Annotated in this window: 199 protein-coding genes, 3 tRNA genes, 3 rRNA genes and 2 pseudogenes (2 of these 207 cut by a window edge); 98 read left to right on the forward strand and 109 right to left on the reverse strand. The window is 70.2% G+C overall.

Going from position 1 to position 223,243, the window contains the following annotated elements:
* On the forward strand, window positions 1–24 hold the end of the coding sequence (locus ACLNGM_RS03050; protein ID WP_416357133.1) for an aldo/keto reductase. Its footprint begins 1,068 nt before the window's first position; the window shows 24 of its 1,092 coding nt (coding positions 1,069–1,092); its start codon lies beyond the left edge, outside the window; it ends in the stop codon at window positions 22–24.
* Between the two features lie 9 nt (window positions 25–33).
* On the opposite strand, the gene ACLNGM_RS03055 is transcribed toward ACLNGM_RS03050, so the two are convergent.
* Window positions 34–1,248, reverse strand: a complete 1,215-nt coding sequence (locus tag ACLNGM_RS03055) for an MFS transporter (RefSeq protein WP_416357134.1) — start codon at window positions 1,246–1,248, stop codon at window positions 34–36.
* An 88-nt stretch (window positions 1,249–1,336) separates the two neighbouring features.
* Between ACLNGM_RS03055 and ACLNGM_RS03060 the strand changes: the two genes are divergently transcribed.
* Window positions 1,337–2,311: an AraC family transcriptional regulator gene (locus tag ACLNGM_RS03060; protein WP_416357135.1), complete on the forward strand. Its 975-nt coding sequence runs from the start codon at window positions 1,337–1,339 to the stop codon at window positions 2,309–2,311.
* Window positions 2,312–2,344: 33 nt separating this feature from the next.
* On the opposite strand, the gene ACLNGM_RS03065 is transcribed toward ACLNGM_RS03060, so the two are convergent.
* A complete protein-coding gene (locus ACLNGM_RS03065) occupies window positions 2,345–2,935 on the reverse strand; it encodes a TetR/AcrR family transcriptional regulator (protein ID WP_416357136.1) in 591 nt (196 codons plus the stop codon).
* A 330-nt stretch (window positions 2,936–3,265) separates the two neighbouring features.
* On the opposite strand from ACLNGM_RS03065, the gene ACLNGM_RS03070 reads away from it, so the two are divergent.
* The gene (locus ACLNGM_RS03070) at window positions 3,266–3,568 is read left to right on the forward strand and encodes a hypothetical protein (protein ID WP_416357137.1); all 303 of its coding nucleotides are present in this window, start codon (window positions 3,266–3,268) and stop codon (window positions 3,566–3,568) included.
* Window positions 3,569–3,675: 107 nt separating this feature from the next.
* Window positions 3,676–3,894 (forward strand): hypothetical protein, encoded by a 219-nt coding sequence (locus tag ACLNGM_RS03075; protein WP_090965235.1) that lies wholly within the window; start codon window positions 3,676–3,678, stop codon window positions 3,892–3,894.
* Here the strand turns inward: ACLNGM_RS03075 and ACLNGM_RS03080 are convergent.
* From ACLNGM_RS03080 to ACLNGM_RS03100, 5 genes are all read right to left on the reverse strand, one after another.
* Window positions 3,875–4,768, reverse strand: a complete 894-nt coding sequence (locus ACLNGM_RS03080; RefSeq protein ID WP_416357138.1) for a GGDEF domain-containing protein — start codon at window positions 4,766–4,768, stop codon at window positions 3,875–3,877. The two genes, ACLNGM_RS03075 and ACLNGM_RS03080, sit on opposite strands and share 20 nt — an antisense overlap.
* Window positions 4,769–5,159: 391 nt before the next feature.
* Entirely contained in the window at window positions 5,160–5,522 is a 363-nt protein-coding gene (locus ACLNGM_RS03085) for a DUF6481 family protein (protein WP_294645232.1), read from the reverse strand.
* A 130-nt stretch (window positions 5,523–5,652) separates the two neighbouring features.
* Window positions 5,653–5,832, reverse strand: a complete 180-nt coding sequence (locus ACLNGM_RS03090; RefSeq protein ID WP_090965241.1) for a DUF3606 domain-containing protein — start codon at window positions 5,830–5,832, stop codon at window positions 5,653–5,655.
* Window positions 5,833–5,854: 22 nt separating this feature from the next.
* Window positions 5,855–6,025, reverse strand: a complete 171-nt coding sequence (locus ACLNGM_RS03095) for a hypothetical protein (protein ID WP_416357139.1) — start codon at window positions 6,023–6,025, stop codon at window positions 5,855–5,857.
* Between the two features lie 421 nt (window positions 6,026–6,446).
* Window positions 6,447–7,526 carry a hypothetical protein gene (locus tag ACLNGM_RS03100; protein ID WP_416357140.1) on the reverse strand — a complete coding sequence of 360 codons (1,080 nt, stop codon included), beginning with the start codon at window positions 7,524–7,526 and terminating at the stop codon, window positions 6,447–6,449.
* 143 nt (window positions 7,527–7,669) lie between these two features.
* Between ACLNGM_RS03100 and ACLNGM_RS03105 the strand changes: the two genes are divergently transcribed.
* On the forward strand, window positions 7,670–7,981 hold the full coding sequence (locus ACLNGM_RS03105) for a hypothetical protein (protein ID WP_416357141.1): 312 nt from the start codon (window positions 7,670–7,672) through the stop codon (window positions 7,979–7,981).
* Window positions 7,982–8,017: 36 nt separating this feature from the next.
* The gene (locus ACLNGM_RS03110) at window positions 8,018–8,839 is read left to right on the forward strand and encodes a VOC family protein (RefSeq protein ID WP_416357142.1); all 822 of its coding nucleotides are present in this window, start codon (window positions 8,018–8,020) and stop codon (window positions 8,837–8,839) included.
* A 6-nt stretch (window positions 8,840–8,845) separates the two neighbouring features.
* Here the strand turns inward: ACLNGM_RS03110 and nagA are convergent, their stop codons facing one another.
* From nagA to ACLNGM_RS03130, 4 genes are read right to left on the reverse strand one after another with little or no spacing between them, the layout of a single operon-like run.
* Window positions 8,846–9,994, reverse strand: a complete 1,149-nt coding sequence (gene nagA, locus ACLNGM_RS03115; protein ID WP_416357143.1) for an N-acetylglucosamine-6-phosphate deacetylase — start codon at window positions 9,992–9,994, stop codon at window positions 8,846–8,848.
* The gene (locus ACLNGM_RS03120; protein ID WP_416357144.1) at window positions 9,994–11,019 is read right to left on the reverse strand and encodes an SIS domain-containing protein; all 1,026 of its coding nucleotides are present in this window, start codon (window positions 11,017–11,019) and stop codon (window positions 9,994–9,996) included. Before ACLNGM_RS03120 ends, nagA begins: the two co-directional genes overlap by 1 nt.
* Window positions 11,016–11,774 (reverse strand): GntR family transcriptional regulator, encoded by a 759-nt coding sequence (locus ACLNGM_RS03125; RefSeq protein WP_416357145.1) that lies wholly within the window; start codon window positions 11,772–11,774, stop codon window positions 11,016–11,018. The genes ACLNGM_RS03120 and ACLNGM_RS03125 overlap by 4 nt, the downstream gene beginning before the upstream one ends.
* Entirely contained in the window at window positions 11,771–12,658 is an 888-nt protein-coding gene (locus tag ACLNGM_RS03130; RefSeq protein WP_416357146.1) for a BadF/BadG/BcrA/BcrD ATPase family protein, read from the reverse strand. The genes ACLNGM_RS03125 and ACLNGM_RS03130 overlap by 4 nt, the downstream gene beginning before the upstream one ends.
* 418 nt (window positions 12,659–13,076) lie before the next feature.
* Here ACLNGM_RS03130 and ACLNGM_RS03135 point away from each other — a divergent pair, with 418 nt between their 5' ends.
* The 8 genes from ACLNGM_RS03135 to ACLNGM_RS03170 all read left to right on the forward strand — a co-directional run bounded on the left by ACLNGM_RS03135 (window position 13,077) and on the right by ACLNGM_RS03170 (window position 20,856).
* Entirely contained in the window at window positions 13,077–13,979 is a 903-nt protein-coding gene (locus tag ACLNGM_RS03135) for an N-acetylmuramic acid 6-phosphate etherase (protein ID WP_416357147.1), read from the forward strand.
* 41 nt (window positions 13,980–14,020) lie between these two features.
* Entirely contained in the window at window positions 14,021–15,283 is a 1,263-nt protein-coding gene (locus ACLNGM_RS03140) for an ABC transporter substrate-binding protein (protein ID WP_416357148.1), read from the forward strand.
* Window positions 15,284–15,360: 77 nt separating this feature from the next.
* Window positions 15,361–16,299: a carbohydrate ABC transporter permease gene (locus tag ACLNGM_RS03145; protein ID WP_416357149.1), complete on the forward strand. Its 939-nt coding sequence runs from the start codon at window positions 15,361–15,363 to the stop codon at window positions 16,297–16,299.
* Window positions 16,300–16,310: 11 nt separating this feature from the next.
* A complete protein-coding gene (locus ACLNGM_RS03150) occupies window positions 16,311–17,153 on the forward strand; it encodes a carbohydrate ABC transporter permease (RefSeq protein ID WP_416357150.1) in 843 nt (280 codons plus the stop codon).
* Complete coding sequence (locus ACLNGM_RS03155) at window positions 17,150–18,202, forward strand: Gfo/Idh/MocA family protein (protein WP_416357151.1); 1,053 nt, start codon at window positions 17,150–17,152, stop codon at window positions 18,200–18,202. Before ACLNGM_RS03150 ends, ACLNGM_RS03155 begins: the two co-directional genes overlap by 4 nt.
* Window positions 18,203–18,225: 23 nt before the next feature.
* Complete coding sequence (locus tag ACLNGM_RS03160) at window positions 18,226–19,230, forward strand: ABC transporter ATP-binding protein (RefSeq protein WP_416357152.1); 1,005 nt, start codon at window positions 18,226–18,228, stop codon at window positions 19,228–19,230.
* Entirely contained in the window at window positions 19,227–20,150 is a 924-nt protein-coding gene (locus ACLNGM_RS03165) for an ROK family protein (protein WP_416357153.1), read from the forward strand. The genes ACLNGM_RS03160 and ACLNGM_RS03165 overlap by 4 nt, the downstream gene beginning before the upstream one ends.
* Entirely contained in the window at window positions 20,131–20,856 is a 726-nt protein-coding gene (locus ACLNGM_RS03170; RefSeq protein WP_416357154.1) for a copper homeostasis protein CutC, read from the forward strand. Before ACLNGM_RS03165 ends, ACLNGM_RS03170 begins: the two co-directional genes overlap by 20 nt.
* 9 nt (window positions 20,857–20,865) lie before the next feature.
* Here ACLNGM_RS03170 and ACLNGM_RS03175 read toward each other — a convergent pair whose 3' ends face one another.
* Window positions 20,866–21,972: a saccharopine dehydrogenase NADP-binding domain-containing protein gene (locus ACLNGM_RS03175; RefSeq protein WP_416357155.1), complete on the reverse strand. Its 1,107-nt coding sequence runs from the start codon at window positions 21,970–21,972 to the stop codon at window positions 20,866–20,868.
* Between the two features lie 129 nt (window positions 21,973–22,101).
* Between ACLNGM_RS03175 and ACLNGM_RS03180 the strand changes: the two genes are divergently transcribed.
* Window positions 22,102–22,539: an Lrp/AsnC family transcriptional regulator gene (locus ACLNGM_RS03180; RefSeq protein ID WP_416357156.1), complete on the forward strand. Its 438-nt coding sequence runs from the start codon at window positions 22,102–22,104 to the stop codon at window positions 22,537–22,539.
* 51 nt (window positions 22,540–22,590) lie between these two features.
* Here ACLNGM_RS03180 and ACLNGM_RS03185 read toward each other — a convergent pair whose 3' ends face one another.
* The 4 genes from ACLNGM_RS03185 to ACLNGM_RS03200 form a co-directional block, all read right to left on the reverse strand.
* Entirely contained in the window at window positions 22,591–23,793 is a 1,203-nt protein-coding gene (locus ACLNGM_RS03185) for an L-dopachrome tautomerase-related protein (RefSeq protein ID WP_416357157.1), read from the reverse strand.
* A 26-nt stretch (window positions 23,794–23,819) separates the two neighbouring features.
* Entirely contained in the window at window positions 23,820–24,797 is a 978-nt protein-coding gene (locus ACLNGM_RS03190) for an SMP-30/gluconolactonase/LRE family protein (RefSeq protein ID WP_416357158.1), read from the reverse strand.
* 85 nt (window positions 24,798–24,882) lie between these two features.
* A complete protein-coding gene (locus tag ACLNGM_RS03195) occupies window positions 24,883–25,284 on the reverse strand; it encodes a diacylglycerol kinase (RefSeq protein ID WP_416357159.1) in 402 nt (133 codons plus the stop codon).
* Window positions 25,281–26,933, reverse strand: a complete 1,653-nt coding sequence (locus tag ACLNGM_RS03200) for a phosphoethanolamine transferase (RefSeq protein ID WP_416357160.1) — start codon at window positions 26,931–26,933, stop codon at window positions 25,281–25,283. Before ACLNGM_RS03200 ends, ACLNGM_RS03195 begins: the two co-directional genes overlap by 4 nt.
* A 161-nt stretch (window positions 26,934–27,094) precedes the next feature.
* Between ACLNGM_RS03200 and ACLNGM_RS03205 the strand changes: the two genes are divergently transcribed.
* On the forward strand, window positions 27,095–27,775 hold the full coding sequence (locus ACLNGM_RS03205) for a response regulator transcription factor (RefSeq protein WP_416357161.1): 681 nt from the start codon (window positions 27,095–27,097) through the stop codon (window positions 27,773–27,775).
* The gene (locus ACLNGM_RS03210; protein WP_416357162.1) at window positions 27,762–29,171 is read left to right on the forward strand and encodes a sensor histidine kinase; all 1,410 of its coding nucleotides are present in this window, start codon (window positions 27,762–27,764) and stop codon (window positions 29,169–29,171) included. The genes ACLNGM_RS03205 and ACLNGM_RS03210 overlap by 14 nt, the downstream gene beginning before the upstream one ends.
* Before the next feature lie 91 nt (window positions 29,172–29,262).
* On the opposite strand, the gene ACLNGM_RS03215 is transcribed toward ACLNGM_RS03210, so the two are convergent.
* Both ACLNGM_RS03215 and ACLNGM_RS03220 read right to left on the reverse strand, forming a co-directional pair.
* Window positions 29,263–29,339 (reverse strand) — tRNA-Met (locus ACLNGM_RS03215).
* 210 nt (window positions 29,340–29,549) lie between these two features.
* Window positions 29,550–31,292, reverse strand: coding sequence for an AMP-binding protein (locus ACLNGM_RS03220; protein ID WP_416358378.1), 1,743 nt, complete (start codon window positions 31,290–31,292; stop codon window positions 29,550–29,552).
* 129 nt (window positions 31,293–31,421) lie between these two features.
* Between ACLNGM_RS03220 and ACLNGM_RS03225 the strand changes: the two genes are divergently transcribed.
* The 3 genes from ACLNGM_RS03225 (at window position 31,422) to ACLNGM_RS03235 (ending at window position 34,927) form a co-directional block, all read left to right on the forward strand.
* Window positions 31,422–31,943: a gamma carbonic anhydrase family protein gene (locus ACLNGM_RS03225; RefSeq protein WP_416357163.1), complete on the forward strand. Its 522-nt coding sequence runs from the start codon at window positions 31,422–31,424 to the stop codon at window positions 31,941–31,943.
* Between the two features lie 16 nt (window positions 31,944–31,959).
* Complete coding sequence (gene recQ / locus ACLNGM_RS03230; RefSeq protein WP_416357164.1) at window positions 31,960–33,819, forward strand: DNA helicase RecQ; 1,860 nt, start codon at window positions 31,960–31,962, stop codon at window positions 33,817–33,819.
* A gap of 190 nt (window positions 33,820–34,009) precedes the next feature.
* On the forward strand, window positions 34,010–34,927 hold the full coding sequence (locus ACLNGM_RS03235; protein ID WP_416357165.1) for a DMT family transporter: 918 nt from the start codon (window positions 34,010–34,012) through the stop codon (window positions 34,925–34,927).
* 76 nt (window positions 34,928–35,003) lie between these two features.
* On the opposite strand, the gene ACLNGM_RS03240 is transcribed toward ACLNGM_RS03235, so the two are convergent.
* Complete coding sequence (locus ACLNGM_RS03240; RefSeq protein ID WP_416357166.1) at window positions 35,004–37,199, reverse strand: TonB-dependent siderophore receptor; 2,196 nt, start codon at window positions 37,197–37,199, stop codon at window positions 35,004–35,006.
* Between the two features lie 193 nt (window positions 37,200–37,392).
* Here ACLNGM_RS03240 and uvsE point away from each other — a divergent pair, with 193 nt between their 5' ends.
* Window positions 37,393–38,469, forward strand: a complete 1,077-nt coding sequence (gene uvsE, locus ACLNGM_RS03245) for a UV DNA damage repair endonuclease UvsE (protein WP_416357167.1) — start codon at window positions 37,393–37,395, stop codon at window positions 38,467–38,469.
* A 75-nt stretch (window positions 38,470–38,544) separates the two neighbouring features.
* Here uvsE and rrf read toward each other — a convergent pair.
* From rrf to ACLNGM_RS03270, 5 genes are all read right to left on the reverse strand, one after another.
* Window positions 38,545–38,659: ribosomal RNA gene (gene rrf / locus ACLNGM_RS03250) — 5S ribosomal RNA — on the reverse strand.
* 156 nt (window positions 38,660–38,815) lie between these two features.
* Window positions 38,816–41,648, reverse strand: a 23S ribosomal RNA gene (locus tag ACLNGM_RS03255).
* A gap of 522 nt (window positions 41,649–42,170) precedes the next feature.
* Window positions 42,171–42,246, reverse strand: a tRNA-Ala gene (locus ACLNGM_RS03260).
* 71 nt (window positions 42,247–42,317) lie between these two features.
* Window positions 42,318–42,394: transfer RNA gene (locus ACLNGM_RS03265), tRNA-Ile, on the reverse strand.
* Between the two features lie 258 nt (window positions 42,395–42,652).
* Window positions 42,653–44,133, reverse strand: a 16S ribosomal RNA gene (locus tag ACLNGM_RS03270).
* The 16S, 23S and 5S rRNA genes sit together here with 2 tRNA genes alongside, the layout of an rRNA operon.
* 820 nt (window positions 44,134–44,953) lie before the next feature.
* Between ACLNGM_RS03270 and ACLNGM_RS03275 the strand changes: the two genes are divergently transcribed.
* Window positions 44,954–45,400, forward strand: coding sequence for a Fur family transcriptional regulator (locus ACLNGM_RS03275; protein ID WP_416357168.1), 447 nt, complete (start codon window positions 44,954–44,956; stop codon window positions 45,398–45,400).
* A 38-nt stretch (window positions 45,401–45,438) separates the two neighbouring features.
* Here the strand turns inward: ACLNGM_RS03275 and ACLNGM_RS03280 are convergent, their stop codons facing one another.
* Window positions 45,439–45,873 carry an OsmC family protein gene (locus ACLNGM_RS03280; RefSeq protein WP_416357169.1) on the reverse strand — a complete coding sequence of 145 codons (435 nt, stop codon included), beginning with the start codon at window positions 45,871–45,873 and terminating at the stop codon, window positions 45,439–45,441.
* 193 nt (window positions 45,874–46,066) lie between these two features.
* On the opposite strand from ACLNGM_RS03280, the gene ACLNGM_RS03285 reads away from it, so the two are divergent.
* From ACLNGM_RS03285 to ACLNGM_RS03300, 4 genes are all read left to right on the forward strand, one after another.
* The gene (locus ACLNGM_RS03285; RefSeq protein ID WP_416357170.1) at window positions 46,067–47,026 is read left to right on the forward strand and encodes a tyrosine recombinase XerC; all 960 of its coding nucleotides are present in this window, start codon (window positions 46,067–46,069) and stop codon (window positions 47,024–47,026) included.
* A 138-nt stretch (window positions 47,027–47,164) separates the two neighbouring features.
* The gene (locus ACLNGM_RS03290) at window positions 47,165–48,244 is read left to right on the forward strand and encodes a TraB/GumN family protein (protein ID WP_416357171.1); all 1,080 of its coding nucleotides are present in this window, start codon (window positions 47,165–47,167) and stop codon (window positions 48,242–48,244) included.
* Window positions 48,245–48,365: 121 nt separating this feature from the next.
* Window positions 48,366–48,662: a hypothetical protein gene (locus tag ACLNGM_RS03295; RefSeq protein WP_416357172.1), complete on the forward strand. Its 297-nt coding sequence runs from the start codon at window positions 48,366–48,368 to the stop codon at window positions 48,660–48,662.
* 73 nt (window positions 48,663–48,735) lie between these two features.
* Window positions 48,736–48,975 carry a hypothetical protein gene (locus ACLNGM_RS03300; RefSeq protein WP_294642187.1) on the forward strand — a complete coding sequence of 80 codons (240 nt, stop codon included), beginning with the start codon at window positions 48,736–48,738 and terminating at the stop codon, window positions 48,973–48,975.
* Window positions 48,976–49,043: 68 nt separating this feature from the next.
* Here the strand turns inward: ACLNGM_RS03300 and lpdA are convergent, their stop codons facing one another.
* From lpdA to ACLNGM_RS03355, 11 genes are all read right to left on the reverse strand, one after another.
* The gene (gene lpdA, locus ACLNGM_RS03305) at window positions 49,044–50,459 is read right to left on the reverse strand and encodes a dihydrolipoyl dehydrogenase (RefSeq protein WP_416357173.1); all 1,416 of its coding nucleotides are present in this window, start codon (window positions 50,457–50,459) and stop codon (window positions 49,044–49,046) included.
* A gap of 24 nt (window positions 50,460–50,483) precedes the next feature.
* The gene (locus ACLNGM_RS03310) at window positions 50,484–50,882 is read right to left on the reverse strand and encodes an MAPEG family protein (protein ID WP_090965178.1); all 399 of its coding nucleotides are present in this window, start codon (window positions 50,880–50,882) and stop codon (window positions 50,484–50,486) included.
* 85 nt (window positions 50,883–50,967) lie between these two features.
* A complete protein-coding gene (locus ACLNGM_RS03315) occupies window positions 50,968–51,450 on the reverse strand; it encodes a hypothetical protein (RefSeq protein ID WP_416357174.1) in 483 nt (160 codons plus the stop codon).
* Window positions 51,447–52,205, reverse strand: coding sequence for an SDR family oxidoreductase (locus ACLNGM_RS03320; RefSeq protein ID WP_416357175.1), 759 nt, complete (start codon window positions 52,203–52,205; stop codon window positions 51,447–51,449). The genes ACLNGM_RS03315 and ACLNGM_RS03320 overlap by 4 nt, the downstream gene beginning before the upstream one ends.
* A 182-nt stretch (window positions 52,206–52,387) precedes the next feature.
* On the reverse strand, window positions 52,388–53,659 hold the full coding sequence (odhB, locus tag ACLNGM_RS03325) for a 2-oxoglutarate dehydrogenase complex dihydrolipoyllysine-residue succinyltransferase (protein ID WP_416357176.1): 1,272 nt from the start codon (window positions 53,657–53,659) through the stop codon (window positions 52,388–52,390).
* 55 nt (window positions 53,660–53,714) lie between these two features.
* Window positions 53,715–56,723: a 2-oxoglutarate dehydrogenase E1 component gene (locus ACLNGM_RS03330; RefSeq protein ID WP_416357177.1), complete on the reverse strand. Its 3,009-nt coding sequence runs from the start codon at window positions 56,721–56,723 to the stop codon at window positions 53,715–53,717.
* A 249-nt stretch (window positions 56,724–56,972) separates the two neighbouring features.
* Entirely contained in the window at window positions 56,973–57,875 is a 903-nt protein-coding gene (gene sucD, locus ACLNGM_RS03335; protein ID WP_416357178.1) for a succinate--CoA ligase subunit alpha, read from the reverse strand.
* Between the two features lie 101 nt (window positions 57,876–57,976).
* Window positions 57,977–58,315 carry a hypothetical protein gene (locus ACLNGM_RS03340; protein WP_416357179.1) on the reverse strand — a complete coding sequence of 113 codons (339 nt, stop codon included), beginning with the start codon at window positions 58,313–58,315 and terminating at the stop codon, window positions 57,977–57,979.
* A gap of 17 nt (window positions 58,316–58,332) precedes the next feature.
* Window positions 58,333–59,523 carry an ADP-forming succinate--CoA ligase subunit beta gene (gene sucC / locus ACLNGM_RS03345; protein WP_416357180.1) on the reverse strand — a complete coding sequence of 397 codons (1,191 nt, stop codon included), beginning with the start codon at window positions 59,521–59,523 and terminating at the stop codon, window positions 58,333–58,335.
* A gap of 393 nt (window positions 59,524–59,916) precedes the next feature.
* Window positions 59,917–61,119 (reverse strand): cell division protein ZapE, encoded by a 1,203-nt coding sequence (gene zapE / locus ACLNGM_RS03350; protein ID WP_416357181.1) that lies wholly within the window; start codon window positions 61,117–61,119, stop codon window positions 59,917–59,919.
* Window positions 61,120–61,254: 135 nt separating this feature from the next.
* Window positions 61,255–61,803 (reverse strand): protease inhibitor Inh/omp19 family protein, encoded by a 549-nt coding sequence (locus ACLNGM_RS03355; protein WP_244546054.1) that lies wholly within the window; start codon window positions 61,801–61,803, stop codon window positions 61,255–61,257.
* A gap of 299 nt (window positions 61,804–62,102) precedes the next feature.
* On the opposite strand from ACLNGM_RS03355, the gene ACLNGM_RS03360 reads away from it, so the two are divergent.
* Complete coding sequence (locus ACLNGM_RS03360) at window positions 62,103–63,464, forward strand: dicarboxylate/amino acid:cation symporter (RefSeq protein ID WP_416357182.1); 1,362 nt, start codon at window positions 62,103–62,105, stop codon at window positions 63,462–63,464.
* A 58-nt stretch (window positions 63,465–63,522) separates the two neighbouring features.
* Here ACLNGM_RS03360 and ACLNGM_RS03365 read toward each other — a convergent pair whose 3' ends face one another.
* The 4 genes and pseudogenes from ACLNGM_RS03365 to ACLNGM_RS03380 form a co-directional block, all read right to left on the reverse strand.
* A complete protein-coding gene (locus tag ACLNGM_RS03365) occupies window positions 63,523–64,185 on the reverse strand; it encodes a carbonic anhydrase (protein ID WP_090965208.1) in 663 nt (220 codons plus the stop codon).
* A 162-nt stretch (window positions 64,186–64,347) separates the two neighbouring features.
* A pseudogene (locus ACLNGM_RS03370) lies at window positions 64,348–65,010 on the reverse strand (DUF429 domain-containing protein); the annotation flags it as partial.
* A complete protein-coding gene (pdxY, locus tag ACLNGM_RS03375; RefSeq protein WP_416357183.1) occupies window positions 65,007–65,912 on the reverse strand; it encodes a pyridoxal kinase PdxY in 906 nt (301 codons plus the stop codon). The pseudogene ACLNGM_RS03370 and the gene pdxY, both read right to left, overlap by 4 nt.
* A gap of 9 nt (window positions 65,913–65,921) precedes the next feature.
* Window positions 65,922–66,179, reverse strand: a complete 258-nt coding sequence (locus tag ACLNGM_RS03380; RefSeq protein ID WP_416357184.1) for a hypothetical protein — start codon at window positions 66,177–66,179, stop codon at window positions 65,922–65,924.
* A 236-nt stretch (window positions 66,180–66,415) separates the two neighbouring features.
* Here ACLNGM_RS03380 and ACLNGM_RS03385 point away from each other — a divergent pair, with 236 nt between their 5' ends.
* Window positions 66,416–71,299, forward strand: a complete 4,884-nt coding sequence (locus ACLNGM_RS03385) for an NAD-glutamate dehydrogenase (protein WP_416357185.1) — start codon at window positions 66,416–66,418, stop codon at window positions 71,297–71,299.
* Window positions 71,300–71,413: 114 nt separating this feature from the next.
* On the opposite strand, the gene ACLNGM_RS03390 is transcribed toward ACLNGM_RS03385, so the two are convergent.
* Entirely contained in the window at window positions 71,414–71,761 is a 348-nt protein-coding gene (locus tag ACLNGM_RS03390; RefSeq protein WP_416357186.1) for a hypothetical protein, read from the reverse strand.
* 114 nt (window positions 71,762–71,875) lie between these two features.
* Between ACLNGM_RS03390 and ACLNGM_RS03395 the strand changes: the two genes are divergently transcribed.
* Complete coding sequence (locus ACLNGM_RS03395) at window positions 71,876–72,331, forward strand: PaaI family thioesterase (RefSeq protein ID WP_416357187.1); 456 nt, start codon at window positions 71,876–71,878, stop codon at window positions 72,329–72,331.
* An 80-nt stretch (window positions 72,332–72,411) separates the two neighbouring features.
* Here ACLNGM_RS03395 and ACLNGM_RS03400 read toward each other — a convergent pair whose 3' ends face one another.
* The 6 genes from ACLNGM_RS03400 to ACLNGM_RS03425 all read right to left on the reverse strand — a co-directional run bounded on the left by ACLNGM_RS03400 (window position 72,412) and on the right by ACLNGM_RS03425 (window position 79,269).
* Window positions 72,412–72,984 (reverse strand): hypothetical protein, encoded by a 573-nt coding sequence (locus ACLNGM_RS03400; protein WP_416357188.1) that lies wholly within the window; start codon window positions 72,982–72,984, stop codon window positions 72,412–72,414.
* 44 nt (window positions 72,985–73,028) lie between these two features.
* Window positions 73,029–74,642: a bifunctional phosphoribosylaminoimidazolecarboxamide formyltransferase/IMP cyclohydrolase gene (gene purH / locus ACLNGM_RS03405; protein WP_416357189.1), complete on the reverse strand. Its 1,614-nt coding sequence runs from the start codon at window positions 74,640–74,642 to the stop codon at window positions 73,029–73,031.
* A gap of 116 nt (window positions 74,643–74,758) precedes the next feature.
* Window positions 74,759–75,550 (reverse strand): DUF2189 domain-containing protein, encoded by a 792-nt coding sequence (locus ACLNGM_RS03410; protein WP_416357190.1) that lies wholly within the window; start codon window positions 75,548–75,550, stop codon window positions 74,759–74,761.
* A 186-nt stretch (window positions 75,551–75,736) separates the two neighbouring features.
* Window positions 75,737–75,940: a hypothetical protein gene (locus ACLNGM_RS03415; protein ID WP_416357191.1), complete on the reverse strand. Its 204-nt coding sequence runs from the start codon at window positions 75,938–75,940 to the stop codon at window positions 75,737–75,739.
* 56 nt (window positions 75,941–75,996) lie between these two features.
* The gene (locus ACLNGM_RS03420) at window positions 75,997–77,688 is read right to left on the reverse strand and encodes a heparinase II/III domain-containing protein (RefSeq protein WP_416357192.1); all 1,692 of its coding nucleotides are present in this window, start codon (window positions 77,686–77,688) and stop codon (window positions 75,997–75,999) included.
* Window positions 77,689–77,856: 168 nt separating this feature from the next.
* Complete coding sequence (locus ACLNGM_RS03425; RefSeq protein WP_416357193.1) at window positions 77,857–79,269, reverse strand: RsmB/NOP family class I SAM-dependent RNA methyltransferase; 1,413 nt, start codon at window positions 79,267–79,269, stop codon at window positions 77,857–77,859.
* A gap of 111 nt (window positions 79,270–79,380) precedes the next feature.
* Here ACLNGM_RS03425 and ACLNGM_RS03430 point away from each other — a divergent pair, with 111 nt between their 5' ends.
* Window positions 79,381–79,893 (forward strand): ankyrin repeat domain-containing protein, encoded by a 513-nt coding sequence (locus ACLNGM_RS03430; protein ID WP_416357194.1) that lies wholly within the window; start codon window positions 79,381–79,383, stop codon window positions 79,891–79,893.
* 193 nt (window positions 79,894–80,086) lie between these two features.
* On the opposite strand, the gene htpX is transcribed toward ACLNGM_RS03430, so the two are convergent.
* On the reverse strand, window positions 80,087–81,046 hold the full coding sequence (htpX, locus tag ACLNGM_RS03435) for a zinc metalloprotease HtpX (protein ID WP_416357195.1): 960 nt from the start codon (window positions 81,044–81,046) through the stop codon (window positions 80,087–80,089).
* A 161-nt stretch (window positions 81,047–81,207) separates the two neighbouring features.
* On the opposite strand from htpX, the gene ACLNGM_RS03440 reads away from it, so the two are divergent.
* From ACLNGM_RS03440 to ACLNGM_RS03455, 4 genes are all read left to right on the forward strand, one after another.
* Window positions 81,208–81,423: a DUF1674 domain-containing protein gene (locus ACLNGM_RS03440; RefSeq protein WP_416357196.1), complete on the forward strand. Its 216-nt coding sequence runs from the start codon at window positions 81,208–81,210 to the stop codon at window positions 81,421–81,423.
* A 104-nt stretch (window positions 81,424–81,527) separates the two neighbouring features.
* Window positions 81,528–82,007, forward strand: a complete 480-nt coding sequence (locus tag ACLNGM_RS03445) for a thermonuclease family protein (RefSeq protein WP_416357197.1) — start codon at window positions 81,528–81,530, stop codon at window positions 82,005–82,007.
* A gap of 131 nt (window positions 82,008–82,138) precedes the next feature.
* Entirely contained in the window at window positions 82,139–82,459 is a 321-nt protein-coding gene (locus ACLNGM_RS03450; protein WP_416358379.1) for a DMT family transporter, read from the forward strand.
* Window positions 82,460–82,535: 76 nt separating this feature from the next.
* Window positions 82,536–83,828, forward strand: coding sequence for a class I SAM-dependent methyltransferase (locus ACLNGM_RS03455; RefSeq protein ID WP_416357198.1), 1,293 nt, complete (start codon window positions 82,536–82,538; stop codon window positions 83,826–83,828).
* Here ACLNGM_RS03455 and ACLNGM_RS03460 read toward each other — a convergent pair.
* Entirely contained in the window at window positions 83,819–84,301 is a 483-nt protein-coding gene (locus ACLNGM_RS03460) for a DUF1003 domain-containing protein (protein ID WP_416357199.1), read from the reverse strand. The two genes, ACLNGM_RS03455 and ACLNGM_RS03460, sit on opposite strands and share 10 nt — an antisense overlap.
* Window positions 84,302–84,925: 624 nt before the next feature.
* On the opposite strand from ACLNGM_RS03460, the gene ACLNGM_RS03465 reads away from it, so the two are divergent.
* Window positions 84,926–85,894 carry an HD-GYP domain-containing protein gene (locus ACLNGM_RS03465; protein ID WP_416357200.1) on the forward strand — a complete coding sequence of 323 codons (969 nt, stop codon included), beginning with the start codon at window positions 84,926–84,928 and terminating at the stop codon, window positions 85,892–85,894.
* 48 nt (window positions 85,895–85,942) lie between these two features.
* Here ACLNGM_RS03465 and acs read toward each other — a convergent pair whose 3' ends face one another.
* The 3 genes from acs to ACLNGM_RS03480 all read right to left on the reverse strand — a co-directional run bounded on the left by acs (window position 85,943) and on the right by ACLNGM_RS03480 (window position 89,968).
* The gene (acs, locus tag ACLNGM_RS03470; protein ID WP_416357201.1) at window positions 85,943–87,892 is read right to left on the reverse strand and encodes an acetate--CoA ligase; all 1,950 of its coding nucleotides are present in this window, start codon (window positions 87,890–87,892) and stop codon (window positions 85,943–85,945) included.
* Window positions 87,893–88,010: 118 nt separating this feature from the next.
* On the reverse strand, window positions 88,011–89,081 hold the full coding sequence (locus ACLNGM_RS03475) for an AI-2E family transporter (protein ID WP_416357202.1): 1,071 nt from the start codon (window positions 89,079–89,081) through the stop codon (window positions 88,011–88,013).
* Between the two features lie 218 nt (window positions 89,082–89,299).
* The gene (locus ACLNGM_RS03480) at window positions 89,300–89,968 is read right to left on the reverse strand and encodes a YggS family pyridoxal phosphate-dependent enzyme (protein WP_416357203.1); all 669 of its coding nucleotides are present in this window, start codon (window positions 89,966–89,968) and stop codon (window positions 89,300–89,302) included.
* Window positions 89,969–90,360: 392 nt separating this feature from the next.
* Between ACLNGM_RS03480 and leuS the strand changes: the two genes are divergently transcribed.
* The 5 genes from leuS to ACLNGM_RS03505 all read left to right on the forward strand — a co-directional run bounded on the left by leuS (window position 90,361) and on the right by ACLNGM_RS03505 (window position 96,352).
* Complete coding sequence (gene leuS, locus ACLNGM_RS03485) at window positions 90,361–92,973, forward strand: leucine--tRNA ligase (RefSeq protein ID WP_416357204.1); 2,613 nt, start codon at window positions 90,361–90,363, stop codon at window positions 92,971–92,973.
* The gene (locus ACLNGM_RS03490) at window positions 92,960–93,520 is read left to right on the forward strand and encodes a hypothetical protein (RefSeq protein ID WP_416357205.1); all 561 of its coding nucleotides are present in this window, start codon (window positions 92,960–92,962) and stop codon (window positions 93,518–93,520) included. The genes leuS and ACLNGM_RS03490 overlap by 14 nt, the downstream gene beginning before the upstream one ends.
* 13 nt (window positions 93,521–93,533) lie before the next feature.
* Window positions 93,534–94,580: a DNA polymerase III subunit delta gene (gene holA, locus ACLNGM_RS03495; protein ID WP_416357206.1), complete on the forward strand. Its 1,047-nt coding sequence runs from the start codon at window positions 93,534–93,536 to the stop codon at window positions 94,578–94,580.
* Between the two features lie 156 nt (window positions 94,581–94,736).
* Window positions 94,737–95,780 (forward strand): aldo/keto reductase, encoded by a 1,044-nt coding sequence (locus tag ACLNGM_RS03500; protein WP_416357207.1) that lies wholly within the window; start codon window positions 94,737–94,739, stop codon window positions 95,778–95,780.
* A gap of 167 nt (window positions 95,781–95,947) precedes the next feature.
* Window positions 95,948–96,352, forward strand: coding sequence for a lysozyme inhibitor LprI family protein (locus tag ACLNGM_RS03505; RefSeq protein ID WP_416357208.1), 405 nt, complete (start codon window positions 95,948–95,950; stop codon window positions 96,350–96,352).
* Window positions 96,353–96,358: 6 nt separating this feature from the next.
* Here the strand turns inward: ACLNGM_RS03505 and ACLNGM_RS03510 are convergent, their stop codons facing one another.
* The 10 genes from ACLNGM_RS03510 to hemE form a co-directional block, all read right to left on the reverse strand.
* A complete protein-coding gene (locus tag ACLNGM_RS03510) occupies window positions 96,359–97,333 on the reverse strand; it encodes a ParB/RepB/Spo0J family partition protein (protein ID WP_416357209.1) in 975 nt (324 codons plus the stop codon).
* Between the two features lie 67 nt (window positions 97,334–97,400).
* Complete coding sequence (locus tag ACLNGM_RS03515; RefSeq protein ID WP_416358380.1) at window positions 97,401–98,186, reverse strand: ParA family protein; 786 nt, start codon at window positions 98,184–98,186, stop codon at window positions 97,401–97,403.
* Window positions 98,187–98,273: 87 nt separating this feature from the next.
* Window positions 98,274–98,936 (reverse strand): 16S rRNA (guanine(527)-N(7))-methyltransferase RsmG, encoded by a 663-nt coding sequence (gene rsmG / locus ACLNGM_RS03520; RefSeq protein ID WP_416357210.1) that lies wholly within the window; start codon window positions 98,934–98,936, stop codon window positions 98,274–98,276.
* A gap of 61 nt (window positions 98,937–98,997) precedes the next feature.
* Entirely contained in the window at window positions 98,998–100,881 is a 1,884-nt protein-coding gene (gene mnmG / locus ACLNGM_RS03525) for a tRNA uridine-5-carboxymethylaminomethyl(34) synthesis enzyme MnmG (RefSeq protein WP_416357211.1), read from the reverse strand.
* Between the two features lie 114 nt (window positions 100,882–100,995).
* A complete protein-coding gene (gene mnmE, locus ACLNGM_RS03530) occupies window positions 100,996–102,306 on the reverse strand; it encodes a tRNA uridine-5-carboxymethylaminomethyl(34) synthesis GTPase MnmE (RefSeq protein ID WP_416357212.1) in 1,311 nt (436 codons plus the stop codon).
* A complete protein-coding gene (locus ACLNGM_RS03535) occupies window positions 102,303–102,788 on the reverse strand; it encodes a YbaK/EbsC family protein (protein ID WP_416357213.1) in 486 nt (161 codons plus the stop codon). The genes mnmE and ACLNGM_RS03535 overlap by 4 nt, the downstream gene beginning before the upstream one ends.
* Before the next feature lie 120 nt (window positions 102,789–102,908).
* Window positions 102,909–104,174 carry a transcription termination factor Rho gene (rho, locus tag ACLNGM_RS03540; RefSeq protein WP_055885966.1) on the reverse strand — a complete coding sequence of 422 codons (1,266 nt, stop codon included), beginning with the start codon at window positions 104,172–104,174 and terminating at the stop codon, window positions 102,909–102,911.
* 204 nt (window positions 104,175–104,378) lie between these two features.
* A complete protein-coding gene (locus ACLNGM_RS03545) occupies window positions 104,379–104,927 on the reverse strand; it encodes a gluconokinase (RefSeq protein ID WP_416357214.1) in 549 nt (182 codons plus the stop codon).
* Between the two features lie 67 nt (window positions 104,928–104,994).
* Window positions 104,995–105,522, reverse strand: coding sequence for a protoporphyrinogen oxidase HemJ (hemJ, locus tag ACLNGM_RS03550; protein ID WP_416357215.1), 528 nt, complete (start codon window positions 105,520–105,522; stop codon window positions 104,995–104,997).
* A 256-nt stretch (window positions 105,523–105,778) separates the two neighbouring features.
* Window positions 105,779–106,801, reverse strand: coding sequence for a uroporphyrinogen decarboxylase (gene hemE / locus ACLNGM_RS03555; protein WP_416357216.1), 1,023 nt, complete (start codon window positions 106,799–106,801; stop codon window positions 105,779–105,781).
* Window positions 106,802–107,416: 615 nt separating this feature from the next.
* On the opposite strand from hemE, the gene ACLNGM_RS03560 reads away from it, so the two are divergent.
* Genes ACLNGM_RS03560 through ACLNGM_RS03580 form a run of 5 tightly spaced genes read left to right on the forward strand, consistent with a single transcriptional unit; the run spans window position 107,417 to window position 111,142 of the window.
* On the forward strand, window positions 107,417–108,016 hold the full coding sequence (locus tag ACLNGM_RS03560; protein WP_416357217.1) for a Maf-like protein: 600 nt from the start codon (window positions 107,417–107,419) through the stop codon (window positions 108,014–108,016).
* Window positions 108,009–108,845, forward strand: a complete 837-nt coding sequence (locus ACLNGM_RS03565; protein WP_416357218.1) for a shikimate dehydrogenase — start codon at window positions 108,009–108,011, stop codon at window positions 108,843–108,845. The genes ACLNGM_RS03560 and ACLNGM_RS03565 overlap by 8 nt, the downstream gene beginning before the upstream one ends.
* On the forward strand, window positions 108,842–109,435 hold the full coding sequence (gene coaE / locus ACLNGM_RS03570; RefSeq protein ID WP_416357219.1) for a dephospho-CoA kinase: 594 nt from the start codon (window positions 108,842–108,844) through the stop codon (window positions 109,433–109,435). The genes ACLNGM_RS03565 and coaE overlap by 4 nt, the downstream gene beginning before the upstream one ends.
* A gap of 60 nt (window positions 109,436–109,495) precedes the next feature.
* Complete coding sequence (dnaQ, locus tag ACLNGM_RS03575) at window positions 109,496–110,203, forward strand: DNA polymerase III subunit epsilon (protein WP_416357220.1); 708 nt, start codon at window positions 109,496–109,498, stop codon at window positions 110,201–110,203.
* A gap of 48 nt (window positions 110,204–110,251) precedes the next feature.
* Window positions 110,252–111,142 (forward strand): EamA family transporter, encoded by an 891-nt coding sequence (locus ACLNGM_RS03580; RefSeq protein ID WP_416357221.1) that lies wholly within the window; start codon window positions 110,252–110,254, stop codon window positions 111,140–111,142.
* A gap of 61 nt (window positions 111,143–111,203) precedes the next feature.
* On the opposite strand, the gene secB is transcribed toward ACLNGM_RS03580, so the two are convergent.
* Both secB and ACLNGM_RS03590 read right to left on the reverse strand, forming a co-directional pair.
* Window positions 111,204–111,725 (reverse strand): protein-export chaperone SecB, encoded by a 522-nt coding sequence (gene secB / locus ACLNGM_RS03585; RefSeq protein WP_416357222.1) that lies wholly within the window; start codon window positions 111,723–111,725, stop codon window positions 111,204–111,206.
* Between the two features lie 132 nt (window positions 111,726–111,857).
* A complete protein-coding gene (locus tag ACLNGM_RS03590) occupies window positions 111,858–112,385 on the reverse strand; it encodes an FxsA family protein (RefSeq protein WP_416357223.1) in 528 nt (175 codons plus the stop codon).
* Window positions 112,386–112,534: 149 nt separating this feature from the next.
* Here ACLNGM_RS03590 and ACLNGM_RS03595 point away from each other — a divergent pair, with 149 nt between their 5' ends.
* The 4 genes from ACLNGM_RS03595 to ACLNGM_RS03610 are packed head-to-tail and all read left to right on the forward strand — an operon-like array spanning window position 112,535 to window position 115,302.
* Complete coding sequence (locus ACLNGM_RS03595) at window positions 112,535–113,227, forward strand: Tim44/TimA family putative adaptor protein (protein ID WP_416357224.1); 693 nt, start codon at window positions 112,535–112,537, stop codon at window positions 113,225–113,227.
* 25 nt (window positions 113,228–113,252) lie between these two features.
* Complete coding sequence (locus ACLNGM_RS03600; RefSeq protein ID WP_416357225.1) at window positions 113,253–114,371, forward strand: murein transglycosylase A; 1,119 nt, start codon at window positions 113,253–113,255, stop codon at window positions 114,369–114,371.
* Window positions 114,368–114,910, forward strand: a complete 543-nt coding sequence (locus tag ACLNGM_RS03605; RefSeq protein ID WP_090965081.1) for a Smr/MutS family protein — start codon at window positions 114,368–114,370, stop codon at window positions 114,908–114,910. Before ACLNGM_RS03600 ends, ACLNGM_RS03605 begins: the two co-directional genes overlap by 4 nt.
* Entirely contained in the window at window positions 114,907–115,302 is a 396-nt protein-coding gene (locus tag ACLNGM_RS03610) for a helix-turn-helix domain-containing protein (RefSeq protein WP_090965079.1), read from the forward strand. Before ACLNGM_RS03605 ends, ACLNGM_RS03610 begins: the two co-directional genes overlap by 4 nt.
* Before the next feature lie 4 nt (window positions 115,303–115,306).
* Here the strand turns inward: ACLNGM_RS03610 and ACLNGM_RS03615 are convergent, their stop codons facing one another.
* Complete coding sequence (locus ACLNGM_RS03615) at window positions 115,307–116,272, reverse strand: DUF1402 family protein (RefSeq protein ID WP_416357226.1); 966 nt, start codon at window positions 116,270–116,272, stop codon at window positions 115,307–115,309.
* 139 nt (window positions 116,273–116,411) lie between these two features.
* Window positions 116,412–116,873, reverse strand: a complete 462-nt coding sequence (locus tag ACLNGM_RS03620) for an Lrp/AsnC family transcriptional regulator (RefSeq protein WP_055886111.1) — start codon at window positions 116,871–116,873, stop codon at window positions 116,412–116,414.
* Between the two features lie 172 nt (window positions 116,874–117,045).
* Between ACLNGM_RS03620 and ACLNGM_RS03625 the strand changes: the two genes are divergently transcribed.
* The 3 genes from ACLNGM_RS03625 to ilvD all read left to right on the forward strand — a co-directional run bounded on the left by ACLNGM_RS03625 (window position 117,046) and on the right by ilvD (window position 120,612).
* On the forward strand, window positions 117,046–117,771 hold the full coding sequence (locus ACLNGM_RS03625) for an aspartate/glutamate racemase family protein (RefSeq protein ID WP_416357227.1): 726 nt from the start codon (window positions 117,046–117,048) through the stop codon (window positions 117,769–117,771).
* Between the two features lie 50 nt (window positions 117,772–117,821).
* Window positions 117,822–118,616: a class II glutamine amidotransferase gene (locus ACLNGM_RS03630; protein ID WP_416357228.1), complete on the forward strand. Its 795-nt coding sequence runs from the start codon at window positions 117,822–117,824 to the stop codon at window positions 118,614–118,616.
* 151 nt (window positions 118,617–118,767) lie between these two features.
* Entirely contained in the window at window positions 118,768–120,612 is a 1,845-nt protein-coding gene (gene ilvD / locus ACLNGM_RS03635) for a dihydroxy-acid dehydratase (RefSeq protein ID WP_416357229.1), read from the forward strand.
* Between the two features lie 6 nt (window positions 120,613–120,618).
* On the opposite strand, the gene ACLNGM_RS03640 is transcribed toward ilvD, so the two are convergent.
* Together ACLNGM_RS03640 and hslU are read right to left on the reverse strand one after the other, a co-directional pair.
* Window positions 120,619–121,809: a diguanylate cyclase gene (locus ACLNGM_RS03640; RefSeq protein ID WP_416357230.1), complete on the reverse strand. Its 1,191-nt coding sequence runs from the start codon at window positions 121,807–121,809 to the stop codon at window positions 120,619–120,621.
* A 162-nt stretch (window positions 121,810–121,971) separates the two neighbouring features.
* Entirely contained in the window at window positions 121,972–123,282 is a 1,311-nt protein-coding gene (hslU, locus tag ACLNGM_RS03645) for an ATP-dependent protease ATPase subunit HslU (RefSeq protein ID WP_055886025.1), read from the reverse strand.
* Window positions 123,283–123,594: 312 nt separating this feature from the next.
* Between hslU and ACLNGM_RS03650 the strand changes: the two genes are divergently transcribed.
* Window positions 123,595–124,317 (forward strand): LuxR family transcriptional regulator, encoded by a 723-nt coding sequence (locus ACLNGM_RS03650; RefSeq protein ID WP_416357231.1) that lies wholly within the window; start codon window positions 123,595–123,597, stop codon window positions 124,315–124,317.
* Window positions 124,314–124,934: an alpha-ketoglutarate-dependent dioxygenase AlkB gene (locus ACLNGM_RS03655; protein WP_416357232.1), complete on the forward strand. Its 621-nt coding sequence runs from the start codon at window positions 124,314–124,316 to the stop codon at window positions 124,932–124,934. The genes ACLNGM_RS03650 and ACLNGM_RS03655 overlap by 4 nt, the downstream gene beginning before the upstream one ends.
* Window positions 124,935–124,952: 18 nt before the next feature.
* Here the strand turns inward: ACLNGM_RS03655 and ACLNGM_RS03660 are convergent, their stop codons facing one another.
* The 9 genes from ACLNGM_RS03660 to hisB form a co-directional block, all read right to left on the reverse strand.
* On the reverse strand, window positions 124,953–126,515 hold the full coding sequence (locus ACLNGM_RS03660) for a glucan biosynthesis protein (RefSeq protein ID WP_416357233.1): 1,563 nt from the start codon (window positions 126,513–126,515) through the stop codon (window positions 124,953–124,955).
* A 145-nt stretch (window positions 126,516–126,660) separates the two neighbouring features.
* Entirely contained in the window at window positions 126,661–127,638 is a 978-nt protein-coding gene (gene coaA / locus ACLNGM_RS03665; RefSeq protein WP_416357234.1) for a type I pantothenate kinase, read from the reverse strand.
* Window positions 127,628–127,948 (reverse strand): phosphoribosyl-ATP diphosphatase, encoded by a 321-nt coding sequence (locus tag ACLNGM_RS03670; protein WP_416357235.1) that lies wholly within the window; start codon window positions 127,946–127,948, stop codon window positions 127,628–127,630. The genes coaA and ACLNGM_RS03670 overlap by 11 nt, the downstream gene beginning before the upstream one ends.
* An 11-nt stretch (window positions 127,949–127,959) precedes the next feature.
* The gene (gene hisF, locus ACLNGM_RS03675; RefSeq protein WP_416357236.1) at window positions 127,960–128,772 is read right to left on the reverse strand and encodes an imidazole glycerol phosphate synthase subunit HisF; all 813 of its coding nucleotides are present in this window, start codon (window positions 128,770–128,772) and stop codon (window positions 127,960–127,962) included.
* A 52-nt stretch (window positions 128,773–128,824) separates the two neighbouring features.
* Window positions 128,825–129,382, reverse strand: a complete 558-nt coding sequence (locus ACLNGM_RS03680; protein WP_416357237.1) for a Uma2 family endonuclease — start codon at window positions 129,380–129,382, stop codon at window positions 128,825–128,827.
* 62 nt (window positions 129,383–129,444) lie between these two features.
* On the reverse strand, window positions 129,445–130,179 hold the full coding sequence (hisA, locus tag ACLNGM_RS03685) for a 1-(5-phosphoribosyl)-5-[(5-phosphoribosylamino)methylideneamino]imidazole-4-carboxamide isomerase (RefSeq protein ID WP_416357238.1): 735 nt from the start codon (window positions 130,177–130,179) through the stop codon (window positions 129,445–129,447).
* On the reverse strand, window positions 130,179–130,838 hold the full coding sequence (hisH, locus tag ACLNGM_RS03690; RefSeq protein ID WP_416357239.1) for an imidazole glycerol phosphate synthase subunit HisH: 660 nt from the start codon (window positions 130,836–130,838) through the stop codon (window positions 130,179–130,181). Before hisH ends, hisA begins: the two co-directional genes overlap by 1 nt.
* Window positions 130,835–131,293, reverse strand: a complete 459-nt coding sequence (locus ACLNGM_RS03695) for a DUF2628 domain-containing protein (RefSeq protein WP_416357240.1) — start codon at window positions 131,291–131,293, stop codon at window positions 130,835–130,837. Before ACLNGM_RS03695 ends, hisH begins: the two co-directional genes overlap by 4 nt.
* The gene (hisB, locus tag ACLNGM_RS03700; protein ID WP_294643098.1) at window positions 131,290–131,898 is read right to left on the reverse strand and encodes an imidazoleglycerol-phosphate dehydratase HisB; all 609 of its coding nucleotides are present in this window, start codon (window positions 131,896–131,898) and stop codon (window positions 131,290–131,292) included. Before hisB ends, ACLNGM_RS03695 begins: the two co-directional genes overlap by 4 nt.
* A 339-nt stretch (window positions 131,899–132,237) precedes the next feature.
* Here hisB and hslV point away from each other — a divergent pair, with 339 nt between their 5' ends.
* The 5 genes from hslV to ACLNGM_RS03725 all read left to right on the forward strand — a co-directional run bounded on the left by hslV (window position 132,238) and on the right by ACLNGM_RS03725 (window position 137,271).
* Window positions 132,238–132,795, forward strand: coding sequence for an ATP-dependent protease subunit HslV (hslV, locus tag ACLNGM_RS03705; RefSeq protein WP_416358381.1), 558 nt, complete (start codon window positions 132,238–132,240; stop codon window positions 132,793–132,795).
* Between the two features lie 66 nt (window positions 132,796–132,861).
* Window positions 132,862–133,677 carry a potassium channel family protein gene (locus ACLNGM_RS03710; protein ID WP_090965050.1) on the forward strand — a complete coding sequence of 272 codons (816 nt, stop codon included), beginning with the start codon at window positions 132,862–132,864 and terminating at the stop codon, window positions 133,675–133,677.
* A gap of 103 nt (window positions 133,678–133,780) precedes the next feature.
* Entirely contained in the window at window positions 133,781–134,104 is a 324-nt protein-coding gene (locus ACLNGM_RS03715) for a DUF1236 domain-containing protein (protein ID WP_416357241.1), read from the forward strand.
* Between the two features lie 310 nt (window positions 134,105–134,414).
* Complete coding sequence (locus ACLNGM_RS03720; protein WP_416357242.1) at window positions 134,415–135,656, forward strand: EAL domain-containing protein; 1,242 nt, start codon at window positions 134,415–134,417, stop codon at window positions 135,654–135,656.
* 139 nt (window positions 135,657–135,795) lie between these two features.
* Entirely contained in the window at window positions 135,796–137,271 is a 1,476-nt protein-coding gene (locus ACLNGM_RS03725; protein ID WP_416357243.1) for a mannitol dehydrogenase family protein, read from the forward strand.
* A gap of 5 nt (window positions 137,272–137,276) precedes the next feature.
* Here ACLNGM_RS03725 and ACLNGM_RS03730 read toward each other — a convergent pair whose 3' ends face one another.
* Window positions 137,277–137,978, reverse strand: a complete 702-nt coding sequence (locus tag ACLNGM_RS03730; RefSeq protein ID WP_416357244.1) for an SDR family oxidoreductase — start codon at window positions 137,976–137,978, stop codon at window positions 137,277–137,279.
* 222 nt (window positions 137,979–138,200) lie between these two features.
* Between ACLNGM_RS03730 and ACLNGM_RS03735 the strand changes: the two genes are divergently transcribed.
* Window positions 138,201–139,703, forward strand: coding sequence for an ATPase domain-containing protein (locus ACLNGM_RS03735; RefSeq protein ID WP_416357245.1), 1,503 nt, complete (start codon window positions 138,201–138,203; stop codon window positions 139,701–139,703).
* Window positions 139,696–141,780, forward strand: a complete 2,085-nt coding sequence (locus ACLNGM_RS03740) for a PAS domain-containing protein (protein ID WP_416357246.1) — start codon at window positions 139,696–139,698, stop codon at window positions 141,778–141,780. Before ACLNGM_RS03735 ends, ACLNGM_RS03740 begins: the two co-directional genes overlap by 8 nt.
* Before the next feature lie 18 nt (window positions 141,781–141,798).
* Here the strand turns inward: ACLNGM_RS03740 and ACLNGM_RS03745 are convergent, their stop codons facing one another.
* Window positions 141,799–142,182, reverse strand: coding sequence for a hypothetical protein (locus ACLNGM_RS03745; protein ID WP_090965041.1), 384 nt, complete (start codon window positions 142,180–142,182; stop codon window positions 141,799–141,801).
* Between the two features lie 263 nt (window positions 142,183–142,445).
* On the opposite strand from ACLNGM_RS03745, the gene ACLNGM_RS03750 reads away from it, so the two are divergent.
* Window positions 142,446–143,198 carry an SH3 domain-containing protein gene (locus ACLNGM_RS03750; protein WP_416357247.1) on the forward strand — a complete coding sequence of 251 codons (753 nt, stop codon included), beginning with the start codon at window positions 142,446–142,448 and terminating at the stop codon, window positions 143,196–143,198.
* A 247-nt stretch (window positions 143,199–143,445) separates the two neighbouring features.
* Window positions 143,446–145,659: a nitrate- and nitrite sensing domain-containing protein gene (locus ACLNGM_RS03755; RefSeq protein ID WP_416357248.1), complete on the forward strand. Its 2,214-nt coding sequence runs from the start codon at window positions 143,446–143,448 to the stop codon at window positions 145,657–145,659.
* 4 nt (window positions 145,660–145,663) lie between these two features.
* Here ACLNGM_RS03755 and ACLNGM_RS03760 read toward each other — a convergent pair whose 3' ends face one another.
* Together ACLNGM_RS03760 and ACLNGM_RS03765 are read right to left on the reverse strand one after the other, a co-directional pair.
* Window positions 145,664–146,584: a response regulator gene (locus tag ACLNGM_RS03760; protein WP_416357249.1), complete on the reverse strand. Its 921-nt coding sequence runs from the start codon at window positions 146,582–146,584 to the stop codon at window positions 145,664–145,666.
* Complete coding sequence (locus tag ACLNGM_RS03765) at window positions 146,577–149,960, reverse strand: ATP-binding protein (RefSeq protein ID WP_416357250.1); 3,384 nt, start codon at window positions 149,958–149,960, stop codon at window positions 146,577–146,579. The genes ACLNGM_RS03760 and ACLNGM_RS03765 overlap by 8 nt, the downstream gene beginning before the upstream one ends.
* Before the next feature lie 153 nt (window positions 149,961–150,113).
* Here ACLNGM_RS03765 and urtA point away from each other — a divergent pair, with 153 nt between their 5' ends.
* The 5 genes from urtA (at window position 150,114) to urtE (ending at window position 156,048) form a co-directional block, all read left to right on the forward strand.
* Entirely contained in the window at window positions 150,114–151,418 is a 1,305-nt protein-coding gene (urtA, locus tag ACLNGM_RS03770; protein ID WP_416357251.1) for an urea ABC transporter substrate-binding protein, read from the forward strand.
* Window positions 151,419–151,553: 135 nt separating this feature from the next.
* The gene (gene urtB, locus ACLNGM_RS03775; protein ID WP_416357252.1) at window positions 151,554–153,203 is read left to right on the forward strand and encodes an urea ABC transporter permease subunit UrtB; all 1,650 of its coding nucleotides are present in this window, start codon (window positions 151,554–151,556) and stop codon (window positions 153,201–153,203) included.
* Window positions 153,200–154,360: an urea ABC transporter permease subunit UrtC gene (urtC, locus tag ACLNGM_RS03780; protein WP_416357253.1), complete on the forward strand. Its 1,161-nt coding sequence runs from the start codon at window positions 153,200–153,202 to the stop codon at window positions 154,358–154,360. The genes urtB and urtC overlap by 4 nt, the downstream gene beginning before the upstream one ends.
* Window positions 154,361–154,419: 59 nt before the next feature.
* The gene (gene urtD, locus ACLNGM_RS03785; RefSeq protein ID WP_416358382.1) at window positions 154,420–155,202 is read left to right on the forward strand and encodes an urea ABC transporter ATP-binding protein UrtD; all 783 of its coding nucleotides are present in this window, start codon (window positions 154,420–154,422) and stop codon (window positions 155,200–155,202) included.
* Between the two features lie 150 nt (window positions 155,203–155,352).
* Window positions 155,353–156,048, forward strand: coding sequence for an urea ABC transporter ATP-binding subunit UrtE (gene urtE, locus ACLNGM_RS03790; protein ID WP_416357254.1), 696 nt, complete (start codon window positions 155,353–155,355; stop codon window positions 156,046–156,048).
* Between the two features lie 182 nt (window positions 156,049–156,230).
* Here urtE and ACLNGM_RS03795 read toward each other — a convergent pair whose 3' ends face one another.
* From ACLNGM_RS03795 to ACLNGM_RS03820, 6 genes are all read right to left on the reverse strand, one after another.
* Complete coding sequence (locus ACLNGM_RS03795) at window positions 156,231–157,613, reverse strand: aspartate aminotransferase family protein (protein WP_416357255.1); 1,383 nt, start codon at window positions 157,611–157,613, stop codon at window positions 156,231–156,233.
* A 90-nt stretch (window positions 157,614–157,703) separates the two neighbouring features.
* Window positions 157,704–158,486: an ABC transporter permease gene (locus ACLNGM_RS03800; RefSeq protein ID WP_416357256.1), complete on the reverse strand. Its 783-nt coding sequence runs from the start codon at window positions 158,484–158,486 to the stop codon at window positions 157,704–157,706.
* 2 nt (window positions 158,487–158,488) lie between these two features.
* Complete coding sequence (locus ACLNGM_RS03805; RefSeq protein WP_416357257.1) at window positions 158,489–159,664, reverse strand: ABC transporter permease; 1,176 nt, start codon at window positions 159,662–159,664, stop codon at window positions 158,489–158,491.
* Entirely contained in the window at window positions 159,661–160,719 is a 1,059-nt protein-coding gene (locus tag ACLNGM_RS03810; protein ID WP_416357258.1) for an ABC transporter ATP-binding protein, read from the reverse strand. The genes ACLNGM_RS03805 and ACLNGM_RS03810 overlap by 4 nt, the downstream gene beginning before the upstream one ends.
* 79 nt (window positions 160,720–160,798) lie before the next feature.
* Window positions 160,799–161,848, reverse strand: a complete 1,050-nt coding sequence (locus ACLNGM_RS03815) for an ABC transporter substrate-binding protein (RefSeq protein WP_416357259.1) — start codon at window positions 161,846–161,848, stop codon at window positions 160,799–160,801.
* A 101-nt stretch (window positions 161,849–161,949) separates the two neighbouring features.
* Window positions 161,950–162,498 (reverse strand): cupin domain-containing protein, encoded by a 549-nt coding sequence (locus tag ACLNGM_RS03820; RefSeq protein ID WP_416357260.1) that lies wholly within the window; start codon window positions 162,496–162,498, stop codon window positions 161,950–161,952.
* Between the two features lie 129 nt (window positions 162,499–162,627).
* Here ACLNGM_RS03820 and hisD point away from each other — a divergent pair, with 129 nt between their 5' ends.
* Together hisD and ACLNGM_RS03830 are read left to right on the forward strand one after the other, a co-directional pair.
* Window positions 162,628–163,920: a histidinol dehydrogenase gene (gene hisD, locus ACLNGM_RS03825; protein ID WP_416357261.1), complete on the forward strand. Its 1,293-nt coding sequence runs from the start codon at window positions 162,628–162,630 to the stop codon at window positions 163,918–163,920.
* 98 nt (window positions 163,921–164,018) lie between these two features.
* The gene (locus ACLNGM_RS03830) at window positions 164,019–164,705 is read left to right on the forward strand and encodes a GntR family transcriptional regulator (RefSeq protein WP_416357262.1); all 687 of its coding nucleotides are present in this window, start codon (window positions 164,019–164,021) and stop codon (window positions 164,703–164,705) included.
* Window positions 164,706–164,827: 122 nt separating this feature from the next.
* On the opposite strand, the gene ACLNGM_RS03835 is transcribed toward ACLNGM_RS03830, so the two are convergent.
* Window positions 164,828–166,162 (reverse strand): aspartate aminotransferase family protein, encoded by a 1,335-nt coding sequence (locus tag ACLNGM_RS03835; protein WP_416357263.1) that lies wholly within the window; start codon window positions 166,160–166,162, stop codon window positions 164,828–164,830.
* 258 nt (window positions 166,163–166,420) lie between these two features.
* Here ACLNGM_RS03835 and ACLNGM_RS03840 point away from each other — a divergent pair, with 258 nt between their 5' ends.
* On the forward strand, window positions 166,421–167,473 hold the full coding sequence (locus ACLNGM_RS03840) for a phosphotransferase (RefSeq protein WP_416357264.1): 1,053 nt from the start codon (window positions 166,421–166,423) through the stop codon (window positions 167,471–167,473).
* Here the strand turns inward: ACLNGM_RS03840 and ACLNGM_RS03845 are convergent.
* Both ACLNGM_RS03845 and ACLNGM_RS03850 read right to left on the reverse strand, forming a co-directional pair.
* Window positions 167,470–168,606: a CaiB/BaiF CoA transferase family protein gene (locus ACLNGM_RS03845; RefSeq protein WP_416357265.1), complete on the reverse strand. Its 1,137-nt coding sequence runs from the start codon at window positions 168,604–168,606 to the stop codon at window positions 167,470–167,472. The genes ACLNGM_RS03840 and ACLNGM_RS03845 overlap by 4 nt on opposite strands.
* Window positions 168,606–169,838, reverse strand: coding sequence for an acyl-CoA dehydrogenase (locus ACLNGM_RS03850; RefSeq protein WP_416357266.1), 1,233 nt, complete (start codon window positions 169,836–169,838; stop codon window positions 168,606–168,608). Before ACLNGM_RS03850 ends, ACLNGM_RS03845 begins: the two co-directional genes overlap by 1 nt.
* A 103-nt stretch (window positions 169,839–169,941) precedes the next feature.
* On the opposite strand from ACLNGM_RS03850, the gene ACLNGM_RS03855 reads away from it, so the two are divergent.
* From ACLNGM_RS03855 to ACLNGM_RS03900, 10 genes and pseudogenes are all read left to right on the forward strand, one after another.
* Window positions 169,942–170,850 (forward strand): LysR substrate-binding domain-containing protein, encoded by a 909-nt coding sequence (locus tag ACLNGM_RS03855; RefSeq protein ID WP_416357267.1) that lies wholly within the window; start codon window positions 169,942–169,944, stop codon window positions 170,848–170,850.
* Window positions 170,851–171,114: 264 nt separating this feature from the next.
* Window positions 171,115–171,393, forward strand: coding sequence for an STAS domain-containing protein (locus tag ACLNGM_RS03860; protein ID WP_416357268.1), 279 nt, complete (start codon window positions 171,115–171,117; stop codon window positions 171,391–171,393).
* 25 nt (window positions 171,394–171,418) lie between these two features.
* The gene (locus tag ACLNGM_RS03865; protein ID WP_416357269.1) at window positions 171,419–171,787 is read left to right on the forward strand and encodes a response regulator; all 369 of its coding nucleotides are present in this window, start codon (window positions 171,419–171,421) and stop codon (window positions 171,785–171,787) included.
* 4 nt (window positions 171,788–171,791) lie between these two features.
* A pseudogene (locus ACLNGM_RS03870) lies at window positions 171,792–173,776 on the forward strand (chemotaxis protein CheA).
* A 16-nt stretch (window positions 173,777–173,792) separates the two neighbouring features.
* A complete protein-coding gene (locus ACLNGM_RS03875) occupies window positions 173,793–174,290 on the forward strand; it encodes a chemotaxis protein CheW (protein ID WP_416357270.1) in 498 nt (165 codons plus the stop codon).
* A 68-nt stretch (window positions 174,291–174,358) separates the two neighbouring features.
* Window positions 174,359–176,461 carry a HAMP domain-containing methyl-accepting chemotaxis protein gene (locus ACLNGM_RS03880; RefSeq protein WP_416357271.1) on the forward strand — a complete coding sequence of 701 codons (2,103 nt, stop codon included), beginning with the start codon at window positions 174,359–174,361 and terminating at the stop codon, window positions 176,459–176,461.
* The gene (locus tag ACLNGM_RS03885) at window positions 176,458–176,976 is read left to right on the forward strand and encodes a chemotaxis protein CheW (RefSeq protein WP_416357272.1); all 519 of its coding nucleotides are present in this window, start codon (window positions 176,458–176,460) and stop codon (window positions 176,974–176,976) included. The genes ACLNGM_RS03880 and ACLNGM_RS03885 overlap by 4 nt, the downstream gene beginning before the upstream one ends.
* 74 nt (window positions 176,977–177,050) lie before the next feature.
* On the forward strand, window positions 177,051–177,932 hold the full coding sequence (locus ACLNGM_RS03890) for a CheR family methyltransferase (protein WP_416357273.1): 882 nt from the start codon (window positions 177,051–177,053) through the stop codon (window positions 177,930–177,932).
* A 5-nt stretch (window positions 177,933–177,937) separates the two neighbouring features.
* On the forward strand, window positions 177,938–179,032 hold the full coding sequence (locus tag ACLNGM_RS03895) for a protein-glutamate methylesterase/protein-glutamine glutaminase (RefSeq protein ID WP_416357274.1): 1,095 nt from the start codon (window positions 177,938–177,940) through the stop codon (window positions 179,030–179,032).
* The gene (locus ACLNGM_RS03900; protein ID WP_416357275.1) at window positions 179,029–180,816 is read left to right on the forward strand and encodes a hypothetical protein; all 1,788 of its coding nucleotides are present in this window, start codon (window positions 179,029–179,031) and stop codon (window positions 180,814–180,816) included. Before ACLNGM_RS03895 ends, ACLNGM_RS03900 begins: the two co-directional genes overlap by 4 nt.
* 15 nt (window positions 180,817–180,831) lie before the next feature.
* Here the strand turns inward: ACLNGM_RS03900 and ACLNGM_RS03905 are convergent, their stop codons facing one another.
* Window positions 180,832–183,246: a hypothetical protein gene (locus tag ACLNGM_RS03905; RefSeq protein WP_416357276.1), complete on the reverse strand. Its 2,415-nt coding sequence runs from the start codon at window positions 183,244–183,246 to the stop codon at window positions 180,832–180,834.
* Window positions 183,188–185,665, reverse strand: coding sequence for a glycosyltransferase (locus ACLNGM_RS03910; protein ID WP_416357277.1), 2,478 nt, complete (start codon window positions 185,663–185,665; stop codon window positions 183,188–183,190). The genes ACLNGM_RS03905 and ACLNGM_RS03910 overlap by 59 nt, the downstream gene beginning before the upstream one ends.
* A 185-nt stretch (window positions 185,666–185,850) precedes the next feature.
* Between ACLNGM_RS03910 and ACLNGM_RS03915 the strand changes: the two genes are divergently transcribed.
* Window positions 185,851–187,314 carry a Hint domain-containing protein gene (locus ACLNGM_RS03915; RefSeq protein WP_416357278.1) on the forward strand — a complete coding sequence of 488 codons (1,464 nt, stop codon included), beginning with the start codon at window positions 185,851–185,853 and terminating at the stop codon, window positions 187,312–187,314.
* A 37-nt stretch (window positions 187,315–187,351) separates the two neighbouring features.
* Here ACLNGM_RS03915 and ACLNGM_RS03920 read toward each other — a convergent pair whose 3' ends face one another.
* From ACLNGM_RS03920 to ACLNGM_RS03930, 3 genes are all read right to left on the reverse strand, one after another.
* Window positions 187,352–190,699, reverse strand: coding sequence for a tetratricopeptide repeat protein (locus tag ACLNGM_RS03920; RefSeq protein ID WP_416357279.1), 3,348 nt, complete (start codon window positions 190,697–190,699; stop codon window positions 187,352–187,354).
* A 110-nt stretch (window positions 190,700–190,809) separates the two neighbouring features.
* Complete coding sequence (locus ACLNGM_RS03925) at window positions 190,810–191,937, reverse strand: hypothetical protein (protein ID WP_416357280.1); 1,128 nt, start codon at window positions 191,935–191,937, stop codon at window positions 190,810–190,812.
* Window positions 191,938–191,989: 52 nt separating this feature from the next.
* Entirely contained in the window at window positions 191,990–192,772 is a 783-nt protein-coding gene (locus ACLNGM_RS03930) for a hypothetical protein (RefSeq protein ID WP_416357281.1), read from the reverse strand.
* A gap of 366 nt (window positions 192,773–193,138) precedes the next feature.
* Between ACLNGM_RS03930 and ACLNGM_RS03935 the strand changes: the two genes are divergently transcribed.
* The 8 genes from ACLNGM_RS03935 to ACLNGM_RS03970 all read left to right on the forward strand — a co-directional run bounded on the left by ACLNGM_RS03935 (window position 193,139) and on the right by ACLNGM_RS03970 (window position 202,325).
* Window positions 193,139–193,966, forward strand: coding sequence for a hypothetical protein (locus ACLNGM_RS03935; RefSeq protein ID WP_416357282.1), 828 nt, complete (start codon window positions 193,139–193,141; stop codon window positions 193,964–193,966).
* 50 nt (window positions 193,967–194,016) lie between these two features.
* Window positions 194,017–196,104, forward strand: coding sequence for a hypothetical protein (locus ACLNGM_RS03940; RefSeq protein WP_416357283.1), 2,088 nt, complete (start codon window positions 194,017–194,019; stop codon window positions 196,102–196,104).
* Complete coding sequence (locus ACLNGM_RS03945) at window positions 196,101–197,396, forward strand: glycosyltransferase family 4 protein (protein ID WP_416357284.1); 1,296 nt, start codon at window positions 196,101–196,103, stop codon at window positions 197,394–197,396. Before ACLNGM_RS03940 ends, ACLNGM_RS03945 begins: the two co-directional genes overlap by 4 nt.
* Window positions 197,393–198,232, forward strand: coding sequence for a hypothetical protein (locus ACLNGM_RS03950; protein WP_416357285.1), 840 nt, complete (start codon window positions 197,393–197,395; stop codon window positions 198,230–198,232). The genes ACLNGM_RS03945 and ACLNGM_RS03950 overlap by 4 nt, the downstream gene beginning before the upstream one ends.
* A complete protein-coding gene (locus tag ACLNGM_RS03955; RefSeq protein ID WP_416357286.1) occupies window positions 198,229–198,951 on the forward strand; it encodes a SapC family protein in 723 nt (240 codons plus the stop codon). The genes ACLNGM_RS03950 and ACLNGM_RS03955 overlap by 4 nt, the downstream gene beginning before the upstream one ends.
* Entirely contained in the window at window positions 198,948–199,844 is an 897-nt protein-coding gene (locus ACLNGM_RS03960) for a SapC family protein (RefSeq protein ID WP_416357287.1), read from the forward strand. The genes ACLNGM_RS03955 and ACLNGM_RS03960 overlap by 4 nt, the downstream gene beginning before the upstream one ends.
* Window positions 199,841–201,109, forward strand: a complete 1,269-nt coding sequence (locus ACLNGM_RS03965) for a glycosyltransferase (RefSeq protein WP_416357288.1) — start codon at window positions 199,841–199,843, stop codon at window positions 201,107–201,109. Before ACLNGM_RS03960 ends, ACLNGM_RS03965 begins: the two co-directional genes overlap by 4 nt.
* A gap of 85 nt (window positions 201,110–201,194) precedes the next feature.
* Window positions 201,195–202,325 (forward strand): polysaccharide pyruvyl transferase family protein, encoded by a 1,131-nt coding sequence (locus ACLNGM_RS03970; RefSeq protein WP_416357289.1) that lies wholly within the window; start codon window positions 201,195–201,197, stop codon window positions 202,323–202,325.
* A gap of 4 nt (window positions 202,326–202,329) precedes the next feature.
* On the opposite strand, the gene ACLNGM_RS03975 is transcribed toward ACLNGM_RS03970, so the two are convergent.
* The 3 genes from ACLNGM_RS03975 to ACLNGM_RS03985 all read right to left on the reverse strand — a co-directional run bounded on the left by ACLNGM_RS03975 (window position 202,330) and on the right by ACLNGM_RS03985 (window position 204,053).
* Entirely contained in the window at window positions 202,330–202,608 is a 279-nt protein-coding gene (locus tag ACLNGM_RS03975) for a helix-turn-helix domain-containing protein (RefSeq protein ID WP_416357290.1), read from the reverse strand.
* Complete coding sequence (locus tag ACLNGM_RS03980; RefSeq protein ID WP_416357291.1) at window positions 202,577–202,816, reverse strand: BrnT family toxin; 240 nt, start codon at window positions 202,814–202,816, stop codon at window positions 202,577–202,579. Before ACLNGM_RS03980 ends, ACLNGM_RS03975 begins: the two co-directional genes overlap by 32 nt.
* 73 nt (window positions 202,817–202,889) lie before the next feature.
* Window positions 202,890–204,053, reverse strand: a complete 1,164-nt coding sequence (locus tag ACLNGM_RS03985) for a hypothetical protein (protein ID WP_416357292.1) — start codon at window positions 204,051–204,053, stop codon at window positions 202,890–202,892.
* 291 nt (window positions 204,054–204,344) lie between these two features.
* On the opposite strand from ACLNGM_RS03985, the gene ACLNGM_RS03990 reads away from it, so the two are divergent.
* Together ACLNGM_RS03990 and ACLNGM_RS03995 are read left to right on the forward strand one after the other, a co-directional pair.
* Window positions 204,345–206,078, forward strand: coding sequence for a type I secretion system permease/ATPase (locus ACLNGM_RS03990; protein ID WP_416357293.1), 1,734 nt, complete (start codon window positions 204,345–204,347; stop codon window positions 206,076–206,078).
* Window positions 206,075–207,436 carry an HlyD family type I secretion periplasmic adaptor subunit gene (locus ACLNGM_RS03995; RefSeq protein ID WP_416357294.1) on the forward strand — a complete coding sequence of 454 codons (1,362 nt, stop codon included), beginning with the start codon at window positions 206,075–206,077 and terminating at the stop codon, window positions 207,434–207,436. Before ACLNGM_RS03990 ends, ACLNGM_RS03995 begins: the two co-directional genes overlap by 4 nt.
* A gap of 5 nt (window positions 207,437–207,441) precedes the next feature.
* Here the strand turns inward: ACLNGM_RS03995 and ACLNGM_RS04000 are convergent, their stop codons facing one another.
* On the reverse strand, window positions 207,442–209,169 hold the full coding sequence (locus ACLNGM_RS04000) for a sensor histidine kinase (RefSeq protein ID WP_416357295.1): 1,728 nt from the start codon (window positions 209,167–209,169) through the stop codon (window positions 207,442–207,444).
* Between the two features lie 340 nt (window positions 209,170–209,509).
* On the opposite strand from ACLNGM_RS04000, the gene ACLNGM_RS04005 reads away from it, so the two are divergent.
* On the forward strand, window positions 209,510–209,740 hold the full coding sequence (locus ACLNGM_RS04005; RefSeq protein ID WP_090963159.1) for a hypothetical protein: 231 nt from the start codon (window positions 209,510–209,512) through the stop codon (window positions 209,738–209,740).
* Window positions 209,741–209,749: 9 nt separating this feature from the next.
* Here ACLNGM_RS04005 and ACLNGM_RS04010 read toward each other — a convergent pair whose 3' ends face one another.
* The 4 genes from ACLNGM_RS04010 to ACLNGM_RS04025 form a co-directional block, all read right to left on the reverse strand.
* Window positions 209,750–210,784 (reverse strand): LLM class flavin-dependent oxidoreductase, encoded by a 1,035-nt coding sequence (locus ACLNGM_RS04010; protein ID WP_416357296.1) that lies wholly within the window; start codon window positions 210,782–210,784, stop codon window positions 209,750–209,752.
* 107 nt (window positions 210,785–210,891) lie between these two features.
* Window positions 210,892–211,371, reverse strand: a complete 480-nt coding sequence (locus ACLNGM_RS04015; protein ID WP_416357297.1) for a GreA/GreB family elongation factor — start codon at window positions 211,369–211,371, stop codon at window positions 210,892–210,894.
* An 88-nt stretch (window positions 211,372–211,459) separates the two neighbouring features.
* Window positions 211,460–213,187, reverse strand: a complete 1,728-nt coding sequence (locus tag ACLNGM_RS04020) for a diguanylate cyclase (RefSeq protein ID WP_416357298.1) — start codon at window positions 213,185–213,187, stop codon at window positions 211,460–211,462.
* 93 nt (window positions 213,188–213,280) lie between these two features.
* Entirely contained in the window at window positions 213,281–214,318 is a 1,038-nt protein-coding gene (locus tag ACLNGM_RS04025; protein ID WP_416357299.1) for an Ldh family oxidoreductase, read from the reverse strand.
* Between the two features lie 145 nt (window positions 214,319–214,463).
* On the opposite strand from ACLNGM_RS04025, the gene ACLNGM_RS04030 reads away from it, so the two are divergent.
* Window positions 214,464–214,898, forward strand: coding sequence for an RNA polymerase subunit sigma-70 (locus tag ACLNGM_RS04030; RefSeq protein WP_090963169.1), 435 nt, complete (start codon window positions 214,464–214,466; stop codon window positions 214,896–214,898).
* Window positions 214,899–214,905: 7 nt separating this feature from the next.
* Here ACLNGM_RS04030 and ACLNGM_RS04035 read toward each other — a convergent pair whose 3' ends face one another.
* Both ACLNGM_RS04035 and ACLNGM_RS04040 read right to left on the reverse strand, forming a co-directional pair.
* A complete protein-coding gene (locus ACLNGM_RS04035; protein WP_416357300.1) occupies window positions 214,906–215,409 on the reverse strand; it encodes a hypothetical protein in 504 nt (167 codons plus the stop codon).
* 89 nt (window positions 215,410–215,498) lie between these two features.
* On the reverse strand, window positions 215,499–215,927 hold the full coding sequence (locus ACLNGM_RS04040) for a MerR family transcriptional regulator (RefSeq protein ID WP_416357301.1): 429 nt from the start codon (window positions 215,925–215,927) through the stop codon (window positions 215,499–215,501).
* Between the two features lie 61 nt (window positions 215,928–215,988).
* Between ACLNGM_RS04040 and ACLNGM_RS04045 the strand changes: the two genes are divergently transcribed.
* The gene (locus ACLNGM_RS04045) at window positions 215,989–216,756 is read left to right on the forward strand and encodes a MauE/DoxX family redox-associated membrane protein (RefSeq protein WP_416357302.1); all 768 of its coding nucleotides are present in this window, start codon (window positions 215,989–215,991) and stop codon (window positions 216,754–216,756) included.
* On the opposite strand, the gene ACLNGM_RS04050 is transcribed toward ACLNGM_RS04045, so the two are convergent.
* Together ACLNGM_RS04050 and ACLNGM_RS04055 are read right to left on the reverse strand one after the other, a co-directional pair.
* A complete protein-coding gene (locus tag ACLNGM_RS04050; protein ID WP_090963176.1) occupies window positions 216,757–217,407 on the reverse strand; it encodes a hypothetical protein in 651 nt (216 codons plus the stop codon).
* 7 nt (window positions 217,408–217,414) lie between these two features.
* Window positions 217,415–218,557, reverse strand: coding sequence for a glycosyltransferase (locus tag ACLNGM_RS04055; RefSeq protein WP_416357303.1), 1,143 nt, complete (start codon window positions 218,555–218,557; stop codon window positions 217,415–217,417).
* A 184-nt stretch (window positions 218,558–218,741) separates the two neighbouring features.
* Between ACLNGM_RS04055 and ACLNGM_RS04060 the strand changes: the two genes are divergently transcribed.
* Entirely contained in the window at window positions 218,742–219,386 is a 645-nt protein-coding gene (locus ACLNGM_RS04060) for a hypothetical protein (protein ID WP_416357304.1), read from the forward strand.
* On the forward strand, window positions 219,383–220,348 hold the full coding sequence (locus tag ACLNGM_RS04065; RefSeq protein WP_416357305.1) for a hypothetical protein: 966 nt from the start codon (window positions 219,383–219,385) through the stop codon (window positions 220,346–220,348). The genes ACLNGM_RS04060 and ACLNGM_RS04065 overlap by 4 nt, the downstream gene beginning before the upstream one ends.
* On the opposite strand, the gene ACLNGM_RS04070 is transcribed toward ACLNGM_RS04065, so the two are convergent.
* Window positions 220,330–221,526, reverse strand: coding sequence for a glycosyltransferase family 4 protein (locus ACLNGM_RS04070; protein ID WP_416357306.1), 1,197 nt, complete (start codon window positions 221,524–221,526; stop codon window positions 220,330–220,332). The genes ACLNGM_RS04065 and ACLNGM_RS04070 overlap by 19 nt on opposite strands.
* On the reverse strand, window positions 221,526–222,737 hold the full coding sequence (locus ACLNGM_RS04075) for a glycosyltransferase family 4 protein (protein ID WP_416357307.1): 1,212 nt from the start codon (window positions 222,735–222,737) through the stop codon (window positions 221,526–221,528). Before ACLNGM_RS04075 ends, ACLNGM_RS04070 begins: the two co-directional genes overlap by 1 nt.
* On the opposite strand from ACLNGM_RS04075, the gene ACLNGM_RS04080 reads away from it, so the two are divergent.
* Window positions 222,654–223,243, forward strand: the start of a protein-coding gene (locus tag ACLNGM_RS04080) for an HAD-IIB family hydrolase (RefSeq protein ID WP_416357308.1). It continues 1,486 nt past the right edge of the window; the window shows 590 of its 2,076 coding nt (coding positions 1–590); its start codon is at window positions 222,654–222,656; its stop codon lies off the right edge, out of view. The two genes, ACLNGM_RS04075 and ACLNGM_RS04080, sit on opposite strands and share 84 nt — an antisense overlap.

Below are 223,243 nucleotides of genomic sequence, written 5' to 3' on the forward strand. Positions count from 1 at the left end.
GTGTCGGTCACGCCCTGGCGCTAGGCCTGCGTCTCACGCCCCGGCCCGCGTGCGCTCGGCCGCCCGGCCGAGCGTCAGCATCACGCCGGCGCCGAGCACCACGGCGGCGGCGGCGTAGACGATCACCCCGTGCGGGCCGATCCCGTCGATCAGGAGACCACCGATCAGCGCGCCGCTGGCGATCGCCACCTGGAACGAGGAGGACAGAAGCGCGCCGGAGCTTTCGGCGAGATCGGGCGCCGCGCGCGCATTCCAGATCGAGACGGCCACCGGGAAGCCGCCGAAGGCAAACCCCCAGAGCGCGACGGCGGTGAACGCCACCGCCGGCGTTCCGCCGAACAGCGCCAGCAGAAGCGAGGCCGCGCCGATCAGGAGCGACACGCCGCCGGCCGCCCAAGCCGGGCTGCGCGCCGCGACCATCCCGGCCACCGGGTTGCCGAGGAAGCCGCCGACGCCGAAGGCCAGAAGCGCCAGCGAGATCGTCGCGACGTCGAGGCGCGGCACCTCTTCCAGGAACGGGCGGATGAAGGTGAAGCCGGCGAAATGGCCGGACACGACGATGATCACCGTGGCAAAGCCGATCAGCACCGCGCGCCGCGACAGGGCGGAGCGGAAGCTCGCAAGACCCGGCGCGCCGACCGAGGGCAGGCGCGGCAGGACGAGAAGCTGGACGAGGAGCGACAGGGCGCCGAGCGCCGCTGCGGCGAGGAACGTCGCCCGCCAGCCCCACAGCGCGCCGAGCGCGGCGCCGAGCGGCGCGGCGACGACGGTCGCGACCGACACGCCCATCACGATGATCGACATGGCGCGCGGCACGTCGGCCGGCGGCACCAGCCGCAGGGCGAGCGCCGTCATCATCGCCCAGAAGCCGCCGAGCGCGAAGCCGAGGAGCCCGCGTGCCACGAGGAGGACGCCGACGCTGCCCGCAAAGGCCGTCAGCACGCTGGACACGACCAGCATCGCCATCAGCGCCCAGACGATGACGCGCCGGTCGAGCCGCCCGGAGCCGAGCACCAGAAGCGGCCCGGCGAGCGCCGCGACCACGGCCGTCGCGGTGATCGCCTGCCCCACCGCGCCGTTGGTGACGCCGAGTTCGGCGGCCATCGGCGTCAGCAGGCTGACGGGCAGGAATTCGGCGGTAACGAGACCGAAGACGCCGAAGGACAGCGAGAACACCGCGGGCCAGGCCGCGCCGGGCGTTTCGGTGTCGGGCGCGGCGAGCGCCGCTTGGCAGGCGATGTCGGACATGGAGGCGCGTCCCGTCATGATGCGGTGCAAAAATCGAAGGCCGAACCTAGTCTCGCCGGTCTGGCGTTTCCATGCTAGGAACGCCATCATGCTTGACCGTTCGTCCAAACCCGCCACCGATCCGATCGATCCCCTCACCGACATGCTGCGGGGGCTTCGGCTCGACGGCGTCGAGTACGGCCGGTGCCGCCTCCAGGGCGAGTGGGCCTTTCATTACCCGGCGCAGGACCACGCCCATTTCCATTTCGTGGCCGGCCAGGGCTGCTGGCTCCAGAGCCCGGACGGCGAATGGAGCGAGCTCTCGGCCGGCGACGCGGTGCTGGTGCCGCGCGGCGCTGCCCATACGCTGGCGAGCGCGCCGGGCATCGCGCCCCGCGCCTTTCCGCGCCGCGAGTGCCTCGCCATCTGCGAGAGCGTCTACGACTACGGTGCGGCCGAGCCGGAAGCGGAGGGCGTCTGCATCCTCTTCTGCGGCACCATGCGCTTCAACATCGACGGGCTGCATCCGCTCCTGCGGATGATGCCCGACCTGATGCGCGCCAAGGAACTGATGCAGGCCGAGCCCGCGATCCCGCACCTTCTCGACGCGATGATCGCCGAGTGCAGCCTCAACCGCGTCGGCGCGAGCGGCATCCTGGCGCGGCTCGCCGACGTGATGGCCGCGCAGATCATCCGCTCCTGGGTCGAGCATGGCTGCGGCGACGAGGCGGGGTGGCTGGCCGCAGTGCGCGATCCGAAGGTCGGTCGGGTGCTGGCCGCGATCCATGCCGAGCCCGAACGCGACTGGACGGTGGCGGAGATGGCCGCGCTGATGGGCGTGTCGCGCTCGGGCTTTGCCGCCAAGTTCACCGCGATCGTCGGCGCGACGCCGGCCCATTACGTCACGCAGGTGCGCATGCACCAGGCCCGGCAGTGGATCGCGCGCGACCGCATGCGCATCGCCGATGCCAGCCGCCGACTCGGCTACGAATCGGAGGCCTCGTTCGGCCGCGCCTTCAAGCGCGTCATCGGCACGGCGCCGGGCCGCATGCGCGCCGGGGGGACGGACGGCGCACGGGCCTGAAAAGGCCGCCCGCGCACCGGCGGGACGGGCGCCTCAGACGGGCGGCCAGGTCTTCAGCGTCATCGCCACCACGCGGCGCAGGTCGTCCGGCGTCGCGCCGCTCGCAGCCTGCACCGACAGTCCCTGCGCCACTGACATGACGTAGCGAGCGAGATCCTTCGGGTCGGCTTCGGGCGGCAGGTCGCCGGCGGCCTTCCATTCCTCGAGGCGGCGGCAGAGGGCAGCCTCGCTTTCGGCCCGGCGCGCGCAGAGCTCCTGCCGGATCGATTCCGACGCCTCGCTGCAGACCAGCGCGCCCTGCACCATCAGGCAGCCCTTGGGCGCTTCCTCGTCCTCGCCGACGCCGGCAAAGGCCAGAAGCATCCGCTCAACCGCCCGGCGCGAGGTCGCCTCGTTCAGGGCGCTGCAGCCAAGGTCCGAGCGGCGCGAGGCGTAGCGGTCAAGCGCCTTGCGGAACAGCTCCTCCTTGTTGCCGAACACGGCGTAGAGGCTGGGCTTGGCGATGCCCATCGCCTGCGTCAGGTCGGACATCGAGGTGCCCTCGTAGCCTTGGCGCCAGAACACATCCAGCGCGCTATCGAGGGCCTCGTCAGGATCGAACTCCCGCGGGCGGCCGGCACCCATGATCGCATCTCCTTGTTTTCGAACGCTCGGGCGAACCGGCGTCAGATTTTTATACCTGTCGGTAAATTAGTCCGTTGACAGCCGGAAACCAAGCCCCTAATTCATTCCATACCAAACGGTAATGAACTGCAAAGGTTCAACGCCGGACGGGGCGGACGCGACAGCGACACCCCGTCAACACACGCAACAGCGCCGGATTGCAAGACCCGGCGCCCCGCGGGCGCATGCCATGCGCTCCGACCCAACGCCGCGAGACCCCGTCCGTCTCCGCGCCCGCCCCGGGCCGCGGCCGGGCCGGCGCGCGCCTCGAAACCCCAAGGAGTTTCTCCCATGACCCGCACGATCCTCTCCGCCACCACCGCCCTCCTCCTGTCGACCGGCCTCGGCCTGGCCGGCGGCCTCGTCCCCGGCTCGGACGTCGGCACCAGGTCCGACGACGGCCTTGCCGACCGCTCGGTGGTGACCGGCGAGGCCGCGACCCGCTCGGCCGGCGGACGCGGCGAGGCCGCCACGGCCTTTGGCTACCCCGCCGCCCGCAGCACCCCGGCCGCCGCCGAGGCGCAGCCGGCCGCCAAGTCCCCTCGCGCGGTGGAAACCCGCGGAGCCCTCGTCCCCGGCTCCGACAGTTTCTGACCTCGCGCCCGTCCGCCCGGGAAGGTTGCGGCCTTCGCGGGCGGTTCTTACCGGGCGGCGCCCCCCGTGCCGCCCATCCCGTGGACCGACCGACGAGGAGCACCCCGATGTCCCTGTGCCTATCCCCGGACGACACCCGGATCGAAACTCCCTACACGGCCCTGACCCCGGACACGCTCGGCGCACGCCTGCGCCGCCTGTTCCTGTCGGCGGCCGATCAGGACACGGCCGAGCTGATGCCGGCGCCCCGGGTCGAGCGCTCGGCGTTCCGGAAGCCCACCCCGGGCCGCCCGGCGCGCGAGGAGATCAACGCCCTGTTGCTGTAGTGCGAGCGGCCGCGCCGGCCACGGCGCGGCGTCCATGAAAGGCGCGCTTCGAGCGGTACATGTTGCGGTCGGCGCGGGCGAGGAGCTGGTCCATGCCCTCGCCTGCGCGGCGCCAGGCGAGCCCCGCCGAAAAGCTGAGAGGGACCTGCCAGGCTCCGCCCTCGTTCCCGTCCGCCGCACGGGCAAGACGCGCGATCAGGGCGTTGGCGCCGGCCTCGTCGAGCCCGGTGACGATCGCCACGAACTCGTCGCCGCCCATCCGCACCGCCGGACAGGTCGGCGGCAGGTGGTCGCGCAGGAGGCGCCCCATTCGGCGCAGGAGATCGTCGCCCGCCTTGTGCCCGAACCGGTCGTTGGCGCTCTTCAGCCCGTTGAGGTCGAAGACGGCGAGCGCGACCGGGTCGCCGCCGACCTCCAGGCGCTCCAGCGTCTCGGTCAGGAAGGTGCGATTGTGGAGGCCGGTCAGCGGGTCGTGCGTGCGCGCGGCTTCCAGCAGGCGAAGCGCCTGCTGCTGCACCGACACGTCCTCGACGCAGATGAGATAGGCGGCCCAGTCGGCCTCGTGGCCGGGCAGGAGCCGGCCCTTGTAGTTCACGTCGAGAAGGCGCCCGCGCGCCGTGTAGTTGCGCGTCACGACGCTGGTGGCGACCTGGCCGCCCCAGAGCTGGCAGATCACCTCGACGAAGGAAGCAATCTGGTCCTCGCCGAAGATCTCGCGGACCTTCGCCATCAGCGCCGCCTCGTCGGCGACCTCGTAGAGGCGCAGCGTCTCGCGGTTGACGGCCGTCACCCGGATCAGGGCGACGAGTTCCTCGACGCGCGCAGAATCGGCCGCCAGATGCGTGCGCAGGTCGTCGATCCCCCAGCGCGCCACCTGTCGAGGCGCTCCTTGAGGAGATGGAGGTCCTGGATCCACATCGAGGTCGGCGCGTGCTCGAAGGCGAGCGCGCTCCGGTCCCGCTGAAGCGGGTCGGCGAAGGCCTGGCCGGGGTGGGCGGGGTCCGTCGGGCGCGCAGGCGCGTTGTCGCTCACGATCACCTTTCAACGCTCCAGACTCGGTCCCACGACCTGTTCTAGCGCGGCTTCGTTAGCGAGATGCCTCCACGACGCGGTCAATCCTTGCGATCGAGATCCGGGTCGCAGCTCCGCCCCGGCCAAGCGGTTGGTGGTCGGGGAAGTCCGATGCGTCGCCGACCGGCGGCGGCGGGCATAGGGGGGCCGCCGGGCGGTCGCACGAGGCGTCCCGCCCGCGGCCCGCGGCCGGTTCAGCCCTTGCGGCTCTGGCGGGCGGCGTAGCGCGCGTCGCGCTTGGCCTTCTGCGCAGCCTGGTCGGCCATCGCCTGGGCGATCAGCTTGTCGCGCTCGGACACGGCGGCCTTCTCGGCGGCTTCCGCGGCGGCGGCGGCTTCGGCGGCGCGCTCCGCCTCGCGGGCCTCGGCCTCGGCCTTCTGCTGCTCACGCTTGGCGGCCTCGCGCTCGGCACGGGCGGCGGCGAGCGCGGCGTGCTCCTCGCGACGGGCCTGCGCAGCCGGATCGTTCTGTTTGGCCTTCATCTTCTCGAGCAGGGCCGCCTTGGCATCCTTGGCCGCGTTGCGGCGATCGATGAAGTCCGTGCCAGTCTGTTTCAACGTTTCTCTCTTTCGCATCAAAGGGGGCCGCCAACGCTTCGCCGCCCGTCGGATCGGGTCGGATCATAGCATTCCGGCGGAATGTTTCGAAGGGGTCGGCCGGGACCGCGATGGTCACCGGCCGATCGGATCAGGCCTCGCGCGCTGCCATGTAGGAGTCAAGCTTCTTTCGCGAGGGGCCGTAGCGTTTGATGATCGTCTTCGCCTCGCCCGGCGGAATTCCATACTTTCGGGCAAAGGCCTCCGGCTCGTAGGGTTCCTCGGCCGGTCTCGTGCGGGACTTGTCAGCCCCGCTCTTCTGTTCGGACATAAGTGTTCATGCTTTCCCCGCGTCAGTTCGCGGCAGGAGAGGGGTCGCTCGTCTCGTGCGGACCGTCGTCGTCACGGTCCGTCTCGCCGGGGGCGGCCTTGGATGCGGCCTTGGCCGCGGCCTTCTCCGCCTTCTTGGCGGCCTTGGCCTTTTCGCGTTCCCGGCGCTCGAAGTCGAAATTCGGTTTTTTCATGGGCGATCCCTCGGCCGGTGAGTCATCCCCTGCATATGGGGAGCGACCGACGGAAATGCGAACCGCAAAGCGAGCGAACGGGCTCGCGTCAAACAAAGAAGGCGCCGGGTCCGGGCCCGACGCCTTCGATAGTTGGGGCCAACGCAACACGCCTCAACCACTGGCGCGACATTAGCCCGGTCACCCTTAAGATCCGGTTTCGGACGGCGTGACCCGCCCGCCGATCAGCTCTTCTTCGAGGCGGGCGTCGTGCCGCCCTTCAGGCTCGGCGCGGCGGCGATCGTCTTCTCGACGACCTTCTTCGGCTTGCGGGCTTCCTTCCCGCCCTTGTTCTTCTCACCCATGATCTCGTTCCTCCGGTTGACGGCGGCGGAGCATGGCACGAAGCCGGGCCGGGGCGACAATCAATTCTTGAGGGCGCTCAGGCGCCGGCCACGAGCCGCAGCACCTGCCCCGGCCGCTCGTACTCGACGAGCTCTCCGGCAAAACGCTCAGCAAGCCCGGCAAAGCCGTCGATATCGGTGAAGACGAGATCGCGCGGGGCATGGAAGAGGCCGAGCCGCACGTTCCCGGCCTGGACGGCCAGCACCGGATCGCCGGTCTCCGGCGCGAGGCACGCGTCGATGCGCGAGACGGGCTCGGTGACGCCGCGCGTCGCGAGCTCCGCCTCGATCCGGCCCGCCAGCGCGTGGAAGGCGAGCGAGGAGGCCGCCTCGTGCCAGAACACCGGCTCGTCCAGGCGGAAGGGCAGCGTCGCGGCATAGGTGTCGAGCCAGGACGCGCGGGTCGCGGCCATGGCGAGCTGGCGCGCCTCGACTTCGGCGTCCGGCAGGTCCCAGTCCTCGACCGGCGTCAGGCAGATGCCGAGAAGAAGGCCCTCCACGTCCCCCTCGCCCTCGCCGACCGTCGGCAGGCCGGCGCGCGCCAGCGCCTCGCGCGCCGCCGCCAGCCCCGCCTCGGGTGTATCGGCCTCGACCAGCGCGGCGAGCCCCTCGGTCAGCGCGTGGACCGTTGCCGGGCCGACGGTGTAGAGATCCACGGCATCCGGCGCGAGCACCACGGGCAGGATCGCGACCGCGCCGGCCTCCGGGAAGACGCCGGATTCGCGCAGGGAACGGGCGAGCGCGGCAAGGCTCTCGCCATCGCCGGCAAAGTCCGTGAGGGCGTCCGCCGTCCCGGTCGCCGCAAACAGGATCGGCTGGAGGTCGAACGTCCCTTCGCCGCCGTCCGGCAGGCGGGCCGCCATCCCGGCCCAGGCGGCCTGTGCGAAGACCTCGCGTCGGAAGGCGTCGAAGCCGCCGTCGAGGAGTTCGTCGAGTTCGGGCGAGAGGCGGGCAAAGGCCGCGTCGAAGCCGTCGAGGTCGAAGTCGATCTCGACCGTCTCCTCGGCGAAGAACGCTCCGGCGGCTTGGAAGATCGCCCGCTCCGCCGGCGTCTTGCCGCGCGTCTGCATCTGGCGCGCGAGCTTGGCCGCGAAGCGGCGATCCTGTCGGTTGGTCATGCCGCGGTCCTGAATAGTGTCCGGTCAGTCCCGGCTCGTTAGCATCCGGCGCGCGGCGAAGCATCCCCACGGCGGCCGTCATCAAAGCGCCGGCAAGAGCGGTTCCCGTCGGCAGGCCAACACACGCTCAAGGACTGTCCGCCATGCGTCACCTCGCCCCCGCCCTCCTTCTCGCTCTCGCAACCGTCACGGCCGGCGCGGCGCACGCGTCGAGCGACGACGCCTGGGCCGCGTTCGATGCCCGCGTCGCCAAGGCCTGCCGCGAGGCGAGCGGCTTCCAGCGCGCCCGCACCTCGGCGATCATCGGCTTCGACGACCGGGTCGGCCGCGTCGCCGTGCTGGTCGGCGATCGTGCCGGGAAGGCGCCGCCCAAGCTCTGCCTCTACGACAAGCGCGCGCAAAAAGCCTATGTCGACGAGGCGGCGGGATGGAGCGCGCCGATGACCGGCCGCTGATCCGCTTCGGTCCGGCACAGGAGGAGACGCGACCCCATGGCACGACGCATCGATCACCTCGTCGTCGGCGTCCGCGATCTCGACACCGCGGCCGCGTTCTACGCGCGGCTCGGCTTCCAGGTCGGCGCCCGCAACCGCCACCCCTGGGGCACCGCGAACCGGCTGATCCAGTTCGGCACCTCGTTTCTCGAGCTCATCACGGTGGGCGACGATCCGGCCGCGATCCCGGCGCACGCACCACGCCGCTTCAGCTTCGGCGCCTTCGTGCGCGACGCGCTGGAGAGGCGAGAGGGCATCTCGATGCTGGTGCTGGACAGCCGGGACGCGGCCGCCGATGCCGAGCGTTTCGGCGCGGCCGGCATCGGCGACTTCGAGCCGTTCTTCTTCCAGCGGCGCGGACGGCGGCCGGACGGCGGGGAGATGGAGGTGGCCTTCACGCTCGCCTTTGCCACGGACCCCGCGGCCCCTCAGGCCGGCTTCTTCGTCTGCGAGCAGCACCGGCCGGAAAATTTCTGGAACACCGTGTTCCAGCACCACCCGAACGGCGCCCGCGACATCGCAGCGGTGCGGCTCGCAGCGCCCGAGCCCGCCGCGCATCTCGGCTTCCTCCGGACTTTTGCCGGCGTCGCCGAAACGTCGGGCCACGATACCGCTGTTCCGCTCGACGGCGGGCGCATCGAGCTGGTGGCCGGCCCCGCGCCTGCGCGCTTCGCGGGCTTTGCCGTGCGCGTGCCCGATCTCCTTTACGTAGCAGAGCGGCTGCGGTCCGAGGGGATCGCGTTTGACATGGAAGGCGGCCGGCTTCTCGTGGCGGCCGACGCCGCGTTCGGGACGGCGATCCGCTTCGAGACCGCCTGACGCCGGTCAGGCCAGATCGACCGCCGCGCCGCCGATCCAGACGCCCTTGAGAGCGAGAGCGTCGTCGATCCACACCATGTCGGCGCGCGCCCCGGCACGAAGGTGGCCGTGCGTGGCTCCGAGCCCCAGGAACTCGGCCGCATGGGTCGAGCAGAGGCGCAGCGCCGTCTCCAGATCAAGCCCGAGTTCGCGCACGAGATACTGCAGCGCTCCGATCATCGACAGGTCGGAGCCGGCCAGCGTCCCGTCGGCGAGCGTCAGCCGCCCGTTCTCGCGCCGCGCCTCACGCCCGTTGAGGGTGAATACGTCCTCGCGCGAGCCGACCGTCGGCATGGCGTCGGTGATGGCGACGAGCTTGCGCGGGTCCCGCTTGGCCCGCAGCGCCGCGCCGAGGGTCGCCGGATGGACGTGATGCCCGTCCGGGATGAAGCCGCACCAGACGTCCGGCGAATCGAGCGCCGCGCCGACGAGGCCGGGCTCGCGGTTGCCGAGCTGGCTCATGGCGTTGAAGAGGTGGGTGACGCAGCTCGCGCCCGCCGCGATCGCCCCGTTCGCCGTCTCGTAGCTCGTGTCGGTGTGGCCGAGCGAGACGCGGATGCCGGCGGCGGCGAGCGCCGCGATCTGCGCGTTCGACACGCTCTCCGGCGCCACCGTCAGGAGGAACGGGCGCACGCGTGCCTCGCAGAGCGCGCGCAGGTCCGCATCCTCCATCCGCCGGATCAGCGCCGGGTCGTGCGCGCCCTTGCGCGCCACCGACAGGAACGGGCCCTCGACATGGATGCCGGCGCAGCCGGGCACGCCCGCTGCCATCGCCGCCTCGACGGCCGCGATCGCGGCGAAGGTCACCTCGGGGCGATCGGTGATCACGGTCGGCAGGAGCGCGGTGGAGCCGGTGCGGGCGTGCGCGGCCGCGATCGCCCGGACGCCCTCGACGCTCGGCGCCTCGTTGAAGAGGACGCCGCCGCCGCCGTTTACCTGGATGTCGATGAAGCCGGGCGCGAGGAGCCCGCCCGGCAGACGCCGCGTCTCGACGCCGGCGCCGATCTCGCCTTCCGGCACCAGCGCCTCGATGCGCCCGTCCGACACGACCAGCGCGTGGCCGCTCCGGCGCGTCTCGCCGTCGAAGATGTCGGCACCGATGAAGGCGTTCGTCATCACAGCGTCTCCGTCACCTTCTTCAACCCGCGCGGCACGTCGGGGTCGAGGCCGCGCGCGCGCGCGACGCCCTCGACGAAGCGATAGAAGGAGACGAGCATCGACAGGGGTTCGGTCAAGGGGTGGCCGGTCGCCGCGTGCGGCAGGCGCGTGCCCACCCCGGCATCGCCGACGGTGAAGAGCGCGGCGCCCGAGCCCGCGACGCGCTGGCAGATCTCGACGAGGCCGCCGCGCGCCGCATCCGCCGGCACGAAGGCGAGGACCGGAAAGCCCTCCTCGACCAGCGACACGGGGCCGTGCAGGACCTCGGCGCCGGAATAGGCCTCGGCGTGGAGCATCGAGGTTTCCTTCAGCTTCAGCGCCGATTCGCTGGCGACCGCAAAGCCCGGTCCCCGGCCGAGCACGTAGAGCGAGCGCGCGCCGGCTACGGTGCCGAGCGCCGCCGACCAGTCCGCGGCCAGCGCCTCGTCGAGCCGGTCCGGCAGGGCGTCGATCGCCGCCCCCAGCGCCTCGTCGCCGCTCCAGGCGGCGAGCACGGCGAGCGCGGCGACCACCGAGGTGACGAAGCTCTTGGTGGCAGCAACGCTCCGCTCCGGCCCCGCCTTCAGCGGCAGTTGCCAGTGTGCGACGTCCAGCAGGGGCGAGCCCTCGACATTGCCGATCGCGACCGTCTCCGCGCCGCCCTCGCGCGCCGCCCGAAGGAGCGCGACGATGTCGGGGCTGCGCCCGGACTGCGAGATGGCGAGCGCGGCCTGGCCGACGAGCTGGAGCCGCGTGCCGTAGACCGAGACGACGGAGGGCCCGAGCGAGGCGACGGGACGTCCGGTGAGGATCTCGCAGGCATACTTGAAATAGGTCGCCGCATGATCGGACGAGCCGCGCGCGACGGTCACGGTGACGGCCGGCGACAGGTCGGCGAGACGCCGGCCGACCTCGGCGACAGCCGGCTTCGAAGCGTCGAGGAAGCGGCGCACGGCGTCCGTGATTTCGGCGATCTCGCGCGCCATCAGGCTGGCTTCGGTCATGGCGTTCCTTGCTCGGACAGGCTGAGTTCGGCGACGAAGTCGTAGGCGTCGCCGCGATACTGCGATTGGGTGAGCTCCACCGGCCGCCCCTCTTCGTCGAAGGACACGCGGGTGATCGACAGCGCCGCGGTGCCGGGCGCCACATCGAGAAGCGCGGCCTCGTCGGCGTCGAGATTGGCGGCGGTGATCCGCTGCAGCGCGCGCACGGGGTGGCGTCCGGCCGCGCGCATGGCGGCATAGAGCGAGGTCTCGACCAGCGCCGGGTCCGGCAGGATGGTCGCCGGCACGCAGGCGCGCTCGATGGCGAGCGGCTTGCCGTCGGCGCGGCGCAGGCGATGGATGCGGCAGACGAGATCGCCGGGCGAGAGGGCGAGCTGCATGGCTTCGGCCGGCGTCACGCGCTCCAGCGCGCGCAGGAGCCAGTCGGACGTGGTGCGCCGGCCGCGCGTCGCCATGTCGGCGGAGAACGAGGTGAGGTGCGACAGGCCCTGCTGCAGCTTGCGGTGGCCGCCCGACACGAAGGTGCCCGAGCCCTGTCGTTGTTCGACGACCCCTTCGCCGACGAGCCCTGTCAGCGCCTTGCGCACCGTCACACGTGAAACGCTGAAAGCCTCCGCAAGATCGCGCTCGGACGGCAGGGCATCGGCGGGCTTCAGCTCGCCCGCCTCGACGGCGCCGCGGATCAGTGCCTGGAGCCGAAGGTAGAGCGGCCCCTCGCCCTCCGGCAGCGCACCGGCCTTCAGGAGCGCGCTCATGCCGGCCCGCCAGCCGTGCTGTAGACCTCGCGCGCCAGATCGATGCCGCCCTCCATCGCGTCGCCGGCCGGCTCGACCACGAGCGCGGCCAGATCGGGCGACAGGCGCGGGCGATAGCGCGGCGCCTGGCCCCCGAGAAGCGCCAGCGCCCGGCTTCCGAGTTCGACCATCCGGCGCAGCATCGGCTCGATGTCGACGAGAGCGGCGGCGACCAATCGTTCGGCGGCCGGATCGCCGCGCTCGGCATGGTCCCAGACGAGGGGCGCGAGGGTGCCGAAGTCGCGCGGCAGCGCGGTGCGGGCGAACTCGACGATCGCCCCGGCGGAGCCATCGAAGCGCGCGAGGATCGCATCGCAGAACGGCGTCAGGGGCCGGGCCCCGTCGAGCGCCATCAGCGCCTCGGCGAGCGCCCGGCGGCCGAGATCGGCGCCGCTGCCCTGGTCGGAGACGAGCATGCCCCAGCCGCCGAGGAGCCGCAGCGCGCCGCGCGCCCGCACGCAGTAGGCGGTGCCGGTGCCCAGGATCGCGATGCCTCCCTCGCCGCCCGCAAACGCGCCGCGGCAGGCGGTGACGGCATCGGTCTCGAGGCCGAAGGCGGCAAACGGCAAAGGACGCGCATGGAGTGCCTCGGCGACCGAGGGCACGTTGGCCCCAGCGAGCCCGAGCCCGACATGGCAGCGGGCGAGGTCGGCGGTGCCGAGACCGCCCGCCGCCAACGCCCGTTCCGTGGTGGCGACGATCGTGGCGAGCGCGGCGTCGAGCCCGGCGAAGACGTTGGCGGTGCCGCCCTGCGCTTCGCCGACCAGCGTCCCGTCCAGGCCGCGGACGCGCACGCGGCAGTTCGTCCCGCCTCCGTCGACCCCCACGAGCAACCCGTCGGCCATGCGATCTCCACAGAAACCAAAACAATACCAATCGAGCTATACGGCATGAAGGGATGCCGTGCCAGTCCCCTTCGCATGAATGATGCGGAACGCAAGAAGCCGGTCGAAACCCACAATCTTCGCAGTTTTCCTTGGGTGACTGCCCTCTTTGTTCGCATCTGCGAAGGCCGTCGCAAAATCTTGCAGAGGTCCGCTGGACAAATGGTTTTACGTTGGTACGATCCCGGCAACAAAAGACAGGGAGGGGTCGGCTGAGGCCGAGCCCGTGATTCGAGGGGCAGGATGCGGGCGTGATCCGATAGGATCGCGACACCCTTGTCGTGTCCGCTCGAGGAACGGCGACCGGCCGGACGGCCCCTCCCCTTGAATCTCCCGACACCCTGTTGCGGCGTCGCGACCAGACGAGGAGAGTGCGACCTTGGCGACCGGTCTCCGCCGCACCGAACAGCGTCATCCCGAATCCCTCGGGCTCGACGCGCGGTCCTCGCAGGAGGTGCTGGCCCGTCTTCTTGACGGACAGGTGCAGGCGCTTGCCAGCGTCGACGCGGCGCTGCCGGCGATCGCCGAGGCCGTGGCGCTGGCGGCCGATGCGCTCGATCGCGGCGGCCGCCTCGTCTATCTCGCGGCTGGCAGCCCGGCGCTGATCGCGCTCGCCGACGCACTGGAAATCCCCCAGACCTACGGCGAACCGGCCGAGCGCTTCGCCGCGATCCTCGCCGGCGGGCTCGACATCGTCCGCGACTTTACCGGCGGGCCGGAGGACGATGCGGCGGCCGGGCGGCGCGACGTCGAGGCGGCCGGCATCGGAGCGTGCGACTGCGTCCTCGCCGTCTCGGCCAGCGGCTCGACGCCCTTCGTCGTCGCGGGTCTTCAAGCCGCACGGGAAGCGGGCGCCGCGACGGTGGCCGTCGCCAACAACGCCGGCGCGCCGATATTCGCCGCGGCCGACGTCGCCATCCTTCTCGACACCGGGCCCGAGGTGGTCGCCGGCTCGACGCGCATGGGCGCGGGCACCGCGCAGAAGGCCGTCCTCAACATGATCTCGACCGCGCTCGCCGTGCGCCGCGGCCATGTCCACGACGGCCACATGGTGAGCCTTCGCGCCGACAACGCCAAGCTCCTCGAGCGCGCTGCGCGCATGGTGGCGGACGCCGCCGACACCACCCCCGAGACCGCCGCCGCCGCGCTGCGGGAGACCGGCGGCGAGGTGAAGCCCGCCGTGCTTCTCGCAGCCGGCGCCCCCGATCTTTCCGACGCGCGGGCGCGCCTTGCCCGCACGAAGGGTGACCTGCGCCGGGCCCTCCAAGAGCTCGGCCGATAACAAGACGCCCGAACGCTTCGGGCATGCAACAGGAGACGGGCATGACGACGACCATCCTCAAAGCCTCGGTGGCCCTGGCGGCGCTCGCCGCCCTCTCGGGTTCGGCCCTGGCGCAGACGACGCTGACCATCGAGAGCTGGCGCAACGACGACCTCGCCACCTGGCAGGACAAGATCATCCCCGCCTTCGAGGCGCAGCACCCCGACATCAAGGTGACCTTCGCGCCGACGGCGCCGACCGAATACAACTCGGCGCTCGCCGCCAAGCTGGATGCCGGCTCGGCCGGCGACCTCGTCGCCTGCCGCCCGTTCGACGCCTCGCTCGGCCTCTTCCAGAAGAAGCAGCTCGCCGACCTGACCAGCCTGCCCGGCATGGAGAACTTCACGCCCGCCGCCCGCACCGCCTGGTCGACCGACGACGGCTCGCAGACGTTCTGCGTGCCGATGGCCGCCGTGCTGCACGGCTTCATGTACAACAAGAAGGCCTTCGAGGAGCTGGGTGTCCAGCCGCCGAAGACCGAAGCCGAGTTCTTCGCCCTCCTCGACAAGATCAAGGAGAACGGCACCTACGTGCCGCTGGCCATGGGCACAAAGGACCAGTGGGAAGCCGCGACCATGGGCTACCAGAACATCGGCCCGAACTACTGGAAGGGCGAGGAGGGCCGGAAAGCCCTGATCGCCGGCACCCAGAAGCTGACCGATCCCAACTGGGTGAAGCCCTTCGAGACGCTCGCCAAGTGGGGCCCCTACATGGGCGACGGCTTCCAGGCGCAGACCTATCCCGACAGCCAGAACCTCTTCACGCTCGGGCGCGCGGCGATCTATCCGGCCGGCTCGTGGGAGATCGCGACCTTCGAGGCGCAGGCCGACTTCGAGATCGGCGCCTTCCTGCCGCCGGTCCAGAATGCCGGCGACACCTGCTACGTCTCCGATCACCCGGACATCGCGCTCGGCCTCAATGCCGCCTCGAAGAACGCCGAGGCGGCCAAGACCTTCCTCTCCTGGGTGGCCAGCCCCGAGTTCGCGACGATCTACGCCAACGCCGCGCCGGGCTTCTTCCCGCTGATCGACAAGCCGGTGACGCTCGAGAACGCGCTCGCCAAGGAGATCGTCGGCTGGCGGGGCACCTGCCAGTCCTCGATCCGCTCGACCTACCAAATCCTGTCGCGCGGCACGCCCAACCTCGAGAACGAGACCTGGACGGCGTCCGCCAACGTGATCAACGGCACCGAGACGCCGGCGCAGGCGGCCGAGAAGCTCCAGAAGGGCCTCGACAGCTGGTACAAGCCGGCCGCCGCCAAGTGATCGCCTGACCCGCGCCGGGAGGCGGCGTCCGCGCCGCCTCCCCTCCTTCCCGACCGGCCAGCCTTGAGGCGCCCCCGATGACGCAAGACCCCGAGGCGCCGATCCTCAAGGCCCGCCCGCGCTGGCACATCGCCGTGTTCCTGGCGCCCGCGCTCCTCGTCTACACCGTGGTCATGCTCGTGCCGCTGATGCAGACGCTGCTTCTGGCGCTCGAGAACGTGCGCGACGGAAACCGCGTCTTCGTCGGGCTCGACAACTTCCGCACCCTGTTCGGCGACCCGCGCTTCTCCGACGGGTTCTGGAACGCGCTGCGCAACAACGTCTATTTCTTCGTCCTCCACATGCTGATTCAGAACCCGATCGGCATCGCGCTGGCGGCTCTCCTGTCGGTGCCGCGGCTTCGCGGCGTCGCGCTCTATCGCACGGCGCTGTTCCTGCCGACCATCCTGTCCTTCGTGATCGTCGGCTTTCTCTGGAAGCTCCTCCTGTCGCCGCTATGGGGCGTCGCGCCGAACCTCCTCGGCTCGATCGGCCTGAAGTCGCTCTTCGCGCCCTGGCTCGGCCAGGAGGCTTATGCGCTGACCGCCGTCTCGCTGGTCTCGATCTGGCAGTTCGTCGGCATTCCGATGATGCTGATCTACGCCGCCCTCATCACCATCCCCGCGGAGGTGATCGAAGCCGCCGAATGCGACGGGATCACCGGCCTCAAGCAGTTCTTCAAGATCAAGCTGCCGTTGATCCTGCCGACCATCGGCCTCGTCGGCGTGCTCACCTTCGTCGGCAACTTCAACGCCTTCGACCTGATCTACGCGATGCAAGGGGCGCTCGCCGGGCCGAACTTCTCGACCGACATCCTCGGCACCTATCTCTACCGCATCTTCTTCGGCTTCCAGCTGCAGGCGGGCGACCGCTACATGGGCGCGGCGGTGGCGACGGCGATGTTCCTGATCATCCTTCTCGGCGTCTCGTTCTACCTGTTCGTCGTCCAGCGGCGCATGCGCCGCTACCAGATGTGAGGCGGCCGCCGATGACCCCGAAAGCCCCCGCCCAGCGCCTGCGCCTGGCCTTCGTCCATGCGGCGCTCCTCCTCTACTGCCTGATCTCGGTCCTGCCGGTCCTCGTGATCGTCATGAACTCGTTCAAGACGCGCCGGGCGATCTTCGCGGCCCCCCTCGAGCCGCCGCTGCCGACCACGGCGAGCCTTGCTGGGTACCGCACCGTGATCGCGCAGGGCGACTTCCTCCTCTACTTCCAGAACAGCCTGACGGTGACGATCGGCTCCCTGTTCTTCGTGCTCCTCTTCGGGGCGATGGCGGCCTTCGCACTGTCGGAATACCGCTTCCGGCTGAACACCTTCCTCGGCCTGTTCCTCGCGCTCGGCATCATGGTGCCGATCCGGCTCGGCACGGTCGCGATCCTGCAGATGATGGTCTCGGCGGGCCTCGTGAACACCCTGACCGCGCTCGTCCTCGTCTACACCGCGCAAGGGCTGCCGCTCGCCGTGTTCATCCTGTCGGAGTTCATGCGCAACGTCTCGGACGACCTGAAGAACGCCGGGCGCATCGACGGCCTGTCGGAATACCGGATCTTCTTCGTTCTCGTGCTGCCGCTGATCCGGCCGGCGCTCGCGACCGTCGCGGTCTTCACCATGATCCCGATCTGGAACGACCTCTGGTTCCCGCTGATCCTCGCGCCTGGCGAGAGCACCAAGACGGTGACGCTCGGCGCCCAGATTTTCCTCGGCCAGTTCGTGACCAACTGGGAGGCGGTGCTCGCCGCGCTGTCGCTCGCGATCCTGCCCGTCCTCGTCCTCTACCTCCTGTTCTCCCGCCAGCTGATCGCCGGGATCACCGCCGGAGCCGTGAAATGACCGCCCCTCTCAAGGTCTTCGTGATGGGTCTCGGCCAGATGGGCCGCAGCCACGCGCTCGCCTACCACACGGACCCCGGCTTCGAGATCGTCGGCCTCGCCAACCGATCGCCGGTTGATCTGCCGGAGGCGCTTCGCGCCTATCCGATGCTGGCCGATTTCGAGGCGGGGCTGGCGCTGAAGCCCGACCTCGTCTCGATCAACACCTACACCGACAGCCATGCCGACCTTGCGATCCGCGCGATGGAAGCCGGCGCGCATGTCTTCGTCGAGAAGCCGCTCGCGGGCACGGTCGAGGATGCGCAGCGCGTGGTCGATGCGGCCAAACGCACCGGCCGCAAGCTCGTCGTCGGCTACATCCTGCGCCACCATCCGTCCTGGGTGGAGTTCATCGCGCGGGCCCGCGCCCTCGGCGGCCCTTACGTCTTCCGCATGAACCTCAACCAGCAGTCTGCCGGGCAGGCCTGGGAGATCCACAAGCGGCTGATGCGGACGACCTCGCCGGTGGTGGACTGCGGCGTCCACTATCTCGACGTCATGCTGCAGATCACCGACGCGGCGCCGGTGGAAGTGCGCGGCATGGGCCTTCGGCTGTCCGACGAGATCGCTGAGACACAAGTCAACTACGGCCATCTCCAGGTGCTCTTCGCCGACGGCTCGCTCGGCTGGTACGAGGCGGGTTGGGGGCCGATGATCTCGGAAACCGCCTTCTTCGTGAAGGACGTGATGAGCCCGAAGGGCTCGGTCTCGATCGTCATGGACGAGGGCGCGAAATCGGCCGACATCGACACCCACACGAAGACCGCGCGCCTGCGCATCCACCATGCCGGGCTCGGGGCCGACGGCCTCTTCGAAAGGCAGGACGAGATGGTCTCGATGGCGGGCGAGCCGGGCCACCAGGCGCTCTGCGACGCCGAGCAGCGCTTCGTGCTCGACGCCATCCGCGAGGACAGGGATCTCACCCGCCACATGGACGACGCCGTGCGCTCGCTCGCCGTGGTGCTGGCCGCCGACCGGTCGATGCGCGAAGGAAAGGCCGTCCGCCTGTGAACGCTCACACCCCCCAGACTCCCGTGCATTCCCTGAAACTGTCGCGGATCGTGAAGACCTTCGGCCCGATCGAAGTCCTGAAGGGCGTCGATCTCGAGGTGAAGCCGGGCGAGTTCGTCGTCTTCGTCGGCCCGTCGGGCTGCGGCAAGTCGACCCTGATGCGGATCATCGCGGGGCTGGAGACGCAGACCTCCGGCACCGTCGAGATCGGCGGGCGCAACGTCGACGCCACCGTGCCGGCCAAGCGCGGCATCGCCATGGTGTTCCAGTCCTACGCGCTCTATCCGCACCTCACCGTCGCCGGCAACATGACGCTGGCGCTGAAGGAGGACGGGGTGCCGAAGGCGGAGCGCGAGGCGCGCGTCGAGAAGGCCGCCGGGCTCCTCCAGCTGACGCCGCTCCTGAAGCGCCGCCCGGCGGAGCTTTCGGGCGGGCAGCGCCAGCGCGTGGCGATCGGGCGCGCCATCGTGCGCGAGCCGCAGCTCTTCCTGTTCGACGAGCCGCTGTCGAACCTCGATGCGGCGCTGCGCGTCGCCACCCGCCTCGAGATCGCCAAGCTCCACCGCACGCTCAATGCCACGATGATCTACGTCACCCACGATCAGGTCGAGGCGATGACGCTGGCAGACCGGATCGTGATCCTGAACGGCGGGACCGTGCAGCAGGTCGGCCGCCCGATCGACCTCTACAACCGGCCCGACAACCTCTTCATCGCCGGCTTCATCGGCTCGCCCAAGATGAACTTCCTGACGGGTCGGCTGGCCGAGGAGGCGGGCGCCGCAACGCTCGGGATCCGCCCCGAGCACCTGCGCGTCGACCCTGAGGGGCCGTGGCCCGGCACGGTGCGCCATGCCGAGCATCTCGGCTCCGACACCTATCTCTACGTCGTCCTCGGCGACGGGCAGGAGGTGACGGTGCGCATCCCCGAGGAAACAGCGATCGCGATCGACGACCGGATCGCGCTCGGCCCCCTGCCCGGCCGCATCCACCGCTTCGACGCCGCGGGCCTTGCGATCCGCGACGCATGATCGCCTGCTTCGACATCGGCGGCTCGGCGATCAAGGCCGCGCGCGCCGGCTCGCCCTCCGATCTGACGGTGCTCGGCAGCCGCCCGACGCCGCTCCACGACTTCGAGGCCTTTGCCGGCATCCTCCGTGAGACGATCGCGGAAGCCGGTCTTCCCAAGGGCGCGCCGGCCGCCCTGTCGATCACCGGCGTCGTCGACCCCGCGACGGGCCGCATCAAGGTCGCCAACATCCCCTGCATCGACGGGCGCACGCTGGCGGACGACCTCGCGGCGCGCCTCGCGCGACCCGTCACCGTCGCCAACGACGCCGACTGCTTCGCGCTGGCGGAGGCCATGGAGGGCGCGGGCGTCGGCCGCCGCGTGGTGTTCGGGGCGATCCTCGGCACCGGGGTCGGCGGCGGGCTTGTGATCGAGGGACGCCTCCTTCAGGGCGCGGGCGGCTTTGCCGGCGAATGGGGCCACGGCCCGATCGCGGCGAACCGAGCCGGGACGCCGCCGGTCGAGGTGCCGCGCTTCCCCTGCGGCTGCGGCCAGACGGGCTGCGTCGACACGGTCGGCGGGGCGCGCGGGCTGGAGCGCCTCCATCGCCATCTCCATGGGTCCGAGCGCACGAGCCGCGAGATCACGGACGGTTGGATCGCGGGCGACGGGGCGGCGGCGCGCACGATCGACGTCTGGACCGATCTCGTCGCCGATCCGCTGGCGCTCGTCGTCAACATCGTCGGCGCCGACGTGGTGCCGGTGGGCGGCGGCCTCTCCAATGTCCACGCGCTGGTCGAGCGGCTCGACGCCGCCGTGCGCGCGCGCATCCTGCGCCGGACGCACGCTCCCCTCGTGGTGCCGGCCCGGTGTCGCCATGAGCCCGGCCTTATCGGCGCCGCGATCCTGGCCTTGCGAAGGGATGCCGATGCCGCTGCTTGAGGTCTGCGTCGGCGATCCCGAAAGCCTGGACGCCGCAGTCGCGGGCGGCGCCGACCGGATCGAGCTGTGCTCGGCGCTGGAGATCGGCGGCCTGACGCCGACGCCGGGGCTGATGGCGCTCGCCGCCGCGGCGCCCGTGCCGGTCTATGCGATGGTGCGCCCGCGCGGCGGCGGCTTCGTGTTCTCGGGCCCCGAGCGCCGCGCCATGCTCGCCGACATCGCCGCCATCCGCGCGGCCGGGCTTTCGGGCGTCGTCCTCGGCGCCTCGCGCCCCGACGGCACGCTCGACCGCGACACGCTGGCGGACCTCGTCGGCGCCAGCGCCGGGCTCGGCCTGACGCTCCACCGCGCCTTCGACCTCGTGCCCGCGATCGAGCCAGCGGTGGATCTGGCGGTGGACCTCGGCTTCCAGCGCATCCTGACGTCGGGCCGCGCCGTCGCGGCGATGGATGGCCTCGCCGATCTCGCCCGTGCCCACGCGCTGGCGGACGGACGCCTCGCCATCATGGCGGGGTCCGGCCTGTCGGCGGACAACGTCGCCGCGCTGCTCGCCCGTGTGCCGCTCGGCGAGGTCCACGGCTCCTGCTCGGCCACCGTCGGCCCCGGCGACGCCAACGCGCAACGGCTCGGCTTCGGCGGGAGCCGACGCCGGACCGATGCGGGCGAAGTGCGCCGCATGAAGGCGGCGCTCGGCAGTTCCGGCTGAGGCGGACCGTCAGCCGGCCTTGCGCAACTCGGCCGCCGCCGGGTCGTAGGCGCGGCCGAAGCGGTTGGCGAGGAAGTCGGGAAGCGCGATCTCCTCTTGCCGGACGAAGCCGAACCGGGGCAGCCGCCCTTCGGCCAGAAGGTCGAGCACGGCCGTGATGCCGGCCGCCGTGGTGATCTGAATGGCGCTCATGCGCCGCCCGGCGACGACCCCGGCATAGATCTTGTTGGCATAGGTCTCCTGCAGGTAGCGCCCGTCGCGCCAGCCGCAGACGGTGACGAACACCACCACCACGTCCTGCATCGTCGCCGGCAGCGCGTTCTCGAAGAGGTCCTTCAGGACGTCGCGCCGGTTCTTTAGGTTGAAGTCGTTGAGGAGCGCCTTGATGATCGCCTGATGGCCGGGATAGCGGATCGTGCGGTAGTTCATCGTCCGCACGCGGCCTTCCAGCGTCTTGGCGAGCGTGCCGAGGCCCCCGGACGTGTTGAACGCCTCGTAGGTGACGCCGTCGAGCGAGAACTCCTCGCGCTCCTCCATCGCGGGGACCGCGATCAGCCGCCCCTCGACGATCGCCTCGCAGGGCTCGATATATTCGTTGATGAGTCCGTCCGTGCTCCAGGTCAGGTTGTAGTTCAGGGCGTTGGACGGATACTGCGGCAGCGCGCCGACGCGCATGCGCACCGAATCGAGGGTCTCGAAGCGCGCGGCGAGATCGTTGGCGACGATCGAGATGAAGCCGGGCGCGAGGCCGCACTGCGGGATGAAGGCGCTGGTCGCCCCGTCCGCCAGCCGCTCCACCATCCGCGTCGTCGCGACGTCCTCGGTGAGATCGAGATAGTGGACGCCCGCCTCGCGCGCGGCTTCCGCGATCCGGCCCGTCAGATGGAAGGGCGCGGCGGACAGGACGGCAAAGCGGCCCTTCAAGGCGTTGACCACCTCGCCGTGGTTGAGGATGTCGAGCGCCAGGCCCTCGATCGCCGGGTGCTTTTCCAGCTTGGCGAGCTGCTCTGCGCTGCGGTCGGCGACCGTCACCTGCCAGTCGCCCGTCGCCGCCAGCATCAGGGCGATCGCGCCGCCGATCTTGCCCGCACCGATCACCATCACCTGCTTCGTCATGCCCATCCTCGCCTCTTCGACATAAAGGCAGTGTAAAGGCGGGGCCGGCGGATTCGAGCGGCGGATTGCGCGATCCGTCGCAGCATCCTACGCATATCGACGACGGGAATGAACAAGGCGACCAGCTGGATGGATCTGACCGCAAAGGACCGGGACCTTCTCGCCCTCCTGTCCGAGAACGCCCGCCTGCCCGTGGCGACGCTCGCCAAGCGGCTCGCCGTATCGCGCACCACCGTGCAGGCGCGCCTCGAACGGCTGGAGCGCACCGGCGTCATCGCCGGCTACGGCGTGCGCCTGTCGGACGCCTATGCCTCGAGCCTCGTGCGCGCCCACATCCTGATCACCATCGCGCCGAAATCGCTGACGCAGGTCACCGCCGCGATCGAGCGGGTGGAGGCCGTGACCGAGCTTCACTCGATCAGCGGCGCCTTCGATCTCATCGCGATCGTCGCCTCGCCCTCGATCGCCGAACTCGACCGGCGCATCGACGAGATCGGTGCGATCGACGGGGTGGAGCGCACCCAGTCGTCGATCATCCTGTCGACGCGGCTCCGGCGACAGGCCTGACGCGACATCCGTCTTCGCGGCCCGCGGCCTTCGGCGCCCGCGCCGGACCGTTCAGGCGGGCCCGGCGTCGATGCGGATGCGAAGGATCGCGTAAGGCGGCTTCTGGAGGTCGGTGCCGCCGTTGTATTCCGGCCGGCGGTTGACCTGCGCCGCCGACACGTAGAGCCACCGGTCCTCGGTGATCACGATCGTATCGGCCCAGATCAGCCGCGGGTCCGAGCCGAGCACCTCGACGGTGCCGTCGGGCAGGCGGCGCCCGAGCGCGTTCTGCTCCTGCAGCGTCAGATAGACGCGATCCTCGGCGTCCGCGCCGAGCCCGCCCGTCATCCCCTTCTCGCCGAGGTCCTCGACCCCGGCCGCGACGTTGGCATCGGTCTGCGCGGCATCGAGAAGGCTGTCGGTGTCGACCGCGTAGAGCCGGCGTCCCATCAGCGGCGCCCAGTAGAGGCGCCGGCCGTCCGGCCCGAGGGCGATGCCGTTCGCCCCGCCCTGCACGGTCTGCGGCTTGCCGCCCCCCCCATCGCGCAGCACCGGCCGGTGCTCGACGAACTTCTGGACGCCCTTCTGCGAGCGCGTCGAGGCATGGGACCCAAGCCGGCGCACGACGCGGCCCGTGTCGAGGTCGACGGCGAGGATCGCCCCCTGCCCGTCCTGCCCCTGGTCGGTGACGAAGGCGCGCGCCCGCCCGTCCGCGGTATCGACGCGCAGATCGTTGAGGGACGAGGTCGGCTCGACGCCGGGATCGAGCGGCACGACGCGCAGGACCTCGTTGGTCTCGATGTCCATCTGCACGAGTTTGGTGCCGCCGGGCACGGGAGGCCCCGAGCCGTTGGGCAGGCCGGCGTCGAGAAGCCACAGCTTGCCCGCGCGGTCGAAGACGCCGTTCGGCACATGGAAGAGGGTCGCCTGCGGGCGCTCGGGATCGGGCGTGTTGGTGCCTTGGTCGGGATAGGGCGTGACCGAGCCGTCGGGCGCCACCTCGCCGAGTGTGTAGGGCTCCTTGCCGGTGAAGCGCGGCATCATCACGAAGACGCGGCCCTTCGGCGAGATCGCAAGGCCCGTCGGGGTCGAGGGCGCGTCGGCAAGGATCGCGAGCTCCATCGCGCCCGCCTCGCGCGCAGCCTCGGCCGCGGCGCCGCCTCGGGCGGCCGGGGACGGGGACGGGGAGGTCTGGGCCTCGGCACGGCGGATAAGCGGAAGCGTCGCCGCCCCCGCGAGCGCGGAGACGAGGAAGCGTCGGCGGGCGATGGTCATGGCGGATCCTTCCCGTGGGGGCTGCGTCACAGGGCGAGCCCTTGCGCCTTCAGGTCGATGGCGTGGATCGAGGTGCCGGACGCGATGAAGAGCCGGCGGCGCTCCGCACCGCCGAAGGCGACGTTGGCGGCGGGGCCCGGCGTCGCGATGCGCCCGAGCCACGTCCCGTCCGGATCGTAGATGCGAACGCCGTCCTCGCAGGCAGCGTAGAGCCGGCCGGTGGAATCCACCGCCAGCCCGTCCGGCACGCCGCTCTCGAGCGCGGCGAAGATCCGGCCCTCGTCCGGCCGCCCGTCGGCCTGGATCGCGAAGACGCGGATTTCGCGCGGACCCTCGGGGTTCAGCGCCGCCCCGGATTCGGCGACGTAGAGCGTCTGCCCGTCCGGCGAGAGCGCGATGCCGTTCGGCTGGTCGATCGTGTCGACCATGGCGTCGAGACGCCCGCCGGGATCGATGCGATAAACGCGCCGCGCGGCTTGCTCGGGTTCGGCCATCAGCCCCTCGTCGGGCTGGCGGATGCCGTAGACAGGATCGGTGAACCAGATCGCGCCGTCGGGCGCGAGCACGGCGTCGTTGGGCGAATTGAGCGCCTTGTCGTCGAACCGGTCGGCGAGAACCGTCAGGCTGCCGTCCGCCTCGCGCCGCACCACGCGCCGCGTGCGATGCTCGCAGGTGACGAGGCGTCCCTCGGCGTCGAGGACGTTGCCGTTGGCGTTGTCGGACGGATCGCGCAGCGCGTCCACCGTGCCGTCGCCGTGCAGCACCTGGAGCCGGTTGCGCCGGACGTCGCTGAACACGAGGCCGCCAAGCGCCGGCGCCCAGCAAGGGCCTTCGCACCAGCGCCCTTCGCCGTAGAGTTCGACGAGGCGTGCGTCGTGATCGACGACGTCGGCAAGGCGCGGATCGCGTGTCAGAACCACCGGCGCCGCGTCGGCACGCCGGCCGAATGCGGCCACCGCCAGCGCCAGCGCCCCCATCTTCAGGACGGCCCGTCTCCCATGCATGCCCATCCGCCGTCCTCGCCCCCTGGTTTGGCAGGGCAACGACGAAGCCGGGCTCTTCGATCCCGCGGCGGGACGACGCCCCACCTCAGACGAGGGCGAGGAGGCTCCAGCCTGCGAAACCGAGGTTGACGACGAGGAGGCAGAACACGGCGAACGAGCCGAGGTCCTTCGCCTGTCCCGCAAACGCCGAGAACTCCGGCGACACCCGGTCGACGATGAGTTCGATCGCCGTGTTGAGGGCCTCCGTCGCCGCCAGCGCGAGGAGGAGCCCACCCTGGATCAGGAGCACCGGCGTCGTGGCCCCGCCGAGCGCGAGGGCCGCGAGGAGAACGAGGCCGAGCACGATCTCGTGACGGAAGGCGGGCTCGGCGAAGAGGCGCAGGAAGCCCGCCAGCGAGTATCGGGTCGAGGCGAAGAGATGGGCGAGCCCGCGTAGCTTCTCGGGCGGCACGGGCGGCAGCGGCTGGACGGGCGCCTCGAGGCTCATCCGGCCTGGCCCCCGAGGTCGGAGACCTGCGACGGCGCGGCCGGCGTCCGGCAGGGCGCGAAGGCGTCGAGCGCCGTATCGTAGACGCCGGTCTTCACGTCCGCGAGGCCGAGCATCGTGTGGAAGAGATTGTCGTGGGAGAGCGGCGCGTCGCGACGGCCAGCGAGGCAGCGGGCGTCGATGCCCATGGTCCGCGCGAAACCGTCGGAGAACCAGGCGATCATCGGCACATGCGTCTGCGTCGAGGGGGCGAGGATATAAGGCATCGCGTGGAGGTAGATGCCGTTCTCGCCGAGCGATTCGCCGTGGTCGGAGAGGTAGAGCATCGTGGTGTCGAGGTCGGTGCGCGCCTTCAGGCGGTCGATCGTCTCGGCGAGGTTGTGGTCGGTGTAGAGGATCGTGTTGTCGTAGGCGTTGACGATCTCCTCGCGCCGGCAGTTGGCGAACTCGGCGGTCTGGCAGGCCGGCGTAAAGCGCTCGAACGCTTGCGGATAGCGCTTGAAATAGGTCGGCCCGTGGCTGCCGAGCTGGTGGAGGACGATCAGCGTGTTGCCGGTGACGGTCTTCAGCTCCGCGTCCAGCCGGTCGGTCAGGATCTCGTCGCGGCACTCGCCGCCCTCGCAGAAGCGCGGGTCGGCCGTATCGGGCAGATAGGTGTAGGGCACGCGGTCGGCCACATGGTAGGCGCCCGTGTCGTTGTCGATCCAGCGCACGTCGAAGCCGGCGCGCTTGACGACGTCGAGAAGGTTCTCGACCGAGCGGGCCTTCTCGTCGGAATGCCCGGCGCGCGTGAGGTTGGAGAACATGCAGGGCACCGAGACGGCGGTGGAGGTGCCGCAGCTCGACACGTCCGAGAACGACACGACGCCGCGCGCCTTAAGTTCGGGATTGGTGTCCTTCTCGTAGCCGTTCAGCGAGAACTGCTGGCCCCGCGCCGTCTCGCCGACCACGAGGACGGCGACCACGGGCTTCTGCGCCCTAGCGAGGCGGGGGTCGGGAACCGCGTCGGTGCCCAGCGGCGCGACGACATAGACCGTCTCCCCGTCCCAGTGCTGGGCGTACTTGACGAGGGCGGTGACCGGTGCGACCGGATTGAGGCTCGCCATCAGGTCGCGATGGGTGCGGAAGGTCGAGGCGTAGCTCGAATAGAAGGTCAGGACGATCGCCACGGTGAGCGCAAGGCTCGGCAGGATGACCGCCAGATTGCGCCGCGCCTTCTGCCAGAACGGCCGGTGGCGGATCCGCACGACGGCAACGAGCGCGGCCGGAACGAGCCCGAACAGGACGAGATGGAGGACGAAGCCGGCGGTGAGGAGATGGCCCGCCTCCGCCGTCGTGGTCTCGGCGACGTTGGTGATCATGTCGCGGTCGATCAGGATGCCGTAGCTGTCGACATAGTAGGAGGCAACGGCCGAGATCAGGATCAGCGCGATCACCAGCGGCTTCAGGAGGAAGCGCAACGAGACGGCCGCCAGGATCGAGAACATCAGGAGGAAGAGGCCGAGTCCCAGCGCCGCCAGATGCAAGGGGTGGTTGGCGAAGTAGAGAAGGCCCTTGCGCCAGAAGGTGCCGTTCAGCGCAAACAGGAGATAGGCGGTGGCGAGCGCTGCAAGGGTCAGGCTGCCGATGGTGGGTCTGGCAAGGCGCATGGGCGGCGTCCGGGACGGGCGTTGGTCACGGGTGCCCTCATAGACCGGCCGCCCCCGGCGTGACGTCGCCGGGATTATACGCTTTCGTATAGTGGGCAGGACGGGCGTGAAGCGGCGCGCGAAGCCCGCTATGGAACGGGCAGGAAAGGGAGACCGACGCTGTGAAGGTGCTTCTGGTCGAGGACGACGCATCCACCGCGGCCTATGTCTGCAACGGCCTGCGCGAGGAGGGCCATGAGGTCGACCACGCGCCGCGCGGGGCCCTCGGCCTGGAACTCGCCCTGACGCGTCCCTACGATGCGGCCGTGGTCGACCGCATGCTGCCCGACCTCGACGGCCTGTCGCTCCTGAAGGCGGTGCGCGCGGCGGGACGGCGCACGCCCGCGATCTTCCTGACCGCCGTCGGCGGCGTCGACGACCGGGTGGAGGGGCTGGAAGCGGGCGCCGACGACTATCTCCTGAAACCCTTCGCCTTTTCCGAACTGATGGCGCGGCTGAACGCGCTCGCCCGGCGCGTGGCCCCGGAGCGGCGTGAGGAGACGGTGCTGGCGATCGCCGACCTCGAGATGAACCTCATCGCGCGCACCGTGGCGCGCGCCGGCCAGGCGATCGACCTGCAGCCGCGCGAGTTCCGCCTGCTCGAGTTCATGATGCGCAACCGGGGCCGCGTCCTCACCCGCACCATGCTGCTCGAGCGTGTCTGGCAGTTCCATTTCGATCCCAAGACCAACGTCGTCGAGACCCATGTCAGCCGCCTGCGCGCCAAGGTGGACCGGCCCTTCGGCGCCGAGATGATCCGCACGGTGCGCGGATCGGGATATCTCATCGATGCGCCTGCCTGACCGCTTCCGCACCATCTCGTTCCGCCTGTCGGTCGGCTACGGGCTCCTGTTCGGCCTCTCGGCCGTCGCCATCATGGCGGTCACCTACGTCGCGGCCAGCACGCAGATGCAGTCTATCGTGCGCGCCTCGATCGCCGAGGATCTCGCGCTGTTCCGCCACGGCTTTCGCGAGGGCGGCGAGGGTGGGCTCGTCCAGGAGGTGAACGAACGCGTCGAGAGCGCGGCCGAGGACCGCTTCTTCCTGCTTCTCGGCCCGGACGGACGGAGGATCGCCGGCAATCTGCCGACCGCGGCATGGGCCCTCGGCCCCACCACCGAGCGCCTCGCGCCCGCAACGCCCGACCGGGCGGAGGAAACCCGGGGCGACACGCTCTACAGCGAGGGGATCGCGCTCGGCGACTTCCGGGTGATGGCCGCCCGACGGTCCGACATCCTGGAGACGATCCGCTCCATCCTCCTGTCGGCGATCCTCACCGGCTGCATGGTCACGGTGGCGCTGGCGCTGGTCGGCGGGATCGTCGTCGGGCTCGGGCCCAGCCGCCGCGTCGACGCGATCGCGGCGACGACCCGGCGGATCGTCGAGGGACGGCTCGACCTGCGCCTGCCCGTGTCGGGCCGCGGCGACGAGCTCGACCGGTTGGCGACCGACATCAACGTCATGCTGGCCCGCATCGAGACGCTGGTGGAAAGCCTGCGTCAGGTCTCCACCGACATCGCCCACGACCTGCGCACCCCGCTTGCGCGGCTGCGGCAGGGGTTGGAGGGGATCGGGCGCACCCGCGACCGGGCCGGTCTGGAGCGCGCGGTGGACGCCGCGGTCGCCGAGACCGATGCCATTATCGAGACCTTCAACGCGCTCCTGCGCATCGCCCAGATCGACGCGGGCGCGCGCAAGGCGCGGTTTCGCCTGGTCGACCTGTCGGACCTCGCCGAGCGGGTCGCCGACGCCTATGGCGAGGTGGCGATCGACGCCGGGCATCGCCTCGCGACACGGGTCGAGCCCGGCCGCACGGTCCAAGGCGACGCCGACCTCCTGACGCAGCTCCTCGCCAACCTCGTGGAGAACGCGATCACCCACGTCCCCGCCCCCGGCGAGATCACGCTCGCCGTGCGGCGCGAGGCGGAGGAGATCGTCCTGGAAGTCGCCGACGACGGGCCGGGCGTGCCGCCGGCTGAGCGCGACAGGATCTTTCGTCGCCTCTACCGGCTCGACCGCAGCCGGTCGACGCCCGGCCACGGCCTCGGCCTCGCGCTGGTCGCCTCGATCGCCGAGCTGCACGGGGGGCGCATCGAGGTGCGCGACGCCGCGCCCGGCCTCGTGATGCGCGTCGTGTTTTCCGACGCTTCGGTGGAGGCGGGGCCGAAACCGGCACGGCTGGGGATCGGCGCGGCCTGAAGCCCGGCCCACCGACGCAGCTGAAGCGAACCGCAGAGACGAAAAAGCCCGCCGGATCGAACCGAGACGGTTGATCCAGCGGGCTTGAACTTGGTTGCGGGGGCAAGATTTGAACTTGCGACCTTCAGGTTATGAGCCTGACGAGCTACCGGGCTGCTCCACCCCGCGCCATTGCCGAAGCGGCCTGGCCGCCTGCGGTGAAGTCGATATAGGCGAAACCGACGGGCGTGAAAACCCCCACCCGGCGAGTTTTTGACAAAAAGACGACAGTGCTCTCGCAAGCGGGGGCCGCGAGCCGGGCATGTCCTTGATCCCGCCAGACTATCGGGAACGGCGCGCGATGCAAGCGGCGCTCGCTCCCGTCGCCCGGTGTGTCGGTCAGTCCCGCAGCATCCGGCGCAGCACCTTGCCGACATTGGTCTTAGGCAGTTCGTCGCGGAACTCGACGTCGCGCGGCCGCTTGTAGCCGGTCAGGTTCTCGCGGCACCACGCCTTCACCGCCGCCTCGTCGACGTCGGACGCCGTCTTGACGACGAAGAGCTTGACCGCCTCGCCGGAGGTCTCGTCCGGCACGCCGATCGCGGCGGCCTCGGCGACGCCCGGCATGCGGGTGACGACGTCCTCGACCTCGTTCGGATAGACGTTGAAGCCGGACACGTTGATCATGTCCTTCTTCCGGTCGACGATCTTCACCCAGCCGCGCTCGTCCATGATGCCGATGTCGCCGGAACGGAAGAAGCGCTCAGTGGTGAAGACGCGCGCGGTCTCGTCGGGGCGCTGCCAGTAGCCCTGCATCACCTGCGGCCCGCGGATCGCGACCTCGCCGCGCTCGCCGATCGGCAGCTCGGTGCCGTCGTCGTCGAGGATCGCGACCTCGGTGCCGGGCACCGGCAGGCCGATCATGCCGGAATAGTCGCGCGTCATGACCGGGTTGGCACAGGCGACGGGCGAGGTCTCCGACAGGCCGTAGCCCTCGCAGATCGCGCAGCCCGTCACGCTCTTCCACAGATCGGCCGTCGCCTTCTGCACCGCCATGCCGCCGCCGACCGACAGGCGCAGGTGCGTCCAGTCGACCGAGGCGACGTCCGGGTGGCGCGCGATCGCGCCGAACAGCGTGTTGACCGCCGGGAAGAGATGGAAGCGGTGCGCCTTCAGCTCCTTCAGGAGGGCCGGCAGGTCGCGCGGGTTGGGGATGAGAAGGTTGCAGCCGCCGGTGTGCAGCGACAGCATCATGTTCACGGTGAAGCCGAAGATGTGGTAGAGCGGCAGGGCGCAGACCGTGGTCGGCTGCTCGCCCGCCGGGATGGCGTCGAGCACCGGCTGGTGCCAGAGCCGGGACTGCACCACGTTGGCGACGATGTTTCGGTTAGTCAGCACCGCGCCCTTGGCGACGCCCGTGGTGCCGCCGGTGTACTGGAGGACCGCTGGGTCCTCCGCCCCGCGCGGCGCCGCCCGGAAGCCCGTGGCCTTGCGCAGCGCGGCCTTCCAGCGGACCGAGCCCGGCAGGCTGTAGGCCGGCACCGCCTTCTTCACATGGCGAAGCACGAGGTTGACGATGGGACCCTTGAGGCCCGGCAGCATGTCGCCGACGCCGGTCACCACGACATGCTCGACCGGCACTTGGCCCCGGCAAGCCGCCAGCGTCGCCGCCATGTTCTCGAGGATCACGATGGCCCGCGCGCCCGAGTCCGTCAGCTGGTGCGCGAGCTCGCGCGGCGTGTAGAGCGGATTGGTGTTTACCACCACCATGCCTGCGCGCAACACGCCGGCGAGCGCCACCGGATACTGGAAGACGTTGGGCATCATCAGCGCGACGCGGTCGCCGGGCTGGAGGCCGATCGACTGGAGATAGCCCGCGAACCGCGCCGAGGCGCGGTCGAGCTCGGCATAGGTCATCACCGCACCCATGAAGCGGAAGGCGGGCTTGCCGGCATGGGTCCGGAAGGCATCCTCCAGAAGGCCGGCGATGCTCTCGAACGGCAGCGGACCGGTCTCGTGCGGAATGCCCGCCGGATAATGGGCGAGCCAGGGCCTTGGCATGCGTTGATCCTCCCCTTTTTCCCGTGAGGCTAGCGCAGGACGTCGCAAAGCGAAACTCCGGCCACTTACGTTAACGTCAATTTTCTGTTTCCGGTCTCCGTCGACAGACCGTCGCAGGCGCGGCGCGCGCTGCGAAAACGGCTGCACGGGGCTCGCGCCGGGCGAGCGCACGGCCTATCTTGGCCTCATCCCATCCGATATCGGACCGCCATGCCCGTTCACGCTCTCGACGACGTCGCCCCCGCCATTCCCGGCACCGCCTTCGTCGCACCCGGCGCCCATGTCGTCGGCGACGTCGCGCTCGGCGAGGATGTCGGCGTCTGGTTCAACGCGGTGATCCGCGGGGACGTGGCGGCGATCCGGGTCGGTGCGCGCACGAACATCCAGGACGGTGCGGTGCTGCATGCCGATCCGGGCTTTCCGCTGGTGATCGGCGAGGGCTGCACGGTCGGCCACCAGGCGATCGTTCATGGCTGCACGGTCGGCCGCAACACGCTGATCGGCATGGGCGCGACGGTCCTGAACGGCGCGCGGATCGGCGCCAACTGCCTCGTCGGCGCCGGGGCGCTCGTCACCGAGGGCAAGGACTTTCCGGACGGATCGCTGATCGTCGGCGTCCCGGCAAAGGTCGTGCGCGCGCTCGATGCCGCCGCGATCGAGGGCCTGCGCCAGTCGGCCGAGCGCTACGTCGCCAATGCCCGCCGGTTCCGGGCCGGGCTCGCGACCCTTTGAGGCAAGACCCGTCCGCATGACCCCTCCACAAGCCGGCGCGGCCCCGACGCGCGCCCTCTTCGACGGCGGCCTTCCGAGCCCACGCGAGGCGCTCGCCCGCGTCTTCGGCCATGCCGACTTCCGCGGCCGCCAGGGCGAGGTGATCGGCCATGTCGTCGGCGGCGGCGACGCGGTCGTCCTGTTTCCGACCGGCGCCGGCAAGTCGCTGTGCTACCAGATCCCGGCGCTCTGCCGGCAGGGCACGGCGATCGTCGTCTCGCCGCTGATCGCGCTGATGCGCGACCAGGTGCAGGCGCTGACCGAGGCGGGCGTGCGGGCGGCCGCCCTCAACTCCTCGCTGACGGAGGAGGAGCGCACCGAGGTTCGGAGAGAGCTAATGGCCGGCCGCCTCGACCTTCTCTACGTGACGCCCGAGCGCATCGTGACGCCCGGCTTCCGGCAGGCGCTCTCGCGCATCGAGATCGCGCTCTTTGCGATCGACGAGGCGCATTGCGTCAGCGCCTGGGGCCATGACTTCCGGCCGGAATACCGGGCGCTGGAGACGCTCGCCGACGACTATCCGGCCGTGCCGCGCATCGCGCTCACCGCCACGGCCGACCCCGCGACGCGCCGCGACATCGTCGAGCGCCTGCGCCTCGAGCATGCGCCGGTCTTCTCCACCTCGTTCGACCGGCCGAACATCCGCTACGCCATCGTCGAGCGCGACGAGCCGCGACGCCAGCTCCTCGCCTTTCTCGAGGATCATCGCGGTGCCTCGGGCATCGTCTACTGCCTGTCCCGCCGCAAGGTGGAGGAGACGGCCGAGTGGCTGAACGGGCAAGGCATCCGCGCCCTGCCCTATCATGCCGGCATGGAGGGGCGCGTGAAGGACGCGAACCAGGATGCCTTCCTCAAGGAGGAGGGCGTCTGTCTCGTCGCGACCGTCGCCTTCGGCATGGGCATCGACAAGCCGGACGTGCGCTTCGTCGCCCATCTCGACCTGCCCTCCTCGGTCGAGGCCTACTACCAGGAGACGGGGCGCGCGGGCCGCGACGGCCAGCCGTCCGAGGCCTGGATGGCCTACGGCATGCAGGACGTCGTGCAGCGACGCCGGATGATCGACGAGGGCGGCGCGGAGGAGCAGATCAAGCGCGTCGAGCGCGCCAAGCTCGATGCCCTCCTCGGCATCTGCGAGACGGCGGGTTGCCGGCGTCAGGCGATCCTGTCGCATTTCGGCGAGAGCCATCCGGGCGGCTGCAACAACTGCGACACCTGCCTCGTGCCGGTCGAGACCTTCGACGGCAGCGAGGACGCGATCAAGCTGATGGCCGCGGTCTACCGCACGGGCGAGCGCTACGGGCTCGGCCACGTCATCGAGGTGCTGACCGGCAAGGACACCGAGAAGGTGAAGCGGGCGGGCCACGACGCCATTCCCGTCTTCGGCGCCGGCAAGGGCGTCGAGCCGCGCACCTGGCAGTCGATCGCGCGCCAGCTCGTGGCGCAGGGGCTCCTCACCGTCGACCACGCCGCCTTCGGCGCGCTGGTCCTCACCGAGGAGGCGCGGCCGGTGTTTCGCGGCGAGCGCCGCGTGGTGCTGCGCCGCGACCGACGGCGCAAGGCGACGCGCCTTCAGCGCACCGGCCATGTCACCGAGGGGATGGACGAGGAGTCGGCGGCGATCTTCCAGGCGCTGCGCGGCGAGCGCGCGCGCATCGCCCGCGAAAAGTCGGTGCCCGCCTATGTCGTCTTCTCCGACGCGACCTTGCGCGCCATGGCGGAGCGTTGCCCGCACGACGACGACAGCTTCCTCGCGGTTCCGGGGGTCGGCGAGGCCAAGCGCGAGGCCTATGGCGACCTGTTCCTCGCCGTGATCCGCCGCGCGACCGGCGGCGGCTGACGCGACCCGGCCGTGGCTGGAGGCGCGGCACGATCCCCTCCCGCCTGACGTCCTCCGGTCGCGAAACCCGAGCGGCGGCGCTTTCCCCGCGGCCCATGTCACGTTAAAGGCCACGGCACGACGCGCCCTTGCGGCGTTGGCCGGCGCCGACGCCCCGGCGCTCGTTTCTCCACGGCGAAGGAGCCGCTTCGTGACCCGTGCCAACCCGCTCCTCACCGGCATCCTCCTGACCATCGTGGCGGGGGCGCTGTTTGCGGGCATGGATTCGCTCGGCAAGCATCTTTCGACCCTCCTGCCGGTGATGCAGGTGATCTGGGGCCGCTATGTCGTCCAGACCGTGGTGATGACGGCCTGGCTCGGCGCGACCACGGGGACGCGCTTCCTGCGCACATCGCATCCCATCCTGCAGCTGACGCGCGGCCTCCTCCTCCTCGCCTGCACCTTCCTGATGTACGAGGCCCTGTCGCGCGTGCCGCTGGCGGACGCGACCGCCGTGCTTTTCTTCAGCCCGATCATGGTGACGGTCCTGTCCGTCGCGCTGCTCGGCGAGCGGATCGGTCTCCATCGCATCGCGGCGGTGCTGGCCGGCTTCTGCGGCATGCTCCTGATCCTGCGGCCGGGGATCGGCAGCTTCCACCCCGCCCTCTTCCTGGTGCTGGCCGCGGCGGTCCTCAACGCGGTCTACCTGATCCTGACGCGGCGCCTTGCGGGACGCGAGGACGCCGCCTCGACGCAGTTCAACACCACCGCCTTCGGCGCCGTCGTCATGTCGGCCGTCGTCATTCCGGTTTGGCAGACGCCGGATGCCGCGACGATGGCGCTACTCCTTGCGATCGGCCTCCTCGGTACGGTCGGGCACTTCCTCCTCGTCTCGGCCTTCCGCTACGCCTCCGCCTCGCTGCTCTCCCCCTTCCTTTATACGCAGGTGCTGGTGGCCGCGGGCGTCAGCGTCGTGCTCTTCGGCGATCCCCTGCATGGGGCGACGATCGCGGGCACCGCCGTGCTGGTCGCGAGCGGCCTCTACATCTGGTGGCGGGAGAATCGGGTGCGGACCCGCGAGACCGCGGTCGATCCGGCGGTGCGTGCCGACATCCATCCCGGCGACTGACACCCTTCCGAAACGACGACGGCCCGGACGCGGTCGCCGCGTCCGGGCCTTCGACGGCCGGTGGCAGCCTTTCGGCCTACCAGTTCATGTGCGCCTTGAGGACGAACTCGCGGCCCTGTCCGTAGGCGCAGGTCAGCGCGCCTTGGCAACCCGACACGTAGCGCTTGTCGAAGAGGTTGTTGACGTTCAGCGACAGGCCGCGGTCGTCCCGCTCGTAGCGGATCGCCGCGTCCACCAGCGTCGCGTCGGGCACGGTCAGCGTGTTCTGGTTGTCGGCATAGGACTCGCCGACATAGCGAAGGCCGAGGCCCGCCGAGAGCCCTTCGAGGGAGCCGCTCGTCACCGTGTAGTCGGCCCAGGCGGAGGCGGTCACGTCCGGGATCAGGAACGGCTGGTTGCCGATGAGGGCCGGATCGATGTCGTCGGTGATCTCGAGGTCGAGCGCGGTGAAGGCGGCCGTCAACTTCCAGTTCTCGGTGAGGTTGGCCTTCGCCTCGAGTTCGACGCCGCGCGACTGCACCTCGCCGATCGGAACCGGCAGGAAGGTCAGGGGATCGGTCTGAACCACGTTGCGGCGGGTCAGGTCGAACACGGACGCGGTGAACGTGCCGTCGAAGAAGGTCGGGTCGTACTTCACGCCCGCCTCGTATTGCTCACCCTTCTGGTTCTCCACCGGCCGGCCGTCACCCGCGGTGCCGATCTGCGGATTGAAGAAGGTTGCGACCGAGACGTAAGGGGTGATGCCGTTGTCGAACTCGTAGGCGAGGCCCGCGCGGCCGGACAGCGCGCCCTCGTTGCCGTCGTAATCCGCATCCGCGCCGAGGCGGTCGTCGCGGTCGATCCAGACCCGGTCGTAGCGCCCGTTCAGCGTCGCGATGACGCCGCCGAACTCGGCCTGCTCCTGCGCATAGAAGCCGATCTGGTCGAGCGTGATCGTCTCGTCGATGTAAGGAGCAAAGAGCGGCGGCAGCGGCGTACCGTAGCGCGGGCGGATCGGATCCAGCGGCGAGGCCGAACCCGACGCCTGCACCTGGTCGATCCGGTAGTGCTTGTAGTCGAGGCCGGCGAGAAGTGTGTGATCCACCTCGCCGGTCGCGAACTGCACGGTCGCCGAGTTGTCGGTCGTCAGCTGGTCGGCCGTGGTGTCGTGCGCGAAATTCAGACGCCCGAGGATCGAGTTGGCATCGACGGGTTCGGGCAGAAAACCGGTACCGGTCGCCGGATCGTAGAAGCCGAAGGTGTAGGGTCCGAACTCCTCGCGCTCGGTTCGCGCATAGCGCGTCTTCGAGCGCAGGGTGAGGCCGTCCCCCGCCTCCTTCTCGAACTCGTAGCCGAGGAGGGTCTGGCGGCCGACGAACTTGTCGACGTCGGGTTCGCCATAGAACAGGTCGCGGGGGATGCGTCCGAACGGGGCATCGACCACGGTGCCCTCATAGGGGAAGAAGCCGTTGGTGTGGCGCAGGTTGTCGTACTGGAAGAAGCCGTAGAGATCGAGGCGCGTCTCGGCGTCCGGCTCGTAGGCCACCATCGGCGCGATCATGCCGCGAAAGTTGTCAGCATAGTCGGTCTGCGTCTCGCCGCCCTTCACGCGCCCGAGGACTCGGATGCTCCAAGGCCCGTCCTCGGCGCCGAGCTTGTCGCCCATGTCGAAGGCGAAGGAGCCGTTGGGATCGTCGGTGAGCGACCCCTCGACATAGCGGAGCCGCTCGCCCGTCGCGCGCTTCGAGATCTGGTTGACGATGCCGCCGGGGTTCGAGCCGCCGTAGAGGACCGACGCGGGCCCGCGCAGGACCTCGACGCGCTCGAGCAGGAACGGATCGATCGAGAAACCGGCAAAGCCGTACTGGTAGAGGTTGAGGCCGTCGAGATAGACACCGGTCTGGGTCGCGTCGAAGCCGCGGATGTAGAACCAGTCGGTGTCGGAATCGAACCCGAAGGGCTGGGTGAAGACGCCCGCCGTATAGCGCAGCGCCTCGTCCACCTTCTGCGCGCCCCGGTCCTCGAACTCCTCGCGCCCGATCACGGAGACCGATTGCGGCAGTTCGGCGAGCGGCGTCGAGGTCTTGGAGCCCGTGGTCGTCGCGCGGGCGACGTATCCCTCGACCGGCGCGGTCCCCGCAGCCTGCGAGCCGGAAATCCCATCGCCCCCCGTGCCAGCGCCCTCAACCACGACGGTGTCGAGCTCGACGGTCGCGGTCTGAGCTTGGGCGCCAACCCCGAGACCGAGGGCGATTGCGGTGGTCGTCAGAAACAGGCGAGAGGAGGGACGCACGGGCAACTTCCAGATGGCAGGATGGCTTCCCCTGCATCCCAAGGAATATATGACTCTTCAAGTCATGATTTTTCCATCAAGTCGCTGAGCGCCTTCCCTGTGGCCTTCGCGCATCAATCACGGTTGGCAACCAAGGGAACCTGACGGCTGCGTTCGGCGTCCCCTTCATAACTAGGGGATGACAGGCAAACGCATGAGCGAGCGAATTTTGAGACTGGGTTTCCCGGTCAAGGTGATGGGGAAGCCGGACCTCAAGAGCAACGACGCGCGGCGTCCGGCGAACAATCCGCATCTGAAAGTGTCACTCGAATATATCGACCGGATTCTTGACTACTGCGGTCGGAACGATGTTGGGCTGTATCGGATGTCGTCGGACATTGCGCCCTATGCGACGCATCCGGACATGCCGCAGTTTCATTCGATGGTGCGCGAGAGCGAGGCCGAGCTTGCGGCCGTCGGGGCGAAGGCGAAGGCGCTTGGCATCCGCCTGTCGTTTCACCCCTCGCAGTTCATTGTTTTGAACAGCCCGGACGCAGGCTTGGTGTTGCGGAGCGTCTGGGACCTTTCGAGCCAGGCGGAGATGCTGGACCTGATGGGTCTGGGTCCGGAGGCAGTTCTGGTGATCCATGTGGGCGGTGTGTACGGCGACGTCCTGGCGAGCCGCGAGCGGTGGGCCCGCACGTGGGAGACGCTTCCCGAGCCGGTTCGGCGCCGGCTGGTTCTGGAGCACGATGACCTCCGGTTCTCGGCGGCGGACACGCTGTGGCTTCACGCCCGGACGGGAGTACGCCTTGTGTTTGACCACCAGCATTTCTGGTGCCTGAACCCGGACGGTTTGGATCTGCGGGAGACGGTGTCGCGGATGCTTTCGACGTGGCCGGCTGGCGAGGTCGCCAAGATCCACTATTCGTCGCCGCGCACGGAGTTGCGCGAGCAGCGGGTGGTGGATCGGGCGACGGGGCGCAAGGTCTTGCGGCCTGTTGCGCCGGTGATGACGGGCCATGCGGATTTCATCAACCCGTTCGAGTTCGTGATGTTTCTGGAGCGGGTGGCGGGTCTCGACTTCGATGTGATGCTGGAGGCGAAGGCGAAGGACCTGGCGCTGTTCCGGCTGCGCGAGGACCTGCGGCGCTATGGCGGGGCCCTGGCGGCGCGCTTCGGCCTCTCAGCGGCTGGGCGGGGTGCCGATCGCGCGGCGAGCGGTGAGGCCGGTGCCGATCGCGCGGCGGCCGACGCAGGTGCGACCGACGCGACCGACGCGGGTGCCTGAACGCCAGAACGCCCGCCTCGGGGTGACCGGGGCGGGCGTTGAAGGGCATGAAGAGAGGGAGGATGCGATTGGCAGACCTGGCAGCGACCGACTTTCCCGCGTCTTAAGACGAAGTATCATGGGCGCTGAGGCGTTTCACGGCCGAGTTCGGAATGGGATCGGGTGCGGCCGCCCCGCTAGAACCACCAGGTCGGCCAATCGCATCAGTCTGGAAGCTGGATTTCGAAGAGAATGAGCTCATGATCTATGCCACCTGGAGCGACAATTCCTATCGGAATTGCGCCGGTATGGCGCCTCGCGACAATCGCTTTGGCGATTGCGCGGGGATGATCATGGGCGAATGAGAACGATCAAGCCGATCGGGCGATTAGTACCGGTCAGCTTCACGCGTTACCGCGCTTCCACATCCGGCCTATCAACGTGGTCGTCTTCCACGGCCCTGATAGGGAATACTCGTTTCCAGGTGGGTTTCCCGCTTAGATGCCTTCAGCGGTTATCCCGTCCATACATAGCTACCCTGCACTGCGGCTGGCGCCACAACAGGTCCACCAGAGGTATGTCCATCCCGGTCCTCTCGTACTAGGGACAGATCCTGTCAATATTCCTGCACCCACGGCAGATAGGGACCGAACTGTCTCACGACGTTCTGAACCCAGCTCACGTACCGCTTTAATTGGCGAACAGCCAAACCCTTGGGACCTGCTCCAGCCCCAGGATGCGATGAGCCGACATCGAGGTGCCAAACAACCCCGTCGATATGGACTCTTGGGGGTCATCAGCCTGTTATCCCCGGCGTACCTTTTATCCGTTGAGCGATGGCCCTTCCACGCGGGACCACCGGATCACTATGACCGACTTTCGTCTCTGCTCGACTTGTCTGTCTCGCAGTCAGGCGGGCTTATGCCATTGCACTCGACGACCGATTTCCGACCGGTCTGAGCCCACCATCGCGCGCCTCCGTTACTCTTTGGGAGGCGACCGCCCCAGTCAAACTACCCACCATACACTGTCCCGGACCCGGATGACGGGCCGCGGTTAGACATCCATGACGATAAGGGTGGTATTTCAAGGATGGCTCCACGCGAGCTGGCGCCCACGCTTCAAAGCCTACCACCTATCCTACACATGCCGACACGAATGCCAGTGTAAAGCTATAGTAAAGGTGCACGGGGTCTTTCCGTCTGACCGCAGGAACCCCGCATCTTCACGGGGAATTCAATTTCACTGAGTCTGCGTTGGAGACAGCGGGGAAGTCGTTACGCCATTCGTGCAGGTCGGAACTTACCCGACAAGGAATTTCGCTACCTTAGGACCGTTATAGTTACGGCCGCCGTTTACTGGGGCTTCGATTCAGAGCTTGCACCCCTCCTCTTAACCTTCCAGCACCGGGCAGGCGTCAGACCCTATACGTCGTCTTGCGACTTCGCAGAGCCCTGTGTTTTTGATAAACAGTCGCTACCCCCTGGTCTGTGCCACCACCACAAGCTTGCGCCCGTGGAGGTCACGCTTCTTCCGAAGTTACGCGTGCAATTTGCCGAGTTCCTTCAACGCAGTTCTCTCAAGCGCCTTGGTATGCTCTACCAGTCCACCTGTGTCGGTTTCGGGTACGGTCTATACGGTGGGGCTATTTCCTGGGACCCCTTCGCAGCCGACCCAATCCAATAAGGGTCGACAACACACGGGATCCGTCACTCACCACCAGGCCCACGACTATTAACGTGGTTCCCATCGACTACGCCTTTCGGCCTCGCCTTAGGGGCCGGCTCACCCTGCTCAGATTAACTTTAAGCAGGAACCCTTGGACTTTCGGCGAGGGTGTCTCTCACACCCTTTATCGTTACTCATGTCAGCATTCGCACTTCCCATACCTCCAGAGGTCCTCACGGATCCTCCTTCAACGGCCTAGGGAACGCTCCGCTACCGCTTACGCCAGAGGCGTAAACCCGAAGCTTCGGTGTATGGCTTGAGCCCCGTTACATTTTCGGCGCAAGAACCCTTAAATCTAGACCAGTGAGCTGTTACGCTTTCTTTAAATGATGGCTGCTTCTAAGCCAACATCCTGGTTGTTTTGGGATTCTCACATCCTTTCCCACTTAGCCATAACTTGGGGACCTTAGCTGTCGGTCAGGGTTGTTTCCCTCTTCACGACGGACGTTAGCACCCGCCGTGTGTCTGCCGACTAGTACTTCCAGGTATTCGGAGTTTGATTGGGTTTGGTAAGACGGTGAGTCCCCCTAGCCCATTCAGTGCTCTACCCCCTGGAGTATTCGGTCGACGCTCTACCTAAATAGATTTCGCGGAGAACCAGCTATTTCCGAGTTTGATTGGCCTTTCACCCCTAGCCACAAGTCATCCCAATCTATTGCAACAGATGCGGGTTCGGTCCTCCAGTGCGTGTTACCGCACCTTCAACCTGCTCATGGCTAGATCACTCGGTTTCGGGTCTAATCCGACGAACTGAACGCCCTGTTCAGACTCGCTTTCGCTGCGCCTACACCTATCGGCTTAAGCTCGCTCGCCAGACTAAGTCGCTGACCCATTATACAAAAGGTACGCAGTCACCCAGGACAAACCTTGGGCTCCTACTGTTTGTAGGCATCCGGTTTCAGGTTCTCTTTCACTCCCCTTGTCGGGGTGCTTTTCACCTTTCCCTCACGGTACTGGTTCACTATCGGTCATGCACGAGTACTTAGGCTTGGAGGGTGGTCCCCCCAATTTCAGACAGGATTTCACGTGTCCCGCCCTACTCATGGACCATCTCAGACATTGCGCCTACGGGACTATCACCCACTCTTGTCAGGCTTTCCAACCTGTTCGGCTTCTTCTCAAGATGGTCACTGGCCTGGTCCGCGTTCGCTCGCCACTACTAACGGAGTCTCGGTTGATGTCCTTTCCTTCGGGTACTTAGATGTTTCAGTTCCCCGAGTTCGCTTCTAACCCCTATGTATTCGAAGGTTAGATACCTCGCTGTTGAACCTTGGTCACCGCAACACCACCGGACAGCTCATCGCCATCCAGTGCCGTTCCGATCTGACCAAGGCTCGGAGGTGGGTTGCCCCATTCGGAAATCCACGGATCAAAGCTTATTCGCAGCTCCCCATGGCTTATCGCAGCGTATCACGTCCTTCATCGCCTGTGCATGCCAAGGCATTCACCAGATGCCCTTAAGACACTTGATCGTTCTCATCGCCCATGATCATCAGTTCTCAGCTCCGCTCACGCCGATCGCCTATCGAGGCGATCGTCTGCGCGGGGCGCGCCGCACGAGCGGCGACGGCCGGTCGGCCTTGCGAACCCTCATCGGGTTCGGGGCGTCTCGTTCGTCATCGTCGGCTTTGCTGCTGAGAAGAGAGAGATGCTCATGTGCGCTTCATTCTCTTCGAGCCATGCAAACACCGGCCCGCGTGCAACGGGGATCGGCGTCCTGCAGCATGGCTCATGCCAATCCCACCCCGGCTAGAGGCGGAACTGGCGAAAGACCAGCTTCCAGAGACGAACCCCAAGGGCGGCGGTCAGGCACACCCATCCAACAGAAGCCCTCGTTTGACCCGGTCGGGCGATGAACCCTTCCAGCGAGGAACCTCGGACCAGTCCACCCGTGCGTTGCCGCCAGGTGACCCGTCAGGATCCGTCTTCTCTTCACATGTTCAAGAACGGGCGACACAACCAAAGCCGTGCCGCAAACTTTGCTTTCTTCCGAATGGTGGAGCTTGTCGGGTTCGAACCGACGACCCCCTGCTTGCAAAGCAGGTGCTCTCCCAGCTGAGCTAAAGCCCCTATTCGAGGACCAAACCGCAACCCTGGGAGGGACCCCCGGGTCCACCACGCCCCTTCCTCACGAAGAAGCATGGTGGGCCCGGGTAGATTCGAACTACCGACCTCACCCTTATCAGGGGTGCGCTCTAACCAACTGAGCTACGGGCCCGAACTCTCGTCCGTCATCGGCACCGCATCGCTCTATCAGCGCTGCGGCCACCACCACCATTCGAGGAAGAAAGAGAAACATGGGCGGCGATGCCGGCCATCACCCCAATCCCACAACCGAAGCTGCTTGGACAGGGCCTAGTCTATGTCGACAACAGCCTGACTGGCCGTCGTCTTGTTCTAAAACAGACCGATACGGTGGTCCCGGGCGCCGATCCGAGGATCGGGGGCCAAGAGGCCGTCAAAGGTCCATCCTTAGAAAGGAGGTGATCCAGCCGCAGGTTCCCCTACGGCTACCTTGTTACGACTTCACCCCAGTCGCTGACCCTACCGTGGTCGCCTGCCTCCCTCGCGGGTTAGCGCAACGCCTTCGGGTAGAACCAACTCCCATGGTGTGACGGGCGGTGTGTACAAGGCCCGGGAACGTATTCACCGTGGCATGCTGATCCACGATTACTAGCGATTCCAACTTCATGCACTCGAGTTGCAGAGTGCAATCCGAACTGAGACGGCTTTTGGGGATTAGCTCACCATCGCTGGCTGGCTGCCCACTGTCACCGCCATTGTAGCACGTGTGTAGCCCAGCCCGTAAGGGCCATGAGGACTTGACGTCATCCCCACCTTCCTCCGGCTTATCACCGGCAGTCCCCCTAGAGTGCCCAACCAAATGCTGGCAACTAGGGGCGAGGGTTGCGCTCGTTGCGGGACTTAACCCAACATCTCACGACACGAGCTGACGACAGCCATGCAGCACCTGTGTCCACGTCCCGAAGGAATGACCCCATCTCTGAGGACGTCGTGGCATGTCAAGGGCTGGTAAGGTTCTGCGCGTTGCTTCGAATTAAACCACATGCTCCACCGCTTGTGCGGGCCCCCGTCAATTCCTTTGAGTTTTAATCTTGCGACCGTACTCCCCAGGCGGGAAGCTTAATGCGTTGGCTGCGCCACCGAAAGGTAAACCCCCCGACGGCTAGCTTCCATCGTTTACGGCGTGGACTACCAGGGTATCTAATCCTGTTTGCTCCCCACGCTTTCGCACCTCAGCGTCAGTATCGGACCAGTGAGCCGCCTTCGCCACTGGTGTTCCTGCGAATATCTACGAATTTCACCTCTACACTCGCAATTCCACTCACCTCTTCCGAACTCAAGACACCCAGTATCAAAGGCCGTTCCGGGGTTGAGCCCCGGGATTTCACCCCTGACTTAAATGTCCGCCTACGTGCGCTTTACGCCCAGTAATTCCGAACAACGCTAGCCCCCTTCGTATTACCGCGGCTGCTGGCACGAAGTTAGCCGGGGCTTCTTCTCCGGGTACCGTCATTATCGTCCCCGGTGAAAGAGCTTTACAACCCTAGGGCCTTCATCACTCACGCGGCATGGCTGGATCAGGCTTGCGCCCATTGTCCAATATTCCCCACTGCTGCCTCCCGTAGGAGTTTGGGCCGTGTCTCAGTCCCAATGTGGCTGATCATCCTCTTAGACCAGCTACCGATCGTCGCCTTGGTAGGCCTTTACCCCACCAACTAGCTAATCGGACGCGGGCTCATCCTGAACCGATAAATCTTTGCCCCTCAGGGCACATGCGGTATTAATTCCAGTTTCCCGGAGCTATCCCGCAGTTCAGGGTAGATTCCCACGCGTTACTCACCCGTCTGCCACTCCCCTTGCGGGGCGTTCGACTTGCATGTGTTAAGCCTGCCGCCAGCGTTCGTTCTGAGCCAGGATCAAACTCTCAGGTTTGATAAGAGTTATCCCGACTTCAAGTCACTGTCTCAAAGCATCAACGAGAGTTTGTACCGGACAACACAAACCAGCCAGCCAGGCTCACGCCCAACCAGCCAGCAAACATGCCGTCCGCTCTCATCTCAACGAAACGTGTCTATCGTCGGTTCAGCTCTCGGACATAACCCAGGGCGAAAAGGATATCGCCCCAAGCCGTCCTCGGCCAACACCGCCGTCCACGTCTCTCTTTCTTCCGTTCTCTCTTCAATTCTCAAAGAACCCGGCAAACCACAACAGTCCGCCGCTCGGGTGACCAACCTGGCCAGCCACCCTTCAAGCATGCCAGAAGCAAACTCGAAAAAACTCGTCCGACACTCACAAGAGGCGCAAAACCGAGCCAGCCAGCCATCCCCTCCCAGAAATCCCGGAAGAACACAACCGCCAACCCAACTTCCCGGCAAACCAACCAGACCGCCTCAGCCGTCCAACCCGTCCGCCCCGGCGCCACCGCCGTCGTCGATGAGCGGCTTATAGGGGGCACACGCCGCGGCGGTCAATACAAAAAATTCGACCATTCGGGAAAAAGTGCAAATCCGAAGCCCGAACAACAGCTTGCACCGTCGCCAGACCGTCAGACAGTCGTCACGGGGGGCGTCGTTGCCGGTGTCTCCAACTTGGAAGCCTCGAGAATCTATCACCGTTCCATCCCCCGATGGAGGTGCGATCCCTGTTCGGGCTGCCTCTGCCAACGTCGCGAAGGAGCCTTTAGCCCTTCGGGACGGATCACGATCGTGCCGGCGGTTTTCCCGTCAGCTTCGATCGGCTATGACACCGCGCCATGACGATGCCTCGCCCCCTTGCTCCCTCGCAGCCGCTGCCGGACTACGAAACGCTCCTGCGTGAGGCGGGCGTGCGCATCACGCGGCCGCGTCGCACCATCATCGCTATCCTGCGCGAGCATCCCGATCACCCGGACGCGCTCGAGATCTTCCGCAGGGCGTCGGCGGTCGACCCGTCGATCTCCCTCTCCACCGTCTATCGCACGATGCGGCTTCTCGAGGAGAAGGGTGCGATCCACCGCCATGCCTTCGGCAACGGTCCTTCGCGCTTCGAGCAGGCCGACGGCGAGCACCACGACCATCTCATCGATCTCGACACGGGGGACGTGATCGAGTTCTCGTCGGAGCGGATCGAGGCGCTGCAGGACGAGGTCGCTCGGTCGCTCGGCTACGAGATCGTCTTCCACCGGCTGGAGCTCTACGGGCGCAAGCGCCGGCGGGATTGAGGGGAGAGTCCGCCCATCAGGCGGACCCTCCCGACGTGTCAGACCAGCTTGGCGTCGAGGCTGACCTCGATGGCGCCGAGCGCCTTGGAGATCGGGCAGCCGGCCTTCGCCTTCTCGGCGAGTTCCTTGAACTTGGCGTCCTCGATGCCCGGAACGCGGGCTTCCAGCGTGATCGCGGAGGACTTCACCTCGAAGCCGCCGTCGGCCTGCTCGACGGCGACCACGGCGCGCGCCTTCAGCTCGTCGGCCGGCGTGCCGTTCTCGGCGAGGAAGTGCGAGAGCTGCATGGCGAAGCAGCCGGCATGGGCCGCGGCCAGAAGCTCTTCCGGGTTGGTCCCCGACTTGCCGCTCTCGTCCTCGAAGCGGGCCTTGAAGGAATAGCCGTGATTGTCGAGGGCGCCGGACTGCGTGGTCAGCGACCCGCGACCGTCGGCGAGCGCGCCGTTCCAGATGGCGGTGGCATGGCGTTTCATGGATCAGTCTTCCCTTGTGCTCGGCCGCGCGATGCGGGGTGGGTGAATCCCTTGGCGTTTCGGGTTCCGGCGCATCGGCCGGACCGCTCGTCAGCGAAATGGGGGAAGGCCGGGCTTCGTCCAGCCGCAACGATGCCTTTACCAGGCTGCGTTCTGGTGGTTCCCTCCGGTCCGTCGCGCGAGATGCCGTCCAATGTCCGAACCCCTTCTGGTTTCCGCCACCACCCCGCTCCTCCAGCTGAAGGCCGCCTGGCTCGACCGGCTCGGCGTCGAGCGCCACGCCGGCCGCCTGACGATCGAAGCCTACGAGCGGGACGTGCGCCAGTTCTTCGGCTTTCTCGCGCGCTACCACGGTCGGCCAGCCGAGCCCGGCGACCTCGCCGCCCTGTCGGCGACCGACCTTCGCGCCTTTCTCGCCGAGCGGCGCCGCGAGGGGCTCGGGCCGCGCAGCCTGAACCGCATCCTGTCGGGCATCCGTTCCTTCGTGCGTCACCTGGAGCGCGAGGGCCTTGCCTCCTCGGCGGGACCCGCCGCGATGCGCGCGCCCAAGCAACCGAAGTCGCTGCCGCGGCCGCTGGCCGTCGTCGACGCGCTGGCGGTGACCGAGGAGGCGGGCGCCATGGCATCGAGCCCCTGGATCGCCGCGCGCAACGTCGCCGTCCTTACCCTCCTCTACGGCTGCGGCCTGCGCATTTCCGAGGCGCTGGCGTTGGAGGGCGATGCGCTCTGCGACCAGACGGCGCGCTCGATGACGATCCTCGGCAAGGGGCGGAAAGAACGCCTCGTGCCGCTCCTGCCGGCCGTCCTCGAGGCAGTGGCGGCCTATCGCCGGCTTTGTCCGTTCGATCTCGCCGCCGGCACGCCGCTGTTCCGCGGCGCGCGCGGCGGGCCGCTCCGGCCGCAGATCGTCCAGGCCGAGATGGCGCGGCTGCGCGGGCTTCTCGGGCTTCCCGCCTCGGCAACGCCGCATGCGCTGCGCCATTCCTTCGCGACGCATCTGCTGGCCAAGGGCGGCGACCTGCGCACCATCCAGGACCTCCTCGGCCACGCCTCGCTGTCCTCGACGCAGATCTACACCGCGGTCGACGGCGGGCGCCTCCTGCAGGCGTTTCAGACCGCCCATCCCCGCGCGCGCAGGGCCCGCGCCGGGTGACGCTTCCGCCGCGTGATCGTGCCTTTCAGCATTTCGTCGGATTCTTCGGGTAGTCAGGACGGGTCGTGGCGACAGGTCGTCGCCGCGGCGGCCGCCGGCCGGCCGATCCGCCCCACCCGCACGGGACAGCGAAGCTCGATGACGAAACGCCCGCCCCGCGGCCTCCTTCCGGCGATCCTGTCGGCACTGCCGCACCTCTTCCCGCTTCTCCTGTGCATCGCGCTCCTCCTGGCGGCCGCCGTCTCGGAAGCCGACGCCGCAGAACCCGCTCCCGAGGCTCCCGCCTGCCGGGAGGGCCGCAGCCTCGTGCCCGGTCTCGTCGCGAGCGGTGAGATGGCCGGGCCGGAGCGGGAGGCCGCCGCGATCGCGAACGGCGAGGGACGCCTCTTCCGGATCGAGCGCGAAGGGCTGAAGCCCTCGTTCCTCTTCGGCACCATGCACCTGTCCGACCCGCGCATCGTCGATCTGCCGGATGCGGCGGACCGTGCGCTCGACGGGTCCGACGGCGTCGTGATCGAGACCACCGACGTCCTCGACCCCGCGCGGATGGGCGCGACGCTCCTGTCGCGCGCCGATCTCACCACCCTGCCCGCCGGACAGACGCTGGCGGGCGTCGTCGGCGAGGACGGCATGGCGCGCATCGTGCCGGTTCTGGAAGCACGCGGCACGCCGGCGGCGACGATCGCCCGCCTCCAGCCCTGGTTCGTCGCCGCCGGCCTCCTGATGACCGACTGCGAGACGCAGCGCACGGCGAAGGGCGCGAAGGTGCTCGACGTCGCGATCGCCGAGCGGGCGGCAGCCGCAGCCAAGCCGCTCGACGGGCTCGAGACCGCTGCCGAGCAGCTTGAGGCGCTGGCCTCGATGCCGCTCGACCTCCAGGCTGACAATCTCGTCGCCAGCGTCGCGCTCGTCGACCGCATGCCGGACCTCTTCGAGACGATGATCGATCTCTACCTGAAGGGGCAGATCGCGCTGATCGGACCCGCCACGGAAAAGGCCCTGCCGTCCGGGACTGATGCGGCGACTTCGCTCGCCGTGACACAGGCCTTCGAGGATCGCGTCGTCCACCGCCGCAATGCGCTGATGGCCGAACGGCTCCAGCCGCTCCTCGCGAAGGGCGGGCGTTTCGTCGCAGTCGGTGCGCTGCATCTGCCCGGCGAAACCGGCCTCGTGGCGGCGCTGCGGCGCGCCGGATGGACCGTCACGCGCGCCGACTGACGCCCGCCGGCTCCGAGCCGGAGGAACGGGCCCACAATATCCGGCGTTCTCCCGACCTGATGGAAGCGCGCGCCGGCCGGCAGGTCCCGCCCGCGGCGCGCCCCGGTCCCGGAGAGCCGCCATGCGCCTTGCCCTGCCCCTCCTTGCCGTCCTTGCCCTATCCGGCTGCACCGCCGTCGACGGTCCGGCCTTCGACGGGCGGCCGACGGCGGCGCCGACGCTCGGCCTCGCGCCCGCGTCCTACCGCCCGCCGGTGCGGCGCGGCTGCGACAACTACGCCGACCAGACGGCCCGCAACACCTACGAGAACTTCGCAGACAACGAGGACGGCTTCGGCGCCAACGCGTTCGCGCGCACGCAGGCCGAGCGCGACGGCGCGCGCGCCTACCGCCGATGCGTCGAAGGGCGCCGTTCCTGACGATTTGGAAAGGTGACAGCCGTCCCGGATGGGTTCACACTCCTGTCGTCAACCATCTCGGGAGGATGAACGGATGTCGCGATACCGGATCGAAACGGGACGGGTGGACGGGTCGGCCTGGGTGCCGGGACCGTTCCACGACGCCCTGAACGCGGTGACCGACGAACAGGCCGTGGGCGCGGTGCGCGAGGTGCTGACGCGCTCGGGCTTTGCCGACGAATGGGGCGACCACGCCCGCGTCCTCGACGGCGAGCGGCGCGAAGTGGCCCGCCTGCCCCTCGACCGCGGCTTCTGGGCCGGCGGAAACGCCTGACACTCTGACATGAAAAGGGGCGGCGCACGGGATGCGCCGCCCCTTTCATCATCTGCGAGGCCCGTCGATCAGACGTGGATCGGCTTGGCGAAGGCCGCAAACGCCGCCTCGCGCACGGCTTCCGACAGGGTCGGATGGGCGTGGCAGGTGCGCGCGAGGTCCTCGGCGGAGCCGCCGAACTCCATCAGCACGGAAATCTCGGCGATCATGTCGCCGGCACCGAAGCCGACGATGTGGCCGCCCAGCACCTTGTCGGTGCGCGCATCGGTCAGCACCTTCACGAAGCCGTCGGTGTGGAGCATGGCGCGTGCACGCCCGTTCGCCATCACCGGGAACTTGCCGACCTTGTAGTCCAGCCCTTCCGCCTTCAGCTCCTCCTCGGTCTTGCCGACGGAGGCGATCTCGGGCGAGGTGTAGACCACCGACGGGATGACGCCGTAGTTCACGTGGCCCTTCTGGCCGGCGAGGATCTCGGCGAGCGCGATGCCCTCGTCCTCGGCCTTGTGCGCCAGCATCGGGCCCTTCACCACGTCGCCGATCGCGTAGATGCCGGGCACGTTCGTCTGGTAGTGCGCGTCGATCTCGATGCGGCCGGCCTTGTCGCGCGTCACGCCCGCCTCGTCGAGGCCGAGCCCGTCGGTGAAGGGGCGGCGGCCGGTCGCGACCAGCACCACCTCGGCCTCCAGCGTCTCGGCGGCGCCGCCCTTGGCGGGCTTGAACGTCACGGAAGCACCCGATCCCGTCTTCTCCACCGCCGTCACCTTGGCGCCGAGCTTGAAGGTGAAGCCCTGCTTGACGAGAAGCTTCTGGAACTGGGCGGACACTTCGCCGTCCATCGGCCCGAGGATCTTGTCAAGATACTCGACCACGGTCACGCGCGCCCCGAGGCGCGACCAGACCGAGCCCAGCTCGAGCCCGATCACGCCGCCGCCGACGACCACCATCGAGGCGGGCACCTTGGCGAGCGCGATCGCGTGGTCGGAGGAGACGATCGTCTCGCCGTCGAAGGCGACGCTGACGCCCGGAATGCCCGCGACCTCCGAGCCCGTGGCGATGCAGATCGCCTTGGTCTGGAGCGTCCGCTTGGCGCCGTCCGGCCCGGTCACCTCGACCTCGCCCGCCTTGACGATGCGGCCCGTCCCGGTGACGCCCTCGATCTTGTTCTTGCGGAACAGGAAGGCAACGCCGTCGACATTGGCCTTCACCGTCTTGTCCTTGTGGCTGAGCATCGTCGGCAGATCGAGCTCAGGCGCCACCTTGATGCCGAGGTCGGCGAAGGAGTGGTTGGCTTCCGCAAACATCTCGGAGGCGTGGAGGAGGGCCTTCGAGGGGATGCAGCCGACGTTGAGGCAGGTGCCGCCGTAGGTCTGGCGCTTCTCCACCACGGCGACCTTCAGGCCGAGCTGCGCGGCCTTGATGGCACCGACATAGCCGCCGGGGCCGGAGCCGATGACGACGAGATCGAAGGAGGTGGTGTCGGACATGGGTTGGTTCCGGTCGTTGGATGTCTAGAGGAAGCGGATCAGCATCAGGAGGAGGCCGAGCATCGAGAGGACCCATACCAGGCTGCGGACGTAGGGCACGCCCTTGAGGTAGAGGGGCACGTAGGCGATGCGGGCGACGAACCAGAGCCCAGCGCCCCATTCGCCGATGCCGCCCGTGCGCCCCGATAGGGCAAGGCCAAGGGCGAGCGCCACGAAGGCGGGGTAGGTTTCCTGAAAGTTGGCGAGGTTGCGCGTCGCGCGCCCGGCCATGGTGCCGAGCGGCTTGGCCTCGCCGTCGCGCGGGCCGGCGTTCCAGTCGCGGCCGCGCTCGCGCGTGACGAAGTGCCCCTGCAGCATGATCTGCACGACGAGAAGCACGACGGACCAGCCGAGAAGGGTGAGTTCGAGGGGAAGCGACGTCATCGGGACCGGACCTTTGCCTGGAGACGCCTTGCGCCTCTCTCGCCCGAGGACTTGGGACGCGCGAGCGCGAAGGAAACCGGGGCGGTCATGGCGTCGCCCCCGTGTCGCAGCGCCCCGTCGCGGCATCGAAGCTCTCGTCGACGGCGGCGAGGCGTGCGCCCGAGATCCCCATCGGTCGGAAGGGCGGCTCGCCTTGCGCCGCCGGCTGGACGAGGCGCAGCTCGTAGCAGCCCGCAAAGACGCGCGTTCCCGACGCGGTCTCGGCCTCCACGACCGCGGGAAGGCGGTAATAGGTCGAACCCGCCGCGCCCTCGCCGGTCGCGGTCCCGAGCTTCAGCCGGACATGGGGCGTGTCGGCATAGCCGGCGGCGAACGCGTCGAAGGGTTTGGCGGCCTCCTCGCGGAAATACGACCAGGCGCGCAGGTATTCCTGCCGTTCGATAGCGTTGTAGAGCGATCCGACCACCGCTTCGGGCGTCGAGCGGTCGTCGCGATAGGCCGGCGGCTCGGCCGCCGCCGCCACGCCGCCGGTCGCCAGCACCAGGGCGAGCACCCCGCGCCCCGTCACGGCAGGATCGCCCGCGCGCCGGACACGTCGAGGATCGCGCCGGTGGAATAGCTCGCCTCGTCGGACGCCAGCCACAGGATCGCGCGTGCCACCTCCTCGGCGCTGCCCGGCCGGCGCATCGGAAGGTCGGGCGTCATCCGCGCGACGCGGTCCGGCTGGCCGCCGGAGGCGTGGATGTCGGTCTCGATGATGCCGGGGCGCACCGCACAGACACGTACGCCCTCCGCCGCGACCTCCTTGGCGAGGCCGACCGTGAACGTGTCGATCGCGCCCTTGGCGCTGGCATAATCGACGAACTGGCCGGGCGAGCCGAGCTTGGCGGCGGCCGAGGAGAGATTGACGATCACGCCCCCCTGCCCGCCGCGCGCGGTTGACAGGCGACGCACCGCCTCGCGGGCACAGAGGAACGAGCCGATCGTGTTGATGCGGAACATGCGCTCGAGCCGCGCGAGGTCCATGTCGGCGACCGCTGATGGCTGGTCGACGACCCCGGCATTGTTGACCAGCACTGCGAGACGACCCATCCGGTCGGCCGCCTCGAAGATGCCGAGGATATCGGCTTCCGACCCGACGTCGCCGCGCACCGTCTCGGCCTGCCCGCCGGCGGCTCTGATGTCGCCGGCCACGGCCTCGGCCGCGTCCGCGTTGGCTGCATAGTTCACCAGCACCGCATAGCCGGCGGCCCCGGCGAGACGCGCGGTCGCCGCGCCGATCCCGCGCGAGCCACCGGTGACGATCATCACGCGGTCAGACATCGGGGCGCTCCTGGCTCGAGGCGTTCGGGACGGGACACCGGACGGGGTCCCGAAACCGGTCGAAGGTTGGTGCCGACCTGTTCCACGTGAAACAGTGGCAGCGGCGCGGCCCGGCGGTGGTTCCCGTCCGGCCCGAACCCGGCGCCGCCGGTTTCGGGGGCGACGCCGGGTATTCGAAGGTCTTAGAGGTCGAGGACGAGACGCTCCGGATCCTCCAGCGAGTCCTTGACCCGCACGAGGAAGGTCACGGCTTCCTTGCCGTCGACGATCCGGTGATCGTAGGACAGCGCCAGATACATCATCGGCCGGATCACGATCTGGCCGCCGACCACCATCGGGCGCTCCTGGATCTTGTGCATGCCGAGGATGCCCGACTGCGGGGCGTTCAGGATCGGCGTCGACATCAGCGAACCGTAGACGCCGCCGTTGGTGATCGTGAAGGTGCCGCCCTGCATGTCGGCCATGGTCAGCTGGTTGTCGCGCGCCGCCTTGGCGAGGCGCCCGAGTTCCTTCTCGACTTCGGCGATCGACATCTGGTCGGCGTCACGGATGACCGGGACGACGAGGCCCTTGTCGGTGCCGACCGCCATGCCGACGTGGGCGTAGTTCTTGTAGATGATGTCGGTGCCGTCGATCTCGGCGTTCACCGCCGGGATCTCCTTCAGGGCATGCGTCACCGCCTTCGTGAAGAAGCCCATGAAGCCGAGCTTCACGCCGTGCTTCTTCTCGAAGATGTCCTTGTACTTGGAGCGCAGCGACATCACCGCCGACATGTCCACCTCGTTGAAGGTGGTCAGCATCGCTGCCGTGTCCTGTGCGTCCTTGAGGCGGCGCGCGATGGTCTGGCGGAGCTTGGTCATCCGCACGCGTTCCTCGCGCGACGCGTCGTCGGCGGAGGAGGCCGGACGCGGGGCGGCCGGCGCCTTGGCCTGCGCGGGGGCGGTCGAGGGACCTCGAGCGATCGCGTCGATGACGTCGCCCTTCAGCACCTGGCCGCGCTTGCCGGACCCCTCGACGTCGGACGCCGACAGGTTCTTCTCGGCCATCAGCTTGGCGGCCGAGGGGGCGGGCTGCGTGTCGCCGTGCGCGCCGCCGCCGGCGGGCGCGGCCGGCGCCGTGGAGGCGTTGCCGTAGCCCTGCGTCGCCGCGGGCTCGGGCGCCTTCGGCGCGTCGGCCTTGGGCGCCTCTGACTTCGGCGCCGACGCGCCGGCGGAACCCGCCTCGCCGATCACCGCGATCAGCGCACCGACCTCGACCGTCTCGCCTTCCTTGACGAGGATCTCCGACAGGACGCCGGCGGCCGGCGCCGGTACCTCGACCGTGACCTTGTCGGTCTCGAGCTCGGCGATCGTCTCGTCCTGCGCGACGGTGTCGCCCGCCTTCTTGAACCACTGGCCGATCGTGGCCTCGGTGACGGATTCGCCAAGGGTCGGGACTTTGACTTCGGTGCTCATCTTAGAAGATCTCATCGGAAAGGGTGTGGCGAGGGCGGGCGGGAGACAGCGGCCCTCAGGCCGCCGTGGTTCCCAGCGCTTCCTCCAGGAAGGCTTCGAGTTGGGCCATGTGCTTCGACATCGTGCCGACGGCCGGCGAGGCGGCCGCCTGGCGTCCGGCATAGCGGGCGCGGCGCTTGGTCTCGCCGATGCGGTCGAGCACCCATTCGAGATAGGGCTCGATGAAGCTCCAGGCGCCCATGTTCTTCGGCTCCTCCTGGCACCAGACGATCTCGGCCTGTTTGAAGCGCGACAGCTCGTTGATCAGGGCTTTCGCCGGGAACGGATAGAGCTGCTCGACGCGCAGGAGGTAGATGTCGTCGATGCCCCGCTTCTCGCGCTCCTCCAGAAGGTCGTAATAGACCTTGCCGGTGCACAGGACGACGCGGCGGATGTCCTTGTCCTTCTTCAGCTTCACCGTCACCGAGTTCGGCTTCATCTCGGCGTCGTCCCACAGCAGGCGGTGGAACGTCGTGTCGCCCGCCAGTTCCGAGAGGTCGGACGTCGCGCGCTTGTGGCGCAGGAGCGATTTGGGCGTCATCAGGATCAGCGGCTTGCGGAAGTCGCGCTTCATCTGCCGGCGCAGGATGTGGAAGTAGTTCGCCGGCGTCGTGACGTTGGCGACCTGCATGTTGTCCTGCGCGCACTGCTGCAGGAAGCGTTCGAGGCGTGCGGAGGAGTGCTCTGGCCCCTGGCCCTCGTAGCCGTGCGGCAGCAGCATCACGAGGCCCGACATGCGCAGCCACTTGGCTTCTCCGCTCGAGATGAACTGGTCGATCACGACCTGCGCGCCGTTCACGAAGTCGCCGAACTGGGCTTCCCAGAGCGTCAGCGCGTTCGGCTCGGCGAGCGAGTAGCCGTATTCGAAGCCGAGCACGGCCTCTTCCGAGAGCATCGAGTTGATGACCTCGTAGTTCGCCTGGCCCTTCACGAGGTGGGACAGCGGAATGTAGCGGCTCTCGTCGCGCTGGTCGTAGAGGACCGAGTGGCGCTGCGAGAACGTGCCGCGCTCCGAATCCTGACCCGACAGGCGGATCGGCGTGCCTTCGGCGAGCAGCGAGGCGAAGGCCAGTGCCTCGCCGGTTGCCCAGTCGAGGTTCTCGCCGGTCTCGATCGCCTTGGCGCGGTTGTCGAGGAAGCGGCCGATGGTCTTGTGGACCTCGAAGCCCTCCGGCACCTCGGTGAGCTTGGCGCCCAGTTCCTTCAGCGTCTTCACCGGCACCCCGGTCGTGCCGCGGCGCTGCTCGTCCTCGTCGTCGGCGCGGCGAAGGCCCGACCACGCACCGTCCAGCCAGTCGGCCTTGTTCGGGTTGTAGCTCTGGCCCGCCTCGTACTCGCCTTCCAGCTGCGTGCGGAACTCGGCCTTGCGCGCCTCGACGTCGCCGTCCGACAGGACGCCGGCCTCGACGAGCTTCCGGGCGTAGATCTCGAGCGTCGTCTTATGCTCGCGGATCTTGCGATACATGATCGGCTGCGTGAAGCCGGGCTCGTCGCCCTCGTTATGGCCGAAGCGGCGATAGCAGAACATGTCGACCACCACCGGCTTGTGGAAGGTCTGCCGGTACTCGATCGCGATCTTGGCCGCATAGGTCACGGCTTCCGGATCGTCGCCGTTGACGTGGAAGATCGGGGCCTCGACCATCTTCGCCACATCGGACGGATAGGGCGACGAGCGCGAGAAGCGCGGATTGGTGGTGAAGCCGATCTGGTTGTTGATGATGAAGTGCAGGGTGCCGCCGACGCGGTGGCCCTTGAGGCCCGACAGGCCGAAGCACTCGGCGACAACGCCCTGGCCCGCGAAGGCCGCATCGCCGTGGATGAGGAGCGGCAGCACCTGATTGCGCACCTCCTGCGGCACCACCTCGGTGCGGGTGCGGCCGCCGCCGAGCTGGTCCTGCTTGGCGCGCGCCTTGCCCATCACGACCGGGTTGACGATCTCCAGATGCGAAGGGTTGGCCGTCAGCGACAGATGGACCGAGTTGTTGTCGAACTCGCGGTCCGCCGAGGCGCCCAGGTGATACTTGACGTCGCCCGAGCCCTCGACGTCCTCGGGCTTGTAGGAGCCGCCCTTGAACTCGTGGAAGATCGCGCGGCGCGGCTTGCCCATGACCTGGGCAAGCACGTTGAGGCGACCGCGATGGGCCATGCCCAGCACGATCTCCTTCAGGCCCATCTGGCCGCCGCGCTTGATGATCTGCTCGAGCGCGGGGATCAGCGCCTCGCCGCCGTCGAGGCCGAAGCGCTTGGTGCCCTTGTACTTGACGTCCAGGAACTTCTCGAAGCCTTCCGCCTCGATCAGCTTGTTGAGGATGGCGCGCTTGCCCTGGTCGGTGAACTCGACGCCCTTGCCCGCGCCCTCCATGCGCTCCTGGATCCACTGCTTTTCCAGCGGATTGGAGATGTGCATGAACTCGACGCCGACGGTGCCGCAATAGGTGCGCTTGAGGATGTCGACCATCTGGCGGACGGTCGCGAACTCCATGCCGAGCACGTTGTCGATGAAGATGCGGCGGTCGAGATCGGCCTCGGTGAAGCCGTAGTTCTCAGGAGAGAGCTCGTGATAGTCGTCTTCCGGCGCGGCAAGGCCGAGCGGGTCGAGCTTGGCGTGGAGATGGCCGCGCACCCGGTAGGCGCGGATCAGCATCAGGGCGCGCACCGAATCGCGCGTCGCCTGCAGGATCGCGGCCTCGGAGGGCGCCTCGCCCTTCGGCGCCGCGGCGCTCGCCTTGTCGCGCAGCTTCTTCTCGACGCGGATCTCCGCCTCGCCCCAGTTGCCGTCGAGGGCGGCGACGAGCTCGCCGTTCGGCGTCACCGGCCAGTTGGGCTTCGTCCAGGACGGGCCTTCCGCGTTCTTGACGACGGTCGCCTTGTCGTCGGCGACCTGGCCGAAGAACTCGCGCCATTCGGCGGCCACCGAGGACGGGTCGCGCTCGTAGGCGGCGGCCAGCGTCTCGATGTAGTCGGCATTGCCGCCATAGAGGAAGGAGGTCGCCGCGAAGGTCTCGTTCGCCGGATTGCGTGCCATGATGATGACAAAGCGGCCCCCGCTTCTTCAGCGAACGCCGTCTCCCTGAAAGATGATCGGAGGCGGAAGGCCAAGGGCCTCCGCCGCTCACTCGAACGCGTTCGGCTGAAAGGTCGCCCGCCGGGTCGAGACCCGAGGAGCGGCCGCGCGGGCCGAAACGCCGCGCGGCTGGCTTCACGTATCATTCCGGCCAGATAGGGGCGCGACGGTTAAAAATCGAATGACCGCCCCGATCCGGCTCGCCGGTCTTCAGCCCTTGAGGACCTCGACCAGCGTCTTGCCGAGGCGCGCCGGGGACGGCGAGACGCGGATGCCCGCCGCTTCCATCGCCGCGATCTTGGATTCCGCGTCGCCCTTGCCGCCCGAGACCACCGCGCCGGCGTGGCCCATGGTGCGACCCTTGGGGGCCGTGCGACCCGCGATGAAGCCGGCCATGGGCTTCTTGCGGCCGCGCTTGGCCTCGTCGATCAGGAACTGGGCGGCGTCCTCCTCGGCTGAGCCGCCGATCTCGCCGATCATGATGATCGATTTCGTCTCGTCGTCGGCGAGGAACATCTCGAGGACGTCGATGAACTCGGTGCCCTTGACCGGATCGCCGCCGATGCCGACCGCGGTCGTCTGGCCGAGACCCTCGTTCGTGGTCTGGAACACCGCCTCGTAGGTCAGGGTGCCGGAGCGCGAGACGATGCCGACATTGCCCTTCTTGAAGATCGAGCCCGGCATGATGCCGATCTTGCACTCGTCCGGCGTCATGATGCCGGGGCAGTTGGGGCCGAGAAGGCGCGACTTGGACTTTTCGAGGCGGGCCTTCACGCGCACCATGTCGAGGACGGGAATGCCTTCGGTAATGCAGGTGATGAAGGGGATCTCGGCCTCGATCGCCTCGATGATGGCGTCGGCGGCGCCGGCCGGCGGCACGTAGATCACGGAGGCGTTGGCGCCCGTAGCGTCGCGCGCTTCGGCGACCGTGGCGTAGATCGGCAGGCTCTCGCCCTTCGAGCCGGTCCAGGTCTCACCGCCCTTCTTGGGGTGGATGCCGGCGACCATCTGCGTGCCGTGATAGGCGAGCGCCTGTTCCGTGTGGAACGTGCCGGTCTTGCCGGTCAGGCCCTGCACGATGATCTTGGTGTTCTTGTCGACGAGGATGGACATGTGGTGCGCGGGGCTCCCAGCGAAGGTTCGGCACACTCGGGCGAGGTGCTGCCGAATTCAAGTTGAAACCGAGGGTCAAACCCTTCGGCTCGATGACAAATTCAGTTCCAGCTCCGACGAAGCTGGCGAGATCGACCGGGTCGGCGCTCCATCATCGACCCTGCGAAGAGCGCGAGGCTGAGGAGCGCGGTCGCCCAGATGAAGACCCACGCCATGAAGATCGCGAGCCCGGCCGGGCCATCGACATCCAAACTTTGTATCCAAGTCTGAAAGCAGATCGGCCCTAGAATGTTGCCGGCGACGAAGGTGCCGCCGACCAAGGTTCTGCCGTGGGGAACGAAGCGACCCAGCGCCATGAGAGCGCGACAGGTCAGGACGAGGACCAAGGCTGCCAGCGCAGCGGCGAGAATGGACGGAACCGATAGGATCAGAAGTTCCATTCCGCCGGCGCCGTCGGTTACTTGACCGCCGCGACGATCTTCTGCGCGGCGTCGTCGAGGTCGTCCGCCGCCGTGATGGCGAGGCCCGACTCGTTGAGGATCTTCTTGCCGAGCTCGACATTCGTGCCCTCGAGGCGCACGACGAGCGGCACCTTTAGGCCGACTTCCTTCACCGCCGCGACGACGCCCTCGGCGATCACGTCGCACTTCATGATGCCGCCGAAGATGTTGACGAGGATGCCCTGCACCGCCGGGTCCGCCGTGATGATCTTGAAGGCCGCCGCGACCTTCTCCTTCGACGCGCCGCCGCCGACGTCGCAGAAGTTCGCCGGCTCCTTGCCGTAGAGCTTGATGATGTCCATCGTCGCCATGGCGAGACCGGCGCCGTTCACCATGCAGCCGATGTTGCCGTCGAGCGCGACATAGGCGAGGTCCCAGGCCGAGGCCTCGATCTCCTTGGCGTCCTCTTCGGTCTCGTCGCGAAGCGCCTTCATGTCATCGTGGCGGAACAGCGCGTTGCCGTCGAACGAGACCTTGGCGTCGAGGACGCGCAGGTGGCCGTCGGTCATGACGATGAGCGGGTTCACCTCGAGGAGCGCCATGTCCTTCTCGGTGAAGGCCTTGTAGAGCGCCGGGAACAGGGACTTGGCGTCCTCGCGGGCCGCACCCTCGAGGCCGTAGGCGTCCGAGATCTTGGCGACGTCCGCGTCGGTGACGCCCGTCTCCGGGTCGATCGCGACGGTGATGATCTTCTCCGGCGTGTCGTGGGCGACCGCCTCGATGTCCATGCCGCCCTCGGTGGAGACGACGAAGGCGACGCGCCCGACCGAGCGGTCGACGAGGAGCGAGCAGTAGAGTTCGAGGGCGATGTCAGCGCCGTCCTCGATGTAGAGGCGGTTCACCTGCTTGCCGGCGTCGCCCGTCTGGGCGGTGACGAGCGTGTTGCCGAGCATCTCCGTCGCGTGCGCGACAGCCTCTTCCACGGACTTGGCGAGGCGCACGCCGCCCTTGGCGTCCGCGCCGAGCTCCTTGAACTTGCCCTTGCCGCGGCCGCCCGCATGGATCTGCGACTTCACGACATAGAGCGGACCGGGAAGCTGCCGGGCGGCGGCCTCGGCTTCGGACGCGCTGGTGATCGCGACGCCCGAGGCGACCGGGGCGCCGAAGCCCTTGAGGACCTGCTTGGCCTGGTATTCGTGGATGTTCATGAAAGCTTCCCGTTGCGGATGGCTGCGAGGGACGAAGGAGACGAGGTCGGGGCGCCCGGACCGCCCGCCCACGCGCCCGGCCCGGCGACGCGCCGCGGAGCGGTGGAAAATTGGGGAGGTCTCGTCATCGGACGCCCTTCGGGTTCCTGAATGCGGCCCGCATTCCCGGGGGCCGGGCAGGCCGGTCGATGCGACCGTCACGGCAGCCGGGACGGACGCGCCTTCTGGTCCTGCGTCGGGCAGGGGGATACTCCGTGCGGGCGACGGGTGCAATGGCCGCAGCGCAGCGCAAGGGAATTCAACCGGTTAGGCTATATGGGGCTTACGTAAGCGTCATTCGTTTCCCGGCATGATTCCAACGACGTGGCCGCTTGCGGCCTTGTCGGAAAATTTTCATGCGCGATCGACGTCTCCTGAGCGTTCCGCACCGCTCCGCCGCCGTTCGGCCTCCGCGAGATAGGCGTCGGAGCGCATCTCGATCAGGCGCGACACCGTACGGTCGAACTCGAACGCCTCCGTGCCGCTCGGGGCGCGGTAGAGCGCGTCGGCGGGCGCTGCGGCCGAGACGACCACCCGGCGATGGGCGTCATAGAGCGTGTCGATCAGGAGGATGAAGCGCTTGGCCTCGTTGCGCTCGGCTGCCGCCATCACCGGCACGCCGTCGACCATCACCGTATGGTAGCGCGCGGCAATCGCCAAGAAGTCGGCGGCACCGAGGGGCCTGGAGCAGAGGTCGGCGAAGGCGAAGCGCGCGGCGCCCCCGCCCGTCCGCGGCACGGCGATCGAGCGTCCGCGGAACGGCAGGCTTTCCGGAGCCTCCGGCGCGGGTCCGAGGATCGAGTGCCACAGCCCGTCCATCCGCCGGTCCGTCTCGGGGCCGAGCGGCGTGAGGTAGAGGTCGCCCGCCCCGATCGTCTCCATCCGGTAGTCGGTCGGCGCGTCAAGGAAGAGAATGTCGGTGTGCGCCTTCAATGTCTCGACGAAGGGCAGGAACAGCGGCCGGTTCAGCCCGTCGCGGTAGAGATCGTCCGGCGCGACGTTGGAGGTCGCGACCAGCGTCAGCCCGCGGGCGAAGAGCGCGTCGAAGAGGCGCGACAGGATCATCGCGTCGGCGATGTCGGTCACGGTGAACTCGTCGAAGCACAGGAGACGCGTCTCGGCCGCCACGGCCTCGGCCACCGGCGGGATCGGGTCGTCGCCCCTCGCCTCGCCCGCCCTCACCGCCGCGCGGTGCGCGTTGATGCGCCCGTGCATCTCGGCCATGAACTCGTGGAAGTGGAGGCGTCGCTTGCCCTCCACCGACGCCGTCTGGAAGAACAGGTCCATCAGCATGGACTTGCCGCGCCCGACCGAGCCGTAGATGTAGACGCCGCGCGGGGCGGCGGGGCGCTCGCGCCGGCCGAACAGCCAGCCGAGCGCGCTCGACTTCACCGGCAGCGCTGCGGCCTTCAATTCGCGCCCCAGCCGGTCGAGGCGGTCGGCGACACCGGCCTGGACAGCGTCCTCGCGCAAGGACCCGGCCGCCACGCGCCGCGCGAGTTCGGCCCGCACGGGACCGCGCTCGCCCCCGACGGAGCCGTAGCCTTGGTGCGGCATGATCTTGGACCTTCCGGGACGATGGGCCCCGGGCGTCCCTCGTCACCGACGGAACGACGGGCGACGCGGGCGTCGCCGAAGGGGCTCCGGCGGTGCCGCGCGAAACCATCCGCGCGGCACGCTTGCCTGATGCGCTTAGCGGTAGAGGCTGACCGACTGGCCGCCGCTGGTGGTGCCCTCGTAGCGGGTGCCGCCGGTGTTGTTGAGGGTCGCGACGGTGGAGCCGCCCGAATCCTTCAGCACCACCTGGCTGCCCGAGACGTCCCAGGCCGACACGTCGGCGACTTGGCCGGGGCAGCCGCGCGAGGCGGCGCGGTAGCCGCCCGTCCACTGCGTCAGCGCCATGAAGATCTGGCAGTTGCCGCCGCCCGACGACACGCGCCAGGCGCCGACCAGCCCTTCGCGCGTCACCGGCGCGGCCGAGGCGGTCTGGGTCGGGGCGGGCGTCTGCGCGGCGGCCGACGCGTCGGCCGTCGGGGTGACGGGCGCCGGGGTCACGGGCGCGGCCGGCGGCGGGGGCGGCGGCGGCAGCTGGTTGGAATAGACCTGGCCGGTCGGGGCCGCACGCAGGGGAGCCGGGCTGCGGACATTGCTGCCGCCGCCGAAGCTCGGGCCCGCCGACTGGCAGCCGGCAAGCGCCAGCACGGCCGCAAGGCCGAAGCCCATCCTGATCATCTGGGTCATCCCCGTTCCCCGTCGTTGGTTGTCGCGCGAGATCGCGCCGTCCGCATCACCGGCTGTAGAAAGGGTGTTTACCATGTTTCGCAAGCGAAGCGCCCGCAAATCCGGTTGCCGTCCCCAACGCTGTGTCCGCCGTGCAACGCCGATCGCAGCCTGCCGGAACGGACGGGGGCGAAAGAATGTTTCCCTTATCGATCGCACCGCAGCACGGGCATACTTCGGCGTGCGCGCCGTCATGCCCTAGATGAGGGTCCTTCCCGCACGCCCGTCCCACGGCATGCGCTTCCTCTCGGAGTTTCCCGATGGCCGCCCCCGCTGCCGCCGCCCCGTCCCGGCCGAAAAAGCCGCTCTGGACGAATTTCGGCTTCCAGATCCTCGTCGCGCTCGTGCTCGGCATCGTGCTCGGCCTCGTCGCCCGCTCCATGGGGCCCGGCGCGGACGGGCCGAACTGGCTGACGCAGACCCTCTCGACCGTCGGCTCGTCCTTCGTCTCCCTTCTGCGGACCGTGGTGCCGGTGCTCGTCTTCACCGCGATCGTCGCCTCGATCGCCAACCTGCGCGCGCTCGACAACGCCGCGCGCCTCGTCTGGCAGACGCTTCTCTGGTTCGCGATCACCGCCTTCATCGCGGTCCTCATCGGCATCGCGCTCGGGCTGATCTTCCAACCGGGCCTCGGCACGTCGGTGGCGCGCGAGGCGGCCGCCGCGCCGGCGCGCTCGGGGTCCTGGCTCGATTTCCTCACCGGGCTGATCCCGTCCAACATCCTCGGCCTTCAGGCATCCACCAGTCTTCGCGAGGGCGGTGCCTCGACCAGCCTCAACTTCAACGTCCTCCAGATCCTGGTGATCTCGATCGCGGTCGGCGTCGCGGCGCTGAAGGTCGGCGAGGCCGCCGAGCCCTTCCTCGCCTTCAACCGCTCGTTCCTGAAGATCGTCCACAAGGTGCTCTGGTGGATCATCCGCCTGACGCCGATCGCGACCGTCGGTCTCCTCGGCAACGCGGTCGCGGTCTACGGCTGGGAGACGCTCGCACAGCTCGGCACGTTTGCCGCCGCGATCTATGTCGGCCTCGCGCTGGTGCTCTTCGTGGTCTACCCGACGCTTCTCCTCGCGCACGGCCTCAGCCCGTTGCGCTACTTCCAGGGCGCCTGGCCGGCGATCCAGTTCGCCTTCGTGTCGCGCTCCTCGATCGGCACGATGCCGATCACCGAGCGGGTGACGGAAAAGAGCCTCGGCGTGCCGCGCGAGTATTCGAGCTTCGCGGTGCCGCTCGGCTCGACCACCAAGATGGACGGCTGCGCCTCGATCTACCCGGCGATCTCGGCGATCTTCGTCGCCCAGTTCTTCGGCGTGCCGCTCGGGATCGAGGACTATCTCCTGATCGTCTTCGTCGCGGTCGTCGGCTCGGCGGCAACCGCCGGCCTCACCGGCGCGACCGTCATGCTGACGCTGACGCTCTCGACCCTCGGCCTGCCGCTCGAGGGCGTCGGGCTGCTTTTGGCCATCGACCCGATCCTCGACATGGGCCGCACGGCCGTCAACGTCGCGGGACAGGCGCTGGTGCCGACCATCGTCGCCAAGCGCCAGGGCATCCTCGACGAGGCCGCCTTCAACCGCGCCGGATCGATCGAGGCGCTCGACGCCGGCCCGGTGCCGGCGGAGTAAGGCTCCGGCCCCCCGGCGGCCTCAGGCTGCCGGGGGCCTTCCGTCATCGGAGCGCCGCTCAGATCACGGCGTCTTCCACGTCGACCAGCGGGCGCTGGAAGTCGCCGGTCTCGGCGTCCATCGCCCAGAGCTCGGCGGTCGAAATGTCGAACCAGGCGCCGTAAAGGTTGAGCTCGCCCGCCCGCTCGCGCGCGGCGATGTAGGGGAAGGAGCGAAGGTTGGCGATCGAGGTGCGGATCGAGATCCGCTCCAGCGCGGTCTGCCGCTCGCCCGACGTCATCAGCTCGTTGGCCGCCACCGTCTCGGCCACCGGCTGCAGGATGCTCATCCACTTGCCGATGAAGTCGCCGGGCGAGAGCGGCTCGGCACCGGTGGTCAGCGCCGCCTTGATGCCGCCGCAGCGACCGTGGCCCATCACCACGATGTTCTTCACCTTCAGCGCCTGCACCGCGAATTCCAGCGCGGCGGACGTGCCGTGGAACTCGCCGTCCGGGTTGTAGGGCGGCACGAGGTTGGCGACGTTGCGCACCACGAAGAGCTCGCCGGCGCCGGCACCGAAGATCGTCTCGGGCGCGGCGCGCGAGTCGCAACAGGCGATGACCATGGTCTCCGGCGTCTGGCCGTCGCGCGCCAGCGCCCGGTAGGTCTGCGTTTCCTGGAGATAGCGGCCCTGCACGAAACTGCGGTAGCCGGACACGAGGGCATCGGGGAGAAGGGTCATCGTCGCTCCGTCGCTGGTTCGGATCGCTTCTAGACCAGTTTCTTCCGCGCTGCACAGGGGGTCGCGCGGCAGCCAGATCGCGACGGGAAGGCCGTGCGCGTCGCGCTCCGGCGGGTCGGGCGAGGGCTGCGCCCGGCCCGCCGCTACCGCGCGGGCGACCATCAGCATCGCACAGGCGTCGATGCGGTCGTCCTCGCCGACGCCGCGCGGTCGCACGGCGAGAAGAAGCGCCGGCGGAAGACCGGCGCGTTCGAGGAGCGCGCGGCGCTCGCCGAGCCCCGGCTCGTTCGGGCGGCCGCCGCGCTTCTTGGGATGCGCCATCGCCGTGCCCCCGTTCAGGGCGGCAAACGCCGCCTCGGGGTGGCTCTCGAGGACGCGGTCCGCCAGCGCCGGCTCGGCGCGTAGGAGCCGGTCGATCTCGAGGATCTTGGGAAACAGCATGAAGCCTTGGCGCGAGACGCCGCGCGCCGGCTCGGAGCGCGCCCGGGCCAGCGTCGAGGCGCGGGCATGCGCGGCGGCGCGCACCACCTCCGTGGCGTGCGGCCCGTCCCAGGCCTCGACCGCCGCGCGCGCAGGGATCGCAAAAAGGCTCGACCGGCGGGCCCCCAGAATCGGACGCACTGCGGTCTCGGCCGCGCGCCCCAGGCCGCGGATCGTCTCGGGCAGGCCGATCGGCATGTCGACGACAACGATCGCATCATTCGGAAGGGCTTGGAGAAGGCCTTGGAAACTCGCGTGGACGGCGAGCGCGGTCGTCCCGTCGTGATGCTGCACCGCCGCGATCCAGCCGCCGGGGCAGCCATCGACACCGGCGAACGTCCTCACGCCCGCCGCCCGCCCCCCGCCGGCTGCAGCCGGCGCATCTGGACCATCGCCATCGGCGTCTTCAGGCTGTCGGCATCGGTCTCCAGCGTCAACTCGTCCTTGCCGCGCTTTGTGGTGCGGGCGAGGATCTCGAACACGGCGGCCGTCGTGCCCTGCAGCGCCTTCTCGCCCGTGGTGCCCGACAGGATGCGCGCTAGGAACACGGCGCCCGTGAGGTCCCCGAGCCCGTTCGGCACGCCCTCGATGCGCCGGTGCTCGGCCAGCATCGCCGCGCCGTCCTCGACGAGGAGGTTGCCGATGCCGCCGCGCAGGAGCGGAAAGGCCGAGGTGACGACGACACGCGCCGGCCCGAGCGCGCTCGCCGCCTCGACAAGGTGGGCGTTGGTCGAGAACTCGAGGCCGGTCAGGAACTCGAGCTCGAAGCGGTTGGGCGTCGCGATGTCGGCGCGCGGGACGAGAAGGTCGCGCACCGCCGCCACGGTCTCGGCCGGCTGGTAGAGCCGCCCGCCCCCGTCCCCGCCGTCGCCGAGCACGGGATCGCAGAGATAAAGCGCCTCGGGGTTGGCGCGGCGCACGGCATCCACCAGCTTCGCCACCGGCTCGACCTGATGCGCGGCGCCGAAATAGCCGGAGATCACCGCCCCGACCTCGCCGAGCCAAGGCGCGCGCACGAGGTCGTCGACGAAGGCGGCGAACGCCGTCTCGTCCGGCACGATGCGCGTCGCCGGTCCGTGGCCAGGATGCCAGGGCAGGGTGACGGTCGGCACCGACCAGACGGGAAAGCCGAGCGACTCCAGTGCGAACACCACGGCGCGGTTGCCCACGGTGCCGCGCGCGACATGGCTCGAGATCGACAGGACGGCCGGCTTGTCGCCACCGGAGGCGGATGCGGAAAGGCTCATCGGCGTCCTTCAGAGGGCGGAGAGCTGATAGGCGAGCCCGACCGCCAGCCCGATCACCGCGACGAGGCCGGCCAGCCGGCCGATCCGTGTGCCGACGACCTCCATCCGGTCGGCCGGATCGGCGTCCGCCGCCCAGAAATGGCGGCGCAGGCCCCGCGCCATGCTTTCGCCGGCGGCCCCGGTCTGGGGCTCGGTTTCCTGGCGCACGCGCCGCAGGATGGCCTCGGCCTCCTGCTGCCGCGCCCGATCGTCGGACGGGTTCGTCATGGCCCGGACCCTCGCGCAAAAGCATGACGAGAGCAATACGAGCGCCGCCACGGATCGGGGCATGGATCGGCCGCAGACATGACGGCCGGCCGCCCTATAAGTCTCGCGTGGTGGCGGCCCGATCCGAGAAGCACGGTTGCCCCGACCCGGCCCTCATGGTCCCGTCACGGGCCGATGAGATGATTCGCTTCCGGCCTGACAGGGGCCGAGCCGACCGACTTCCCGAGGGGACACGCATGGCAACCGAGCCGAACCCGACCAAGAACCGGATCATCGCCGGGGCTCTGGCCCTCCTGCCCGAGACGGGCCCGGGTCGGCGGCTGGCGCCCCTCCTCTTCGCCCGCCCGCCGGCGGACGACCTCCTGGCCTTCGCGCCCGAGGCGCTGGCCAAGCTGACCGACGAGGCGGCCGGCGTCCTCGAGCGCCACCGGCCGGGCCAGGCCGTCGTCTCGGTCCGGCGCCTGCGGGGCGAGCTGCGCGCCGGCGAGCCGGTGACCGCGATCACCATCGCACACGACGACATGCCGTTCCTGTTCGATTCGGTGACCGCCGAGATCGCCGACCGGGCGCCGGCGATCCATGCCATCTCGCATCCGATCCTCAGCGTCGAGCGTGGGCCCGACGGCGCGCCGACGAGCTTTGCCGAGCGTCGCCCCGGCGCGGCGGGCGGCGAGCCCGTCAGCCTGATCCAGGTCGTGATCGAGCCGATGCCGGACCCGGCGGCCGAGGAGGCGCTGGCACGCAATCTTGAGGCGATCCTCGGCGAGGTCGCCGTCGCGAACGCCGATTTCGATTCCATGCGCCGGCGCGTCATTGAGGCGGCCCGCACCATCGAGGCGCGCGCCGGCCGCGAGGCGAATGCGGAGCGCGCGGCGAGCGAGCGCGAGGGCGCCGCGCTTCTCGACTGGCTCGCCAACGGCAACTTCATCTTCCTCGGCCTTCGCGAGTTCGCCTATCACCCGGAGGGCGAGGCGCTGCGGCGCGTCGAGGGCAGCGACCTCGGCATCCTGCGCGATCCCACTGTCAGGGTCCTGCGCCGCGAGGGCGCGGCCGAGGCGCCGAGCCCCGAGCTGCGCGCCTTTCTCGAGGATCCCGAGCCGCTGATCGTGGCCAAGGCCAACTCGCGCTCGCGCGTGCACCGGCGCGCCTACATGGACTATGTCGGCATCAAGCTGCGCGATGCGGACGGCCGGCTGACCGGCGAGCTGCGCGTCGTCGGCCTCTTCGCCTCCTCGGCCTACACCCAGCCGCTCGCCGCGATCCCCTACCTGCGCGCCAAGGCCGCCACGGTCACGGAGCGCCTCGGCTTCTCGCCGAACTCCCATTCCGGCAAGGCGCTGGCCGTCGCGCTGGAGACCTACTCGCGCGACGAGATGTTCCAGATCGACGTCGATCTCCTGGAGCGCTTCGTCGGAATCGTCACGGAACTCGGCGAGCGGCCGCGCATCCGCGTCCTGCCGCGCATCGACCGGTTCGACCGCTTCGTCTCGGTGCTCGTCTTCGTGCCGCGCGAGCGCTACGACGCGCGCCTGCGCGACGAGATCGGCGTGCTGCTCGCCGAGCGCTACGACGGCCACATCTCGGCCTACTACCCGAACTTTCCCGAAGGGGCGCTCGCCTCGATCCACTTCATCATCGGGCGCGCGGGCGGCCCGACGCCCGAGCCCAACGAGGCCGAGCTCGAGGCGGAGATCGCCGCCATCGCCCGCGACTGGTCGCTCGCCTTCGAGCGGGCGGCCGCGCGCACCGGGCGGATCGGCGAGCTGACGGCGCTCGCCCCGGGTCTTCCCGGCGGCTACCGCGACGGGGTCGATCCGCAGGAGGCGGTGGAGGACGCCGCGCGCATCCTCGACCTTCGCCCCGGCGCCCCGCTCGGCATCGACTTCTACCGCCGCGAGGGCGACGAGGACGCCTCGCTGCGCCTCAAGATCTTCCACCTCGGAGAGGCTTTGCCGCTGTCGCGCCGGGTGCCGATCCTGGAGAACATGGGCTTCTCGCCGCTCGCCGAGCAGACGCACGAGATCGCGCGCGCCGACGGCAGCCATGTCTGGCTCCACGACATGGAGCTGATCCCGCGCTCGGGCAACATCGCCGCGCTCGCCGACAAGGGCTTGGCGCTGGAGGCGACGCTGCAGGCCGTGGTCGACGCGCGGATCGAGGACGACGCCTTCAACGCGCTGGTGTTCTCGGCCGGGCTCGACTGGCGCGAGGCGAACGTCCTTCGCGCCTATGCGCGGTATCTGCGCCAGACCGGCTTTGCGACGACGGCCGAATTCATGGCGCAGGTGCTGGAGCGCCAGCCGGGGGTCGCCCGCGCGCTGATCGAGCTGTTCGCGGGCACCTTCGACCCGGCGCGCGAGCACCGGCCGGACGCGCTGCCGGAGGAGCTGGCGGGCGACGCGGAGGCGGCCCAGGCCGCCGCGCGCGGCGCGCTGGCCCCTCTTCTCGCCCTTCGCCAGGCGCTCGACACGATCACCAGCCTCGACGAGGACCGCGTGGTGCGACGCCTGATGGGCGCGGTGCTGGCGACCCTTCGCACCAACTTCTATGCCGTGCCCGACGTGTCGGCCGATCCCAACTCCGTGCCGACCGCGGTCAAGCCCGCGCTCGCCTTCAAGATCGATCCGCACCGCATCGAGGGCATGCCCGCGCCCGTGCCCTACCGCGAGATCTTCGTGTTCGATGCGCGTGTCGAGGGTGTCCACCTGCGCTTCGGCCCGGTGGCGCGCGGCGGCCTGCGCTGGTCCGACCGCTCGCAGGACTACCGCACCGAGATCCTCGGCCTCGTGAAGGCGCAGCAGGTCAAGAACGCCGTGATCGTGCCGGTCGGCTCCAAGGGCGGCTTCTACCCCAAGCGCCTTGCCGACGCGGCCAACCGCGAGGCCTGGTTCGAGAGCGGGCGCGCCGCCTATGTCGTCTTCATCGCCTCGCTCCTGTCGGTCACCGACAACATCGAGCCCTCGGGCGAGACGGTGACGCCGACCGGCGTCATCGCCTACGACGACCTCGATCCCTATTTCGTGGTGGCGGCCGACAAGGGCACGGCGACCTTCTCCGACACGGCCAACGCGGTGGCGCGGGCGCGCGGCTTCTGGCTGGACGACGCCTTCGCCTCCGGCGGCTCGGCCGGCTACGACCACAAGGCGATGGGCATCACCGCGCGCGGCGCCTGGGAGGCGGTGAAGCGCCACTTCCGCGAGATGGGCCGCGACGGCCGCGCGTGGGACATCCAGTCCGAACCCTTCACGGTGGCCGGCTGCGGCGACATGTCGGGCGACGTCTTCGGCAACGGCATGCTCCTGTCGCGCAAGATCCGGCTGGTCGCGGCCTTCGACCACCGCGACATCTTCATCGATCCGAATCCGGACGAGGAGCGCTCGTTCGAGGAGCGCCAGCGCCTTTTCGCCCTGCCCCGCTCGTCCTGGGCCGACTTCGACCGCTCGGCGATCTCCACTGGCGGCGGCGTCTTCTCGCGGCGCGACAAGCTGATCCGCCTGTCGCCCGAGGCCGCCGCCGCGATCGGCCTCGACAAGCCCTCGGGCACGCCCGCCGAGATCATCACGGCGATCCTGAAGAGCCCGGTCGACCTTCTCTGGTTCGGCGGCATCGGCACCTATATCCGCGCCTCCACCGAGACCAACCTCGACGTCGGCGACCGCGCCAACGACGCCGTGCGCATCACCGGCCGCGAGGTGCGCGCCAAGGTGATCGGCGAGGGCGCCAATCTCGGGCTGACTCAAGGAGGCCGTATCGAGGCGGCGCGCGCCGGCGTGCGGCTCAATACCGACGCGATCGACAACTCGGCCGGCGTCAACACGTCGGACGTCGAGGTCAACTTCAAGATCGCGCTGCGCCAGCCGCTTGCCGAGGGGCGCCTCTCGCGCGAGGAGCGCGACCGGCTGCTCGGCTCGATGACCGACGAGGTGGCGCGGCTGGTGCTCGCCAACAACTACGCGCAGACGCTGGCGATCTCGCTGGAGGAGCGGGCGGGCGTCTCGCGCCTCGCCCTGCAGGCGCGGCTGATGGCGGCGCTGGAGGAGACCGGCGCGCTCGACCGGCAGGTCGAGACCCTGCCCTCGCCCGGCGCCATCGCCGACCTTCGCGCGCGGGGCCAGAGCCTGTCGCGGCCGGAGCTCGCCGTCCTTCTCGCCTATGCCAAGATCGATCTCTTCAACGCGCTGGTCTCCGGCTCGCTGCCGGACGACCCCTACCTCGCCGGTCGCCTCATGGCCTATTTCCCGAAGGCGCTACGCGAGAAGTTCAAGGCCGACATCTCGGCCCATCGCCTGCGCCGGGAGATCGTGGCGACAGGGCTCGCCAACGCCTTCGTCAACCATCTCGGCGTGTCCTTCGCGACGGTCCTGCGCGACGCGACGGGGCGCTCGGGCTCCAATCTCGTCAGCGCCTATGTCGCCATCCACGACGGGTTCGCGATCGACGACCTCCTGCGCGAGATCGACGCGCTGGACGCCCGTCTGCCGGGCACGGTGCAGAACGATCTCTACGCCGCGGTGTCGTTCTTCCTTCAGGTCGGCGTCGTCGGTCTCGTACGCTCCGGCGTCTTCGATCTCGGCGAGACGGTCGCCGCGCTCCGGCGCCTGTCGACCGAGTTCGGGCCGGCCCTCGTCGAGATGGCGAGCGAGCATGCTCGCGCCGAGTTCACTAGCCGACAGTCGGACTGGGTCTCCGCCGGCGTGCCGGAAGAGCTGGCGACCCGCATCGCCCGCCTGCCGCTTCTCGCGCTGGTGCCGGACGTCGAGCGTGTTTCACGTGAAACCGGGCGGACCTTCGGCGAGGCGATGCGCGCGACCTTCGCGCTGACGCAGGCGCTCCACATCGGCCAGCTCGAGGAAGCGCTCGTGACGCTCCGTCCGACGGACTACTACGAGACGCTGGCGCTGGAGCGCGCCGGCAGTCAGATCGCCCGTGAGCGCAAGCGCCTGACGATCCTCGCCCTCAACGAGGGTGAGGGCGAGGATCCGGTGGCCGACTGGGCCGCACGGCAGGGCGACACGCTGCGCGCGGCAGCCGAGCAGCTGCAGCGGCTGGTCGGCACTGGCGAGACCTCGGTCTCGCGCCTGACGCTCGCCGCCGGCCTCCTGCAGGATGTCGGAATCTGACGAGCCGAAACCTTAAGCCCTCCGGCGAACACAGGGTCGCCGGAGGGGTGATACGAGAACGGGGCTGCGTGGCCCGTCCGGCCGGGTGCGGCGGGCGGGGCGTCGCCCCGGCGCTCAGGTCGGGTTGGCGCTTCCCGTTCCGTTCGGCTGATCGGGCACCACGCTCGGCGGAATCACCGGCGTCGTGCCCGGGTCGGGGTCCGGCACCGGTGCCTCGATGCCGGACGTGCCGGTGGGCGGCGGCGTCAGGACCCCGCCGCAGTCGGCGAGCTGGCCGCTCAGCGTCTGGCCGTCGGCGCCATGGGGCTGGGCCGCGCAGGGATCGGTCGAGGGCGGGATCGCTTGCGCCCCCCTATCGGGAACGCTCGGCGCGGGCGTCGCCGGGCTGGTGGTCTGGGCGCCAGCGGGCGCGGCGCTCCCGAGCAGCGCGGCGCAAAGGGCGGTCGTTATGCGATGGGTCATCGGAGGGCTCCTGTTCGCCCTGAACAACGCCGACCGGCGGCGATCGCTCCCGCACCGCGGTCCTGCGGAAAGGTGCCGGTGGCGGGCGGACCGGCGGCTTGCTAAGCCGGACGGATGGACCCGCTCGCCCCCGCCGCCCCTCTCGTGCCCCGCCTGACGCTCGGGCAGGTCTCCGATTTCCTCGACGCCGCCTTTCCGCCCGACGCGCGGCCCGCGCTCGGCACGCTGGTCGAGCTTCGGCCGGGACGCCTGCGGATGCGCCTCGACCCGCAGCCTGCGATGCTGCGGCCGGGCGCGATCGTGTCAGGCCCGACGCTGATGGCGCTCGCCGATGTCGCCGCCTACGCGGTGATCGCCGCCCATCACGGGCCGGAGGCGATGGCGCTCACCAGCACCCTGTCGATCGCCTTCCTGCGCCCCTGCCGGCCCGAGCCGGTGTTTGCGGACGCCGACCTCCTGAAGCTCGGCCGCCGCACCGCGACGGTCGACGTCCGCCTGTGGCAGGGCGACGACCGCCGGCTCGTCGCGCAGGCGACGGTCGGCTACGTCCTGCCGGACGCAGAGGCGTAGGGTTTGGAACTCCGCAGGTCGGAGCCGGATGTTCTGCCCGACCCAAGGGGGTTACCTCTGGCTGCAAGCCACGACGCGTCTTAGTCGCCGCAGTCCCAGACGGCTTGTCGCCGGTAGTCGCCCCTGGCGCCGTACAGCCCCATCATCGACCGTGCCCGGTCGCATGGATAGTCCATGTTCACTGCGAAGTACCGATAAGGGCCGTTTGACACGGCCGGCGCGGTCCATATCGATTGGCCGAAGAGGGCGAGATCGTTGGATGGCGTGATCACGTTCGTTCCAAGGGCATAGCTGCCGTCAAGCTTGGAGCAGATCAGGAGCTTGTTCGTGAAATTCGTGAGGTGGTGGTAGGCGTTCTGAACCCGGACGCTCTCGCAGTTCCATCGTTCGTCATTCCGAGCGCGGCGCGGGAACTCTCGGATTGCGGGATAGGGCTCCAGCTGAACCAGAGCTGCCGGAAACCCGATCGTCTCGACGAACAAGGCAGTTGCCGCCGAAGCGTCGAACGAGCGGATGGCAACGTCTCGCACGTACCAGCCGATGGCGGTGTAGACCGCCGCGACGGCGAGAAACGCGACGGCCGCCAGCCGGTACCGACGCCAGAGGGCGATGCCGGCGAGGCTCGTCGCGAACGGGAGGACCGAGAATATCAAATCCGCTCAGCCCCCTTGCGCGACGCGACGGGAAAGATCGTCCGTCAGTGGCGGAAGTGGCGCATGCCGGTGAAGACCATGGCGATGTCGTTGTCGTCGGCCGCCTGGATCACCTCGGCGTCGCGCATCGAGCCACCGGGCTGGATCACCGCGCGCGCGCCGGCGGCGACCGCCGACAGAAGGCCGTCGGCGAAGGGGAAGAAGGCGTCGGAGGCGACGACCGAGCCTTGCGTCAGCACCGGGCCGCCGGCGCCTTGCGCGGCGTCCTCGGCCTTGCGGGCGGCGATGCGGGCCGAATCGACGCGGCTCATCTGGCCGGCGCCGATGCCGACGGTCGCAAGATTCCGGGCGTAGACGATGGCATTGGACTTCACGTGCTTGGCGACGCGGAAGGCAAAGCGAAGGTCCGCCATCTCGGCCTCGCTCGGCGCGCGCTTCGTCACCACCTTGAGGTCGAGCGCGTCCACCGTGCCGGAATCGCGCGACTGGACGAGGAGACCACCCGCCACCGATTTCACCAGGAGCCCCGCCGCCCGCGGGTCAGGCAGGCCGCCGGTGAGCAGCAGGCGCAGGTTCTTCTTGGCCGCCACCAGCGCGATCGCCTCCTCGTCGGCGTCGGGCGCGATGATGACCTCGGTGAAGACCTTGACGATCTCGGCGGCCGACGTCGCGTCGAGCCGCCGGTTCAGCGCCACGATGCCGCCGAAGGCCGACACCGGGTCGCAGGCGAGCGCGCGCTCGTAGGCGTCGAGGATCGAGGCGCCTTCCGCGACGCCGCAGGGATTGGCGTGCTTGATGATCGCGACGGCCGCCGTGCGGGCGGCGTCGAACTCGGCGACGAGTTCGAACGCGGCGTCGGTGTCGTTGATGTTGTTGTAGGACAGCTCCTTGCCCTGCACCTGCCGCGCGGTGGCGACGCCGGGACGCTGCGAGCCGTCGAGATAGAAGGCGGCCGACTGGTGCGGGTTCTCGCCGTAGCGGAGCGACGAGGCGAGCGTGCCGGCGAAGGCGCGCCGCGCCGGGGCCGCATCGCCGGTCTCGCCCGCGAACCAGGTGGAGACCGCCGCGTCATAGGCCGCTGTCATGCCGAAGGCCTTGGCGGCGAGGCTCCGGCGACGTTCGAGGCCGACCGCCCCTCCGTTCTCGCGAAGCTCTTCGAGGAACGCCGTGTAGTCGGCCGGGTCGGTGAGGACCGAAACGTAGGCGTGGTTCTTGGCGCCGGCGCGGATCATCGCGGGACCGCCGATGTCGATGTTCTCGATGATCGAGGCGCGGTCGGCGCCCGACGCCACGGTCTCGGCGAACGGGTAGAGGTTGACGACGAGAAGGTCGATGCCGTGGATGCCGTGCGTCTCCATCGCGCCGGCATGCGCCGGGTCGGCGCGGATGCCGAGAAGCCCGCCGTGGACGTTCGGATGCAGCGTCTTGACGCGGCCGTCCATGATCTCGGGAAAGCCGGTCAGCTCCGAGACGTCACGCACCGGCAGACCCGCGGCTTCCAGCGCCGCACGCGAACCGCCGGTCGAGACGAGTTCGACGCCGAGTTCGACGAGCCCGCGCGCCAGATCCACCATGCCGGCCTTGTCGAACACCGACAGGAGGGCGCGGGCGACCTTGTGGCGGTCGGGAGCGGGGGTGCGGTTGGCGGCGACGGCCATGGGGAGCATCCTTTTCGAAGGCGGCATGGGGCGCCGCCTCCGGCCGAAGGCGCGCCGTTCGTGCCGCCCCCATAGGACGGGCGGGCGCGCCGCACAACCGCTCCCGTCGCTCGGGGTCAGGCCATGACGCGCCGGTAAAGGTGCCAGGTCGCGTGGCCGAGGACCGGCAGCACCACCGCGAGACCGACGAGAAGCGGCAGCGAGCCGAGGATCACGAGCCCCGCGACAATCGCTGCCCAGACCGCCATGGTCAGCGGATTGGCCCGCACGGCGGCCACCGAGGCCGCCATCGCCTCGCCCGCGCCATAGCCCCGGTCGAGGACGAGCGGCAGCGACAGGGCGCCGATCGAGAAGGCGACGGCCGCGAACAGGAAGCCGACGAGATGGCCGACCGCGAGAAGCGCCCAGCCGGCGGGCGTCGCCATCAGCGCCTCGAGAAACGCCGGATAGCTCGTGGCCTCGATGTCCGGCGCCAGACGCGAGAAGAGGCCCTCTGCGCTGAGGAGCCAAAGCGCGAAGAGGGCGAAGAGCGTCAGCGCGACGCGCGCGATGACACCTCGGGCGGGGCTGTGGAGGACGCCGAAGGCCTCGCGCCACGTCGGATGCTCGCCGCGCTCCTCGCGCCGGCTGATCTCGTAGAAGCCGAGCGCGGCGACGGGGCCGACCAGCGCGAAACCGGCCACCAGCGGAAACAGGATCGGGAAGGCGTTGGCGTTGGTCGCCGCCAGCGCGATCGCGATGCCGGCGATCGGGTAGATCGCCGCCAGGAACACGAGATGCGTCGGGCGGCGGCGGAAGTCGTCGAGGCCCCGAGCGAGGCTGAGGGTCAGGTCGGCGGTGGTGATGCGGCGGATGACGGGCAGGCGATGGCCGGTCAGCCGGGAGGCGTCGAGCGGCAGAGCTCTCATGGGTCCGTTCTCCTCTGGCCGAGGAAGAACCGGTCGGATCGTTCAAGGCCGGTCGGACCGGCGGGAGCGGGCGGCCAGGAGCCGAACTCCCGTGCATGCGATGCGGTGAAAGCTAGTCCGCTCGGGCGCGCTTGGCGAGACGGGGATTTCAGAAGCCGCCTCAACACATCGCGAGCGGCCACGCGGTCAGGGCCTGACGGCGAGCGCCGCGTCGCCCGGCTGGGCCGGGCGGACCGGGCTTCCCGCGCTCGGCGTCTCGGGCGCCGCGGCCGGCGGGGTGCGGCCGCCGAGGCTGTCCAGCGTATTGGGCAGCACCCCGACCGCGCGGTTCATCCCCCCGCAGCCGGACAGGAGGAGGACAAGGCCGAGGCCGAGACAGAGGCGATGCATGAGCGTTTCTCCGGGTGGTTGCCGGAGGAGATAGGGCGACATGCCCCCGCGTCGCTTCAGGCCTGCCGTTCGAAGCGCCAGTTGAGGTCGGTGCGGTCGAGGCAGTCGAGCGGCAGGACGATCTGCCGCGTGCGGCGGGGACCTGCGGCATCGGCGAAGAAGATCGATTCTTCCAGCTGCGGCGCGCCGTCGGAGAAGAACCACCAGACCTCCTCGCCGTGGACGAGGCGGAGCCCCTCGCCGGCCGTCTCGACCTCGACGTCGGGATGGAGGTGGAAGCGGAGCGTCCCCATCGGCTCGTCGCAGGCCATGCGGTGGGGGCGGCCGGCGGCCTGGAAGAGGCGGTCGATCCCCTCGATGCGCCGCCCGTCGCGCGACAGGAAGAGCTGGCGCTCGTGCACGAAGCCAAAGGGCTGGCGGTAGCCGTCGTGGGCGGCGGTGAGGACCTGGCCCTCGTGCGATTCCTCGCGGTTCACCGGCACGCGGGTCGGGCCCGGCAGGAGCGGGCCGCCGAGGAAGCGGTCGACGGCCTCGGAGCGCGAGAAGCGCGAGGAGGACTGGTCGTTGAGGGTGAGCGTCGAATGGGCGGCGGTGGTGCGCGACAGGCGGCGCCAGCCGCCCTCGATGCGCACCGGCGCACCGCAGTTGACGACGAAGCGGCGACCGCCGGAGGAGAACTCGAGCGCGAGCGTGCCGGCATGGGCGTCGTGCGAGACGTCGGGGGCGGGCGGCACGCCGGTGTCGGCGAGCATCACGGTGCGGCCGGCGGCGAGGCGATGGTAGCCGGACTGGCGCATCTGGCTGATCGGCTCGCCGAGCGTCTCGTCGTGCGCGAGAAGGGCGGCGGAGAGGTGGTGGTCCGGCGCGCCGGCGCCGTTAAAAAGGGCGAGCGAGCCGTCGCCGTGGCGGAAGAAGCGCAGCGCCGGCAGCATGCGGTCGACCGCGCCGAAGACGGCGCGCGTGGCCGGCACGCCGCGCTCGTCGAACAGCGCGCGCAGCGGCACGAGTTCGGCGAGGATCTGCGAGACCGCGGCGGGGTTTCGCGACACGTGGCCGCCATCGGCATGGACCTGCGCGTCGAGTTCCTCGCCGAGTACCCTCGCCGCCTGACGCACGGCGTTGGCGGCGCCCGGCTGGACGAGCCCGGCAGCGACCAGCGCGATGCGCACGCGCAGCCGCGCCATGCCGGCGGGCGCCGAGCCCGCCATGCGGCGCAGATGGCGCGTCTCGGCGGCAAGGCCCCGTGCGAAGCGTTCGGCGAAGGCGGCGTCGGCGCCCGACAGGATGGTCGGCGCATGGGCGATCCAGGCGAGCACCCGGCCGGCCGCGATCTCGTGCTCGTAGGCGAGCGCGGTGCGCTGGCGGCGGCCGAGGCGCAGCCAGTCGCCGACCAGCGAGCGGGCGTGCTCGCAGGACAGGGCGTCCGCGGCGCGGGCGAAATGGCGCAGCCAGCCGAACCCGTGCAGCTCGGCGCGCCAGGGACGCGCCTCGTCCTTCAGCGCGAAGGGCGAGCGGCCGTTCAGTTCGACGAGCTGACCCGCCAGCCAGACATGGCCGACATAGAAGCCGCGCGCGATTGAGGGATCGCCGCGGCGAAGGTCGTGGAGCGCTGCCGCGGGAAGCTGCGCACCGCCGGCGAACGGCAGAGGGTGGCGCAGGAGGGCGCCGAGGCGCGACAGGGCGCGGCGCGCGATTTCGCGCGCCATCAGGCCGGCCAGGCGAGGCTCGTCGACGAAGCCCGTCGTCATCCGCATTCCCCCGCCCAAAGACGCCCCCGTTGATCCGCGACCCGGTCGGGGCGCGGGATGTTCCGGGGCCAATTTCGGCCAACAGGGTTAACGGAAGCTTAAAGCGCTGCAACCGGAAGGCGGCAGGCTGATGCGGACCTTGCGGGCAAGGCCTTGTTCGTCAACGGATCACGCCCGGCGGCGCAACCTTGCGGCGAAGAACCCGTCGAGGCCGGAGACGTCCGGCGTCCCGCGCGCGAGCATGGCGGGCGTCGTGCGCAGGAAGCCCTCGCCGGTGACGGCGGCCTCGAGGCCGGGCACCTCGTCCGGCCGCACCGGCTCCAGCGCAAATTCCGGATGCTCGGCGAGGAAGGCGCGGGCGACCTCTTCGCCCTCGACCGGATCGAGCGAGCAGTTCGAGAAGACGAGAAGCCCGCCCGGTGCGACGAGGCCGGCCGCCTGGCGCAGCATGCGGGCCTGGACGCCGGCGAGCTTCTCCACCTCCTCGGCGGTCTTGGTCCAGGCGACGTCGGGGTGGCGACGGATCGTGCCGGTTGACGAGCACGGCGCGTCGAGGAGCACGGCGTCGAAGGGCTCGTCCGGCCGGAAGGCGGCAAGGTCGCCGACCTCCGTCTCCGCTTCGAGGCCGAGGCGGGCGAAGTTCTCCTTCAGGCGGCGCAGACGCGAGGCCGAGATGTCGAGCGCGGTGACGCGGGCGCCGGCCGCCGCCAATTGCGCCGTCTTGCCGCCCGGAGCGGCGCAGAGATCCGCGGCCCGGCGACCGCGGAGGTCGCCGAAGAGGCGCGCGGGCAGCGCGGCCGCCGCGTCCTGCACCCACCAGTTGCCGGCCGCAAAGCCCGGCATGTCACCGACGAGCCCTTCGCCGCCGGACAGGCGCACGGTGCCGGTCGGCAGCACCTCGCCGCCGATCTCGGCGGCGACCGCCGCGGGGTCGCGCCGGGCGGTGAAATCGAGCGGCGCCGGCACGCGGTGGATCGCCGCGATCCGTTCCGCCTCCGCCTCGCCATAGGCGGCGGCCCAGCGCTGAAACAGCCAGGCCGGCGTGTCGAGCCGGGAATCGTCGACGGAGGCGAGGAGCGCGTCGCGCTCGCGCGCGATGCGGCGCAGCACGGCGTTCACCAGCTTGGCGAAGCGCTGGGAGCGCGGGTCGGCATCGGCCTGGCTGACGGCGAGATCGACCGCCGCCGCGTCCGGCACGTCGAGGAACAGGATCTGCGCCGCGCCGACATGCAGGATGTGTCGGAGCGAGGCCGCGCCGCCCGGTAGCGGCTTCTCGATGCAGGCCGCGATCACCGCCTCGATCGTGCCGCGACGGCGCAGCGCCACGGTGAGGATCGCCTTCACCAGCGCCTGGTCGCGTGGCTCCAGCGCGCGGAACTCGGGATGCCCGTGGCCGCGGTCGGTCAGTCCGTCGAGCGAGGTGCGCGTGTCGACCACCGCCGCGAGGAGGCGCGCGGCGACGCGCCGGCTGGACAGGCCCGGGCGTTCCGGCGGCTGGGGCCTTGCCGGCCGAAGGGGCTTTCCCGCCTGGGCAGGCTTGGCGGTCTTGAACGGGCGCTTGGGGCTGGGCGGCTTTGTCATCGCCGATGCTATGGGCTGGCCAGGCCGCCGGGGCAAGCCCGCCGCGTGGCCTGGGTTGCGCGCCGTCCTCTCACGCGGCACAGGAGAGGCGACCTCCAAGGAGTCAGAGAGATGGCCGACGCCCCGCCCGACGATGCGACGCTCGCCTTTGCCGCGCGCGTGTTCCAGGCGGCGCGCGACGGGGACACGGGAACGCTCGAGCCGCTTCTCGTCGGCGGCCTGCCCGCAAACCTTGCCAACGACAAGGGCGACACGCTCGTGATGCTGGCGAGCTACCATGGGCAGGCCGAGGCCGTGCGGCTGCTTCTGGCGCACGGCGCCGATCCCGATCGGGCGAACGACCGCGGGCAGACGCCGCTCGCCGGCACCGCCTTCAAGGGCGAGACGGAGGCGGCGCGTGCGCTTCTGGACGGGGGCGCGCGCGTCGATGCGGCGGGGCCCGACGGGCGCACGGCGCTGATGATGGCGGCGATGTTCGATCGCGCCGAGATGGTCGCGCTGCTTCTCGCGCACGGCGCCGACCCGGCGCGGCGCACGCCCGAGGGACTGGATGCGCTCGGCGCCGCCCGGATGATGGGCGCGCGCTCGACGCCGCCGCTTCTCGAGCCGCAGCGCGAGAGCTAGAGCGCGTTCCGACCGGCTCGAACGGTCGTCATCGCCCTATGGACGCCCGCTGCAAGGCGGGGCCTTCGCTCCGCGTCGGCCTCGGTCGTCGGTCACGATGCGCCGGCATCGCTTCTTCCTCGGCTTTGCCGCAACGCGACATCACCGCCATTCCAACCATCCCACCCGGTCGGACAACGCTCTAGCCTCCCCCTCATCCCCAGGGCCCCTTGCGCGGCTTCGCCGTGCGGCCGGCGCGGCTCCAGGGACCCGGGCGAGCCGGCGTGGCGGCGGGTGCCGCCGGGGCGCGGGGCGACATCGTCATCGAGCCCATCTCGCCCGCCATCGCGGCGAGCGCGTCGATGCGGTTCTGCGTGTCGGGATGGGTCGAGAACAGCCCGTCCATGCGCTGACCGTTCAGCGGGTTGATGATGAACATGTGGGCCGTCGCCGGATTGCGCTCGGCGTCGACGTTCACCGTGCGGCCGGCGGCGTTGGCGATCTTGGCGAGCGCGGAGGCGAGCCACATCGGGTTGCCGCAGATTTCGGCGCCGCGGCGGTCGGCCGAATATTCGCGGGTGCGCGAGATCGCCATCTGCACGATCATCGCGGCAAACGGCGCGACGATCATCGCGAGCAGCACGCCGATTCCGCCGAGCGGGTTGTTGTTGTCGCGGCTGCCACTGAAAAAGAAGGCGAAGTTGCCGAGCATCGAGATCGCGCCGGCCAGCGTCGCCGTGACGGTCATCGTCAAGGTGTCGCGGTTCTGGACGTGGGCGAGTTCGTGCGCCATCACCCCGGCGACCTCCTCGGGCGTCAGGCGCTGCAGGAGGCCGGTCGTGGCCGCGACGGCGGCGTTCTGCGGGTTGCGGCCGGTGGCAAAGGCGTTCGGCTGGTCGTTCTCGATGACGTAGACCCGCGGCATCGGCAGGCCGGCGCGCGCGGCGAGTTCGGCGACGATGCGATAGTATTCGGGCGCGCTCAGCCCATCCACTTCCCGCGCGTGGTGCATGCGCAGCACCATCTTGTCGGCGTTCCAGTAGGAGAAGAGGTTCATCGCCGCGGCGATCACGAAGGCGACCGCCATCCCGCGCCCGCCCCCGATGAGGAAGCCGACCCCCATGAAGAGGGCCGTCATCCCGGCGATCAGCATGGCGGTCTTCACGTGGTTCATGGGTCGCGGGCCTCCCGGGGGCGGGACCGGCCGCCGCACTTGCCAAGCGGGGTCCGGTCGCCGATCTGTTGCGAAATCAACTGGGGACCCTCCCCCGCCCGGTCAACGCCGGCGGGGCTGCCGTCCCGCCTCGATCCGATCCCGTTGCCGTGAGCCCGACCATGTCCGACATCTCAGCTCCCACCCCGGCGCCCGAGCCTTCGCCGAGGCGCCGCGAGGACCTGCCGCCCGCTGCCCGCCGCGCGCTGGAGGAGGCCGAGGCGCGCCGCGCCGCCGAGGAGAAGGCGCGCCGACCGGAGGAGGTGAACGGGCGCGGCGGCGCCGAGCCGACGCGCTTCGGCGACTGGGAAAAGAACGGCATCATCTCCGACTTTTGAATGTTGTAGGATAGAGGTCCTGCGCGGACGTCGAACCGCGCCGGGAACATTCGAGAAGCAGGCCGGTTATGGGAATTTAACCCTAGCCGTGCCAGACTGGATCGATGAGACTCGCCCTCCCCCTGCTTCTCGCCCTGTCGGGCATCTCGCCGAGCCTTGCGCAGGAGCTTCCGCGCGAGGTCGGCGGCCCGGTGCTCGCGCATGTGATGAAGGTGCGCGACGGCGACACGATCGAGGTCGAGGCGCTGATCTGGCCGATGCAGACGGTGCAGGTCGCCGTGCGCCTGCGCGGCGTCGACGCGCCGGAGCTGAAGGGCGCTTGCGCGGCCGAGACGGCGGCGGCCCGCGACGCGCGCGACCGCCTCGCCGCCCTCGTCGGCAAGGGGCCGGTCTGGCTGACGCGGGTCTCGGGCGACAAGTATTTCGGACGCGTGCTCGCCGACGTCGCGACCTCGGGCGAGAGCGACCTCGGCGCCCGGTTGCTGCGCGAAGGCCTCGTCGATGCCTATGACGGCGGACGCCGCCGCGACTGGTGCGCGACGGTCGGCGCGCGGCGCGAGGGCGCGGGCGCCGGGCGCGGCTGACGGGTCTCGCATGCCTTGAACCCGGCGGCCCCGGTCCCATCTGCAGGACCGGGGCAGCGGACGACCGCGCCCCGGCGCATCGAGCGCCCTTCCTTTCGGGACGACCCGGTTCGCACAACGCGGGACACATGATGCCCTGGGTCTATCTGGTCGTCGCCGGCCTTCTCGAAATCGGCTGGGCGTCGGCAATGAAGCAGTCGGCCGGCTTCTCCAGGCTCGTGCCGACCGTCCTCACCATCGTGTTGATGCTCGGCAGCTTCGGGCTTCTCGCCGCCGCCATGCGCACCCTGCCGCTCGGCACGGCCTATGCCGTGTGGACCGGCATCGGCGCGCTCGGCGCGTTTCTCGTCGGTCTCGTCTGGTTCGGCGACAGCGCCCATCCGATGCGCCTTCTGGCCGCCGCGCTGATCCTGTCCGGCATCGTCCTGATGAAGGCGGCGCCCTCGTCCTGAAACCGGCGATGGCGGGTGGCAGGGCGACGGCCGGCGGTCTAGAAGGGTTTCACGTGAAACGCAGACGCTGGTGCGCATGACCCCCTCCCCTGCCCCCTCCGCTGACGAGGCGCGCGTCGCCGCCGCGATCGACGACCTCGTGCGCACGCTCGATCCCGGCTTTCCCGTCGTCCTGTGGACCGGCGAGCGGATCGGCGCGCCGGACGGGCCGGCGCTTCTCGTGCGCCGAGCCGACGCGGTCGCGCGCCTCGCCTTCAGCCCGCGCGTCGAGACGCTGCTCGGCTTCTGGATGGACGGGACGATCGACGTGGTCGGCGGCTCGTTCCTGGATCTTGCCGGACAACGCGGCGCGAGAGCCAAGGCGAAGGGCGCCTGGAAGAAGCTCGACAAGCGCCGGCTCGTCACGCTCCTTCCCTCGCTCTGGCGGCTGCGCAAGTCCGGCCCGGCCGCGACCGCGGAAGCCGGCGCGGATGCCGGCGCCAGCGGCTCCACCAAGCAGGCGATCCAGTACCACTACGACGTCTCGAACCGCTTCTACGAGCTCTTCCTCGACCGGCGCATGGTCTACTCCTGCGCCTATTTCGATGGCTGGCACGACGACATCGACAAGGCGCAGGAAGACAAGCTGGAGATGATCTGCCGCAAGCTGCGGCTCCAGCCCGGCGAGCGCTTCCTCGACATCGGCTGCGGCTGGGGGGCGCTCCTGATCCACGCCGCCTCGCGCCATGGCGTGACGGGGCACGGCGTCACCCTGTCCAAGGCCCAGTTCGATCTGGCCACGCGCCGCGTGCGCGAGGCGGGGCTGGAGGACCGGATCACGATCGAGCTGAAGCCCTACCAGGAGCTGACCGGCACGTTCGACAAGATCGCCTCGATCGGCATGTTCGAGCATGTCGGCTTCCGGAACCACGACGCCTATTTCGGCGCCGTGCGCAAGCTCCTGCGCCCGCGCGGGCTCTACCTGCACCACACGATCGCCCGGCCCGCCAAGCGGGACCTGAAGACCTTCCACAAGGGCTCGCGCGAGTATCGCGCCATCACCCGATTCATCTTCCCGGGCGGCGAGCTCGACTATATCGGCCACTCGCTGCAGAAGCTCGAGGCGCACCGCTTCGAGGTGCACGACGTCGAGAACTGGCGCGAGCACTACGGGCGCACGTGCCGGATCTGGGCGGAGCGGCTGGAGGCGAACTTCGAGGCCGCGGCCGCGGAAGCGGGCGCACCCGTCACCCGCCTCTGGCTTCTCTATCTCGCCGGCTGCGCCCTCGCCTTCGAGCGCGGCACGGTGATGATCAACCAGACCCTCGTCTCGAAACGCGACAAGGGTCCGTCGGGCCTGCCCCCGACGCGGGCCGACCTCTACGCCTGAAGGCGGGCCTTCGCTGCGGGCTCCTCGCCCGTCGCCCCGACGGCCGCCATCAGGAGGCGCATGTCCTCGCGCATGGCGGACAGCTCGTCCGAGAGAGCCAGGATCTGCGCCTCGGCGCGGATGTTGGTCTCGTAGTCGAGCCGTGCCTCGAGACGGTCCTTCGCCGCCTGCCGGTTCTGGCTCATCATGATGATCGGCGCCTGGAGCGCCGCCAGCATCGAGAGCATCAGGTTCAGGAAGATGAAGGGAAACGGATCGAAGGCGCTGGCCGCCAGGATCACGGTGTTGAGCACCGCCCAGGCGACGAGGAACACCGCGAAGCCGATGATGAAGCTCCACGAGCCGCCGACGGCAGCGACGCGGTCGGCAAGGCGCTCCCCGAAGGTCATGCCTTCGGCGAACACCTCGTGGGGATCACGGGTGGCGGTGGTCCGGCGCAGACGGCCGGCGACGTAACGGATTGCCGCGTTCATGGGCTCACCTTTGGGACGACCGGCCGCTTGTCGCGGACGTCGCCCGGTGAGCCGACGGATCAGCTCCGGCGCGACCGCGAAAGCGGCTCGGTCGATCGACTGAGATCGTTGCTGGACATGATCCTCTCGGGATCGGCTGATGACTGGGATGAACCTCTAGGGCTCGATGGGGATATGCGCCTCGGGGGTGTCTTGGTCAAGTCCCCGTGATGGCGGTGGAAACCGTCTCCGATGCAGGCCTGCCATGCGCGAGCGGCGGGTCGGACGGGCATGGAAAAAGACCGCTCTCCGGGGAGAGCGGCCTTTCCGTGATCAAAGCCACGCCGGCAGGTCCGATGCGGACCCTGAGGCAGGGCGCATCAGATTGTCAGATGCGAGAAGAAGGCTGCCCCTTCACCATCGTCGTATCCATGGACCCGGCCGGCATAGGAAAACCACTCGACATCGGATCACCTCCTTTCGCTTCGTTGAACATGATCAGAGTATGGGATCGGTCGGGGGAACGCGCAAGGGGCGCCTGTCGCCGAATCTTTCAAGCGACGATCGGTCGAGCCGCAAGAAAATCGCAAACCACCCTTTAAACCTTCCCCGGTCAATGTACCCTTCAGTCAGGGGGACTTTTGGATGCTGTTGCGGATCGACCGGCGTCAGGCAAGGATCGGCATGTTCGTCGACCATGTCGAGGGCGCCTGGATCGACGTGCCGATCTGGTTCCGCAGCCATCGCATCGACGACGACGCGGCGGTGGCCCGCATCCGCGACAGCCGCATCTCGGCCGTCGTGATCGATCTCGACAAGGGCGTCGGCCCGACGCAGGGCCCGGTCGCACCTCTTGCGCCCCCGAAGGTTGCGGCCGCCGCCTCGACGGCCCCGGACCCCGAGATGGCGAAGGCCAAGGAGACGCTGCGCCGGACCCATTCGGCGATGCGCCAGATCTTCGCCGCGATCCGCGACGGGGCCTCGATCGATCCCGGCCAGGCGAGAGCCGTGGTGGACGAGGTCGCGGTCGCGATGCGCCATCGCCCCCGTGCGCTTCTCGGCATCACGCGCCTGAAGTCCAAGGACGAGTACAGCTTTCTTCATTCCGTCGCGGTCTGCGCCTTGATGACGCATTTCGGGCGCTTCCTGCACCTCGACGAGGACATGGTGCAGCAGCTGGGGCTCGCCGGCCTCCTCCACGACATCGGCAAGGTGACGCTGCCGAGCGAGATTCTCGGCAAGCCCGGCTCGCTCAGCGAGGAGGAAATCGAGATCGTGCGGACCCATCCGGTCGAAGGCTTCCGGATCCTGCAGAGCCAGGACGTGTCGGACATGGTGCGGGACGTCTGCCTCCATCACCACGAGCGGATCGACGGTCGCGGCTATCCCGACGGGCTGCAGGGCGACCAGCTGTCCCAGGCGGTGCGCATCGCCGCGATCTGCGACGTCTACGACGCCGTCACCTCGGTCCGTCCCTACAAGGAGGCCTGGTCGGCCAAGACCGCCTACCGCCGGATGTGGGAATGGGACGGCCATTTCGACCGCGTGCTGCTCGGCCAGTTCTTCGTCAGCATCGGCGTGACCGGGGAAACCGCCCGCCGGCCGGACCCTTGAACCGGGGCGCCCTTCGCATTCGGGCGGCGCCCCGGTCCCTCAAGGCCGTCAGCCCTTGCGGTTCTCGCGGTTCTCGATCAGGTCGTCGACGACGCCGGGATCGGCCAGCGTCGAGGTGTCGCCGAGGGCTCCGAACTCGTCCTCGGCGATCTTGCGCAGGATGCGGCGCATGATTTTCCCTGAGCGCGTCTTCGGCAGGCCCGGCGCCCACTGGATCTTGTCGGGCGAGGCGATCGGGCCGATCTCGTTGCGGACGTGGGCGACGAGCTCCTTTTTCAACTCGTCCGACGGCGTCACACCCTCCATCAGGGTGACATAGCAGTAGATCCCCTGCCCCTTCACGTCGTGCGGGTAGCCGACGACGGCGGCTTCCGAGACCTTCGGATGCGAGACGAGGGCGGATTCCACCTCGGCCGTGCCCATGCGGTGGCCCGACACGTTGATGACGTCGTCGACGCGGCCCGTGATCCACCAGTAGCCGTCCGCGTCGCGGCGCGCGCCGTCGCCGGTGAAGTACTTGCCGGGATAGGTCGAGAAATAGGTCTGCTCGAAGCGCTCGTGGTCGCCGTAGACCGTGCGCATCTGGCCGGGCCATGAATCGGCGATGCACAGATTGCCGTCGGCCGCGCCCTCCAGCACCTTGCCCTCGGCATCGACGAGTTCGGGCCGGACGCCGAAGAAGGGCTTGGTCGCGGAGCCGGGCTTCAGCGCCACGGCGCCCGGCAGCGGCGAGATCAGGATGCCGCCGGTCTCGGTCTGCCACCAGGTGTCGACGATCGCGCAGCGCTCCTCGCCAACGACCGTATAGTACCAGTTCCAGGCCTCCGGGTTGATCGGCTCGCCGACCGAGCCGAGGAGGCGGATGGACTGGCGCGAGGACCTGGTGACGAACTCGTCGCCCGCGCCCATCAGCGCCCGGATCGCCGTCGGCGCGGTGTAGAAGATGTTGACCTTGTGCTTGTCGACGACCTGCCACATGCGGCCGGCATCGGGGTAGTTCGGCACGCCCTCGAACATCAGCGTCGTCGCGCCGTTGGCGAGCGGCCCGTAGACCGTGTAGCTGTGGCCGGTCACCCAGCCCACATCCGCGGTGCACCAGAATACCTCGCCCGGCCGGTAGTCGAAGACGTACTGGTGCGTCATCGAGGCCCAGACGAGATAGCCGCCGGTCGTGTGCAGGACGCCCTTCGGCTTGCCGGTCGAGCCCGACGTGTAGAGGATGAACAGCGGGTCCTCGGCGCTCATCTCGGCGGGCGGGCAGTCGGCCGAAACCTTGTCGCGCTCCTCGTGCCACCAGAGGTCGCGGCCGCCCTCCATCGCGACGTCCGCCCCGGTGCGGCGCACCACCAGCACCTTCTCGACCGTGTGGCCGGCCTTGGCGGCGATGCCGAGCGCCTTGTCGGCATTGGCCTTCAGCGGCACCTTGCGGCCCGCACGAAGGCCCTCGTCGGCGGTGACCAGCACCTTGGAGGAGGAGTCTTCCATGCGCCCGCCGAGCGCATCAGGCGAGAAGCCGCCGAAGACCACGGAATGGATCGCGCCGAGCCGGGCGCAGGCGAGCATCGTCACCGCCGCTTCCGGGATCATCGGCAGGTAGATCGAGACGCGATCGCCCTTTTCGACGCCCATGCCCTTGAGGACGTTGGCCATGCGGCAGACGTCGGCGTGAAGCTCGCGGTAGGTGATGTGGCGGGCGTCTTTGGGATCGTCGCCTTCCCAGATGATCGCCGTCTGGTCGCCGCGGGTCTCGAGGTGCCGGTCGAGGCAGTTGGCGGAGAGATTGAGCGTGCCGTCCTCGAACCACCGGATCGAGACGGCACCGGGCTCGAACGAGGTGTTCTTGACCATCGTGTAGGGCTTGATCCAGTCGAGCCGTGCCCCGTGCTCGCGCCAGAAGCCGTCCGGGTCGGAGACGCTGCGTGCATACCAGGCCTCGTAGTCGGCCTCGGTGATCTGCGTGCCCGCCTTCCAGGCGTCCTTCACGGCGATGGTGGTCATGTCAAAGGTCTCCCTCCTCTCGGCACCTCTTCGTGCCGGCGCCGCTCCCGACGGCGCGGAGGTGAACCTAGAACGGGTCGCGCGCCGAGAAAACCGCCGCGCGTCAGAAAAGCCGCCCTCAGCGCCCGTCCTCGGCTTCCACCGGACCGCCGAGAACGTCGCGGACGTAGAGTTCCTGCACCAGCGTCATCAGGACGGCGACCACCGGCACGGCGAGCACGAAACCGAGAAGGCCGAACAGGAGGCCGAAGATCACCTGCGCCGACATGGTGAGCGCGGGCGGCAGCGCGGTCGTGTAGCGCTGGGCGATCGGCTGGGCGATGTTGCTCTCGATGCCCTGCAGGACGACGTAGAGGCCGAGCGCCCAGAGCGCCATGTCGACACCCTGCGCCAGCGCCGCCAGCACGATGATGACGCCGGCGACGAAGGCGCCGAGCGTCGGGATGAAGGCGAGGAGCCCGGCCTGCAATGCCAGGAGGAAGGCGTTGTTGACGCCGATCGCCCAGAGGCCCGCCCAGGACACCGAGAAGATCAGCGCCATCGAGACGGCGTCGCCCGCCACCCACATCAGGAGCGAGTGGGCGCTGCGGTCGAGCACCTCGCCGATGCGCGCGCGCTTTTCCTTCGGGAACAGCGAAACCAGCCCGTTTCGGTAGAGGCTCGGCTGCCACGACACGAAGATCGCCAGGAACAGGACGATGAAGAAGTTGCCGAGGCCCCCCAGTGCCCCGAACAGCGCCCGGCCGGCCGAGGACACGACACCGGACGGGTCGGGCAGGAGCGACTGGAGGTCGCCGGACGTGATCTCCTTCTCGACCGGCAGGCCGAGCGCGCTCAGCTGGCTCATCAGCTGGTCGGCCTGATCGCGCACGCCGGCCAGGAGATCGTTGAACTGCTGCACGATCGTCACTCCGCCCCAGGCGACGGGGGCGATGATGAGGGCGAAGGTCAGGAGATAGACGAGGCCGAGCGCCACCATGCGCGGCAGCCCGAGCCGCTGCAGGAGCCGCGCGAGGCCGCAGAAGATCGCGGCGATCAGGAGCCCCGCGAAGATCAGGAAGAAGGCCGACGCCGCAAAGGCGAAGACGACGACGAGAAGCAGCATCCCGAGGACGATCGCCGCCATGGTGACCGTGCGGTAGGCGAGGCGCGGGGGGACGGAGGCCGGGTGGGGTGCAAGCTCGCTCAAGGCGGGGATCCAATGCTGCAAGGGCGCGCCGGCTCGAAGGGCCGGCCCGCCAGGCCTCGCCGGGTCATCGTCCCGGAGGCTGGACGGCAGGATATAAGGCGCATGGCACCCACGGGAACCGACGCCCGCCCGCGTGGATCGCACGGGACCCCCGCAGGTTCGTCCTGCCCTACAGCCTCGAGGGTGACGGCGATGCCGCCTCCCCTGCCCCGCCGCCGCTAGCCGCGCGAGCCGAAGATCGCCGAGCCGACGCGAACGCTCGTCGCCCCGAACGGGATCGCGCGCTCGAAGTCGCCCGACATGCCCATGGACAGCTTCTCGACCCCGGCCTCGCCGGCGAGCTTCTGGAGAAGCGCGAAATAGGGACCGGGATGCTCGTCCACCGGGGGAATGCACATCAGGCCCTCGATCGCGAGGCCGAACTCGTCGCGGCACCGGCGCACGAAATCGACGGCCTCGCGCGGCGGGACGCCCGCCTTCTGTTCCTCCTCGCCGATGTCGACCTGGACGTAGAGCCGCGGCGTGCGGCCCTGGCGCGCGATCTCCTTGGCGATCTCGCGGGCGATCTTCTCGCGGTCCACCGTCTCGATCACGTCGAAGAGCGCCACTGCCTCGGCGGTCTTGTTGGACTGGAGGGGCCCGATGAGGTGCAGCTCGACGCCCGCGAATTCCTCGCGCAGCGCCGGCCATTTGCCGGCCGCCTCCTGCACCCGGTTCTCGCCGAAGACGCGCTGGCCGGTCTGGAGGACGGGCCGGATCGCATCGGCATCGAAGGTCTTGGATACGGCGACGAGCTCGACCGAGCCCGGCGCGCGACCCGCCTCGTCCTCGGCCGTGCGGATGCGGGCCTTGATATCCTGGAGGCGGGAGGCGGCGGTGTCGCTCATGGCATTCCTTGAAGGCACGGGGGTTTCCGGCTATTTTGAGGAGTGGGTGCCGGAGCGGCTAACTCCGACACCCGTCGCCTTAGATGAAGAGTTGGACCCGGAGGATGACTTGCCAGCCTCTCCGGGTCCTTTTCACCTCAAGCGTGACGCTTAGCGGAATCATCCACATCGCTTCACTCCTTCGGACGGCAAAGCCGATGCCTCGGCCGCGGTGGCTCATCCTCCGCGGCGGCGCGGGCTGGCGTCGCGCGTCTGCTTCTGCCGTCCGATCCGCCTTTATGCGGCGCGGCCCCAAGCTTGTGAAGGCGGGCATAAGTCAATATTGACTGTGGCTCCCGGCGCTTCGCGCGCCCCCGCCCGCCCGCATCCTTGCCGTGAGAATTCCGTCCGCGATGGCCATCGAACGTTACAATCCCCGCGCCTCCGAACCCCGCTGGCAGGCGGCCTGGAACGAGGCCAAGCTGTTCGAGACGGACACGGACGCCGACGGCGAGGCCTACTACGTCCTCGAGATGTTCCCCTACCCGTCCGGGCGCATCCACATGGGCCACGTGCGCAACTACGCGATGGGCGATGTCGTGGCCCGCTACAAGCGCGCCATGGGCTACAACGTCCTCCACCCGATGGGCTGGGACGCGTTCGGCATGCCGGCCGAGAACGCGGCGATGCAGAACAAGGTGCACCCGCGCGACTGGACCTACCAGAACATCGCGACCATGCGCGGACAGCTCAAGTCGATGGGCCTGTCGCTCGACTGGTCGAGAGAGTTCGCGACCTGCGACGTCGAGTACTATCACCGCCAGCAAATGCTCTTCCTCGACATGCTGGACAAGGGCCTCGCCTATCGCCGCAAGTCCAAGGTCAACTGGGACCCGGTCGACAACACCGTGCTCGCCAACGAGCAGGTGATCGACGGGCGCGGCTGGCGCTCGGGCGCGGAAGTCGAGCAGCGCGAGCTGACGCAGTGGTTCTTCCGCATCACCCACTACGCCGACGACCTCCTCAAGGCGCTGGACGACCTGCCCGGCTGGCCGGAGAAGGTGCGCCTCATGCAGCGCAACTGGATCGGCAAGTCGGAAGGGCTGTCGCTGCGCTGGGCTCTGGCCGAGCCTGCGGGCGAGATCCACGAGGTCGAGGTCTTTACCACGCGGCCCGACACCTTGTTCGGCGCGAGCTTCCTCGCGATCGCGGCCGACCATCCGCTCGCCCGTTCCGCCGCCGAAACGAACCCGGAGCTGGCCGCCTTCGTCGACGAGCTGAAGCGCGGCGGCACCTCGGCAGCCGAGATCGAGACGGCGGAAAAGCGCGGCATGGACACGGGGCTTCGCGCCGTCCACCCGCTCGACCCGAACTGGACCGTGCCGGTCTATGTCGCCAACTTCGTCCTGATGGACTACGGCACGGGCGCCATCTTCGGCTGCCCGGCGCACGACCAGCGCGACCTCGACTTCGCCCGCAAGTACGGACTGCCGGTCACCCCCGTCGTCCTGCCCGAGGGCACGGACGCCGCCGACTTCTCCGTCGCAGACACCGCGCACGACGGCGAAGGGCGCCTGTTCAATTCCCGCTTCCTCGACGGCATGATGCCGGACGAGGGCTTCGAGGCGGTATCGGCGCGGCTCACCGCCGAGACGCTCGGCAACCGGCCGGTGGCGGAGCGGCGCGTCAACTTCCGCCTTCGCGACTGGGGCGTCTCGCGCCAGCGCTACTGGGGCTGCCCGATCCCGGTGCTCCATTGCGAGAGCTGCGGCACGGTGCCGGAGCGCCGCGAGAACCTGCCGGTCCGCCTGCCCGACGACATCGACTTCGACAAGCCCGGCAACCCGCTCGACCGCCATCCGACCTGGCGCCACGCCACCTGCCCTCAGTGCGGCGGCGAGGCGCTGCGCGAGACCGACACGATGGACACGTTCGTCGACAGTTCCTGGTACTTCGCGCGCTTCACTTCACCCCGCGCCGACGAGCCGACCGTGCCGGCGGTCGCCGACAGGTGGCTGCCGGTCGACCAGTATATCGGCGGCATCGAGCACGCGATCCTGCACCTCCTCTACTCCCGCTTCTTCACGCGGGCGATGCGCGCGACCGGCCATCTGAACCTCGACGAGCCGTTCCGGGGCCTGTTCACGCAAGGCATGGTGGTCCACGAGACCTACCGCGACGGGCGCGAATGGGTGCCGCCCGCCGACGTCGCGATCGAGGAGAGCGACGGCACGCGCACCGCGCGGCGCCTTTCCACCGGCGCACCGATCGAGATCGGCGGCATCGAGAAGATGTCGAAGTCGAAGAAGAACGTCGTCGACCCCGACGACATCATCGGCTCGCTCGGCGCCGACACCGCGCGCTGGTTCATGCTGTCGGACTCGCCGCCGGAGCGCGACGTCATCTGGACGGAAGCCGGCGCCGAGGGCGCGCACCGCTTCGTGCAGCGCGTCTGGCGTCTCGTCGCCGAGACCGCCGAGGTGCTGAACGGTCTCGGCACGGGCCTTGGCGAGACGAGCGCCGCGGCGACCGCCGTGCGCCGCGCCGCCCATCGCACGGCGGCGGGCGTCGGCGACGACATCGAGCGCCTCGCCTTCAACAAGGCCGTCGCGCGGCTCTACGAACTCGTCAACTCGCTCTCGTCCGCCCTGCAGGAAGCGGCCCTGCGGGAGGATGCGAGCCTGCGCGAGGCGGCCCGCGAGAGCCTCTCGATCCTCGTGCGCCTCGTCGCGCCGATGATGCCGCATCTGGCCGAGGAATGCTGGCGGGCGCTCGGCCAAAAGGGTTTGTGCGCCGCCGCGCCCTGGCCGAAGGCCGATCCCTCGCTTCTCGTGCAGGACGAGATCACCCTGCCCGTCCAGATCAACGGCAAGAAGCGCGGCGACATCACCGTCTCCGCCAAGGCCGGAAAGGACGAGGTGGAAGCCGCCGTCCTAGCCCTGCCCTTCGTCGCCGAGGCGCTGGGCGGCGCCGCCCCGAAGCGCCTCGTCGTGGTTCCCGGAAGGATCGTCAATGTCGTCGCCTAAACGCCTCGCTTTTGTCGTTGCCGCCCTGGCCCTGTCGGGCTGCACCTCCGGTCCGCTCTACGGCACGACCGCGGTCGATCCGGCGACCGGCGCGCGCTCCTCGGTCCTGACCGACCTTCGCGGCCGCATCGCGCTGGCGCCGGCCTCGACGCGCACGGCGCAGGTCTTTCGCAACGCCATGCTCTACAAGCTGAACGGCGCGACGCCGGTCTCGGCGCCGCTCTACGAGCTGCGCTACACCACCTCGGCCACCGACCAGGTCTCGGCGGTCGAGGCCGGCACGGGTACGCCGAGCGCCGCGCTCTACCGGATGACGGTGAACTACGAGCTCGTGCGCACCGCCGACGTCAAGGTGCTCACCACCGGCCAGCGCTTCGCCATGGTGCCGTACGATCGCACCAACCAGCTCTTCGCCGCCAGCCGCGCGGTGATCGACGCGCGCGATCAGGCGGGCGAGGCGGTGGCCGAGCGGATCCTCGGCGCCATCGCGCCGGTGCTCCAGCGCGAGGTCTTCACCGACGAGCCGGCGATCACGGCGAAGAACTGACGGGGACGGGGGCTTGGCGCAGAAGAAGGCGCACGAGGTCGACGCCTTCCTGTCGCGACCCGACACCTCGTTTCCCGTTCTCCTCCTCTACGGGCCTGACCCCGGCCTTGTGTCGGAGCGGGCCGAGACGGTGGTGAAGCACTCCGGCGTGCCCGCGAACGACCCTTTCTCGCATGTCGTCCTGCAGGCCGACGACCTCGAACGCGACATCGGTCGCCTGTTCGACGAAGCGCGTACGGTCTCGCTCTTTGGCGGTCGCCGTCTCCTGCGGATCAAGGGCGCGGGCAACGGCCGGAACCTTGCCGACGCGGTGGCCGACCTTGCCGCCGATCCGCCGGCCGACTGCACCATCCTAATCGAGGCGGGAGACCTCAAGAAGAGCGCGCCCCTGCGCACGCAGGTCGAGCGCGGCCGCGCCGCCATGGCGCTGCCCTGCTACCAGGACGAGGACAAGGCGCTCGACCGAATGATCGACGAGGAGCTGGCGGCAGCCAACCTGTCGATGGACCGCGCGACGCGCGAGATGCTGCGCGCCCGGCTCGGCGCCGACCGGCTGGCCTCGCGCGGCGAGGTGCGAAAGCTCTGCCTCTATGCCCTCGGCAAGGGACAGATCCACGAGGAGGACATCGAGGCGATCGTCGGCGATGTGTCGGCGGAGACCGTCGACGAAGCGGTGGATGCGGCGGCCAGCGGCGAGGTCCGGCGGCTGCCCGAACTCATCGGGCGCCTTGTCTCGTCGGGCACCTCGACCTTCCAGCTGCACGGCGCGCTCCTGCGCTTCTTCCAGGGGCTGCAGGTGATGCGCGGCGAGGTGGAGACGAAGGGTACCCCGGTCTCGGTCGTGGTGGAACGTCGCCGCCCGCATTTTCGCCGCCGCCCCGCGATGGAGGCCGCGCTCGGCGCCTGGGACGGATCGGGGATCGCCGCCGTCCTCCGTCGTCTCGAGCACGACATCCTCCTGTCGCGACGCGAGGGCGCGCTTGCGGTCACCATCATGCGGCGTAGCCTGATCGAGATCGGCGTCGAAGCCGCGCGGCGTCGCGCCCGCGCGCGCCGCTGAGAGGCTCTCGGCGGTTCATCGGCCGATCGAAGTGCGTTTACGCGCAAAAGATTTCATCGGACTGCAAATCCGGCAACCTCTCCCTCGCCGAATATGCTCTAACAGGCGGACGGACGGGCCGGGAGGATCGGCTTGGCACGCGAGGGGAGGATGACGATGGAATATCGCACGCTCGGGCGATCGGGACTGAAGGTCTCGGCGCTCACCATGGGCACCATGACGTTCGGCGGCGCCGGCGTCTTCGGCAGCGTCGGCTCGACCGGCACCGACGAGGCGAGGGGGCTGATCCATCTCTGCCTCGACGCCGGCATCAATCTCATCGACACCGCCAACATGTATTCCAACGGCCTGTCGGAGGAGATCATCGGCGATGTCCTCGGCGGCCAGCGCCCGAACGACGTGCTTCTCGCCTCCAAGGTCCGCATGCGCATCGGCGAGGGACCGAACGACGAGGGCCTGTCGCGCCATCACGTCATCCGCGAGTGCGAGCGCTCGCTGAAGCGGCTGAAGACCGACGTCATCGACATCTACTACTGCCACGAATGGGACGGCACCACGCCGCTCGAAGAGACGATTGCCGCGCTCGACACCCTCGTGACACAGGGCAAGATCCGCTACATCGGCTGCTCCAACTACTCGGCGTGGCAGGTGATGAAGGGGCTCGGCATTTCCGACCTCCACCATCACCCGCGCTTCATCACCCAGCAGATCCACTACACGCTGGAAGCGCGCGAGGCCGAGTACGAGCTCCTGCCGCTATCGGTCGATCAGGGCCTCGGCGTCCTCGTCTGGAGCCCGCTTGCCGGCGGCCTCCTGTCGGGCAAGCATCGGCGCGGCGCCTCGGCGGAAGGCTCGCGCCTCACCGCTGGCTGGACCGAGCCGCCAATCCGCGACGAGGATCGCCTGTGGCGCATCGTCGATGTCCTCGTCGAGATCGGGGAGGGCAGGGGGGTCTCGGCCGCGCAGGTCGCGCTGGCGTGGCTTCTCGGCCGCCCGGCCGTCGCCTCGCTGGTGATCGGTGGTCGCCGCGAGGACCAGTTCCGCGACAACATCGCCGCCGCCTCGCTGAAGCTCACCGACGACGAGCGCCAGCGCCTCGACGCAGTCAGCCGCCCGCCGGTGCTCTATCCCTACTGGCACCAGTACAACACGGCGCGCGACCGCTTCGGCCCCGCCGACCGGGTGATCGACCACGGCTGACGGGACGGGACGGGGCGCCGGCTCGACCGGCGCCCGCTCTCCGGCAGGATGGTTCTGTCGCGGGAACTGCGTCGTTCGGTGCGGTCGCAGATCACGAACCGCGGCATCTTGCCCGCGCCGCGCCGTCGCGGCATCGTCACGTCCGCCTCATTCGATACAGGACAACGATGCGACTCGCCCTGACCGCCGCCACGCTCTTCGCTCTCGCGCTTCCGGCCATGGCCGAGGAGATCGACTGCACCGACCCGCAGACCCAGACGGACATGACCCTGTGCGCACAGGCCGATCTCGACACGGCCGACGAGACACTGAATGCGCTCTACGCCAAGGTGCGCGAGCGGCTGAAGGGCGAGGACGAGAGGCTGACGGCCCTGCGCGACGCGCAGCGGGCGTGGATCGCCTACCGCGACAGCGAATGCGCCTTCCGCTCCTCCGCCGTTGACGGCGGCAGCGCGCAGCCGATGGTCGAGGCTCAGTGCAAGAGCGAGAAGACCGCGCGCCGCAGCGCCGATCTCCAGGACTATCTCGACTGCGAGGAGGGCGACATGGCCTGCCCGCTTCCGGCCGAGTAAGCCGGCTTACAGACTGCGGATGCGCGGCCCGCCGTCGCTGTCCTTTCGCTCGCCCGCCTGAAGCAGGCGACAGACGGCGTCGAGCTGGTCGAGGTCGCGGAACGTCAGCTGCAGCGTGCCGCCCTGTCCCACCATCTCGATCGACACAGGCAGGCCGAGCGTCTCGGACAGGAGATCGGCGAGCGCCCGCGCGTCCGATGCCTGCGGCGCCGCCGGGGCGACCGGTGTGCGGCGACGCGGCGCAGGCTTCGGGACAGGGGGGGCGTCCGGCCCACGCGCCAGACTTTCCGCCTCGCGCACGCTCAATCCCTCGTCGACGATGCGCCGGGCGAAGGCTTCCGGGTCGTCCTGCGCCACCGCGGTGCGCGCGGCGCCGGCTGAGAGTTCGCCCCGCTGCACCATGTCCTTGACGCTGTCAGGGAGCTTCAGGAGGCGCAGCGTGTTGGCGACATGGCTGCGGCTCTTGCCGACGACGTCGGCGAGATCGGCCTGCGTGTAGCCGTGTTCGGCGATCAGCATCTCGTAGCCGAGCGCTTCCTCGATCGGGTCGAGGTCGGCGCGCTGGACGTTCTCGATGATCGCGATCTCGAGCGACTGCCGGTCGGAAATCTCGCGCAGGACGACCGGGACATCCTTCAGCGCCGCGGCCTTGGCGGCGCGCCAGCGGCGCTCGCCGGCCACGATCTCGAAGCCGCCCGCGCCCTCGACCCGGCGCACCAGGATCGGCTGCACCACGCCGTGCTGGCGGACCGACGCCGTCAGTTCCTCGAGTTCGGTCTCGTCGAAGTGGCGGCGCGGGTTCTTCGGGTTGGGCCGAAGCTCCGAGGGCGGGACGCGCCGTTCGCCGACCTGGGCTTCGCGCGCCATCGCGGGCCCGGGAAACGCGCTGCCCGCCCGCGAGGGCAGGGTCGAGGAGGCCGAACCGCCGATCAGCGACGCAAGCCCGCGTCCCAGCCTTTGGCGTCCCTTGTCCTCGGTCATGCGGGGTCTCCTGGTTCAGATACGGGGGCGTCTTGCCCGAAAACGATGGGCCGGCGAACCGGGCGAGTCAGGCGGCGGCGAGATCGCGCTCGCGCTGGATGACCTCGGAGGCCAGACGGATATAGGCCTGACTGCCCGGGCACTTCATGTCGTAGAGGATCGCCGGCTTGCCGAAGCTCGGCGCTTCCGAAACGCGCACGTTGCGCGGGATGATCGTCTCGTAGACGTGGTCGCCCATGTAGGAGCGCACGTCACGCACCACCTGACTTGCGAGATTGTTGCGCCCGTCGAACATCGTCAGCACGATCCCGTGAAGGGACAGGGCGGGGTTCAGGGTGTCGCGCACCTGCTCCACCGTCTCCAGAAGCTGGCTGAGACCTTCCAGCGCGAAGAACTCGCACTGGAGCGGCACCAGGATCGCGTCGGCCGCAGCCATCGCGTTGACGGTGAGAAGGTTTAAGGATGGCGGGCAGTCGACCAGCACGAAATCGAAGCGCGCGGTCTCCTCGACATGGAAATGCAGCGCGTCGCGCAGGCGATAGGCGCGACTGGCTGCGGTCGAGATTTCCATCTCGACGCCCAGAAGATCGAGCGTCGAGGGGATGACCCAAAGGTTCGGGACGGCGGTCTCCATCGCCGCATCGGTGACCGACGCGCTTTCGACCAGCACGTCGTAGGACGACACCGCGCGGTCCTCCCGGTCGATGCCGAGGCCCGTCGAGGCGTTGCCCTGCGGATCGAGGTCGATCAGGAGCGTGCGCTTCCCGATGGCGGCCAGCGCCGTCGCCAGGTTGATGGCGGTGGTCGTCTTGCCGACGCCGCCCTTCTGGTTCGCAACCGTGATGACCCGCATGCGCGGGACGGAAAGCGTGTCCATCGTGTCAACTCCACCCGGGTCTGGCCAGGCCGGGTCCATGCCTTCGGTTGCGGGTCGCGTTCCCTAGCGGGCCGCCAGGCGCTCGAGGGAGCGGATCTCCAGAAGCACCGAGCCGTCTTCGACCGGCGAGGCATGCTTTACCATGTCGAAACGCCAATGGGCAGCGGCTTGCGCGATCTCGCTCTCGTGCGCGCGTCCCTTGAGGAACCAATAGACGGTATCGGGCCGCGTCTGCGGCGCGACGAGCGCGAAGAGGTCGTCGAGCGAGGCCAGCGCGCGGGCGCTGATCGCCTCGACGCCGGCGAGCACCGAACCGCAGTCCTCGATCCGCTCGGCGTGGACGGTCGCGGGAAGCGCAAGCTCGCGCGCTACCGTACGCAGGAACGCCGCCTTCTTGGCGTTGCTCTCGACGAGATGCACCTCGCCGCCCTCGCGCTCGGCCATGAGGATGGCGAGGATGAGCCCCGGTAGCCCGGCGCCCGAGCCGAGATCGGCCCAGCGCAAGATGCCCCTGGCGCGTTCGCCGAGCACCAGCCCGTCCTCGACGTGCCGGGTCCAGATTTCCGGGATCGTCGCCGGCGAGACAAGATTGATGCTCTTCTGCCAGGTCCGCAGCAGCGCGACATAGGCGTCGAGCCGTTCGCCTGTTTCACGTGAAACAGCGTGCCGCGACAGGACGAGCGCGCGCTCCTCGGCAAGCTTCGCTTCCGTCGCTGCCTTGCCCATCCGGGGCTTCGGCGGTGGACGCTTCGGCTCCGCGGGTTTGCGGGGCGGCGGGCCCCGGCGGTCACGCGGCGCGGGCAAGGTCTTGCTTTCGAAGAGCGACAAGAAGGAGCGCAAGCGCCGTCGGCGTCATGCCGTCGATGCGCTCGGCCTCGGCAAGGCTCGTCGGTCGGCGCTCGACCAGCTTCTGACGAAGCTCGTTCGACAGGCCCTTGATCCCTGCGAAATCGAACCCCGCCGGAAAGACCTTGGCCTCGTCGCGCTTCAGCTGCATCTGGTCGCGGCGCTGGCGATCGAGATAGACGTCGTAGCCCGCCTCGATCTCGATCCGCTCCCGAACCGATCCCTTGATCGCCTTGAGCTCTGGCCAGACCCCGGTGAGGTCGTCGAAGCCGATATCGGCATGCGAGAGAAGCACCCAGGCCGAGCGGGTGCGCCCGTCCTGGTTGACCGGCAGACCCTTGCGGGCCGCCTCGCTGCTCGTCAGCGTCAAAGCTTCCAGCGTGGCGCGCGCGGCGCCGAGCGCCGCCTCGCTGGCCGTGAACGCTGCGCGGCGCTCCCCGTCGGCCAGTCCCCATTCCATGCCGAGCGGGGTCAGGCGGCGGTCGGCGTTGTCGGCGCGCAGGCTCAGGCGGAACTCGGCGCGGCTCGTGAACATGCGATAGGGCTCGGTGACGCCGGTGCGCGTCAGGTCGTCGACCATCACGCCGAGATAGGCGTCGGCGCGATCGATGACGACGGGCTCCGCCCCGCCGGCGCGCCGCGCCGCGTTGAGACCCGCCAGCAACCCCTGCGCAGCAGCTTCCTCGTATCCGGTGGTGCCGTTGATCTGACCGGCGAGAAACAGGCCGCGTGCGGCGCGCACCTCCAGCGCCCGCGTCAGCTCCCGCGGGTCGACATGGTCGTATTCGATGGCATAGCCGGGTTTCAGCACCTCGACCTTTTCGAGGCCCGGCAGCGAACGCAGGAAGGCCTCCTGCACATCCACTGGCAGCGAGGTCGACAGGCCGTTGGGATAGACGGTCGCGTCGTCGAGGCCTTCCGGCTCGAGAAAGACCTGATGGCCGTCACGGTCGCCGAACTTGACGATCTTGTCCTCGATCGACGGGCAGTAACGCGGACCGACGCCTTCGATCTCGCCGGAATAGAGCGCCGAGCGATGGAGGTTGTCGCGGATGATGCGGTGCGTCTCCGGTGTCGTGCGGGTGATGCCGCAATCGATCTGCGGGTTCGCGATCACGGTCGTCAGGTAGGAGAACGGGTAGGGCTCGGCGTCCGGGCTCTGCCGGTCGAGCGAGGCCCAGTCGATCGTCGTGCCGTCGAGACGCGCGGGCGTGCCCGTCTTCAGGCGGCCGAGGCGAAGCCCCAGGCGGCGCAGCGTGGCGGAGAGGCCAAGCGACGGCTTCTCACCGACGCGCCCTGCCGGGATCTTCTCGGTGCCGATATGAATGAGCCCGTTGAGAAAGGTGCCGGTGGTCAGCACCGCCACGCCGCAGGCGATCCGGCGGCCATCGTCGAGGACCACGGCCGCAACGCGCCCGGCCGTATCGAACTCGAGATCGAAGGCGTCGCCCTCGACGACGGAGAGCCCGTCCTGCGCCCGCACCGCGGCCTGGACGGCCGCCTTGTAGAGCTTGCGGTCGGCCTGCGTGCGCGGGCCACGGACGGCCGGTCCCTTGCGCCGGTTGAGAAGGCGAAACTGGATGCCGCCGCGGTCGGCCGCCCGGCCCATCACACCGCCGAGCGCATCGATCTCGCGCACGAGATGGCCCTTGCCGATCCCGCCGATCGCCGGATTGCAGCTCATCGCGCCCACAGTCTCGAAGGCATGCGTCAGAAGGATCGTCGCCGCGCCCGTGCGCGCGGCGGCGCAGGCCGCCTCGACGCCCGCATGGCCGCCGCCGATCACCACGACGTCGGCGGAAACATCCGTTGGTTTCTGTGTCATGGGATGGGTTAAGCCGCAGCGGACCGAGACTGTCAATCGAGGCCGATCAGGCCGCACCCGCCAGCCGAGCCACAAGCCGCCTGGCCTGTGCGTTATCCACTCGCCCGTCCAGCCTCACTTACCGATGCAGAATTCGCCGAAGATCACGCCGAGAAGGTCCTCGACCCCGGTGCGGCCGGTGAGGCTCCCCAAGCGATCAGCGGCAAGGCGCAGCGTTTCGGCGGCGACCTCGGGCGGCTGGTTCTCGGGATCGTAGGCCTCCAGCCATTCCAGCGTGCCGGCGATGATCTCGCGGTGGCGCAGGCGCGTCGGCACGACCTCGCTGGGATTGCCGGCCTTGTCACGCGCAGCCGCGGTGATCCGATCGAGAAGCGCGCCGATCCCCCGTCCGTCGCGCACGGACACCGCGAGATCGAAGTTTGCCGGCAAACCTTGCGGGGCGAGATCGATCTTGGTGCGAACATGAATTACCGGCGCGCGGTTCTCTAATGCTGCGTTTTCCCCGTCCGGCGCGACGAGATGGAGCACCAGATCGGCTTCGTCCAGCGCCCGGCGCGCGCGCTCGACGCCGATCGCCTCGACGACGTCGCCGGTCTCGCGCAGGCCCGCGGTGTCCGACAGGCGTACGGGGATGCCGGCGAGATCCAGCCGCACCTCGATGACGTCGCGCGTCGTGCCCGGGATCGCCGAGACGATCGCGACGTCCCGCTCGGCGAGCGCATTGAGGAGGCTCGACTTGCCGGCATTCGGCGCCCCCGCGATCACGACGTGGAAGCCGTCGCGCCAGATCTCGCCGCGACGCGCGCCGGAGAGGCTATCGCGCATCTCGGCGGCGAGGCGCCGCACCTCGGCGGAGACGCCTGCCGACACGTCGTCCGCGACGTCGCCCTCGTCGGAGAAGTCGAACGCCGCTTCGATCAGCGCCCGCGCCCGCAGGAGCCGCCGCATCCAGCTATCGGCGAGTTGGCGCATGCCGCCTTCGGCCTGGGCGAGCGCCTGCGCGCGTTGGCCCTCGGTCTCGGCGGCGAGGAGATCGGCGAGCCCTTCCGCCTCCGTCAGGTCGATCCGGCCGTTCTCGAAGGCGCGGCGGGTGAACTCGCCGGCCTCGGCAAGGCGGATGCCGGGCAGGGCGCAGAGCGCGGCGAGCATCGCGCCCGCAACCGCCCGTCCGCCATGGACATGGAACTCGGCGAGGTCCTCACCCGAGACCGAGCCCGGTGCCGGGAAGAACAGGAGGAGCCCGCGATCGATCGGCGCGCCCGTGCCGTCGCGAAAGGTGCGCAAGGAGGCCCGTCGCGGCTCCGGCACGCCGCTGGCGATCCGCTCCATCGCCAGCCGCGCCTGCCGCCCGCTGACCCGCAGCACCGCGATGCCCGCCGGCAGGGCGCCGGAGGAGAGGGCGGCGATCGTGTCGTCGTGACTCACCGGACGGCGATCACGTCGGCGTCGCAAGCGATGCGCAGCGCGTCCGGCACGGTCTCGAAGACATGGAAGGGCGTGCCCGCCGCCGCCCAGACGAAGGGGAAGGCCAGGAGGTCGCGGTCCATGTAGGTGCGCAAGGGGCGCGGGGCGCCGAGCGGCGCGACGCCGCCGATCGCAAAGCCGGTCGCTTCCCGCACGAAGTCGGCGTCCGCCCGGCCGAGCGCCTCGCCGACCACCGCCGCGACCGCCGTCTCGTCCACGCGGTTGGCCCCGGACACGAGGAGGAGGTAGGGCTCGCCCGTCTCCTTGCCGCGGAACACGAGGCTTTTGACGATCTGGCCGACGGCGACCGAGACGGCGCTCGCCGCTTCGTCCGCGGTGCGCGCGATGGTCTGCGTTTCCACGACGCGGATGGGCAGGCTTTTCGCGAGCGCCGCGATCTCCACGCGCCGCACGGCATCGGGTCGGGTCGGACGATCGGACATGGCGGCGCGGCCTCGGGCTGGTGGCGTCGTCATCGGCTCTAGCGCATCACGGCGCGCGATCCCACGAAAAAGGCCGCCGTGTCGCCACGGCGGCCCGTCGATGGGCGCTGGCCCGAGGCCTTAGGTGTTCATCGAGTCGAAGAAGTCGGTGTTCGACTTCGTCTGCTTCAGCTTGTCGTTGAGGAATTCGATCGCGTCGGTCGTGCCCATGGGCGCGAGGATGCGGCGCAGGACGAAGATCTTCTGCAGGTCCTGGCGCGGCACGAGGAGGTCCTCCTTGCGCGTGCCGGACTTGAGGATGTCCATCGCCGGGAAGATGCGCTTGTCGGCGACCTTGCGGTCGAGCACGAGCTCGGAATTGCCGGTGCCCTTGAACTCCTCGAAGATCACCTCGTCCATGCGCGAGCCGGTGTCGATGAGGGCCGTCGCGATGATGGTGAGCGAGCCGCCTTCCTCGATGTTGCGCGCGGCGCCGAAGAAGCGCTTGGGGCGCTGGAGCGCGTTGGCGTCGACACCGCCGGTCAGGACCTTGCCGGAGGAGGGGACGACCGTGTTGTAGGCGCGGCCGAGGCGGGTGATCGAGTCGAGAAGGATCACGACGTCACGCCCGTGCTCGACGAGGCGCTTGGCCTTCTCGATCACCATCTCGGCGACCTGCACGTGGCGCGTCGCCGGCTCGTCGAAGGTGGAGGAGACGACCTCGCCCTTCACCGAGCGCTGCATGTCGGTCACTTCCTCGGGGCGCTCGTCGATGAGCAGGACGATGAGGTAGCATTCCGGATGGTTGGCGGTGATCGAGTGCGCGATATTCTGCAGGAGCACCGTCTTGCCGGTGCGCGGCGGGGCGACGATCAGCGCGCGCTGCCCCTTGCCGAGCGGGGCGACGAGATCGATGACGCGGGCCGAGAGGTCCTTCTTGGTGGAGTCGGCGAACTCCATCTTGAAGCGCTCGTTCGGGTAGAGCGGCGTCAGGTTGTCGAAGTGGCTCTTGTGCTTGATCTTCTCCGGGTCGTCGAAGTTGATCGTGTTGACCTTCATCAGCGCGAAGTAGCGCTCGCCGTCTTTCGGGCTTCGGATCGTGCCCTCGACCGTGTCGCCGGTCTTCAGCGAGAAGCGGCGCAACTGGGACGGCGAGATGTAGATGTCGTCGGGGCCGGGCAGGTAGTTGGCCTCCGGCGAGCGCAGGAAGCCGAAGCCGTCCTGCAGCACCTCGACGACGCCCTCGCCGATGATCTCGACGTCCTGCGCGGCGAGGCGCTTCAGGATGGCGAAGAGGAGTTCCTGCTTGCGCAGGACGGAGGCGTTCTCGACCTCGTTCTCCTCCGCAAAGGCGACGAGCTCGGCGGCGTTCTTGTTCTTGAGGTCCTGGAGTTTGATCTCGGACATGTGAAAAGGGCTCCAACCCCATCCGGACCTTCGAAGGGTCGCGCGGCACGGGGGCGTCAACGATCGGGGAAAGGGTCAGGCCGGAACGAGGATGGACATGTTCGGCTGAAAGGGCGGGATCGCAGGCATGGCTGCGTCGCGCCGGAGGCGGGATACGCGTTCAGTCTATAATGCCGCAGGCGCGCCAGCGCAAGCGGGCTTCGCTCAGCCGCCGATCGACACCACGGGTGCGAGGGAAAGCTGGCGCAGCGCATCGGCCACCACACCCTCCGGCGCCGCCTCGACCGACACGCGCACACCGTCCTCGTCCGGCTGCAGCGGCTCGAAGTCGGCATATTGCGAGGCGAGCAGCGAGGGCGGCATGTAGTGTCCCTTGCGCTTCTCCATGCGCTCGCGGATCAGCGCCTCGTCGCCCGTCAGCTCCACGAAGCGCACCCGCGCCGCCGCCCCGCGCAACACGTCGCGATAGCGCCGCTTCAGGGCCGAGCAGGTGATCACGGTGGAACGACCGGCCGCCGCCTCGCTCGACACCCAGTCGCGGATCGCGACCAGCCAAGGCGCCCGGTCCTCGTCGTTCAGGGGGATGCCGGCCGACATCTTCTCGATATTGGCTTTCGGGTGAAACTCGTCGGCCTCGGCGAAGCGCCAGCCGAGTCTCGTCGCCAGCCCCTTGGCCGTGGTCGTCTTGCCGGTGCCCGACGGACCCATGACGACGAGGCAGACGGGGCGGTCGGAGGCTGGGGCTACGGACAAGGGGACGGCTCCGGGGACGAACGATCCGCGTTAGATCGCATGGCCGTCGCCAAAGGCAAGACGGCGATCAGAAGGGCTTCACCACCACGAGGATCACGATCACAACCATGAGGAGCGCCGGCACCTCGTTCATGATCCGCCAATGCCGGCTCGACCTGGTGATCTCGTCGCGCTCCAGCCGCTTGCGCGAGGCCGACAGGTAGCCGTGGACGCCCGACAGGAGCACCACGAAGAGAATCTTGGCATGCAGCCAGCCGCCCCGGAACTGGAACACCTCGATCGCCAGCCAGAGGCCCGCCACCCAGGTCACGACCATCGCCGGGTTGATGATGCCGCGCATCAGGCGCCGCTCCATCACCTTGAACGTCTCGGCCTCGCGCGAGCCCGCCCCCGCCTCCGTGTGGTAGACGAAGAGACGCGGCAGGTAGAGCATCCCCGCCATCCACGAGATCACCGCGAGGATGTGGAGGCTCTTCACCCAGAGTTGCGCCTCGAGCGGCACCAGCCCGAACAGGAGGATCGCCAGCACCACCCCGCCGGCCAGCGCATAGAGCAGCGAACGGTCCTTCGCGACGGGCTTGGGCGAAACGGTCATGGCATCCTCCGGCAGGGCTTCCCGCCTGCCTAGTCGAGAACCGTTCCGAACGGAAGCGGCGGGTGCCAGATGGCGGGGCTGCCGCCCCGATCCCCGCTCGGGAAGGAATCCCCGAACCCTTCTTTTCGTTTGGGACTTTTCCGAAGGTCGGGAGGGCCGCTGGTCCTCCCGACCTTCGAACACATCGCGAAACAAGGAGGGGTACAGGGGAAATCATTTCCCCTGGCGGGGTCGGGGGCAGCGCCCCCGTCTTCCCTCACCCCCGCCGCACCCGCTCGACGAGGTGCTCGACATGGGCGATCGGCGCGTCCGGCGTGATGCCGTGGCCGAGGTTGAAGATCAGCGGGCCGTGGCCGAGACTCTGGAGGATGGCGTCGATGCCCTCGTCCAGCGCGCGGCCGCCGGCGATGAGGCGCAGCGGATCGAGGTTGCCCTGGACGGGTCCCGTCTTCTGGAGGTTGGCGGCGAAGGAGAAGGGGACGGACCAGTCGAGGCCGATGGCATCGACGCCCGTGCCCTCGCGATAGGCGGGCAGGAGCGGTCCGGCGCCCTTCGGGAAGCCGATGATGCGAGCGCGGGGCACGGCGGCGCGCACGCGCTCGACGATGCGGCGGGTGGGCTTGATCGAGAAGCGATGGAAGGACAGTTCGTCGAGGACGCCCGCCCAGGAATCGAAAATCTGGACGCAGTCGGCCCCGGCCTGCAGCTGGCGGATCAGATACTCGGCGCTCATCTCCGCGAGGAGTTCCAGAAGCTCGTCCATGGCCTCCGGATGCTGGTAGGCGAAGCGCCGCGCCGGACCCTGGTCGGGCGTGCCGTGGCCGGCGATCATGTAGGTCGCCACCGTCCAGGGCGCGCCGCAGAAGCCGATGAGGGTCGTCTCCTCGGGCAGTTCGGCGCGAAGGCGCGCGACGGTCGCGATCACCGGCGCGAGGTGGGTCTCGGCGTTGGTCGGGTCGAGGCCGGCGATCTCGTGTGGCGCGATCGGATCCATCTGCGGACCCTCGCCTTGCACGAAACGAACGTTGCGCCGCAGGGCGTCGGGGATCACGAGGATGTCGGAGAAGAGGATCGCCGCGTCGAAGCCGAAGCGGCGGATCGGCTGCAGCGTGACCTCGGTCGCGAAGTCCGGATTGTAGCAGAGGTCGAGGAAGCCGCCGGCCCGCGCCCGCGTCTCGCGGTATTCGGGCAGATAGCGCCCCGCCTGACGCATCAGCCAGATCGGGGGCGGGAACACAGTCTCGCCGGCGAGAACGCGCAGGAGCTTGCGCTCAGGCATGGGACACCTTTCGGGAAGCGGCACGGGCGAGGCGAGGGATGCCCGGCGCGAGGCCCCGCGTCCAGTCCCTTTCGAGACCGGCCCGTGGCCCGGCGCCGATGGCTCGTCAGATAGCCCGGAGGGTTTTCCCGTCCGCCCCTCTTAGAAAAGAAATCCATGAATCTGAGATTCTGATTCTATGAGTCGGTGGATCACGGGAATTCACAGGGGCGAAACGACGGGCCGAAAACGGGGCTTCGCCGTATTGAGGCGGATGGATCGGCGAAGCGGCTGGCGCATCAGGTGGTTGGCCGGCGAGACGGCCGGGAGAGAGGAACAAGCGTCCCCGAAATTCACAAGCGCAGGGCCACAGGCGCTGAGTGCTCGTGAACTGTGGATGACGGCGGAGTTTTCAAAAGGGGCGAAATCGCTTGCCAGCGCGGCGTGCCGCCGGTCCCCTGATTCCCACAAGGGGGCGACAAATGCGGGGGCCGCTGGAGCTTTCGCTGGACGGGCGGGGGAGAATCGAGTCCCGCTTGGCAGGGCCGCTTCCCGCGTTTGGCGGGCTCTAATAGACAAGCGCTGTTTGAACAAAGATTTAAGGACGCGCGGCAACGCGCGGGAAAGGATGCCGGCATGAATCACGATCTCGTCCTGGCCTCGGGCAGCCGCCACCGGCAGGCGCTTCTCATGCAAGCGGGCATCCGGGCCGAGGCCGATCCCTCGACGCTGGACGAGCGACTGGTCGAGGCGCCGCTGAAGGATTCCGGCGCGACGCCTGACGAGGTGGCGCTGGTGCTGGCCGAGGCGAAGGCGGTCGACGTGTCCGAGCGGCGCCCCGGGGCGCTGGTGATCGGTGCCGACCAGGTCCTGTCGATCGGCGACGAGGTCCTGCACAAGCCGGCCGACATGGAGGCCGCGCGTCGCACGCTCCTGAAACTGTCGGGCCGCACGCATCATCTCGACAGCGCCGTGGTGCTGGCCGAAGGGGGCGCGGCGGTCTGGCGGCATGTCTCGCGCGCCTCGATCACCTTCCGGGACCTGACACCGGCCGAGATCGGGCGCTACCTGGCCGCGGCCGGCGACGGGGTGCTGACCAGCGTCGGCGCCTACCAGGTGGAAGGACGCGGCCTGCAGCTGATGGAGCGGATCGAGGGTGATCTCTTCACCATCATCGGCCTGCCCATGCTGCCGCTGATCCGCGAACTCCGGGCGCGGGGCGCGCTCGATGCGTGAGGCTCCACGCGCCTTCGTCACCGGCTGGCCGATCTCCCATTCCCGCTCGCCGCTGATCCACGGGACGTGGCTTCGCGACCTCGGGATTCTCGGCTCGTACGAGCGGATCGCCGTGCCGCCGGAGGATTTCTCGGGCTTTCTCGACCGGCTGCAGGGCGAGGGCTTTGCGGGCGGCAACGTCACCATCCCGCACAAGGAGGCTGCGTTCGCCGCCGCCGCCCGGCTCGACGGGGCGGCGGAGGCGATCGGCGCGGTCAACACGCTCTGGTTCGAGGACGGCCGTCTGACCGGCGGCAACACCGACGCCTACGGCTTCTCCGCCAATCTCGACGAGCGCCTCGGCGGCTGGCGCGAGGCGCAAACCGCCGTGGTGCTGGGCGCGGGCGGCGCGGCGCGCGCCGTGGTGCATGCGCTGCGCGAGGCCGGGATCGGCCGCATCACCATCCTCAATCGGACGCGCGCGCGCGCCGAGCGTCTGGCGGAGGTCTTCGCGGCCGAGGCGGGCGGCGAGGACGATTTTTCCACGCTCGCCGGGTCCTGCGACCTCGTGGTCAACACGCGGCCCGCCGATCCGAAGGGCCTCGGCGCGGGCGACGCCCGTGCGATCGAGGTGCTGCCGGACGGCGCCCTCGTCACCGATATCGTCTATGTCCCGCTGGAGACGCCGATCCTTCAGGCGGCCTCCGCGCGCGGCCTTCGCACCGCCGACGGGCTCGGCATGCTCCTGCACCAAGCGGTGCCGGGCTTCGAGCGCTGGTTCGGGCGGCGGCCGGCCGTCGAGGAGGCGCTGCGCGCGGCCGTGATCGCCGACATCGAGGCGCACGCGTGAAGGTCCTCGGCCTCACCGGCTCGATCGGCATGGGCAAGTCGACGACGGCCGAGATGTTCCAAGCGCTCGGCGTGCCCGTCCATTCCGCCGACGCCACTGTCCACCGCCTCTATGCCGGACGCGCCGCGCCGCTGGTCGAGGCGCGCTTTCCCGGCACGGTGCGGGACGGCGTCGTCGACCGCGCGGCGCTCGGCGCCCGCGTCCTCGGCGACAAGCCAGCCCTCGCCGCGCTCGAGGCGATCATCCACCCGCTGGTGCGCGAGGAGGAGCAGGCGTTCCTCGAAGCCGCGCGCGCGGCGGGGGCGCCGCTCGCGGTCCTCGACATTCCCCTTCTCTACGAGACCAGCGGTGAGAGGCGGGTCGATGCCGTCCTCGTCGTCACCGCGCCGCCGGACATCCAGCGCGCGCGCGTCCTCGCGCGTCCGGGCATGACGGCGGAACGGTTCGAGAAGATTCTTGCCAGCCAGATGCCGGACACTGACAAGCGACGCCGCGCCGACTTTGTGATCGACACGAGCGAGGGACTGGAAGCTGCACGAGGCGCGGTGCGGCGGATCGTCGAGGGGTTCGGCGCGCTGCCCAAGACTTGAGGCTTGCGCGCGGACGCCGCCTGTCCGACATGGAGAGGGGAGAGCCCCAAGGGAAATTCCATGCGCGAGATCGTCTTCGACACCGAAACCACTGGGCTCGACTTTGCCGAGGACCGCGTGATCGAGATCGGCGGTATCGAACTTTGGAACCACATCCCGACGGGGCGGGAGTTCCACTGCTTCATCCGCCCGCAGGGGCGGAAGGTGGACCCCGGCGCCTTCGACATCCACGGCATCTCGGACGACTTCCTGAAGGACAAGCCGGTCTTTGCCGAGGTGGTGGACGATGTCCTCGCCTTCTTCGACGATGCCCGCCTGATCGCGCACAACGGCACGTTCGACATGCGCTTCATCAATGCCGAGCTCGCGCGCCTCGACCGGCCGCCGATCCCGGCCGATCGCCTGATCGACACGCTGACCATGGCGCGGCGCAAGTTTCCGATGGCGCCCGCCACGCTCGACGCGCTCTGCTCGCGCTTCTCGATCGACACCTCGAAGCGCGACAAGCATGGCGCGCTGGTCGATAGCGAGCTTCTCGCGCAGGTCTATATCGAGCTGATCGGCGGTCGGCAGTCGGCGCTGCGCCTCGTCACCGAGGACGAGGCGCGGGCGAGCGAGGGCGGCGAGGGCGGTGCGCGCGCCCTGCCGCCGCGCCCCGTGCCCTTGAAGCCCCGCCTCACCGCGGCCGAGACCGAGGCCCACCGTGCCTTCGTCTCGGGGCTCGGCGACGCGCCCTTGTGGCGGCGCGTCGAAGGCTACGATACCTGACGATCGCGCGCCTGTTCAGGAGCGGGCGGAGCTTCTAGAAGCGGCGGCATGGATGCGCCGCTTCTCCCATTTCGCCATTTCCTTCTCGGTCTCGCGGTCGTCGCCGTCTGGGGCACCAATTTCGTGGTGATCCACGAGGGGTTGAAGCATCTGCCGCCGCTTCTCTTCGCGGCCCTCCGCTTCCTGTTCGCGGCCCTGCCCGGCATCTTCCTGTTTCCCCGCCCGCGCGTGCCGTGGAGCCATCTCGCCGCCTACGGCATCCTGATCGGCACCGGCCAGTTCGGGCTCCTGTTCATCGCCATGAACGGCTTCATCTCGCCGGGGCTCGCGTCTCTGGTGATCCAGATGCAGGTATTCTTCACGATCGCGCTGGCGATGCGTCTGTCGGGCGAGACGATCCGCCCGTTCCAGTGGGTGGCGCTCGGCCTCGGGCTGGCCGGCCTCGGGGTCATCCTCACGCACACCGACGGCACCACGACGCCGCTCGGGCTGGCGCTGGTGCTGGTGGCGGCCCTGTCCTGGGCGGGCGGCAACATCGTCGCGCGCCACAGCCGCGTCACCAACATGCTGCCCTACGTCATCTGGGGCAGCGTCTTCTCCGCGCCGCCGCTTTTCGCCCTGTCCTTCGCGCTGGAGGGCTGGGACGCGATCCGCACCGGGCTCGTGCAGGCCGACGCGCGCACTTGGGCTGCCGTCCTCTGGCAGACCATCGGCAACACGATGTTCGGCTATGCCGCCTGGGGCTGGCTCCTGTCGCGCCATCCGGCCGCGCTGGTCACGCCGATGGCGCTTCTCGTGCCGCTGTTCGGTATGGGCGCCTCGGCGCTACTTCTGGGCGAGCCGCTGCCGATGTGGAAGATCGGGGCGGCGCTCCTCGTCATGTCCGGCCTCGTCCTCGGCCTTCTCTATCCGCGCTGGCAGCGCCGCCGCGCCGCCTGACGAAAAAGGGCGCCGCCGGTTGTCCCGGGGCGCCCCTGATCGATGGTCCGGCTAGCTGCGGTCAGACGACCGGCTGCACCTGCGCCTTCGCGCGCTCCTCGGCGAGGCGCTGCGTGAAGAGTGCCGCAAAATCGATCGGGTCGATCATCAGCGGCGGGAAGCCGGCATTGCGCGTCACGTCGGCGACGATCTGCCGCGCGAACGGGAACAGGAGGCGCGGGCACTCGATGAAGAGAACCGGCAGCATGTGCTCCTGCGGGAAGCCCTCGAGGCGGAATACGCCGCCGTATTCGAGTTCCACGTGAAACAGCGTGTCGGCGCCCTCGCCGGCGCGCGCGTTCAACGTCAGGCGCACGTCGTATTCGTGATCGCCGCCCTGGACCGGATTGGCACCGACATTGACGCCGATGTTGATGCCGGGCGCGCGCGACTGGCCGCGCAGCGAGCCGGGCGCGCCGGGGCTCTCGAACGACAGGTCCTTGATGTACTGGGCGAGGATGTTCAGCGAGGGCTGGGCCGCCTGGCCCGCACCGTTGGCGCCGTTCGCGCCATTGGCGCCGTTGGTGTTGTCGATCTGGGACATCGGGGCTCCTCGGGCGCGTCTCCCGCGCCCCTTCCAAGATGGCGGCACTTCAACCGCGGCTCGGGGCCGCAGCTATCACGGGGCCGGGGGGAGAAACAAGCGCGGGCAGGCTTTGCGCCGGGGCGGCGCCCGTCAGTGCAGCGTGCGGGGCCCGCGCTCGTCCGGATCGTCGCCTGGGCCGTCGAGGCGGGTCCACGGGCTGCCGTCGGCGCCGTCGCGGCGGCGGAACTCGCCGCCGGTGAGGTCGATCACCTCCGGGCCCGGCTGGCGGTAGGGCGCGGTGCGCGCGCCGGTCGGGCCGACCACGACGATGCGCGAGCGCAGGCGATGCCACACGAAGTCGCGCACCGGCGGCAGGAACAGGAGGAGGCCGACGACGTCGGTCACGAAACCCGGCAGGATCAGGAGAATGCCGGCGAGCGCGATCATCGCGCCGTGCACGATCTGCCGTTCGGGCAAGCGCCCGGCGCGCGCCTCGGCCTGCGCGGCGCGAAGCGTCGAGAGGGTCTGGCGCTTGAGAAGCGCGGCGCCGACGACGATCGAGAGGATGACGAGCGCCAGCGTCGGCCAGACGCCGATCTCGCCGCCGACCCAGATGAACACGCCGATCTCGATCAGCGGCAGCGCCAGCAGCGCCAGGGGGATGAGGATCAGCGGCATGAGGGCGCTCGAGGTCTCCGAAGGGGCGGGAGGGTCCCGCCGGGGCGCTGAACATAGGACGCGGAAGCGTGAATTTGAATGCGCGGCGCCCTGGCTCTATATGACGGAGGCATAACCATCGCTTGATCCAACGGGACACACGGGCATTCATGGGCTTCGGGACGATCTTCTTCATCGTGGTAGCGGCGATCGTCCTGTACCAGTTGCGCTCGGTCCTCGGCCGGCGGACCGGAAACGAGCGTCCGCCCTTCGATCCCTATTCCCGTCCGACCGAGGGCCCGGCGCCCGCGCAGGGCAACGTCGTGACGCTCCCGTCGCGCCGCATTAACCCGGACGAGACGGCCGCCAACCCCTATGAGGCGATCGACAAGGCGACCGTGCCCGGCACCCCTGCCAACGAGGGCCTGCGCCGGATCAAGGACGCCGACCCGAGCTTCGAGGTCGCGACCTTCGTCGAGGGCGCCAAGACCGCCTACGAGATGATCGTCACCGCGTTCGCCGATGGCGACCGCAAGCTTCTCCAGAACCTCCTGTCGCCCGAGGTCTACCAGGGCTTCGATGCCTCGATCTCGCAGCGCGAGGCGCGGGGCGAGCGGCTGCAGTCCTCCTTCGTCGGCATCAACGACGCGACGATCACCGGGGCCGAACTGAAGGACCGCGAGGCGCTGGTCACGATGCGCATCGTCTCGCAGCTGATCTCGGCGACGCTGAAGGCCGACGGCACGGTGGCCGACGGCGATCCCGAGACGGTGGTCGAGGTGATCGACGTCTGGACCTTTGCCCGCGACACGCGCTCGCGCGATCCGAACTGGCGTCTGGTGGAAACCGAGTCCGAGGACTGACCGCCGGCGCGCGAGGGGCATCCGCATGACCGCCTCCCCGAGCCGAGCCGGACCGGAGCCCCGCTTCGCACCGCTCGGCTTCTCCGATCTTCCCGACTGGGGCCGCGCCGATCATCGGCCGGCCTTTTTCGCGTTCCGGCGCTCGGCGCCGGTACTCCTCGCCTCGCAAGGCCCGGCGGCGGCCTTCGGGCTCCGGCCCGCCGACTTCGCCCCTGCCGCGTGCGCCGCGCTGGCGATGGGCGAGGACCCCTCCGCCGCCGAAGCGCGCGCCTTCTTCGAGGAGGCCTTCCGCCCGGCGGAGATCCTCGACGGCGGCGCGCCGGCGCCGGGCTTCGTGACGGGTTACTTCGAGCCCGAACTTGCGGCATCTCGCACGCGCACCGCCCGCTTCCGGGTGCCGCTCTACCGCCCGCCCGCCGACCTCGTCGCGCTGGGGGAGGGCGAGGGCGTCGAGGGTCTGGAGGCCGGCACGCGCTTTGCCATGCGATCCGACGACGGGACGCTCGGTCCCTATCCGACCCGCGCCGAGATCGAGGACGGCTGGCTTCGGGGCCGCGATCTCGAACTCGCCTTTCTCGACAGCGAGGCGGACGCATTCTTCGTCCACGTCCAGGGCTCGGCGCGCCTCGTGCTGCCGGACGGAGCTTTGATGCGCGTCGGCTATGCCGCCAAGAACGGGCACCGCTTCACTGCGATCGGCCGCGTCCTCGTTCAAGAGGGCGAACTGCCGCTGGAGGGGGCCGACATGGCTGGCATCCGCCGCTGGCTCGCCGCGCATCCCGACCGGGCGCGCGCGCTCCTTCAGCGCAACCGCTCGTTCATCTTCTTCCGCGAGGTGCCGGTGGAGCCGGGAGCCGGCCCGATCGGCGGCATGGGCGTGCCGCTGACGCCGCTCGGCTCGCTGGCGGTCGACGCCTCGCTTCACACCTACGGCATGCCGGTCTTCGTCGACGCGCCGGACCTTGTGATCGGCGATTGCCCCTTCCACCGGCTCCTCGTCGCGCAGGACACGGGCTCGGCGATCGTCGGCCCGGCGCGCGGCGACATCTTCGTTGGCTCCGGCGAGGCGGCGGGGCAACTGGCGGGGACCGTGCGCCATGCGGCGCGCCTCGTTGCCCTCGTGCCGCGCGCGAGCCTGCCGTGAGGCGCCGGCGCGACCTGTCCGGCGAGGAGCGGCGGCTCTGGGCGAGCGTCGCGCGCTCGGCTGTGCCGCTGCCCGGCAAGGCGACACCCGAAGCCCCACCCGAGCCGGCCGTGCCGGCACCCGCCGCGAAACCCGAGCCGCCGCGTGCCGGCACGATGGCGGCCGCCTTTCCCGCCGCCGCCCGCCCCCGCCTTGCCCCGACGCCTCCGCCGCTGTCGCCGATCGACCGGCCGGTGCGCCGGAAGATCGGCAAGGGGCGTATCGAGCTCGAGGACCGGATCGACCTCCACGGCTGGACCGAGGCGGTGGCGCACGGGGCGCTTCTCCATTTCCTGCGCTCCGCCAAGGCGAGGGGACTGCGCCACGTCCTCGTGATCACCGGGCGCGGCGCATCCTACGGCTCGACGGGGAGCCTGAAGCGGGCGCTGCCGCACTGGTTCTCGACCCCGGACTTCCGCACCCTCGTGTCGGGCTACGACCAGGCTGAGCGCGGGCACGGCGGCGAGGGGGCCTTCTATGTCCGGGTGCGCCGGCGATGACGCCGTTCGGCCTGCGCGTCCGGGCGCTGCGCGCCGAGCGCGGCATCACGCAAGGGGAGATGGCCAAGGCGCTGGGCGTCTCGGCCGCCTACCTTTCGGCGCTCGAGCACGGCAAGCGCGGGCGCCCGACCTGGTCGATGCTCCAGCGCATCATCGGCTATCTCAACGTGATCTGGGACGATGCGGAGGATCTCGAGCGCCTCGCCGAGCTGTCGCATCCCAAGGTGGTCCTCGAGACCGGGACCCTGAGCCCGGAGGCGACCGCCTTCGCCAACCGGCTCGCCGAGGCCCTTCCGCTTCTGGAGGCCGCCGACATCGCGGCGCTCGACACGCTCCTGCAGGAAGCGGCCGTTCGCGGCGAGGCGGCCGAACGGGCCCGTCGCCGCCGCTGACGCGTCAGGGGAAGATCGCCTCGAGGTCGGCAATCTTCTCATTCACCAGCCAGCCGTAATAGTTCTCCTCCGGCAGGCGCCCGGCGCCCGCCCGGTTGGCGGCCGCGAGCTTCTCGGCGCGTCCGAACGGATCGCCGACATTGTAGAGCGTCGCGACGACGCCCGGATTGTCCGAGATATCGAAGCCCGCGATGTCGCTGTAGGCGTCGATCGAGACGCGGATCACGGCGGCCATGTAGGCGAGCGTCCGGTCGGGGTCCATGATCGAGGCGTAGACCTCGCCGGCGTCGCGCATGTCGAGCGGGGCATAGCCGGACACGCGATGCACCATGTCCGACACCGACAGGGCGGTCAGCGGGTTGAGCTGGCCGAGGCCGAAGGTCTGGCCGGCGTAGAAGGGCTGGAAGAACACCGCGCCGAAGCGGTTGTCGGGAAAGCTGGTGCCGCCCACCGTCCGCCCGCGGAAGCGCCGCTCGAACACCGCCTCGCGGCAGGCCCAGAGCCGCGCGTCGCCGCGCGCAGTCTCGCATGGCTGGAACTCGGGACGGGCCACGAAGTCGGCGACGCTCTCGCCGCGATAGGCGAAGTCGACCCCGGCGTTGAGGTAGGACGCCGCCTTCACGTAGTAGCTCTGGAGCTGGTCCATCGCGTCGACATTGTAGGTGTGCTCGCCGACCAGCGCGCCCGCGATCAGGATCGGGCGGATGCCGTAGGCGCGCGCGGCCTTGCGGATCTTGTCCTGCAGGCTGCGGTTCCCGGCGAGGAGCGCGTGGATCTTCTCGTATTTCGCCGTAAAGGAGGACCGCGTCGCCTTGGTGCGCGAGCGCGACCCGCCGGGGATGTCCGGCTGCTCGGCGTGACGGTTGCCGGGCGGCACGCGGATGTCGGCGAGCGACGGCTGCGCGCCGAGGCAGGCGAGGGCAAGGAGAAGGGCGCTGCGGGCCATGACCCGCTGGACAAGGGACGGCATGACCATCCGCTAACCCATCGGACCGGCTCGCGGAAAGCGATTTTCACGGTCAGGATGCGGCTGCAACCGGAGTGCGACCAAAGCACCACAGGTCATCCGCGCACTGCCGCGCCCGCTGCTTCACGTGAAACATCGTCCGTCAGGCGTAGCGCGTCGGCAAGGCGACGTCGGCCTTCACGGTCTCCATCGAGATGTAGGCGGACACGTCGAACAGTTCGACGCGCGCCACCAGCCGCTTGTAGATCGTGTCGTAGGTCTCGACGTCCGGCAGCACCACCTTCAGGATGTAGTCGAAGTTTCCGGTGAGGCGATGCACCTCGACGATCTCGGGGATGGCGGCGAGCGCGGCGCGGAACTCGTCGAGCCAGGTGCCGGAATGGCGAGAGGTCTTCACGATCACGAAGACGGTGGTCGGCAGGTTGATGCGCTTGCGGTCCACCAGCGCGATGCGGCGCTTGAGGTAGCCCTCGTCGCGCAGGCGCTGGATGCGCCGCGAGCAGGCCGAGGCCGACAGCGAGGCGCGCTCGGCCAGCTCTTGCACCGGGCGGTCGGCATCGTCCTGGAGAAGGTCGAGGAGGAGGCGGTCGCGATCGTCGAGCATAGGCAAAGTATGCGCGGTTCGAGCGGTGAGCGCAAGCAGCATGCGCGAAACGTCGGTTTCATGCATCTTTTGTGCACCGTTTCACGACCTGTTCATGAACTAAGCGTGCCGATTGCGCGACAGGGGCGCTAGTCTTTCCCTATCGACATCGGGATGAGCGGGGGAACACGGGATGAAGCGGATCGGTCTGATCGGGGGCATGAGCTGGGAATCCACCGCCGTCTACTATCGCCTCATCAACGGAGCGGTGCGGCAGGCGGGCGGTCCGCTCGACTCGGCCGACATCCTCCTCCACTCGCTGAACTTCTCGGACGTTGTCGCGCTGCAGAAGGCTGGCCGATGGGATCTCGCCGCGGCTATGCTCGCCGACAGCGCCCGGCGCCTCGAGCGGGCCGGCGCGGACTGCGTCCTCATCTGCACCAACACGATGCATCTCGTCTCGGCCGAGGTCGCCGGTGCCGTGTCGATCCCGCTGATCGACATCATCGCCGAGACCGGCGCGGCGCTCGCGGCGCGGGGCGCACGTCGCCCGCTTCTGCTGGCCACCCGCTACACGATGGAGCACGGCTTCTACGCCGAGCGGCTGAACGAGGCGACCGGCTTCCGCCCGATGGTGCCGCAGGCGGCTGACCGCGAGACCGTGCACCGCGTGATCTTCGAGGAGCTGTGCGCCGGCCGGGTCCTCGACAGCTCACGGCGCGAACTCACCGCGATCGTCGAGCGCGGGGTGGCGGCGGGCGCCGACAGCGTCATCCTCGGCTGCACCGAGATCGTCCTGTCGCTCGATCCCGACGCGCTGCCCGTGCCCGGCTTCGATTCCACCGCGATCCATGCGGCGGCGGCCGCGCGCTTCGCCATGGCGTTCCAGGACCAGCTTCGCGAACGCATGGTGGCTTAAACCTCGAGCCTTCGACCCTCCATCGGCCGAACGCTTGCCAGGACCGCCCCATGTGCCGCCTTCTCGCCTATCTCGGAACGCCGCTGTTCCTGGAAGACCTCCTGATCCGGCCGGAGGGATCGCTGGTCTCCCAGTCGCTCAAGGCGCGCGAGGCGCGCACCGTCGTCAACGGCGACGGCTGCGGCCTCGGCTGGTACGGCGAGCGCCGGGAGCCCGGCCTCTACCGCGGCGTCCTGCCGGCCTGGTCGGACGCCAACCTCGCCTCGCTCTGCCGGCAGATCCGCTCCGGCCTGTTTCTCGCCCACGTACGGGCTGCGACCTCGGGCGGCGTCTCCACCGCCAACTGCCACCCGTTCGCGCTGGGGCAGCGCCTCTTCATGCACAACGGGCAGATCGGCGACTACGCCCGCGTGCGCCGGCAGGTCGAGGGCATGATCCCCGACGCCGCCTATGCCGCGCGTACCGGCACCTGCGATTCCGAGGCGCTGTTTCTTGCCGCCCTGGCTCATGGTCTCGATGACGACCCGGCCGGCGCCTTCTCGCGCACGCTCGCTGCGATCGAGGCATTGAAGGCTCCGGACGCCGAGCCCACCCGCTTTGCCGCCGTCCACACCGACGGCCATCGCCTGTTCGCCTTCCGCTGGGCGAGCGACGGCCAGCCGCCCTCGCTCTATTCGCGCTACGACGCCGGCGGCGTGATGATCGCCTCCGAGCCCTGCGGCTCGGAGCCCGACGCCTGGGTCGCCATGCCCTCGGGAAGCGTCCTCGAGGCGGGACCGGGCGGCGCCTGGCTGCGCGCCTTCGACGTTGCGACGAGTACGCCGGGCGCGCGCCGCGCCGCTTGAACCGGCGGCGCTCGCCATCCGCCATCCTTTTGACGCGGGCGTCGTTTCGGCTTGTCTGGAACGATTATCGCCTTTGTTCGCCTGTCCCTGTTGGTCTCCGGCCGAAACAGGTGTAATGGCGGGTACGCCTCAAGAGATCGGCAGGTATCCCATGCCCCATTACCGTTCCCGCACCACCACGCATGGCCGCAACATGGCCGGAGCCCGCGGCCTGTGGCGCGCGACCGGCATGAAGGACGAGGATTTCGGCAAGCCGATCATCGCGGTGGTCAACTCCTTCACGCAGTTCGTGCCCGGCCATGTCCACCTGAAGGACCTCGGCCAGCTCGTCGCGCGCGAGATCGAGGCGGCCGGGGGCGTCGCCAAGGAGTTCAACACGATCGCCGTCGACGACGGCATCGCGATGGGCCACGACGGCATGCTCTATTCGCTGCCCTCGCGCGAGATCATCGCGGACTCGGTCGAATACATGGTCAACGCGCACTGCGCCGACGCCATGGTCTGCATCTCCAACTGCGACAAGATCACGCCGGGCATGCTGATGGCGGCGCTTCGCCTCAACATCCCCGTCGTCTTCGTCTCGGGCGGCCCGATGGAGGCCGGCAAGGTGAAGCTCAGCGACGGCAAGATCCACGCGCTCGACCTCGTCGACGCCATGGTGGCCGCCGCCGACGACCGCATGTCGGACGAGGACGTCCAGGTGATCGAGCGCTCGGCCTGCCCGACCTGCGGCTCGTGCTCGGGCATGTTCACCGCCAATTCGATGAACTGCCTGACGGAAGCGCTCGGCCTGTCCCTGCCAGGCAACGGCTCGACGCTCGCCACCCACGCCGATCGCGAGGACCTCTTCCTCGAGGCCGGACAGCGCATCGTCTCGCTCGCCAAGCGCTACTACGAGGGCGAGGACGAGACGGCCCTGCCTCGCACCATCGCCACGAAGGCCGCGTTCGAGAACGCCATGGCGCTCGATATCGCGATGGGCGGCTCCACCAACACCGTCCTCCATATCCTCGCGGCCGCGCACGAGGCCGAGGTCGACTTCACCATGGCCGACATCGACCGCATGTCGCGCAAGGTGCCGTGCCTGTCCAAGGTCGCGCCGGCCAAGGCCGACGTGCACATGGAGGACGTCCACCGCGCCGGCGGCATCATGGCGATCCTCGGCGAACTCGGCCGGGCGGGCCTTCTCAACCTCGACGTGCCGACCGTCCATACCGCGACGCTGGGCGAGGCGATCGCCAAGTGGGACATCGCGACCAGCCAGGACCCGAGGGCGCTCAAGCTTTTCAGCGCGGCGCCCGGCGGTGTGCCCACCCAGGTCGCCTTCAGCCAGAACGCCCGCTGGAAGGAGCTCGACACCGACCGCTCAGGCGGCGTCATCCGCGACCGCGAACACGCCTTCAGCCAGGACGGAGGCCTCGCGGTCCTCTTCGGCAACCTCGCCGAGGACGGCTGCATCGTGAAGACGGCGGGCGTCGACGAGAGCATCCTCAAGTTCACAGGCAAGGCGCGCGTCTTCGAGAGCCAGGATGCGTCCGTGAAGGCGATCCTCTCGAACGAGGTGCATCCGGGCGACATCGTCCTCATCCGCTACGAGGGCCCGCGCGGCGGCCCCGGCATGCAGGAAATGCTCTATCCGACGAGCTACCTGAAGTCGAAGGGCCTGGGCAAAGCCTGCGCCCTCGTCACCGACGGGCGCTTCTCCGGCGGCTCCTCGGGGCTTTCGATCGGCCACGTGTCGCCGGAAGCGGCCGAGGGCGGCCTGATTGCGCTCGTCCACGAGGGCGACACGATCGAGATCGACATCCCGAACCGTTCGATCCATCTCGCGGTCGACGATGCCGAGATCGCGCGCCGCCGCGGTGAGATGGCCGAGCGCGGGACCGGGGCCTGGAAGCCGACCGAGGTGCGCAAGCGCAAGGTCACGACGGCGCTGCGCGCCTACGCCTCGATGACGACCAGCGCGGCGCGCGGCGCGGTGCGCCAGGTCGACTGACGCCTCTCAGGCATAGGTGACGGCGGCGGTCGCCCGCCCGTCGCCGACAGCCGGCCCTTCCTCCTCGAGGCGGTTGCGGCCGTTGCTCTTGGCGCGATAGAGCGCGCGGTCGGCGCTGCGCAGGAGATCCTCCACCGACCGGCCTTCCCCCGGCGCGGCCGAGGCGAGGCCGATGCTGACGGTCACGGCGGGGTGGCCCGCCCGTCGGTCCGCCTCGATCCCGGCGCGGATCGCCTCGCCCACCCGATGTGCGTCCCGGCGGTCGGCACCGGGCAGGAGGCAGACGAACTCCTCGCCCCCCATGCGGGCGAGGATCGGAGCCCGCGCCATCCCCTTCGACCCGGCCACCGCCGCGCTGAGCGCCGCGGAAAAGCGCACGAGCGCATCGTCTCCGCCCGCATGGCCCCACTCGTCGTTGATGCGCTTGAAGTGATCGATGTCGAGCACGAGGACGGCGCCGCCCCGGTCGAGACACTCGGGACGCTCGGTCCGCTCGCGAAAGGCGCGGCGGTTGAGAAGGCCGGTGAGCCCGTCGGTGGAGGCGGCCGTGCGGTGCCGGTCGGCCTCGTTGCCGAGTTCGAGCGTCGTCACCGCCAGCACGAGCACGAGATAGATCACCATGTAGAGGAGCAGCCAGAGCGCCGCGACGGGCTGTCGTGCGAGGAGCGGCGTGACCACTTCGGCGTGGATCGCGGTGTAGAGGGTGAGCGCGAGCGAGGCCGCCGAGAGGAGAAGCAGGAGGGCCGCCGCCAGCCAGCGGTTCGGCATCGGGCGCGCCCGCAGCATCTCGAAGGCCATGGCGAGGCAGTAGACGGCGAAGAGAAGCGTCGCCACGACGTTGCGCGGCTGCTCGGCGGCAAACAGCGGCGGCACGAGACAGGCCGCCGTCCACACCGCGGAGGCGGCGAACACCCGTCCGAGAGGGCGCGGCCGCTCGTGGACGAGCCGCACGCCGGCCCACAGGAAGGCGAAGACCTGGATGAAGAAGACCTGTGCGGCCCAGACGGCGACCCAGTCGGGCACCAGCTGGCGCAGCATGTAGAGAAAGCAGCCGAGCGTCGCGCTGGTCGTCGACAGGGCGAGCCACAGGTGGATGGTCCGGTCGCGCTGGCCGAGCCAGAGCGTCCAGAAGTAGATGGACATGACGAGGTCGATGGCGACGGAGGCGAGAAACAGCGTGGCCGTGTCGAGCGTCACCGGTTGCGTCCCTGCCCATTCCGATTGCCGGCCTCGTCCGCCGGAATAGTTGGACGTCTACCATATCCTTTGAAGGACAGGCGACAGGCGCCACACGCGAGACCGGTGACGTCGGGACGCCTGGCGGCCTGCCGCAAGGAGCAGAGGCCGCCGGGCTGTTGGTCAGAGGATGAAGCGCGACAGGTCGACGTTGCCGGCGATGCCGTCGAGCACCCGGCGCACGTAGTCGCCGTCGACGCGGTAGCTCTGGCCGCCGCGATCGGGGGCCTCGAACGAGATGTCGTCGAGGACGCGCTCCATCACCGTCTGGAGACGCCGCGCGCCGATGTTCTCGACCGAGCCGTTCAGCGCCACCGCGACGTCGGCGATCGCGTCCACCGCGTCGTCGGTGATCTCGAGATCGACGTTCTCGGTCTTGAGCAGCGCGACATACTGCTTGAGCAGCGAAGCCTCGGTCTCGGTCAGGATGCGCCGGAAGTCGTCGCGGTCGAGCGCCTTCAGCTCGACGCGGATCGGCAGGCGCCCCTGGAGCTCCGGCAGGAGGTCGGACGGCTTCGACACGTGGAAGGCGCCGCTCGCGATGAAGAGGATGTGGTCCGTCTTCACCTGCCCGTGCTTGGTGGCGACCGTCGTGCCCTCGACGAGCGGCAGGAGGTCGCGCTGCACGCCCTCGCGGGACACGCCGGCCCCGCCGCGCGCCTCGCCGTTGTTGGCGACCTTGTCGATCTCGTCGAGGAAGACGATGCCGTTGTTCTCCACCGCGCGGATCGCGTCGGCGACGAGCGCCTCGTTGTCGAGCAGCTTGTCGGACTCCTCGTTGATGAGGAGCGCGTAGCTGTCCTTCACCGTGGTGCGGCGCGTCTTGGTGCGCCCGCCCATCGCCTTGCCGAACATCTCCGACAGGTTGAGGACGCCGATATTACCGCCGGGCATGCCGGGGATGTCCATGCCGCCCATCGGGTTCGAGGTGTCGGCCACCTCGACGTCGATCTCCTTGTCGTCGAGCTCGCCCGCCCGCAGGCGCTTGCGGAAGCTGTCGCGCGTCGCCGGCGAGGCGGTCTTGCCGACGAGCGCGTCGAGCACCCGGTCCTCGGCGCCGGCATGCGCCTTGGCGCGAACCTCCTCACGCTTCTTGTCGCGCGTCAGGCCGATGCCGATCTCCACGAGGTCGCGGATGATCTGCTCGACGTCGCGCCCGACATAGCCGACCTCGGTGAACTTCGTCGCCTCGACCTTGATGAAGGGGGCGCCGGCGAGCTTGGCGAGGCGGCGCGAGATTTCGGTCTTGCCGACGCCGGTCGGCCCGATCATCAGGATGTTCTTCGGGCTCACCTCCTCGCGGAGCGATCCGTCGAGCTGCTGGCGGCGCCAGCGGTTGCGCAAGGCCACGGCCACGGCGCGCTTGGCGTCCTTCTGGCCGATGATGTGGCGGTCCAGCTCGGACACGATCTCGCGAGGGGAAAAGTCGGTCATGGACGGAAAGAGTCTCGGATCGGTTGCGGTCCCCGGCCGGATGCCGGGGGCTTGGCGCCCACCCGACATGGGAATGCGGCGCGCCGCGCGCCAGAGGGGCGGCTTCCGGTTGCAGGCGGGGCTCGCGAAAAACAACCGGAGGCAGGGTCGTTTCAGGAGCGCTTCGCGGTAGGATAGACTACGCAGGTTCGCTCAAGCCCCCGCGAATCGCCATCCTGACCCGGCCGAACGCGCCCCGTCCTTGGAAAGGATCGCCATGACAGGATCTCGGATCCGCGTCCGCCCGGCCCCCGCCTCGTCCCGTCCCGCCGCATGAGGCGCCCGGAGGCCAGCCTCGTCGGCCGCCTGGAGCGGCCGTGGACCGAACAGGCGTTGAAGACGGCGGTCGGCGATATCGTCGGCGCCAGCGGCTTCGATCGCTTCGCCCTGATGACGATCCCCTCGACCGACGAGGCCGGCGCTGAGATGCGGCCGATCCTGTCGAACTGGGAGGACGAGTTCCGCATCGGCTTCGAACGCCACGGCCTCCACCGCTTCTCGCCAGTGGTGCGGGCGCTGATCGGCGGCTCGCTGCCTTTCGTCTGGGATGCCGAGTTCGTCTATGGCTTCGACCCCGACGATCCCGACGGCTCGCCGCCGCAGGGCCGGTTCCTCGCCGCGCACGGGTGCCTGTCGGGCGCCTACTGCCCGGTGCACGGCGTCTCCGGCTTCACCGGGGTGCTCGCCGTCTCGGGACGCGGGCCCGCGATCGCGGAGGCCGAGGCCGACGGTCTGCAGCTTCTCGCCTTTGCCGCCTTCGGGGTGCTCGCCGCCTGCCGCTACGAGGAGAACCGCCGCAACAATCCGCTGACGGGGCGCGAGCGCGACTGCCTGAAGCTCGCCATGCTCGGCAAGACCTCGTCCGAGATCGGCACGATCCTGAAGCTCTCCGAGCACACGATCTCGCAGTACCTGACCTCGGCGACGCGCAAGCTCGACGCGTCCAACCGCACCCACGCCGTGGCGCTCGCCGCCCAGCTCGGCTACCTCTCGTGAGCGCGCCGGGCGCCCTGCCGCCCGGCCTCGAGCATCATCCGGGACGGCTCGATGGATCGGCGCAGGCCGCGCTTCTGGCCGCGGTGCGGGCGGTCGCCACGGCCGCGCCCCTCTATCGCCCGGCGATGCCCGGCACCGGCCGCCCCTTCTCGGTGCGGATGACGAATTGCGGGGTCCTCGGCTGGGTGTCGGACCGGACAGGCTACCGCTACCAGCCGCTCCATCCCGAGACCGGCCGGCCCTGGCCGGCGATCCCGCCGCCGCTTCTCGACCTCTGGCACGAGCTCGGCGGCTACCCTCATCCGCCCGAAGCCTGCCTCGTCAACTTTTACGATCCGGCGGCGCGCCTCGGCCTGCACCAGGACAAGGACGAGGACGACCTCGCGGCGCCGGTCGTCTCGGTCTCGCTCGGCGACGACGGTGTCTTCCGCTTCGGCGGGTCGACCCGCGGCGGGCCGACGCGCTCGCTGCGGCTGCGGTCGGGCGACGTGCTGGTCATGGGGGGAGCGAGCCGTCTCCTGTTTCACGGCGTCGACCGGATCGATCCCGGCACCTCGACGCTTCTGAAGGGCGAGGGCCGCATCAACCTCACCCTCAGGCGGGTGACGCGGCCCTGAGCATCGTTCGGGCGGGCGTCAGGCGCCCATCGAGGCCGGCAGGAACTGGTAGGCCCAGGTCTCCGTCAGCACCGTGTCGCCCTGGCGCATGTAGAGGCGCAGCTCCACCGGATCGCTGCCCTCGGCCGTCAGGTCGAAGGTAACGCGCCAGGCGGTGCCGACCTTGACCGAGTAGCAGTCGACCTTGCCGACCGTGCCGCGCGAGGCGGTGGCGATCGCCTCGACGCCCTTGGCCTCGCGGTCGAGCGCGGCGACGAGCCCGCTGTCGAAGTCCACCACGATCTTGGTGACGCCTGCTGGCCGCGGCTGGCCGGCGATGCCGCCGCGCCCGAGGCGCGTCGCCACGACCTTGCCGACGTCGCCGGGGAAGGGCTCGCGGTTCGACCAGTGCAGGACGTAGTCGAGCGCGATCGCGTCGCCCTTTCGCACCGGCTTGGCCGACAGCCAGTAGGCCGCGATGTTGTCGTGGATCTCGTCGTCGGTCGGGATCTCGACGAGCTGCACCGTGCCGGCGCCCCAGTCGCCCTTCGGCTCGACCCAGACGCAGGCGCGCTTCTCGTAGAAGACGCCGTCGTCCTCGTAGTTGGCGAAATCCCGGTCGCGCTGGAGAAGGCCGAAGCCACGGGGCCCCTGGTCGGAGAAGCTCGACGTCATCACGCGCGGCGGGTTGTTGAGCGGGCGCCAGATGCGCTCGCCCATGCCCGTCCACATCGCGAGGCCATCGGAATCGTGGACTTCCGGCCGCCAGTCGATGCGGCGCTGCTTGTCGGTCTCGGAATACCAGTACATCGAGGTGAGGGCGGCGATGCCGAAGCGCTCGATGTCGTCGCGCGCGAAGTAGCGCGACTGGATGTCCATGACGATCGGCCCGCCCTTCTTGATGTCCATGCGCAGGACGCCGGCGACGCGTGGGGAGTTGAGAAGGCAGGTGATGACAAGCCGGCCGTCGGCCGAGGGCTCGAGGAAGAAGTCGGTGAAGCGCGGAAACTCCTCCGGTGTCGGCATGGCGACGTCGATCGCCAGCGCGCGGGCCGACATGCCGAACTGGTTGTCCTCGCCCGACGTGCGGAAATAGGCAGCGCCCAGGAAGGCCAGCCAGTCGGCGTCCGAGCCCGGCTCCAGCACGCGGAAGCCCGCAAAGCCGATGTCGTCCGGAAGCTCCTTGGCGGGCGAGTCCGACGGGATCGTGAAGAGGTTGGGGTCGTAACGCAGCGTGCGCGCCTCGCCGTTCTCGACGACGTGGATGCCGACCGGCAGCTTGAAGTAGCGCCCGAGATGGAAGAAGCGGATCGGCGCCTTGCCGTCGTTGAGCTCCAGCGTCTCGCTCTTCTTGTACTGGATGCGCCAGTGCTGGTCGAAGTCGATGCGCTCGAGGACATCGGCCGAGCGCGGCACTTCCGGAACGTAGGGGCTTGCAGCCAGCGCCCGCGCCCGCTCCACCAGCGTGTCGAAGGAGAAGGGTTCGGGCGCACCGAACTGGAGGAGGTCGCCGTCGTCGGCCAGCGCGCCGCGCGTCGCGGAGGCAAGGCCGAGGGCCGCAAGCCCCATCATCCATTCGCGTCGGTTGAGGTCGATCGTCATCGGCGTTCCCACGTCCCTGTTCGAAGCCGGGCCGGGAGTTGGGCCGAGTTGATTTGAATGTCAACTCACGTCGTTTGTCCCAGCGTCATGCCAAGGGCCAGACGCCCAGGTTCTGCACTCCGGCCGGGGCGCGCCGAAGCGCCCGTCAGATCTTGCGCAGCGCCACCTCTTCCACGAGGTGGTCACCGCCCTTGCGCAGGATGAGGTCGGCGCGCGGGCGCGTCGGCAGGATGTTCTCGTAGAGGTTCTTCGCGTTGATCGTCGCCCAGAGCCGCTCGGCGACTTCCAGCGCCTCGGCTTCCGAAATCTTCGAGTAGCGATGGAAGAACGAGGTCTCCTGCCGGAACGCCGTCTCGCGCAGGCGCATGAAGCGCGAGATGTACCAACGGTGAAGGTCCCGCTCGTCGGCGTCGATATAGATCGAGTGGTCGAAGAAGTCGGAGACGAAGGGCACGAACTTGCCGTCGCGCGGCATCTCGCGGGTCTGGAGGACGTTGAGGCCCTCGAAGATCAGGATGTCGGGCTGATCCACCTCGATCCGGTCGCCCTCCAGAACGTCGTAGAAGAAGTGCGAGTAGACGGGCGCGGTCACGTGGCGCGCGCCCGCCTTGATCGCGGACAGGAAGCGCAGGATCGCGCCGACGTCGTAGCTCTCGGGGAAGCCCTTGCGCTGCATCAGCCCGTCGCGCTCGAGCACCGCGTTCGGGTAGAGGAAGCCGTCGGTGGTCACGAGGTCGACCTTGGGCGTACCCGGCCAGCGCGCCAGAAGCTCCTTCAGGATGCGGGCGGTCGTCGACTTGCCGGCCGCGACGGAGCCGGCGATGCCGATGATGAAGGGCGTCTTCACCTGGGTCGAGCCGCGCAGGAAGCGCTTGCGCTGGCGAAACAGCGCCTGGCTGGATTCCACATGCGAATAGAGGAGGCGGGACACGGCGAGGTAGATGCGTTCGACCTCGTCGAGGTCGATCGTGTCGCCGAGCGAGCGCAGGCGACGCACCTCGTCGGCCGTCAGCGTCAGCGCCTCGCGGCCGCGGAACGTCGCCCATTCGGCCGCGGAGAAGAAGTGGTAGGGCGACAGGGTCGCGGGCACCAGCTGGTCCATCGCCGCCGCCTCAGCCCCCATGCGTCCGCGCGGCCTTTTCGGCGAGCCCCGTGCGCGCGGTGCGCGACTGGAGCTCGGCCATCACGTCGGCGAGCGGAACACCGCGCAGGTGAAGGAGCACGAGGAGATGGTAGAGAAGGTCGGCCGCCTCGCCGGTCAGCGCCTTGTCGTCCTCCGACAGCGCCGCGATCACGGTCTCGACCGCCTCCTCGCCGACCTTCTGCGCGACCTTGCCCAGCCCTCGCCGCGCGAGCTTGGCGGTGTAGGAGTCGGGATCGGGGGAGGCGGCGCGCTCGGCGACGATCGCTTCGAGCCGGGTCAGGTCGAACATCGCAGCGCCTTTCAGGAAGCGACGGGAAGGGGGGCCGGCGTCGAGGCGCCGTCGAGCCGCATCGGGATGCCGGCAGCCGCCATGTGGCGCTTGGCCTCGCCGATCGTGTGCGTGCCGAAGTGGAAGATCGAGGCGGCCAGCACCGCCGTCGCGCCGCCCTCGCGCACCCCGGCCACGAGATGGTCGAGGTTGCCGACGCCCCCGCTCGCGATCACCGGGACGGCGACGGCATCGGCGACCGCGCGCGTCAGGCCGAGATCGAAGCCCGACTTGGTGCCGTCCCGGTCCATCGAGGTCAGAAGGATCTCGCCCGCCCCGAGCGCCACGACGCGCCGGGCGAACGCGACGGCATCGATGCCGGTCGCCTGCCGGCCGCCATGGGTGAAGATCTCCCAGCGGCCCGCCTCGCCGTCGGCCGAGACGCGTTTCGCGTCGATCGCCACCACGATGCACTGGTTGCCGAACTTGTCGGCGGCCTCGGCGACGAACTCGGGCCGCTTCACGGCGGCCGTGTTGATCGACACCTTGTCGGCGCCGGCCAGGAGCAGCCGGCGGATATCGGCGACCTCGCGCACGCCGCCCCCGACCGTCACCGGCATGAAGCAGGCCTCGGCGGTGCGGGCGACGACGTCGAAGATGGTCTCGCGGTTGTCGGAGGAGGCGGTGATGTCTAGGAAGCAGAGCTCGTCGGCGCCCGCCGCGTCGTAGGCGCGCGCGGCCTCCACCGGATCGCCCGCGTCGACGAGGCCTTCGAAGTTGACGCCCTTGACCACGCGACCGTCCTTGACGTCGAGGCAGGGAATGATGCGCGCCTTGAGGGTCACTTCGAAGCCGTCTCCGTTCCGCATCCGGCGGGCAGGAGCCGGTGTTCCGCGCTTATGCGATGCCGCGATAAAGGTCCGCAAGGGGCAGCGCCAGGCCGAAGCCCGCGAGCGCCACGCTCTCCTCGCGCCCAACGATCATCTCGGGCGAGCCGAACGCCCCATCCTCGCCCCGCGCCCAGAGCCAGACGCGGGGCTCGTCCTGCGACAGGACGAGATAGTGCCGAAGCGAGGGGAGGGCGGTGTAGTCGCGGACCTTCTCGCCGAAGTCGCGCGCCATGGACGAGGGCGACAGGATTTCAGCGACGAGGACCGGCGCGTGGGCGACGAGATCGTGCCCGTTGCCGCCCGTCTGGTCGACATAGACATCGGGAAAGCGGACCCCGTCGGGCGTGCGCACGCCGAAGTCTGCGGCGCCGACCTCGTAGCGGTCGGGATCGAGGCCGCGCGCGAGGAAGACCGTGAGCGCCGTCGTCAGCTTCGCGTGGTTGCGCGAGACGTTGATCATCATGTCGACCACCTTTCCGCGAACGAACTCACGCTTGCCGTCGAGCCCCTCGAAGGCCCGCAGGAAGTCGTCCGCGGTTCGGATGGTCGGCACCTGGATGTTCATGCGGTCAATCTAGTCCCGCGCGGGCACCCTGCAAAGGCTCGCCGGCTGACTCACGTGAAACATCAACCGCGCAGGCGCGCCAACGCCTCCGCCGGATCGATACGCCCGTCATAGAGGGCGCGGCCCGAGATGGCGCCTTCCAGAAGCGCGGCCTCAGGCGCGGCGAGGCGCTCGATGTCGGCCATGGAGGCAAGGCCCCCGGAGGCGATCACGGGAATGCGCACGGCCTTGGCGAGCGCGATGGTCGCGTCCCAGTTGATGCCGGCGAGGATGCCGTCGCGGTCGATGTCGGTGTAGATGATCGCCGAGACACCGGCGTCCTCGAAGCGGCGGGCCATGTCCTCGACGGTGAGCTCGGACGATTCGGCCCAGCCCTCGACCGCGACCTTGCCGCCCTTGGCATCGATGCCGACCGCGACCTTTCCCGGAAAGCGCCGGGCGGCCTCGCGCACCAGCGCGGGATCGCGCACGGCGACCGTGCCAAGGATGACGCGGGCAAGACCCGCGCCGAGCCAGCGCTCCACGTCGGCGAGCGTGCGGATACCGCCGCCGAGCTGCACCTTCATGTCCTCGCCCACCGCTGCCACGATCGCCTCGACCGCCGCGGCGTTCACCGCCCGGCCCTCGAAAGCGCCGTTGAGATCGACGACGTGGAGATGCGTAAAGCCTTGGGTCCGGAACGCCCGTGCCTGGTCGGCCGGATCGGCGTTGTAGACGGTCGCCTCCTCCATCAGCCCGAGCTTCAGGCGCACGCACGCGCCGTCCTTGAGGTCGATCGCGGGAAAGAGGATGGGCATCAGGGCTTCCAGCGCAGGAAGTTGGCGATCAGGGACAGACCGAGCGTCTGGCTCTTCTCGGGGTGGAACTGGGTGCCGGCCTTGTTGCCGCTGGCGACGATCGCCGTCACCGGGCCGCCGTAGTCGGCGGTCGCCAGCACCTCGTCGGGCCGGCGCGCCACCAGATGGTAGGAGTGGACGAAATAGGCGTGGAGGCCGGTCTCGCCGGTCTCGATACCGTGGAGGAGCGGGTGGGCGTGTTTCACGTGAATCGTGTTCCAGCCCATCTGCGGGATCTTCAGCGACGGATCGTTCGGCACGATCGGCTCGACGTCGCCGCCGATCCAGCCGAGCCCTTCCGTGATCGTCTTCTCCAGCCCGCGCTCGGCCATCAGCTGCATGCCGACGCAGATGCCGAGGAACGGGCGGCCGCGCTGCTCGACGCCCTCGCGCAGGGCCTCCAGAAGTCCCGGCGCCGCGTCGAGACCACGCCGGCAGTCGGCGAAGGCGCCGACGCCCGGCAGCACCAGACGGTCGGCGGCGCGGATCTTGGCCGGATCGTCGGTCACGAGAATGCGGCTGTCGTCGCCCGCCTCCCGCGCGGCGCGCTCGAAGGCCTTGGCGGCGGAGCGAAGGTTGCCCGAGCCGTAGTCGATGATGGCGACGCTCGGCATCGTCATGCGCTCCTGAGGTCGAACAGGGACTGGCCGGGGCGCAGCGGCGAGCGCGACCCGCCCGACCGATCGACCAGAGTTTCCTGCTGCGTCACATCGCTCGTTTCGCCTGCGAAATAAAGCAGCTCGGCGTCGATCGCATCCCGCGCCCACACTGCGCCGGCATCCCGCCATCCGAGCCGCATGAGCCGACGGGCCACCAGCGATGAACCCTCCAGCGCGACGCCGAGGCCGAGGAGGAGCGACAGGAGAGCTGCCGCCGGCAAGTCGTCGCCCGGCGCTGCCACCATCACGAGGATGTCGACGAGGAACACCGCGACGGCTGGCAGGTACAGGCAATGCCCGAGCAGCCAGAGGCTCGGGAGGACCACAGCGAAGGGCCGGAACCCGTCACGCAGGAACCGCGCGCCCTCCGTCCTCCCCTCGGCGCCCGGCGGCTCGAAGATGCGGTATCGCCTCACGCCAGCATGCCCTTGGTGGAGGGCACGAGGTCGGCCTGCCGCGGGTCGATCGACAGCGCCTCGCCGAGCACCCGCGCCACCGCCTTGAAGCAGGTCTCCGCGATGTGGTGCGAGTTGTCGCCGTAGAGCGTCTCGATGTGCAGCGTCAGGCCCGCGTTGATCGCGAAGGCCTGGAAGAACTCGCGCACCAGCTGCGTGTCGAACGTGCCGATCTTCTCGGTCGGAAACTCAGTCCGGAACACGAGGAACGGCCGGCCCGAGACGTCCACCGCCGCGCGCGTCAGGCACTCGTCCATGGCAAGATCCAGCGAGGCATAGCGCCGGATGCCCCGCCGCTCGCCCATGGCCTTGCGGATCGCCTGGCCGAGCGCGATCCCAACGTCCTCCACCGTGTGATGGTCGTCGATGTGATAGTCGCCCTTGGCCTCGGCGCGAATGTCGATCAGCGAATGGCGCGCGAGATGGTCCAGCATGTGGTCGAAGAAGCCGACGCCGGTCGCGACGTCCGCCCGGCCCTGGCCGTCCAGGTCGACGCGGACCCGGATCTGCGTCTCCTTCGTCGCCCGGTCCACCGACGCATCCCGCCGTCCCGCCGTCTCGCCCATCGCCCGTCCATCCTCGATCGTTCCGCCGCTTCATACAGAAGCGAGCGGGCGGAGCCAACCAACAGGCATGCGTGTGGAAGACGGGGGCGCTGCCCCCGGCCCCGCCAGGGGAAATGATTTCCCCTGGACCCCTCATCTGTTGAGATGCGTCCGAGATGAAAGAGGGCCAGCGGCCCTCTTTCATCTCGGAAAAGTCCCAGGAGAAAAGAAGGGTTCGGGAATTCCTTCCCGAGCGGGGATCGGGGCGGCAGCCCCGCCAGCCCATGCGCGGCGCCCTTGTTGGCACGGCCCCGGCGCTCCCATATGGGACGCGGAACGAACAAGGACGAAACGAGAATGATGGACCAGCACGACCCGGCGAAGATGTACGGGACGACGATCGTCACGGTGCGCAAGGGCGGCAAGGTGGTGGTGGCGGGCGACGGGCAGGTGTCGCTCGGCAACACGGTGATGAAGGGCAACGCCCGCAAGGTGCGACGCATCGGCAAGGAGGGCAAGGTCATTGCCGGCTTCGCGGGCGCGACGGCGGACGCGTTCACGCTTCTGGAACGGCTGGAGGCCAAGCTCGAGCAGTATCCCGACCAGCTGATGCGCGCTTGCGTGGAACTGGCCAAGGATTGGCGCACCGACCGGTATCTGCGCCGCTTGGAGGCGATGATGATCGTGGCCGACGCGCGGGTGACGCTGACGCTGACCGGCAACGGCGACGTCCTGGAGCCGGAGAACGGCGTGATCGCAATCGGCTCGGGCGGCAATTACGCGCTGGCGGCGGCCCGCGCGCTCGCCGAAACCGAGCTTTCGGCCGAGGAGATCGCGCGGCGCTCCATGCGCATCGCGGCGGAAATCTGCATCTACACCAACGAGAACGTCATCCTGGAAAGCCTCGACGCGGCCTGACGCTCCCGGCGGATAGGCGGGCCTCGACCACTGGCCCGCCGGGCGGCCCCGTTCCATCTTGGCAGGATGGACGCTGCCGCCCCGCCCCGCCTCGACCCCGATCCGCCGTCCGGGCGCTTCCAGCGCTTCCGGCGGCGGCTCGATTTCCTCTACCATGCCGACCACCCGACGGCGGTTCGCTTCCAGGGATGGATCGCGATCGTCGACCTCGTGGTCATCGCCTTCTTCGTGATGGCGCCGGTGCTGGAGGAGAAGCGCTACTTCCTCTGGCTCGACTATTCGCTGGCGGCGCTGCTGCTTCTCGACTTTTCGGCGCGCGCGCTGGCCGCACCGAGCCTCAAGGCCTGGGCGCGGCGGCCGGTGATCTGGGTGGACGCCCTAATCCTACTGACGCTCCTTCTGCCGGCGATGTTCTTCAACGTGGGCTTCCTGCGCATTCTGCGGCTCTGGACCCTGTCGCGCAAGGACGTCCTCTGGCGCCCCTTGCGCCGGCGCGGCTGGCAGAAGTGGGAGGAGGCGGGGCGGGCGGTGATCAACCTCCTGACCTGCCTGTTCCTGGCGACCGGGTTCATCTACACGGCCTTCGTGCGGGAGGGGTCGGGCATCGAAGGCTATATCGACGCCCTCTACTTCACCGTCGCGACGATGACGACCACGGGCTTTGGCGACGTGACGCTGCCGGGACCGGCGGGCAAGCTCACCTCCGTCGTGATCATGATCGTCGGCATCTCGCTTTTCGTGCGCCTCGCGCAGACCGTGTTCCGGCCCTACAAGGTGTTCTTCCGCTGCCCGGCCTGCGCGCTGGAGCGACACGAGCCGGATGCCGTCCATTGCAAGGCCTGCGGCCATATCCTGGCGATCCCGGATGCGGGCGGCGACTGACCGATCCGGCCGCGCGGTGCCGTGACCTTGGGGAAACGATCGTGCAACCTCCGGTCCTGACCGGCGTTGAGGGGCGGTTCTGGATGATAGAAGGATGAACGCGATGCGCCGACTGATCGCCCTTGCGGGCCTTGCCAGCCTGATCGCCGCGCCGGCCCTGGCGCAGACCACGACGACCATCATCACGCAGGAAGCGGTGCCGGCCGCGACCGTGGTCGCCGTTCCCGCGCCGGTGCGCACCTACGTGACGCAGCAGACCATCCCGTCGGTCACCTACGAACGCCAGATCGTCGTCGGCGAGCCGCTGCCCCAGGCTGTCGAGTATCACGTCATCCCCGACAATGACGGCTACGCCTACGCTGTCGTCAACAACCAGCGGGTGATCGTCGACCCGCAGACCCGCAGCGTGATCGAGGTCTACGACTGAGAATTCTCCAAAGATAACAATCGGCCTCTTGAAAGGGGACGAGGATCCACCCATCTCTCGGTCAGGCGGCGCGTCCCGGTTTCGGTCGAAGCGCCGCCCGAAGTCCGGCCTGTCGTCCGACCACGGATGTACTGGCGAGGTGTTGGGCCGGATCTCCATTTCGAAAGAATGGACGCGGAGCCGTCGGGAGATCCCCGGCGGCTTTTTCGTGTGCGCTCGGCTGTTGCCGCCGCGCGCTTGTGCACATATGCAACCTTTGCACGTTATCGTTCGATCTACAGGCGAATACTGACAAACAGGTCGGCAGCCCATGCAGCGTCATGACATGCCCCAGTCCGTCGACGGGTTCCTCGACATCCGCGCCATGCTGCGCCTGGTGCGACAGAACCTCGGACTGGACATCGCCTTCATCGGCGAGTTCGTCGGCGGACGGCGGGTGTTCCGCCATGTCGACGCCGATGCCCCCGTTCTCCTTCGGGAAGGGGACAGCGACCCGCTGGAGGAGACCTATTGCGGCGGGGTCGTCGCGGGCCGTCTGCCCGAACTCATGCCCGACACCGCGCGCGTAGCGGAGGCCGCGCGCCTGCCGGTCACGAGGACCCTGCCGATCGGCTCGCATCTCAGCGTGCCCATCCGCCTGTCCAACGGCATGGTCTACGGCACGTTCTGCTGCTTCGGCCACGCCCCGGACCACTCCCTGAACCAGCGCGACCTCGCCGTCATGCGCACCTTCGCCGGCCTCGTCGCGCAGCGGGTCGACCGCGACCTTCAGGCCGAGAGTCTTCTTGCGGCCAAGCGCGCGCGCATCCGCCGGCTTCTCGACGACGGCGGGCCGACGATCGTGTTCCAGCCGGTGTTCCTGATGGACGGGCTCGTTCCGGTCGGCGCGGAAGCGCTCTCGCGCTTTCCCGCAGATCCCCACCGTTCCGTGGAGACCTGGTTCACGGATGCGGCCGAAGTCGGGCTCCAGATCGAGATGGAGCACCGGGCGATCGCCAACGCGCTCGATGCCTATGCGCCGGTCTGGGCGCGCCACCGGGTGCAGCTCGGCCTCAACGCCTCGCCGGCCGCGATCCTCGCCCCCGGTTTCCTCGATCTTCTCGCCGGGACTCCGGCCGACCGGCTGGTCCTCGAGGTCACCGAACACGAGCGGATCGACGACTATGCCGATCTTCTCGCAGCCCTCGGCTGCTTGCGCGAGCGCGGCGTGCGCATCGCGATCGACGACGTGGGCGCGGGATATTCCTCGATGAGCCGCGTCGTGGCGATCCGCCCCGACATCATCAAGCTCGACCGCGAGATCGTGCGCGGCCTCGACACCGACCTGATGCGCCAGGCGCTGGCTCGCGCGCTCGTCGATTTCGCCGAGCGCTGCGGCTGCAAGGTCGTGGCCGAGGGCGTCGAGACGCCGGGGGAACTGGCCGTTCTCTCCGAACTGAAGGTTCAGGGCCTCCAGGGATATCTCCTCGGGCGTCCCGCGGGCGTCGATGCGATGGAGCGGGTTCTGGCTCAGGGCGCAAGGCGCTTCGAGGCGATGGCAGACGCCGGCTGACCCGCTCGTGCGCGGGTGATTGACAGCTCCCGGCAAGCAGTCGAAGACACGGGGGAGCAGCCGCAGGGTAGGCGACGGCGATGCCCGGGGTCTTTCGCGCGCCTGCCGTGATCCGCGAAGACCAGCGAGGCCTTTCCCCGTGACCCAGCGCCTGTCCGACGACACCCTGTCCACGATCCCGTCCGATGTCGCGCGGCCCCGCTTCGACCGGGGCGCCACGCGCATCGGGATCGTGCATCTCGGCCTCGGCGCCTTCCACCGGGCCCATCAGGCCGTGGCGACGCAGGCCGTGCTGGACGGTGGCGACCGTGCCTGGGGCATTGCCGGCGTGTCGCTGCGCTCGCCCGACACGCGCGACGCGCTCCAGCCGCAGGACGGGCTCTATACGGTCGCGGTGCGCTCAGGGGGCGGTGACCGTTTCGAGGTCGTCGGCGCGATCCTGCGCCAGCTCGTGGCGCCGGAGGACCCGGAGGCGGTGCTCGCCCTGATGGCGACGCCCGACACGCGCATCGTCTCGCTGACCGTGACGGAGAAGGGCTACTGCCACCACCCGGCGACGGGCGCGCTCGACGAGGCCCATCCCGACATCGTGCACGACCTTGCCCACCCGCACGCGCCCCGCTCGGCGCCCGGCTTCCTGGTCGAGGCGCTGCGCCGGCGGCGCGAGGCGGGTCTGCCGCCCTTCACGGTCCTCTCCTGCGACAACCTTCCGGCCAATGGCGAGACGGCGCGGCGCGTGGTCTCGGCCTTTGCCGAGCTGCGGGGGGCCGCCCTCGGCAGCTTCGTCGCGCGCGAGGTGCCGTTCCCCTCGACCATGGTGGACCGGATCGTGCCTGCCACCACCGATGCCGACCGGGCGCTGGTGGCGGAGCGGCTCGGGGTCGAGGACGCCTGGCCGGTGATGACCGAGCCCTTCTCGCAATGGGTGATCGAGGATCATTTCGCCGACGGCCGGCCGGACTGGACGCTCGGGGGTGCACGCTTCGTCGCCGACGTCGAGCCCTTCGAACTGATGAAGCTGCGCCTTCTCAACGGTTCGCACTCGACACTCGCCTATCTCGGCTATCTCGCCGGCCACGAGACCGTGTCGCAGGCGATGGCCGACGCGCCCTTTGCAGCGCTTCTCGCCGCGATGATGGAGAGGGAAATCGCGCCGACGCTGCCGCCGCTCTTCGGCTTCGATCTCACCGCCTACCGCGCCGAGCTCCTCCAGCGCTTCCGCAATCCGGCCCTGCGGCATCGCACCTGGCAGATCGCCATGGACGGCTCGCAGAAGGTGCCGCAGCGCCTGCTCGGCACGATCCGCGACCGGCTAAAGGCGGGCGAGCCGTTCGAACGGCTGGCGCTCGGCCTTGCCGGCTGGATCCGCTATGCCGGCGGGCGCGACGAGCGGGGCGGGGCGATCGACGTGCGCGATCCGATGGCCGCGCGCCTGAAGGGCTTGAGCGAAGAGGCGGGCGACGACCCGGCGCGTCTCGCCGACGCCTTCCTGTCACTCCACGAGGTCTTCGGCGACGACCTGCCGGCCGACCCGCGCTTCCGCCGCGCGCTGGAAGGCGCGCTGGAACGGCTGATCACGGTCGGCGCGGCGAAGGCGGTCGCCGAGCGCGGCTGAAGCGATCAGACCGAGCGCATCAGGCCGCCGTCGACGCGGACGTTCTGGCCGGTGATGTAGCCGGCCCCGTCCGAGGCGAGGAAGGCGATGGTGGCGGCGATTTCTGCCATCGTCCCGTAGCGGCCCATCGGCACACTCTGCCGGCGCTCCTCCGTGCCCGGCAGGCTGTCGATCCAGCCGGGCAGGACGTTGTTCATGCGCACGTTCCGGGGCGCGTGCGCGTCGGCGAAGAGCTTGGTGAAGGCGGCGAGACCCGCGCGGAACACGGCCGAGGTCGGAAACAGGGGGCTCGGCTCGAAGGCCCAGGCCGTCGACACGTTGACGATCGCCCCGCCGCCGTTCGCCGCCATGATCGGCGCGACGAGGCGCGACGGGCGCACGACGTTGAGGAAGTAGGTGTCGAGGCCGCGATGCCAGTCCTCGTCGGTGATGTCGAGGATGGCCGCGCGCGGCCCGTGGCCGGCGCTGTTGACGAGGACGTCGATCCGCCCCCAGCGCTCCATCGCGCCGTCGACGAGACGCCCGAGGTCGTCCGCCGACTGGTTCGAGCCGGTGACGCCGAAGCCGCCCAGCGCTTGCGCCAGCGCCTCGCCCTTGCCGGACGAGGACAGGACCGCGACCCGGCATCCGTCCTCGGCAAGCCGCCGCGCCGCCGCCGCGCCCATGCCGCTGCCGCCCGCCGTCACCAGCGCCACCCTGTCCGCCATGGTCCTGTCCTTGTCCTTGGTCCACGCGCCGATCGTCGCACGCCCGCCGCCCCATCCTGGCATGGGCCGGCGCGCCGGCGGAAGAGGCGTTGCCGGCCGGCGCGCCGCGCCATGCGTTCGCGCACACGCGCAAATGCGTTGCGCGGGCCTGAGGGCTTGGCTAGTCAAGGAAGGGCGGTCCCGTCCGGCCGCCGAGCGACCCATGAGCCGATGAGTTTTCCGATGCGTCAGACGTCCGATCGGACCTCGTCCGGCAATGCCGAACTCGACCATATCCTGAACGGCGGCCTGCCGACGGGGCGGCTCTACCTCGTGGAAGGGGCGCCCGGCTCCGGCAAGACGACGCTCGCCATGCGCTTCCTGATCGACGGGGCGGAGCGGGGCGAGCGCTGCCTCTACGTCACCCTGTCGGAGACGCGCGAGGAGCTTCTCGCGGTCGCGGCCTCGCACGGGTTCGACCTGTCGGCGATCGACATCTTCGAATTGTCGTCGGCGGAAGCCGTGCTCGGCGAGGGCCGCGAGCAGTCGATCCTCCATTCCTTCGAGGTCGAGCTCGGCGGCATGATCCAGCTGATCCAGGACGAGGTGGAGCGCGTGCGCCCGCACCGCGTCGTCTTCGACAGCCTGTCGGAAATGCGGCTCCTCGCGCAGGACCCCTTGCGCTACCGCCGACAGGTCCTGCTCCTGAAGCAGTTCTTCGCCCCGCGCGGGGCGACCGTCATCCTGATCGACGACCTGACGGCGGGCGATGCCGGGCGGCGGGACACGCACCTGCACAGCCTGTGCCACGGCGTCCTGACGCTGGAGCGCCTGACGCTCGAGTTCGGCGCCGCGCGCCGCCGCCTCCAGGTGCAGAAGCTGCGCGGCGTCGACTTCATCGCGGGCTTTCACGACTTCACGATCCGCCGCGGCGGTCTCTCGGTGTTTCCGCGCCTCATCGCCGCGCAGCATCACACGCCCTTCCTCGGCGATCCCATGGCAAGCGGCATCGCCGAGCTCGACGCGCTGCTCTACGGCGGACCGCTTCGCGGCACGAGCACGCTGATCACCGGCCCGGCCGGCACCGGCAAGACGACGCTCGCCCTCCAGTATGTCGAAGCCGCCTGCCGGCGCGGCGAGCCGGCCACGATCTACGAGTTCGACGAGCGCATCGGCACGATGATGGTGCGCGCGACGGCCATGGGGCTCGATCTCCAGCCGCATCTCGACAGCGGGCTCCTGCGCATCGTGCAGGTCGATCCGGCCGAGATCTCGCCCGGAGAGTTCGCCTTCGGCGTCCGGCGGGAGGTCGAGGCGCGCGGCTGCCGCCTTCTCGTGATCGACAGCCTCAACGGCTATCTCGCCGCCATGCCCCAGGAGCAGCAGCTGATCCTTCAGATCCACGAGCTCCTGTCCTACCTCAACCAGAAGGGCGTCGGCACCTTCCTGATCAACCCGCAGCACGGGCTGGTCGGCACCATGTCGACGGGCACGCTCAACATCTCCTACGTCGCCGACACGGTGATCCTGATCCGCTTCTTCGAGGCGGAGGGGCGGTTCCGCAAGGCGATCTCGATCCTCAAGAACCGCAGCGGGCCGCACGAGGAGGCGATCCGCGAGCTTCGCATCGACGCCGGTGGCATCCGCGTCGGCGCGCCGCTCGTGCAGTTCCGCGGCATCCTGACCGGAACGCCGGAATATTCCGGCGAGGTCGGTCCGCTGATGGAAGAGCGGACGCGTGCATAGGCGGGCGGCGCAAGGCTTTGAAGTGCTGATCTGCGCCCCCTTCGGGCGCGACGCCGAAAGCATGCGCGAACTCCTGGCGCAGGAGCAGTACCGGGCGACCGTCTGCGCCGATCTGACGACCCTGAGCGAGCGGGTGACCGGCGAGGCGGGCGAGAGCGTGGGCCTGATCCTCGTCACGCAGGAAGCGCTCGAGCCCGGCTTCGACACCTTGGCCGCGGCGCTCCGCACCCAGCCCGACTGGTCCGACATCCCGATCATGGTGCTGGCGGCGCGGCGCACGGGGCGCTCCGACGCGATCGTCGGCCTGCGCCATCGCCTGCCCGAGACCGTCACCAACGTGATGATCCTGGAGCGGCCGCTCGGCATCGAGTCGCTCGTCAGCTCCATCGCCTCCTCGATGCGCGCGCGCCAGAAGCAGTTCGAGATGCGCGACCGGCTGCGCGAGCTGACCGCCAGCCGCGAGGCGCTGGCCGCGTCCGAGCGCGAGCTGCGGCTCGTCACCGACTCGCTGCCGGTCCTCATCGCCTTCGTCGACCGCGATCTCGTCTACCGCTTCGCCAACCGTGCCTACGAGGACTGGTTCGGCACCCGCGCGGACACGGTGATCGGGCGCACCATCCCCGAAGTCCTCGGACCGGACACGTTCGAAACGCGGCGCGAGGCCGTGCGCCGGGCGCTTGCCGGCGAGCCGGCGCTCTTCGAGGCGCAGCTCGCCATGCCGGGCCGCGCCGATCGCCTGTCGGAAATCCGCTACCTGCCGCGCCGCGACGCGGCAGGCCGGGTCGACGGGTTCCACATCTTCGTGCTCGACGTGACGGCGCAGAAGCGCATGGAGAACGAGCTGCGCGAGGCGGCCGCCTCGCTGGAGGCGCGTGTTGCCGAGCGCACCGAGGCCCTGCGCGACGAGATGGCCCGGCGCGAGGGGGCGGAGGAGGCGCTGCGCCAGTCGCAGAAGATGGAGGCGATCGGCCAGCTGACGGGCGGCATCGCCCACGACTTCAACAACATGCTGGCGGGCGTCATCGGCTCGCTCGACCTGATGCGCCGGCGGATCGACACCGGCGACATGGAGGCGCTGGAGCGCTACCGCAGCAACGCCATGCAGGCCGCCCAGCGCGCCGCGACCCTGACTGCACGCCTCCTCGCCTTCGGTCGCCGCCAGTCGCTCGACCTGAAAGCGCTCGACCTCAACACCGTCGTCGAGGGCATGGAGGATCTCCTGCGCCGCACGCTCGGCGAAAACATCGAGATCGAGACGCGCCTCTGCCCCGAGCCGCTCGTTGCGCGCACCGACGTCAGCCAGCTCGAGAACTCGCTCCTGAACCTTGCGATCAACGCGCGCGACGCCATGCCGGACGGCGGGCGCCTGACGATCACGGCGCGCCGCGCGACGGACGCGGAAACGCGGGCCGCCGCGCGCCCCGGCCCCTTCGCGGCGCTCGAGGTCGCCGACACGGGCTCGGGCATGTCGCCGGAAACGCTCGCCAAGGCCTTCGAGCCCTTCTTCACCACCAAGCCGCTCGGCCAGGGCACCGGCCTCGGCCTGTCGCAGATCTACGGCTTCGCCCGGCAGTCCGGCGGCCATGTCGCGATCGACAGCCGCGAGGGCGAAGGCACCTCGATCCGCCTTCTCCTGCCCGCAGAGGCCGGGACGGTGGCGGTGGAAAGCGCGGTCGCGACCGGCGAGGCGCCGGCGGGCGAGGGGGAGACCGTCCTCGTGGTGGAGGACGAGGGTCTGGTGCGCATGCTGATCGTCGACGTTCTCGGCGACCTCGGCTACCAGCCGCTGGAGGCGGTCGATGCCGCGATGGCGCTGCCGATGCTGGAATCGTCCGCGCGCATCGACCTTCTCGTCACCGATGTCGGCCTGCCCGGCATGAACGGGCGGCAGCTGGCCGAGATCGCGCGCCGCCTGCGGCCCGAGCTGAAGATCCTGTTCGTGACCGGCTACGCGGAATCGGCCTCGGTGCGCGGCGAGTTCCTCGGCGAGAACATGGATCTCATCGCCAAGCCCTTCGAATACGAGGCGCTGGGCGCCAAGGTGCGCGAGATGATTCTGGGGCGGCCCGCCGGCTGACCGGCCGCCCGGAGGGGATCAGCAGTTGGCGGCGATGCCCTGCGTGTCGTTGGCCGCGCGTGCCGTCTGGCAGGCTGCATCGCGCGTCAGGTTGTTGAGGCCCTGCTTGGCGGCGTCGATCGCCTGGCCCGTCGCCTGCTGGGCGCGCTCGAGCGCCGGAGCGGCCGCATCGCGCGCCTCCTGCGCCGCGGCGCCGATCGCCTGGCCGGTCTCGCGGCCCGCCTGCCCGATCGCGTCCGCGGCTTCCTGCGCCTCAGTGCGCGCCGTGCCGGCAGGCGTCGTTGTCGTGGTGGTGGTCGTTGTCGTCGCCGGCGCGGTGGCGGCCGGCGTCGAGGGCGCATCGTCGCCGCAGGCGGCCAGCGCCAGCGTCGCGGCGAGGGCGAAGGGCGTCAGCTTGTTCATTCGTTCCGATCCTTTGTCGAAGCCGTAAGTCACGGCGTCCCCTTGCGCGGCAAGGTGCGGCGGCCGGCCCCGCTTTCAAGAGCCGACTACTTGCGGACCGGGCGACGACCAGCGAAATGGTCGACGCGGAAATGTCGTGTGAAGACAATGTGTTAAGAGGCGATCGCTCGAATGCGGCGCCGCGTGCTCTCGAAATGTTCACCATCCGTCCACCTTCGCCGCGTAAGGCTTGCGCAAACGCCGTCAGCCGAGGGAGCCGCGTCATGACCCAGCGCAAGCCGCGTTCGCGCAAGGGCGCCAAACCGCGCGCCCCCGCCGGGCGCCGGGTCGGTCCGGTGTGGTGGGGGCTCGGCATCCTGGCGGTCGGCTGGATCGCCTTCGACGCCAACCGCGCGGTCGTCGAGCGACATGTGCCGCAGGTCGCCGCGTTGGAGCGGATGCTGACCGGAGCCAACGCGCCGGCCACCGCCCATCGCGACGCCGCGCCGAGGCGTCCCGCCGTAACGCCGGCTGCCGTCGACCGGCCGCGCTCGGCCGAGCCGCGCGCCCCCGAGGCTCGTCAGGCGGCGCTCCGTCCGCCCGCCGCCAACCCGCTGCCGCCGCGCGCGGCCGTGCCGGACGCGCGTCCGGTGTCCACCGCCGCCGCGCCCGCGCCGGCCCCTGCCGCCCGGACCCCCGTCGCCGTGCCCGCGAAGGTCGAGCGTGCGGCGCCTGCCGGCGACGGGCGGTTCGTCACCCGCTCGCCGACGCCGCTCCGCCGTAGCCCCTCAGCCGGTGCGCCCGCCTGGATGGTGCTGGATGCCGGCCGGCCGCTGCGCGTCACCCGCCGCGAGGGCGGCTTTGCCCGCGTGGAGTCGGGCATCTTCACGGGCTGGGTCGAGGCCGCCGTGGTGCCCGAGGCTGTCACGCCGTCCGCCGCGCCGGCACCGCTGCGCGCCACGACCATGCCGACGCTGGCCGCGGCCGACGCGCGCCGCGGCGGACCGGTTCCCGCCGCAAGCGTTCCCGGCCGTTGACCAAGCCTGGATCTCTTCGGCCGGCAGCGGCTTGAGGCATCAGACAGCCAGCGATGCGGCATCGCGGCAACGGCATTGCAGCAGAATGTTTCAAAAGGCGGCAGTCGATCCCGCCGAACCGATCATCATTCTTCAACGAGTTTCACTCACGATTTCGGCATTCCGACGTCGTGGACGCGTTGTGGTCTCTTGTAGCCAAGGCGTCCGGTCCCAACCCCCGTGAGGCGCCCTGCCGATGAAGATGACGATGAGCCACATCAGGATCGGCACGCGGATCGTCATCGTGGCGGCGATCCCGACGCTGGCGCTTCTCGGCATGGCGGTGAAGACCAACCTGTCGACGATGCGGGCGGCGTTCGAGGCCGGGATGGTGGCGGACCTGTCGGGCACGGCCGCGACCATCGGCTCGGTGATGCACGAGGTGCAGAAGGAGCGCGCGACCGCCACCGGCTTCACGGCGGCCAAGGGCAAGGGCGAGTTCGCCGGGCTTCTCGACCAGCAGCGCACAGTGGTGGACGCGGCGGTCGCTCGCTTCCGGGCGCTGGACCTTGCCGCGCCCGAGGCGCCGGGCGACGCGGTCCTCAAGGATCTCGCGCGCGACGCGCAGACCCGTCTCGATGCGATCGCCCCGATCCGCGAGGGCGTCTCGGCGCTGAAGGCCAAGCCCGCCGACGTCGCGGCCACGTTCGGGCAGGCGGTCGACAGCCTGATCGCAGTGGTCGGATCGATGAACCGGCTGACCACCAACAGCGAGATCTCGGACCGCATCCTCGCCTACACCTCGCTGTTGCAGGCCAAGGAGGGGGCGGGCCGCGAGCGCACCGCCGGCGTCACGGCATTTACGGCGGGCGGCTTCACGCCCGATCTCTACCGCGACTTCGTCGGCGAGGCGGCCGCGCAGACCGCCCGCTTCTCCAGCTTCCGGGACCGCGCGACGCCGGGCGCCCGGCAGGCGCTCGACGCCATGCTCAAGAGCCCCGTCGGCAAGCGCGTCGACGGCATGCGCACGACCGGTCTCCAGGGTCCCTTCGGCGGAACGATCTCGTTCGTGACCGGCAAGGATTGGTACGACGCGAGTTCGGCCCGCATCGACGCCCTGAAGGATATCCAGGATGCCGTGAGCGCGGACCTCGGCGCCTTCGCCACCACGACGGCCGCGACCGAGAAGCAGGCGCTCGTCCTGTCGCTGGGTCTGACGGCGGGCCTTCTCCTGCTCGTCGCGCTGATGGTCGCCTCGGTGACGCGCTCGATCACGCGGCCCGTCGGGCGCCTCGTGCGCATCATGCGGGACCTTGCGGGCGGGCAGGCCGACACGGCCCTCGATGTCGCGCCGGACCGCAGCGAGATCGGCGACATGGTGCGCTGCGTCACCGTGTTCCGCGACAACGCCGTCGAGCGGCTGCGGCTGGAGGGCGAGATCGACGCCAACCGCTCGCTTTCGGAGCGCGAGCGGCTGGAGCGCGATCGCGCCCGGACTGAGGAGGCGGCCGAGATCGCGCTCGCGATGGAGAGCCTTGCGGCGGGCCTCGGGGCCATTGCGGACGGCAAGCTCACCCATCGCATCGACACCGCGTTCGCGCCGCGCCTTGAGCCGATCCGCCTCGATTTCAATGGCGCGATCGCGCGGCTGGAGGAGACGCTGATGGACGTGCGCACCAACGCGCAGGCCATCGCCAACGGCTCGGGCGAGATCGCGGCGGCCGCGGGCGACCTGTCGCAGCGCACCGAGCAGCAGGCGGCCAACCTCGAACAGACCGTGGCCGCGCTCGGAGAGGTGACGCGCGGCATCAACTTGGCCGCCGCCGATGCCGGGAAGGCGCAGGGGTCTGCGTCGCAGGCGCTGCGAAGTGCCGAGCGGGGCGGCGAGATCGTCGCCCGAGCCGTCTCCGCGATGAGCGAGATCGAGGCCTCGTCCCAGCGCATCGGCTCGATCATCGGCGTGATCGACGAGATCGCCTTCCAGACCAATCTCCTCGCCCTGAACGCGGGCGTCGAGGCCGCGCGCGCCGGCGAAGCGGGCCGGGGCTTTGCGGTGGTGGCGCAGGAGGTGCGCGGTCTCGCGCAGCGCTCGGCGGAGGCCGCCAAGGAGATCAAGACCCTGATCGCGCTGTCCCGAACCCAGGTCGAGGCGGGTGTCGATCTCGTCACCGCCTCGGGGCGCAGCCTCGAGGACATCGTCTCGCAGGTCGGCGACGTCACGCGCACGGTGGAGGGTATCGCGCGCGCGGCGCGCGAGCAGGCCGCCTCCTTGAAGGAGGTGTCGATCGCCGCCGACCAGATGGACAAGGTGACCCAGCAGAACGCCGCGATGGTGGAGGAGACCACCGCCGCGACGCAGAACCTGATGCGCGAGACCGACGATCTCGCCGGGCTCGTCGACCGGTTCGAGACGCGGCGGAGCGCCGGCGGCCCGGCGACCCACGCCGCGGTTCAGGCGATGCCCCGCCGGCGCGCCGCCTGACGCGTCAGCGCTCCGACAGGGTCTTCATCACGAGAAACGTCGCCGACGCCCGGTTCTCGACGCCGAGCTTGGCGAAGACTACTTCCAAATGCTTGTTCACCGTGCGCGGGGAGAGCGACAGGATCTCGGCGATGTCGCGGTTGGACTTGCCGCGCGACAGCCAGACGAGGACGTCGGCCTCGCGCGCGGTAAGCTGGAAGCGGTCGCGCAAGGTCGCTTCCTCGGCGGACGCGTCTTCGACGGCGAGGCGGAAGAGGTGTTCGCCGTCGCTCATCCGGCCGACGAAATTGAGCGTCGTGCGCCGGTCGGGATCGGAGGGCAGCGGCCAGCCGCCGGCCGGCACGCGCGCCGGCTCGGCGCCCGCCGCCAGCCATTCGTGCGCGGCCGAGGGCAGGGCGGCCTCGCCGGCTCCGGCGCCCAGAAGCCGTCCCGCCTGCGGCGTCGCCCACAGGATGCGGCCTGCCCCGTCGGCGGCGAACAGGAAGCGGCCCGTCGTGTCGAGCGCGGCGCGTGCGCTCTGCGCCGAGCGAGCATTGCCGAGATGGACGCGGATGCGGGCGAGGAGCTCGTCCGGCACGATCGGCTTCACCACGTAGTCGACGCCGCCGGCCTCCAACCCGCGTACGACGTGCTCGGTCTCGCCGAGCCCCGTCATGAAGATCACCGGCACGTGCCGCAGCGCCGGGTCGGCCTTGAGGCGGCGCGTCGTCTCGAACCCGTCGATGCCCGGCATCATCGCGTCCATCAGGACGATGTCGGGCGTGATCTCGGCGGCGATGCCGAGCGCCTGCACGCCATCCAGCGCGACGAGGACGCTCGCCCCCGTCGCCTCGATCGCGTCGGTCAGGAGCCGCAGCGTGTCGGGCGAATCGTCGACCACGAGGACGATGTGGCTTTCCGCGCCCGGTCCCGCCGCCTCACGCATCGCCGGCCTCGTCGAGGATGGCGGCAAAGCGCGCCCAGTCGAAGTCACGGGCGGGCCGGCGCAGACGCGCGACCACCTCGCGATGGGCCGGGTCCTCTTCCAGGGCCGCGAGCTTGCGCTCGATGCCCTTGGCGAAGCCGATCCGACCGAGGCGGCGCAGTTCGTCCCGGTCGGCGTCGGGAAGAAGGGCCGGCGGCCGGCCCGGAGCCGAGGCCTCGACGGGGGGCGCCTCGTCGCGCGTCCAGTCGAGCGTGAGCGCGCGGCCGATCGCCGACAGGAGCGCCCGGAGATCGACGGGCTTGGTGAGCGCGCCGGCGACGCCCGGATCGTCCTCGGCCTCGAGCCCGGGCGCGGGGGTTTCGGCGAGCGTCGCCGACACCATCAGGATCGCGCCGTCCTGGGCCTGCGCCCGCAGGCGGCGGGCGAGCGCCCAGCCGTCCATGCCGGGCATCTGGATGTCGAGGAGGAAGAGGTCGGGACGGATCTCCGACACGAGCCGCAGCGCGGTCGGCCCGTCGGCGGCGGTCAGCACGATGAAGCCGAGCGGGCGCAGAAGCTCCACCATCAGGTCGCGATGCGCCTCGTCGTCGTCGGCGACGAGGATGGTGCGGCGCGGGCCGGCGTATCCGCGCACCGGTGCGTCGGGCTCGGGCGCTTGCGCCCCGCCCTTGGAGGCGGGGCGCGGCGGGGCGGCCGAGAGCATGACGCGCACGGCGAACCGGCTGCCCTCGCCGGGGCGGCTTTCCATGGTCACGTCGCCGCCCATGAGGCTGGCGAGGAGGCGCGTGATGGTGAGGCCGAGGCCGAGGCCGGGCAGCTTGCCCCGGGCGGCGCTGCCCCGCTCGAAGGGCTCGAAGATGCGCGCCGCTTCCCCGTCCGCGATGCCGGGCCCCGTGTCGGTCACCGACAGGATCGCCACCTGGCTGCGATAGGCGATCTCGAAGGTCACGGATCCCTTCTCGGTATACTTCACCGCGTTGGACAGGAGGTTGATCAGGATCTGGCGCAGGCGCTTCTCGTCCGTGCGCACGATGTCGGGCAGATGGGCGGGCCTCACGAAGCGGAAGGCGAGGCCCTTGGCCTCGGCCTGCAGGCGGATCATGTCGACGATCTGGGCGAGGAAGTCGTCGAGGCGCACGTCCGAGCGCTGCAGCGTCAGGCGCCCCGTCTCGATGCGCGAGATGTCGAGGATGCCGTCGATGAGGCCCGACAGGTGCTCGGCCGAGCGGCGGATGGTGCGGATGCCGCCCGCCTTCTCGCGCGGGATGGCGGCGTCCGCCTCGAGGAGCTGGGCGTAGCCGAGGACGGCGTTGAGCGGCGTCCTCAGCTCGTGGCTCATGCCCACGACATAGCGGCTCTTCGCAAGGCTCGCCGCTTCCGCCCGCTCCTTGGCGCTCTGGAGCGCGGCGTCGGTGCGCTTGTGGGCCGCGATCTCCTTCAGGAGGAGGCTCGTCTGCCGGGCCGATTCCTCCTGCGCGACGCGCCGCGATTCCTGGGCCAGCACGAAGAACCAGGTGGCGATGCCCGACACGATCAGGAGGATGAAGAAGGCGGCCCAAAGGGCGGCGGCGATGGTGTCCGTGTCCTGCGGGCTCGCCAGCGCCGCCTGGTAGTAGATCAGGCCGAGCACCAGCGACAGCACGCCGGCCAGGAGCGAGAAGCCGCCGAGATAGCGCCCGGTCCGGGAATCGACGCGCGCGAGGAGGCGCTTGGGCAGCGTCGCCCCGGCCAGTTCGGCGGCCTGCGCGGCAAAGCGCGCATGCGGCTTGCACAGGTCGTGGCAGCGCGCGTCGAGCGAGCAGCAGAGCGAGCAGATCGGGGCGGCATAGGCTGGGCAGTAGGCCATGTCCTCGGGCTCGAACGGATGCTCGCAGACGCGGCAGGCGATCACCTTGCGCGTCGCCCATTCGGCCCGGCCCCGGCGCGCGAGATAGAAGCGCCCGCCCGTGCCCCAGGCGATCAGCGGGGCGGCGAGGAGGGCGGTGCCGAGCGCCACGAAGGCCGACAGGGCCGCCGCCGTTTCGCCGAAGGCGCCGGCGAAGGCCAGCATCGACAGGAGCGTCGCCAGCCCCATCGAGCCGAGCCCGACGGGGTTGAGGTCGTAGAGATGGGCGCGCTTGAACTCGATGCCGGGCGGCGACAGGCCGAGCGGCTTGTTGATCGCAAGGTCCGCCACGATCGCCCCGAGCCAGGCCACCGCGACATTGGCGAAAAGGCCGAAGGTCGCTTCCAGCGCGCGGTAGATGCCGAGCTCCATCAGGAGAAGCGCGATCGCCACGTTGAACACCAGCCAGACGACGCGGCCGGGATGGGAATGGGTCAGGCGGGAAAAGAAGTTCGACCAGGCGAGCGAGCCCGCATAAGCGTTCATCACGTTGATCTTGAGCTGGCTGACGACGACGAAGCCGGCGGTCAGCAGCAGGACGGCGGTCTCGTTCGGCACGACGAAGCCGAAGGCCGCCTCGTACATGTAGGCGGGCTCGGCCGCGTGTTCGGGCGACACGCCCGAGCGCAGCGCGAGGACCGCGAGGAACGAGCCGAACAGGAGCTTGGGCGCCCCCAGCACGATCCATCCGGGCCCGGCGGCGAAGAGCGACAGCCACCAGTTCCAGCCTCTCGCCTGCCCGTTGCCCGGCAGGAAGCGCAGGATGTCCACCTGCTCGCCGATCTGCGGCATCAGCGCCAGGATCACGGCCGCCGCCGCGCCGAACTTCAGGAGGTCGAACCCGTCCGGGCCCGTCGCTTCCAGGCCCGGAAAGGCCATCCAGGCCTCCACCGAGCCCCAGTCCTGCGCGAGGATGAAGCCGACGGGCAGGAGGTTCAGCCCGATCCAGAGCGGCTGCGTCCAGAGCTGGAAGCGGCTGATCCAGGTGACGCCGTGGGTGACGAGCGGGATCACCACCACGGCCGAGACGATGTAGCCGATCCACAGCGGCATGCCGAAGGCGAGCTCCAGCGCCGCCGTCATGATCGACGCTTCCACCGCGAAGAGGATGAAGGTGAAGCTCGCATAGATCAGCGAGGTGATGGTGGAGCCGATGTAGCCGAAGCCGGCGCCGCGGGTGAGAAGGTCGATGTCGACGCCGTGGCGCGCGGCATAGACGCTGATCGGAATGCCGGTGACGAAGAGGATCACGGTCGCCGCGAGGATCGCGGCCACCGCGTTGGCGAAGCCGAAGGACAGGGTGATCGCCCCGCCCACCGCTTCCAGCGCCAGGAAGGAGATCGCGCCGATCGCGGTCTGGGACACGCGCGCGGCCGTCCAGCGCCGGGCGCTCTTGGCCGTGAAGCGCAGCGCGTAGTCTTCCAGCGTCTGGTTGGCGACCCAGCGGTTGTATTCGCGCCGGACGGGAAGGATGCGCTGGCGGCCGTTCATTCCGATCCCGGTCGGTTGGCGAGTCCTGCGATCCTATGCGCAGCCGCGCGCCTCCCGTCTACGTCATTTGACGTATGTCCCCGTTCGCCCGGCCGTCCGATGGTCCCCGACATGCGGCGGGGGCGCCGCGAATCCATCTTGAGGGACCAACCCATGCGAGTTTCGACGAAGGCCGGCTGGCTCTTGAGCGCCTATGCCGCCACCACGTTCGCGGCGGGCCTTGCCGCCCATGCGCAGGAAGACACGATCAAGGTCGGCATCCTTCATTCGCTGTCGGGCACGATGGCGATCTCGGAGACGACCCTGAAGGACGCCATGCTCATGCTCATCGACGAGCAGAACAAGAAGGGCGGCCTCCTCGGCAAGAAGCTGGAAGCGGTGGTCGTCGACCCGGCGTCCGACTGGCCGCTCTTCGCCGAGCGCGCCCGCGGCCTCATCGCGCAGGACAAGGTCGCGGCCGTGTTCGGCTGCTGGACGAGCGTGTCGCGCAAGTCCGTGCTGCCGGTCTTCAAGGAGCTGAACTCGATCCTGTTCTACCCCGTCCAGTACGAGGGCGAGGAGTCCGAGCGCAACGTGTTCTACACCGGCGCCGCGCCCAACCAGCAGGCGATCCCCGCCGTCGACTACCTCATGAACGAGGGCGTCGAGCGCTGGGTGCTCGAAGGCACCGACTACGTGTATCCCCGCACCACCAACAAGATCCTCGAAGCCTATCTGAAGTCCAAGGGCGTCGCGGCCGAGGACATCAAGGTCAACTACACGCCCTTCGGCTTCTCCGACTGGCAGACCGAGGTGTCGCAGATCAAGGAGTTCGGCGGCGCCGGCAAGAAGACGGCCGTCGTTTCCACCGTCAACGGCGACGCCAACGTGCCCTTCTACAAGGAGCTCGCCAACCAGGGCGTGTCGGCCTCCGACATTCCGGTCGTCGCCTTCTCGGTCGGCGAGGAGGAACTTGCCGGCATCGATACCAAGCCGCTGGTCGGCCATCTCGCGGCCTGGAACTACTTCCAGTCGGTCGACACGCCGGAGAACGAAGAGTTCATCACGAAGTGGCGTGAATTCACCAAGGACGACAAGCGGGTGACGAACGACCCGATGGAGGCCCACTACATCGGCTTCAACATGTGGGTGAAGGCCGTCGAGGCCGCCGGCACCACCGACACCGACAAGGTGATCGACGCGATGGTCGGCGTCTCCGTGCCGAACCTCACCGGCGGCTTCTCCTCGATGGGCGCCAACCACCACATCACCAAGCCCGTCCTGATCGGCGAGATCCAGGAAGACGGCCAGTTCGAGGTGGTGAACGAGACGGCGGGCCTCGTGCTCGGCGACGAGTGGTCCGACTACCTGCCGGAGTCGAAGCCGCTGATCGCCGACTGGCGCGCCCCGATGTCCTGCGGAAACTTCAACACCGAGACCGGCAAGTGCGGCGGTGCCGGAGCTGCGGCCTCCAACTGACCGCGCGGGGAGGGGCCGTCCCGGCGGCCCCTCCCGATCCTCGCCCCGCCAGCCCGGCGGGGCGCTCGTCCTTCGATCTTCCGCGGGCGTCGGTCCTACCTCGGCGAACGCGCGACCCCGGTCTGGAGTGGACCCATGCCCGATTGGCTTCGCCGGCTCGTCTCCCTGCGCCCGGCCCTTCTCGTCGTCGCCTTCGCCGCGGCCCTGGTGCTCCTGCCGTCCTCCCAGGCTTTCGCGCAAGGCGGCAATCCCGCCTCGCTCGTCCAGGCCTTCGGCGGCAAGAAGAGCTTCGAGGATACCGAAGCGACGATCCGCGCGCTGGCCGCCACCGGCGATCCCGCGGTCGCCCCGGCGCTGCAGGCGCTCGCCGACGGCAACCTCTACTATGAGAAGGACGGGGGCCGCGTCGTGATCGGCGAGGGGCGCGGCGCGTCGCTGGCTGCGCGCGATCCCCTCACCGGTGAGGCGCTCGGGGAACGGCCCAAGGCGGCGCTGGAAAAGGTCCGCGTCAAGAACTCCATCCGCACGCTGGTCGCCGAGGCGATGGGGGCGCTGACGCTCGGCTCGGCCGATCCGGCCGCGCGCCTTGCCTCCGCGACCGCCCTCTTCGAGCGCGCCTCGCCCGACCAGATCGACATGCTGGACGCGGCGATCGCGCGCGAGGACGACGCCCGCGTCGACGCGGCGCTGGCCGAAGCACGCGCCGGCGCGGTCCTCAAGTCCGACCGCCCGGCCCCTGAGCGCGTCGCGGCCATGGCGACGCTCGGGGCGCGCGGCGACCGTGCGGCGTTCAACATGCTGCGCTCGGCGGCCGGCGACGCCGATCCGACGGTGGCCGCCGCCGCGCAGAAGGGCGCGGCTGCGGTGGAGGGCACGATCGCGCTCTGGGGCCATGCGCAGACCGTCTGGTACGGGCTGTCGCTCGGCTCCGTCCTGCTTCTCGCCGCGATCGGCCTTGCCATCACCTTCGGCGTCATGGGCGTCATCAACATGGCGCATGGCGAGATGGTGATGCTCGGCGCCTACACGACCTTCGTGGTGCAGCAGGCGATGCGCGACCACGCGCCGGAATGGCTCGACTGGTCGCTCGCCGTCGCCCTGCCGCTCGCCTTCCTCGTCTCCGGCCTCGTCGGCCTCGTCATGGAGCGCGGCATCATCCGCTTCCTCTACGGGCGCCCGCTGGAGACGCTGCTCGCGACCTTCGGCGTGTCGCTAATTCTCCAGCAGGCAATCCGCATGATCTTCGGGCCGACCAACCGCGAGGTGTCGAACCCGTCCTGGATGTCCGGCTCCTTCGACATCGGCCAGATGGCCGTCACCTGGAACCGGCTCTGGATCATCGTCTTCGCGCTCGCCGTCTTCGCCGCGCTGCTCTTCGTCCTCAACCGGACTTCGGCGGGACTCAAGATGCGCGCCGTCACGCAGAACCGGCGCATGGCGGCCGCGATGGGCATCCGCACGCCGATGGTGGACGCGCTGACCTTCGCGCTGGGGTCGGGCATCGCCGGCATGGCGGGCGTCGCGCTCTCCCAGGTCGACAACGTCTCGCCGGACCTCGGTCAGGGCTACATCATCGACAGTTTCATGGTCGTCGTCTTCGGCGGGGTCGGAAACCTCTGGGGCACGCTCGTCGGCGCCTTCTCGCTCGGGATCGTCAACAAGCTCCTCGAGCCCTATGCGGGCGCCGTTCTCGGCAAGATCGTGGTGCTCGTCCTCATCATCCTCTTCATCCAGAAACGGCCGCGCGGCCTCTTCGCCCTCAAGGGAAGGTTCGTGGACGCATGATCACCGCACGGTTTCTCGGCCCCCGCGCCGTCTGGCTGGCGCTCGCCCTCCTAGGTCTCGCCGTCCTCGTCCCGGTGCTGAATCTCGCGCTGGAGCCGACTCATCCGCTCCACGTGCCCGACCATCTCGTGCCGCTTTTCGGCAAGTATCTCGCCTATGCGCTCCTCGCCCTCAGCCTCGATCTCGTTTGGGGCTATGTCGGCATCCTGTCGCTCGGCCACGGCGCCTTCTTCGCGCTCGGCGCGTATGCGATGGGCATGTACCTGATGCGCCAGATCGGCGCGCGCGGCGTCTACGGCAACCCGGACCTGCCGGACTTCATGGTGTTCCTGAACTACCGGGAGCTGCCCTGGTTCTGGTACGGCTTCGACCAGTTCTGGTTCGCCGCGCTGATGGTGGTTCTGGTGCCGGGGCTCCTCGCCTTCCTGTTCGGCTACTTCGCCTTCCGCTCCCGCGTCACCGGCGTCTATCTCTCGATCATCACGCAGGCGCTGACCTACGCGCTGCTTCTCGCCTTCTTCCGCAACGACATGGGGTTCGGTGGCAACAACGGCCTCACCGACTTCAAGGAGATTCTCGGGGCCCCGCTTCAGGCCGCCGCGACGCGCGCCGGGCTGTTCGCCGCCACCGCGCTGGCGCTCGCCGCCGGCGTTCTCGTGGTGGCGGCCGTCACGCGCTCCAAGCTCGGGGCGCTGATGGTGGCGGTGCGCGATGCGGAAGGGCGGACGCGGTTCCTCGGCTGGCGCGCTGAACACGTGAAGCTCTTCGCCTTCACGCTCTCGGCCATGATGGCGGGTGTCGCCGGTGCCCTCTACGTGCCGCAGGTCGGCATCGTGAACCCCGGCGAGTTCGCGCCGCTCAACTCGATCGAGGTCGTCGTGTGGACGGCGGTCGGCGGGCGCGCGACGATCCTCGGGCCGGTCATCGGTGCCGTCCTCGTCAACGGCGGCAAGAGTTACTTCACCGCGGCCGCGCCCGACGCCTGGCTCTTCATCCTCGGCGGGCTCTTTGTCTTCGTGACGCTCTTCCTGCCGCGCGGCATCGTCGGCACCTTCGATCATGGCTGGCGCGCGCTCCGGGAGCGCCGCCAGGCCGCCCGCGCCGAGAAGGGTGTCGCGACCGGCCCGACCGACGCCGCCGCCAACCCCGCGGAGTGACGACGATGCTGCAAAATACCATGCCCGCCCGCGTCTCGCCCCATCCCTTCGCGACCGCAATGGCCGACCGGCGCGAGGCCGACGCCAGGTTGCGCCCGCCGCGCGGCGAGACGCTCCTCTACCTCAACGGGGTCAACAAGGCCTTCGACGGGTTCAAGGCGATCAACGACCTGTCGCTGGTCGTGGCGCGCGGCGAGATGCGCGCGATCATCGGCCCGAACGGCGCCGGCAAGACCACGATGATGGACATCATCACCGGCAAGACGCGGCCCGACACGGGCGACGTCTATTTCGCCGGCGATACCGACCTCACCCGGCACGACGAGGCCGAGATCGCCTCGATGGGGATCGGCCGCAAGTTCCAGAAGCCGACGGTCTTCGAGGGCCACACGGTGGAGGGCAATCTCCGCCTCGCGCTGTCGGGTTCCCGCTCGATCTTCGCGGCGCTCCTCCACAAGCGCGGCGCCGCCGAGGATGCGCGCGTCGACGAGATCCTCTCGACCGTGCGCCTCGCCGAGAAGCGCGCGGCGTCCGCCGCCGATCTCAGCCACGGCCAGAAGCAGTGGCTGGAAATCGGTATGCTCCTGGCGCAGGACCCCGAGCTTCTCCTCGTCGACGAGCCCGTCGCCGGCATGACCGATGCCGAGACGGAGGAGACGGCGCGGCTCCTGCGCGACATCGCAAGGGAGCGATCGGTCGTCGTGGTCGAGCACGACATGCATTTCGTGCGCATGCTCGGCGTGAAGGTGACGTGCCTCCACGAAGGCCACGTGCTCGCCGAAGGCCCGCTCGACGACGTCTCCGCGAACCCGCGCGTCATCGAGGTCTACCTGGGGCGCTAGCGCGCTTTTGATGGCGTCAGGCGGGTCGGGCCGGCGGGTCTCGTCCGCTGCCGGCCGACGCTCCGGCACCGAGTGCGCCCGGCTTTTTCGGGCGACGAAACAACCCTCGCCGGCCCTCCGCCGCCGGCCACATGAAAGGGCGCAGACCCCATGCTGACCGTTTCCGACGTCGATCTCTACTACGGTGCCGCGCAGGCGCTGCGGGGCGTGTCGCTGGAGGCGAAAGCCGGCGAGATCACCTGTGTCCTCGGGCGCAACGGGGTGGGCAAGACCTCGCTCATGCGGGCCGTGGTCGGCCAGCAGCCGATCCGGCGCGGCGCGATCCAGCTCGGCGGCGAGGATCTCGGATCGAGCGCGCCCTACGCGCGGGCGCGGGCCGGCATCGGCTTCGTGCCGCAGGGGCGCGAGGTGTTTCCGCTCCTGACGGTGAGGGAAAACCTCCAGACGGGCTTTGCGCCGGTGAAACGGGGCGATCGCACGATCCCCGACCACGTGTTCGAGCTCTTTCCGGTGCTGAAATCGATGCTCGGGCGGCGCGGCGGCGATCTCTCCGGCGGCCAGCAGCAGCAGCTCGCGATCGGCCGCGCCCTCGTCACGCGGCCGCGCCTTCTGGTGCTGGACGAGCCGACCGAGGGCATCCAGCCCTCGATCATCAAGGACATCGGCCGCGCCATCCGCTATCTGAAAGAGGAGGCCGGCATCGCCGTGCTGCTGGTCGAGCAGTATCTCGACTTCTGCCGGGAGCTCGCCGACCGGGTCTACATCCTCGATCGCGGCCGGATCGTGTTTTCGGGCGTCGGCGCCGATCTCGACGACCCGGAGGTGCGCCGCCACCTCATGGTGTGAGAGCCTGTTTCAAAAGTCTGCCGGGTCGGCCCGGTGGGCCTTTTCATCCGGGGCTTCGTTGCCGATGCGCGCCGATGCCACCGGCATCGACTGCGCTGAGCGCCTCGTTCCGGATTGAAAATCCCTCGCCGGCCTCCACCAGAGACGTCCGAAACAGTCTCTGAGGCGGCGGCGCAAGGGGTTCAGATCAGTCCCTCCTTGTGCGCGGCGTCCGTCAGCCGCTCGAGCGTTCGTCCCATGCGGGCCATGATCTCGTCGATGTCGTCGGCGGTGACGATCATCGGCGGGCAGAGCGCCAGCTGGTCGCCGATGGCGCGGAAGATGAGCCCCTCGTCGTGGCCGATCACTGCGGCCATGCGCCCGACCGCGCCCACCGTCTCGAAGGGACGCTTCGTCGCCTTGTCGGCCACGAGCTCCAGCGCCCCGATCAGCCCGTCGCCGCGCGCCTCGCCGACCAGCGGATGATCGGCGAACGAGCGAAGGCCGCCCTGGAACTGCGCCTCCAGCCGCGCCGCGTTCCCCGCCCAGTCCTGCTCCTCCATGATGGCAAGGTTCTCGAGCCCGACGGCCGTCGAGACCGGATGGCCGGACGCCGTGAAGCCGTGGCCGAAGACGCCGACCTTGGCCGAGTTGTCGGCGATCGGCGCGTAGACATGGTCCGAGATCATGACGGCCGCGAGCGGCATGTAGGAGGAGGTGATCTGCTTCGACAGCGTCATGATGTCGGGCGTGAAGCCGTACTTCTGGCAGCCGAACGGCGTGCCGAGCCGCCCGAAGCCGCAGATCACCTCGTCGGCGACGAGAAGGATGTCGTTTGCCCGGCAGATGCGCTCGACACCCTCCCAGTAGCCGGCGGGCGGCGGCATCACGCCGCCGGCCGCCATCAGCGGCTCGCCGATGAAGGCGGCGATCGTGTCGGCGCCCTCTTCCGCGATCACGGCCTCGAGTTCGGCAAGCAAGCGCTCGGTGAACACCGCCTCGCTCTCGCCCTCCTGGCCGAAGCGCCAGAAGTGCGGGCAGGTGAGATGGCGCACCGGGATCGCCGGCAGGTCGAAGTCGCGGTGGTTCACCGGCAGACCCGTCAGCGAGCCCGACGCGATGGTGATGCCGTGATAGGCCTTGGTGCGGGCGAGGAACTTCTTCTTTTCCGGCCGGCCCATCGCGTTGGAGCGGTACCAGACCATCTTGACGATCGTGTCGTTGGCCTCGGACCCTGACGAGGTGAAGAAGGCGCGCGTCAGCGGCCCCGGCGTGATCTCGGCGAGCTTCTCGGCCAGCCGGATCGAGGGCTCGTTCGATTTGTGGGTGAACGTGTGGTAGTAGGGCAGCCTCAGCATCTGGGCGTAGGCGACGTCCGCGAGGCGCTTCTGCGAGAAGCCAGCGCCGACGGACCAGAGGCCGGCCAGCCCCTCGATGTACTCCTTGCCCTTGTCGTCCCACACGCGAATGCCCTCGCCGCGCTGTATCACCATCGGCCCCTGCGCCTCGTGCGCGCGAAGGTTCGTGTTCGGATGCAGCGTGTGCGCTATGTCGGCCGCAGCCAGCGAGTTCGAAAGCGTGTCCATGGGGGATCCCCGTTCTGAAGGCTCCGCGCGGGCCGATCGGCATCGCCGGATGGTTTCACGTGTGACAACAGCGCTGATGCGCCAAATCGGTCAAGCCGCCGCGGTGCGCTCGCGGCGGTTCATCAGGGCGGCGAGCGCCGCCAGAAGCAGCGTGCCGACGATCAGCACGAAGGCGGCGGCCGCGATCGCCGGCGAGATGTTCTCGCGGATCGAGGAGAACATCTGGCGGGCGAGCGTGCGCTGGTTGGGACCGGCGACGAAGAGGGTGAGCACCACCTCGTCGAGCGAGGTGGCGAAGGCGAAGACCGCGCCGGTGACGACGCCCGGAAGCGCCAGCGGCAGCGTCACGCGGCGGAACACGGTGGCGGGCGAGGCGCCCAGACTCGCGGCCGCGCGCTCGACCCGCCGGTCGATGCCCTGCAGCGCCGTCGAGACGCTGATCACGACGAAGGGCACGCAGAGGACCGCGTGCGACAGGATCACCCCGATATAGGTTGAGGTGAGGCCGAGGCCGCCGAGCGAGATCTGCAGCCCGACGCCGAGCACCACCGCCGGCACCACCATCGGCAGGAGGAAGAAGGTGCGCAGGAGGTTGGGGAAGGGGATCAGCCCGTTGCGAAGCCCGAGCGCCGCCAGCGTGCCGAGCACCACCGACAGGACCGTCGCGCCGAGGCCGATGATCAGGCTGTTGACGATCGACAGGCGCCAGGCATCGGCGGTCGCGAGCTCGGTGAACCAGCGCGTCGAGAAGGACGGGATCGGGTAGTTCAGGAAGATGCCGCCGGTGAAGGCGAGCGGCAGGATGGCGACGAGGGGCGCCAGCAGAAACACGACCGCGAGTGCGCCGAAGAGGCTTTGAGCGGGCTTCAGCATGGTCAGGCCCCCAACGGCGTGCCGGAGCGCGAAAGCCGGCCGTAGACGAGGTAGAGGATCGTGGTGACGACGAGGAGGATGAGGCCGAGCGCGCCGGCCATGCCCCAGTTCGCGGTCTGGAGGGCATAGAAGGCGATGATCGAGGAGATCATCTGGTCGTTCGGGCCGCCAACGAGGGCTGGCGTGATGTAGTAGCCGATCGCCACCATGAAGACGAGGAGGCACCCCGAGAGGATGCCCGGCATGGCGAGCGGCAGGAGGATGCGGCGGAAGGCGGCAAACGGCGGCGCGCCCATGGAGGCGGCGGCCGGCATCAGCGTCTTCGGGATGGCGTTCACCACCGAGTAGATCGGCAGCACCATGAAGGGCAGGAGGACGTGCGTCATGGCGACGACGACGCCGGTGCGGTTGAAGATGAGGGGCAGGGGGCCGTCGGTCAGGCCGATCGCCTGCAGCGCGCCGTTGATGACGCCCTGGTCCTGGAGAAGGATGAACCAGGCGGCGGTGCGCACCAGGAGCGAGGTCCAAAGCGGCAGGAGGACGGCCATCATTAGGACGTTGCGCTTCCAGCCGGTGGTCGCCGCCATCAGCATCGCGTAGGGCAGGCCGATCGCAAGGCAGCACAGGGTGATCGTCGCGGCGATCAGGAAGGTGCGGGTGATGATCAGCCGGTTGGCGGACGCGCCGGCGGGCAGGCTCTCGACGGCGCCGGCCTCGTTGCGCGTGAGATCGACGGCGGCCAGCAGGTTGCGGTCGGTATAGGCGGAGGACGCGGTCTGGATCGCGCTCCAGAAGGCGGGGTCCGCCCAGCGCTTGTCGAGGGCGGCGAGATCGACGGCGCCGCCGTTCGCGTCCTTGGCGGCGCGCTGCGTCTTCGGGATCAGGGTGCGGAAGCCCGACACGTCGCTGTTGAGCCGGCGCACGGCGGCGCCGAGCCCGATCGCGTCCGCCTCTGCGAGGTCGGCGACGAGCGCCCCTTGCGTCTCTGCATCCGGCACGCCCTCACCGCTCCAGGACGAGATCGCGGCGCTCGTGCGCGGCAGGACGGCACCGACCGCCGGGTCGCGCACCGACACGGACACCATGGTCCAGAGCGGCCAGAGGAAGAAGACGCCAAGAAACAGGAAGAGCGGCGCGACGAGGCCGAGGGCGCGAAGGGTGGAGCCGGCCCGCGTCATACCGGGAACACCGCGACGTCGGCCGGGTCGATCACGATATGGGCGGGCCCGCCGACCGCGGGCGCACCGTGGCGACGCTCGGCACGCGCGATCAGGCGTAGGGGCCCGCGCGACAGGTGGAGGCGCAGGTGGTCGCCCTGGTAGACGACGTCGTCGACGCGCGTCTCGATTGCGTCGGGGCGCGCCTCAGTGTGAAGATGCAGCCGCTCCGGGCGCACCGAGACCATGACGGCGGTGCCCGGCCGGAAGGTCGGTCCGGGCGCGGCCTTGAGGCTCGTGCCGCCCTCCAGCGCAAGGCGCGTGCCCTCGGTGTCGGAGGCCTCGACGGTCGCGCCGAGGAGATTGGTCTCGCCGATGAACTGGGCGACGAAGGCGTTCTCGGGGTGGTCGTAGACCTCCGTCGCCGTGCCGACCTGCGAAATCTTGCCCTTGTCGAAGATCGCGATGCGGTTCGACATGGTCAGCGCTTCGCCCTGATCGTGGGTGACGAAGACGACGGTGAGCCCGAGGCGGCGGTGAAGCTCGCGGATCTCGAGCTGCATCTCCTCGCGCAGCTGCTTGTCGAGCGCGCCGAGCGGCTCGTCCATCAGGACGACCTTGGGCTCGAACACGAGGGCGCGGGTCAGCGCCACGCGCTGCTGCTGGCCGCCCGACAACTGGTCGGGGCGCCGGTCGCCGAGATGGCCGAGGCGGACGCGGTCGAGACCGGTCTTCACGCGGGTCGCGATCTCGGCCTTGGAGAGCCCCCGCATCTGCAGCGGGAAGGCGACGTTCTCGGCGATCGTCATGTGGGGGAAGAGCGCGTAGTTCTGGAACACGACGCCGATGCCGCGCTTGTGCGGCGGCAGGTCCTCGATGCGCTCGCCGTCCATCAGGATCGTGCCGGATGAGGCGTTCTCGAAGCCCGCCAGCATCATCAGGATCGTGGTCTTGCCCGAGCCCGACGGCCCGAGCAGCGACAGGAATTCGCCCTTCTCCACGGCAAGGTCGAGGTTCTCGACGACCCGTGTCTGGCCGAACGACTTCGACACGTCCTGGAAATGGATGAAGGTCATTGAGCCTCGTCGCGGTGGTTCGGGGATGCGGAAGACGACGGGTCCGGCGACGGAGGCCGCCGGACCCTTGAGGGGGTGTTTACTGCGCCACCCAGGCGTTGAAGCGCGTGTTCAGCGCCTCGATGTTGTCGACCCAGAAGTCGGTGTCGAGCGGGATCGCGACGTCGAGATTGGCGGGGGCCGTCGGAAGCTGCGCGGCGACCTCGGGCTTCAGCATCTCGCCGGCCGCCTTGTTGGGCAGGCCGTAGGCGATGTAGTCGGGCAGCTTCGACTGGTTCTCCGGCGCGCTTGCGAAGGCGATGAAATCGAACGCCGCGTCCTTGTTGGGCGAGCCCTTGAGGACGACCCAGCTATCGACCGCGTAGATCGAGCCCGGCCAGACGATCTGGAAGTTCTTGCCTTCCGACTTGTTGATGCCGGCGAGACGCCCGTTATAGGCCGACGTCATCACCACTTCGCCCGACGCCAGAAGCTGGATCGGCTGCGCGCCGGCCTCCCACCAGACGAGGTCCCGCTTGATCGTGTCGAGCTTCTTGAACGCGCGGTCGACGCCCTCCGGGGTCGCCAGGACCGTGTAGACCTCCTTCGGGTCGACGCCGTCGGCGATGAGGGCGAACTCGAGCGCGTATTTCGGGCCCTTGCGGAGCGCCCGCTTGCCGGGGAACTTCGCCGTGTCGAAGAAGTCGGCCCAGCTTTTCGGCGCTTCCTTCAGCTTGTCGGCGTCGTAGCCGAGGCCGGTCGTCCAGACGATCGCGCCGACGCCGCATTCGTTGACGGCGGAGGGGATGAACTTGTCCTCGCCGCCGAGCTTCGACCAGTCCACCGGCTCGTAGATGCCGTCGGCGCAGCCGAGAGAGAGTTCCTCGGCCTCGACCTGGACGGCGTCCCAGTTCGGCGTGCCCCCTTGCATCTTGGCCGACAGGACGCCGTAGCCGCCGTCCCACGATTCCTCCAGCACCGGCTTGCCGGTCTTGGCCGCGAAGGGCTTGAAGTAGATCTCGCGCTGGGCGTCCTGATAGTTACCGCCCCAAGAGACGACGGTGAGGTCGCGCGCGGCGGCCGGCACCGCCGCCAGAAGCGAGGCGGCCAGAAAGCTGCCGACGAGAGTGCGAATGGTGGACCGTGACATGGCGTTGTTTCCCCCGGCTTGTTGAACCGTTCGAAAATCAAGCACGAAAGGGGGAAACCGCAAAACCCTTCGCGCGGGCGCTCGAAATAGTTTCCACCATCTCAATAGGTCGGCGGGGTGATCGCGCTGATCAGCTCCGCGGGTTCGGGACCGGGATTGCGGAAGCGGTGCGGCGTCTCGCTGTCGAAGTAGTAGGCGTCGCCCGGCTCCAGCACGCGCGTCCGCTCGCCGACGCTGACCTCGACGCGGCCCGCGGTGACGATGCCCGCCTCCTGCGCCTTGTGCGAGAAGGCCTCGCCCGTGTCGGCGCCCGGCTGGTAGGTCTCGCGCAGCATCAGGAGCTTGCGGCCGGGATGGTTGATGCCGACCATGCGGTAGGAAATGCTCGTCGTGCGGCCGATCTCGGGCAGGTCGCCGCCGCGATAGAAGGGCGAGGAGGGCGCCGCCTCGCCGAGTTCGGAGAAGAAGCCGGTCAGCGTCGAGCCCATCGCCTCGAGGATGGCCTGGAGCGTGTCCACCGACGGGCTCATCCGGTCGCGCTCGAGAAGCGAGATGGTGGAATGGGCAATGCCGGAGCGCACCGCGAGGTCGCGGGTCGACAGCTGGCGGCGGCGGCGCATCTCGCGGATCGCGGCTCCGATGGCGGGCATGACATCTCCTCTTGCAGGCGGCCGGGCGGCGTTGACTGCTCATCATACTGAACGGGGCGCGCCGTGTCCTTGCCGCCCGGTGGCGCTTCTGCGAGCGTCCTGCGTGCAAAACCAGCACGGAAACGCCCGATGGCCACCGAGATTGACACGCTCCGCTCCCGCCTCCGCTTCGTGAAGGCGCCCAAGCCGCAGGGCGAGACGCATGCAAGCGTCGCCGGGACGGTGTCGGAGATCCTCGCCGCGGTGCGCAGCGAGGGCGATTCGGCGGTGAAGCGTTACGCCTCCGCCTTCGACAAGGTGGAACCGGCGGCGGTCGAGGTGAGCCAAGAGGAGCGCGCGGCGGCGGTGGCCCGGCTCGACCTGCAGACGCGGGCCGACACCGAGTTCGCCATCGCCAACGTGCGCGCGTTTGCCGAGGCGCAGCTGAAGACCATCCTGCCGCTCGAGATCGAGCTCCGGCCCGGCCTCCATCTCGGCCACCGCGTCATCCCCGTCCAGCGCGTCGGTGCCTATGTGCCGGGCGGGCGCTATCCGCTCCTGTCGGCGCCGATCATGACGATCGTGCCGGCCAAGGTCGCCGGCTGCCCCGAGGTGATCGCCTGCCTGCCGCCCACGGCGGCGGAAGCCATGGTCGCGGGCTGCCACCTGTCGGGCGCGGACCGCATCTTCCGCGTCGGCGGGGCGCAGGCGATCGCCGCGATGGCCTTCGGGACCGAGACCATTCCGGCCGTGCACAAGATCGTCGGGCCGGGCAACGCCTATGTCAACGAGGCCAAGCGCCAAGTCTTCGGGCCGGTCGGCATCGACCAGCTGGCGGGCCCGAGCGAGATCTACACGCTCGCCGACGAGACCGGCAACGCCGAGGTGATCGCGACCGACCTCCTGGCGCAGGCCGAGCACGACATCCACACCCGCGTCGGCCTGATCACGACGCACGCGCCGCTGGCGGAGGCGGTGATCGCGGAAGTGGAGCGCCAGCTCGAGACGCTGTCGACCGCGGGTGTCGCCCGCGTCTCGTGGGAGGCGCAGGGCGAGGTGACGGTCTGCGCCTCGGAAGACGATATGGTCGCCTATTCCGACTGGATCGCGGCCGAGCACCTGCAGGTGCACACGCGCGACCCGAAAGCCTTCGCGGCAAGGCTGACGGGCTACGGCTCGCTGTTCATCGGCACGAAGGCGAGCGTCGTCTATTCCGACAAGTGCTGCGGCACCAACCACACGCTGCCGACGATGGGCGCCGGGCGCTACACCGGCGGGCTCTGGGTCGGCTCCTACGTCAAGATCGCGACGCACCAGTGGCTGGAGGACGAGGGGGTCGCCGCCGTCGCGCCGCCCGCCTCGCGCCAGAGCGCGTCGGAGGGGCTGGAAGGGCACCGCCGCGCGGCGGCGCTTCGGCTGGAGAAGCCCGACCTCTTCCGCTGAACCGGGCGCGCGCTCCGCTGCCGGGACGAGGCGGCGGGCGGGGCGTTGGTGCGCGCAACGTATATGATATGCTGACGGGGCTCTCGGAGACCCGCCTCGTGACGAAGATCGAATACCGGACCCTCAACGACCTCGCCTACGATCGCATCCGCGAGGGTCTGATGGCCGGCAGCTTCCATCCCGGCCAGGTCCTCGTGATCCGCACGCTCGCCGAGAGCTACGGCATCTCGACGACGCCGGTGCGCGAGGCGCTGCAGCGGCTGGTCGCCGAGCGGCTGCTCACCCTCCTGCCGAACCGCTCGATCGCGGTGCCGGCGCTGGAAGCGGGCAAGTATGCCGAGCTCGCGCGCATCCGCTGCGAGCTGGAGGGGCTGGCGGTGGAACTCGCCGCCGCGCGCGTCCGCAAGGCGACCCTGCGCAAGCTGGCGCGGCTCGCCGATGACATGGACGAGAGCCTCGCCGCGCGCGACCACGACGCCTATCGCCGCCAGAACCAGGCCTTTCACTTCGCCGTCTACGGCGAGGCGGCCTCGCCGCGCCTGTTCGAGATGATCCAGGACCTGTGGAGCCAGACCGGCCCCTACATGAAGGAGCTGTTCGGGGCGCCGGCCTACGAGCCGAAGGCGAACGAGGCGCACCGCAGCGTGCTCGCCGCGCTGGAGGCGGGTGACGGTGCGCGCGCACGCGCCGGCATCGTCGCCGATCTCACCGTCGCCGGCACCTTCCTCGTGCCCCACCTCGAGGCCGTGGAGGGGGCGCGGCGGCGCGAGGCCGAGCCCGCCTGACGAAGGGGCGCCTTCGCGCCACCGCCCGCGCCGCTCACCGGCCGCGATGCGTCCTCGCAACGCCGTGCCGCGAAACGCAAACCCGCTGTGCGATCCCCTCTCCGATCGAGAGGCGGCCGATCTCAGGCCGTCACCTGAAGCGAGGCTTCGAGCACCTCGGCGAAGAGGTCGGCGTTGCCGCGGTCGAAGACCAGCGGCGGGCGGATCTTCAGGCTGTTGTGGTGCTTGCCCGAGACCGAGATCAGGACGCCGCGCTCGCGCATGGCGTTGACGACGCGCGACGCGCGTGCCCGGTCGGGGGCCCGCGTCTGCCGGTCGGCGACGAACTCCACCGCCATGAACAGGCCGACGCCGCGCACGTCGCCGACGCCGGGATCGTCGGCCGAGACCGCCCGCACGCGTTCGAGGAGATGGCGGCCGGTCTGCAGCGCGTTCTCCTGCAGCCCTTCGGCCTCGATCGCGTCGAGGACGGCGGCGGCGGCCGCGCACGACACCGCGTTGCCGCCGAACGTGTTGAAGTAGCGGGCATTGCGGCCGAAGTCGGCGACGATCTCGGGGCGCATGACCACCGCCGAGATCGGCTGGCCGTTGCCCATCGGCTTGCCGAGCGTCACCATGTCGGGCACGACGCCGTGGCGCTCGAAGCCCCACATCGCCTCGCCGGTGCGCCCGAATCCGGGCTGCACCTCGTCGGCGATGAAGAGACCGCCCGCCGCGCGGATCGCGTCCGCCGCGCCCCGGAGGAAGCCGGTCGGCCCGGCCAGCACGCCGTCGCTGGTGAAGAGGCTGTCGACGATCAGCACCGCCGGCCGGATGCCGTGACGCCGGAGGTCGGCGATCGCGGCCTCGACCGCGGCCTGGAACGCCGCGCCGACATCCGCGTCGCCCATGTGGTAGCGGTCGGGCGCGGGCACCGTGCGCACATGGGGCCCGAGATCGACGGAGGGCCCGAGCGAGGGCGAGAAGGCGGCGACGCTCTCGGTGATCCCGTGATAGGCGTTCTCGGTGACGATGATGCCGGTGCCGCCCGTGCGGGCTTTCGCGATGCGCAGGGCGAGGTCGTTGGCCTCGCTGCCGGTGCAGGCGAACATGACCTGGGACAGGTCCGCCGGGAAGGTCGCGACGAGGCGCTCGGCATAGTCGAGGATCGCCGTGTGGAGGTAGCGCGTGTTGGTGGCGAGCACGCCGACCTGCGCGCGGATCGCCTCGACGACGCGCGGGTGGCAATGCCCGATCGAGGTGACGTTGTTGTAGGCGTCGAGAAAGGCGCGGCCGGTGTCGTCGTAGAGCCAGACGCCGTCCCCGCGCACGAGATGCAGCGGCGTCTCGTACATCAGCCGATAGGCCGGCCCGAGGACGCGCGCCCGCCGCTCGACCAGCGCCTCGTTGTCGGGGCTGAGGTTGCCGCGCCCCGGCACGAAGGCGTTGGGCATGGAGAGATCGGCGGTGGCGCTCATGCGTTGGGGCTCCGGCGGGTCGGTCGACCGGGATCGGTCGCGGCGACCAGCCATCGGCCGCCGATTGCGATACATGATATACCAGAATGCCGGGGCGGAAAAGGCGATGCGAAGGGCTTCGAGGCTGGATGCCGGCCGCACAGTCTTCCCCGGATAGCGTTGCTTCAGCTTGTCGCCCTATCATATATGGTATATCAAAAATTTTCGGGGGCCCTGCCGGCTTTCCGCTTCACGAAGCCATCTGGCGAAAGGCCGGCCATGTCCCAGTCCGAGATCGCCGAGCCGCGTTCGGCCTTTACCACGGCAGTGCCCGCCTTCGGCCTCGACGAGATCGAGCGGATGGTGCGCGAGCGCTACGGGATCGCGGCCCGCGCCTCGATGCTGACCAGCGAGCGCGACCTCACGGTGCGCCTCGACGCCGAGGACGGCGCGCGCTTCGTCCTGAAGATCGCCAACGCCGCCGAGGACCCGGGCGTCTCGGAGTTCCAGAACCGGGCGCTCGAACATCTCGCCCGCACGGTGCCGGACGTGCCCGCCTCGCGCCTCGTGCGCACGCTGGACGGCGCGCCGGAATTATTCGCGCCGCGTGACGGAGAGCACCATTTCACGCGCCTCCTGACCTGGCTGCCCGGCCGCCCGCTGTTCGGAGCCGCGCGCACGCCCGCCCAGATGCTGGCCCTCGGCACGGCGCTCGGCCGGCTTGCCAGGGGATTGGCGGACTTTTCGCACCCCGCCGCCGAGCACGAGATCGTCTGGGACATCCGGCGCTCGCCCGGCCTTCTGCAGCACACGCGCCATGTCGCCGATCCCGCGCTGCGCGCGCGCGTCACCCGGATCTTCGAAGCCTTCCGCGACGAGATCGCGCCGCGCGAGGACGCGTTGCGGATGCAGGTCGTCCACAACGACTTCAACCCGTTCAACCTCCTGGTGGACGAGGCCGACACCGACCGCCTGACGGGCATCCTCGACTTCGGCGATCTCGTCCAGACGCCCGCGATCTATGATCTCGCGATCGCCAGCGCCTATCAGGTGGCCGACGAGGGGCATCCGTTCGAGCCGGTGGCGGCGCTCGTGTCGGCCTATCACGCGGTGCATCCCGTGCCGGAGGCCGAGCTCGATCTCCTGCCGCAGCTCGTCGGCGTGCGGCAGGCGATGACGATCACGATCGGCGAATGGCGCGCCAGCCGCTATCCCGAGAACGCCCCCTACATCCTGCGCAACCACGCCAAGGCCCGCTCGGCGATGGCGCGCTGCGAGGCGGTGCCGCTTGGTGAGGCGCGCGACATGCTGCGCCGCGCCTGCGGGGTCTAGCCCGTCCCGAAGCCCGCGGTGCCGCCGCTGCCGAGGCGCGGCGAGGGCGTGTCGAGCTTAAGCGCGGCGTCGCGGAAGCGGATCGGCGTGCGCAGGCCCGGCACCCCGTCCGGCTCGATCCGCATGCCGCGGTGGAGGACCTGTGGGTCGGCGAAGACGTCGGCGAGCGTGTTGATCGGGCCGGCCGGCACGCCCTCGCGCTCCAGATCGGCGAGCAGCGCGTCGCGCGCCATGAGGAGAAGCCGCCCCTCCATGATCGCGACCAGCGCCGCCCGGTGGGCGACGCGGGCCTCGTTGGTGGCAAAGCGCGGGTCCGAGCCAAGGTCCGGCTCGCCGATCACGGCGGCAAGCCTTGCGAACTGCCGGTCGTTGCCGCAGGCGATGACCACATGCCCGTCGGCGACCGCAAAGCCCTGATAGGGCACGATGTTGGGATGGGCGTTGCCGAGGCGCTTCGGCGCCGTGCCGCTGGCGAAGTAGTTCAGCGCCTGATTGGCGAGCACGCCGGTCATGCAGTCCATCAGCGCCATGTCGACATGGTCGCCGCGCCCCGTCCGCTCGCGCCGGGCCAGCGCCGCCTGGATCGCGATCACGCCGTAGAGGCCGGTGAAGATGTCGGCGAACGCGACGCCGATCTTCTGCGGCGTGCCGTCCGGCTCGCCGGTGAGGTCCATGATCCCGCCCATCGCCTGGATCATGAAGTCGTAGCCGGCCCTTTGCGCATAGGGGCCGTCCTGCCCGAAGCCGGTGACCGAGCAGTAGACGAGGCGCGGGTTCGCGGCCGCCAGCGTCTCGTAGTCGAGGCCGTATTTCGCAAGGCCCCCGACCTTGAAGTTCTCGACGAGGACATCGGCCTCGAGAGCCAGCCGGCGCACCAGCGCGCGGCCCTCCTCGGTCGAGAAGTCGGCGACGACCGACCGCTTGCCCCGGTTGGCGGCGTGGAAATAGGCGGCCGTCCTTTCGCCGTCGTGGGTGACGAAAGGCGGGCCCCAGCGGCGGGTGTCGTCGCCCTCCGGCGCCTCGACCTTGATCACCTCGGCGCCAAGGTCGGCCAGCGTCTGGCCGATCCAGGGCCCGGCGAGGATGCGGGCGAGTTCGAGAACCTTGAGGCCCTTCAGCGGCGCATCCGCCATCAGAAGAAGGCCTGGAGCCCGGTCTGCGCGCGGCCGAGGATCAGCGCGTGGACGTCGTGCGTGCCCTCGTAGGTGTTCACCGTCTCGAGGTTCTGCGCGTGGCGCATCACGTGATACTCGCCCATGATGCCGTTGCCGCCGTGCATGTCGCGGGCCTCGCGCGCGATGGCGAGCGCCTTGCCGCAGTTGTTGCGCTTGACGATCGAGATCATCTCCGGCGCCATGCGGCCCTCGTCGAAGAGGCGTCCGACCCGGAGCGAGGCCTGGAGCCCGAGCGCGATCTCGGTCTGCATGTCGGCGAGCTTCTTCTGGACGAGCTGCGTCTGCGCCAGCGGACGGCCGAACTGCGTGCGCTCCAGGGTATAGCTGCGCGCGCGGTGCCAGCAGTCCTCGGCAGCGCCCAGCGCCCCCCACGAAATGCCGTAGCGCGCCCTGTTGAGGCAGCCGAACGGACCCTTCAGGCCGGAGACGTTCGGCAGCAGCGCGTCCTCGCCGACCTCGACGCCGTCCATCACGATCTCGCCGGTGATCGAGGCGCGAAGCGAGAGCTTGCCCTCGATCTTCGGGGCCGTCAGGCCCTTCATGCCCTTGTCGAGCACGAAGCCGCGGATCGCCCCGTCATGGGTGTCCGACTTCGCCCAGACGACGAAGACGTCGGCGATCGGCGCGTTGGAGATCCACATCTTGGCGCCGTTCAGGACATAGCCGCCGTCCGTCTTGCGCGCCACGGTGCGCATGCCGGCGGGATCGGAGCCGGCGTCGGGCTCGGTGAGGCCGAAGCAGCCGATCCATTCGCCGCTGGCAAGTTTCGGCAGGTATTTGCGGCGCTGTTCCTCCGACCCGTAGGCATAGATCGGATACATCACCAGCGAGGACTGGACTGACATCATCGAGCGGTAGCCGGAATCCACCCGCTCCACCGCGCGCGCCACCAGCCCGTAGGACACGTAGGAGGCGCCGGCGCAGCCGTACTCCTCCGGCAGCGTCACGCCGAGGAGGCCGAGCTCGCCCATCTCGCGGAAGATCTCTGGGTCGGTCGTCTCCTTGAGATAGGCCTCGACGATGCGCGGGCGCAGGCGCTCCTCGGCGAACCCTGCAGCCGTCTCGAAGATCAGCCGCTCGTCCTCGCTCAGCTGGTCGGCGAGGAGGAACGGGTCGGTCCAGTCGAAGCTCGCCTTGGAGGGCTCGGCGGGCGCGGCGGACGGGACGGCGCTGGCGGGAAGGGCGGACATGATCGCATCTCCTGTCTGATGCCAGCGACTTTGCGCCCGCTCGCGCGCCCGCGCAAACGATGATATCGGATCGAAACATTCATGAATTCGATGAAGTCGGCCGATGCGACCCGCCTATCACCCGACGATCGCCGAGCTGCGCGCCTTCGTTGCCTGCATGGACAAGGGGTCGGTGACGGAGGCCGCCGCCGGCCTCAACCTCACGCAGAGCACGGTGAGCCGTTCGCTCGCGCTTCTCGAAGACAAGCTCGGCGTGCCGCTCTTCCACCGCGTGCGCAAGCGGCTCGTGCCCTCCGATGCCGGGCGGCTCTTTGCGGTGGACGCGGCGGCCGTCATCGCGCGGCTCGACGAGGCGAGCGTCAAGACCATGGCCTTCGGCGGGCGGCGCGAGATCCTGAACTTGGCCGTCCTGCCGACCTTTGCCGCGCGCTGGCTCGCCCCGCGCCTCGTCGCCTTCTCGCGCGCCGAGCCCGGCATCAGCCTCAATGTCAGCGCGCGGCTCGGCGCGGTGGACTTCGAGCGCGACGGGTTCGACGCGGCGATCCGGCGCGCGGGCGCAGCGGCGGGAAGCGGGGGCGGCCTCGTCCTCCTCGCCGACCGGCTCTGCGCGGTGGCGAGCCCCGCGCTTCTCGACGGGCGCGAGACGGCGGGGGAGGGGGCGCTCACCGGCCTTCCGCTCCTCCAGCAGGCGACGCGCCCGACGCTCTGGCTCGAATGGTTCCGCGAGGCCGGGCTCGACGCGCGCGACATCCTGCGCGGCCATCGGTTCGAGCAGTTCGCGATGGTGGTGGAGGGCGCGGTCGCCGGCCTCGGCGTCGCGCTGGTGCCCGATTTCGCGGTGGAACGGGAGCTTCGCGCCGGCCTCCTGACGCTCGCCTCGCCGCGCCGCCTCGCGCTGCCCGACCCCTACATGCTCGTGCACCCCCCGCGCAGCCTGGAGCGGCCGGCCTTTGCCCGTTTTCACCGTTGGCTCGAGGCGACGGTGGAACAGGAGGCGACGTCCGCGCCGTGATCCGTCGCCCGGCAACGCCGAGCGTTCGAATCAACCGGGGCGCGTAAGTCTCCTGCGCAAGCCGCCCGAGGGGCGCAAATCCCCCGGCGTTCCACGCGCGTTCGGCACGTGGAAAACCCAGCGTCGTCAGAGGCTTGAGGCGTCAGCCGGCGAAGCTGGCCCCGAGCAACGAAAGGTTTTTGCACAATTGCTTCAAATCCTATCTTTTGACTTTTGACGGGTGACTTTCGGACGTCAAGCAACGCAACGATCGGACCGACGTTGATGACGCCCTTCTCGCTCGGGCCCGCCTGCACCCTGTCGCAGGCCGAGGCCATTCATGCCGCCCTGAGCGAGCATCTTCTCGACCATGCGGGCGAAGGGCTTCTCGTCGACGCCTCCGCCGTCGAGGAAGCCGACATCAGCCTCGTCCAGATCCTGGTCTCGGCCGGGCGCACCGCCGCCTCGCGCCACCTCGCCATGACGCTCGAACCCTCGCCCGCGGTCACCGCGCTCCTCGCGCGTGCGGGCCTCGGCGACTGGGCCGCGAGCCTTCGCGCCTGAGCATTTCGAAAAAAGGTCAGTTCCCATGGGCAAGCCCGTTCTCTGCGTCGACGACAGCGCGAGCGTCCGTCAGATGGTGTCGTTCACGCTGGAATCGGCCGGCTACTCGCCGACCACGGACGAGGACGGCGTCGACGCGCTCTCCAAGCTGTCGGGCCACCGCTTCGCGCTCGTGATCACCGATCTCAACATGCCCAACATGGACGGCATCACGATGATCTCGAGGATCCGTGCCATGCCCGAGCATGCCGGCATGCCGATCGTCATGCTGACCACCGAATCCGACGACGCCAAGAAGGCCGCCGGCAAGGCCGCCGGCGCCACGGGCTGGATCGTCAAGCCGTTCGACCAGACGCGTCTCCTGGCCGTCGTCAACAAGCTGATCGGGGCCTGATGCCATGAACAGCGGGAACGCCGTCGAGATTTTCCTGAACGAGGCCCGCGACCTCCTGGAGCAGCTGGAAGCGGCGCTCCTCGATCTCGAGGCGCGTCCCGACGATGCCGAGCTCATCAACACGACCTTCCGCGCGCTCCACACGCTGAAGGGCTCGGGCGGCATGTTCGGCCCGCCCGACATGGCCGCCTTCGCCCACAAGCTGGAGGACGCGTTCGAGCGGGTGCGCCGGGGCGAGGCACCTCTGACGCCCGCCCTCGTCGGCGTGCTCCTGGCCGCCACCGACCAGATCCGCCGCCTCCTGTTCGAGCCGGCGCCGGCGCTCGCCGCGCGCAGCGCCGAGCTCGTCGAGGCGCTGCAAGCCGCCGTCGGCGGCGAGGCCTCCAGCACGCCGGCTGCCGTGCCCGCCGCCGCCGCCATGCCGCAGGCGCCGGCCACCAGCCGCTTTGCCATCACGCTGCGCCTGCCCCCCAACGCACTCCTCTTCGGCACCAATCCGCTGGCCCTCCTCGACGAATTGCGCGCGCTGGGCGAGGCCGAGGTCGAGGCGCTCACCGACGCGGTGCCAGAACTCGCCGTCCTCGCGCCGACCGAGCTGCATCTCGCCTGGCGCATCACCCTTTCCACCGATAAGGGCCTCGGCGCGATCGAGGACGTCTTCATCTTCGTCGACGAGCCGGGCGCCGTCACGATCGAGGCCCTCGGCACGGCCGTGGCCGCGCCCGCCGCCGCACAGGCGAGCGCTGAACCGGTCGTCGCCGCAGCGCCCGCCGCCGCCGCCAAGGTCGAGCCGGCAAGGGCCGAGGCGAAGAGCCAGGCGCAGCCGGAGGCGAGCGTTCGCGTGTCGGCCTCGCGCCTCGACACGCTGCTCGACCAGGTGGGCGAGCTGGTGATCGCGCAGGCGCGCCTCACCGCCCTCACCCACCAGCGCCACGACCCCGTCCTCACCGCCGTGGTCGAGGAGATCGAGCGCATCTCGGCGGACCTGCGCGACAGCGCCATGGACATGCGCATGCTGCCGATCGACTCGCTCTTCTCGCGCTACCGCCGCGTGGTGCGCGACCTGTCGAGCGATCTCGGCAAGGAGATCGACCTCGTCCTGTCGGGCGAGGACACCGAGCTCGACAAGACCGTGCTCGACCGGCTCGGCGATCCGCTCGTCCACATCATCCGCAACTCGATCGACCACGGCATCGAGATGCAGGACCGCCGGCTCGCCGCCGGCAAGTCGAAGCGCGGCACGCTGCGCCTCTCGGCCCGCCAGTCCGGCACCGAGGTCATCATCACGATCGAGGACGACGGCGCCGGCCTCGACCGCGAGCGCATCCTCGACAAGGCGCGCGCCGCGGCATCGTCGCGGACGGCGTGACGCCGCCGAACCGCGAGATCGACGAGCTGATCTTCCACCCCGGCCTGTCGACGGCCGCCGCCGTGTCGAACCTGTCGGGCCGTGGCGTCGGCATGGACGTCGTGCGCCGCACGATCGGCGAGCTGCATGACTCGATCGAGATCGCGACCGAACCCGGCCAGGGCACGCGCTTCACGCTGCGCCTGCCGCTGACGCTCGCCATCATCGACGGGCTTCTGGTGCGCGTCGGCGAGACGAAGTGCATCCTGCCGCTCGCCAATGTCGAGGAATGCGTCGAGCTCTCGGCGATCGAGTGCCGCACGTCGAGCGGACGCAACTTCGTCGACATCCGCAACACGATCCTGCCGATCTTCCACATGGACGCCATCTTCGGCGCCGCCTCGGCCGAGGACGGCATCGTGGTGGTCGCCGACACCGACACGGGCCGCGTCGGCGTGGTGGTCGACCAGGTGGTCGTCCAGCACCAGACCGTGATCAAGCCGCTCTCGCCGCTGCACCGCGCGACGCCGGGCCTCGCCGGCGCGACGATCCTCGGCGACGGCTCGGTGGCGCTGATCCTCGACATCAACACCCTGGTCCGGCAGGCGGGCGCCGTGCGCGCCGACCGCCTCGCCGCCTGAGCCGGAGCGCGAACCGATGACGCAAGCCCCCGCCGCCGCGCCCGACCTCGCCACCGCTGCGCCGCCCGTCGACTTCCTCACCGTCTCGCTCGGACAGGACGTCTTCGCGCTCGCCGTCGAGGCGGTGCACGAGGTGCTCGACCCGCCGCCCGTCACCACCGTGCCGAACGCGCCGGCCTTTGCGCCCGGCCTCGTCAACGTGCGCGGCAACATCATGCCGCTGATCGATCTCCGTCGCCGCTTCGCCATGCCCGCGGTCGCTGACATGGAAAGCTCGCGCGTCATCGTCTCGCGTGTCGAGACGGGCGGCGAGGGCTTCTTCGTGGCGATCAAGGCCGACGCCGTGCACGAGGTCGTCTCGCTCGACCGCGCCGCCGTCGAGCCGGTCTCCGAGAACGGCACGCGCTGGCCGCTGCGCTTCCTGCGCGGCGTCGTGCGCCACGGCGGCGGCTTCGTGGTCCTTCTCGACCTCGAGACCGTGCTGCAGCCCGACCCCGCATCCCTGCCGAACTGAACCCGTCCTCCCATTCCGCCCCGCATTCCGAACCCCTCGGCTCCCTTCCGACCCCGGACCCCCTTCCGATGCGTATCACCATCAAGACCAAGCTGATCTGTTCGTTCGGTGCGGTTCTCGCCCTTCTGGGAACCGCCGGCTATTTCGGCGTCTCCAGCCTCGGCCAGACCAACCAGTCGATGGCCGACTTCGCCTCCGGACCCTTCCGCCAGATGGGCAGCGGCATGGAGATGAAGACGGCGATGATGGACACGCGCCGTGCGCTGGTCGACATCCTCCTCTCGACGGACGCCGCCAAGATCGCGACCCTTAAGGACGGGGTGCAGAAGAACTGGCAGGACATCGAGCACCAGAGCGCCGAGATGCTCGGCGCGATGGACGACGAGGGCCGCAGGGCCGCGGCCGATCTGGCGCCGGCCCTGGCGAAGGCCCGCTCGTTGGTCGACGAGACCCTCGCCCTTCTCGAGCGCGCCGACAACGGCGCGGGCGACAAGGCGATCCGCGAGGTGGGCGCCGCGGTCGATCCGCTGCTAGCCGATCTCTCCAGCCTCCGGTCGGGCCTCGAGGCGTCGGGCGCGCGCGGCGAGGCCGCGGCCGCGAACGACATGGCCCTCGGTCTCGAACGGGCGCGCTTTGCCGCCGTCTCGACGGTCGTGCTCGGCGATTTGCAGGCGATCCAGGCGGCCTCCGACCGCGTCGACGCGCTGACGAGCGAGTTCGGCGCGAAGCTCGAGACCGTCGCGGCGAGCCCGGCGGCCGGCCCGCAGGCCGTTCTCGTCCAGAAGCTGCGCGCCGAATGGAACGCGGCCGACACGGTCCTGTCGCAGACGGCGGCCTATGGCGTGCGCAACGATTTCGCCAATGCGCAGACGACCCTCGATACCAAGGTGGCGCCCACCCTCGGCGCCCTCAGCGACCGCCTCGACGAACTTGCCCGCCAGGCGTCCGAGAGCGCGCAGTCCTCGGTAGCGACGGCCCAAGCGAACTACGAGACCACCCGAACCATGCTGATCGCGATCGTGGTCGGCGCGCTGGCGATCGGTGCGGCGGCGGCGGCCTGTATGGCGCTGACGATCTCGCGCGGCCTCCAGCGCTCGGTGAAGCTTGCCGAGGACATCGGTGCCGGCGACCTGACGCAGACCGTCGCGGTGCGCTCGGACGACGAGATCGGCGACCTGACCCGCGCCATGAACACGATGACCGAGAACCTGCGCACCATCGTGTCGGAGGTGACGCGCTCCGCCGAGCAGGTCGCGGCCGGCGCCCAGCAGTCGGCGGCGACCGCCGAGCAGCTGAGCCAAGGCGCGACCGAGCAGGCGGCCTCCACCGAGCGCCTCGGCCAGGGCGCCGGCGAACAGGCGGCGGCGACGGAGCAGGCGTCGTCGGCGATGGAGGAGATGGCGGCCAACATTCGCCAGAACTCGGAGAACGCCTCGACCACCGAGAAGATCGCGGCGCAGGCCTCGACCAGCGCCGAGCGGAGCGGCCAGGCGGTGGCGAACTCGGTGGAGGCGATGCGCACCATCGCCGACAAGATCCGGATCGTTCAGGAGATCGCCCGCCAGACCGACCTTCTGGCGCTGAACGCGGCGATCGAGGCGGCGCGCGCCGGCCAGCACGGCAAGGGCTTTGCGGTGGTGGCGTCCGAGGTGCGAAAGCTCGCCGAGCGCTCACAGATCGCGGCGACCGAGATCGGGGCTCTGTCGGGCACGACGCTCAAGATCGCCGAGGAAGCCGGCGGCATGCTGCAGCAGCTGGTGCCCGACATCCAGCGCACGTCGGAACTGGTGGCCGAGATCTCGGCGGCCTGCCGCGAGCAGAACGCCGGCGCCGAGCAGATCAACCAGGCCATCCAGCAGCTCGATCAGGTGACGCAGCAGAACGCGGCCGCCGCCAACGAGATGTCGGCCACCGCCGAGCAGCTGTCCGCTGAGGCCGGCCGCCTCAACGATCGCGCCGGCTACTTCCGGCTGGACGACGGGCGCCCGGCGAGCCGGCCGGTGGCCCCCGCCGGCGACGCCCGCGCCCTCCAGGCCAAGGTCGGGCGCTTCGCCGCCGCGAAGGCCGCGCCGAAGGCCAAGGCGCCCGCGCGGCCCGTCGCCAAGGGCGGCTTCGACCTCGACCTCGGCGGTGACGGCCAGGATGCCGGCTTCGAGTGGATGAGCGCATGAGCTTTGCCGCCGGCTACGACCACGATGCGTCCGGCAGCGATGCGCCGGACGAGGAGATCGCGCGCGAGATCCTGACCTTCCGCCTCGGCTCGGAGACCTTCGGCATCCGCGTCGCCCACGTGCGCGAGGTGCTCGACTACAAGCCGATCGCGCGCATCTCGAACGCCCCGTCGATGCTGATTGGCATGATCGACGTGCGCGGCACCGGCGTGCCGGTGGTGGATCTGAAGTCGAAGCTGCGCATGCGCGGCTTCGACGACGGTGAGCCGACGGGCGACAGCCGGATCATCGTCCTCGACTTCGAGGCGGACGGCGTCCGGCGCACGGTGGCGGTGATCGCCGACACGGTGCACGAGGTGACCGAGTTCGCCGAGGAGGACGTCGAGCCGGCGCCCGAGTTCGGTGAGACGTGGAACTCGTCCTTCATGACCGGGCTCGGCCGGCGCGGCGAGACGTTCCTGACGCTGCTCGACCTTCCCAGGCTCTTCGAGGCGGAGCGCTTCGAGTTCGCCTGAGGCGAGACGATGCCGCCTCCCGGGCGGCCCTAAGCATGGGGGCCGTCCCTCTTCTTCCAGCACCGGACCCGACCATGGCGCGCGCCGCGACCCTTCCCAAATCCGCCCCCGTGTCCGCCGGCGCCCATGCGGCGACGCTGGACATGGCGACCTTCCGCGACCTGGCGGTGCTGGTGGACGAGAGCTGCGGCATCATGATGAGCGACGCCAAGCGGGTGATGCTGGAAACGCGGCTGCGCCGGCGCCTCGCCGCGCGAGGCCTCGACGACTTCCGCGCCTATGTCGCGCTCCTGCGCACGCCCGAGGGGCGGGCGGCCGAGTTCCAGGCCTTCACCGACTGCGTGGTCACCAACGAGACCTCGTTCTTCCGCGAGCCGCCGCATTTCGAGCACCTGACACCGGAAGAGCTGCGGCGCCTTGCCGAGGGTGGGCGCGAGCGGTCGCTGCGCATCTGGTCGGCCGCGTCCTCGAGCGGGCAGGAGGCCTACAGCCTCGCGATGATCGCCGACGACGCGTCGAACGGAGGCCAGCTCTTCCCCTGGACGGTGACGGCGACCGACATCTCGGTCCGCATGCTGAACGCAGTGCGCGAGGGCGTCTACCATGCCGACGCCGTGCGCAGCGTGCCGGCGCGCCTGCGCCAGAAGTACCTGGAGCCGGTCGGCACCGGCGCGGACCAGGCGATGAGCGTGCTGCCCGCGCTTCGCCGCAACGTCCGCCTCGGCCAGATCAACCTGATGCACGCCGAGTACCGGCTAGGGCAGACGATGGACATCGTCTTCTGCCGCAACGTCCTCATCTACTTCCAGCCCGACGCCCAGCTCGAGGTGGTCGGCAAGCTCCTGCGCCACCTGCGCCCGGGCGGTCTCCTGTTCCTCGGCCATGCCAAATCGATCCGCTCCACCCGGCTTCCGCTCCGGCTGATCCGCAGCAACATCTACGAGCGGACGGAGTGAGCGCGATGCGGTCCATCAAGGTCCTGATCGTCGACGATTCGGCGAGCGTTCGCACGATCCTCACCGAGATCCTCAACGCCGAGGCCGACATCGAGGTGATCGCCACCGCGTCGAACCCGTATTTCGCGGCCGAGCGGATGCGCGAGGCGGTGCCGGACGTCATCGTCTGCGACATCGAGATGCCGCGCATGGACGGCATCACCTTCGTCCAGAAGCTGATGAGCCAGCGCCCGATCCCGGTCGTGATCTGCTCCTCGCTCGCCGAGGCCGGCTCCAAGATGGCGCTGCAGGCGCTGGAGGCGGGCGCGGTCGAGATCATCACCAAGCCGCGCGTCGGAACGCCCAAGTTCCTGATGGAGGCGAAGACCCGCATCTGCGACGCGGTGCGCGCGGCGTCGAAGGCCCGCGTCGTCGCCCGCACCGCCACGATCGACGTCCAGAAGAAGCTGACCGCCGACGCGGTGCTGCCGCCGGTCTCGGGTCGCCCGATCGACCGCACCACCGACAAGGTCGTGGTGATCGGCGCCTCGACGGGCGGCACGGAGGCGCTGCGCCGGCTGCTCGAGGCGCTGCCGGAGAACTCGCCCGGCATCGTCATCGTCCAGCACATGCCGGCGGGCTTCACCAGCGCCTTCGCGCGCCGCCTCGATGGTCTCTGCCGCATGGAGGTGCGCGAGGCCGAGACCGGCGATCGCGTGGTGCCGGGCCTCGCGCTGATCGCGCCCGGCAACCACCATCTCCTGCTCCAGCGCTCGGGCGCCCAGTACCATGTCGAGGTGCGCGACGGGCCGCTGGTGACGCGCCACCGCCCCTCCGTCGACGTCCTCTTCCGCTCGGCGGCACGCGCGGCCGGCGCCAACGCGCTAGGCGTGATCCTGACGGGCATGGGCGACGACGGCGCCAAGGGCATGCTGGAGCTGCGCCAGACTGGCGCCCACACGCTCGGCCAGGACGAGGGAACTTGCGTCGTCTACGGCATGCCCAAGGAAGCCATGAAGGTCGGTGCGGTGGAAGCCGAACTGCCGCTCGACAGAATCCCCGCCGAAATCCTCCGGTTTGCGGCCGATCCCTCCTTCAAGCCAGCGGCGGCCAAGCGATGACGACACGCGCGAACACCCTGTCCGGCGCAGCTCCCGCCGCCGCACTCGCATCCGGCCCCGGCGACTTCGAGCGGCTCGCCACCGCGTTCGTCCGCTGGACGGCGGCGAGCGAGAGCGTCTTCCTCGACGCCGGCGAACGGCTGCGCACGACACACGGTCGGATCGCAGGCGTGCGCGAAGGCATCGCGCGCGCGACCGAGATCTTCACCCAGCCCGTGATGGCCGAGGCGCGCGCCTCCCTCGTCGAGGCGGCGGCCAGCGTCGAGACGGCGTGGCAGCTGACCGCCGAGCGGCAGGAGCGGATCGGCGAACTGAACGCGGCGGTCGAGAGCGCTCGCAACGCCTCCGCCTCGCTGAAGACCGTGTTCCGCGTCCTCGACTACATCGTCGTGATCGCAAGGGCCCAGGTCGAGAGCATGGCGGGCGCCGAGGTGGACCTCGTGTCCTTCTCGCGCACCGTCGACGATCTCGTAACGTCGGGCACCTCCGTCGCCCAGTCGATCGACGAGCGGATGGGTCTGCTCCGCACCGCGCTCCAGGAAAGCCGCACCATTGCCGCGCGCGCCACCACCGCCGGCGACGAGCGCGAGCTCGCGGGCGGCTTCCAGGCGCTGATCGACCGGATCGCCGAGCAACAGAGCGTGGCGGCGAAAAGCCGGGACGAGGCGCAGCGCGCCTTCACCGCCGTCTGGCAGGCGGTGGCCGGCGCCGTGATGGGCCTTCAGGCCCACGACATGGCCCGCCAGCGGTTGGAGCACACCGTCCAAAATCTGGAGCGGATCGGGCCGCTGCGGCGCGACGGCTGGCTCGTCGAGGGCGAGGCGCCGCTCGAGCCCGCCCATCGGGAGGCCGCGGTGCGCCGCATCGCGCAGCTCGAGATGGCCCAGCTCGACGATCTCGCAGCGACCTACGGCGCGCTGATGGACAAGCTCGGCCTCGACCTCGTCGCCATCGCCGACCGGCTCGACGACTGCGGCGACATCCTGGAGGGCCTTCGCGCGCCGGGGACCGGCACCGAGGGCATGGCGGCGCTGGAGGCGGGCGCCTCGCGCCTGCGGGCCGCGATGGAATCGGGCGCCGAGGCGCGCCGGACGCTCGCCGCCAGCCTGTCGCGCAGCGTCGAGCGCACCGCGCATCTCATCGAGATGACCGACCAGATGACGGGGCTAGAGTTCCACCTCAACCTCGCCGGCCTCAACGCCGCGATCCAAGCCGCCCATGTCGAGGGCGGCGACGAGACGATCGGCTACATCGCTCGCGTGATCCGCGAGCAGTCCTCGCAGGCGCGCGAGGAGGTCGACGTGATCCGTGTCGGCACCGAGCGCGCGGCCGCCGCCACGCAGGACCTTGCCGGCCGCCTCCTCCCTGCAATCGCCGAGGCGGAAACATCGGTGGACCGCAACCTCACGACGGCCTGCTCGGGTCTTGCCAGCGCCGAGGCCGACAGCGCGCGGGCGCTCGCTGCCAGCGCCGAGGCGGCCGGCGGCATGGGCGACGAGATCCGCGCGGTCCTCGAGATGATGTCGCTGCACGAGGAGGGCACCGCGATGATGCGGGCGCTATCAGTCGCGATCGCCTTCCTCGCCGCCGCGCCCATCGACGCCGAACTCCCGGCCGGGGAGGCCGCGCGTCTCGATGCGCTCCTGTGCGCCGGCTATACGATGAAGGAGGAGCGCAGCGTCTTCGTCGCCGCGCTCGGGGGCTCGGGCGGCGAGACCAGCGCTGCCGCTGCGCCCACCGCTGCTGCCCCGGCCGACGACGACTTCGACGACATCCTGTTCTGACCGCGTGCCGCGGCATTACCAGCCGGGCGCGACCGCGCGGGGCGAGGGGACGAGCCCCGAGCGCGGCGCGAGATCGCCCGGCGGCCAGGCGAGCCCGTCGAACCCGTCGCCGCCGCGCCCCAGGAGCGGGCTCGCGAACGGATCGGCAGCCGCGACATCAGCCCAGCGCGCCGAGAGCGTGTCGATCTCGCGCTGCAGTGCGGGCGCGGCCAGCCCGCCGGCGGCCTGGTCCGCCGGGGCCTCGCAGACGAGGCGCGCATCCGGCGCGATCACGACGCGGCGCCCGAGCGCCTGAAGCTTCAGCGCGTAGTCGGCCGAGAAGAGATGGCGCGGGAAGAGAACGGAATCGAACCCGCCGAGCGCCAGGAAGTCCGCCCGCCGCGTCGCGAACACGCGGCCGCTGACGGCCGACACCTGATGGGCGACGAGAAGGCCGTCGCCGTGACCGGGGTCCTCCGCGCCTCGGCCGCGATAGCGCTGGCGCGGCGCGGCGCCAAGGTCGAGCGCAAGGCCCGCATCGACGATATCGCCGGCGCGGCCGACGAGAAGCGGCGCGACGAGGCCGGTCCCGGGATCGGCGAGGCGGCCGAGGAGTTCGTCCAGCCAGCGGTCGTCGATGGGCGTGACGCCGACCGACAGGAGGCAGAGCGCCTCCCCGGACAGTCTCGCCGCGGCCTCGCCCAGCCGGCGTGCCGGCGAGCGGCCGGGCGCCGCGCCCTCCGTCTCGACCCCGCCGAGGCGAAGGCGCGCGAGCGCCGCACTGTCGAGGCGCGGCGAGGACACGAGGACGGTCGCCGCGCGGCGTCGGCGTGTCGGCTCCAGCGCCTCCAGGGCGGCGGCGATCGCCGCCTCGTCGTGCCAGCCGGCGTCGAGAAGGATCGAACAGGCACCGGGCAGCGGCTCGCGCCGGACCCGCACGGCCGGAAGGCTCGCCGGCGGGCGCGGCTCGATCGTTGCGGCGAGCCCGCGCCGCGCCAGATGCGCGCGCACCGCCGCGGCCAGGCGATCCGTCGCGCCGGGAACAGTGGGCGGGACGGTGAAGCCGAAACCCGGCACGTGAAGATGGCGCGCGGTGCCCGAGAGGGCCCGGTCGAGCGGATGCAGGAACAGGCGATCGGCATCGCCGGCGCCGGCCTCGAGCGCGGCGAGCGCCGCCTGGCGACGGATCGCGAAGGGCGCGCCCGCGCAGCCCTGCTCCAGCGCGCGCTCGTGGTCGAAGGCGGTGGCGGCGAAGGGCGCGGGTTCGCCCCCGTCCAGCATCAGGAGGCGATCGCCGAAGGCGATCGCAGCGCCGGGGTCCGAGAGGAGCGCCTCCACCAGACGCTCCGGCCCGCCGGGGCGGGCGAGCGTTCCGGCCGGCATCACCAGCACCGCCTCGCAGTCGGCCGCCTCGCCCTCGAGGAACCCCCGGAGGTCGGCGGGCTCGAAGCCGCCGTCGCGCTCCGGCAGGACGACGCCGATCCATTCGCCGAGCGCATCGAGCGCGGGCGCGGCAAGGCTCGCCTCCGCGCCGTCCTCGCCGACGAGGGCGACCGCGACGGGCGGGGTGCCGAGACGCGGCATGGGGGGAAGCGGAAACCGCGCCTCCCACCGCGCGAAATCGGCGAACGGCAGCCCTTGCGGAAACCAGCGGTCGAAGCGCTCGCCGCGCAATCGCTCGCCCTCGGTCTCGGCCCGTTCATCGAGATGGGCACCGAGCGTATCGGCAAAGGCGAGGACCGCGACGGGGCCGCCCGGCAGCGGCTGGCCGTCGGCATGGACCTCGACCTCGTGCAGCCGACCGTCGGCGAACTCGTCCGGCAGCCGCAGGCGAAAGGCAGGCTCGGCGCGCAGCTGCCCGCCGCGCCGCACCTCGCGCCAGCGGTCGGCGAAGGCGAGCGCGACGATGGCGTCGTCGATGCGCGCCTCGATCCGCGGCGGCGGGCCGTCCCCGGACGGACGATGCACCCAGCCCTCTAGATCGAGGCCGCCCGGCCAGCGCACCGCGCCGGCCGGGCCGGGGGACGCCGCGAAGGGCTCGCCCTCGTGCAAGGGGATGGGTGCCCCCACGGGCTCGCCGCCATTGGCAAGGCGGATTGTGGCCGTCGTCGCATGGGGCAGCACCGAGGCGTCGAGCGCGAACGCGAAGCCGTGGCACCCGTCGCCCACCGCTGCGCCGCCCTCAGTGCCCGCCGCGAGCCGGAGGTCGGCCCGCGCCAGCCCCACCGGCACGCCGTCGAGAAGGAGCTCCACGACGAAGCGTTGCTCGGCATCGGCGGGATCGGCGGCCCAGCCTTCGATCTGCGTTTCGCCCGTGCGTCGGGCGAAAAGGCGCAGCGTGCCGTCGTCGGCGACGCGGGCCGGTGCGTCGGTCGATCCGGCGGACAGGCGCCTACGCCGCGAGGCGACCAGCGAACCAATCGACGATGGCCTGGACGGTGTCTCGCTCATCGTGGCTCCGATCGAGAAGAAGGGACGGGGGCATCGGATCGAGCGCGCCGTCGCTCCAGTCGACCTGCGCGCCGGGGCGGCCGGTCTCGGCGATGATCCGCTCGAAGAGGGCGAGCGAGGGATCGGCGGGCGGCAGCACCAGCGCCGCGACGCCGGATGCGGCGGCGGCGAACTCGTCGGGGCGGAGCCGTCCCGTGGCCGCGATGCCGCGCCCGATCAGGGCGAGGTCGTCGGCACTCGCGCCGACGACCGCGAGCCGCGCGCCGGGCAAGCGGGCGCGGAGCGCGGCGCCGAGGCGCTGCGCGAAGGCGAGCGAGGCCGGGGCGGGGACCCCCATGACCACGGCAAGCTTATTGTCCGCCTCGGCGGGCGGGAGGCGCGGTGCCGTTTCCGGCGGTCCCCGGAGCCATGCCGCCGCCGGATCCCCATGCAGCGCGCGGCGCAGTGCCGCCTCCGTGGCACGGTCGAGGGCGAGGATCGAGACCGCGCGGTCGCCGAGTTCCGCGCGCCAGGCGAGCGCGTCGGCCGCCAGCGGATGGGCTCCGCCCGGCTGCGGCGTGCCGGCGAGGATTGTCATGGTGCCGCCGAGCGGCGAAATCGCATGGAGCAGGCCGCTTGGCGGGGGCGCGCCGACGAGATCGATCTCGGTCGGCGCCAGCGCCGCGAGCCAGGCCGCCAGCGCACCGCCCTCCGCGGCCAGGTCGTACCCGAGCGACTGCGGCGCGCCGCCGCCGCCGCTTGCGAGGTCCGCCCGGAGCCCGGCGCCCGACCGGCGCCACGTCAGCACCACCGCGCCGGCAGCCGCCTCGCCGAGGCGATGAAGGTGTTCCACCAGCACCGCGCTGCCCGCAGGTGCTAGGAGGAGGCGCGGGCGGCCGGTCGGCGGGCAGGCCTCTTCCAGCCGCGCCCGGGCCGCCCGCAGCGGATCGGCGCGGCGGAAGGCGGCGCTTTCCGCGCGGATGCCGGGAAAACGGCGACGAAGACGTCGCAGGTTGCGCGCCACGAGCATCGCCTTGTCCGGCCCGAACGAGCGCGAGCCGTGATGGGGGACGAAGAGCGCGGGAGCGGCGACGTTGCGAAACCCCGCCTGCCGTGCGGCAAGCGTCCATTCGAGGTCCTCGAAATAGCCGCGCTCGTAGATCTCCGACGGCGGACCCACGGCGGCGAGGCAGTCGTGGCGCAGGTACAAGGCGAAGCCGATACCGTTCGGAAGCGCGACGGGCGAGGCGTCGAGGCGCCGCGCGGCGGCGTCGAGCCGGGCGGCTTCGGTCTCAGGCGGCAGCGGCGCCGCCTGCCCGATGCGCGGCCAGCTCGTCCACTCGCCGTTGTTCGACAGGGGCGTCGCGGTGCCGATGTCGGGCGCCGCATAGGCCGCGTCGGCGAGGCGCTGGAGAGCGCCGGCCGGCAGGATCGCGTCGGCATTCAACACCAGCGCGTCCGAGCCTTCGCCGCCCTCGAGGCCGAGCGCCACCGCGCCGGGAAAGCCGCGGTTCACCGCCGTGCGGCGAAGCTCGAGGAGGCCGCGTGCGGCAAAGCTCTCGAGAAGCGCCGTGATGGCGGGGAAGGGCGAGCAGTCGTCCACCGCGACGAGCCGGGCGCCGGGGTGGCGGGCGACCTCGAGGACGGCGGCCCGCAGGGCGCTGCGCGTCGCCTCGGGATCGCCGAAGACGGGCATCACCACCCGCACCGGACGGCGCGGTGGACTAGCCGTGGGCGGCGCCGCCGGTCGGGCGGCACGGGGCCCGCGATGGTGCGAGCGGGCATGCAGCGGGCCTTGCGCGACGATGCGCCCGTCGCGCTCCAGCCGCCAGCCCTCGACCGCCCCGGCCACCGAGCCGTCGAGCCGCGCGCCCGAAGCGCCCGGCGGCAGGAAGCCGAGGTGGGGCAGGGGCCGGAGGGCGAAGCGCTGCTCGCCCGCCGGACCGGGCAGCACGAGGCTGGGTGCGGGATCGCCGCGCCAGATCGCCCAGCCCGTCAGCCGGCCGTCCGCAAGATCGGCGATGAGCGCCGCGTCCTCGCCCGCGCGAAAGAGCGCGGCCAGCGCTTGGGCCAGCGCGTCGTCGGCGGCCACGGGATTGGACAGGATGCGCCGGGCGGCGAGGCGCACGCCGTCGCGGTCGGCGGCAAGGCGCAGCGCGATCAGTGCGGCAGCGGGATCGAGCGGGTCGGCGAGGAGTGCGTGCGAGAGCTCCGCGTCGGCCGCCTCGCGCTCGCCCGCCGCCGAAAGGGCGAGCGCCAGAAGCGCGCGTTCGGCCGCCGCCGCGGGCTCGTCAAGCCGCACGCGACGGCGCAGGAGCGCCACCGCATCCTGCGGGGCGCCGTCGCGAAAGCGCCGCGCCGCAAGACGCGTCAGCGCCTCGGCGTGACGCTCCGGCAGCGCCAGCGCCGCGTCGGATGCCAGGAGGTCGGTCCAGTCCATCGCGCCTTCGAGCACCGTGATCGATCGCCTTTCCTTGGCAGAGCTGGCTGGCGGCGGCCTGACCGATGGCGCGGGCCGCCGTCGTCTTCACCCTTTGCTTGCCCTGTCCGCATGTCCCGCTTGCGGCGCCGGCCGGTCGTGGCAAGCTGCAGGCTGACGCAGTGCGCCAGCCGGGACCCCGAGCCATGAGCCAGACCGACGACACGAAGGACAGCGGCGACGCGCGCGACCGTTCGGGCGGCTCGTCCTCCTCGTCCGGCTCGAACGCCTCGGCGGCCGCGACGGTCGCCATGTCCGGCAGCATCGCGACCGCCGCCACGACGACGTCCGCCGCGGCCGGTCCGTCCGCCGGCGCAGGCGGGGCACGCGGCGGCGGCGAGGGCGCGGCGATCGCTGGCGCCGGTGGCAGCGGCGCGGCGGCGGAGACCGGCGGTGCGGCCGGCGCGACCGACGGATCGGCCGGCGCCGGTCCGCAGGCGGGCGGCGGCATGACCGGAGGACTGGGCGGCGCGCGGCAGGCGGGCCCGCATGCCGGGCCGGGCGGCGTATCCGCCGGCATCGGCGGGGCGAGCCTTGGTGGATCGACGGGCGGCGCGGCCGCAGGATCAGCCAGCAATGGCGGTGGCGGCGCGGCGGCCGGCGGCGGCTCGGCGGCGGCCGTGCGCGATGCGGGACCCGAGCGCGGCGATGCAGCCAGCGGCGGCGGGGGCGCGGAGAGCGGTGGATCGGGCGATGGCGGCGGTGCAGCCAGTTCCGCCGAGAGTGGGGGCGAGGGAGGTGCATCGGGCGGCGAGGGCGGCGAGTCCGGTGGCGGCGGCAGCGCGGGCGGCGGCGGCGGAACGGCGGCGAGCGAGGCGGCGGCCGCTGCCGCCGGCGGCTCGTCGGGTTCGAGCGGCGGTGGTTCGGGGGGAGCGGGCAACGGCGGGTCGTCCGGCTCCGGCGTGTCCGGCACCGCGGGCGCATCCGGGACCTCTACCGGCTCGGACACGGCAACAGGTACGACACTCGGTGGAACCACCGCCGCGCTCACGCCCACCGTTTCGATCGACATCGCGCCCGTCTGCTTCCGGCCCGGCACGCGCATTGCGACGCCGGCCGGCGCGTCGGCGATCGAGGACTTGCAGCCCGGCGATCTCGTCCTGACCGTCGATGGCGCGGCGGAACCGGTGCGCTGGATCGGACGCCAGACGGTGCCGGTGCGCGGCAGCGATCCGCTGCGCGTCCTGCCGATCCGCATCCGGGCCGGCGCGATCTCGGAGGCCATGCCGAGCCGCGACCTGTTCCTGTCGCCCGACCACGCGGTCGGAATCGGCGGCATCCTCGTCCATGCCTCGGCGCTGGTCGATGGGGTCGCTGTCACACGTGAAACGCCAGTCGCGGAGACGATCCTCTATCTCCATGTCGAGCTCGCGCGCCACGCGCTGATCCTCGCCGAGGGGCTGGCGGCCGAGAGCTTCGTCGACAATCTCGAGCAACTCGGCTTCGACAACTGGGACGAGCGCGAGGCGCTGGTGCCGGACGCCGTGCCGGCGGCCGAGATGGACCTGCCACGGGCGAAGTCGCGCCGGCAGGTGCCCGCAGCCCTCCGCCGGGCGCTGGAGGCACGTGCCAGCATCCTTCAACCCGACCGGGATCCGCTCGCCGCCTGACGGGGGCTTTCGGTTTCCGCCGGCCGATACCGGCTCGTCAGGACGCCATGCGTTTCGCCCGCCGCCCCCGCCCGAAGGCGGTGCGGCTCCAGTGCCGCTCGCTCGCCTTGTAGGCGGCGAGGCAATGGATCGCGACATGGGCGAGGCACTCCGCCCGCTCGAGGAGGAGGGCGTCGTCGGCCTCGCCCGATGACGGCCGCGCGAGCGCGTCGACCCACACCCGCGTCAGCAGGCCGGGACCCGTCGCCAGCCACAGGATGTCGCCGTCGCCGCGATTGACCGCCTCGCTCGCCTGGGCAAGCGCCCTGAGGACGAGGGGATGGCCGGGGCGTGCGGCGAGCACGTTGTTGCCGACCGAGCCGAGGTCTTCCTGATAGGCGAGGAGACCGGCGCCGCGCTGGAGCAGCGGCGCGATCGGACGCAGGCACCGGTCGTCGGCATCGACCCAGACGCCGCCCTCGCGGGCGAGGAGCGCGAGGCGAAAGAGGTCCGCCTTCATCGCCGGCTCGCGGGCCCGCGCGAAGGCCGCGGCGGTGGCCGGCGGCCCGTACGCCGCCAGCCAGCCTGCCGCCTCGCGCTCGCTCCAGACGCGGTGGGTGAAACCGGGGTTGAGATCGCGCCAGGTCGCCATGTAGGCGGCGACGTCGGCCGGCACCGCGTCGTCGGTCCAGAACTGGTGGATCGCCCGCGGCACGCCGCCGTCGCCGTCGCCGACGCGGGTCGCGAGCGCGCCCTGCCGGCGGGCCTCGATCAGATAGAGGACCGACGAGGCGGTGTGGTCGGGGAAGGCGCGCAGGCACGCTGCGATCGCGGCAAGGCGCACGGCCGGCGGCTCGGCCAGCGCCGCCTGCAGCGCCGCCAGCGCCTCGGCGTCGAGGCGGAATTCGTCGAGAAGCTGGCCGTAATGGCTCTGCGAGGGATTGGCGGACTTGCCGCGCAGCGCGTTGGCCCCGGCCTCCAGCGCCGCACCCTCCTGAAGCGCGCGGGCGGCGCGCGGCAGGTCGAGCGCAGGGAGCGCGGCATGGGCGAGGCGGTTGCGATACCAGCCGTCCGCCGGCTGCAGGCGCACGGCCGCCTCGCCCTCCGCGATGGCGTGGTCGAAGTCCCAACGGGCGGCCGCGAGCTGGGCGAGGGCGAAATGCAGTCGCGCCGTGTCGGCCCGCGTCGCGGTGGTCAATCCCGACAGGAGCGCCTCGGCGCGCGGCAGCCGTGCGCCCTCGATCGCGGCCAGGGCGGCGGCGATCGCGACGGCGGGAACCCGCGCCCGCGCGAGGCTCTCGTCGAAGCAGCGCTCGGCCTCCGCGATCCGGCCGAGCTGGCGCAGCGTCTCGGCGCGCGCGAGGGTCAGCTCGGGCCGCTCGCCGAAGCGCCGCGCGGCCGCCTCGAAGCGTTCGAGCGCCGACGCCGGATCGCCGCGCATCGCGGCAAGGCGCGCCAGCATCAGGGGAGGGCCGAGCCGGCCGGGATCGGCGGTCGCAGCCTCGTCGAAGAGGGCGGTGGCGGCCTCGAGATCGTCGCGCGACAGGGCGAGCCGGGCCCGCGCCTCGAGAAGGCCGGGATGGCCGGGGTGACGCGCCTCGCCGAACGACAGCCAGGCCAGCGCCGCCTCGGGCCACCCCTGCCGCAGCGCTTCCTCGGCGGTCTCGACCGCAAGGTCCGGCCGGTCCGGCCAGCGCCGCGTGGCGTCTTCCAGCACCCGCAGCGCGCCTGCGCCGTCGCCGTCCAGGCGCCGGATGCGGGCAAGCGCGAGCGCGGCTTCCGCGGCGCGGGGATCGCCGGGCGGGAGGCCGGCAAGGAGCGCGCGGGCGTCGTCGCCGTCGCCGCGCTCGGCGAGCCGCAGCGCGAGGAGGATGCGCGGATGGCTTTCGCCGGGGTCGGCCGCGATCGCGGCACTCAGCGCCGAGACCGCCTCGTCCGCATTGCCCCGTGCCTCGGCGAGAAGGGCGAGGCCGACATGGGCCCAGCCGAAACCTGGCCGGCTTTCCAAGGCCGCGCGGTAGGCGGCCGCCGCCGCCTCGAAGCGCCCAAGCTCGCGCTCCATGTCGCCAAGGCAAAGGAGCGCGCGCGGATGACCGGGCGAGAGGCGCAGCGCCTCGCCCAGCCGCGCGCGTGCGCCGGCGATGCCGTCGAGGCGGCGGGCGAGGAGGGCGCGTTCGACGAGGGCCTCCGGCGCGGCGTCGGGGCGTTCGGCGAGGCGCTCGTAGACGGTTGCGGCGTCCGTGAAGGAGCCGTCCGCGCGAAGGTCGGCGCCAAGATCGAAGCCGGCCTGCGACGGTCCCGCACCGTCCGCCCAGAGCGCGCGCATCCGATCGAGCGCCTCCGCCTCGCGTCCCTCGGCGCGCGCGACGAGGGCGAGGACGCGGTGGGCGCGCGGGGCGGCGGGGTCGATCGCGAGCGCGGCCTCGGCGTCGGCCCTCGCCTGCGCGATGCGGCCGAGCGCGAGGGCCTCGCCAGCACATTCCGCGCGCAGGGTGGCGTCCGCGGGAAGGAGGCGCGCGGCGGCGCGAAGGTGGGCGAGCGCCCGCTCCGCGTCGCCGGCCTGGCGGGCGCCCCGCGCGAGCTGCCGCAGCGGTCGGGGGGTCGCCCCGCGCCGCACGAGATGGCGGACGCAGACCGTCTCGGCCTCCGCGCGCTCGCCGCGTTCGAGGAGCACGTCGGCAAGATCCAGCGCGCCGGCATCCGGGTCGAGGGCGGCGAGCGCGCGGGCCTCATCGAGCCGCATCGCCGCATCGCCGCGACGGGCGGCGAGCCGCATCAGGGCGCGGCGTGCGCCGGCAAAGTGGGGGTGGTGCTGCACGAGCGCGCGCAGCGCGACGTCCGCCTCGTCCAGCCGCTCCAGCGCCACGAGCGCCTCGGCATGGTCGAGCAGGAACCAGGGATCGGCGGGCAGGAGATCGGCCGCGACGCGAAGGGCGGCCAGCGCGTCCTCGGCGTTGCCGCGCGCGCGCGCCGCCGCGCCGAGCGCGCGAAGGGCGTGGGGCAGGGGCGTTCCGCCGGCGAGCGCGCGGAGCGCCGCATCGGCCTCCTCGCCGCGGCCGAGCGCGCGCAAGGTCTCGGCGGCGTCGTAGGCGCTCCAGAGGTCAGCGCGGTCTCGCGCGGTGGCGGCCCGAAAATGGTGGAGCGCGGCATCGAGGTCGCCGGCGGCGCGTGCGACGAGCCCGAGCGTGCGGCGGGCGGGCGCGAAATCCGGACGCTCCCCGGCGAGAGCCTCTGCCGTCCGTCGGGCGTCCTCGACCTCACCGAGCGCGAGAAGTTCGAGCGCTGCGTCGTTGCGGCTCCACGGGTCGCCCGCCTCGCGGAATAGCGCCAGTGCGCGCGCCCGCTCGCCGGCCGCGCGGGCGGCGAGCGCGAGGTCGCGCAAGCTGGGGGTCGGGAGGGCGGACATCGGCGGGCGGCTCGTCGGGCGGAAGGGCACGGAGGCGCCGACCTTGCACCGCGAACCCTGAACGGGCCCTTACGCCGGAAACGCCTCCGCGTCGCGCGGCCTCAAGGCGGTCAGCTCGCCATCACGGTGTCCTTGAACTCCAGCTGGTCGGCGCCGGAATAACCTGGGTCGTAGCCGTCGTGGTAGGAGACGGTGGTGCCGGTGTCGGAATGGGTCACGTGCCCGTCGGTGAGGTAGGGATCGTGGTGCGCCGTGCCCGTGTCGGTGTGGCCGCTGTCGTAGCCGTCGGACCCGCCGGAATAGCCGAGGAGCGCGAACGGATCGGACCCGTCGCCGCCGACCACGCTGTCGGGCGACCCGTAGGCGTAGACGCCGGCATCGTGGGCCGCATAGGGATCGTGGGCTGAATAGGGGTCGTGGGTGCCGTAGGCGCTGGCCGCATGGGCATCGTCGCCGCCCGGCGGCGGCATCGTGCCGGCCCCGTCGTGCAGGACGATCGTGTCGCTGCCCGAGCCGCCCGGCAGGTCGGCGAAGGCGGACGAGCCGTCGGTGTGGACGGCCTGCGCGGAGGCCGACCCGTCCATCGTCGCCCCCTCGCTGCCGGCATGGACGGTGTCGGTGTGAAGCGTCGCGGAATGGCCGGACGCGTAGATCGTGGCGTTGCCGCCGTAGATCGTCTCCATGCCGCCCGAGGAGCGGATCGTGTCGCTGCCGGCGGGCGCGGGCGGCAGGGTGGAGAGCCCGTGCGCTCCGCCGTCGCTGCCCCAGAGCGTGTCGGTGCCCAAGCCCCCGAAGGTCTCCGCGCCGGAGCCGGAATGGCTGCCGGGCACGCTGTCGGCGCCGGGCGGCGGCGCATAGGCGGTGGCGGCATGGGTGTCGGCGGGCGGCGCATGGAAAGCCGGGGCGCCGTCGGCAACGGGGCCCCTCGCGGGGGCCGCAGGGGCTGGCGGGACCGCGGTGTGGGAACCGCCGGCGAGGATCGAGGCGGTGTGGTCGGGCTCGATCGCCGCGCCGTCGACGTGGCCGGGGGGCGTCGCGGCCTCGGCATGGGGCGCGGTCGGCGAGGAGGCCGAAGCCTCGCTCGTCACCGGTTCGGCGCTCGTGCGCGAGACGTCGGCCGAATCCGCAGACGTGCCGCCCAACCCGAGATCGGACAGCACGCTGTTGATATGGTCCGACGTGTCCGGGGACATGTGTCCCTGGCTCGCGTTCGCCGAATAGGTGTAGATCTCAGCCATTCAGGGCCTTCAGGATCCGGCGCCGCCGAGACGCGGTGCCGGGGCGGATAGATCAGGCGGCCGCGTCCACCGGCCCGGCCGCGCGGCGGAAGACCCGCAGACGGCTCGGCTGGCGGACGGGGGTGGGCGAGGGCAGAGGCCCGGCGGACCTTGCGGCCGCGACGAAGTCAAGGCGCACGCCGACGAGCGGGTCGAGCGGCGTCGGGCCGACGAGTTCGATCTCGCGGCCCTGGCGGGTCGAAACCGACGAGCCGAGGAACACGCCGTCGGCCTTGAGCGCGAGACCGGGCGCCGCATCCGGCAGGAGCCGCACGCGCAGGCCGATCAGCGGCAGCGCGCGGCCGCGCGTGCCGGCATAGGCGCCGGCAGGCGTCCAGGGCGACCAGCCCGCGCCGCGCCCGCCCGACGCCACCTGATATTCGACCGGCAGCTCGGCGGCGACGCCGCGCATCTCCAGCCCCTCGATCCGGCCCGGCGTTTCCGGACCGCAGATCCAGTGGCCGCGCGGGGCGGCGATGTCGCCGCGTAGCGACACGTGGGCGCGCAGGAGGAATTCGACGCCGCCATCGGGAAGGTCGGGCCGCAGACGCAGCGCCGGCTCCGGCGCCGCCTCGGTCTCCGCGCCCATGCGCTTCAGCTCGAGACCCGCCGGCAGGACGTTGCCGGGGCCCTTCGCGCGCATCACGACGTCGATCGCGCCGGCCGCCTCGGCGGTCACCACAAGCACCTGGCCCGGCCGTGACAGGAAGCCCGGCCGCTCGCCGGGCGCGGTCAGGAGCGAGATGCCGGGGGACACGGCGACGATCTCGACCTCGGGCGCCTCGCCGGTCAGCAAGGCGTCCGCCCGGTACGAGAAAGCCGAGAGTCCTCGTTCCACCCGCAATGTCGCGCGTCGCTCGGATCCTTGCACAGCCCGCTCCATCCATTTCGTCCCATGCAGAAGACGACGAGGTCGGGCGATATTCAAGTTAATGAATACTGTTCTTGGTGGTGAGGAAAACAACAGATGAACCGCGATGGTGCTGTGGAATGCTTTGCTTAAAGGTCAACGCAAAATTACCGAAGGTTTCTGCCGCGGTTACCATCTTGCCGCCGCGAGGGCGCTCGCGTCCTGCCGGAAACGACGCAACCGCACGTTACAGATGCGTAAGGAATATCGTTCATAGTCTAGAAGAATTGTCCGAGTAGGAGCCGTCCGCAGATGATCCGGGGAAGCATCGAGTTCGCCAGCGCCGACCAGATTCAGGGCTGGATCCATACGTCCGACGGGCGGGTGCGCGACTACACGCTGCTGGCCTTCCACGGCGATCAGTGCGTGGGCGCTGGCAAGGTCAACACCTTCCGCGGTGACCTGGCGGACGCAGGCCTCGGCGACGGCCATCTCGGCTTCAGCTTTCCGATCTCGGTCGCGCCCGATCGCGTGGGTTCCGTGGTGCTGCGCCTCGAGGGCGGCGACGCGGTGATCCTCCAGAACGGCGCGCATGTCGCGGGCAACGCTAAGGCGCGCGCCGGTCTCCAGCGTGACGAGGTGCGCGAGCGTCTCGCCTCCCTGAAATGGGCGCTGAAGCACGGCCGCATCTCGCAGGCCGACTTCGACTTCCTGCGCATCCTGTGGTCCTTCGGCGTTTACGAGCGCGGCCTCCTGCGGCGCTCGGCGGGCGACGAGGCGGTGGTGGCGGAGAAGCCGGCGGCAGTCGCCGCAGCGCTTCTGGAGTCCTACGCCGGGACCGATGTGCGCACGAGCACGGAAACAGTCCGCACCCCGGCCGAGTTCGCGGCCGCGCTCGCCCGCACGCTCGCCGCCTCGGCCGCGCCGCCGGTGGTCGCCCTCCATGCGAGCGGGCGCGCCAGCGTGCGCGTCGCCGAAGGCACCCATGTCTCCGACACCGAGGGCGCGCAGGCCGTGCCCTTCACCGACTATGCGCTGACCGGCGAGCAGCTCCTGATCCTCGACGCGCGGGCGCGCTCGGAAATCCAGATCGGCGAGGGCGCCTCCGTCGAGATCGTCCGCGCCGAACCCGTCGCCTGACGCGGCGGCCGACCGGATCCCGACGCCCGACAACCCTCGCGTCCCTGCCCATGCTGCACGTCCTTCCCCTGTCCGCCTACGCGCCGAGCGATCTCGTGGACCACGAGGCCGGGCGCTGGTGCGGGCGCATCGAGCGCCTCGAGGCGGGGCACGGCGTGTCGGGCTGGGTCCTGTCGGTGGACGCGCCCGAGGCCGCGACGGACCTCGAGCTAACGGTCGGCGACGACGCCTTGGCGCTCGGTGCGACGGGCCTTGCCCATCCGCCGAGCGACCTTCGCCTCGGCCGCACCACGCAGGCCGCCTTCCGCTTCGGCCCCGACGTCTTCGCGCGGCTCGCCCGCCTGTCGCCGCGCCGCGCCGCGCTTCGCGTCGGCGTGCGGGTGGCGGGCACCGACATGCGCCTGATGCCGCCGGGCGGCCGCGACCCGACGGTGGGCGAACTCGTCGCCGCCTGGCGCACGGCGCTCGTCGCGGGTCTCGCCACGAAGGCGGCCGGCGAGACGCGGGGCGACCGGATGCTCCGGCGCCTGGCCGGCCTGCGCGCCGAGGCCGTCGCGCTGCGCGACCGGCCGCTGCGACCGATCTCCGACAACGACGTCGGCCAGATCGACGCGCTGCATGTGGGCACCGACGGGCAGGTCTGGTTCGTCGGCTGGATGAAGCGCGGCGCCGACATCGATTTTCCCGCCGTGGTCGCCGACCGCGACAAGCTGCCGGCGGGCGGCGCGGTGTTCCGCTACGAGCGCCCCGACCTCAATTCCACCTGCGTCGGCGTGGTCGGCCTTCTCGACACCGGCTGGCAGCCGCCGCCGACGCTGCGCGACGGCTTCGTCTATCTCGGGCAGGGCGCGCAGTTCCACCTGCGCTACGGCGCCTATACGCGCGTCCTGAAGGCCGACGCCTTCGCCGCCGCCTTCGCGCAGGCGCAAGCGCTGTCGATCGGCGGCCATGCCGAGGCGCTGGCCGCCGTCCTCCATGCCGGCGGCAACTGGATGGCCGGCAACGCCGCCGCCGCGGGCCTTGCGACGGAGGGCGGGATCGACAAGCTCCTGATGGTGCCGGGCTTCGGGTGCTTTGCCGAAGGCTGGGCGGTGAGCCCGGCCAAGCGCATCGAGACCTTCCAGATGCGCGTCGGCGACTGCGTGCTGGCCGCGGACGAAGGCTCGACGAGCTTTCGCGCGCGCCCCGACCTTGCCGGCTTGTTCGGCGGCGGGGGTACGACCGCGCGCGCCGGCTTCTCGACCGTCCTCCAGGGCGCGCTGCCCCCGGACGCCGCCGGCGCACCGCTCCTGCGCATCGTCCACGACGACGGCACGGGCGCGGTCCTGCGCATCGAGCCGAAGCTCCTGCGCCGCCTCGATCCCGTGGCTGACGGCGAGGAGCTCCTGGCGCTGTTTCCCGCGATTCGCCACGAGCCATTCTGGAACGCGTTCCTCGCCGCGCAGCGCCGTAACCTCGGCAACCTTCGTCGTGAGCCGGCAAAGCTTCACGCGGCTCCGTGCGAGCGGCTCGTCGTCGTGCGCCTCCCCGGCGAGGCGGGAAACCTCAATCTCGTCTTCGATCGGCTGGCCCGGCACCTCGGGGGGCTCGACCCCGGCACGGGCGTGTGCATCGTCGCCGACCAGGGCCGCGGCCGGGCCGAGGCGCTGATGCGCTTCGAGGAGCTTCGCGCCGGCATCGAGGCGCCCCTGTCGCTCCTCGTGGTGCCCCACGGCCACGACATCCTGTCGGAACTCCCCTTCGTGCTTCAGGCGCTGTCGCCGGAGCGCTTCGTTCATGTCGGGCGCGGGCTCGTCCTCAACACGGCCGGCTGGCGGGCCGCAGCGGCAAGCCTTCTGCGTCGCGGCCACGGTCTCGACCGGTTCGAGGTGCTGGACGATGCCGGGCGCCCGGACCGCGTCGACGGCGCTTACGGGGCCGGCTGCTTCGGCTGGAGCACGGCGGCGTTCCTCGCCCATGCGGCCGACGCCCCGGCGCTGACGCGCGGCCTTTTCGGCGACAGCGGCCTGCCGGTCTCGCCGGCGCGCGACCGCGCCCACCCGGCCTCCGCCATGCGCATCGAGCGCGCCGCCGTCTCGCGGCTCGCCGACATGATCGACGCCGGCCTTCTCGCCGGTCGGGGGAGCGACGCCGCATGATCCCCGCCAATCTCAACGTCTCGCGCGAGGGCGCGGCACCCGCCCGGCCGCGGGTCGCCGTCGTCTCCCACAGCCATCCGTCGCTGTCGAAGGGCGGGGCCGAGATCTCGGCCTATGCGCTGTTCCGGGGCCTGCGGCAGATCGGGGTCGATGCGATCTATATCGGCGCCTGCGCGTCCTCGACCCGCCAGCGCCTCGCCTTTGCCGACGAGAACGAGTTCGCCGTCTTCCACGACGCCGAGCGTTACGACCATTTCTATCACCTCGCGCCGCGTTCGGTGACCGACCAGCTCGTCGAGATTCTCGAGCGCGAGGGCGTCGGGCTCGTCAACTTCCACCACTTCTACCACCTCGGCCTCGGGGCCCTGCGCGCCGTCAAGGCGATGCCGGGCATGCGCACCTACCTGACGATCCACGAGTTCCTGGCGATCTGCCAGAACCACGGCCAGATGATCACGCGCCAGGCCCGCATCCTGTGCGAGAGCGCGTCCAACGAGGCCTGCGCGACCTGCTTTCCCGAGCATCTGCGCTCGCAGTTCGCGATGCGCCGCGACACGATGCTCGACAGCTTCGGCGACTTCGACGGCTTCGTCTCGCCGAGCCGGTTCCTTGCCGACCGCTTCACCGACTGGGGTCTCGATGCGGCGCGCATGAGCGTGATCGAGAACGGGCTGCTCGCACCCGCCGAGCCGATCCGGGGGCCGAAGCGCGACAAGAGCTGGACCTTCGGCTTCTTCGGCCAGATCAACCCGTTCAAGGGCGTTGACGTGCTCCTCGACGCCGCCGAGCTGATCGGCGCCGACAAGGCGCTGGCCAGCACTATGCGCCTTCGCATCCACGGCAACCTGATCGGTCAGGGCCCCGAGTTCACCGAGCGCTTCGAGAAGAGCCTGAAGGCCCACCCGTTCCTCACCTATGCCGGCGCCTACGACAACCGCTCGGTGCACCGGCTGATGAGCGAGTGCGACTATGTCGTAATCCCGTCGAAGTGGTGGGAGAACTCGCCCGTGGTGATCCAAGAGGCCTTCGGCGCCGGCGCGCCGGTGATCTGCACCGGCATCGGCGGCATGGCCGAGAAGGTGCCGGACGGGGTGGCCGGCCTTCACTTCCGGCTCGGCGACGCGGCCGACCTCCTGCGCGCGCTGCGGCTCGCCGCCGACCCGAACAACGCCGCGGTGCTGCGCGCCGGCCTGCCGCCGGTGATCTCGGCGGCCGAGATGGCGCGGCGCTACTGCGAGGCCTTCGGCTGGCGCGAGGAGCGCGTGCTGCCACCGCTCGAGGCGGCCGAGTGATCCGCGGGCATATCGACCTTGCCACGCGCTCGCGCGTCGAGGGCTGGATTCATTGCGACCGGCTGGCGCTGCGCGGTGCGACGGTGCTCGCCTTCCACGACGACCAGTGCGTCGGCGGCGGGCGGGTCGATCTGTTCCGCCAGGATCTCGCCGATGCCGGGCTCGGCGACGGTTTCGTCGGCTTCGGCTTTCCGGTGGCGCTGGCGCCCGGTCAGGATCCGCGCGTCCTCGACGTGCGCCTCGACGGCGGCACGCTCCTCCTGAAGCAGGGCTCCACCACGCTCGCCCCGCGCGAGGCGCTGACCGAGGACCGGCGCCGGCAGGGGCGCGACCCCGCCGCCCTGTCCTGGATGCTCGGCCGTGGCTGGCTGGCACAGGCACAGCATGATGCGCTGCGCGGCCTCGCGCGCTTCGGCGCCCATCCGATGACGCTCGCCGTCGAGCGCCGCGGACGCGACGCGCAGGGCGTCTGCGACGAGGTGGCCCTCCACGCCGCCGAGCTTCTCGAACTCTACCTGCAGACGGCGATCGACTGCGAGATCCGCGACGAGGTGCGGGGGCCCGAGCTTCCCGCGATGCGCCGCGCGGTGCGCGAGGCCTTCCCGCATGCGCCGCCGGTGATCGGCCTCTGGGCGACCGGCGATCGCCGGATCGACCTCGTGGAGGGCTCCCATCTCGGCGGCGAGGCGGCGGGTGCGGGCGCCGGGCTTGAATACGCGTTCGGCGGGCGCACGCTCCTTCTCCTCGACCTCGACGCCACGATCGGCTTTCGCGCGGGCGACGCCGCCCTGCCGTTCACCGCCTTCGTGCCCTGCCGCCCGGAGGAGCGCCGATGATCTCCGAGCGCGCCGAGCCGCTGACCGGCGAGCGCATGGTCGCCCGCATCTATTCGCCCTTCTCCTATCCGCTGCCGCGCCAGGCGGGCCTGGTGCCGATCGTCGCCGCGGAAGCCGAGCGCCTCGCCTCCGTCTTTCCCGTGGTCTGGCAGCGGGGCGAGGAGGGACCGCGTCTTGCGGTCCTGCGCTCCCTCCAGGAGGACGGCTCCGGCTTTGCGCCGGGCACCGCCGACGCCCTGCCGCTCCTGCCGCTGCTTCTCCAGGCCTACCCGTTCGTGTTCCCGTCCGGCCCGCCACGCGAGAGCGACAACCCGCGCCTTCTCGACGTCGCCGGGGCTGATCTTCCGACGGATGCCGGGGCGCCGATCACCACGGCGGATGGACGCCTGACCAAGGGCGCCGAGCTGCGCCTGCGCGCCCTGTCGCTCTTCGAGCGCGACTTTGCGCGCACCTCCGCCATCGGTCGGATGCTCGGCGAACTCGGCCTCCTCGAGCCCTGGCCGCTGCGCTTCGACCTCGGCCACGGGCGCACCTGCGACATCGAGGGCCTCGCCGTGGTCCAGGCCGGCGCCTTCGACACGCCGCGCCTCGAACCTGTCGTCGCCCTCTTCGGCATGGCGGCGGCCCGGCTTCTGTCGCTGCACCGCCTGTCGCTCTTTCGCGCCGCAGCCCTCCTCGCCGCCGCCCGTGCGAGCGCCGGCACGAGCGCGCCGCGATGACGCTGACGCTGACCCCCCTGTCTGCGATGGCAGGCGCGAGCTTCCGCCCGCCGGAGCATTTCGGCTTCGCGGCGGCGCTCGCCTGGGTGCCGGTCAACGACACCGAGTTCCATCTCACCGCCCATCACCTGCCGCTGGCCGTGCGCATGCTCGGCGGCATGCCGCGCCTCGGCGCCCTCGTCCACCCCGCCTTCCTGCGTCGCCCGGCGGTGGACGGGCAGGGCCAATGGCAGGCCGGCTACCGGCCGCTGGCGCTGCGCACCCATCCCTTCGTCCTCTCGAACCGCCGCGGCGGGCGCCCGATCGACGAGATCGACGTCGTCGCCGATGCGGGGCTCGTCGGCCCCTGGGGCATGCCGGTCTGCTCGGACCCGGCCGCCGGCACCCTGTCCGGCGAGATGGCGGCGATCCGCAACGCCCTCCTGGCGATGCGCAATGGGGCGGTGAAGCTGTCGGCGGCGCTGGAACTCCTGCGCATCGCGGGCGTCCTCGTGCCGCTGCGCGATCCGGCCGGGCAGCCGGCCGCCGACCTCACGGTGGATGCGGCGCGGCTCGTGGCTCTCGACGACGGCGCGGCGGCGGCGCTCGCCACGCGCTCCTTCCTGCCGCTGGATCTGGCGGGCGCCCTCGTCTTCTCGCGCCGCCACTTCCGCCCCGAGCGGCTGCCGCAGGCGCCCGAGCGCGCCGCACCCGGCCGACCCGAGGCCGAGGCGGGACCGCGCCTTGCCGAGCCCGCCGACGTCGTTCTGGCGAGCCTCGAGGCGATGAACTTCGCGCTCGACGGCAGCGACCTCTTCGACATCTTGGCGATCGGCGACCTGTCGGACTTCGCCGCGCCCGCCCCGGACGAGGGGGAGCCGGCGAACGAGCGTTCGCCGGCCGTCGCGGCATGAAGTACCTCTTCGTCCACAACAACTTCCCGGCCCAGTTCCGGCATCTCGCCCTGCATCTCGGCGCCGACCCGAAGAACGAGGTGCGCGCGATCGGCGCCGAGGGCTCGCGCCCGCTGCCCGGCGTTACCCTACATCGCTACACGCTGCCCGCCGGCTCGCTCGCCGCGACCCACCCCTTCGCGCGGCGCTTCGACGGTGAGGCGCGCCGGGCCGAGCAAGCGCTCTACGTCGCCACCATGCTGCGCGCCTCGGGCTTCACGCCCGACATCGTCGTCGCCCATTCCGGCTGGGGCGAGGCCATGCCGCTGCGTGCCGTGTTTCCCGATGCGCGCCTCGTGGTCTATTGCGAGTACTTCTACAGGCCGCGCGAGTCCGACGTGAACTTCGACCCGGAGTTTCCCGAGCTCGGCCTCGACGGGCTGGTCGGCCTCCACGCGCGCAACGCCGCGAGCCTTCTGGCGCTCGCCGACTGCGACATCGCCCTGTCGCCGACGCTCTGGCAGCGCTCGACCTTCCCGGCCGAGTTCCGGCCGAAGATCCGCACCGTGCACGAGGGTGTCGACACGCGCCTCGTCGCGCCCGACCCGGCCGCGACGCTCCGGCTCGACGACGGCACCACCTTGCGCGCGGGCGAGGAGACCGTGACCTTCGTCGCGCGCAACCTCGAGCCGCTCCGCGGCTACCACGTCTTCTGCCGCGCGCTGCCGGAGATCCTGAAGCGCCGGCCGGGGGCGCGTGTCCTCGTGGTCGGCGGCTTCGACGTGAGCTACGGGCAGCGCCCGCCGTCCGGCGACAGCTGGCACCGCATCTTCCTCAACGAGGTGGCCGGCGAGATCGACCTGTCCCGCGTCCACTTCCTCGGGCACCTGCCCTTCGCCCGCTATCTCGACGTCCTGAAGGTCTCGCGCGCGCACGTCTATCTCACCTATCCCTTCGTCCTGTCCTGGTCGTGCCTCGAGGCGATGGCGACGGGCTGCGCGATGATCGCCTCGGACACGCCGCCGGTGCGCGAGGTGATCGACGGGCGGAACGGCCTGCTGGTGCCCTTCCACGATCCGAAGGCGCTGGCGGGCGCCGTGACCGGGGTTCTCGCCGAGCCCGAGCGCTACGAGGCGATGCGGGCCGCCGCCCGTCGCACCGTGGTAACCCGCTACGACATGGCCGGCGTCTGCGTTCCGCAGGCCATGCGCCTCATCCACGCGCCGACCGTCGTTCCCCGTCGTGCCGCCCCCGCCTTCGAGGCGGGCCTCTTCGGCGCGGCGTGAGCGGCCCATCGAGTTTTAAGGTTTTCGGACGATCCTGTCCGCCGACTTGCGTCCTCCGCACGACCACGAGCAAAGGTTGAATTCCATGCGCGCAGCCCTGGTGAAGTATTCCGGCCGGCGGCTCAACAACCACGAGGCCGTGTGGTTCGACGTCCCCTTCCGCAACACGCTGGAGGACTACTACAACACCGGCGACATCTGCGTGTACGACTCGACGCTGCGTCTCGTCGACTACACCGAGGGCCACTCGCTCAACATCGACGAGCCGGTCACCGAGGAGGGCGTGCGCCGGATCAAGGAGCGCTGCGACTTCATCCTCCTGCGCGGCTCCAACTACATCCACGAGGCGATGGACTGGGGCCATTTCCCCCAGTGGCTGGAGGCGCTGGACCTGCCGGTCCTGTGCATCGGCGTCGGCGCGCAGGCCGAGACCGAGCGGGCGGTCGTGCTGCCGCAGGAAGGGCGCCGCCTGTGGCAGATGATCGCCGAGCGCACGACGATCGGGGTCCGCGGTGCGTTCTCGGCCGAGACGCTCCACCGCAACGGCATCCACAATCTCGAGATCATCGGCTGCCCGTCCCTGTTCCGGGCCCGCGACCGCGCCATGGCGCTGCGCCACCGCGAGGGCGGCCCGAAGCGCGTGACCTTCTCGCTGCGCCGCGAGGTCGGCTCGACCTACGCCGTCGACCCGTCCGAGTTCCAGGCGACGCAGAAGCGCATCATCGCCAAGCTCGACCTTGCCGCCGACCTCTACCTCTCCTGCCACGGCGAGCCGGAGGAGAAGGCCTTCTTCTTCCGCGCACCGCTCCACAAGGACCGCGCCACCGCCAAGCTCGTGGCGGAGGGCTGGTTCGACGAGATGACCGGCGCGCGCCTCAAGGCGCTCTACGAGCAGCGTCTCTACTATGTCGGCGCGCCCGGCGACTACGACGTCTACGCGCCCCAGTTCGACGCCGCGCTCGGCTACCGCGTGCATGCCGTCCTGCCCGCCGTCGCGATGGGCGTGCCGGGCGTCCTCTTCTCCTACGACACCCGCTCGCGCGAACTCGCCGAGACCTTCGACCTGCCGATCTACACGCCCGCCGAGTTCGAGCGCCAAACGCTCGCCGACGCCCTTGCGCCCGCCCGCTTCTCCCGCTTTACCCAGCTCTTCCCCGAGCGCTACGACCGGATGAAGGCCTTCATCGAGAAGAACGGGGTGAAGACGCGGATGTGAGGCGTCATCCGATCGCCCTCAGCACCATGTCGGGATGGCGCTCGATGACGCGCACATAGGCCAGCGCAAAATCCGGCGGCGCGGTGCGGGCCTGTTCCCAATCGCGCAAGGTGCCGACCGGAACACGGAAACGCCTGGCAAACTCGGGCTGCGACAGCCCGAGCCGGTTGCGGACCCGGCGGATCTCCCGCGCCTTCTGGCCTCGGTCCAATCCTTCGACCGAGACATCGAAATCTTCGGGGTCCTGAGGGTCAGCCTGGAGAGCGATAGGCTCGTTCTTCACCGATGTTGCTCCTTCGTACGGAAATAAACCGGGGACTTTCGCCTCGCCAGGTGAAGACAGCCGTGTAGAGCTTTCCCGCCACCGCCCCGATCGCCTTGAACCGCTCCTCGCTGTCCTCGGGGCGAATCGAGGGCAGGATCAGATGGTCGGGATCGGCCATAACGGCGTCGCCGAACATCAGCGGCAGACCATGACGCTCACGGTTCAAGGCATCCTTGGCAGGATCGAAACGGTCCGACATAGTGTCAAAGTACGGAAATCCCGTATCTCTGGCAAGGGTCCTACCGCCCCCCGATCTCCACCGATAAGGCCACGATGTCGCGGTCGGGGCCGACCGCGCAGCCGTCGAGACGGGCGCGCACGAAGGTGAGCAACGGACGGTCGCCGACGGTCGAGAAATTGCGGTCGGAACTCGCCGGGTCGATCAGGGCGGGATAGCCGATCGGCCGGTCGGGCGCGCAGGGGGTGCCGCTGCCCATCAGCGGCGCTTCCAGGAGGAGCGCCGGGCCCTGCCAATGGAGGAGGTCGGAACTGGTGGACACGAAGACGCCGGTGCGCTCGACGCCGCCTGCGTCCGCGCGCCGGCCCTTCATCGTGGCGATCCAAAGCCCGGACGCCTCGTGGCGCGTCAGGCTCGTCACCGGCCAGGGAAGGGCGGCCGGGGCGATCGGGTCGCACAAGGGTCCGGCGGGGTCGGCGCGATAGGGGTCCTCGAAGCGGACGCGGTAGGCCCCGTCCGACCAGCCGCGCCAGCGCGAGGCGTCGGCGAGGTCGTCGGTGCGCAGGAGGCAGTTGCCGGAGCGCCGGGGCGCGGGCGAAACGACGTTCGCCATCATCGCGAAGCCGTCGGTGACGGCGACGATGTTGGTCGGCTCGAAGAACCCGGCCCGGTGCCCTCGCGTGTCCTCGGCCCGCAGCGGCAAGGCCGCGACGAGGCGCGGCTCGGACGGCCGGAAGGTCGCGCCGCCGTCGTGCGAGACCGCGGCGGTCAGAGTGTTGTACCAGCAGGCGTCGGCCTCGCCCGGTTCGCAGGCCCCGGTCTCGTGCCCGCGGTATTCGTCGTGGACGACGGCGTGCACCGTACGCCCGTCCGGCGTGAAGGTGCTGGCGATCCAGCCGCGATTTTCGAAGGAAGCGGGGTCGTCCCGCCCGGCGCCCTCGAAGGCGACGCGGCAGGAATGGCGCAGCGAGGCGAAGTCCGGCCCCGCGAGCGCCCGCGCCCGGTGATGGCTCTGGAAGACGTGGATCGTGCCCGACGCGTCGCGAAAGGCGCGCGTCGGCGTGTCGGGGATGTCCCAGGTCTCGCAGGCGTCGCGCCCGTGGTCGAAGAGAAGGCGCTCTTCGCCGGGCGAGGCGGTGATGCGAAGGGCCGGCAACCCGTCCGCGCCGGCGGGCAGGGCCCCGGCGACGAGGCCGGCCGCCAGCGTGCCGCGAACGGCCCTCATCGGGCGGCGCCGGGTCGTGGCAGTCTTTTTAAACAGAGCTTTACTCCCCTCGTGCCATTTTTCGTCGAATGTCCGGCGTCGCGGTTCGTCCGCGCTCGCCGGGAGGGAACGGGCGGCGGGGGGCTTTGATCCGCCTGCGACGCGCCCGATCGTCATGCCACGGCGGCAGGCCGGAAAGGAACGGGCCATGCGCGATCCCCGGAGAACCGGGAAGCGCCAGGGGGCGGAAGGTGTCGGCGCGACGGATGCGCCAGATGCCTTGCCGCGCCTTGCGGGCGGGACGGGGGCGGCATGAAGCCCGTCCTGTCCTCGCCGCTCGTCGCGATCGTCCGCTCCCTGTCCTTCGGCTACGTCAACCTCTTCGCCTTCGGCTTCTTCCTGCCCTTCCTGTTCATGGCCATGTCGGTCGTGCCGATGAGCATCGTGGAGCGCGTCGGGACGAGCCGCAACGCCTCGACCCTCGTCACGCTTCTCCTGATCGCCGCCGTGGTCGCGGCGACCTACACCGTGATGGAGCAGATCCGCGGCCAGGTGCTGGAGCGGATGGGCCTCGTCATCGACGAGCGTCTGACGCGCGTCTGCTTCGACGCGGTGAACCGGGCGCAGGGGCGCGCCGGCGCGCCGGCCGGCCAAGCGCTCGCCGACCTCCAGACCGTGCGCCGCTTCCTGTGCGGGCCGTCGCTGTCGGCGATGATCGACGCGTTCTGGTCGCCGCTCTTCGTGCTGGCGATGTTCTTCATCAACGCCGCCTTCGGCTTCCTGATGCTCGGGCTCCTCGCCTTCTCGGCGGCGGCCTCGGTGGCGACGCACTACTGGGTGTCGGCGCATCTCGCCTCGGCCCAGCGGCTCGACCTCGAGGCCAACGAGTTCGGCCTTGCGGTCTCGCGCAACGCCGAGGCGCTGCGCGTCATGGGCATGCTGCCGGCGCTCGCCGAGCGCTGGTACGCGCTGCATCGCGACGGGCTCGGCTGGCGGGGCCTCGCCCAGGCGCGGGCCGCCCAGATCGGCCTCGTGCCGCGCATGGTGCAGAACGCCCAGATGATCGTGGTCTACGGGCTCGGCGGCTTCCTGTTCCTGTCGGACCGGATCCAGCTCTCGGTCCTGTTCGTGGTCCTGATGGTGATGATGCGCGCGCAGGGGCCGCTCCAGCACATCATCAACAACTGGAGCCAGATCCAGTCTTTCGCCTCGGCCGCCCGCCGCCTCGACGCGCTCCTGCGCGGCATCGAGGCGAGCCCGCATCCCCTGTCGCTGCCGCGCCCGTCCGGCGCGCTGAAGGTCTCGCGCCTCGTCGGCGGTCCGCCCTCGATGGGCCGGCCGGTGATCAACGACGTGTCGTTCACGCTGGAGCCGGGCCGGATCCTCGGCGTCGTCGGCCCGAGCGGGGCGGGCAAGTCCTGCCTGTCGCGCCTCGTCACGGGCATCTGGAAGCCGGCGCGCGGCACGATCGTCTTCGGCGAACAGGACCTGTCGCACTGGGACCCGGACGAGCTCGGCCGCCATATCGGCTATGTGCCGCAGGACGTCGAGTTCCTGCCGGGCACGATCGCCGAGAACATCGCGCGCTTCGACCCGCACGCCACGAGCGAGGCCATCCTCCGGGCGGTGGATCTCGCCGGCATCCACGACATCCTGCGCGGCTTGGCGGACGGCTACGCGACGCGGCTCGGCGGCCCCGGCGGCCATGTCCTGTCCGGCGGCCAGCGCCAGCGCGTGGCGCTGGCCCGCGCGGTCTACGGCAGCCCCCGCCTCGTGGTGCTGGACGAGCCGAACTCCAACCTCGACGCGGGCGCCGAGCAGGTGCTCGGCCGCACCATGCAGCGCCTGCGCGACGACGGCGCGGCGGTGATCGTGGTCTCCCACCGCATCAGCCTTCTCGGCTTCTGCGACGATCTCCTCGTCCTCAACGAGGGCGTCGTGCAGGCGATCGGGGCGCGCGAGCGCATCTTCAACCGCCTGCCGCGCTTCCGCGACGCGCCCGCGCCGCCCGTCCTCGACCTGCCGCGCACCGGGACCGGCGGATGAGCGCGCTCGGCCCGGTCCTCGATTCCGCAACGACCCACGCCGCCGCCGCGCCGCTCGTCGCGGCCCCCGCGCCCGACACCAACTGGCGCGGTTCCCTGCGAACTGGCTGGATCGTCCTCGGCCTGTCGGTGGGCCTTGCCGGCGGTTGGGCGGCCTTCGCGCACGTGAACTCGGCCGTCGTCACGGCCGGCACCTTCGCGGTGGAATCGCACCGCCAGAGCGTCCAGCATCTGGAGGGCGGCATCGTCGAGGAAATCCTGGCGCGCGACGGCGACCGGGTCGAAGCCGGCCAGGTGCTCCTGCGCCTCGACACGACGCGCTCGCAGGCGGCCGCGGCCGCGGCTGCGCAGGCGCTCGCCGGCGCGCTTGCGACGGAGGCCCGCCTTATCGCCCAGCGCGACATGGCCGACTACATGGTGCTTCCCGAGGAGGCCGCGAGCCTGATGCGCGGGCTCGACGGCGGCGAACTGCAGGACAACTACCGCGAGTTCGAGGAACGCCGGCAGGTGCTCGCCGGCTCGCTGGAGCTTCTCGACACGCAAGCCAGGCAGGCCCGCAACGACATCGCCCAGACCAAGCTCGACGCGCAAGCCGCCTCCGACCAGCTCGCCAGCATCGGGCGCGAATTGAAGAGCGTGAAGCCGCTCTTCGACAAGGGCCTCGTCGCGCTGAGCCGCCTCACCACGCTGGAGCGCCAGAAGGCGCAGTTCGAAGGCACGATCCGCAAGAGCCGCAACGACGAGCAGAAGGGGCTCGACAAGCTGGCCGAGATCGACCTGAAGCGCGAGGCGCTGCGCAAGGACTATCGGCAGGAGGCCTCGGCCAAGCTGATCGAGACGGGGCGCCAGATCGCATCCCTGCGCCAGGAGCGGCAGGTGGCGCTCGACATGCTGGCCCGCTCCACCATCCGCTCGCCCGTCGCCGGCACCGTGCAGGCGTCTCGCCAGTTCACGGTCGGCGGCATCGTGCGGCCGGGCGAGACGATCCTCGAGGTCGTGCCGGAGGGCGAGGAGATGCGGGTGCGCGTGCGCATTCCGCCGAGCGAGATCGACCGCGTGCACGAGGGCATGGCGGTCGAGGTGCATCCGGGCTCGCTCATGAAGTTCCGTCGCGAGAAGGTCTCGGGACGGCTCGTCGCCCTGTCGCGCGACACGGTGGCCGCAAGCGATCCCGGCCAGCCGCCGGCCTATGCCGCCGAGGTCGAGATCGACGACGCGAAGCTTCCCGCCGACGTGCGCGCCCGGCTGGTGGCGGGCATGGACGCCTCCGTGGTGATCCCGACGGAGGGGCGCACCGTGCTCGAATACCTGGTCGAGCCGGTCCTGAAGAACGTCGAGCAGTCGCTGCGCGAGCGCTGAAGGTCTCAGGCCTGCGGCCCGGCGCCGCGCCAGCGGGCGGCGAAGAACGGCTCGCTCGACAGACCCTCGCCCGACAGGAAGGCGTGCGGCACGACCGCCTCGAGTCCCGCCGCGTCGAGCCGCTCGATGCGGCCGAAAAGCTGACGTTCGAGGCAGAGGCGCACCAGCCTGAGACCGAAGCCGGGCAGGCCGAGGCGGTCGCCCGGTGCCCCTTGCGCGATCCAGGCGAGGCGCACGCCGTCCGGCTCGACCGCGGTGCGGAACACCACTTGCCGGCCGCCCGCGCCCCCGTGGCGGCGCTGGTTCACCGTCAGCTCGTGCAGCACCTGTGCGACCGGCGCGACCGCCTCGGCCCGAAGCCAAATGTCCGGTCCCTCGAAGGAGATGGCCAGCCCCTCCTCCTCGCTGGTGCGCCGCACGAGATCGGTGAGGCTGACCGGCGACCATTCGGCATGGCTGAGGAGATCGTGGGCGCGCGACAGGGCCATGATGCGGCCCGAGGTCTTCTCGGCCATCGCGTCGTCGCCGCCGGAGCGGATCGTGTGGTTCACCACCGAGAGAAGGACGCTCAGCGTGTTGCGGACGCGGTGGTTCAGCTCCGACAGGAGAAGGTCGCGCGTCCGGTTGCGCTCGACCAGGGAGGCGTCGGACGCGCGCAGGGCTTCGGCGATGTCTTCCAGTTCGCTGACGCGGCCGGGACGGCGCTCGATCATCGCGCCGCTGCCGGTGGCAGACGCCATCGCCTGGAGCGAGGTGACCTCGCGCACGAGGCGCATCGAATAGAGCCGCGCGAGCACCACCGAGCTGCCGAGCGCGAGCAGCGTGATCGCTGCGAGCGTGCCGACGAGGATGCGGAACGGCGCGTTGAGGGCGGCCGCCGGCACGCCCACCGCGACGCGCCAGTCGCTGAGGTCGAGCGTGTTGAAGGCGATGAACTGCCGCGTTCCGTCGAGCCCCGTCGCGCTCTGGATCACGCCGGCGCGCCGGCCGGAGAACTCCTGCAGGAGGGCTGCGGGGGGACGCTCGCCGAGGAAGCGGGTCTGCTCGCGCGAGCGGGCGACCACGCGGTCATTGGTGTCGAGCACCGTGATGACCCAGTCCTTCGGCAGTCGGGTGCGCACGAGGATGTCGAGGATCGCGTTCGGCCGCAGCGCCATGCTCATCGCGTAACGCGTCTCGCCGTTCGTGGCGAGCGGCACGATGACGGCGGTGAAGAGCCCGTCGGAGAGCGGGCTCCTGAAGAGGTCTGAGACGCCCGGCCGGCCGGTGGCGAAGACCCGATCGTCCGAGGCGACGAGCACGGGGTCGAGGTTCTGCGGCAGCGGCTGCCCGTCCGGCGCCAGCGTGTTGAGAAGATGCCGGTGATCGCGGTCGCGCACCGCCAGCATCGCCTTGCGCGGCGTCAGGAGGGTTTCGGCCTGCGCGCGAAGGGCAGGAAAATCGGCGGCCACGGCGTTGGGGGAGGTCGCGAGCGCGAGCAGCGCCGCCTTCATCGATTCGAGTTCGCGGTCGAGCTGGTCGCTCACCGCCGCCGCCGCCGCCACGGCGCCCTGCTCGAGACGCTTGTGCTCGGCCTGGCTGTACCACCAGCCAAGACAGAGCCCGAGCGCCACTTGGGGCACCAGCACCAGCGCCACGAACAGCACGAGATGCCAGCGGATCGGCAGGGTGAGGGGGCGCTTTCCGGCAGCCGTCGCCGGCACGGTCGGCGCATCGTCCGCACCCGCTGTCATGGCGCACCGCCCCGGCCGGCGTTGCGCGGCAGAGCCCTGCGTTCGTCGCGGCGCGCCGCCTCGTCCGAGGCGGCATCGCCTGCGGGCGCTCGGGCGAGCTCGCAACGGACGGGGCCGGGCATGCGCATCGTCTACGGTCTGCCTTCGATGAATCGTCGCAAGACCGGAATCGGCGTCGACGTCGGCCCCCGGAGGTGGAAGCCGCGGCGATAGATAGCCGTCACCCGATCCTTGGCGAGGGCGCGCGACACGATGGACGCAAGCTCCGCGCGGGTCTCGTGGGGATCCCGGTCAACCAATCGTCAAGCCGTGCGTTGGAAGGCCATCGAAGGAGAAGCCGATGACCGAAGACACCGCCGTCGAGGCCCGCCGCCGCGAGATCGCGGTCGAGCACGTGCTGTTCAAGCTGATCGAATATGTCGAGGACCGCCATCCCGGGCTTCTCGACTTCGTGGAGAACAGCCTCGACCACCTCGGCGATCCCGCCCGCGACGGGACCAAGGACGACGAGGCGGTGCGCGAGATCGCCCGCCGGATGCTGAAGGGCGCCCGCCGGCAGGGCGTGGACTGACGAAGACCGTCAGGCCGCGAGGAGCTCGCGCACGCGCGGCGCCACCTCGCGGCCGTAGAGCTCGATGCAGCGCATCAGCCGCGCGTGCGGCAGGGGGCCGGCGCTGTATTTCAGGTCGAAACGGGTGAGGCCGAGGGCCGAGGCGGTGGCGGCGATCTTGCGTGCCACGGTCTCGGGCGATCCGACGTAGAGCGAGCCGTGCTCGATCTCGCGCTCGAAGGCCGCGCGCTCCAGGGGCGGCCAGCCGCGCTCGGCACCGATCCTCGCATGCATGGCGCGGTAGTCGTCGAAGAACTCGGCGCGCGCGGCCGCATCGGTCTCGGCGACATAGCCCGGCGAATGGACGCCGAGCGGCAGCGCGTCGCGGCCCATCTCGGCCAGCGCCCGGGCATAGAGCTCGGCATAGGGGCGGAAGCGGCCGGGCGCCCCGCCGATGATCGCCAGCATCATCGGCAGCCCGTAGCGCGCCGCGCGCACCACCGATTCCGGGCTGCCGCCGACGCCGATCCAGGTCCTGAAGCCCTCGCCCTCCACCGACGGATAGATGCCGGGGGCGTCCAGCGGCGGGCGCACCGACCCTTGCCACGTCACCGGTCCCCCCTTGAGGAGCGCGGCGAAGAGGTCGAGCTTCTCGCCGAACAGGCGCTCGTAGTCGGCGAGGGGGAGACCGAAGAGGGGAAAGGATTCGGTGAAGGAGCCGCGCCCGAGGATCACCTCGGCGCGCCCGTTCGACAGGGCGTCGAGGGTCGAGAAGCGCTGGAACACGCGGACCGGATCGTCCGAGGAGAGGACGGTGACGGCCGAGCCGAGGCGGATGCGGCGGGTGCGCGCAGCGAGCGCCGCCAGCACCGTCTCGGGCGCCGAGACGGCGAAGTCGGCGCGGTGGTGCTCGCCGATGCCGAAGAAGTCGAGGCCGACCTCCTCCGCAAGGATCCCTTCCTCGACGACGTCGCGGATCACGGCGGCATGGGACTTCTCTCGTCCGTCATCGCCGCGCGTGACGTCGCCGAACGTGTCGAGGCCGAGTTCGAGGGATGTGCTCATAGGGTCCTGCCTGCGTGCAACGGGCGTCGGCGACGCGTCGCACCGCTTCTAGACCGGACGGCGGCCGAGCGACAGCGCCCCGCGGGGACCCGCCCCGGACGCACCGTTCACCCCTCGCGGGCTCCGGCCTCGATGACGACGATCTCGGCGGTGTCGGGCCCGATCCTGACGCTTTCGCCCTCTTCCTTGCCGACCAGCTGACGGGCCAGCGGCGACAGGTAGGACACGAGCCCTTGCGCCGGATCGGCCTCGTCGATGCCGACGATGCGATAGGTCTCGATCCGTCCCCTCCGCCGGATGCCGACCGCGTGGCCGAACTGCACGGTGTCGCTGTCGGCATCGGGCTCGACGACCTGCGCCGTCGAGCGACGCGCGCGCCAGTAGCGAAGGTCCCGGTGCAGCATGGCGACGGCGATCTTGTCGCCCGCGGCGCGAGCGCGCTCGACGGCCGCGGCGTTCATCGCGATCTCCCGGTCGAGCAGCGAGAGGCCGCGCGGCGTGACGAAGTTTGGATCGGTCCCGAGGTCGCGCTCGGGCAGGGCCTCGACCTGGTCCTCGTTCGGCTCCTTCACGAAGGCGACGCTCACGGCAACGGTTCTCCCGACTGGATGGGGCTAGGCGCGGCCGCCCGGCTCTTGCCCATCATATGGGATGCCCAATCGCCTTTGTCGCCCGTCAGGCGCTCCAGGCGACCCGATTCCGGCCGTTGCGCTTGGCCTGGTAGAGGTGGGCGTCGGCGACGCGGTGGAACGCGTCCCAGTCGAGCCGGCGGCCGGCGGGCACCCAATGGACGCCGAAGCTCGCGGTGACCGACAGGCTCGGCTCGTCGAGAAGCACCGTGCCGGCGAGCCGCAGCCGCAGCCCCTCGATGCGCGCATAGAGTTCGTCGCGGGCCATGTCGGCGAGCGCCAGCACGAACTCCTCGCCGCCGAACCGCGCCACGCGGCTGCCCGTCGGGGCGGCCCGGAGGAGGAAGCGCCCGAACTCCCTGAGGACCGCATCGCCGACCGCATGGCCGAAGCGGTCGTTGATCGACTTGAAGTGGTCGATGTCGATCATGACGATGCCAAGGCCCGCCCCCCAGGCGGCCGGTTCCGCGAAGAGCCCGGCGACCTCGGTCTCGAAGGCGCGGCGGTTCATCAGGCCGGTGAGCGGATCGGTGGTGGCAAGGCGCCGGAGTTCGCGCGCCATGACCTCGCGCTCGTCCTCCAGCCGCTTCAGCTCGATCTGCTGGCGGCGCAGCTTCTCGATGTCGCGTTCCAGGTCGGTCATCTCGCGGAACGGCGCGGAGATTCTTCCCGCTGCCGCGTCGAGGTCGCCCGCGAGGATGCGGGCCATGCGGGCACGGGCCTGGAGGAGCGGGCGGAACACGCCGCGGTCGAAGACGACGAGCGAGGTCACGCCGACCACCGTGCCGATCACGGCAGCCAGGAGGCTGGCGACGGCAAAGCGCAGGCTCCGGTCGCGCTCGGAGGCGAGGCGATCGCGCGCGACCTCGAGGATCGCATCGCGTAGCGCTTCCGTCGTGCGAACCGCCGGACTGTAACGCCTGTTGAAGGACTCGACGCTGATGGCTGGATCGACGACCGGCGCTACGAAGACGGTTTCGGCGTAGGCGCGCGCGCCGGCGAAGTAGCCGAAGGTCACCGCGGTCATGGCGCGGTCGATGACGGGATCGGCGATGAAGGGCGTTGCGTAGTGCTCGATCTGCTGCTGCAGGAGGTCGGTGAGCGCGAGCATCGAGGCGAACTCCGCAGCGGCGGCCGTGCTCGGCGTGCCGCCGGCGTTCAACCGGATCGCGACCAGCGAGCGGATGCGCCCGGCATATTCGCGAAGATCGCTGGCGGCCATGGCGGCGGTCATGAACGGGGTCAGGTCGGGCGTCAGGCCGATCAGAATCTCGCCGAGATCGTCTCGCAGCGTCCGGGCCTGATTCGCGGCGGCATAGATCGTCCTGATGGACCGCTCGACCTCGGCAGGCGGCCTCTTCTCCGGCGGCAGGCTGAGGAGATCGTCGACGCGCGCGCGGCCGTCGGCCAAAATCTTCCGGAAGGCGTCGACGTCGTCCTGGAGGATAGGGCTGCGTTCGCGCTCCTCCTCCGTCACCGCGAGAAGCTCGCTCCAGAGAATCTCCATCCTCGACCGCGTGGCGGCGAGTTCGCCCAGCAAGCGCTCGTCATCACCCTGCAGCGTCATCGCCAGCACCGACTGGCCACGTTCCGACGAGGTCGCGCCCATGAGTTCGATCGAGGTCGAGAAATGGCCGAACTGCGCCAGCGCCTCCTCGCGCTGGGTGTAGACCCGAAGCTGCCACGCGCACACGAGCGCGGCTGTCGCCACGCACGCGATCAGCGCGGTGGCGACGCCGACACCCATGAGGCGCTGGAGTCTGGGCTTCGTCACGAGGAACCCCGAATTCGTTCGGATGCAACCCTACGTCACATTCCTCGCCGATCCGTTTCCATCGCGATCGATCTTTTCAGGATCGGCCGACCGTCAGGACACCGCGTCGAGGCCGCCCGCTTCCAGCCGGTCGAGAAGCGCCACCTCGTCGGGCGTGAGCGCGATCCCCTCCGCCGCCGCGCGGGCGCGCGCCGCAAAGCGCCGCTGCGAGGGCAGGCGCGCGCCCTGGTCGAGGATCGCGCCGAACAGCGCCTCGCCGGCCGCGAACGGATCGCCCGGCCGTCCCGCGGCGAAACGCTCGGGACTGAAGGCGAGGATCAGTTCGCCGTGGCGGGGCGCGAGCGTCGTCGTGCCGAGCGCGTCGAGCGCGCCGCGGCTCGTCAGATCGCCGATCATCGCGCCGGCCAGAAGCTCGATCATCGTGGCGATCGCCGAACCCTTGTGGCCGCCGAACGGCAGCATCGCGCCGGCGAGCGCGGCGGCCGGATCGTTGGTCGGCACGCCCTGCGAATCGATCGCCCAGGCGTCCGGCAGCGGCTTGCCGGCGCGGCGGTGCAATTCGATCTCGCCGCGCGCGGCGACCGAGGTCGCAAAATCGAAGACGTAGGGGGTCTCCGCGCCGGGCCTCGGCCAGGCGAAGGCAAGCGGATTAGTGCCGAGGAGCGGCCGCGTGCCGCCCGCGGGCGCGACGGTCGCATAGCTCGGGCAGAGCGCCAGCGCGGCAACGCCATGCCCGGCGAGCGCCTCGACCTCCGGCCACAGCGCCGAGAAGTGGACGCAGTCGTTGATCGCGAGCGCGGCAAGACCGAGCGCGCGTGCGCGCTCGACGAGATGGGGCACGCCGCATTCGAAGGCGGCCGGCGAAAAGGCGCCACCGGCCGCAACGCGGATGACGCCGGACCCGTCGTCGAGGAGTTCGGGCTCGGCATCCGCCGAGACCTTGCCGGCCTTCAGGGTGCGCAGGCACCCCTCGATCCGGTAGATCCCGTGCGACTTCGCGCCGTCCCGCTCGCCGGCCGCGATGACGCGCGCCAGCGCCTCGGCATGGAGCGGCGCGAGGCCACCGCGCCGCAGGATCGCCGCGATGCGCCGGCGCAGCGTGTCGAAGTCGAGGTGGATGGGCGCGTTCACCGTGGCGTCTCCAGGCTTCGTGTCGGTCCCCAGCGCATACGCGAGCCCGAGGGCCACCGGAAGGCTGCGGCGACGCTTGGCCCTTGAAGAACCAGTTGAAACGCCTCAGTTTCCTTCTCGAGAACCCGGTTCGTGGGAGGCGGTCGTGACGACGCTGAAGGAGTTCGAGGACGCGCTGAAGGCGCATGGTCTGCGTTCGGCGCTCGATGTCCTGGAATTGCTGCGCAAGCGTGACAAGGCGAAGCGCTCGCTTAATCCCGCCCGCCGGGTCACGGGGCGCAAGATGACGCCCGAACTCGCGCGCCAGATCCTGCATCTGCACGAGACTACCGGGCAGACCCAGCAGGAGATCGCCTTCCAGCTCGGCGTCAATCAGGGCCGGGTGAACGAGGTCATCAAGCGCGGCAAGTGGCTGACCGAAAACCCGGAGGCGCCGGAAGCCAAGGCGCGCGACGCCGCGCTCCAGCGCATGCGCCGCCCGGCGCCTCCGGCCAAGGCATCGGCGAAACCCCCGATCAAGCCGGCGACGGCAAGGCGCCGGGCCCCGCCGTCGCCTCAGCTCAGCCTCGGCGACTTCTAGGCGGCTCTCAGGCCGCCAGCGCCTTTTCGAGCTCGGCCCTGGTCATCTTGGAACGGCCGTCGATGCCGCGCTTCTTCGCTTCGGCGTAGAGTTCGGCCTTCGTCGCCTCGTGGCCGTGCTTGCGGAACGGAGCGGCCTTCTTGGCCACATCCCTCGGCTGGGCGGAGAACTGCTCGCCCTTCTTCGTGTCGCGGCGCTTCTTGGCGGTGGTGCGCTCGTATTCCTCTTTCGTCAGGTGTTCGCGCGCCTTCTTGGGCAGGTAGCGCTCGCCGGTCTTGCCGCTCTCCTTGCCGGACTTCGTGCCCCAGTCCTCTTCCGACCACTGGTGCAGGCTGTTGTCCTCGGACTTCTCGCCCTTGTAGTCGCCGCCTTCCTCCTTGTACTCGTGGACGGCAAGCTGCGCCTTGCGGGCGGACCACTGGCCCGGCTTTCCGCCCTTGGCGCCCTTCGTCACCTTCTTCTTCACGCTTTCCCAAAGCTTCGGATCGGTCTTTTCGGCGGTCTCGCTCATGGCTCTGGCCTCGAATGGTTTGATTGCTTGGCCGTGCAACGAAGAAGCCGGGGAATCGATGCGCGGCTGCGGCAACGCGGCAGGCTCGCTCAGCCGCCCCCAGCCAGCGAGGAGACGATCGGGCAGGGGCCATCCGTCCCCCCGCGGCAGGCGGCGGCCAGATGCTGCAGCCGGTCGCGCGCGGCGGTCAGCTCGCCGATGCGCTCGTCCAGCGCCCGCACCCGCGCCTCGGCGAGTTCGCGCGCGCGGGGCCGGTCCCGGACCGCGTCGAGCCGGAGAAGCTCGGCGATTTCGCCCAACGTGAAGCCGGCGACCTTGGCGGCGCGGATGAAGCGCAGGCGCTCGGCATCCCGCTCGTCGTAGCGGCGGTGCCCGCCCGCCGATCCGGCGCCCGCGGGGCGCTCGGGCTCGTCGAGAAGGCCGCGCCGCTGGTAGAAGCGCACCGTCTCGACCCCGACGCCGGCCTCCGCCGCAAGGCCCCCGATCGTCCATCCCATCATCGCTTGACTCCGTACCATGGTACGGACCCTATATCGGGTGCGGCCCTCCTTCCTGCCATCCCTTGCGAAAGCCGCCCCGATGTCCGCCGCCATCTCCCCCACCGCCAGCCACCGCCGCGCCGCGATCCATCGCATGGTGATGGCGAAACACACTTGCCCCTATGGGCTGAAGGCGCTCGATCTCCTGAAGCGACAGGGCTTCGAGGTGGAGGACCATCCCCTGCGCACGCGCGAGGAAACGGACGCGTTCAAGGCCGAGCACGGCGTGAAGACGACGCCGCAGATCTTCATCGACGGGGAGCGGATCGGCGGCTACGACGACACGCGCCGCTACTTCGGCAAGCCCGTCGCCGATCCCAAGGCGACGACCTACAAGCCGGTGATCGCGATCTTCGCCATGAGCGCGCTGATGGCGCTCGCAATCGGCTACGCTGCCCTCGGCACGCCGTTCACCGCGCGCACGGTGGAATGGTTCATCGCGGTCGCCATGTGCCTACTCGCCGTCCAGAAGCTGCAGAACGTCGAGACCTTCGCGACGATGTTTCTGAACTACGATCTCCTAGCCAAGCGCTGGGTGCCCTATTCCTATATCTACCCCTTCGCCGAAGGGCTCGCGGGCGTCCTGATGCTGGCGGGCGCCCTGACGTTCGTGTCCGTGCCGGTCGCCCTCTTCATCGGCACGGTGGGCGCGGTCTCGGTGTTCAAGGCGGTCTATATCGACCGGCGCGAGCTGAAATGCGCCTGCGTCGGCGGCTCGTCCAACGTGCCGCTCGGCTTCGTCTCGCTTACCGAGAACGTGATGATGGTCGCGATGGCGCTGTGGATGGGGGCGCACGCGTTCCTGTGATCAGGCGGCCTCGCCCCGCCAGAGCGAGGCGACCGGCTCGCCCGCAAGGTCGGGTTTGGACTGGCCGATGAAGATCACGACGGGGCCGGGCCGCTCCGTCGCGGGATCGTAGAAGTCGAGAAGGCCGGGATGGCGCGCCTGCAGGAAGGGCGGCACCCGGTCCTCGCGCCGCAGGAGATGATCCACCACGACCTGGTCGCCATGGACGCTGTTGGGCACGGCGCCGCAGGAGCCCGGCTGCATCCAGCGCTCCGGCTCGGCCGCGAAGGTCTCGTAGAGGCGCCTGAGTTCGTCGCCCTCCCAGCGCAGGAGCGCGGTGGAGACGCGGCCTTTCAGGAAATAGTCCTCCATCGCGCAAAGGCCCGGCTCGGCGAGCGCCGAGGCATCGCCCGCAAACACCGTGTCGAGGTCGCAGAGCACCGTGGTGCCGGTGGCGAGGCCCGGCCGGAACGCTTCCATCTTGGACCACCAGACGGGCCAGTCGTGCCGAAGTGGCACGGCTTCCACGCCCTCGACGCGGAGATCCATGTCGGTGAGGCAGAGGATGCGGGTGAAGGCGGGGGCGAAGCGCCGCGTGCCGCGCGCCAGCCGCTCGACCCAAAGCGCGTCGTAGCGGCCACCGCCGCGAAGCACCGTCAGAAGCGTCGCCATGCCGGGGTCAGCCGACGACCTTGAGGGCGGGGGCCGCCTCGTCCCGGCTTTTCGCGCCCTCCCAGAGCTCGTCCGTCAGCCCTTCCAGCCAGCCGGCGGCGCGCTGGGCGGCCTCCGGCTCGTGGAGCGTGCGGATCGCCTCGCCGTCGAGCGCGCGGGCCTCGGCCAGAAGCGCCTGCCAGCCGGCGAGATCGCCCGGCCAGATCGGGGCGGTCACCGCCGCGCCGAGCTTCACCAGCGCCTCGGCTTTGCGCGTCTGCTCGCCGAAATAGCGCCATTCCGGCATGACGATCAGCCGGGCGCCGACGCGCGCGACCTCGTGGATCGTGTTGTCGCCGGCCGACGCGATCACGATGTCGGCGGCGGCGAGATAATCGGTCACGCCGGGCACCCAGCCGAGTTCGGACAGGTTGGCGAAATCCGTCTCGTGCCCCTCGCGGTGGGTGGGCCCGAGCGTCAGCCAGAGCGCATCCGGCGCGGCGCGGGCCGCCACGGTCAGGGGCGCGTAAGGTGTGCCGCTGCCGCCGCCGCCCGTCACGGTCACGATGATCTCGCGGGTCGGGTCGAGCCCGAGGCGGCGACGCGCCTCGGCCTTCTCCGGCACCGCGTCGAGCGTCGTGCACAGGCCACCGGAATAGAAGGTCTTGGCGCGCAGATGCGCGGGATAGTCGTCCTGCTCCAGCCGCTCGTCGAAGGGCGCGAGCATGCCGACCGAGGCCTCGTAGGAGCCGATGTGTCCGATGTCCGAGCGGTCGCCGTGCATGCGGATCTGGACGGCGGGAACGCTCGCGATGCGCGACAGGAGCGCGATCTCGGACGAGACGTCCACCACAAAGAGTCCGACCTCGCGCTCGTCGAGATGGTCGAGGATGGTGCGCATCGTGCGCCGCATCTCGGCAAGGCCGAGCGGCACGCAGTGCATCACCTGCGGCGTCGGCTCGGCGTAGAGGCGCGGCGTCGGCACCGCCGCGCCGATCATGTTGGGCAGGGGCACGATCTCGATGTCGCGCCGGAAGCCGTCGAAGAGGTGCGGCCCCGCCGTCATCACCGAGACCGGCCGGTCGCGCGAGAACTCGGACACCAGCGCCATGGTGCGGTTGGCGTGGCCGCGGCCCTGGTGATGGACGAAGAAGGTGATGGGCTTCGGCACAGTTGAGCGTTCCCCTCGGGTCTCCCGCGCCGAACCCCCGTCCGGCGGAATGCGAGGTGTGAGAATCTATGGCTCCCTTCGCTTTTGTCACCGTGCTCCGCGCGAAGTGACGCAGGTTCGCCCTTTCCTTCGGGCGGCGCGGGGGCATGTAGCGGAGCTGGCGGACGGAAACGAGGACGGGCTGATGTCGGATACACCGCGTGGCGGGCCCTCGCCCCTGCGCCGAACCCCGCGTCGCATCGCGATCGTCGGCAACGCGCCGGAACTCGGCGACTGCGGCGCGGCGATCGACGCCGCCGACTGGGTGGTGCGCTTCAACAACGCCGCCGGCTTCGGGACCCGTGCGGGGCGCCGCGTGACCCATCTCGCCCTTGTCAACCACGGCGGGCAGATGCGCGAATGGCTGGACGATCCGGGCTTTCTCGATCGTCCTGCGGTGCGGGCCGCCGAGACCTTCCTGTTTCCCTTTCCCCGCAAGCCCGCCTCGGCCCGCCCGGACAACAAGGACGGGCGCGACTGGACCGACGAGGCGGAGGCGCGGCTGCGCCCGCTCGGCCGGCCGATCACGCTGCTGCCCGCCACCGTCCACCGCGAGGCGGCGGCGCTGATCCACACGCCCGGCAGCCCGCCGCCGCCGCCGAGCACCGGCTTCCTCGTGTCACTTCATCTCCTGCGCCGCTATGGCGGCATGGTGGAGATCGACGTCCACGGCTTCGGCTTCGAGGGCTGGGAGGGGCACGACTGGGCGCGCGAGCGACGCTGGTTCGAGGCGATGGCGGCAGGCGGCCTCCTGCGCCTCCATCCGCTCGCCGCCTCGCTCGCCGCATGAGCGTACCCGCGCCGCGCTGCTTCCTGTGCGGCGGCCGGGCGCTTGCGCCGAGCGACCGGCACCTGTCCTGGCCGAACGGGGCCACGCGGCGCTTCGCGCTGGCCTGCAGCTTCTGCGGCGTCCTGACCGACCGGGCGGAGGGGCCCGACGCGCTGGAGCATCTCGGCGCGGCGATGACCGCCGAGCGGTTCCGCCTCGACCGGGACGCCCCGTACGGCCTCGACATCTTCACGCTGCGCGCCGCCGCCACGCGCTGGCGCCGCGGCGCGACCCCCGCGGATGCCGCGCAGCGCGCGGCACTCGCCCATCCGCATGCCGATCTTGCGGCCGAGGCCGACCTCGCGGATCTCGATGAAAATTGCGCCGACCCCATCGCGATGGGACTGATGTGCCGGGCCGCGGAATGGGACGCGGCACGGGAGATGCTCCGCCTGCACCTGGCGATGGGGGCGACCATTGTGATCCTCATCGACGGCGAAGGACCGGCCTTTACGGCGGAGCCCGGTATCCTCGTTGCGCGCCGCCCGATGGCGGGCGATTTCGCTGCCCAGCGCAACGCGCTGCAGGATCTCTCGCCTGCCCCGTGGATGCTGCAGCTCGACACCGACGAGACGCTGGAGCCGGCCGCGGCCGCGCTTCTGCCGGCGCTCGCAAGGCTGGCCGAGGCGGGCGGCGCCGTGTCGGTCGGCCTGCCGCGGCGCAATCTCGTCGACGGCCGCCTCGCCGACCTCTTTCCCGACACGCAGTACCGGCTCAACCGACGCGAGGTCCGCTATGCCGGCCGCGTCCACGAGCGGCCGGACCGGCCGTGGCAGCGCAGCCTCCTCGCGCTGCATGGGGCGATCGACCACCATCTGTCCCGCGCGCGGGTCGAGACCCGCTCGCGCGCCTACGAGGCGATGGCGCCCGGCGCGGGGCGGCTCGAGGAGGAGGACGCCCTGCTTCAGCCCTTTTGCGACTGAAAGCGCGCGATCGCCTCCTCGTAGAGCGCCAGCGTCTCTCGCCCCAGCGTCTCGCGGGTGAAGCGGCCGGCCGCCGTCAGCGCGCGCTGGCGCAGGGTCTCGCGCACACCGGCCTCGGCGATCACCGGGCGCAGCGCCTCGGCGAGCGCGGGCCCCGTCGTCTCGCGCGCCATGGCGCCGGCCCCCGTCGCGCCCACGAACTCGCGGGCGCTGGCATCCTCCATCGAGGCCACCATCGGCCGGCCGTAGGCCATGCCCTCCTGGTAGACGAGGCCGAAGCTCTCGTAGCGCGACGGGGCGAGGACCGCGTGCGCCGCCTCGTATTCGCGCGCGAGATCGTCCTCGTGCAGGCGGCCGAGCGGTTCGAGGCGCGCGCTAGGCCCTGCCGCCACGCCGTCGAGCGCTGACCCGTCGACGCCCGCCAGCCGGACCTGGAACGGGGGCAGGGTGCCCGCGTCCGCCTCGCGGCCGAGGATCTCCGCCGCCCCGAGGATCGCGTCGAAGCCCTTGCGGTGCTCCGGCCGGCCGACGAAGAGAAGGCGGATCGGCTCGCCGTCGGCGGCGCCGGGATAGCCCGCCGCTCGCGCGCGGGCCAGCATGGCGGGCGCGAGGCTGAGGCCGATCACGGCATGCGGCCGGTCGCCCTCGACCAGCCCGTATTCCGCCGCGATACGCCGCCCATGGTCGGCGGTGTTGGAGATGAGCCCATGGCTGCCGCGCGCCTGCCGCGCCTCCAGCCGGTCGGCCGCCCAGCCGTCGAGCCGGTCGCGCAAGGTGTCCGCCGGCTCGCGCGAGAAGGCGGCCGGCGTCGAGTTGCGCGTGACGAGCGCCATCGGCGGACGGCGGGCGAGTAGGCAGGCGGGCGCATACCAGTTCGTCGCCTCGACGACGTCGAAGGGGCGTCGGGCGTGCTCGGCGAGGATCGCGCGGCGGACGGCGAGCGGCGCCGCCAGATGCCCGACCGCGCCGAAGAGGCGCAGCCGCGCGATACCACCGCCCGAGACGGGTTCGGCGCCGACGATCCGCACGCCGCCCGCCTCCAACACGCCGCGCCGATCGAGCGTCAGGACGGTCACGTCGGCGCCGCTTGCGACGAGGCTTTCGGCGATCTCGCGCGCGGCGGTCGAGAGGCCGCTCGGGGCGGGCGGGTAGTCCCAGGCGATGAGGGCGGTGCGCATCAGCGGTCCAGAAGCTTGCGGTAGAGGGCGAGGTAGTCGGCGGCCATGCGACGGGCGGTGAACCGCTCCTCGAAGCGGCGACGCACGCCCGCGCGGTCGAGGGCCCGGGCCCTTGCGATCGCCTCGACGGCCTCCGCCTCGCTCGACACGACGAAGCCCGTGACGCCCTCGTCGACGATCTCGCGGACCGAGCCCCGGTCCCAGGCGACGACCGGCGTGCCGCAGGCCATCGCCTCGATCATCACGAGGCCGAAGGGCTCCGGCCAGTCGATCGGAAAGAGCAGCGCCTCGGCACCACCGAGCAACTCGCCCTTCGCAGCATCTCCGAGCGGGCCGACATAGGTCGCCGTGTCCGACAGGAGCGGGCGCACCTCGCGCTCGAAATAGGTAGGATTGCCGACATCCACCGTGCCGGCGAGGCGGATCGGGCGGCCCGCGGCGTCGGCGACCCGGATCGCCCGGTCGGGCCGCTTCTGGTCGGTCATCCGGCCGACGAAGGCGAGATAGCCGCCCGCGCCGTCCGCCAGCGCATAGCGGTCCTCTGCGATGCCGTGATGGACGACGCCGGCCCGGTTGGCGGCCGGAAGCATCGCCTCCTGCGCGCCCGAGATCGCGGCGACGGGAAGGTCCGGGAAGGTCTGGAAGAAGATTTCCCGGTCGAGCTCGTCCACCCGCCAGTGGATGGTGGTGAGGCTGTGCCGGCGGCGCTCGCCGAGCAGCGCCGCATGGAAGAACTCGCCGTGGCAATGGACGATGTCGAAGGCGTCGAGACGCGTGCGCAGGTCCTCCATCCGCGCCGCTTCCAGGACGGCGGGGATGGAGGGCGGCACAGTCCCGTATTTCGCTTCCAAGCTAAACAAACTTGGCCAGATTCCGACCCTTGGTACATCGGTCGCACTGTCCGCCGGGGCCAATAGCGTTACCTCGACTCCGAGGTCTTGGAGCGCAATGGAGAGATCGTGGATGACTCTCTCCGTCCCGCCGTGATCTTTGGGTGGCACCGGAAATATTGTCGGAGCAACTTGGGCGACCCGGATATTTTTACCGGGCTTCGCCGTTGGATTTACCTGCATGAGCCGTTGCTCTGATCTGTTCGAGTGGTTTTGCGTCAAGGGTTGGAGAGAGCCATGTTCATTCTTCATGTCGCACTTCAAGGGTGCCTGCGCGCAAAGGACGTGGAATACGGGCTGACGGCCGATACCGGCGGGCATATCCGCTACCTCCTGGACCTCGTGGCGGCATCCTCGGCGGACCCCGTCGTCTCCCGCATCGTGATCGCCACGCGCCGCTTCGAGGACATGCGTCTCGGCGCCGACTATGCGCAAGGCTTCGAGCGGATCGACGGGAAGACCGAGATCGTCCGCTTCTGGACCGAGGACCCGGCCTATCTCGAAAAGGAAGCGCTCCATACCGAGGTCGGCAGCTTCGCCGACGCGCTCGTCGCCTTCATCGAGGCCGGGGACCGGCGCCCCGACGTCCTCCACGCCCACTATGCCGACGCCGCGAGCGTTGCCGCGATCGTGGAGGCGCGGCTCGGCATCCCCTTCGTCTTCACCGCCCACTCGCTGGGGCGCGTGAAGCGCGAGACGCTCGGCCTCCGGCCCGGCGACGACGCGGCGCTCGACCGTCGCATCGGGGCCGAGAACGCGGCGCTCGCCGACGCCTCGCTGGTGATCGCCTCCTCGCGGGATGAAGCCGAGGTGCAGTGGATGGGCTA

This window comes from Aureimonas phyllosphaerae (assembly GCF_047943035.1).
Lineage (GTDB): Bacteria > Pseudomonadota > Alphaproteobacteria > Rhizobiales > Rhizobiaceae > Aureimonas > Aureimonas phyllosphaerae.

What these genes read in the sequence shown, in the direction of transcription:
- ACLNGM_RS03055 (WP_416357134.1), bottom strand. Translation starts at nt 1,248, where the DNA reads ATGTCCGACATCGCCTGCCAAGCGGCGCTCGCCGCGCCCGACACCGAA.
- ACLNGM_RS03060 (WP_416357135.1), top strand. Translation starts at nt 1,337, where the DNA reads ATGCTTGACCGTTCGTCCAAACCCGCCACCGATCCGATCGATCCCCTC.
- ACLNGM_RS03065 (WP_416357136.1), bottom strand. Translation starts at nt 2,935, where the DNA reads ATGGGTGCCGGCCGCCCGCGGGAGTTCGATCCTGACGAGGCCCTCGAT.
- ACLNGM_RS03070 (WP_416357137.1), top strand. Translation starts at nt 3,266, where the DNA reads ATGACCCGCACGATCCTCTCCGCCACCACCGCCCTCCTCCTGTCGACC.
- ACLNGM_RS03075 (WP_090965235.1), top strand. Translation starts at nt 3,676, where the DNA reads ATGTCCCTGTGCCTATCCCCGGACGACACCCGGATCGAAACTCCCTAC.
- ACLNGM_RS03090 (WP_090965241.1), bottom strand. Translation starts at nt 5,832, where the DNA reads ATGTCCGAACAGAAGAGCGGGGCTGACAAGTCCCGCACGAGACCGGCC.
- ACLNGM_RS03095 (WP_416357139.1), bottom strand. Translation starts at nt 6,025, where the DNA reads ATGAAAAAACCGAATTTCGACTTCGAGCGCCGGGAACGCGAAAAGGCC.
- ACLNGM_RS03100 (WP_416357140.1), bottom strand. Translation starts at nt 7,526, where the DNA reads ATGACCAACCGACAGGATCGCCGCTTCGCGGCCAAGCTCGCGCGCCAG.
- ACLNGM_RS03105 (WP_416357141.1), top strand. Translation starts at nt 7,670, where the DNA reads ATGCGTCACCTCGCCCCCGCCCTCCTTCTCGCTCTCGCAACCGTCACG.
- ACLNGM_RS03110 (WP_416357142.1), top strand. Translation starts at nt 8,018, where the DNA reads ATGGCACGACGCATCGATCACCTCGTCGTCGGCGTCCGCGATCTCGAC.
- nagA (WP_416357143.1), bottom strand. Translation starts at nt 9,994, where the DNA reads ATGACGAACGCCTTCATCGGTGCCGACATCTTCGACGGCGAGACGCGC.
- ACLNGM_RS03120 (WP_416357144.1), bottom strand. Translation starts at nt 11,019, where the DNA reads ATGACCGAAGCCAGCCTGATGGCGCGCGAGATCGCCGAAATCACGGAC.
- ACLNGM_RS03125 (WP_416357145.1), bottom strand. Translation starts at nt 11,774, where the DNA reads ATGAGCGCGCTCCTGAAGGCCGGTGCGCTGCCGGAGGGCGAGGGGCCG.
- ACLNGM_RS03130 (WP_416357146.1), bottom strand. Translation starts at nt 12,658, where the DNA reads ATGGCCGACGGGTTGCTCGTGGGGGTCGACGGAGGCGGGACGAACTGC.
- ACLNGM_RS03140 (WP_416357148.1), top strand. Translation starts at nt 14,021, where the DNA reads ATGACGACGACCATCCTCAAAGCCTCGGTGGCCCTGGCGGCGCTCGCC.
- ACLNGM_RS03145 (WP_416357149.1), top strand. Translation starts at nt 15,361, where the DNA reads ATGACGCAAGACCCCGAGGCGCCGATCCTCAAGGCCCGCCCGCGCTGG.
- ACLNGM_RS03150 (WP_416357150.1), top strand. Translation starts at nt 16,311, where the DNA reads ATGACCCCGAAAGCCCCCGCCCAGCGCCTGCGCCTGGCCTTCGTCCAT.
- ACLNGM_RS03155 (WP_416357151.1), top strand. Translation starts at nt 17,150, where the DNA reads ATGACCGCCCCTCTCAAGGTCTTCGTGATGGGTCTCGGCCAGATGGGC.
- ACLNGM_RS03165 (WP_416357153.1), top strand. Translation starts at nt 19,227, where the DNA reads ATGATCGCCTGCTTCGACATCGGCGGCTCGGCGATCAAGGCCGCGCGC.
- ACLNGM_RS03170 (WP_416357154.1), top strand. Translation starts at nt 20,131, where the DNA reads ATGCCGATGCCGCTGCTTGAGGTCTGCGTCGGCGATCCCGAAAGCCTG.
- ACLNGM_RS03175 (WP_416357155.1), bottom strand. Translation starts at nt 21,972, where the DNA reads ATGACGAAGCAGGTGATGGTGATCGGTGCGGGCAAGATCGGCGGCGCG.
- ACLNGM_RS03180 (WP_416357156.1), top strand. Translation starts at nt 22,102, where the DNA reads ATGGATCTGACCGCAAAGGACCGGGACCTTCTCGCCCTCCTGTCCGAG.
- ACLNGM_RS03185 (WP_416357157.1), bottom strand. Translation starts at nt 23,793, where the DNA reads ATGACCATCGCCCGCCGACGCTTCCTCGTCTCCGCGCTCGCGGGGGCG.
- ACLNGM_RS03190 (WP_416357158.1), bottom strand. Translation starts at nt 24,797, where the DNA reads ATGCATGGGAGACGGGCCGTCCTGAAGATGGGGGCGCTGGCGCTGGCG.
- ACLNGM_RS03195 (WP_416357159.1), bottom strand. Translation starts at nt 25,284, where the DNA reads ATGAGCCTCGAGGCGCCCGTCCAGCCGCTGCCGCCCGTGCCGCCCGAG.
- ACLNGM_RS03200 (WP_416357160.1), bottom strand. Translation starts at nt 26,933, where the DNA reads ATGCGCCTTGCCAGACCCACCATCGGCAGCCTGACCCTTGCAGCGCTC.
- ACLNGM_RS03210 (WP_416357162.1), top strand. Translation starts at nt 27,762, where the DNA reads ATGCGCCTGCCTGACCGCTTCCGCACCATCTCGTTCCGCCTGTCGGTC.
- ACLNGM_RS03225 (WP_416357163.1), top strand. Translation starts at nt 31,422, where the DNA reads ATGCCCGTTCACGCTCTCGACGACGTCGCCCCCGCCATTCCCGGCACC.
- recQ (WP_416357164.1), top strand. Translation starts at nt 31,960, where the DNA reads ATGACCCCTCCACAAGCCGGCGCGGCCCCGACGCGCGCCCTCTTCGAC.
- uvsE (WP_416357167.1), top strand. Translation starts at nt 37,393, where the DNA reads ATGAGCGAGCGAATTTTGAGACTGGGTTTCCCGGTCAAGGTGATGGGG.
- ACLNGM_RS03275 (WP_416357168.1), top strand. Translation starts at nt 44,954, where the DNA reads ATGACGATGCCTCGCCCCCTTGCTCCCTCGCAGCCGCTGCCGGACTAC.
- ACLNGM_RS03280 (WP_416357169.1), bottom strand. Translation starts at nt 45,873, where the DNA reads ATGAAACGCCATGCCACCGCCATCTGGAACGGCGCGCTCGCCGACGGT.
- ACLNGM_RS03285 (WP_416357170.1), top strand. Translation starts at nt 46,067, where the DNA reads ATGTCCGAACCCCTTCTGGTTTCCGCCACCACCCCGCTCCTCCAGCTG.
- ACLNGM_RS03290 (WP_416357171.1), top strand. Translation starts at nt 47,165, where the DNA reads ATGACGAAACGCCCGCCCCGCGGCCTCCTTCCGGCGATCCTGTCGGCA.
- ACLNGM_RS03295 (WP_416357172.1), top strand. Translation starts at nt 48,366, where the DNA reads ATGCGCCTTGCCCTGCCCCTCCTTGCCGTCCTTGCCCTATCCGGCTGC.
- ACLNGM_RS03300 (WP_294642187.1), top strand. Translation starts at nt 48,736, where the DNA reads ATGTCGCGATACCGGATCGAAACGGGACGGGTGGACGGGTCGGCCTGG.
- lpdA (WP_416357173.1), bottom strand. Translation starts at nt 50,459, where the DNA reads ATGTCCGACACCACCTCCTTCGATCTCGTCGTCATCGGCTCCGGCCCC.
- ACLNGM_RS03310 (WP_090965178.1), bottom strand. Translation starts at nt 50,882, where the DNA reads ATGACGTCGCTTCCCCTCGAACTCACCCTTCTCGGCTGGTCCGTCGTG.
- ACLNGM_RS03320 (WP_416357175.1), bottom strand. Translation starts at nt 52,205, where the DNA reads ATGTCTGACCGCGTGATGATCGTCACCGGTGGCTCGCGCGGGATCGGC.
- odhB (WP_416357176.1), bottom strand. Translation starts at nt 53,659, where the DNA reads ATGAGCACCGAAGTCAAAGTCCCGACCCTTGGCGAATCCGTCACCGAG.
- ACLNGM_RS03330 (WP_416357177.1), bottom strand. Translation starts at nt 56,723, where the DNA reads ATGGCACGCAATCCGGCGAACGAGACCTTCGCGGCGACCTCCTTCCTC.
- sucD (WP_416357178.1), bottom strand. Translation starts at nt 57,875, where the DNA reads ATGTCCATCCTCGTCGACAAGAACACCAAGATCATCGTGCAGGGCCTG.
- ACLNGM_RS03340 (WP_416357179.1), bottom strand. Translation starts at nt 58,315, where the DNA reads ATGGAACTTCTGATCCTATCGGTTCCGTCCATTCTCGCCGCTGCGCTG.
- sucC (WP_416357180.1), bottom strand. Translation starts at nt 59,523, where the DNA reads ATGAACATCCACGAATACCAGGCCAAGCAGGTCCTCAAGGGCTTCGGC.
- zapE (WP_416357181.1), bottom strand. Translation starts at nt 61,119, where the DNA reads ATGCCGCACCAAGGCTACGGCTCCGTCGGGGGCGAGCGCGGTCCCGTG.
- ACLNGM_RS03355 (WP_244546054.1), bottom strand. Translation starts at nt 61,803, where the DNA reads ATGACCCAGATGATCAGGATGGGCTTCGGCCTTGCGGCCGTGCTGGCG.
- ACLNGM_RS03360 (WP_416357182.1), top strand. Translation starts at nt 62,103, where the DNA reads ATGGCCGCCCCCGCTGCCGCCGCCCCGTCCCGGCCGAAAAAGCCGCTC.
- ACLNGM_RS03365 (WP_090965208.1), bottom strand. Translation starts at nt 64,185, where the DNA reads ATGACCCTTCTCCCCGATGCCCTCGTGTCCGGCTACCGCAGTTTCGTG.
- pdxY (WP_416357183.1), bottom strand. Translation starts at nt 65,912, where the DNA reads ATGAGCCTTTCCGCATCCGCCTCCGGTGGCGACAAGCCGGCCGTCCTG.
- ACLNGM_RS03380 (WP_416357184.1), bottom strand. Translation starts at nt 66,179, where the DNA reads ATGACGAACCCGTCCGACGATCGGGCGCGGCAGCAGGAGGCCGAGGCC.
- ACLNGM_RS03385 (WP_416357185.1), top strand. Translation starts at nt 66,416, where the DNA reads ATGGCAACCGAGCCGAACCCGACCAAGAACCGGATCATCGCCGGGGCT.
- ACLNGM_RS03390 (WP_416357186.1), bottom strand. Translation starts at nt 71,761, where the DNA reads ATGACCCATCGCATAACGACCGCCCTTTGCGCCGCGCTGCTCGGGAGC.
- ACLNGM_RS03395 (WP_416357187.1), top strand. Translation starts at nt 71,876, where the DNA reads ATGGACCCGCTCGCCCCCGCCGCCCCTCTCGTGCCCCGCCTGACGCTC.
- purH (WP_416357189.1), bottom strand. Translation starts at nt 74,642, where the DNA reads ATGGCCGTCGCCGCCAACCGCACCCCCGCTCCCGACCGCCACAAGGTC.
- ACLNGM_RS03410 (WP_416357190.1), bottom strand. Translation starts at nt 75,550, where the DNA reads ATGAGAGCTCTGCCGCTCGACGCCTCCCGGCTGACCGGCCATCGCCTG.
- ACLNGM_RS03415 (WP_416357191.1), bottom strand. Translation starts at nt 75,940, where the DNA reads ATGCATCGCCTCTGTCTCGGCCTCGGCCTTGTCCTCCTCCTGTCCGGC.
- ACLNGM_RS03420 (WP_416357192.1), bottom strand. Translation starts at nt 77,688, where the DNA reads ATGACGACGGGCTTCGTCGACGAGCCTCGCCTGGCCGGCCTGATGGCG.
- ACLNGM_RS03425 (WP_416357193.1), bottom strand. Translation starts at nt 79,269, where the DNA reads ATGACAAAGCCGCCCAGCCCCAAGCGCCCGTTCAAGACCGCCAAGCCT.
- ACLNGM_RS03430 (WP_416357194.1), top strand. Translation starts at nt 79,381, where the DNA reads ATGGCCGACGCCCCGCCCGACGATGCGACGCTCGCCTTTGCCGCGCGC.
- htpX (WP_416357195.1), bottom strand. Translation starts at nt 81,046, where the DNA reads ATGAACCACGTGAAGACCGCCATGCTGATCGCCGGGATGACGGCCCTC.
- ACLNGM_RS03440 (WP_416357196.1), top strand. Translation starts at nt 81,208, where the DNA reads ATGTCCGACATCTCAGCTCCCACCCCGGCGCCCGAGCCTTCGCCGAGG.
- ACLNGM_RS03445 (WP_416357197.1), top strand. Translation starts at nt 81,528, where the DNA reads ATGAGACTCGCCCTCCCCCTGCTTCTCGCCCTGTCGGGCATCTCGCCG.
- ACLNGM_RS03450 (WP_416358379.1), top strand. Translation starts at nt 82,139, where the DNA reads ATGCCCTGGGTCTATCTGGTCGTCGCCGGCCTTCTCGAAATCGGCTGG.
- ACLNGM_RS03455 (WP_416357198.1), top strand. Translation starts at nt 82,536, where the DNA reads ATGACCCCCTCCCCTGCCCCCTCCGCTGACGAGGCGCGCGTCGCCGCC.
- ACLNGM_RS03460 (WP_416357199.1), bottom strand. Translation starts at nt 84,301, where the DNA reads ATGAACGCGGCAATCCGTTACGTCGCCGGCCGTCTGCGCCGGACCACC.
- ACLNGM_RS03465 (WP_416357200.1), top strand. Translation starts at nt 84,926, where the DNA reads ATGCTGTTGCGGATCGACCGGCGTCAGGCAAGGATCGGCATGTTCGTC.
- acs (WP_416357201.1), bottom strand. Translation starts at nt 87,892, where the DNA reads ATGACCACCATCGCCGTGAAGGACGCCTGGAAGGCGGGCACGCAGATC.
- ACLNGM_RS03480 (WP_416357203.1), bottom strand. Translation starts at nt 89,968, where the DNA reads ATGAGCGACACCGCCGCCTCCCGCCTCCAGGATATCAAGGCCCGCATC.
- leuS (WP_416357204.1), top strand. Translation starts at nt 90,361, where the DNA reads ATGGCCATCGAACGTTACAATCCCCGCGCCTCCGAACCCCGCTGGCAG.
- ACLNGM_RS03490 (WP_416357205.1), top strand. Translation starts at nt 92,960, where the DNA reads ATGTCGTCGCCTAAACGCCTCGCTTTTGTCGTTGCCGCCCTGGCCCTG.
- ACLNGM_RS03500 (WP_416357207.1), top strand. Translation starts at nt 94,737, where the DNA reads ATGGAATATCGCACGCTCGGGCGATCGGGACTGAAGGTCTCGGCGCTC.
- ACLNGM_RS03505 (WP_416357208.1), top strand. Translation starts at nt 95,948, where the DNA reads ATGCGACTCGCCCTGACCGCCGCCACGCTCTTCGCTCTCGCGCTTCCG.
- ACLNGM_RS03510 (WP_416357209.1), bottom strand. Translation starts at nt 97,333, where the DNA reads ATGACCGAGGACAAGGGACGCCAAAGGCTGGGACGCGGGCTTGCGTCG.
- ACLNGM_RS03515 (WP_416358380.1), bottom strand. Translation starts at nt 98,186, where the DNA reads ATGCGGGTCATCACGGTTGCGAACCAGAAGGGCGGCGTCGGCAAGACG.
- rsmG (WP_416357210.1), bottom strand. Translation starts at nt 98,936, where the DNA reads ATGGGCAAGGCAGCGACGGAAGCGAAGCTTGCCGAGGAGCGCGCGCTC.
- mnmG (WP_416357211.1), bottom strand. Translation starts at nt 100,881, where the DNA reads ATGACACAGAAACCAACGGATGTTTCCGCCGACGTCGTGGTGATCGGC.
- ACLNGM_RS03535 (WP_416357213.1), bottom strand. Translation starts at nt 102,788, where the DNA reads ATGTCCGATCGTCCGACCCGACCCGATGCCGTGCGGCGCGTGGAGATC.
- rho (WP_055885966.1), bottom strand. Translation starts at nt 104,174, where the DNA reads ATGTCCGAGATCAAACTCCAGGACCTCAAGAACAAGAACGCCGCCGAG.
- hemJ (WP_416357215.1), bottom strand. Translation starts at nt 105,522, where the DNA reads ATGACCGTTTCGCCCAAGCCCGTCGCGAAGGACCGTTCGCTGCTCTAT.
- hemE (WP_416357216.1), bottom strand. Translation starts at nt 106,801, where the DNA reads ATGCCTGAGCGCAAGCTCCTGCGCGTTCTCGCCGGCGAGACTGTGTTC.
- ACLNGM_RS03560 (WP_416357217.1), top strand. Translation starts at nt 107,417, where the DNA reads ATGAATCACGATCTCGTCCTGGCCTCGGGCAGCCGCCACCGGCAGGCG.
- ACLNGM_RS03565 (WP_416357218.1), top strand. Translation starts at nt 108,009, where the DNA reads ATGCGTGAGGCTCCACGCGCCTTCGTCACCGGCTGGCCGATCTCCCAT.
- dnaQ (WP_416357220.1), top strand. Translation starts at nt 109,496, where the DNA reads ATGCGCGAGATCGTCTTCGACACCGAAACCACTGGGCTCGACTTTGCC.
- ACLNGM_RS03580 (WP_416357221.1), top strand. Translation starts at nt 110,252, where the DNA reads ATGGATGCGCCGCTTCTCCCATTTCGCCATTTCCTTCTCGGTCTCGCG.
- secB (WP_416357222.1), bottom strand. Translation starts at nt 111,725, where the DNA reads ATGTCCCAGATCGACAACACCAACGGCGCCAATGGCGCGAACGGCGCC.
- ACLNGM_RS03590 (WP_416357223.1), bottom strand. Translation starts at nt 112,385, where the DNA reads ATGCCGCTGATCCTCATCCCCCTGGCGCTGCTGGCGCTGCCGCTGATC.
- ACLNGM_RS03595 (WP_416357224.1), top strand. Translation starts at nt 112,535, where the DNA reads ATGGGCTTCGGGACGATCTTCTTCATCGTGGTAGCGGCGATCGTCCTG.
- ACLNGM_RS03600 (WP_416357225.1), top strand. Translation starts at nt 113,253, where the DNA reads ATGACCGCCTCCCCGAGCCGAGCCGGACCGGAGCCCCGCTTCGCACCG.
- ACLNGM_RS03610 (WP_090965079.1), top strand. Translation starts at nt 114,907, where the DNA reads ATGACGCCGTTCGGCCTGCGCGTCCGGGCGCTGCGCGCCGAGCGCGGC.
- ACLNGM_RS03615 (WP_416357226.1), bottom strand. Translation starts at nt 116,272, where the DNA reads ATGCCGTCCCTTGTCCAGCGGGTCATGGCCCGCAGCGCCCTTCTCCTT.
- ACLNGM_RS03620 (WP_055886111.1), bottom strand. Translation starts at nt 116,873, where the DNA reads ATGCTCGACGATCGCGACCGCCTCCTCCTCGACCTTCTCCAGGACGAT.
- ACLNGM_RS03625 (WP_416357227.1), top strand. Translation starts at nt 117,046, where the DNA reads ATGAAGCGGATCGGTCTGATCGGGGGCATGAGCTGGGAATCCACCGCC.
- ACLNGM_RS03630 (WP_416357228.1), top strand. Translation starts at nt 117,822, where the DNA reads ATGTGCCGCCTTCTCGCCTATCTCGGAACGCCGCTGTTCCTGGAAGAC.
- ilvD (WP_416357229.1), top strand. Translation starts at nt 118,768, where the DNA reads ATGCCCCATTACCGTTCCCGCACCACCACGCATGGCCGCAACATGGCC.
- hslU (WP_055886025.1), bottom strand. Translation starts at nt 123,282, where the DNA reads ATGACCGACTTTTCCCCTCGCGAGATCGTGTCCGAGCTGGACCGCCAC.
- ACLNGM_RS03650 (WP_416357231.1), top strand. Translation starts at nt 123,595, where the DNA reads ATGAGGCGCCCGGAGGCCAGCCTCGTCGGCCGCCTGGAGCGGCCGTGG.
- ACLNGM_RS03660 (WP_416357233.1), bottom strand. Translation starts at nt 126,515, where the DNA reads ATGACGATCGACCTCAACCGACGCGAATGGATGATGGGGCTTGCGGCC.
- coaA (WP_416357234.1), bottom strand. Translation starts at nt 127,638, where the DNA reads ATGGGGGCTGAGGCGGCGGCGATGGACCAGCTGGTGCCCGCGACCCTG.
- ACLNGM_RS03670 (WP_416357235.1), bottom strand. Translation starts at nt 127,948, where the DNA reads ATGTTCGACCTGACCCGGCTCGAAGCGATCGTCGCCGAGCGCGCCGCC.
- ACLNGM_RS03680 (WP_416357237.1), bottom strand. Translation starts at nt 129,382, where the DNA reads ATGAACATCCAGGTGCCGACCATCCGAACCGCGGACGACTTCCTGCGG.
- hisA (WP_416357238.1), bottom strand. Translation starts at nt 130,179, where the DNA reads ATGCCCATCCTCTTTCCCGCGATCGACCTCAAGGACGGCGCGTGCGTG.
- hisH (WP_416357239.1), bottom strand. Translation starts at nt 130,838, where the DNA reads ATGACGATGCCGAGCGTCGCCATCATCGACTACGGCTCGGGCAACCTT.
- hisB (WP_294643098.1), bottom strand. Translation starts at nt 131,898, where the DNA reads ATGGGCGAGACGGCGGGACGGCGGGATGCGTCGGTGGACCGGGCGACG.
- hslV (WP_416358381.1), top strand. Translation starts at nt 132,238, where the DNA reads ATGGACCAGCACGACCCGGCGAAGATGTACGGGACGACGATCGTCACG.
- ACLNGM_RS03710 (WP_090965050.1), top strand. Translation starts at nt 132,862, where the DNA reads ATGGACGCTGCCGCCCCGCCCCGCCTCGACCCCGATCCGCCGTCCGGG.
- ACLNGM_RS03715 (WP_416357241.1), top strand. Translation starts at nt 133,781, where the DNA reads ATGCGCCGACTGATCGCCCTTGCGGGCCTTGCCAGCCTGATCGCCGCG.
- ACLNGM_RS03720 (WP_416357242.1), top strand. Translation starts at nt 134,415, where the DNA reads ATGCAGCGTCATGACATGCCCCAGTCCGTCGACGGGTTCCTCGACATC.
- ACLNGM_RS03730 (WP_416357244.1), bottom strand. Translation starts at nt 137,978, where the DNA reads ATGGCGGACAGGGTGGCGCTGGTGACGGCGGGCGGCAGCGGCATGGGC.
- ACLNGM_RS03735 (WP_416357245.1), top strand. Translation starts at nt 138,201, where the DNA reads ATGCGTCAGACGTCCGATCGGACCTCGTCCGGCAATGCCGAACTCGAC.
- ACLNGM_RS03745 (WP_090965041.1), bottom strand. Translation starts at nt 142,182, where the DNA reads ATGAACAAGCTGACGCCCTTCGCCCTCGCCGCGACGCTGGCGCTGGCC.
- ACLNGM_RS03750 (WP_416357247.1), top strand. Translation starts at nt 142,446, where the DNA reads ATGACCCAGCGCAAGCCGCGTTCGCGCAAGGGCGCCAAACCGCGCGCC.
- ACLNGM_RS03755 (WP_416357248.1), top strand. Translation starts at nt 143,446, where the DNA reads ATGAGCCACATCAGGATCGGCACGCGGATCGTCATCGTGGCGGCGATC.
- ACLNGM_RS03760 (WP_416357249.1), bottom strand. Translation starts at nt 146,584, where the DNA reads ATGCGTGAGGCGGCGGGACCGGGCGCGGAAAGCCACATCGTCCTCGTG.
- ACLNGM_RS03765 (WP_416357250.1), bottom strand. Translation starts at nt 149,960, where the DNA reads ATGAACGGCCGCCAGCGCATCCTTCCCGTCCGGCGCGAATACAACCGC.
- urtA (WP_416357251.1), top strand. Translation starts at nt 150,114, where the DNA reads ATGCGAGTTTCGACGAAGGCCGGCTGGCTCTTGAGCGCCTATGCCGCC.
- urtB (WP_416357252.1), top strand. Translation starts at nt 151,554, where the DNA reads ATGCCCGATTGGCTTCGCCGGCTCGTCTCCCTGCGCCCGGCCCTTCTC.
- urtC (WP_416357253.1), top strand. Translation starts at nt 153,200, where the DNA reads ATGATCACCGCACGGTTTCTCGGCCCCCGCGCCGTCTGGCTGGCGCTC.
- urtD (WP_416358382.1), top strand. Translation starts at nt 154,420, where the DNA reads ATGGCCGACCGGCGCGAGGCCGACGCCAGGTTGCGCCCGCCGCGCGGC.
- urtE (WP_416357254.1), top strand. Translation starts at nt 155,353, where the DNA reads ATGCTGACCGTTTCCGACGTCGATCTCTACTACGGTGCCGCGCAGGCG.
- ACLNGM_RS03795 (WP_416357255.1), bottom strand. Translation starts at nt 157,613, where the DNA reads ATGGACACGCTTTCGAACTCGCTGGCTGCGGCCGACATAGCGCACACG.
- ACLNGM_RS03800 (WP_416357256.1), bottom strand. Translation starts at nt 158,486, where the DNA reads ATGCTGAAGCCCGCTCAAAGCCTCTTCGGCGCACTCGCGGTCGTGTTT.
- ACLNGM_RS03805 (WP_416357257.1), bottom strand. Translation starts at nt 159,664, where the DNA reads ATGACGCGGGCCGGCTCCACCCTTCGCGCCCTCGGCCTCGTCGCGCCG.
- ACLNGM_RS03810 (WP_416357258.1), bottom strand. Translation starts at nt 160,719, where the DNA reads ATGACCTTCATCCATTTCCAGGACGTGTCGAAGTCGTTCGGCCAGACA.
- ACLNGM_RS03815 (WP_416357259.1), bottom strand. Translation starts at nt 161,848, where the DNA reads ATGTCACGGTCCACCATTCGCACTCTCGTCGGCAGCTTTCTGGCCGCC.
- ACLNGM_RS03820 (WP_416357260.1), bottom strand. Translation starts at nt 162,498, where the DNA reads ATGCCCGCCATCGGAGCCGCGATCCGCGAGATGCGCCGCCGCCGCCAG.
- hisD (WP_416357261.1), top strand. Translation starts at nt 162,628, where the DNA reads ATGGCCACCGAGATTGACACGCTCCGCTCCCGCCTCCGCTTCGTGAAG.
- ACLNGM_RS03835 (WP_416357263.1), bottom strand. Translation starts at nt 166,162, where the DNA reads ATGAGCGCCACCGCCGATCTCTCCATGCCCAACGCCTTCGTGCCGGGG.
- ACLNGM_RS03840 (WP_416357264.1), top strand. Translation starts at nt 166,421, where the DNA reads ATGTCCCAGTCCGAGATCGCCGAGCCGCGTTCGGCCTTTACCACGGCA.
- ACLNGM_RS03845 (WP_416357265.1), bottom strand. Translation starts at nt 168,606, where the DNA reads ATGGCGGATGCGCCGCTGAAGGGCCTCAAGGTTCTCGAACTCGCCCGC.
- ACLNGM_RS03850 (WP_416357266.1), bottom strand. Translation starts at nt 169,838, where the DNA reads ATGTCCGCCCTTCCCGCCAGCGCCGTCCCGTCCGCCGCGCCCGCCGAG.
- ACLNGM_RS03855 (WP_416357267.1), top strand. Translation starts at nt 169,942, where the DNA reads ATGCGACCCGCCTATCACCCGACGATCGCCGAGCTGCGCGCCTTCGTT.
- ACLNGM_RS03860 (WP_416357268.1), top strand. Translation starts at nt 171,115, where the DNA reads ATGACGCCCTTCTCGCTCGGGCCCGCCTGCACCCTGTCGCAGGCCGAG.
- ACLNGM_RS03865 (WP_416357269.1), top strand. Translation starts at nt 171,419, where the DNA reads ATGGGCAAGCCCGTTCTCTGCGTCGACGACAGCGCGAGCGTCCGTCAG.
- ACLNGM_RS03875 (WP_416357270.1), top strand. Translation starts at nt 173,793, where the DNA reads ATGACGCAAGCCCCCGCCGCCGCGCCCGACCTCGCCACCGCTGCGCCG.
- ACLNGM_RS03880 (WP_416357271.1), top strand. Translation starts at nt 174,359, where the DNA reads ATGCGTATCACCATCAAGACCAAGCTGATCTGTTCGTTCGGTGCGGTT.
- ACLNGM_RS03885 (WP_416357272.1), top strand. Translation starts at nt 176,458, where the DNA reads ATGAGCTTTGCCGCCGGCTACGACCACGATGCGTCCGGCAGCGATGCG.
- ACLNGM_RS03890 (WP_416357273.1), top strand. Translation starts at nt 177,051, where the DNA reads ATGGCGCGCGCCGCGACCCTTCCCAAATCCGCCCCCGTGTCCGCCGGC.
- ACLNGM_RS03895 (WP_416357274.1), top strand. Translation starts at nt 177,938, where the DNA reads ATGCGGTCCATCAAGGTCCTGATCGTCGACGATTCGGCGAGCGTTCGC.
- ACLNGM_RS03900 (WP_416357275.1), top strand. Translation starts at nt 179,029, where the DNA reads ATGACGACACGCGCGAACACCCTGTCCGGCGCAGCTCCCGCCGCCGCA.
- ACLNGM_RS03905 (WP_416357276.1), bottom strand. Translation starts at nt 183,246, where the DNA reads ATGAGCGAGACACCGTCCAGGCCATCGTCGATTGGTTCGCTGGTCGCC.
- ACLNGM_RS03910 (WP_416357277.1), bottom strand. Translation starts at nt 185,665, where the DNA reads ATGGACTGGACCGACCTCCTGGCATCCGACGCGGCGCTGGCGCTGCCG.
- ACLNGM_RS03915 (WP_416357278.1), top strand. Translation starts at nt 185,851, where the DNA reads ATGAGCCAGACCGACGACACGAAGGACAGCGGCGACGCGCGCGACCGT.
- ACLNGM_RS03920 (WP_416357279.1), bottom strand. Translation starts at nt 190,699, where the DNA reads ATGTCCGCCCTCCCGACCCCCAGCTTGCGCGACCTCGCGCTCGCCGCC.
- ACLNGM_RS03925 (WP_416357280.1), bottom strand. Translation starts at nt 191,937, where the DNA reads ATGGCTGAGATCTACACCTATTCGGCGAACGCGAGCCAGGGACACATG.
- ACLNGM_RS03935 (WP_416357282.1), top strand. Translation starts at nt 193,139, where the DNA reads ATGATCCGGGGAAGCATCGAGTTCGCCAGCGCCGACCAGATTCAGGGC.
- ACLNGM_RS03940 (WP_416357283.1), top strand. Translation starts at nt 194,017, where the DNA reads ATGCTGCACGTCCTTCCCCTGTCCGCCTACGCGCCGAGCGATCTCGTG.
- ACLNGM_RS03945 (WP_416357284.1), top strand. Translation starts at nt 196,101, where the DNA reads ATGATCCCCGCCAATCTCAACGTCTCGCGCGAGGGCGCGGCACCCGCC.
- ACLNGM_RS03955 (WP_416357286.1), top strand. Translation starts at nt 198,229, where the DNA reads ATGATCTCCGAGCGCGCCGAGCCGCTGACCGGCGAGCGCATGGTCGCC.
- ACLNGM_RS03960 (WP_416357287.1), top strand. Translation starts at nt 198,948, where the DNA reads ATGACGCTGACGCTGACCCCCCTGTCTGCGATGGCAGGCGCGAGCTTC.
- ACLNGM_RS03965 (WP_416357288.1), top strand. Translation starts at nt 199,841, where the DNA reads ATGAAGTACCTCTTCGTCCACAACAACTTCCCGGCCCAGTTCCGGCAT.
- ACLNGM_RS03970 (WP_416357289.1), top strand. Translation starts at nt 201,195, where the DNA reads ATGCGCGCAGCCCTGGTGAAGTATTCCGGCCGGCGGCTCAACAACCAC.
- ACLNGM_RS03985 (WP_416357292.1), bottom strand. Translation starts at nt 204,053, where the DNA reads ATGAGGGCCGTTCGCGGCACGCTGGCGGCCGGCCTCGTCGCCGGGGCC.
- ACLNGM_RS03990 (WP_416357293.1), top strand. Translation starts at nt 204,345, where the DNA reads ATGAAGCCCGTCCTGTCCTCGCCGCTCGTCGCGATCGTCCGCTCCCTG.
- ACLNGM_RS03995 (WP_416357294.1), top strand. Translation starts at nt 206,075, where the DNA reads ATGAGCGCGCTCGGCCCGGTCCTCGATTCCGCAACGACCCACGCCGCC.
- ACLNGM_RS04000 (WP_416357295.1), bottom strand. Translation starts at nt 209,169, where the DNA reads ATGACAGCGGGTGCGGACGATGCGCCGACCGTGCCGGCGACGGCTGCC.
- ACLNGM_RS04005 (WP_090963159.1), top strand. Translation starts at nt 209,510, where the DNA reads ATGACCGAAGACACCGCCGTCGAGGCCCGCCGCCGCGAGATCGCGGTC.
- ACLNGM_RS04010 (WP_416357296.1), bottom strand. Translation starts at nt 210,784, where the DNA reads ATGAGCACATCCCTCGAACTCGGCCTCGACACGTTCGGCGACGTCACG.
- ACLNGM_RS04035 (WP_416357300.1), bottom strand. Translation starts at nt 215,409, where the DNA reads ATGAGCGAGACCGCCGAAAAGACCGATCCGAAGCTTTGGGAAAGCGTG.
- ACLNGM_RS04040 (WP_416357301.1), bottom strand. Translation starts at nt 215,927, where the DNA reads ATGGTACGGAGTCAAGCGATGATGGGATGGACGATCGGGGGCCTTGCG.
- ACLNGM_RS04045 (WP_416357302.1), top strand. Translation starts at nt 215,989, where the DNA reads ATGTCCGCCGCCATCTCCCCCACCGCCAGCCACCGCCGCGCCGCGATC.
- ACLNGM_RS04050 (WP_090963176.1), bottom strand. Translation starts at nt 217,407, where the DNA reads ATGGCGACGCTTCTGACGGTGCTTCGCGGCGGTGGCCGCTACGACGCG.
- ACLNGM_RS04060 (WP_416357304.1), top strand. Translation starts at nt 218,742, where the DNA reads ATGTCGGATACACCGCGTGGCGGGCCCTCGCCCCTGCGCCGAACCCCG.
- ACLNGM_RS04065 (WP_416357305.1), top strand. Translation starts at nt 219,383, where the DNA reads ATGAGCGTACCCGCGCCGCGCTGCTTCCTGTGCGGCGGCCGGGCGCTT.
- ACLNGM_RS04070 (WP_416357306.1), bottom strand. Translation starts at nt 221,526, where the DNA reads ATGCGCACCGCCCTCATCGCCTGGGACTACCCGCCCGCCCCGAGCGGC.
- ACLNGM_RS04075 (WP_416357307.1), bottom strand. Translation starts at nt 222,737, where the DNA reads ATGCCCGCCGGTATCGGCCGTCAGCCCGTATTCCACGTCCTTTGCGCG.